The organism is Faecalibacterium sp. BIOML-A4 (assembly GCF_009679665.1).
Lineage (GTDB): Bacteria > Bacillota > Clostridia > Oscillospirales > Ruminococcaceae > Faecalibacterium > Faecalibacterium taiwanense.
The window spans coordinates 171,687-377,503 of sequence record NZ_WKZG01000001.1 but is presented as its reverse complement, the minus strand read 5'-3'; the positions used below and the strand labels follow the sequence as shown (position 1 = coordinate 377,503).

The 205,817-nt window shown below is 57.4% G+C and carries 180 protein-coding genes, 3 tRNA genes and 1 pseudogene (1 of these 184 only partly in view); 44 read left to right on the top strand and 140 right to left on the bottom strand.

The window, feature by feature from the left end; translation table 11 throughout:
- The 10 genes from GKG34_RS15615 to GKG34_RS01685 form a co-directional block, all read left to right on the top strand.
- The coding region (locus GKG34_RS15615) for a hypothetical protein (protein WP_173015212.1) at positions 1-305 on the top strand (305 nt) is incomplete at its 5' end.
- Between the two features lie 5 nt (positions 306-310).
- Positions 311-463 (top strand): DUF433 domain-containing protein, encoded by a 153-nt coding sequence (locus tag GKG34_RS01725; RefSeq protein WP_005937343.1) that lies wholly within the window; start codon positions 311-313, stop codon positions 461-463.
- 11 nt (positions 464-474) lie between these two features.
- Positions 475-1,128 carry a GH25 family lysozyme gene (locus tag GKG34_RS01720; RefSeq protein WP_005937340.1) on the top strand — a complete coding sequence of 218 codons (654 nt, stop codon included), beginning with the start codon at positions 475-477 and terminating at the stop codon, positions 1,126-1,128.
- A gap of 3 nt (positions 1,129-1,131) precedes the next feature.
- Positions 1,132-1,449, top strand: coding sequence for a hypothetical protein (locus GKG34_RS01715; protein WP_005937338.1), 318 nt, complete (start codon positions 1,132-1,134; stop codon positions 1,447-1,449).
- Between the two features lie 17 nt (positions 1,450-1,466).
- Positions 1,467-1,808: a hypothetical protein gene (locus tag GKG34_RS01710; protein WP_005937336.1), complete on the top strand. Its 342-nt coding sequence runs from the start codon at positions 1,467-1,469 to the stop codon at positions 1,806-1,808.
- A 333-nt stretch (positions 1,809-2,141) separates the two neighbouring features.
- The gene (locus GKG34_RS01705; protein ID WP_005937333.1) at positions 2,142-3,368 is read left to right on the top strand and encodes a class I SAM-dependent rRNA methyltransferase; all 1,227 of its coding nucleotides are present in this window, start codon (positions 2,142-2,144) and stop codon (positions 3,366-3,368) included.
- 658 nt (positions 3,369-4,026) lie between these two features.
- Complete coding sequence (locus GKG34_RS01700) at positions 4,027-6,114, top strand: glutamine synthetase III (protein ID WP_154255458.1); 2,088 nt, start codon at positions 4,027-4,029, stop codon at positions 6,112-6,114.
- Positions 6,115-6,263: 149 nt separating this feature from the next.
- Positions 6,264-7,583: a glutamine synthetase family protein gene (locus GKG34_RS01695; protein ID WP_005937322.1), complete on the top strand. Its 1,320-nt coding sequence runs from the start codon at positions 6,264-6,266 to the stop codon at positions 7,581-7,583.
- Between the two features lie 41 nt (positions 7,584-7,624).
- Positions 7,625-8,203 carry an ANTAR domain-containing protein gene (locus GKG34_RS01690; RefSeq protein ID WP_005937320.1) on the top strand — a complete coding sequence of 193 codons (579 nt, stop codon included), beginning with the start codon at positions 7,625-7,627 and terminating at the stop codon, positions 8,201-8,203.
- Positions 8,204-8,340: 137 nt separating this feature from the next.
- Positions 8,341-9,984 (top strand): CTP synthase, encoded by a 1,644-nt coding sequence (locus GKG34_RS01685; RefSeq protein ID WP_118527002.1) that lies wholly within the window; start codon positions 8,341-8,343, stop codon positions 9,982-9,984.
- 44 nt (positions 9,985-10,028) lie between these two features.
- Here the strand turns inward: GKG34_RS01685 and GKG34_RS01680 are convergent, their stop codons facing one another.
- The 14 genes from GKG34_RS01680 to GKG34_RS15810 all read right to left on the bottom strand — a co-directional run bounded on the left by GKG34_RS01680 (position 10,029) and on the right by GKG34_RS15810 (position 32,041).
- Positions 10,029-10,247 (bottom strand): diguanylate cyclase, encoded by a 219-nt coding sequence (locus GKG34_RS01680; protein WP_154255457.1) that lies wholly within the window; start codon positions 10,245-10,247, stop codon positions 10,029-10,031.
- A 45-nt stretch (positions 10,248-10,292) separates the two neighbouring features.
- Positions 10,293-11,537 (bottom strand): glycerate kinase, encoded by a 1,245-nt coding sequence (locus GKG34_RS01675; protein ID WP_005937311.1) that lies wholly within the window; start codon positions 11,535-11,537, stop codon positions 10,293-10,295.
- Between the two features lie 103 nt (positions 11,538-11,640).
- Positions 11,641-13,761, bottom strand: coding sequence for a ribonuclease R (gene rnr, locus GKG34_RS01670; protein ID WP_005937309.1), 2,121 nt, complete (start codon positions 13,759-13,761; stop codon positions 11,641-11,643).
- Positions 13,762-13,927: 166 nt separating this feature from the next.
- Positions 13,928-14,179 carry a preprotein translocase subunit SecG gene (gene secG / locus GKG34_RS01665; protein WP_005937305.1) on the bottom strand — a complete coding sequence of 84 codons (252 nt, stop codon included), beginning with the start codon at positions 14,177-14,179 and terminating at the stop codon, positions 13,928-13,930.
- Between the two features lie 102 nt (positions 14,180-14,281).
- A complete protein-coding gene (locus GKG34_RS01660) occupies positions 14,282-15,877 on the bottom strand; it encodes a penicillin-binding protein 2 (protein WP_154255456.1) in 1,596 nt (531 codons plus the stop codon).
- Between the two features lie 129 nt (positions 15,878-16,006).
- Entirely contained in the window at positions 16,007-16,240 is a 234-nt protein-coding gene (locus GKG34_RS01655) for a tyrosine-type recombinase/integrase (RefSeq protein WP_223387763.1), read from the bottom strand.
- Positions 16,241-16,315: 75 nt separating this feature from the next.
- On the bottom strand, positions 16,316-18,451 hold the full coding sequence (locus tag GKG34_RS01650) for a hypothetical protein (protein WP_154255455.1): 2,136 nt from the start codon (positions 18,449-18,451) through the stop codon (positions 16,316-16,318).
- Positions 18,452-18,564: 113 nt separating this feature from the next.
- The gene (locus tag GKG34_RS01645; protein ID WP_154255454.1) at positions 18,565-21,063 is read right to left on the bottom strand and encodes a LuxR C-terminal-related transcriptional regulator; all 2,499 of its coding nucleotides are present in this window, start codon (positions 21,061-21,063) and stop codon (positions 18,565-18,567) included.
- Positions 21,064-21,448: 385 nt separating this feature from the next.
- Positions 21,449-22,603 (bottom strand): site-specific integrase, encoded by a 1,155-nt coding sequence (locus GKG34_RS01640; RefSeq protein ID WP_154255453.1) that lies wholly within the window; start codon positions 22,601-22,603, stop codon positions 21,449-21,451.
- Positions 22,604-22,709: 106 nt separating this feature from the next.
- Positions 22,710-22,937 (bottom strand): excisionase, encoded by a 228-nt coding sequence (locus tag GKG34_RS01635; protein ID WP_173015214.1) that lies wholly within the window; start codon positions 22,935-22,937, stop codon positions 22,710-22,712.
- A 272-nt stretch (positions 22,938-23,209) separates the two neighbouring features.
- Positions 23,210-24,502, bottom strand: coding sequence for a virulence-associated E family protein (locus GKG34_RS01630; protein ID WP_154255476.1), 1,293 nt, complete (start codon positions 24,500-24,502; stop codon positions 23,210-23,212).
- A 53-nt stretch (positions 24,503-24,555) separates the two neighbouring features.
- Positions 24,556-25,548, bottom strand: coding sequence for a hypothetical protein (locus GKG34_RS01625; protein WP_347563410.1), 993 nt, complete (start codon positions 25,546-25,548; stop codon positions 24,556-24,558).
- A gap of 1,169 nt (positions 25,549-26,717) precedes the next feature.
- On the bottom strand, positions 26,718-30,026 hold the full coding sequence (locus GKG34_RS01620) for a DEAD/DEAH box helicase family protein (protein ID WP_154255450.1): 3,309 nt from the start codon (positions 30,024-30,026) through the stop codon (positions 26,718-26,720).
- Entirely contained in the window at positions 30,026-32,041 is a 2,016-nt protein-coding gene (locus tag GKG34_RS15810; protein ID WP_243139186.1) for an Eco57I restriction-modification methylase domain-containing protein, read from the bottom strand. Before GKG34_RS15810 ends, GKG34_RS01620 begins: the two co-directional genes overlap by 1 nt.
- A gap of 177 nt (positions 32,042-32,218) precedes the next feature.
- Between GKG34_RS15810 and GKG34_RS01610 the strand changes: the two genes are divergently transcribed.
- Positions 32,219-32,521, top strand: coding sequence for a helix-turn-helix transcriptional regulator (locus tag GKG34_RS01610; protein ID WP_097792897.1), 303 nt, complete (start codon positions 32,219-32,221; stop codon positions 32,519-32,521).
- A 53-nt stretch (positions 32,522-32,574) separates the two neighbouring features.
- On the opposite strand, the gene GKG34_RS01605 is transcribed toward GKG34_RS01610, so the two are convergent.
- The 10 genes from GKG34_RS01605 to GKG34_RS01565 form a co-directional block, all read right to left on the bottom strand.
- Positions 32,575-33,813: an abortive infection system toxin AbiGii family protein gene (locus tag GKG34_RS01605; protein ID WP_154255449.1), complete on the bottom strand. Its 1,239-nt coding sequence runs from the start codon at positions 33,811-33,813 to the stop codon at positions 32,575-32,577.
- Positions 33,813-34,640 (bottom strand): abortive infection system antitoxin AbiGi family protein, encoded by an 828-nt coding sequence (locus GKG34_RS01600; protein ID WP_154255448.1) that lies wholly within the window; start codon positions 34,638-34,640, stop codon positions 33,813-33,815. Before GKG34_RS01600 ends, GKG34_RS01605 begins: the two co-directional genes overlap by 1 nt.
- A gap of 68 nt (positions 34,641-34,708) precedes the next feature.
- Positions 34,709-34,831, bottom strand: a complete 123-nt coding sequence (locus tag GKG34_RS16015) for a hypothetical protein (protein ID WP_279235403.1) — start codon at positions 34,829-34,831, stop codon at positions 34,709-34,711.
- Between the two features lie 288 nt (positions 34,832-35,119).
- The gene (groL, locus tag GKG34_RS01595; protein WP_097774923.1) at positions 35,120-36,763 is read right to left on the bottom strand and encodes a chaperonin GroEL; all 1,644 of its coding nucleotides are present in this window, start codon (positions 36,761-36,763) and stop codon (positions 35,120-35,122) included.
- 52 nt (positions 36,764-36,815) lie between these two features.
- The gene (locus GKG34_RS01590; RefSeq protein WP_005937287.1) at positions 36,816-37,103 is read right to left on the bottom strand and encodes a co-chaperone GroES; all 288 of its coding nucleotides are present in this window, start codon (positions 37,101-37,103) and stop codon (positions 36,816-36,818) included.
- Between the two features lie 253 nt (positions 37,104-37,356).
- A complete protein-coding gene (locus GKG34_RS01585; protein WP_154255447.1) occupies positions 37,357-38,352 on the bottom strand; it encodes a YegS/Rv2252/BmrU family lipid kinase in 996 nt (331 codons plus the stop codon).
- A gap of 186 nt (positions 38,353-38,538) precedes the next feature.
- Positions 38,539-40,839, bottom strand: a complete 2,301-nt coding sequence (locus GKG34_RS01580) for an ATP-dependent Clp protease ATP-binding subunit (RefSeq protein ID WP_154255446.1) — start codon at positions 40,837-40,839, stop codon at positions 38,539-38,541.
- Between the two features lie 138 nt (positions 40,840-40,977).
- Positions 40,978-41,241: a TIGR03905 family TSCPD domain-containing protein gene (locus GKG34_RS01575; RefSeq protein ID WP_005937268.1), complete on the bottom strand. Its 264-nt coding sequence runs from the start codon at positions 41,239-41,241 to the stop codon at positions 40,978-40,980.
- Between the two features lie 91 nt (positions 41,242-41,332).
- On the bottom strand, positions 41,333-42,190 hold the full coding sequence (locus GKG34_RS01570) for a PHP domain-containing protein (RefSeq protein WP_154255445.1): 858 nt from the start codon (positions 42,188-42,190) through the stop codon (positions 41,333-41,335).
- 64 nt (positions 42,191-42,254) lie between these two features.
- Positions 42,255-44,531: a hydratase gene (locus GKG34_RS01565; protein ID WP_097774919.1), complete on the bottom strand. Its 2,277-nt coding sequence runs from the start codon at positions 44,529-44,531 to the stop codon at positions 42,255-42,257.
- Positions 44,532-44,805: 274 nt separating this feature from the next.
- Between GKG34_RS01565 and GKG34_RS01560 the strand changes: the two genes are divergently transcribed.
- A tRNA-Leu gene (locus tag GKG34_RS01560) sits at positions 44,806-44,889 on the top strand.
- A 50-nt stretch (positions 44,890-44,939) separates the two neighbouring features.
- Here the strand turns inward: GKG34_RS01560 and GKG34_RS01555 are convergent.
- The 19 genes from GKG34_RS01555 to GKG34_RS01465 all read right to left on the bottom strand — a co-directional run bounded on the left by GKG34_RS01555 (position 44,940) and on the right by GKG34_RS01465 (position 65,886).
- Entirely contained in the window at positions 44,940-46,457 is a 1,518-nt protein-coding gene (locus GKG34_RS01555) for a nicotinate phosphoribosyltransferase (protein WP_005937257.1), read from the bottom strand.
- Between the two features lie 224 nt (positions 46,458-46,681).
- Positions 46,682-48,196, bottom strand: coding sequence for an IMP dehydrogenase (locus GKG34_RS01550; RefSeq protein WP_005937254.1), 1,515 nt, complete (start codon positions 48,194-48,196; stop codon positions 46,682-46,684).
- Between the two features lie 547 nt (positions 48,197-48,743).
- Complete coding sequence (locus GKG34_RS01545; protein WP_005937246.1) at positions 48,744-49,031, bottom strand: hypothetical protein; 288 nt, start codon at positions 49,029-49,031, stop codon at positions 48,744-48,746.
- 178 nt (positions 49,032-49,209) lie between these two features.
- Positions 49,210-49,947, bottom strand: a complete 738-nt coding sequence (locus GKG34_RS01540) for an acyl-ACP thioesterase domain-containing protein (protein WP_154255444.1) — start codon at positions 49,945-49,947, stop codon at positions 49,210-49,212.
- A 63-nt stretch (positions 49,948-50,010) separates the two neighbouring features.
- A complete protein-coding gene (locus GKG34_RS01535) occupies positions 50,011-51,243 on the bottom strand; it encodes a spermidine/putrescine ABC transporter substrate-binding protein (protein ID WP_154255443.1) in 1,233 nt (410 codons plus the stop codon).
- Positions 51,243-52,088, bottom strand: a complete 846-nt coding sequence (locus GKG34_RS01530; RefSeq protein WP_005937234.1) for an ABC transporter permease — start codon at positions 52,086-52,088, stop codon at positions 51,243-51,245. The genes GKG34_RS01535 and GKG34_RS01530 overlap by 1 nt, the downstream gene beginning before the upstream one ends.
- On the bottom strand, positions 52,088-52,903 hold the full coding sequence (locus GKG34_RS01525; protein ID WP_154255474.1) for an ABC transporter permease: 816 nt from the start codon (positions 52,901-52,903) through the stop codon (positions 52,088-52,090). Before GKG34_RS01525 ends, GKG34_RS01530 begins: the two co-directional genes overlap by 1 nt.
- 9 nt (positions 52,904-52,912) lie before the next feature.
- Positions 52,913-53,959, bottom strand: a complete 1,047-nt coding sequence (gene potA, locus GKG34_RS01520) for a spermidine/putrescine ABC transporter ATP-binding protein (RefSeq protein ID WP_097774916.1) — start codon at positions 53,957-53,959, stop codon at positions 52,913-52,915.
- Positions 53,960-54,238: 279 nt separating this feature from the next.
- A complete protein-coding gene (locus GKG34_RS01515) occupies positions 54,239-55,222 on the bottom strand; it encodes a DUF4340 domain-containing protein (protein ID WP_154255442.1) in 984 nt (327 codons plus the stop codon).
- Positions 55,223-55,234: 12 nt separating this feature from the next.
- On the bottom strand, positions 55,235-56,665 hold the full coding sequence (locus GKG34_RS01510; protein ID WP_154255441.1) for a Gldg family protein: 1,431 nt from the start codon (positions 56,663-56,665) through the stop codon (positions 55,235-55,237).
- A 15-nt stretch (positions 56,666-56,680) separates the two neighbouring features.
- The gene (locus tag GKG34_RS01505; protein ID WP_097781863.1) at positions 56,681-57,553 is read right to left on the bottom strand and encodes an ABC transporter permease; all 873 of its coding nucleotides are present in this window, start codon (positions 57,551-57,553) and stop codon (positions 56,681-56,683) included.
- The gene (locus GKG34_RS01500) at positions 57,550-58,524 is read right to left on the bottom strand and encodes an ABC transporter ATP-binding protein (RefSeq protein WP_120079616.1); all 975 of its coding nucleotides are present in this window, start codon (positions 58,522-58,524) and stop codon (positions 57,550-57,552) included. Before GKG34_RS01500 ends, GKG34_RS01505 begins: the two co-directional genes overlap by 4 nt.
- 189 nt (positions 58,525-58,713) lie before the next feature.
- The gene (gene rpmE, locus GKG34_RS01495; RefSeq protein ID WP_005926533.1) at positions 58,714-58,914 is read right to left on the bottom strand and encodes a 50S ribosomal protein L31; all 201 of its coding nucleotides are present in this window, start codon (positions 58,912-58,914) and stop codon (positions 58,714-58,716) included.
- Positions 58,915-59,147: 233 nt separating this feature from the next.
- Entirely contained in the window at positions 59,148-60,488 is a 1,341-nt protein-coding gene (locus GKG34_RS01490) for a TRAP transporter large permease (protein ID WP_005937207.1), read from the bottom strand.
- Position 60,489: 1 nt separating this feature from the next.
- On the bottom strand, positions 60,490-61,011 hold the full coding sequence (locus tag GKG34_RS01485) for a TRAP transporter small permease (RefSeq protein ID WP_097774911.1): 522 nt from the start codon (positions 61,009-61,011) through the stop codon (positions 60,490-60,492).
- A gap of 99 nt (positions 61,012-61,110) precedes the next feature.
- Positions 61,111-62,202, bottom strand: coding sequence for a TRAP transporter substrate-binding protein (locus GKG34_RS01480; RefSeq protein ID WP_154255440.1), 1,092 nt, complete (start codon positions 62,200-62,202; stop codon positions 61,111-61,113).
- Between the two features lie 347 nt (positions 62,203-62,549).
- Positions 62,550-63,560, bottom strand: a complete 1,011-nt coding sequence (locus GKG34_RS01475) for a TRAP transporter substrate-binding protein (protein WP_347563409.1) — start codon at positions 63,558-63,560, stop codon at positions 62,550-62,552.
- Positions 63,557-64,366 carry a response regulator gene (locus GKG34_RS01470; protein WP_005937194.1) on the bottom strand — a complete coding sequence of 270 codons (810 nt, stop codon included), beginning with the start codon at positions 64,364-64,366 and terminating at the stop codon, positions 63,557-63,559. Before GKG34_RS01470 ends, GKG34_RS01475 begins: the two co-directional genes overlap by 4 nt.
- On the bottom strand, positions 64,363-65,886 hold the full coding sequence (locus GKG34_RS01465) for a histidine kinase (protein ID WP_242702831.1): 1,524 nt from the start codon (positions 65,884-65,886) through the stop codon (positions 64,363-64,365). The genes GKG34_RS01470 and GKG34_RS01465 overlap by 4 nt, the downstream gene beginning before the upstream one ends.
- 137 nt (positions 65,887-66,023) lie before the next feature.
- Between GKG34_RS01465 and GKG34_RS01460 the strand changes: the two genes are divergently transcribed.
- A complete protein-coding gene (locus tag GKG34_RS01460; RefSeq protein WP_005937189.1) occupies positions 66,024-66,557 on the top strand; it encodes a hypothetical protein in 534 nt (177 codons plus the stop codon).
- Between the two features lie 137 nt (positions 66,558-66,694).
- Here the strand turns inward: GKG34_RS01460 and GKG34_RS01455 are convergent, their stop codons facing one another.
- The 3 genes from GKG34_RS01455 to GKG34_RS01445 form a co-directional block, all read right to left on the bottom strand.
- Positions 66,695-68,281 (bottom strand): mannitol dehydrogenase family protein, encoded by a 1,587-nt coding sequence (locus tag GKG34_RS01455; RefSeq protein WP_154255439.1) that lies wholly within the window; start codon positions 68,279-68,281, stop codon positions 66,695-66,697.
- Between the two features lie 5 nt (positions 68,282-68,286).
- Complete coding sequence (uxuA, locus tag GKG34_RS01450) at positions 68,287-69,387, bottom strand: mannonate dehydratase (RefSeq protein ID WP_005937183.1); 1,101 nt, start codon at positions 69,385-69,387, stop codon at positions 68,287-68,289.
- 215 nt (positions 69,388-69,602) lie between these two features.
- A complete protein-coding gene (locus GKG34_RS01445; RefSeq protein WP_154255438.1) occupies positions 69,603-71,057 on the bottom strand; it encodes a lipopolysaccharide biosynthesis protein in 1,455 nt (484 codons plus the stop codon).
- Between the two features lie 310 nt (positions 71,058-71,367).
- Here GKG34_RS01445 and GKG34_RS01440 point away from each other — a divergent pair.
- Positions 71,368-71,451: transfer RNA gene (locus GKG34_RS01440), tRNA-Leu, on the top strand.
- A 376-nt stretch (positions 71,452-71,827) separates the two neighbouring features.
- Here GKG34_RS01440 and GKG34_RS01435 read toward each other — a convergent pair.
- Positions 71,828-71,909 (bottom strand) — tRNA-Leu (locus GKG34_RS01435).
- A 157-nt stretch (positions 71,910-72,066) separates the two neighbouring features.
- On the opposite strand from GKG34_RS01435, the gene spoIVB reads away from it, so the two are divergent.
- The 3 genes from spoIVB (at position 72,067) to GKG34_RS01420 (ending at position 75,338) form a co-directional block, all read left to right on the top strand.
- Positions 72,067-73,296 carry a SpoIVB peptidase gene (gene spoIVB, locus GKG34_RS01430; RefSeq protein ID WP_154255437.1) on the top strand — a complete coding sequence of 410 codons (1,230 nt, stop codon included), beginning with the start codon at positions 72,067-72,069 and terminating at the stop codon, positions 73,294-73,296.
- Between the two features lie 134 nt (positions 73,297-73,430).
- Positions 73,431-74,189 (top strand): sporulation transcription factor Spo0A, encoded by a 759-nt coding sequence (gene spo0A / locus GKG34_RS01425; protein WP_173015210.1) that lies wholly within the window; start codon positions 73,431-73,433, stop codon positions 74,187-74,189.
- Between the two features lie 186 nt (positions 74,190-74,375).
- A complete protein-coding gene (locus tag GKG34_RS01420; RefSeq protein ID WP_154255435.1) occupies positions 74,376-75,338 on the top strand; it encodes a tyrosine-type recombinase/integrase in 963 nt (320 codons plus the stop codon).
- A 67-nt stretch (positions 75,339-75,405) separates the two neighbouring features.
- Here GKG34_RS01420 and GKG34_RS01415 read toward each other — a convergent pair whose 3' ends face one another.
- Positions 75,406-75,609, bottom strand: coding sequence for a ribbon-helix-helix protein, CopG family (locus GKG34_RS01415; RefSeq protein WP_154255434.1), 204 nt, complete (start codon positions 75,607-75,609; stop codon positions 75,406-75,408).
- 172 nt (positions 75,610-75,781) lie between these two features.
- Between GKG34_RS01415 and GKG34_RS01410 the strand changes: the two genes are divergently transcribed.
- From GKG34_RS01410 to GKG34_RS01390, 5 genes and pseudogenes are all read left to right on the top strand, one after another.
- A complete protein-coding gene (locus GKG34_RS01410; RefSeq protein WP_154255433.1) occupies positions 75,782-76,828 on the top strand; it encodes an Ltp family lipoprotein in 1,047 nt (348 codons plus the stop codon).
- A gap of 245 nt (positions 76,829-77,073) precedes the next feature.
- Positions 77,074-77,640: a recombinase family protein gene (locus GKG34_RS01405; protein WP_154255432.1), complete on the top strand. Its 567-nt coding sequence runs from the start codon at positions 77,074-77,076 to the stop codon at positions 77,638-77,640.
- Positions 77,641-78,137: 497 nt separating this feature from the next.
- On the top strand, positions 78,138-79,226 hold the full coding sequence (locus GKG34_RS01400) for a DEAD/DEAH box helicase family protein (RefSeq protein WP_347563412.1): 1,089 nt from the start codon (positions 78,138-78,140) through the stop codon (positions 79,224-79,226).
- A 1,462-nt stretch (positions 79,227-80,688) separates the two neighbouring features.
- A pseudogene (locus GKG34_RS01395) lies at positions 80,689-81,003 on the top strand (sporulation initiation factor Spo0A C-terminal domain-containing protein); the annotation flags it as partial.
- A gap of 71 nt (positions 81,004-81,074) precedes the next feature.
- The gene (locus tag GKG34_RS01390) at positions 81,075-81,917 is read left to right on the top strand and encodes a polysaccharide deacetylase family protein (protein WP_243139185.1); all 843 of its coding nucleotides are present in this window, start codon (positions 81,075-81,077) and stop codon (positions 81,915-81,917) included.
- Between the two features lie 14 nt (positions 81,918-81,931).
- Here the strand turns inward: GKG34_RS01390 and GKG34_RS01385 are convergent, their stop codons facing one another.
- From GKG34_RS01385 to GKG34_RS01355, 7 genes are all read right to left on the bottom strand, one after another.
- Positions 81,932-82,777, bottom strand: coding sequence for a MerR family transcriptional regulator (locus GKG34_RS01385; RefSeq protein WP_154255430.1), 846 nt, complete (start codon positions 82,775-82,777; stop codon positions 81,932-81,934).
- A 108-nt stretch (positions 82,778-82,885) separates the two neighbouring features.
- Complete coding sequence (locus GKG34_RS01380) at positions 82,886-84,289, bottom strand: aminopeptidase (protein ID WP_154255429.1); 1,404 nt, start codon at positions 84,287-84,289, stop codon at positions 82,886-82,888.
- Positions 84,290-84,304: 15 nt separating this feature from the next.
- Positions 84,305-84,973, bottom strand: a complete 669-nt coding sequence (locus GKG34_RS01375; RefSeq protein WP_005941169.1) for a lytic transglycosylase domain-containing protein — start codon at positions 84,971-84,973, stop codon at positions 84,305-84,307.
- The gene (coaE, locus tag GKG34_RS01370) at positions 84,970-85,587 is read right to left on the bottom strand and encodes a dephospho-CoA kinase (protein ID WP_097777900.1); all 618 of its coding nucleotides are present in this window, start codon (positions 85,585-85,587) and stop codon (positions 84,970-84,972) included. Before coaE ends, GKG34_RS01375 begins: the two co-directional genes overlap by 4 nt.
- A complete protein-coding gene (locus GKG34_RS01365) occupies positions 85,584-86,612 on the bottom strand; it encodes an L-threonylcarbamoyladenylate synthase (RefSeq protein WP_044953601.1) in 1,029 nt (342 codons plus the stop codon). Before GKG34_RS01365 ends, coaE begins: the two co-directional genes overlap by 4 nt.
- Positions 86,613-86,698: 86 nt before the next feature.
- Positions 86,699-87,790: a peptide chain release factor 1 gene (prfA, locus tag GKG34_RS01360; protein ID WP_154255428.1), complete on the bottom strand. Its 1,092-nt coding sequence runs from the start codon at positions 87,788-87,790 to the stop codon at positions 86,699-86,701.
- A 94-nt stretch (positions 87,791-87,884) separates the two neighbouring features.
- A complete protein-coding gene (locus GKG34_RS01355; RefSeq protein ID WP_005941184.1) occupies positions 87,885-88,073 on the bottom strand; it encodes a DUF951 domain-containing protein in 189 nt (62 codons plus the stop codon).
- Between the two features lie 205 nt (positions 88,074-88,278).
- Between GKG34_RS01355 and GKG34_RS01350 the strand changes: the two genes are divergently transcribed.
- Together GKG34_RS01350 and GKG34_RS01345 are read left to right on the top strand one after the other, a co-directional pair.
- Entirely contained in the window at positions 88,279-89,214 is a 936-nt protein-coding gene (locus tag GKG34_RS01350) for a S1 RNA-binding domain-containing protein (RefSeq protein ID WP_005941187.1), read from the top strand.
- Between the two features lie 50 nt (positions 89,215-89,264).
- Positions 89,265-89,816 (top strand): DUF4364 family protein, encoded by a 552-nt coding sequence (locus GKG34_RS01345; RefSeq protein ID WP_154255469.1) that lies wholly within the window; start codon positions 89,265-89,267, stop codon positions 89,814-89,816.
- A 54-nt stretch (positions 89,817-89,870) separates the two neighbouring features.
- Here GKG34_RS01345 and spoIVA read toward each other — a convergent pair whose 3' ends face one another.
- The 3 genes from spoIVA to GKG34_RS01330 all read right to left on the bottom strand — a co-directional run bounded on the left by spoIVA (position 89,871) and on the right by GKG34_RS01330 (position 93,678).
- Positions 89,871-91,361: a stage IV sporulation protein A gene (spoIVA, locus tag GKG34_RS01340; RefSeq protein WP_154255427.1), complete on the bottom strand. Its 1,491-nt coding sequence runs from the start codon at positions 91,359-91,361 to the stop codon at positions 89,871-89,873.
- 140 nt (positions 91,362-91,501) lie between these two features.
- Positions 91,502-92,836 (bottom strand): aspartate--tRNA(Asn) ligase, encoded by a 1,335-nt coding sequence (aspS, locus tag GKG34_RS01335; protein ID WP_005941202.1) that lies wholly within the window; start codon positions 92,834-92,836, stop codon positions 91,502-91,504.
- Positions 92,837-93,057: 221 nt separating this feature from the next.
- Complete coding sequence (locus GKG34_RS01330) at positions 93,058-93,678, bottom strand: sugar transferase (protein WP_120019758.1); 621 nt, start codon at positions 93,676-93,678, stop codon at positions 93,058-93,060.
- A 328-nt stretch (positions 93,679-94,006) separates the two neighbouring features.
- Between GKG34_RS01330 and GKG34_RS01325 the strand changes: the two genes are divergently transcribed.
- Together GKG34_RS01325 and GKG34_RS01320 are read left to right on the top strand one after the other, a co-directional pair.
- Positions 94,007-96,022 (top strand): TIM-barrel domain-containing protein, encoded by a 2,016-nt coding sequence (locus GKG34_RS01325; protein ID WP_154255426.1) that lies wholly within the window; start codon positions 94,007-94,009, stop codon positions 96,020-96,022.
- Positions 96,023-96,228: 206 nt separating this feature from the next.
- A complete protein-coding gene (locus GKG34_RS01320) occupies positions 96,229-97,596 on the top strand; it encodes an MATE family efflux transporter (protein WP_154255425.1) in 1,368 nt (455 codons plus the stop codon).
- Positions 97,597-97,730: 134 nt separating this feature from the next.
- Here the strand turns inward: GKG34_RS01320 and GKG34_RS01315 are convergent, their stop codons facing one another.
- Together GKG34_RS01315 and GKG34_RS01310 are read right to left on the bottom strand one after the other, a co-directional pair.
- Positions 97,731-97,868 (bottom strand): hypothetical protein, encoded by a 138-nt coding sequence (locus GKG34_RS01315; protein WP_154255424.1) that lies wholly within the window; start codon positions 97,866-97,868, stop codon positions 97,731-97,733.
- A 207-nt stretch (positions 97,869-98,075) separates the two neighbouring features.
- Positions 98,076-98,624, bottom strand: coding sequence for a GNAT family N-acetyltransferase (locus GKG34_RS01310; protein WP_097774894.1), 549 nt, complete (start codon positions 98,622-98,624; stop codon positions 98,076-98,078).
- 197 nt (positions 98,625-98,821) lie between these two features.
- On the opposite strand from GKG34_RS01310, the gene GKG34_RS01305 reads away from it, so the two are divergent.
- From GKG34_RS01305 to GKG34_RS01295, 3 genes are read left to right on the top strand one after another with little or no spacing between them, the layout of a single operon-like run.
- Complete coding sequence (locus tag GKG34_RS01305; protein WP_097777907.1) at positions 98,822-99,577, top strand: GntR family transcriptional regulator; 756 nt, start codon at positions 98,822-98,824, stop codon at positions 99,575-99,577.
- Positions 99,578-99,605: 28 nt separating this feature from the next.
- Positions 99,606-100,547 (top strand): aspartate carbamoyltransferase, encoded by a 942-nt coding sequence (gene pyrB / locus GKG34_RS01300; protein ID WP_154255423.1) that lies wholly within the window; start codon positions 99,606-99,608, stop codon positions 100,545-100,547.
- 1 nt (position 100,548) lies between these two features.
- A complete protein-coding gene (locus GKG34_RS01295) occupies positions 100,549-100,986 on the top strand; it encodes an aspartate carbamoyltransferase regulatory subunit (protein ID WP_005941235.1) in 438 nt (145 codons plus the stop codon).
- Between the two features lie 415 nt (positions 100,987-101,401).
- Here GKG34_RS01295 and GKG34_RS01290 read toward each other — a convergent pair whose 3' ends face one another.
- The 10 genes from GKG34_RS01290 to GKG34_RS01245 form a co-directional block, all read right to left on the bottom strand.
- A complete protein-coding gene (locus GKG34_RS01290) occupies positions 101,402-102,709 on the bottom strand; it encodes a sensor histidine kinase (RefSeq protein ID WP_154255422.1) in 1,308 nt (435 codons plus the stop codon).
- A complete protein-coding gene (locus GKG34_RS01285) occupies positions 102,702-103,424 on the bottom strand; it encodes a LytTR family DNA-binding domain-containing protein (RefSeq protein ID WP_005941248.1) in 723 nt (240 codons plus the stop codon). The genes GKG34_RS01290 and GKG34_RS01285 overlap by 8 nt, the downstream gene beginning before the upstream one ends.
- Positions 103,425-103,483: 59 nt before the next feature.
- Positions 103,484-104,851 (bottom strand): sodium-dependent transporter, encoded by a 1,368-nt coding sequence (locus tag GKG34_RS01280; RefSeq protein WP_154255421.1) that lies wholly within the window; start codon positions 104,849-104,851, stop codon positions 103,484-103,486.
- The gene (locus tag GKG34_RS01275) at positions 104,833-105,165 is read right to left on the bottom strand and encodes a hypothetical protein (RefSeq protein WP_154255420.1); all 333 of its coding nucleotides are present in this window, start codon (positions 105,163-105,165) and stop codon (positions 104,833-104,835) included. Before GKG34_RS01275 ends, GKG34_RS01280 begins: the two co-directional genes overlap by 19 nt.
- Before the next feature lie 31 nt (positions 105,166-105,196).
- Positions 105,197-106,027 (bottom strand): pseudouridine synthase, encoded by an 831-nt coding sequence (locus tag GKG34_RS01270; RefSeq protein ID WP_005941260.1) that lies wholly within the window; start codon positions 106,025-106,027, stop codon positions 105,197-105,199.
- Positions 106,028-106,536: 509 nt separating this feature from the next.
- A complete protein-coding gene (gene ytfJ / locus GKG34_RS01265) occupies positions 106,537-106,944 on the bottom strand; it encodes a GerW family sporulation protein (protein ID WP_005941263.1) in 408 nt (135 codons plus the stop codon).
- Between the two features lie 79 nt (positions 106,945-107,023).
- Positions 107,024-107,773 carry a hypothetical protein gene (locus GKG34_RS01260; protein WP_097801861.1) on the bottom strand — a complete coding sequence of 250 codons (750 nt, stop codon included), beginning with the start codon at positions 107,771-107,773 and terminating at the stop codon, positions 107,024-107,026.
- A 3-nt stretch (positions 107,774-107,776) separates the two neighbouring features.
- Positions 107,777-108,328 carry an SMC-Scp complex subunit ScpB gene (scpB, locus tag GKG34_RS01255; RefSeq protein WP_005941268.1) on the bottom strand — a complete coding sequence of 184 codons (552 nt, stop codon included), beginning with the start codon at positions 108,326-108,328 and terminating at the stop codon, positions 107,777-107,779.
- Positions 108,325-109,047, bottom strand: coding sequence for a segregation/condensation protein A (locus tag GKG34_RS01250; RefSeq protein ID WP_347563408.1), 723 nt, complete (start codon positions 109,045-109,047; stop codon positions 108,325-108,327). Before GKG34_RS01250 ends, scpB begins: the two co-directional genes overlap by 4 nt.
- Positions 109,048-109,049: 2 nt before the next feature.
- On the bottom strand, positions 109,050-109,724 hold the full coding sequence (locus tag GKG34_RS01245) for a site-2 protease family protein (RefSeq protein ID WP_154255419.1): 675 nt from the start codon (positions 109,722-109,724) through the stop codon (positions 109,050-109,052).
- Positions 109,725-110,063: 339 nt separating this feature from the next.
- Between GKG34_RS01245 and rpmB the strand changes: the two genes are divergently transcribed.
- The 7 genes from rpmB to GKG34_RS01215 all read left to right on the top strand — a co-directional run bounded on the left by rpmB (position 110,064) and on the right by GKG34_RS01215 (position 116,557).
- Positions 110,064-110,252 carry a 50S ribosomal protein L28 gene (gene rpmB / locus GKG34_RS01240; RefSeq protein ID WP_082210844.1) on the top strand — a complete coding sequence of 63 codons (189 nt, stop codon included), beginning with the start codon at positions 110,064-110,066 and terminating at the stop codon, positions 110,250-110,252.
- A 69-nt stretch (positions 110,253-110,321) separates the two neighbouring features.
- Entirely contained in the window at positions 110,322-110,498 is a 177-nt protein-coding gene (locus GKG34_RS01235; RefSeq protein ID WP_097777911.1) for a DUF4250 domain-containing protein, read from the top strand.
- Between the two features lie 100 nt (positions 110,499-110,598).
- Complete coding sequence (locus GKG34_RS01230) at positions 110,599-111,354, top strand: alpha/beta hydrolase-fold protein (RefSeq protein WP_154255418.1); 756 nt, start codon at positions 110,599-110,601, stop codon at positions 111,352-111,354.
- Positions 111,355-111,497: 143 nt separating this feature from the next.
- Positions 111,498-111,893, top strand: a complete 396-nt coding sequence (locus GKG34_RS01225) for a metal-sensing transcriptional repressor (RefSeq protein ID WP_005941288.1) — start codon at positions 111,498-111,500, stop codon at positions 111,891-111,893.
- A gap of 42 nt (positions 111,894-111,935) precedes the next feature.
- The gene (locus GKG34_RS01220) at positions 111,936-114,500 is read left to right on the top strand and encodes a heavy metal translocating P-type ATPase (RefSeq protein ID WP_154255417.1); all 2,565 of its coding nucleotides are present in this window, start codon (positions 111,936-111,938) and stop codon (positions 114,498-114,500) included.
- Between the two features lie 266 nt (positions 114,501-114,766).
- The gene (locus tag GKG34_RS15605) at positions 114,767-114,904 is read left to right on the top strand and encodes a hypothetical protein (RefSeq protein WP_165853639.1); all 138 of its coding nucleotides are present in this window, start codon (positions 114,767-114,769) and stop codon (positions 114,902-114,904) included.
- 294 nt (positions 114,905-115,198) lie between these two features.
- A complete protein-coding gene (locus tag GKG34_RS01215) occupies positions 115,199-116,557 on the top strand; it encodes an AAA family ATPase (RefSeq protein ID WP_154255416.1) in 1,359 nt (452 codons plus the stop codon).
- A gap of 431 nt (positions 116,558-116,988) precedes the next feature.
- Here the strand turns inward: GKG34_RS01215 and GKG34_RS01210 are convergent, their stop codons facing one another.
- A complete protein-coding gene (locus tag GKG34_RS01210; RefSeq protein ID WP_154255415.1) occupies positions 116,989-118,029 on the bottom strand; it encodes a hypothetical protein in 1,041 nt (346 codons plus the stop codon).
- Between the two features lie 72 nt (positions 118,030-118,101).
- Between GKG34_RS01210 and GKG34_RS01205 the strand changes: the two genes are divergently transcribed.
- Positions 118,102-118,389, top strand: a complete 288-nt coding sequence (locus GKG34_RS01205; RefSeq protein ID WP_242961860.1) for a YabP/YqfC family sporulation protein — start codon at positions 118,102-118,104, stop codon at positions 118,387-118,389.
- 9 nt (positions 118,390-118,398) lie between these two features.
- Positions 118,399-119,541, top strand: coding sequence for a sporulation protein YqfD (locus tag GKG34_RS01200; RefSeq protein ID WP_154255414.1), 1,143 nt, complete (start codon positions 118,399-118,401; stop codon positions 119,539-119,541).
- A gap of 408 nt (positions 119,542-119,949) precedes the next feature.
- Here the strand turns inward: GKG34_RS01200 and hslO are convergent, their stop codons facing one another.
- The 12 genes from hslO to GKG34_RS01135 form a co-directional block, all read right to left on the bottom strand.
- Entirely contained in the window at positions 119,950-120,861 is a 912-nt protein-coding gene (gene hslO, locus GKG34_RS01190; protein WP_097777920.1) for an Hsp33 family molecular chaperone HslO, read from the bottom strand.
- A gap of 4 nt (positions 120,862-120,865) precedes the next feature.
- A complete protein-coding gene (locus GKG34_RS01185; RefSeq protein WP_154255413.1) occupies positions 120,866-121,615 on the bottom strand; it encodes a class I SAM-dependent methyltransferase in 750 nt (249 codons plus the stop codon).
- 3 nt (positions 121,616-121,618) lie between these two features.
- Positions 121,619-122,218: a ribosome biogenesis GTP-binding protein YihA/YsxC gene (gene yihA, locus GKG34_RS01180; protein WP_005940358.1), complete on the bottom strand. Its 600-nt coding sequence runs from the start codon at positions 122,216-122,218 to the stop codon at positions 121,619-121,621.
- A 170-nt stretch (positions 122,219-122,388) separates the two neighbouring features.
- Complete coding sequence (gene lon / locus GKG34_RS01175) at positions 122,389-124,848, bottom strand: endopeptidase La (protein ID WP_154255412.1); 2,460 nt, start codon at positions 124,846-124,848, stop codon at positions 122,389-122,391.
- 141 nt (positions 124,849-124,989) lie between these two features.
- Positions 124,990-125,535 (bottom strand): Gx transporter family protein, encoded by a 546-nt coding sequence (locus GKG34_RS01170; RefSeq protein ID WP_097781894.1) that lies wholly within the window; start codon positions 125,533-125,535, stop codon positions 124,990-124,992.
- A 13-nt stretch (positions 125,536-125,548) separates the two neighbouring features.
- Positions 125,549-127,444, bottom strand: a complete 1,896-nt coding sequence (locus GKG34_RS01165) for an ABC-F family ATP-binding cassette domain-containing protein (protein WP_154255411.1) — start codon at positions 127,442-127,444, stop codon at positions 125,549-125,551.
- A 35-nt stretch (positions 127,445-127,479) separates the two neighbouring features.
- Positions 127,480-128,220, bottom strand: a complete 741-nt coding sequence (locus GKG34_RS01160) for a YjjG family noncanonical pyrimidine nucleotidase (RefSeq protein ID WP_044953456.1) — start codon at positions 128,218-128,220, stop codon at positions 127,480-127,482.
- Between the two features lie 95 nt (positions 128,221-128,315).
- The gene (locus GKG34_RS01155; RefSeq protein ID WP_118527866.1) at positions 128,316-128,537 is read right to left on the bottom strand and encodes a hypothetical protein; all 222 of its coding nucleotides are present in this window, start codon (positions 128,535-128,537) and stop codon (positions 128,316-128,318) included.
- Between the two features lie 55 nt (positions 128,538-128,592).
- A complete protein-coding gene (locus GKG34_RS01150) occupies positions 128,593-130,467 on the bottom strand; it encodes an SGNH/GDSL hydrolase family protein (RefSeq protein WP_154255410.1) in 1,875 nt (624 codons plus the stop codon).
- A gap of 42 nt (positions 130,468-130,509) precedes the next feature.
- Positions 130,510-131,163: an HAD-IA family hydrolase gene (locus GKG34_RS01145; RefSeq protein WP_243139184.1), complete on the bottom strand. Its 654-nt coding sequence runs from the start codon at positions 131,161-131,163 to the stop codon at positions 130,510-130,512.
- Positions 131,164-131,315: 152 nt separating this feature from the next.
- Positions 131,316-131,639, bottom strand: coding sequence for a hypothetical protein (locus tag GKG34_RS01140; RefSeq protein WP_005940334.1), 324 nt, complete (start codon positions 131,637-131,639; stop codon positions 131,316-131,318).
- 74 nt (positions 131,640-131,713) lie between these two features.
- A complete protein-coding gene (locus GKG34_RS01135) occupies positions 131,714-132,031 on the bottom strand; it encodes a YerC/YecD family TrpR-related protein (protein WP_154255409.1) in 318 nt (105 codons plus the stop codon).
- Between the two features lie 695 nt (positions 132,032-132,726).
- Here GKG34_RS01135 and GKG34_RS01130 point away from each other — a divergent pair.
- A complete protein-coding gene (locus tag GKG34_RS01130) occupies positions 132,727-134,454 on the top strand; it encodes a carbon starvation CstA family protein (RefSeq protein ID WP_154255408.1) in 1,728 nt (575 codons plus the stop codon).
- A gap of 377 nt (positions 134,455-134,831) precedes the next feature.
- On the opposite strand, the gene GKG34_RS01125 is transcribed toward GKG34_RS01130, so the two are convergent.
- The 5 genes from GKG34_RS01125 to GKG34_RS01105 all read right to left on the bottom strand — a co-directional run bounded on the left by GKG34_RS01125 (position 134,832) and on the right by GKG34_RS01105 (position 139,983).
- On the bottom strand, positions 134,832-135,524 hold the full coding sequence (locus GKG34_RS01125) for an alpha/beta hydrolase (RefSeq protein WP_154255407.1): 693 nt from the start codon (positions 135,522-135,524) through the stop codon (positions 134,832-134,834).
- 190 nt (positions 135,525-135,714) lie between these two features.
- Complete coding sequence (gene tsf, locus GKG34_RS01120) at positions 135,715-136,638, bottom strand: translation elongation factor Ts (RefSeq protein ID WP_154255406.1); 924 nt, start codon at positions 136,636-136,638, stop codon at positions 135,715-135,717.
- A 48-nt stretch (positions 136,639-136,686) separates the two neighbouring features.
- Positions 136,687-137,409: a 30S ribosomal protein S2 gene (gene rpsB, locus GKG34_RS01115; protein WP_022257112.1), complete on the bottom strand. Its 723-nt coding sequence runs from the start codon at positions 137,407-137,409 to the stop codon at positions 136,687-136,689.
- Positions 137,410-137,610: 201 nt separating this feature from the next.
- Entirely contained in the window at positions 137,611-139,548 is a 1,938-nt protein-coding gene (locus GKG34_RS01110; RefSeq protein WP_154255405.1) for an LTA synthase family protein, read from the bottom strand.
- 135 nt (positions 139,549-139,683) lie between these two features.
- Complete coding sequence (locus tag GKG34_RS01105) at positions 139,684-139,983, bottom strand: YlmC/YmxH family sporulation protein (protein WP_154255404.1); 300 nt, start codon at positions 139,981-139,983, stop codon at positions 139,684-139,686.
- 130 nt (positions 139,984-140,113) lie between these two features.
- Between GKG34_RS01105 and GKG34_RS01100 the strand changes: the two genes are divergently transcribed.
- Positions 140,114-140,728, top strand: coding sequence for an HAD family phosphatase (locus GKG34_RS01100; protein WP_154255403.1), 615 nt, complete (start codon positions 140,114-140,116; stop codon positions 140,726-140,728).
- 66 nt (positions 140,729-140,794) lie between these two features.
- On the opposite strand, the gene GKG34_RS01095 is transcribed toward GKG34_RS01100, so the two are convergent.
- The 6 genes from GKG34_RS01095 to GKG34_RS01070 all read right to left on the bottom strand — a co-directional run bounded on the left by GKG34_RS01095 (position 140,795) and on the right by GKG34_RS01070 (position 145,398).
- Positions 140,795-140,953 carry a DUF1540 domain-containing protein gene (locus GKG34_RS01095; RefSeq protein ID WP_005940302.1) on the bottom strand — a complete coding sequence of 53 codons (159 nt, stop codon included), beginning with the start codon at positions 140,951-140,953 and terminating at the stop codon, positions 140,795-140,797.
- Between the two features lie 58 nt (positions 140,954-141,011).
- On the bottom strand, positions 141,012-141,368 hold the full coding sequence (locus GKG34_RS01090) for a nitrous oxide-stimulated promoter family protein (RefSeq protein ID WP_005940299.1): 357 nt from the start codon (positions 141,366-141,368) through the stop codon (positions 141,012-141,014).
- 329 nt (positions 141,369-141,697) lie between these two features.
- The gene (locus GKG34_RS01085; RefSeq protein WP_005940293.1) at positions 141,698-142,114 is read right to left on the bottom strand and encodes a flavodoxin; all 417 of its coding nucleotides are present in this window, start codon (positions 142,112-142,114) and stop codon (positions 141,698-141,700) included.
- A 151-nt stretch (positions 142,115-142,265) separates the two neighbouring features.
- Positions 142,266-143,036, bottom strand: coding sequence for a heparan-alpha-glucosaminide N-acetyltransferase (locus GKG34_RS01080; RefSeq protein ID WP_154255402.1), 771 nt, complete (start codon positions 143,034-143,036; stop codon positions 142,266-142,268).
- Between the two features lie 161 nt (positions 143,037-143,197).
- Complete coding sequence (locus GKG34_RS01075) at positions 143,198-143,749, bottom strand: NADH peroxidase (protein WP_005926148.1); 552 nt, start codon at positions 143,747-143,749, stop codon at positions 143,198-143,200.
- 287 nt (positions 143,750-144,036) lie between these two features.
- Positions 144,037-145,398: a uracil-xanthine permease family protein gene (locus GKG34_RS01070; protein ID WP_005940287.1), complete on the bottom strand. Its 1,362-nt coding sequence runs from the start codon at positions 145,396-145,398 to the stop codon at positions 144,037-144,039.
- 394 nt (positions 145,399-145,792) lie between these two features.
- Between GKG34_RS01070 and GKG34_RS01065 the strand changes: the two genes are divergently transcribed.
- A complete protein-coding gene (locus tag GKG34_RS01065) occupies positions 145,793-146,914 on the top strand; it encodes a cysteine desulfurase family protein (RefSeq protein WP_154255401.1) in 1,122 nt (373 codons plus the stop codon).
- Positions 146,915-147,124: 210 nt separating this feature from the next.
- On the opposite strand, the gene GKG34_RS01060 is transcribed toward GKG34_RS01065, so the two are convergent.
- From GKG34_RS01060 to GKG34_RS00985, 16 genes are all read right to left on the bottom strand, one after another.
- Positions 147,125-147,760 (bottom strand): thiamine diphosphokinase, encoded by a 636-nt coding sequence (locus tag GKG34_RS01060; protein WP_154255400.1) that lies wholly within the window; start codon positions 147,758-147,760, stop codon positions 147,125-147,127.
- Positions 147,761-147,778: 18 nt separating this feature from the next.
- Positions 147,779-148,657 carry a ribosome small subunit-dependent GTPase A gene (rsgA, locus tag GKG34_RS01055; protein ID WP_044953451.1) on the bottom strand — a complete coding sequence of 293 codons (879 nt, stop codon included), beginning with the start codon at positions 148,655-148,657 and terminating at the stop codon, positions 147,779-147,781.
- Positions 148,658-148,668: 11 nt separating this feature from the next.
- Positions 148,669-150,567, bottom strand: a complete 1,899-nt coding sequence (gene pknB / locus GKG34_RS01050) for a Stk1 family PASTA domain-containing Ser/Thr kinase (protein WP_154255399.1) — start codon at positions 150,565-150,567, stop codon at positions 148,669-148,671.
- On the bottom strand, positions 150,567-151,307 hold the full coding sequence (locus GKG34_RS01045) for a Stp1/IreP family PP2C-type Ser/Thr phosphatase (RefSeq protein ID WP_154255398.1): 741 nt from the start codon (positions 151,305-151,307) through the stop codon (positions 150,567-150,569). Before GKG34_RS01045 ends, pknB begins: the two co-directional genes overlap by 1 nt.
- Before the next feature lie 19 nt (positions 151,308-151,326).
- On the bottom strand, positions 151,327-152,367 hold the full coding sequence (rlmN, locus tag GKG34_RS01040) for a 23S rRNA (adenine(2503)-C(2))-methyltransferase RlmN (protein WP_154255397.1): 1,041 nt from the start codon (positions 152,365-152,367) through the stop codon (positions 151,327-151,329).
- A 39-nt stretch (positions 152,368-152,406) separates the two neighbouring features.
- A complete protein-coding gene (gene rsmB, locus GKG34_RS01035) occupies positions 152,407-153,741 on the bottom strand; it encodes a 16S rRNA (cytosine(967)-C(5))-methyltransferase RsmB (protein WP_154255396.1) in 1,335 nt (444 codons plus the stop codon).
- The gene (fmt, locus tag GKG34_RS01030; RefSeq protein ID WP_154255395.1) at positions 153,741-154,661 is read right to left on the bottom strand and encodes a methionyl-tRNA formyltransferase; all 921 of its coding nucleotides are present in this window, start codon (positions 154,659-154,661) and stop codon (positions 153,741-153,743) included. The genes rsmB and fmt overlap by 1 nt, the downstream gene beginning before the upstream one ends.
- A complete protein-coding gene (gene def / locus GKG34_RS01025; RefSeq protein WP_154255394.1) occupies positions 154,661-155,197 on the bottom strand; it encodes a peptide deformylase in 537 nt (178 codons plus the stop codon). Before def ends, fmt begins: the two co-directional genes overlap by 1 nt.
- A gap of 16 nt (positions 155,198-155,213) precedes the next feature.
- Positions 155,214-157,472: a primosomal protein N' gene (gene priA, locus GKG34_RS01020; RefSeq protein WP_154255393.1), complete on the bottom strand. Its 2,259-nt coding sequence runs from the start codon at positions 157,470-157,472 to the stop codon at positions 155,214-155,216.
- Positions 157,473-157,493: 21 nt separating this feature from the next.
- A complete protein-coding gene (gene gmk, locus GKG34_RS01015) occupies positions 157,494-158,066 on the bottom strand; it encodes a guanylate kinase (protein ID WP_005940248.1) in 573 nt (190 codons plus the stop codon).
- Entirely contained in the window at positions 158,053-158,334 is a 282-nt protein-coding gene (locus GKG34_RS01010; protein WP_097777947.1) for a DUF370 domain-containing protein, read from the bottom strand. Before GKG34_RS01010 ends, gmk begins: the two co-directional genes overlap by 14 nt.
- A 22-nt stretch (positions 158,335-158,356) precedes the next feature.
- A complete protein-coding gene (locus tag GKG34_RS01005; RefSeq protein WP_097774851.1) occupies positions 158,357-159,235 on the bottom strand; it encodes a YicC/YloC family endoribonuclease in 879 nt (292 codons plus the stop codon).
- A 231-nt stretch (positions 159,236-159,466) separates the two neighbouring features.
- On the bottom strand, positions 159,467-159,808 hold the full coding sequence (locus GKG34_RS01000) for a transposase family protein (protein WP_118528073.1): 342 nt from the start codon (positions 159,806-159,808) through the stop codon (positions 159,467-159,469).
- Between the two features lie 184 nt (positions 159,809-159,992).
- Positions 159,993-161,396: an oxaloacetate decarboxylase subunit alpha gene (locus tag GKG34_RS00995; protein WP_005940236.1), complete on the bottom strand. Its 1,404-nt coding sequence runs from the start codon at positions 161,394-161,396 to the stop codon at positions 159,993-159,995.
- Between the two features lie 16 nt (positions 161,397-161,412).
- Positions 161,413-161,793, bottom strand: a complete 381-nt coding sequence (locus tag GKG34_RS00990) for a biotin/lipoyl-containing protein (RefSeq protein ID WP_005940233.1) — start codon at positions 161,791-161,793, stop codon at positions 161,413-161,415.
- 49 nt (positions 161,794-161,842) lie between these two features.
- The gene (locus GKG34_RS00985) at positions 161,843-163,162 is read right to left on the bottom strand and encodes a carboxyl transferase domain-containing protein (protein WP_005940230.1); all 1,320 of its coding nucleotides are present in this window, start codon (positions 163,160-163,162) and stop codon (positions 161,843-161,845) included.
- 365 nt (positions 163,163-163,527) lie between these two features.
- Here GKG34_RS00985 and GKG34_RS00980 point away from each other — a divergent pair, with 365 nt between their 5' ends.
- Complete coding sequence (locus GKG34_RS00980) at positions 163,528-165,483, top strand: glycerophosphodiester phosphodiesterase family protein (protein ID WP_243139183.1); 1,956 nt, start codon at positions 163,528-163,530, stop codon at positions 165,481-165,483.
- 185 nt (positions 165,484-165,668) lie between these two features.
- On the opposite strand, the gene GKG34_RS00975 is transcribed toward GKG34_RS00980, so the two are convergent.
- The 23 genes from GKG34_RS00975 to coaD form a co-directional block, all read right to left on the bottom strand.
- Complete coding sequence (locus GKG34_RS00975; RefSeq protein ID WP_154255392.1) at positions 165,669-166,334, bottom strand: hypothetical protein; 666 nt, start codon at positions 166,332-166,334, stop codon at positions 165,669-165,671.
- 264 nt (positions 166,335-166,598) lie between these two features.
- Positions 166,599-167,156: a TetR/AcrR family transcriptional regulator gene (locus GKG34_RS00970; RefSeq protein ID WP_154255391.1), complete on the bottom strand. Its 558-nt coding sequence runs from the start codon at positions 167,154-167,156 to the stop codon at positions 166,599-166,601.
- A 410-nt stretch (positions 167,157-167,566) separates the two neighbouring features.
- The gene (gene guaA / locus GKG34_RS00965) at positions 167,567-169,117 is read right to left on the bottom strand and encodes a glutamine-hydrolyzing GMP synthase (RefSeq protein WP_044953447.1); all 1,551 of its coding nucleotides are present in this window, start codon (positions 169,115-169,117) and stop codon (positions 167,567-167,569) included.
- Between the two features lie 102 nt (positions 169,118-169,219).
- A complete protein-coding gene (locus GKG34_RS00960; RefSeq protein ID WP_005940213.1) occupies positions 169,220-169,852 on the bottom strand; it encodes a GyrI-like domain-containing protein in 633 nt (210 codons plus the stop codon).
- 267 nt (positions 169,853-170,119) lie between these two features.
- Positions 170,120-171,325 (bottom strand): elongation factor Tu, encoded by a 1,206-nt coding sequence (gene tuf / locus GKG34_RS00955; RefSeq protein ID WP_005940209.1) that lies wholly within the window; start codon positions 171,323-171,325, stop codon positions 170,120-170,122.
- Between the two features lie 175 nt (positions 171,326-171,500).
- Positions 171,501-173,627 (bottom strand): elongation factor G, encoded by a 2,127-nt coding sequence (gene fusA / locus GKG34_RS00950; protein ID WP_082210838.1) that lies wholly within the window; start codon positions 173,625-173,627, stop codon positions 171,501-171,503.
- 24 nt (positions 173,628-173,651) lie between these two features.
- Positions 173,652-174,122 carry a 30S ribosomal protein S7 gene (gene rpsG / locus GKG34_RS00945; protein WP_005930552.1) on the bottom strand — a complete coding sequence of 157 codons (471 nt, stop codon included), beginning with the start codon at positions 174,120-174,122 and terminating at the stop codon, positions 173,652-173,654.
- 161 nt (positions 174,123-174,283) lie between these two features.
- Positions 174,284-174,712 (bottom strand): 30S ribosomal protein S12, encoded by a 429-nt coding sequence (rpsL, locus tag GKG34_RS00940; RefSeq protein ID WP_005940205.1) that lies wholly within the window; start codon positions 174,710-174,712, stop codon positions 174,284-174,286.
- 288 nt (positions 174,713-175,000) lie between these two features.
- Positions 175,001-178,573 (bottom strand): DNA-directed RNA polymerase subunit beta', encoded by a 3,573-nt coding sequence (gene rpoC, locus GKG34_RS00935; protein WP_154255390.1) that lies wholly within the window; start codon positions 178,571-178,573, stop codon positions 175,001-175,003.
- Between the two features lie 128 nt (positions 178,574-178,701).
- Positions 178,702-182,544 carry a DNA-directed RNA polymerase subunit beta gene (locus tag GKG34_RS00930; protein ID WP_005940199.1) on the bottom strand — a complete coding sequence of 1,281 codons (3,843 nt, stop codon included), beginning with the start codon at positions 182,542-182,544 and terminating at the stop codon, positions 178,702-178,704.
- Between the two features lie 51 nt (positions 182,545-182,595).
- Entirely contained in the window at positions 182,596-182,814 is a 219-nt protein-coding gene (locus tag GKG34_RS00925) for a hypothetical protein (RefSeq protein ID WP_154255389.1), read from the bottom strand.
- Between the two features lie 275 nt (positions 182,815-183,089).
- The gene (gene rpoD / locus GKG34_RS00920; protein WP_154255388.1) at positions 183,090-184,169 is read right to left on the bottom strand and encodes an RNA polymerase sigma factor RpoD; all 1,080 of its coding nucleotides are present in this window, start codon (positions 184,167-184,169) and stop codon (positions 183,090-183,092) included.
- Between the two features lie 49 nt (positions 184,170-184,218).
- Positions 184,219-185,994, bottom strand: coding sequence for a DNA primase (dnaG, locus tag GKG34_RS00915; protein ID WP_154255387.1), 1,776 nt, complete (start codon positions 185,992-185,994; stop codon positions 184,219-184,221).
- Between the two features lie 25 nt (positions 185,995-186,019).
- Positions 186,020-187,018, bottom strand: coding sequence for a deoxyguanosinetriphosphate triphosphohydrolase (locus GKG34_RS00910; protein ID WP_154255386.1), 999 nt, complete (start codon positions 187,016-187,018; stop codon positions 186,020-186,022).
- A gap of 167 nt (positions 187,019-187,185) precedes the next feature.
- The gene (locus tag GKG34_RS00905) at positions 187,186-187,806 is read right to left on the bottom strand and encodes a YigZ family protein (RefSeq protein WP_347563407.1); all 621 of its coding nucleotides are present in this window, start codon (positions 187,804-187,806) and stop codon (positions 187,186-187,188) included.
- A 195-nt stretch (positions 187,807-188,001) separates the two neighbouring features.
- The gene (locus tag GKG34_RS00900; RefSeq protein WP_154255385.1) at positions 188,002-188,940 is read right to left on the bottom strand and encodes a CAP domain-containing protein; all 939 of its coding nucleotides are present in this window, start codon (positions 188,938-188,940) and stop codon (positions 188,002-188,004) included.
- 616 nt (positions 188,941-189,556) lie between these two features.
- A complete protein-coding gene (acrA, locus tag GKG34_RS00895; RefSeq protein WP_154255384.1) occupies positions 189,557-190,651 on the bottom strand; it encodes an acryloyl-CoA reductase electron transfer subunit beta in 1,095 nt (364 codons plus the stop codon).
- 21 nt (positions 190,652-190,672) lie between these two features.
- Positions 190,673-191,467: an acryloyl-CoA reductase electron transfer subunit gamma gene (gene acrB, locus GKG34_RS00890; RefSeq protein ID WP_005940175.1), complete on the bottom strand. Its 795-nt coding sequence runs from the start codon at positions 191,465-191,467 to the stop codon at positions 190,673-190,675.
- Between the two features lie 17 nt (positions 191,468-191,484).
- On the bottom strand, positions 191,485-192,660 hold the full coding sequence (locus GKG34_RS00885; RefSeq protein ID WP_005940174.1) for an acyl-CoA dehydrogenase family protein: 1,176 nt from the start codon (positions 192,658-192,660) through the stop codon (positions 191,485-191,487).
- A gap of 104 nt (positions 192,661-192,764) precedes the next feature.
- Positions 192,765-193,637, bottom strand: a complete 873-nt coding sequence (locus tag GKG34_RS00880) for a 3-hydroxyacyl-CoA dehydrogenase NAD-binding domain-containing protein (protein ID WP_005940172.1) — start codon at positions 193,635-193,637, stop codon at positions 192,765-192,767.
- A gap of 42 nt (positions 193,638-193,679) precedes the next feature.
- Positions 193,680-194,465: an enoyl-CoA hydratase-related protein gene (locus GKG34_RS00875; protein ID WP_097778134.1), complete on the bottom strand. Its 786-nt coding sequence runs from the start codon at positions 194,463-194,465 to the stop codon at positions 193,680-193,682.
- Between the two features lie 122 nt (positions 194,466-194,587).
- The gene (locus tag GKG34_RS00870; RefSeq protein WP_097774827.1) at positions 194,588-195,805 is read right to left on the bottom strand and encodes an acetyl-CoA C-acetyltransferase; all 1,218 of its coding nucleotides are present in this window, start codon (positions 195,803-195,805) and stop codon (positions 194,588-194,590) included.
- Positions 195,806-195,884: 79 nt separating this feature from the next.
- Positions 195,885-196,391, bottom strand: coding sequence for a pantetheine-phosphate adenylyltransferase (coaD, locus tag GKG34_RS00865; RefSeq protein ID WP_044953444.1), 507 nt, complete (start codon positions 196,389-196,391; stop codon positions 195,885-195,887).
- A gap of 513 nt (positions 196,392-196,904) precedes the next feature.
- Between coaD and GKG34_RS00860 the strand changes: the two genes are divergently transcribed.
- Positions 196,905-198,251 carry a butyryl-CoA:acetate CoA-transferase gene (locus tag GKG34_RS00860; RefSeq protein WP_005940161.1) on the top strand — a complete coding sequence of 449 codons (1,347 nt, stop codon included), beginning with the start codon at positions 196,905-196,907 and terminating at the stop codon, positions 198,249-198,251.
- Positions 198,252-198,299: 48 nt separating this feature from the next.
- Positions 198,300-199,565, top strand: coding sequence for an AI-2E family transporter (locus GKG34_RS00855; protein ID WP_173015207.1), 1,266 nt, complete (start codon positions 198,300-198,302; stop codon positions 199,563-199,565).
- 370 nt (positions 199,566-199,935) lie between these two features.
- Here GKG34_RS00855 and glmS read toward each other — a convergent pair whose 3' ends face one another.
- The 7 genes from glmS to GKG34_RS00820 all read right to left on the bottom strand — a co-directional run.
- Positions 199,936-201,756 (bottom strand): glutamine--fructose-6-phosphate transaminase (isomerizing), encoded by a 1,821-nt coding sequence (gene glmS / locus GKG34_RS00850; protein ID WP_097774825.1) that lies wholly within the window; start codon positions 201,754-201,756, stop codon positions 199,936-199,938.
- A 301-nt stretch (positions 201,757-202,057) separates the two neighbouring features.
- A complete protein-coding gene (locus GKG34_RS00845) occupies positions 202,058-202,615 on the bottom strand; it encodes a hypothetical protein (RefSeq protein WP_154255382.1) in 558 nt (185 codons plus the stop codon).
- Positions 202,612-203,481, bottom strand: a complete 870-nt coding sequence (locus tag GKG34_RS00840; protein ID WP_154255381.1) for a DUF5685 family protein — start codon at positions 203,479-203,481, stop codon at positions 202,612-202,614. The genes GKG34_RS00845 and GKG34_RS00840 overlap by 4 nt, the downstream gene beginning before the upstream one ends.
- 68 nt (positions 203,482-203,549) lie before the next feature.
- Positions 203,550-203,744, bottom strand: a complete 195-nt coding sequence (locus GKG34_RS00835; protein ID WP_154255380.1) for a hypothetical protein — start codon at positions 203,742-203,744, stop codon at positions 203,550-203,552.
- Positions 203,745-203,751: 7 nt separating this feature from the next.
- The gene (locus GKG34_RS00830) at positions 203,752-204,957 is read right to left on the bottom strand and encodes a class I SAM-dependent RNA methyltransferase (protein ID WP_005940143.1); all 1,206 of its coding nucleotides are present in this window, start codon (positions 204,955-204,957) and stop codon (positions 203,752-203,754) included.
- A 105-nt stretch (positions 204,958-205,062) separates the two neighbouring features.
- Entirely contained in the window at positions 205,063-205,632 is a 570-nt protein-coding gene (locus GKG34_RS00825) for a S1 RNA-binding domain-containing protein (protein WP_005940140.1), read from the bottom strand.
- A 39-nt stretch (positions 205,633-205,671) separates the two neighbouring features.
- On the bottom strand, positions 205,672-205,817 hold the 3' end of the coding sequence (locus GKG34_RS00820; RefSeq protein ID WP_005940137.1) for a septum formation initiator family protein. Its footprint extends 160 nt past the window's final position; only the last 146 of its 306 coding nucleotides appear in the window; the start codon falls outside the window, past its right edge; its stop codon occupies positions 205,672-205,674.

Genomic DNA, 205,817 nt, shown 5'->3' with positions numbered 1-205,817 from the left:
AGCCAGTGGAGCACCCCGCCGTGGAAGGCGTGGAGGAAGTGAGCCACTACGAGACCGTAACGGAGTATCCCGGCGGCAGGGATGTGCGGAAGGTCATCGACGTGCCGGGCGTGCCTGCGCAGGCCGCATGGACCGAACAGGTGCCCATCCAGAAGTACATCCGCTACACCGCCGAAGAGCTGGCCGCGCAGGAAGAAGCACGCAAGAAGGCCGAAGCCCGGGAGAAGCTGCCGGAGCGCGTGGACGTGCTGGAAACCGCAAACGACGATATTATTTTGATGATGGCTGATTTTATTGGAGGCTGATTTTTATGAAAACCCTGAACGCACTCAAACTTCGCATTATGACCCGCGCTTTCAAAATCCGCATTGCCGCCGGTGAAGTCTTTGAAGACATCGCCGCCGACTACCCGTCCCTGACCACGGACGATCTGGAAGCCATCAAGGCCGAGCTGGAGAAGTAAAGGAGTAAGCGATGGAAAAGACCATCATGGACGTGAGCCGCCATCAGGGCGTCATCGACTGGGCAAAGGTCAAGGCAAGCGGTAAGGTGGACGGCGTGATGATTCGCGCCATGGGCAACAGCGGTGCGGGCAAGGCCAGCAAGCCGTACCTCGACCCCTATTTCGCCCGCAACTACGCCGAGTGCACCCGCGTAGGGCTGCCGGTGGGCGTGTATGGCTACTTCAAGGCCACCACCAAGGCACAGGCCGACAAGGAGCTGGCCCTGTTCAAGCAGGCGCTGGGCGGCAGGACGTTCCAGCTGCCGGTGGCTGTGGACATCGAGGACACGCTTCAGGCGGCCCTGAGCAAGTCCGCTCTGACCGACATTGTGGCCCACTGCCTGAGCACGGTGGAAAGCTGGGGCGTGTACGCTCTGCTCTACACCGGCCTTTGGTTCGGCAATACCTTCCTCTACATGGGCGGTGCAGAGCTGAAGCCCTACGACGTGTGGCTGGCCGCATATCGTACGAAGAAGCCCACTCCCGGCTGGCCCTTTGGCATGTGGCAGTACACCAGCACGGCAAGGATGCCGGGGGTGAGCACCAACGTGGACTTGTCCCGCGCATACAAGGACTACGCGGCGATCATCCGGCGTGCCGGGCTGAGTAAAGTAAAGGGGGTGTGACCAATGGCGAGTATTCTTGCTGCCGCAGGCATTCCGACGGCGGTGCTGGGGTTTCTCGTCTGGCAGCTGAAGCGGCGCATCGAGCATCAGGAAGCACGGCAGGAAGCCGCAGAGAAAGCCCGTGAGGAGTTCGAGACGAACCTGTACGAAAGCTCCCTCGCCGCAATCGCGCTGGGAGAAGCCACCGCCAAAGCCGTGCAGCGCATCCCGGACGCACACTGTAACGGCGATATGCACGCCGCCCTCGACTACGCGGCCGAGGTAAAGCATAAGCAGCGCGATTTTGTCGCCAAGCGCGGCATCAGCGCGATCATCAACTGAGAGAAAGGGATCTGACCATGGAAGCAGTATTGACTAATATCTTGAATGTTGTCCCCGGCTGGCTTGCCCTTGTCCTGATGCTGGGCGGCTTTGCCTTTTACGTCCTCGGTGCCATCCGGCTGGGCTACGGCGCGACCGTCCGCCCGCTGGTGCTTGACCTGATCGAGCGCGCCGAGCATGAGATCCAGGGCACCAAGCGCGGTGCCGAACGCAAAGCATGGGTGGCGGCAAAGCTGCGCGCTGCGCTGGACGCCAGCAAGTTTGGCAGGCTCTTCAGCTGGGCGATCACCGATGAGACCATCGGCAGGGTCATCCAGTTCTGCTTTGACAGGGCGAAGGATGTTGTAGGGAAACAGTAAACTCAATACATAGCAGCAGCCCCGGGGAGCCTGACGGTTCCTCGGGGCTGTTTTTGCGCTTTGCGTGTTACTAATTCGATAACGTGTTTCTAATTTGTTACTAAATACCGTCGAAATCGTCAAATTCGCAGCAGCCAAAGCAGTGAATTTTCTCGTGAAGTCGGGCTATTTCGGAGTGTACAAGCCACTAAAAATATGCTATTATAAAGAGTAGATTTTTACTCCTTCAGTCTGCTTCGCAGCCAGCTTCCTCAATGAGGGAGCCTACCCGCACGGTAAGCGTGTCGAGCGAACGCGGGACGAAGGGAGTTCGTCCATGATAAGGAGAACCATATGAAAGAACGCGCTTACCCTGTGTATACCGTCAACAAACACGCCGAAGGCCTGCTGGTGGGCGGGCATCCATGGGTGTACGAGAACGACATCCTCAATTCCCCGGAAAATGAGCCGGAAAACGGCACTCTGGCCGATGTGGTCAGCACCAAAGGTTCCTACCTTGGCACCGGCTTTGTCTCGCTCAAGAGCAAAATCCGCGTGCGGCTGATCTCCCGCAATGCCAACGACACCTTTGATGCTGCGTTCTGGCGCCGCCGGGTGGAATATGCATGGAACTACCGCAAGACCGTGCTGGAACCTGCAGACCTTTCTGCCTGCCGCGTCATTTTTGGCGAAGCCGACCAGTTCCCCGGGCTGACTGTGGACCGGTTCAGCAACATCCTCGTCACGCAGACCCTGAGCGTGGGCATGGAAAAGCTCAAGCCCGTCCTCTTCCCCATTCTGGCAGAAGTCCTGCGCGCCGACGGCCAGACCATCGACGGCATCTACGAGCGCAACGATGAGGCTCTGCGCGCAAAGGAAGGTCTTGAGCAGAACAAAGGCTGGTTTGAGCTGCCCGGTGAGACTCATCCGGCAAGCACCCAGACCGAGATCTGCGAGAACGGAGTTTACTATCATGTGGATTTCGAGAACGGCCAGAAGACCGGCTTCTTCCTTGATCAGAAGTACAACCGCCGGGCGGTGGCACGCCTTGCTGCAGGTCACACCGTGCTGGACTGCTTTACCCACACCGGCAGCTTTGCACTGAACGCCGCTGCGGGCGGCGCTGCCCGTGTGACCGCCGCCGACATCAGCGCCGAGGCCATTGCCATGGCGCAGCGCAATGCCCAGCGCAACGGTCTGACCAATATGGACTTTTTGTGCGAGGACACCTTTGAGCTGCTGCCCCGCTTGGAAAGAGAGGGACACCCCTACGATTTTATCATTCTGGACCCGCCCGCCTTTACCAAGGCGCGCCGCACTGTGGAGAACGCCATGCGCGGTTACAAGGAGATCAACTACCGTGCCATGAAGCTGCTGCCTCGCGGCGGCTATTTGGCAACTGCCAGCTGCTCCCATTTTGCCACCGAGGAGCTGTTCATCAAGATGCTGCGCGCCGCTGCAAAGGATGCGCACCGCCAGCTGCGGCAGATCGAGGTGAAACAGCAGGCACCGGATCATCCGATCCTGTGGGGTGTGCCGGAGACGAATTATCTGAAGTTCTTCCTCTTTCAGGTGATTTAACGATTTGAATACCCTCCGTTTCACTCTGGGTATCTTCAGCGGAAGTTTTATTTTTAATATTTGAGCTTCCGGAAAATCTGCGGATTTTCCGGAAGCTCTTTTTTCACAAAGCGGGGCCGTAACGGGCAATGGCACCGTATATTAAAAACACATTTTCACCAGAAGGGACCCCATCGGGTAAATGCATCTTTTTGCTGCGCTGCCTGAACCCTCTCAGTCAAAGCCTGACGGCTTTGCCAGCTCCCCCGAGGGGGGAGCTTTATGAGCAGGGACGGAAAACAACAATCTTTTCCGATGATGAATAAACTTACCCGGCAGCTGGATAAAAGCTCGCCCTTCGGGAGAGCTGGCATTGCGCAAGCAATGACTGAGAGGGTTTTTCCCATCGGGCGGAGAGGGTTCGCTCTCTTAAAAAGTCATACCAAGTGCGGATGCTCCAAAAATGCAGGAAGCTGTTTGTACAGAATCGTCAGATTTGTCAATTGCCTTTTTGGCCCGCCGGGGCTATAATCAAACCATAGACAGCAACGGCGCTGTGGGTCACCTCCTGACTCGCAGCGCCGTTTTTGTTAAGAAGTCTTTCGTGCTTTGGGGCCCGCTTTCCGGCAGCTCCGGGGCGGGAGCTGGGAAACATAAGATCAAGTAAGGAGTAGGATTTATGGCAGCAAATGTTATGGAGATCTACGGCAGCAAGGTCTTTAACGAGCATGTGATGAAGGAGCGCCTGCCGAGCGCTACTTATAAGAGCCTCAAGAACACCCTGCACAAGGGTGCTCCGCTGGACATTGAGGTGGCAAACGTTGTGGCCAGCGTGATGAAGCGCTGGGCCATGGAGCTGGGTGCCACCCACTACACCCACTGGTTCCAGCCGCTGACCGGCATCACCAGTGAGAAGCACGACGGCTTCGTCTCCCCCGTGGGCGACGGCACCGCCATCATGGAGTTCTCCGGCAAGGAACTGGTGCGCGGCGAGCCCGACGCTTCCTCCTTCCCCTCCGGCGGCCTGCGCGCCACCTGCGAGGCCCGCGGCTACACCGCATGGGACCCCACCAGCTACGCCTTCGTCAAGGATGACGTGCTGTGCATCCCCACCGCCTTTGTCAGCTACACCGGCGAGGCTCTGGATAAGAAGACCCCGCTGCTGCGCTCCATGAACGCCCTGTCCGGCCAGGCTATCCGCATCCTGAAGCTGTTCGGCAAGGATGTGGATTACGTCTCCACCACCGTCGGCCCGGAGCAGGAGTACTTCCTAATCAAGAAAGAGGACTACGAGGCCCGTCAGGACCTGATCCTCACCGGCCGCACCCTGTTCGGTGCTCCCTCTGCCAAGGGCCAGGAGCTGGAGGAGCACTACTTCGGCGTGATCCGCCCCGAGGTGTCCGCGTTCATGAAGGAACTGGACGAGGAGCTGTGGAAGCTGGGCGTGCCCGCCAAGACCAAGCACAACGAGGTAGCCCCCTGCCAGCATGAGCTGGCCCCCATCTACGATACCACCAACGTGGCCATCGACCACAACCTGCTGACCATGGAGATGATGAAGAAGATCGCCCCCAAGTACGGTCTGGTCTGCCTGCAGCATGAAAAGCCCTTTGAAGGCGTGAACGGCAGCGGCAAGCACAACAACTGGTCCCTGTCCACCACCGAGGAGAACCTGCTGGATCCCGGTGACACCCCCATGGAGAACCTGCAGTTCCTGGTGTTCCTGGCCGCCGTCATCAAGGCTGTGGACGAGTACGCCGACCTGCTGCGGACCTCTGTGGCCACTCCCGGCAACGATCACCGTCTGGGTGCCAACGAGGCACCTCCGGCTATCATTTCCATCTTCGTGGGCGAAGAGCTGGAAGCTGTCATTGATGCTATCGCATCCGATTCCCCCTACGCAGGCCCCGTCAAGATGAAGATGGACTTGGGCGTGGACGTGCTGCCCAAGTTCAGCAAGGACACCACCGACCGCAACCGCACCTCCCCCTTCGCCTTCACCGGCAACAAGTTCGAGTTCCGGATGCCCGGTTCTTCTCAGAACCTCAGCGACTGCGATACCATCCTGAACACCGCTGTGGCCAAGGAGCTGAAGGGCTACGCCGACGAGCTGGAGGGTGCTGAGGACTTTACCAGTGCCGCCATCGCGCTGGTCAAGCGCACCATCCGGGACCACCGCCGGGTCATCTTTAACGGCAACGGCTACTCTGCCGAGTGGGAAGAAGAAGCAGCCCGCCGCGGCCTGCCCAACAAGAAGAACGCCCCCGCTGCCCTGCCGGCCCTCATCGACCCCAAGAACATTGCCCTGATGGAAGAGTTCGGCGTGCTGACCAAGGTGGAGATGTACAGCCGCTACGAGGTAGAGCTGGAGCACTACTCCAAGATCATCAACATCGAGGCCCTGACCATGCTGGAGATGGCCCGCAAGCAGCTGCTGCCCGCCGTCAACGCCTACATGAGCGAAGTGGCCAACACCGCCGCTTCCAAGCTGGCCGTCAGCGAGAGCATCAGCGTGCGCAGTGAGACCAAGACCCTGGGCCGTCTGTCCGCCGACGCCGACGCCATGAGCGACGCCATCGACACCCTGCAGGATGCCGTGGATGCCGCCAAGGCTCTGCCCTCCGAGAGCGAGAAGGCCGTTGCCTTCCACGACAACGTGCTGCCCGCCATGGACACCCTGCGTGCCGCCGCCGACGACGCCGAGACCATCTGCGGTGAGGATTATTGGCCTCTGCCCAGCTACAGCAAGATGCTCTACTACGTCTGATCTTTCATCAGCGTAACAGCAGAATAGCATCCGTAGGCTGCGGAATTTAAAATTGCCATTCTCCTTTTCCTATTTCTTACACCAGCCTAAAGACCTGCTCCCATTCTGAGGGCAGGCCTTTAGGCGTTTTATTTGAAAGGGAAACCATTATGAGCTATTCGACCCAACAGGACATCCTTGATTTTGTGGAGGACAACAACGTCAAATTTGTGCGCTTTGCCTTCTGCGATATCTTTGGCACTCAGAAGAACATTGCTGTGCTGGCAAACGATCTGCCCAAAGCTCTGGAAGACGGTGTCTGCTTCGACGGCAGCTCCATTGCCGGCTTCATGAAGGTGGAGGAAAGCGACCTTGTGCTGCGGCCGGATCTTTCCACCGTGACCATTCTCCCCTGGCGGCCTACCGAGGGCCGGGTGATGCAGTTCTTCTGTGATGTGGAAAAGCCGGACGGCCAGCCCTTTGGCGGCAACTGCCGCGGCTTTCTGCGCAGCGTGAACCGAAAATTCAAAAAGCTGGGCATCACCTGCAATGTGGGCGCAGAGTGTGAGTTCTACCTGTTCGAGAATGATGACCGGGGCCGCCCCACCCGTATCCCCATCGACTTTGGCGGCTACTTTGACGTGGCCCCGCTGGACGCAGGCGAGAACCTCCGCCGGGACATCTGCCTGACCATGGAGCAGATGGGCATGAGCCCTCAGCACAGCCATCACGAAAGCGGCAACGGCCAGAACGAGATCGACTGCCACCACGCAGGCCCCCTCAAGACCGCCGACAACGTGATGATGTTCAAGCAGATCGTGCGCGCCATTGCCACCCGCAGCGGCATCCATGCAAGCTTCCTGCCCAAGCCCCTGCCGGATCAGGCAGGCAGCGGCCTGCACATCAACCTGTCCCTTTACATGGATGGCCGCAACCTGTTTGAGGGCGACATTGCCCCGGACAGCATTGCAGGCAGCTTTATGGCCGGTGTGCTGGCCCACAGCCGGGAGCTGACCGTGTTCACCAACCCTCTGCCCAACAGCTATCAGCGCTTTGGCTGCGATGAAGCGCCCCGCTATGTGAGCTGGAGCCGCCAGAACCGCAGCCAGCTGGTGCGCATCCCGCAGGTAAAGGGCGACAACTGCCGCATGGAGCTGCGCAGCCCGGACCCTGCCTGCAACCCCTATCTGGCCATTGGTCTGGTTCTGGCTGCCGGATTGGACGGCATCGAGAACCGCATGGTGCTCTCTGCCCCTGTGAACAAGAATCTGTTCGACCCCTCTATGGCTGAGGGCCTCAGCCTTGAGACTCTGCCCGCCAGTCTGGAAGAGGCCGTGCAGGCTGCGGAGGAGAGCGAATTTTTGCGCAGAGTGTTGCCCGAGCAGCTTGCCAGCCGCTACTTTACGGAAGAACTGAAGCGCTGCGAAGCACTGAAACACGCGTCCGACCCTGTTGAGTACGAGCGCACCCATTACTTCAACGCCATCTGACCCCTGCAAAAGAGAGTGTGTAGGAGAAAGGAGCGAAGGAAATGGGACGTGCACTGATCGTAAGTGCCGGTGCAAGCTCCAACGAGTATATCGCTGCACGGCTGACCGAAATGGGCTACAGCCGCCCGGTGATCATTCCCAGCGGGGCCGAAGCCCGGCGGCGCATGACGGAATCGGATTTTGAGCTGATCGTGGTCAACTCTCCCCTGCCCGATGAATTCGGGCATGAGGTGTGCATCAATGCTGTGGAAAAAACAGATGCCGGTGTCGTGTTTCTGGTCAAGGCCGCACAGGCTGAGCAGCTTTTGGGGCCCTTGAGCGAGCAGGGGGTATTGCTGCTGTCAAAGCCCTTCAGCACCGCCTTTTTTGTGCAGGCCATGCACATGGCGGCGGCAGGCAACCACCGCCTGCTGCGTGCCCGGCAGGAGAACGCCCGCTTACAGGAAAAGATCGCACAGGTGCGGCTGGTCAGCCGGGCAAAATGCTGCCTTGTGGAGCACGAGCACATGACCGAAGCCGAGGCACACCGCTACATAGAAAAACAGGCCATGGATACCCGTCGTGACCGCACAGAAATTGCACAGGAAGTCCTTGAAAATTATGAGGACATGGGTGTATAATATTGGATTGGGAAAAGTATCCTTGCTTTCACCGGCTCATTTTGGGAGAGGCAGAGAGCAAGACCGTTTGCCTGAAAGAATTCACGAAGGTTTATAAGGGAAAAATTCAGAAAAGCAAAAATAGAGGAGGAAATTCTATGGCAGAGAAACAAACCAAATTCATCTTTGTCACCGGCGGTGTCGTTTCCGGTCTGGGCAAGGGCATCACAGCCGCATCGCTGGGCCGTCTGCTCAAGTGCCGCGGTCTGAAGGTGGCCAGCCAGAAGCTGGACCCCTATGTGAATGTGGATCCCGGCACCATGAGCCCGCTGCAGCACGGTGAGGTGTTCGTGACCGACGATGGCACTGAGACCGATCTGGATCTGGGCCACTACGAGCGCTTTATCGACGAGAATCTGAACAAATACTCCAACCTGACCACCGGCAAGGTGTACTGGAACGTACTGAACAAGGAACGTCAGGGTGCCTATCTGGGCCAGACCGTGCAGATCATTCCCCACATCACCAACGAGATCAAGAGCTACATCTACAATCTGGCCTCTTCCACCGAGGCTGACGTGGTCATTACCGAGATCGGCGGCACGACCGGTGATATTGAAAGCCAGCCCTTCCTCGAGGCCATCCGTCAGGTGGGTCTGGAGCAGGGCCGCGACAACTGCTGCTACATCCATGTGGTGCTGGTGCCTTACATTTCCGGCTCGGACGAGTACAAATCCAAGCCTGCACAGCACTCTGTGAAAGAGCTGCAGGGCATGGGCGTGAACCCGGACATCATCATCCTGCGCGCAGACGGCAGTGTGGGCGGCGACATCCGCCGCAAGATCAGCACTTTCTGCAATGTGAAGCCGGAGTGCGTGATCGAGAACCTGACCATGCCCAGCCTGTACCAGTGCCCGCTGATGCTGCACACCGGTGGTTTGGACGAGGTCGTGGTGCAGAAGCTCAAGCTGGATGTGCCCGCTGCCGACCTGACCGAGTGGAAGCAGGTGGTCAGCCGCATTGCTACCCGCAGCAAGACCTGCAGCATTGCGCTGGTGGGCAAATACGTCAAGCTGCACGACGCTTACCTCTCCGTGATGGAGAGCCTGTACCACGCCGGCTTTGAGAACGACAGCCAGGTGGAGATCAAGTGGGTGGAAAGCGAGGACCTGACCGACCAGGCCGCCTGCAAGGAAGCCTTTGCAGATGTGGACGGCATCATCGTACCCGGCGGCTTTGGCGACCGCGGCATTGAGGGCATGATCCAGGCTGCACAGTATGCCCGCGAGAACCATGTTCCCTACTTTGGCATCTGCCTTGGCATGCAGATCATGGTAATGGAGTTTGCCCGGGGAGTTTTGGGCTACAAGGATGCAAATTCCAGCGAATTCACCCCGGATGGCAAGCATAATGTGATCGCCCTGATGGCCGACCAGCAGGGCAACATTCCCAAGGGCGGCACCATGCGTCTGGGTAAATACCCCTGCAAGGTGATGCCCGGCACCAAGATGGCCGAGTGCTACGGCGAGGCCGAGATCTGGGAGCGCCACCGTCACCGCTACGAGTTTAACAACGAATTCCGTCAGGAGATGCAGGACGCCGGTCTTGTTATTTCCGGCACCAGCCCCGACGGTCGTCTGGTAGAGACTGTAGAGCTGCCCGGCCGTGACTTTCATTTGGGCGCACAGTTCCACCCGGAGTTCAAGAGCCGTCCGAACCGTGCTCACCCGCTGTTCAAGGCATTCATTGCTGCGGCACTCAAGTTCCGCGCCAGCGAGCAGCGCAGCCTGCTGCACATGTAAACCATAAAAATAAGGTGCTGTCTGTGCGGACAGCACCTTATTTTTTACCCATATAATCCATGATCCTGCAAGGCATGGTTCTTTTGCTTGTGCTTATACATCCGCTGGTCAGCCAGACGGGTGATCTTGTCTGTATCCGTGCCTTCTTCCGGGTAGAGGGCAAAGCCGCAGCTGGTGCCGATCGTCAGAAGACTGCCTGCAACATGATAGGGTGCTGCAACAGTCTTACAGATAAACCCGACCTTGCGGCGCTGCAGCTCCATCCGTTCCGCTTCCGCTTTTTGCAGAGAACTCCCGGTGGCTTTGTTCTATCCTTGATTTCCGATCAGCACCACGGCCACATCGTTGACATTCGTGCCGGTCGCGCCGGTGATGATGAGCCCATCCACCGCCTTGAGGGCATGGTAGGCATCGTTGTTCTGCAGCACATCGTACACGTTCAGCTGGTTCTGCGCCAGTGCTGCGGCCGTGCTGCCGTCCACATAGCCGCCCGCAGCATCGGTTGGGCCGTCGGTGCCATCGCTGCCCACCGAAAAGACCGCTGCATCCAGCCCGGCGATCATTGGTGCTGCAGCAAGGGCCAGCTCCTGATTGCGCCCGCCCAGACCTGTTCCGGTCAGATGGACGACCGTCTCACCGCCTGCAAGAAAGGCCAGCTTTTTGCCCTGCCCCGCGTGGGTGCGGGCTATGGAACCAAGGAAGCTGCCAGCCTCCCGCGCTTCACAGCAGAGCCTGTCGGTCAAGATCACCGGCTCATAGCCCAGCTCCCGGCAGGCGTTGGCTGCTGCGCTGCACAGCTCCCGCACGCTGCCGGTGATCTGCGTGGCAACATGGTCCAGCACCTTTGGAGTCTCCTGTGCCAGCAGAGCCTTGGCCTGTGCCGAAAGCTGCAGGTGATATTTTTCCGCAATGGCAAGGGCCTGTGCACAGGTGGAGGTATCCGGCACCGCCGGACCGCTGGCGATCATATCCAGCGGGTCGCCCAGAATATCACTGAGCACGATGCTGAACACCTGCGCAGGCGCACAGCTCTGTGCAAACCGCCCGCCCTTGACCCCGGACAGGCGCTTGCGAATGGTGTTCATCTCCACGATATCGGCACCGCTGGCAAGCAGCTGGCCCGTGATCTGCTGCAGCTCTGCGCCGGGGATCAGCGGCTTTTCAAACAGTGCACTGCCGCCGCCGGACAGCAGAAACAGCACCGTATCCTCTGCCGTTAAGCCCTGCACCAGTTCCAGCGCTTTCCGGGTGGCGGCAAAGCCATTCTCATCCGGCACGGGGTGCCCGGCTTCGCAGCAGTCCACGCCGGGGATCGTGCCCTTCACGTGGCCGTATTTGGTCACGACCACACCGCCATCCACCCGGCCAAGAAATTTCACTGCAGCATGGGCCATCTGCCATGCTGCCTTACCGGCAGCCACCAGCAGCACCCTGCCGCCCTGCGGCCGGAAATTTTTCAGCGCGCGGCGCACCGCTTCGTCCGGCAGAACAGCGTTCAGGCTGGCACGGATGATGGCATCTGCATCTCTGCGCAGTGTTTCGTTTTTCAGCATGTCGTTCTCCCCTTTTCCACCGCTTCTTGTCCGCGGACAAAAAACACCTGTACAGTCTCTTCCTATGCAGGAAAACGCCGTACAGGTGTTCTGATCTTTTTGCTTACTTTGTGCTTGCCGGAGCAACCTCAAAGTCGATCTTGCCCAGGTTCACATCCGCACGCACAATGGTGATCATCATGGTGTCGCCCAGGCTCCAGTTCTTGCCGGAGACGGGGTCGGACAGGCGGATGCCCTCGGTGAGCATGGTACCGGAGGGGGTCAGGCTGGAAGCCGGCACAAAGCCCTCCACGCCGTTGTCCAGCTCAATGAACAGGCCGCGCTGGGTCACGCCGGAAATGCGGCCCTCGTAGCACTCGCCCAGATGGCGGCGGGCATACTCGGCCTTGTAGCAGTCCTCAGCCTTGCGCTCGATCTGCATTGCAATGATCTCGCGCTCACTGGACTGCTTGCTTGCCTTCTCGGCAAAGTCGCTGTAGCGCAGCACCATGGTATCCTTATCCATGCCCTTGAGCTGGGCGGTCATGATGCGATGGATGGCCAGATCCGGATAGCGGCGGATGGGGCTGGTGAAGTGAGCGTAGTCCTTCAGCACCAGACCGTAGTGGCCCTTGGGTTTTTCCTCATACACAGCCTTGGACATGCAGCGCAGCATACCGGTATTGATGATCTGCTCATACGGGCCGCCGCGCACACCTTCCAGAATTGCGCTCAGCTCCTTGGGGGTGGGCACATCCTTGGCAAAGTGATCGTTGATGCCGCAGGCCTGCAGCAGAGTGTGCAGACGCTCCAGCTTTTCAGCATTGGGTTCCTCGTGCACACGGTACACGAAGGGGATCTGCTTCACGCGGGCAAAGTGGGCAGCGCACTGGTTGGCCAGCAGCATGAATTCTTCGATCATAGCTTCGCTCTCGCCGGAGGTGCGCTTTTTCACGTCGATGCAGTGGCCGTCCTCGTCGAGGATCAGCTTCACCTCGCCGCTCTCGATATCCATGCAGCCGCGCTCCTTGCGCAGGCGGGCACGGTGGCCGTACAGTTCCTTCATGGCGGGCAGCTGGCTGAGCACTTCATGGTACTTGCCCTTCAGCTCGTCGTCAGCACTGCCGGCCAGCAAGGCGTTGATCTCGGAGTAAACACCCTTGACGCGGCTGCGGATGACCGACTTGACAAAGCGGTAATCGATCAGGTTGCCATCCTTATCCAGATGCATCAGGCAGGAGAAGGCCAGACGCAGCACGCCCTCATTCAGGCTGCAGATGCCGTTGGAAAGCTGCTTGGGCAGCATGGGCACCACCTGATCGGCATAGTAGACACTGGTTGCGCGGTTAAACGCTTCGTTGTCCAGTTCGCTGCCGGGCTTGACATAGTTGGAAACATCTGCAATGTGGACACCCAGCTCAAAACCGCCCTCCGGGGTCTTGGTCAGGCTGATGGCATCATCGATATCCTTGGTCTCAGCACTGTCAATGGTGAAGATGGGCAGGGCACGCAGATCCATGCGGCCCTCGGTGTCCTTTTCAGAGACCTCAGCGTTCTCCAGCTTCTTGGCTTCCTCACGAACCTTATCCGGGAAGCGGCTGTGGATATCCTGCGCATAGAGCAGAGCCTTTGCGCAGCGCTTTGCTTCGTCCGAGCTGCCAAACCGCATGGCAACGCCCACGCGGTGATCTTCCTGCCGATTGCCGCGCTGCAGGATCTCCACGGCCACCTTGTCGCCGTCCTTTGCACCGCCCTCGCAGTCACGCATCATCTGCATGGAGATGGCCGGGCAGTCGTCCGGCACGAACTTCAGGCGGCCCTCAATGCGGCGGGCAGTGCCCACCAGATCGTTCTTTTCTTCCAGAATGGCCAGGATCTCGCCTTCATCGCTGCCCTCCACACGGGGGTGCTCAAACTTTTCCACAAGCACTATGTCGCCGGGCATGGCACCGCGGGTAAAACGGCCCGGGATAAAGATATCGCTGGTGCCGTCCTCCAGCATGACAAAGGCAAAATTCTTGCCCAGTTTTACCACCTTGCACAACAGAGCCTTGTCTGCACGGCCGGAGCGCACCGTAAAGAACACGCCCTGACGCTGGCAGATGACCGCCTCGTGCACCAGCTGATCCACAGCCTCCATCACCTTGCGGTCCGAGCCGCGGTCCCCGCCGAATTTGGATTTGAGGTCTTTGACGGTGCACGGCTGATTCTGGATCGCGTGCTCAATTTTATCGCGCATTGCCATAATATTTTTTCTCCTTGCTCTTCCATGGCCGCAGCCTCCAACGTGCCGCAGCGCTGCCAATCGTGGGCCAGCTGCCCCACCCTGCCCGGCGGTCAGACTGCCGCCGACATCCTATCATAACACAGAAAAACAGCCCCGTCCTTTACACGGGGCTGCACGAACCTTGTCAACCTGCCAGACGGCCTGCAAACAGACATGCCAGAATGGCAACCACAAAGAAAACAATACCTGCAATGCGGGTGGTCTTGGCCAGCATCTGATCAGCCGGGGTCAAACGGGCATTGTTTGCGCCGCCCATACTGCCGTTGATAGCACCGGAAAGGCCCTGACCGTGGGTGTGCTGCATGAGAGTGAGGAAAACGATGACGAGCGAAGCGATCAGCAGGATCACACCGCCAACAATTTCGATAACAGACATGGATTGAAACGCTCCTTTATTTTAATTCAACAAAAACTACGCAGAAATACAAATATATAGTAGCATAACAAGCGCAAAAAAGCAAGCAGAAACCGTGCATTTTTATGCCAGAAGGTCCAGCATTGCGCACAGCCGGGCAAAGATGGCGGCGCTGGAATGTTCCGTGCTCACCTGCCCGTCCTGCAGCACCACAATGGTGTAGCGCGGCTGCTGCGCCGGGTAAAACCCTGTGAACCACAAGTTTTTGCGTTCCGTGCCATCCGGTGTGAACTGCCCGGTCTGCGCGGTACCGGTCTTGCCGCCAGCCCCTTCTTCCAGCCAGGCAGCATCCTGTGCGGTGCCCTCTTCCACCACCTGCTGCAGCATTTTACGCAGGAGCGCTGCATTTTCCGCACTCATCACCCGCCTTGACTGCGGATGTGCAAGCGTTTCCAGCGGCGTACCGTCAGTTTCATCCACCGAGCCACACACAAAGAAAGGCGTGCGGTACACCCCGCCGGAAGCAATGGTGTTCATCATGGCGGCGATCTGTACCGGTGATGCCAGCAGACCGCCCTGCCCAAAGCTGAAATTTGCCAGCTGGCCGCTCTGGGCAAGCTCCCCGGCAGACGGCAGCTTTCCGGCATCGGCGTGCAGCGCACCTGCCACCGGCACCTCCTGCCCGAAGCCAAGCTGCCGAGACATCTGCAAAAGCGTCTCTGCCCCCAGCTGCTGCCCCAGCCGGATAAAATAGCCGTTGCAGCTTTTTTCCAGAGCCGCAGTCATGTCTACCGTTCCGTGCGGAACACCGCCTGCGCAGCGGAAGATCTGTCCATCCACCACCACCGCACCGGTGCATTCGTACTCCGGCAGGATGCCCTGCTCCAGCGCTGCCGCAGCCAGCACCGGCTTGAACACTGAACCCACAGCATAGCTTTCCAGTGCGCGGTTCAGGAACGGACTGTCCGGTGCATCCAGACTTGCGGCAAGGTCATCCGGGTCATAGCCCGGTACGCTGACGCTGGCGCGAACCGCAGCAGTGGCCGTGTCCAGAACCAGAATGCAGCCGCTGGTCATGGTGTCTGCGGCCACCGCTTCGGCGGCACGCTGCACCGGGCGGGAGATCGTCAGCTGCATGCCCCCCGCACTGCTGTCCTGCCGGGTAAGCTGCGGTGTTTCCCCGGCCCGCAGCCGTCCTTGTGCTGTGACCGCGCACACCAGCGTGTCATGCTCCTTTGTCCCGGCCAGCTGGCTGTCCAGCGCCTTTTCCAGCCCGGCAATGCCGCAGCCTTCTGCATCCAGATAGCCGATCAGATGCTGGCACAGCGGAACTTCTGCGCAGCGCCGTGCCGTTGCAAAGCAGCGTATGCCGCGCCCGGAAAGGTCGCGGTCCACTTCCAGCAGAAACGGTGCGGAGCGGTTGCGGTTCCGGTACAAAAGTGCCTGCCCGGCACTATCCGTAAATGCATACAGGCGTGTGTAGTTGTTTTCGCCCGGGAAGCAGAGGGCAAGATACCGCGTTTCCAGCCCGGTGAGAAGCAGGCCGCTGTGATCGTAAAAGCTGCCCCGCCGGGCAGGCAGCGAGAGCCGGACTGTGCTCTGTGCTTCGGCCCGGGCAGCATAGGTATGGTTCTCTGCCAGAAAATACAGGCGGCACAAAACTACCGCAAACCCCAGCAGAACAGCTGCATACAACGCCAATACCCGTTTGCCGGACATCTGCTCACCCCTTTTTGATAGAGTGGGCTGCATCTGTGGTTTCTATACAAAAAGAGACGGGGTCTCCGAAGAGATCCCGTCTCCATAAGGTACTTATTGAGTAAGCAATTCCGCTTCATGCGTCGAAAATCACAGGTTGCCGGCGATCTGTTCAAAGGCTCTTTCAACCGATTCAAAACTACTGTGCGTGTAGACATCCAACGTCACACTGGCATTGGAGTGTCCCATCAGGTATTGCAGGCTCTTCACATCCAACCCGGCCTGCTGAACATTGGTGCAGAAGGTGTGTCGCAGCACATGAGATGTAATGCGCGGAACAGGTTTGCCGTACGCCTTCTCAAACTTTCCCTGCACGCCACGCACAAACAAACAGCGGCCCCGCAGACCTTTTTCAAAGTCTGCGGGGCCTTGTGCTGTGGGGCTATTTTACCTGCACGGTCATGGTTCGGTCACTGCCCGGTAGCCGCGGATGACGCGCCACTTGGCAACGCCCTTGTCCGGCTTAAAGCTGCCGTCGGCGTGGGCTTTCAGGTGGCCCTGCTCGATGGCCCACTGGGCGGCTTGGGCCAGCTCCGGGTCGGCTACGTCCGCAAAGGCGGGCAGAGTGGCCGGGGCCGGGCGGCCTGCGGTGTTCCAGAGGAGCATTGCCAGCTCGGCGCGGGTATGGGGCACGGCCACTCCTGCAGGCAGGAGCTGGTCAAGGATGAGCTCCGTGCCCACCTGATAGGCCACGACGCCCGCCGCGCCCACGACTGCGACGCCCGCCAGAAGGGTGCCGAAGCCGTCTCCGCCGTCTGGGCTGCCCTCGCCGCTCTCGGCGGTGCGCCAATGGCCATAGAAGGTCACGTCCCGGTCGAGGTTGCCCACATGGTTCGCGCCCGGGCCCATGTAGTAGGGGCTATCCTCCAAGCGGGTGCCGTCTTCGAGGAACCAGCCCTCAAAGAGGCGGGCTTCCTCCTCGCTGCCGGTGATTGCACCGGGGAACTGCATTCCTCCATTCACCGGTTCGTCCCCCGGATGGACGACCCAGTAGACCTTAAAGTCCGTGGGGGCCTGCTCCGGCTGGGCGATCTTCGCCTTCTTGCTCTTGTTCATTTCGCCTTCCACCAGATCGAGGCCGTCCTGCAGGGTCAGCTCGTCCAGTACGAGGGCATAATACTCCTGTTCCTCCGATGCATCCGTTTCCGCCGTGATGACGGTGCCTGCGCCGGAAGCCTCCAACTCGTTTGCCACGACGGCCGAGCCGCCGGCTTTCACATCCAGCGTGCTGTTCGCCACGGTGAGCTTGCCGCACCGAATGCCAAACTGGAAGAAATTGCCTTCCGAGTTCGTGCCTGCAATGGTCACGGTGCTGTTTTGGATGGTGATGTCCTCGTCAGAGCGGCCTGCCCGGATCGCGTCATCACCAACGTCGCCATCGATATTGCCCGTAAGGGTGAGGGTTGCGTTATCCAGCGTCAGCGGGCCTTCCGTAAGGATTCCATCGGCGTTGGAAAGGGTGGCTGTGCCGGTAATGGTCAGCTCTTCCGCCAATTGGGAATCGATGCAGCAGTAACCGCCCGCGGCCCCATCCAGCGTGAGATCGGCATCGTTCAGGGTCAGCGTGTTGGTCGTCGGGTCAAACTTCACAGACCCGCCATCCTCCAGCACATCGCTTTGGTTGCTCTTTGTGACCTGCTTGTCTGCTACCCAGAGGTCGTAGGTTTCGCTTTCCTGCTGGTTCGGGTCCACATCCGTCAGTTCCAGATAGGCGTGGTTTGTCTCTTTGACTTCAAAAAAGCTGTCAAGTTTTTCCTGCACGCTGGTGTCGATTTCCGTATAACCCGCGTCATCGTCGGTGCGATACCAGAACCTGCTTACGTCCTCTCCGATGCCCAGCCTACTCAGGCCGAAGTCCATACCGATAGTCGTCACATTCAGGAGCAGGTGGCCGCCGTTGTAGGTCAGATGACCCTGTTCCCCGATGTACTGCTGCGCATGGATCACCAGCTCGCTGCCATGGTTCATGGTAGTGAAATTGGCGATGCCGCATTCTGCATTTGTGATCTTCACCTTGCCATCGATCTGAACGCTTCCCCAGCCGATGCCCGTCTGGAAACCCTTCAGCGTGATTCTAGTATCGGAAGCAATCGTCGTTTTATCGTTTGTAGCGCCTAAAATTCCTTTCGACTGGTTTCCCGCATCGGTATTGGTGAGATCGTATTCTCCCCTTACTATTTCCTTTGCTCCATCAAAGCCGTTGCTTTTCGTTCTGCCCGTTACTTTGCCGTTTGCCACCAGCCTCAGATTTTCTTCACTGAGGGCTTTGACCAGCGAGTAATTCTCCGAGTCCAAAGTTGTATCCAGCGTCACATCTCCGTCAAAGGTCAAAAGACCCCGGTTATAGGATACCGTACCCTGAATGCATTTCTTACTATCGACCGGTCCGTTCCACTCCGGATACAGAAGTACATTTGTCACCCCGCAAGCTGCTCCCATCGTCGAGCTGCCCGCCAGTGCCAGCGGGGCCGCGAGGTTCAGCGCGAGGGCTGCGGAAAGCACCCCGGCGAGGAATTTCTTCCATCTTCGTTTCATTGCAAAAGCCTCCCTTTTTCTACCAATTTTGTTGCAGGAAAAAAGCTCCACGGTTCACTTTTAGGATACCGTGGAGCTTTGGTTTTTGCTATTAACCCGGGGTTAGTTTTTGGTTAATTCCGGGGGGCGTTTTTCTGGTACCACTCGGCCAGGCGGGCGCGGCGGGTGCGGGGGTCGCCGCCCATATCCAGCTTTGCGTACAGCTGGTTGATGTACTGCTTCACCGTGCCCTCGGAGAGGTAGAGGGCGGCGGCGATCTCCTTGTTGGTGCACCGCCCGGCCACCAGACGGGCCAGCTCCCGGTCGCGGTCGGTCAGGGGCAGCTCCGGCGCGGGGGCGGGCAGGCCCAGCCGGGCGGCAAAGGCCCGGCCTGCGGGCAGGATGCGGGCCACGAAGGGCCCCAGACGCGGCTCGCAAGCGGCCCAGTCCTCCCCTTCCAGCAGGGGGGCCAGAGCGGGATACTGCTCCACAAAGAGCACCCAGAAATCGTCCTGCACAGCGTCCAGCAAAGCCGCTGCCAGCGCGGCCCGGGCCTCGGCCCGCTGGCCGAAGCGCAGCTGCGCCGCCGCCAGCTGGATGCGGGTCTGCAGGCCCACCAGACCGTAGTGCATGGCCTCGCACCGGCGCAGCAGGCCCTCGCTGTGGGCAATCACCTTCACGTACTCCCCCTGCGCCAGCCAGACCTGCTGCTCGATGAGGGACATCATGGGGCGGCAGGGCCCAAAGAAGCTCACCTCGGCCAGCTTGTGCTCCCGGAACAGCTCCGGGGCCTGCTCCGGCCTGCCCTGCAAAGCGTAGAAATAAGCGGCGATGCTCTCCAGCAGATGCACCTGCACCCCGTCGTGCTTTTGCAGCAGGGCGGCGCGCTTGGCGGCAAAATCGTACTCCTCTTTCCCCTTGCCGCACAGGGCCAGCCGCAGGGCCAAAAAGTCGCAGCAGAGGGTCATGTTCTCCTGCCCGGCGGCGTCGGCCCGGGCCCGCTCCAGCAGCACGGCGGCTTTCTCCCACGCCCCCTGCAGGTAGGCGGCCTCCGCGTCCATCAGCAGCTCGGCCCCCCGGCCGTGGCCGTTGGTGATTTTATAGTAATGGGGCATACACTCGTACATTTCGGCCAGTTCTTTGCCCAGCTCCCCGGGGGCGCGGTAGTACATCATCAGCACCGAGGGGGAGCCGAAGGTCCAGCTGCCGCTGTTGCGCAGGGTGACGGCGGGGCGGCTCATCTGGCGGCTGGCGCTGCGGTGGAGGCGGCTCATCTGGGTGATGTCGTTGTAGAACAAGAAGCTCTGGATGAGGTCGCACTCCCCCAGCAGGTTGCCCCGCTCGGCGGCGGGCCACTCGGGGTGTTGGGCCACGGCGGCTTCCAGCAGGGCTTTCAGCTCCATCATTTTGGGGATCTGCTGCCAGGTGAACATCCGGCGCATCAGCACCAGAATGGCCAGCGGGTGGCGCTGCAGTGCTTCCACCGGGCAGCGGTCCAGCCGCTGCAGCAGCTCGGCGGGGCTGAGGGAGGCAAGCAGATCCCCCGCGTCCGCCTCGATGACGGCAAGGGCTGCATCGCGGTCGCCGCAGTGCTCAAAGGCCTGCAACGCGTGGAGGTACTGGGCTTTTTGGGCATACCAGCGGCCATACCGCTGCCAGACCTCCGTTTGCCGGGCGGCGGGCAGCTGGGCAAAGAGCCGCTCGGCGCACTCTTTCATCATGTGGTGGAAGCGGAAGCTCACCCCGTCCGGCAGGCGGGTGACAAAGGCGTTTTGCTGGGTGAGGGCCCGCAGCACCTCCTCCGCGTCGGGCAGGGCGGTGACAGCCCGGGCCATCTCCACCGTGAACTCATCGGCCAGCCCCATCACAGCGAGGAAGCCCCGGGTCTTCTCGGGCAGGGACTCCAGCATGGCGGCGGTGAACATGGCGTAGATGTCCGACCCCAGCTGCAGCAGGCTCCCCCGCTCGGCCAGGGCATGGAGGTTCAGGTAGACGGCGGAGAACCACCCCTCGCAGGAGCGCAGCAGGCTCTCGGCCTGGGCGGCGGTGATCTCCACGCCGCAGCGGTGGGTGTAGGCCAGCAGCTCCTCCCGGTTCAGGCGGAGGCCGTCGGCCTCGATGCGGTGGAGCCGCCGCCCCAGCCGCACCACCTGCTCCCCGGGCAAAAAGCGGTTGCGGCTGGCCACGATAAGGTGGACGTTCTCGGGCAGGCGGTAGGCCAGCCGACACAAAAACTGCGCCACCCGCTCGTCCCCCAGCAGGTGGAAATCGTCCAGAAAAAGATAGTAGGGCGTTTTGCCGCCCAGCGCGGCACACAGGTCCTCCAGCAGCAAAGCCGCGCCGCTGGCGTCGGCGGGGCAGTCGTAGCCCTCCAGCACCGTCAGCCCGGCGGCGGCAAAGACCTTCTGCACGCTTTTCCAGAAGATGGAGCGGTTATCCGAGTAGATGCTGGCTTGCAGCACCACGGCCCCCGCCTTGGCCTGCTCTGCCAAGAACCAGCGCACCGCCGTCGTTTTACCGTAGCCCATGGGGGCCACCACCGCCGTGAGCGCACAGGACGCTATGGGCCGCAGCGTCTCCCGCATTCGGTCCGAGATGTAGATGATGTTCAGGTTCTGCCTGTTTCTGGCCATGCGCGTTCCCCTTTTCCTTATGCTAAGGCTATTGTAGCACATTTGCGGCGAAGAGAAAAGTGCGGCAGGGATGCAAAAAAGCAGGCAGAGCCTTCGCCTTTGCGAAAAGTTCTGCCTGCGTTCTTTTTATAAATTGGGATTCTTGGGAGCGGCGGTTTTGGCTTAGTACATGCCGCCCTTCCAAACCACACTTTTGGAGCCGAATCACGAATATCGGGAAACGTAGACTTTTGTAGAATTATCAAGGCCACAAGCCGATTTTTCCAGATTCTCCGTTTTTGCACGATCCACGCTTTTCTACGCAAATCTACGCCACTTACCGGGTGATTGGCGTAAGTTTTGGCGTAAGTTTCGGCGTAAGCAATTCCGCTTCATACGTCGAAAATCACAGGTTGCCGGCGATCTGTTCAAAGGCCCTTTCAACCGATTCAAAGCTGCTGTGTGTGTAGACATCCAACGTCACACTGGCATTGGAGTGTCCCATCAGGTATTGCAGGCTTTTTACATCCAGCCCGGCCTGCTGAACATTGGTGCAGAAGGTGTGTCGCAGCACATGAGGTGTAATGCGCGGAACAGGTTTGCCGTACGCCTTCTCAAACTTTCCCTGCACGCCACGCATATAGTTTTCCAAATGCATTGCCACCTTCGGCATCCCGGACTTGTCCAGAAAGAGAAATCCGCTACAGCCATCCACCAGCGCTTCCACCTTTGTGGATGCTCTGGCTTTTACTACACGCCGCAACGCTGCACAAACGGTATCTGTCATGGGAACATTGCGGATACCGCTTTTTGTTTTCGGCGGTGTGACAAAGTAGGGCTTTTCAGCCGTCCGGCAAAGCTGCCGCCGGACATGGATACAGTGCCGTTCAAAGTCGATATCTGCTCGTGTCAGGCCATACAACTCACTCACACGCAAGCCGGTTCCCATAAGAATGACGATATCATCATAATAGTTGCCGCCATAGTCTTGAACGAATTGCAGATATTTCTCCTGCTGCTCTCTGGTCAGAGCATCACGCACATAAGCGTCCTTCGGCACAACATCCGACAGCTTGAACTTGAATGGGTTCTTGCGGATGATGTCATCCTCCACCGCCATCTCAAACGCCGGTCTGACAACGCTTTGCAGGATTCCTATGGTGTTTTGCTTGAAACCGCTGTCATGCAGAAACACGAACCAGCCTTTCGCATCGGACAATTTTACCGTTTTGATGGCTTTTTGCCCGAAAGGGTCAGCATGAATCCGCTTGACCGCTGTGTTGTACGACCGAAGTGAATTGGGTTTCAACCCACGTTTCAGGTTCATATAGCGGTCAACCAGATCAGCCACTGTCATCTCTCCGGCGGCGTAGTCGATGCCGTCTGCCAAATCGCGCCACAGTTCTTCCTCTTTTTTCCGCAGCTCTGTCAGGGATTTGGCGTAAATACAACGCCGTTTCTTGTGGATATCGGTATAACGATAGTCGTAAGTGCCGTTTGCTCTCTGGCTTTCGCCATCCTTCAAAACACGGCCCTTGCTATCTTTGCGCTTTTCAGACATTTAGAAACTCCTTTCTGTGAAAAGCGCATATAGGGGTTAATTTTAGTATACCATACCGACCATGCGATTTCCACCGATATCGAATAGAAAAGACGTTGCATCATTCTCAAATAGAATACGCCTGCTCGATAAAGCAATCAAACAGACGGCGCTTGATCAAACGCTTGTTGCCCACCCAAAGGACAAATTTGCACTTATCCTCGTTGGTGATCTCACGCAGTTTATTGATGCCAATGCCGGAATAAGCCGCAGCTTCTTCCAGCGTCAGATTGCTCTTTTCCCAGATCGGAACTTGTCGGGACTTGGTCCCTCCATCTTGCTGATGCAAGACCATTTCATCGCTTAAAGTCCCCACCGGGGACTTCATTGCTTCGCAAACGCAAACTTCCTTCATAGGCAGACCTCCAATTCCTTGTAACCGAACGCCTGTAACCGGGCAGGAAAACTCTCTTTTTCTGTACGCAGGACATTCGGTGGACTTTATACTTTTTCTTATCTTTTTAAGGTTACATGGTTACAGAAAGCGGAAAACGCAGCAATCATGCGGTTTTTGCGCTGTAACTGCAGCGTAACCAAACCTGTAACTGACCGTGTAACCGCTGTCCATCAGAAGGGAAATCCCAGTTGCTGGGCTTCCGCATCCGTTATTTCGGAGAAATTTTCAGCCCCGGTTTCGGGGCTGGTTACGCGCTCCCAGCCTTTCTGAACACCGTACTTCGGGTAACGCTTGGCGGTCTTGTGCGCCTGCCAGCCTTGGATATCGCCGCGCGAAATGCCGGTGTTCATGATCTCGCAGATAGCACGGGTCTCCCACTCTGCCGGGATATTGGTGTTGCCCAGTGCTTCTGCATAGAGCTGCTTGGAACACACCCGGTCACCTGCGTAGTCTTCCAGAAAGGCGTAGATCATGCCCGCCTGTGCATCCTCCTGCATGAAGTCCTGCTGATGGACTTGCAGCGTTTCCTGCATGGCGGGGCTGAACGCCAGCTTGTAATTACCGCTGTTGTAAATCGTCATGGCTTCTGCCCAGAGCTGGTCGATATAGGTGCGAGATTCCTCCTCATTGTCCAGAATGTGAACTTCGGCCAGTTCCGCATCCACCGGGATGGGGATGAAGCGGCGGTTGCCCGTGCGGTCACGGGGCAAAAAATCCTGCCGATTGGTCGTGCCAGCAAAGATGCACTGGCGCAGACGGTCGGCAGGATGGGTCTCGTAGGGGACTTTATAGGTTTCCTTCTGTTTACTGAGAAAACTTTTGATCTCCTCGATGCTCTTGGCATTGGCGGTGGCGATCATCTCCGACATTTCGATGATCCAGTGGCCTTGCAGCTTTCGGTACACGTTGTCGTCGTCCAGCCGCCGCAGGTCGTCCGAGAACCACTCGTCCTTGACCGCCAACAGCCGAAAAAAGCTGGACTTTCCCGCACCTTGCCCGCCCACCAGACAGAGCATGGTTTCAAATTTGCATCCCGGCTGGAACACGCGCTTAATGGCTCCCAGCAAGAAAATCTTCATGGCTTCGCAAGTGTACTCGTCCTCCGCAGCACCGAGAAAATGGTGCAGGACGTGGGATATCCGTTCAGTCCCATCCCATTGCAGACCACTCAGGTAGTCCCGGATGGGGTGGTAACGGTTCTCGTTGGCAACAATGCGGATGGCAGATTCGATCTTCTTTTCGCTGGAAATACCGTATTTCTCCATCCGGCGCAGAATATACTTCATGTCGGTATCGTTCAGCGTCTTGCCAGAGCGGGGCCAACCTACAGGCTTTACGATGTCGATGCGCTCGCTCAACAGGTTCAGCCGGATGGCATCGGCAAGCACATGGTCATTCTGCAAAATCGTGATGCAGTTCTGAATCGTCCGCTGGATCTCTCCGTTGGAGTGCTTGGTGAGCATTTCCTTCACATCTCCAACGGTTCGTGGAGTGCGTTCTTCGTTGGCTTCTTTGCTCAATAAACATCACCTCGTGTTTCTAATTTCTCCGCAGTATGCTGCTCTCCGGGCTTCCGCTGGGTCTGTTCCGCCTGCAAGCGGTTCAGCAGTTGCAGAACGGAATCCCGTGCTTTCTCCTTGACCTGTTCCTTGCCTTTCTGCCGGGCCTCCGGCTTCAGGAGCTTTTCCTGCAAGCGAGTGGCAGTGGTCTGCATGGTCTTGAGGAACTTGTCCAGCACGGTGTCCAAACGGTGCGCTGCATACTCTCTCGTAGCCTGCGGAGCCTTGCGTTCCGGGGACAACACCCACTTCTTCGTGTCCTCGATCATCCGCATATCTTCCTTGCGGGTCTCGGTGCGCACTACATCGGTCACAACCTCCACCGCCTTGTCGTAGGCCGCAGCCGAAACTTCATCGATCAGCGTTTCCATGTCGTTGACCTTGAGGGTCAATTCGTCCAGCCTGTCCTGCTGGACGGCAAGCTGCTCCTTCTGCTTGGCAAGGATGAAGTCCTGCTTTTCCAAATACTTGCGGTTGCCGTACTCCGCTTCTTCCTCCAAATCCAGCCCATGCCGTTTTGCAATCTCGAACAGCATCTTCCGGCAGGCGGCATCAAAGGCGATCTTGCGGTTGTTGCGGCGGCTGAGAGGTTTGTCCGGGTCGGGCAGATCGAAGCCCAACGCTTCCAACGCCTTTTCCTGCTGGGGTGCTATTTCGCCATACTGATTCTCACAGTCGAACACATGACGCTCATGGATGTGGGGTGTGCTTTCGTCCAGATGCAGTGCCCAGTCCAGCACATGAACATGGTCGCCATACTTGGCTTTGAACTTCTCGATGAACTCTGTGACGACGCTCAGCAAGTCCTCTGCCGAAGCGTGTTCATCCAGCGTTCCAAGCTGGTAGATAGTTTCTTCCGGGCAGGTCTTGCGGCTGGACAGCAGGTCGGGAATGGAGCGGTTGCGTTCCGTGTGCCGGATTCTGGCGTTGCGCTCGTTTTGGCCTTCCACAAAGGCCGTGTAGTGGGTCTCGTAGAATTGCCGTTCTACATCCGAGAAGGTCGCCGCCAGATCGTCCGGGTCTTGTGGAGCGAGAGCCGAACGGAAACCGTGGAAGCAATCCCAGTAGATGTTACCCTTGGCTCGTTCCGGGTCAATGTGCTCGCTGTTGGAAAGGTTGAAACTGCGGTCATTGTGCTTGGGGTTATAGGTGCCGTGGGTTCCGGCTCGTCCGTTGTGTCGTGTTAATTTCAGATAGACATCCCTCTTTTCCTGTATTTTTGTGTACGGCCACTCATGCTCTCATGCTATTAGATCACAAGAGTAATACAATTCTTCCAAGCAAAGGGTCATGCATTTCAAGATCAAGTCTTGAAATCTCTTCTCTCGGAATCGAGAGGTAGTCCTTTCAGAAAAGGATTTATGTGGTTGTCATACTGCAAAGAAAGTGACCTATCGCTCCTTCCCTCAGTGGGAGATCATGGCGTTTGTCGCTTTCCGCTTAGAAGAGTTTGCTTTCGCTCTGCAAGAAAAGTATAACAGAGAAACTTGGAATCGAACAGGAACTGAGAGTTCCTAATTTTCGGTGAAAGTAGGAAGCATCGTTCCCATTTCTTGTTGCATCGCTATTCTTTCTTTGCGGGGAATCATTAAGATGCTGTATCTCTGCAATTATCATAGCACCTGAAATCACTAAAGTCGTGGGCTTCGCAGGCCTATTATTGGCCCCTAGGTGAACCCGTTTTGATTACTTTTTCCTGATTTTGGTATAAGGTTTAGCAGGAGCTTCTTTCATTTCAACAGCTTGCCGGGAGAGAACGCAGCAGCGGAGCTGCTGGATCTGCCGCCGTTTTGCGCCAGATAATACCCAGTAGGATATGACGCACAGCGTCATATCACTGGGCAAGGCGTTCCCCCTTGACTCCCTTCAAAGGGCTGCGGTCTCGCCTGTCGGCTCGGTCGGTGCTTCAAAAGGCCAGTGGTCTTTTGAGGTCGCCGCAGGCGACCCGCACCTCTCTGCACTCTTGCTCCGGGCAAGCTGTCCTGAACGGACATCTCGTCCGGCTCCGATGTAACGAGAACTGACAAATTCGTCCGTTTTCGTAATCGTATAGCACAAAAAGGCGGCCATCTGCACCCATGCAGACAGCCGCCTTTGGTTTTATGCCGTATTCTATTGGTCAATCTCTGAAGATCTTATCCAGTTCCCTTTCCATGGTGCCCGCCTTGGCAAATTCCAGCGTATCGGCCTGACGGATATGGTGGGCGGTGATGCCGTGACCCTTTGCAAAGCCCAGAATGTAGCTGATGGCAATGCGGTAGATGATTTCTGTCGGGGCCAGCCCATAGACCTGCTTGGCAAAGATATGTTCCAGCCGGGCGTTGTCGTCCGGGAAGGCTTGCCGCATCTTCTCGCTGCGGTAAAGGCGCTTGACGATTTCCGTAATGTACAGGCCGGACTTCATGTAGGGGTCCAGGAAGGTCTTGCTGGAGTCATCGAAGCAGCCGGGGTTTTCCTGCTCCAGCAGATCCACCATCTTTTTCACCACCCACTTGGGGGTGAAGATCTGGTTGGTTTTCTGGGGCGGGATGTAATCGAAGATATCCTCGGTGCGGCTCTCATCAAAGTAATCCGCCAGCTTGACCTTCAGGTTCAGGAATTCCTTCACCGAATCGTCAAACACCACCGGGTCGAACAGGTGGCCTGCAAAGTGTTCCTCCTGTCCGGTGGCTTGGTTGATGTACGGTCCGCCGTCCCGCAAAAAGCGGAACTGTTCCAACGTGATGCTGGTGACCTCCTGAAAGACCTTGTCCGGGATGATCCGGTCAAAGTTTGCCAGTGTCACAGTCTCGTCGCCGTAGGCCATGAGGAAGGACGGGATGGTGCGGGAAAAGCCCCGGAGATGGTCACGGACGGTGTCCTCGTAGCCCTTTTTCTCCTGCTCCTTCTGGTTGGTCTCCACGGTGCGCACGATGGTCTGCTGCATTTCCTGCGCCGTCTGCTGGATGGTGGATTGCAGGTTTTCCATGAGGGCGGCGGTGCTCTGCTGCTGCTTTGCGTCAAACTCCTGGTTCACCTGCTGGCGCTGCTGGGCAGTGGTGCAGCTTTGCAGCTGCTGGGTGCGCTGGGTCTCCAACTGGCTCTGGTCGATGCGGTAGTTGTCCACCACCTTGTTCACCGCCACGTCCATCTTGGCTTTGGCGGTGCTCTCGAACCGCTTCTGGTCGGACAGCTTCAGGTCGCGGCCATACTCCTGCTTTGCCTGCTCCACCATGGGGGTGATGATTTCCTTGGTGATGCTCTTTTTCAGGGGTTCCAGATGCTCTTCTTTGGCAGGAGCCGGGGCATCGGTCAGGTCTTGCAGGGCGGTGTCCAGCTCCGGGGTGCTTTCGTAGATCTTCGCCCCGAACACATCCGCTGCCTTGCCGATGACGTAACCCTCGTCCAAGTCCACCTCGCCCTTGTCGTTCAGGGAGAGGTCTGCGCCGGTCTCCGGGGTGATCTGGATGGGCTTTGCTTTTGCCTCGCTGATGGGCTGGAAGTTTTGCAGAATGTCCAGCACCTCCTGCGGCGCACTGAACACGTTGGAAATGTTCTGGAACAGGAAGTTGCTCTGGAAACCCATCCGCACCACTTCCTTGGACTTGATCTTCCGGGGGATGCTGAGGACTTTTTCTGCATCCAGCGGGATCATCTCTCCTTCCTCGTCCTCGCCGATGACCGGGAAGAAGTTGAGCAGATTCTGGATGTGCGCCTTGCGCTCCCCGGTGTTGCCCTTGCCGCTGGCGGTGTCCTGTGAAAGGTCGTTGGCGAACTGCTCGTAGATCAGCAGGGTGCGAGCGGGGTCAAAATCGAACACATAGGCGTTCTCTTTGCGGCGGAAAGTGCCGTTTTCGTGGAAAAGGCAGGGGTTCTGGGCACGGAACGCCGCCTGCATATACAGTGCCGGGCTTTTCAGGTTGGAGAGCATCAGCACCGCCGACCACTCCGGGATAGTCACGCCGGTGGTCAGCTGCCCCACAGACAGGGTGATGGTCTTTTCGTGGTGGGCGATGGCGGCTTTTACCCGGTCAAAGCTCTTCTGGTTCTCGTCCGTGTCGTCCAGCTTGCCGTCACCGGCGGCTAGGATCACCTCATAGTCCCGGAATACCGGATGCGCCTGCAGCTTTTTCGCCAGCGCTCTGGCGCTGTCCACCCGGTTCAGCAGCCAGAAGGTGTGCTTCAGTTCGGCACGCAGCTCCGGGGTAGAAAACGGAAATTTGTTCTGGGTGGTCATGGCATCCAAAAAGCGGTCCACCTCGGCCTCATGCTCAAAGCTGCCGCCCGACTTCACCTTGAAGAACTCGTTCAGGTCAAAGGCAAATTCCTGCGTTTCGCCGTCGATCTCTACCCCCTGCTGGATCTCGTCTCGGATGATCTCGGACATCTGGTAGGTGTAGAGGTTGAGCATGGGGAGGTTTGCGTAGGGGTTCTGCTGCCCCGGTGCGCCCTGCCAGTTCCGCTTGGCGGCCTGCTCGTCGGCGTAGGTCCAGTTGAAGATGGCATCCCCGGCAAACTTGTCGTTCGCCAGCGCCTTGAAGGGCGTGCCGGACAGGTGCAGCGTGAACTTGCGGCGGATGCGGTCAAAGGCAAGGTCGGTCTTGTAGGTGTCCACGCCCTCATGGGCTTCGTCGATGACCAGCACATCCCAGTTCAGCTCGGTCAGGTGTTGCAGCTTGTCGTACTCGCCGCCGAAATACTTGGAGCCTTTCATGTCCTGCAGGCTGACGAACTCGATTCGCTTATACAGCTCCTCGCCCTGCGCGGCGGCATCCAGATAGCCCTGCTCGTCCAGCACATGGGGCTGCCCGGCAAGGGCATCCACATGGCTGACAAACAGATAGCCGGACTCCCTGCCCAGAAAGCGCACATAGTCGCTGTACCAGCTATTGGCGATAGCAGGGCGGTTGGTGACGATGAGCACCGTCTGTGCATCGACCTGCTTGCAGAAGTCGTAGACGGAGAGGGTCTTGCCAAAGCGGGGCTTGGCGTTCCAGAGGTATTCTCCGCCGGGGTGGCTCTGGTAATAGGTCTTGGTGTCATGGACAGCCCTTGCCTGTTCTTTCCGCAGGGTGTAGGCGATGGCGGCATCCAGCTGCACCCGGCCCCGGTTCATGCGGAAATCCTGAAAATACCGCCGGGACTGCTGTCCATCCAGATGGAACCACTCGTTTTTGCGGTCGTTCTCCACATTCAGCTTGCGGAGGTAGGCGTGGAAATCGTGGTCGGTGAACACCTCGCCGCTGCCGTCATCGTAGACGGCATTGCCCCGCCACTCCTCGTGGAACAGCACATCGGCGGTGTGGGTCTGCTGTTTCAGGCGTTTGTCCACCGATTGCTCGGTGTAGCCGATCTTCGTCCAGCCGTTGTGCCGGGCAATTTCCGGGGTGGTATAGGCGTAGATCATGGGCACCACCTGCCGGGCAGTGCGCAGGGTTATGCCAGCCATTATGCCATCTCCTTTACATGGGTCTCGATAAATTCGATCTCGTCCGCAGTCAGGTCATACTTGCGGTAAAGCTGCCGGTCGATCTCTGCCACCGACTTGCTCCAATCAATGTCGGAATGGGCGGTAAAGTCTTGAAGGGGAACGTATTTCCATTTTGGTGCCGGACAGTCCTGCGTAATTTTTAGTACCCCAAGCATTGCCCTTGCAAATTTTGTTTTTACATACTTTGTTATTGCGACAGCTTCTTGTTCACTTTCGCATTTTCCAATAGACATAAATGTCTGCGTATGTCCTATGCCCGGTTCAGCAATTATCGGTGCTGAGAGAGTTTCGCCAAAAGCGCCACTACCGTTTGCTTTGGAGATAAAAACCTTATAACTCCCAAAATTTTCAGGGACACGAACGTAAGCTTTTCTAATCCATTTCTCTGTGCGCTTGCTTCCGTCCAGACCCAAAATCTTTATATAAGAACTTCCGTCCTTCGGCATTTCAGAGAAGAACACAATATTATCGAGTTTATTTAAAACATTCGACTTGAAGTCGTATTTATGACCTTTACTTAGCAGAGACTCCACGCTTGAGTTCTCTTTGTGCATCGTTTCTGTGAAACGATACGATTCTGCTGCATAAATCACCTTACTTAACGGTACATAGTCTGTTTTTCCAATTTTACGAGCAATACTTCTTAGTTCATCGAACACAATAAAATGCTCAATCGCACCGTAATTCTTCACTTTGTCGCGGTATGTAATTACAACACCGCCCTTAATATCTGTGTTTGCAAAGATTTTTGAACTATCAGATTCATAATGCAAGACTGTCAAGTGCGGATCACTCAGCATCTTCTCATTCCATGCCTTCGGCGTAGAGCCAGCATTGAACAAAAACCGTGCAGGGTGAATCATTTCCACCTTATCTGCAATTTCATAAGACGCATCCAGAAATTTGTTATATACTGGCGGTGCAAAGCCTTTGTTATCGCCAAGGGTTTCATCCTGATACGGCGGGTTTCCGATGACATAATCAAACTTCATGCTGGTACTCCCTTCCTGAATGGTTTCAAAGTTCTGGGTCGTTCCATGGCTGCCCTTGCGCCAGTTTTTCACTTTACAGGATACCGTGGGCAGCTGCGGCTCTGCCGCCCCGAACATGGAAAAGAGGTCAAGCTGTTCTGTCTCCGGCTGGGGCTTGCCGCCGGGCACGGACAGGTGCAAGCCGTCCATTTGCCACAGGTTCCAGCTTATGATGGTGGCGATAGGCTGTAACTCTTCTTTTGTGGGTTTGCGCTGCCAGCGGGCTTGCAGATGCTCTGCATAAGTCAGCAGGAGGTTGACCCGCGCCAACAAAAGATTATCTCCCTGATACTCATAGCCGTAGGTAGACTGCACCGCATGGGTGGCATATTTGCGCCACTCGTCCTCTGTGGCGGCGTTCTCGCTTACCACACGCAGCTTGCGGTCCAGAATACCAATGCGCCGGGCTACCGGGATCATCTCGCCAGTGGCGGCATCGTACCGGGATGCCAGAAAGGGGGCTTCGCCGCAGGTCACCTCCAAGCGGCGGCTCTGCACATACTGCACCCATGCCGGGATCCTGCCCCCGCAAGCCGGGAACTGCACCGGCGTTTCCACCGTCTGCCAACCTTGGGGCAGCTCCACCGTGAACTGCCCGGCGCTCTCCCCTGCCCCCAGCCCACGGAACCAGTCGGCGTCCAGTGCGTTGTTCATCTTATTGCAGACCCATGCGGGGCTGAACACCTCGCCTTTTTTGCGGGTGCGCTGCTGCTGGGTGTCGGTCTGCTTCATCATTCGGGGCAGAACCACCTCGTAGTGGGTCAGCCCGAGCTGCTGGGTGGTGATCTGGGATCTATCCGTCACCGGTTCGTACATTACCGTTTGCAGCTCCTCCGGCGGGTCGGTGGCCCAGATGATGTTTTTACCGGTAGATTTATCTTTTAGTAGCGTATCCAGCACCGCCTGCACTTCCGGTGCGTGAAAGTCGATCAGTTGTTCCAACGGGGATTCCCTCGCTTTGCCTTAGCGTTGCAGCGGAAGTGATAATGTTCTTAGCACTTTCGGCCTATACTAACAAGTATCTTATCACTTTCGAGGCGAATTAACAAGATTCTCGGCGTTTTTTACCAAAAGTGATATGAAACACCTATACTTATGGCAAAGAAAGGCGGGAAAAAGATGATTGGAGCACGATTAGCCGACCTGCGAGATTGGAATAACCAAACGCAGGAAGAACTCGCCAAAGCCCTTAATGTTGCAACCTCTACCATCCGCAGTTGGGAGCATGAAAAGAGTTCCCCAAACCACGAGATGTTGATTGCCATTTGCAGGTACTATGGCACCTCTGCCGACTACCTGCTGGGTCTGACCGACATCGACCCCTCAGACGAAGCCCGCAAACAGCGCCAGCGCCTGACCGAAGAAGAACAGAACGAGATGCACCGCTACGAAGAATATCTGTTGTGGAAACGCAAAAAATAAGCCGCCCAGCGAGACCGTAAGGTCGCTGGGCGGCTGTTTTTGCTATATCAATATCAGTTTTTACTTAAAATGGTCTGAATCGTCTGTGCATCTTTCAAGTCGTTTGCATGATTATATTTTTCCACATGTCCATATGCATCTAGCTCTTTCTCAGTCGCAAATGATAGCACCGATGTGTACCCCATTTTATCATCTGATTCATCGGCAAAAAACAATGTAGTTTTGCCATCCGCTACCTTTACATCCGCTAGCTTGCAGTTAAACATACCAAAAATAGAGGGACACTTAAACTCTTGTCCCATAATATTAAATTTCAGATCTCCTGTGTATTGAAAATACATCGGCTTTCCAATAGAATCTTTTATTCGATTTGTACTCTCTGCATTCCATTCGGATGATATAGAGGTTATTTTATGCTCCTCTCGTATAGGTTTTTTCAAAATAATTGTTTGGTATAACTTTTCGATATTGTATATCGTCTCTGCCTTTTGGGAGTCTTTTGTTGGAACAAAAGACAATTTCAATGCCGTTTCAACTTCTAAAACTTTTTCCCAAAAATCAAGTGTCCGTTTATCAAATTTGTCCTTTGAATTGTCAGGAAACGCATCCGATGGAATTTTCTCACCCATCAAATATCCTTTTCCATCTATAAAGGCATTAAAAATTTCCACGCTTTCTACGATTTCCTGAACAGATTTTGCACAATTCAAATTGTACGTTAGCTGAATGTGACTACTTTCTTTTTTGTCATCCATAGTTAATTTTAATTTCAGAGACTTTCCATCTTCACTTTCAAAATGTTTCTCGGTTAAACTTGCATAAGGATATCGTTTCATTTTCAATATGCGAGTGTATTTATCCGATGCAATTTTGATATCGGGCACTTCCGGAAACGGCTCTGGCATCAAGAAAAATTGCATATTCTTTTGCTTTATTGGATTATATATATTGCGGTGCAAGGCTTCTACTGGCAGTTCTTCACCATTAATAATAATATACCCATCTTTATTTAGGTTGACTTTTAACTCCATCTGCGCATTATAAACAAATTGATTAAACTCATCTTTGCTAAAACTTTCAACCTGTTTTTTTATTGATTTGGGGATTTCAAGTGTAAATCCACTGATGGTAAATGGCTTTCCATCTGCTATTAACGTTATGCCACCATCTTTGTCTTGAATATATCTTGTTCCTGTCGGAGCAGTTGAATTCAAATATTCCATCACAGCCTTGGGTATTGTTTTTTCTGCCGTGGGAGTGCTTTTAAAAGCTTTATTAAAATTTGGAATCATCAGAAATCCTCCTGCTTATCCGGCCAAATAATCACTTTTGATAAAATTTCGGATTTGTCTTCAAATTTCCACGAATCGATAGCCCTGCTCAATTCCTGATATTCTTCTTTTGTCTGAAGAACGATGTGCTTTATATCCGAATACTCAAAATGCAGGGAAACTTCTTCTCTAAAATTCATCGAGTTGCTGGCCAATTGAACATATCCTGCATTTTCCACGCCGGGATTTACTATCACTTGTTCAAGCTCAAGGGTAGCTACATCTGGAATATACCTCCATTCGCATTCATCCATAAGGCATTTGACCGCTATTTTCTTGGTTTTTCTGTTTTTCATTTTTCCTTGATATGGTTTATAATACATTAACTCATGCAGCAAATAGTTTTTAAGCATTTCATGGGTTTTAGAACCGGCCTTTTCCTCATTCAGGGCAGCTTTTAATACTTCTGTAATATCCTTTCTTAAATCGGATTCTTCATTTAAATAGTGCACTGGCTGGATATTATGCTGCATTCCCCATTCTTTCCTAAACGCAATTCCATAGTCACCATACCAGTCCATGTGAACTTTTAGCTTTTTTAGACTGATATCACAAAAACATTTCATTGGATAGGCTAGAGATTTTACTTTTCTAAGATTTAAGTATCGTACATCTTCTTCACAATACCGTGGAGAAAGCATTTTATGTTCTAAGCATCCCAAAAGAAATCCGAAATCTGTCATAAAAGTAAACAATGTATCTGGATGAACCTTAGATGGAATATGTTTTGGGACTTTGTTTCTTTGCTCATTCGGGTTAATTTTGCCTAAGTTAAGCGTATCCTTCATTATAGTTGTCCTTTGCTGCCACTTTCCTAGTATCTATCACTTTATATCATCGATTCGATATACTCCCACTATCCATCCAGTGCTCGAAAGCTACGATACTGCTCGTCGATTTCCTTCATGTTGTAGTCCATCAGGCCGGGAATCCCCATTTCGCCGCCGCATTCGTTGCAGAAGTCCCTCTGATTTTCCATGGCGGCACGCTCCCTTCCGGTTTTACGTTCTCTTTTATTATTGTATCCCTACCTTTGTTTTTCGTCAACAATAAAGCCGCTGACTGTCTGACTCTCTCAGAAACCATCAGCGGGTTTCATGAGTCTTCAAATCCCCTAGACAAAAAAATCGGCACCCGCTTTTCAGCGAGTGCCGATTTTGTTACCCTATAATGCGCTTTGATTTTTGGCGTAAGTGGCGTAAGTTTGGCGTAAATCCGCTTTTGCGCGCTCCAAAAATCAAGGATTCATGCGGTTTTTTGGCAGATATTAGTACATGCCGCCCATACCGCCCATGTCACCGCCTGCAGCAGCGGGTGCAGCAGGGGGTTCCGGCAGATCAGCGACCAGGCTTTCGGTGGTCAGCACCATCTCAGCGACGGAGGCTGCGTTCTCCAGAGCGGAACGGGTGACCTTGGTGGGGTCAACGATGCCAGCAGCGATCATATCGTCCACAAAGACCTCGTTCTGAGCATCAAAGCCGTAGTTGGGCTTGTTAGCAGAGATGATCTTGTCGATGATGACACTGCCTTCCAGACCGGCATTCTTAGCGATCTGGCGCAGAGGAGCTTCCAGAGCCTTCAGAACGATCTTGGCACCGGTGCGCTCGTCGCCTTCCAGCGTGTCGCACAGCTCACGCACAGCGGGGATCGCATTGATAGGAGCAGTGCCGCCGCCGGCAACAACGCCTTCCTGAACAGCAGCCTTGGTTGCGTTCAGAGCATCCTCGATGCGCAGCTTCTTGTCCTTCATCTCAACTTCGGTAGCAGCGCCGACCTTGATGACGGCCACGCCGCCAGCCAGCTTTGCCAGACGCTCCTGCAGCTTTTCACGGTCGAAATCGCTGGTAGCGGCCTCGATCTGGCTGCGGATCTGAGCGATGCGGGCTGCGATGGCATCCTTATCGCCTGCACCGCCAACGATGGTGGTGTTCTCCTTGGAGACCTTCACCTGGCGGGCATGGCCCAGCATCTGGACGGTAGCATCCTTCAGCTCATAGCCCAGATCGGAGGAGACCACGGTGCCGCCGGTCAGGGTTGCGATATCCTGCAGCATTTCCTTGCGGCGGTCGCCAAAGCCGGGAGCCTTGACAGCGCAGACGTTCAGGGTGCCGCGCAGGCGGTTGACGATCAGAGTGGACAGAGCCTCGCCCTCAATGTCCTCAGCCACGATCAGCAGCTTCATACCGTTCTGCATCACCTGCTCCAGCAGAGGAACCAGATCCTGAATCACGCTGATCTTCTTATCGGTGATCAGGATAGCGGCGTTGTCCAGATCAGCCACCATCTTGTCGGTATCGGTGACCATATACGGGGTGAGGTAGCCGCGGTCGAACTGCATGCCTTCCACGATCTCGTTGTAGGTCTCAGCGGTGGTCTTGTTCTCCTCAATGGTGATAACGCCATCGGAGGTGACCTTCTCCATAGCCTCGGCGATCAGACGGCCGATCTCGGGATCGCCTGCAGAAATAGTGCCGACGCGGGCGATATCGTTGCTGTCCTTCACCTTCTGGCTGTGAGCCTTGATGGTCTCAACAGCCTTGGCAACGGCCTTGCTCATGCCGCGGCGGATATCCATGGGGTTTGCACCGGCGGTGACATTCTTCATGCCCTCGGTGACCATGGCCTGTGCCAGAACGGTTGCGGTGGTGGTGCCGTCGCCTGCTGCGTCGTTGGTCTTAGTAGCGACTTCACGCACCAGCTGTGCGCCCATGTTCTCGAACTCGTCCTTCAGCTCGATCTCCTTGGCAATGGTCACGCCATCGTTGGTGATGACCGGTGCACCGAACTTTTTGCCCAGCACCACATTGCGGCCCTTGGGGCCCAGGGTGATCTTAACGGTGTTTGCCAGGGTATCGATACCGGCACACAGTGCCTTGCGGGCATCCTCGCCCTGCTTGATCTGCTTAGCCATAATCAAATCGCTCCTTTAAAGCTCAATTTTTAAATATCAGAGGGGAAACCGCTCAGTCCTCAACGACTGCCAGGATATCGCCCTGACGGACGATGGTGCACTCTTCGCCGTCCACCTTGACCTCGGTACCGGAGTACTTGCTGGTGAGGACCTTGTCGCCGACCTTCACAGTCATCTTGACTTCCTTGCCGTCCACAACGCCGCCGGGGCCGACAGCGATGACCTCAGCCACCTGGGGCTTTTCCTTAGCACTGCCGGTCAGGATCAGACCGCCCTTGGTGGTCTCCTCAACCTCAACAGCCTTAATGACAACACGGTCTGCAAGAGGAATGATCTTCATAGTTCTTGCCCTCCTATAGTAAAAATATAATTTAAAACTTTGCTGTGTCCAAAGGGCCTCATGTCGGCTCTTTGGTTCTTTAGCACTCCATTTCTCTGAGTGCTAAGTGTATTGTACTCATCTTGACCCAAAAAATCAAGACCTTTTTTGCTTCTTTTTGTTAAGAATTTATGACAGATGAAAAAATCAGCCGTACAACGAAAAAGAGACAGCTTTCTTCTTGGACAAAAAAGCTGTCTCTTCTTCTGGTTTTTCATGTTCGGTCTGCACTCTGTGCCGTCCTCTGCGCTGCAAAGCGCTCAAAAGCAGGCTTTGGCAGAAGGATGCGCCCTGCCAGCGGCTGTACCTGTACAGTGATCTGCTCCTTGGGTGCGCATTCACCGTCTGCCGTGGCAACGATCGGCCCGCGGCCATCCGCAGCGCGCAGGCTCACCTGCTTTGCGCGGCGGTAAATGAAGTACGGCTCTGCAGCCCTGACGAGCTGACCGTTCTGGAAGTGCTTGCCGCTCTTGTACATTCCCAGCAGCTTTGCAATGGTCACGCGGCTCACCTTGCGGATGATATATACATCCAGCCAGCCGTCGTCGGGCTGTGCTTCCGGCGCTGCACAGAAACCGCCGCCATAGGTGCGGCCATTGCAGATGGCACACATCAGGCAGTCCACATCCAGCGTTTCACCATCGATGGTGTACTCCACCCTGCGGCCGATGTGTCCGCACAGCTGTTCCACAATGGAAAGCACATAGGCCATCTCGCCGCCGCACAGCGGGATGCGCCGGAACTTCGGGATGCCGTAGGCAACCTGCGCATCCAGACCGGCAGCGCAGATGGTGGCCGAAAGGCCAAGGCTGGTCTGCATCAGATCGATGCTCACCGACCCACCGGCCAGCTGGGCATCCAGATCCAGAAACTCTTCCTTTGTACCAAAGGTGCGCAGAAAATCGTTGCCGCTGCCAAAGGGCAGACAGCCCACGGCTGCATTTGCATAGCCATAGATCCCGGTGAGTGCTTCGTTGAAGGTGCCGTCGCCGCCGGCAGTGAAGACCCGCAGTTCTTCCCCGCTCTGCCGGGCCTGCTGCGCAGCGGCATTGGCCAGCTCCCGGGCATGACCGGCGTGATTTGTGACCTGAATGGTATATTCTTCCGGCGCAAGCCCTGCACGCGCGGCGGCAGCATTGATCTGCTGCGGCAGCGTACGGGTGCAATCGGCCTTACCGGCAGTTGGATTCAAAAGAAATAATGTGCGCATGGACTTCCTCCTGCAATTCTGTTGCTTCTATGATAACAGAAAACCAAAAGGATGCAAGAGCCAATCTCACAATGTCCCTGCCCCGTACGCACAAAAAAGGAGCGGATGTCTCCGCTCCCCCCTACAGACAAAAAATACCGCCCCGGGTCTTGTAACTCAGGGCGGTCCTTTTGAGCTTCCGATGCTTTACAGTGTTGCGGTTTCGTCCTCCCGCAGGACGATGGAACCATCCGCCGAGCAGTCCGCCGTCCAGTGCTGGCCCACGCAGGCCGTGCCGGATGCGATCTGATCCGCAAGTGCCTGCTCCACTGCCCTGTCCACTGCGCGGCGCAGTTCTCTGGCCCCGTAGGCAGAGCGGGCCTTTGCTGCCAGTGCCTGCCCTACCCGCGGTGTGTGATGCAGCTGGTAGCCGCTGCGGGCGGCACGCTGCTCCAGCTGGCACAGCATTTTTTCGGCAATGGCGCACAGGCTGTCGTCGGCCAGCGGACGGAATACGATCATCTCGTCCAGACGGCCTGCCAGCTCTGGCCGGAACCACTTTTTTGCCTCCTCAATGGCCTGCGCAGACTGCTTTTCAAACACGGCTTCGCTGCCCGCCGCAAAGCCCAGCGGCGTGCTCTGACCCGCCAAAAAACGTGCGCCGAGGTTTGAGGTGAGCAGTACGATGGTGTTGCGGAAATCCGCCTTGCGGCCCATGGCATCGGTCAGCTGGCCATCTTCCAGTATCTGCAAAAGGATGTTCTGAATGTCCGGGTGTGCCTTTTCGATCTCGTCAAACAGCACCACACTGTAAGGGCGGCGGCGCACTGCTTCGGTCAGCTGTCCGCCCTCGTCATGGCCCAGATAGCCCGGCGGCGCACCCAGCAGCCGGGCAGCGGTGTGCTGCTCCTGATACTCCGACATATCAAATTTGAGCAGGGCCTTTTCGCTGCCGAACCAGCTGACCGCCAGCGCCCGGGCAAGAGCCGTTTTGCCCACTCCCGTGGGGCCAAGAAACAACATGGCACCCATGGGCCGGCCCGGCTCGCCAAGACCGGTGCGGCTGCGCCGGATGGCACCTGCCACCGCAGCCACAGCCCGGCTCTGGCCCACGATCTCGGCGTTGAGACGTTCTTCCAGCTTGTCCAGCCGTTCCCGCTCCTGCTCACCTACCCGCTCCACCGGCACACCGCTGGCCTGCGCCACCACATGGGCGATATCGTCCGGCATCAGCGTGGGCTTTGACTGCTTTGCCTGCTCGGCCCGGATGCGTGCCGCCGCACAGGCTTCGTCCACAAGGTCGATGGCCTTATCCGGCAGAAAGCGCCCCGGCAGATACCGCACCGAAAGCTCCACCGCAGCCTGCAGCGCTTCCGGCGGAAGGCAGACATTGTGGTAGCACTCATAGCGCGGCGCAAGCCCGTTGAGGATATCCAGCGCCTGCGCAGGCGTAGGCTCCTCTACCTGCACCTTGCCGAAACGGCGTTCCAGTGCGGCATCCTTCTGGATGTGGGTGCGGAACTCTTCGGTAGTGGTAGCGCCGATAATTTGTATCTCACCCCGGGCCAGCACCGGTTTTAAGATGCTGGCTGCATCGATGGCACCCTCCGCTGCACCGGCGCCCACGATGGTGTGGAACTCGTCCACGAACAGGATGGAGCTGCCGTCCCGCACCAGCTCTTCCAGCAGGTTCTTGAACCGCTCCTCAAAGTCACCGCGGTATTTGGTGCCCGCCACAAGGCTGGCCATATCCAGTGCCAGCAGACGGCGGCCCTTGAGCGCACGGGGCACACGATCCGTGGCAATGCGCTGGGCCAGCCCTTCGGCAAGGGCGGTCTTGCCCACGCCCGGCTCCCCCACAAGGCAGGGGTTGTTCTTCTGACGGCGGCATAAGATCTCCACCATGCGGTCCAGCTCTGCTTCCCGGCAGAACACCGGGTCCAGTTCCCGTTCCGCAGCACGGCGGGTCAGATCCCGGCAGTACTTATCACTGGCGCGGCTGCCGCGCGGCGCACTGACCGTGGTCCGCATCTGATACGGCAGTACGAACTGCCCGGACAGCTGGCGGCATTCCCGCACGGCATCTGTGAGCTGCACGCCCATGGATGCCAGCAGGATGCCTGCTGTGCAGCCGTCATCCTCCAGCATGGCGCAGAGCAGATGTTCCGGCTCGGCCCGGTTCAGGTGTGCGTTCTGTGCCCCGATGATGGCGTAATCCATGGTGCGCTTGAGGTCCGACGCAAGAGCGTAGCGATCCAGATGCAAAGCCGGTGCGCGGCGGCTCTCGGCCAGCTGACGGCGCACCTCCGGTTCCCGGATCTGCTTGCCCTCCAGAAACCGTGCTGCCGCCCCGTGATCCTGCTGCAGGATCGCCAGCAGCAGGTGGCCGGTATCGGCTTTTTCGCAGCCAAGGTTCCCGGCAAGCTCCACCGCACTGCGCAGCAGCTGATCCGACTCGTGCGAAAAGCCCTTGTACCCGCCAAAGCCAAGTTTTTCCCAAATACTCATTTGCCCGCTCCTTGCTGATGAAATTCGTTTTCACAAGAAGTATAGCCCCGAAGCACAGAAAAAAAACATCTCTTTCTGTCGGGATGGGAAAACAAAAAGGAGATACCCGCAGGCATCTCCCCTTCGCTGTTTGATTTTTCAGTCCATTTCGGCCAGAGCCTTTTTCAGGTTCTTGGCGATCTGATCCGGGCAGCTGGTATTGCGGAAACCGCAGAGCGTGCCCTCCATGCGGTCGATCACATCTTCGGCCTTCATGCCCTTGACCAGACGGCAGATGCCCTTCAGGTTGCCGTTGCAGCCGCCAATGACCTCCATGGACGCAATGGTGTGGTCATCGTTCAGCACAAAGTTGGTCTGCTTGGAACAGGTGCCGCTGTTCGGGAAGCTGAATTCCTTGCTCATAGTTCAAAATCCTCTCTTTTTGACAGAAATCCCGACGAAGATCGTCTGCTTCTATTATAGAGCAGCGTGCCGGAATGTCAATGTGACCGGGTCACACATCAATACCGCGGCGCTTGTGGGCCAGCTCCAGAATGCGGGCCACCTGATCGTCCGCCGTGGTACAGGTACCCACCGGGTGCGGCACCTTATGGTTTGCACCGTGGAAGTCCGTACCTCCGGTATGGATCAGCCCATACTGCTCACACAGAGCAGCACACTCGGCCCTGTCCTCCGGGCTGTTGCGGGGGTGCTCCACCTCAATGCCATCGATGATGCCCTCTTTGGCAAGCTGACGCACCAGCGGCATGCTCTTGTAAACGGTCGGATGTGCAAATACCAGCACCGCACCGGCAGCTTTCGCCGTGGCGATCACTTCCTGCACCGAGGGATATTTTACCTGATGCAGCACCACACCGCGCGGCTCCCAGCCAAAGAGATAACTGTACAGCTTGCCGTACACAGCATCGCACAGCCCCAGCTGGTGCAGCGCTTCCATAATGCCGCTTTTGAACAGCACACCGCTGTCCTTTGCGTATTCCAGCGCCTGTTCCGTGCGGAACTGCGGGTACAGCGCTTCGATCTCCTTTGCGCTTTGCAGGCCGCACTCGTTGCGGCGCTGTCGCAGGATGTCGCAGTGCTCCTTCAGTTCCCGGCTTTCCGGGTTCGGGAAGTAGCACAGCAGGTGCACGCGATGCTTATGCTCATGGTCATAGCCGGTCAGCTCGGTGGCCGGGAGCAGGCGCACGCCGTCCTGCACAGGGTGCTCATAGCAGTAGTTTACGCTGAGCAGGGTGTCGTGGTCGGAAATGGCCATGGTGTCCAGCCCCGCCCGCGCCGCCATGAGCGGCAGGCGGTGGATGGGCACAGAGCCATCGGAACAGGTGGAATGGTTGTGAAGATCGCCGGGCATGGAAAATGAACCTCCCAAGAAAACCAGAGAAAGGCTTCCCCAAAAGAGGAAGCCTTCTATCATATCAGTGCTTATAGAAATTGATCAGGCAGCCGTCGGCCAGGATCTTGCGCTCGTCGGCGGTCAGCGGAGCCATGTACAGGCTGAACTCTTTTGCGGTGTCGCCCAGCACATAGGCCTTGATGTCCTGCAGGTCGCCCTTGAGGGCCTCGCGGACATTCGGGATAAAGACATAGTCGCCCAGACCGAAGGGCGTTGCGCCCACCAGCTGCAGCGGCAGCATACCCCAGTTGATGAGGTTGGAGCGGTAGCGCTTGGTGGCGTACTCGGTAACGATGTTGGCACCGGCCCCCAGCACACGCTGGCAGCTGGCCGCCTGCTCACGGGCAGAACCATCGCCGGGCTTGACGGCAAAGATGGTGGATGCGATCTGCACATCGTTCCAAGTCAGGTTTTCGCAGCCGGGCACCTTGTGCAGCTGGGCCAGCACCTCGGCGCTGCCCTCGCCTGCACGGCGGGCCTTTTCTTCGGCCTGCACGGCCTTGGCACGGCCCACATACTCCGGGTCCTTGCGGCTGAGGGTAAACTCGGCCAGACCCAGAGGATTGGAACGGTAAGACGAAGTCTCACCGGAGGGGATCAGCTCGTCGGTGGTGGTGACAGGGTCGGTGATGTAAGATGCCACCTTCAGCAGCAGGTTATCGCCCAGCGGTGCAATTTCGGGCCAGTCCTTGATGTTGGGGCCAAGCTTGAGCAGAGCATCGTAATCGCCCTTGCCAAAGCCCTGATACACGCGGGTATCGTAGCTGGAAGGATCGTACTGATACTCCGGCACAGTGGGATCATAGTCGATATCGGTAGCCGGGGTCAGAATGCCGCCGTTGGCCGTGGTGGCCGCAATGCTGCGGGCATCCATCAGTGCCACACCGGAAAGCTGGCCGTTGCCGGGCTTGGAGCCTTCGCGGCTGGGGAAGTTGCGGGTGGTATGGCGGATAGACAGCGCGCCGTTGGCGGGCACGTCGCCTGCGCCGAAGCAGGGGCCACAGAACGCAGTGCGGACGGTGGCACCGCTGGCCATCAGGTCGTGGATGACTCCGGTGCGCACCAGTTCCATCATGATGGGCTGGCTGCCGGGATACACGCTCAGGGCGTAGTCACCGCAGCCGCCGGTGTGGCCCTTGAGGATGGAGGCAGCTTCATAAATGCTGTCGTACAGACCGCCTGCGCAGCCTGCGATCACGCCCTGATCCACACGCAGTTTACCGTTCTCGATCTTGCTGCACAGGTCAAGGCTGACATCCTTGCGGCCGATCAGCTTCTGCACATCCTGCTCGCAGGCATGGAGAATATCCTCAAGGTTTGCGTTCAGCTCTTCAATGGTAAATGCATTGGAGGGATGCATGGGCAGTGCGATCATGGGGCGGATGGCAGAAAGGTCTACCTCTACCACACCGTCGTAATAAGCAAGGTCGGCCGGAGCCAGCTTCTTATAGTCGGCGGCACGGCCATGCACCGCAAGGAATTTCTGCGTCGTTTCGTCGGTTTCCCAGATGGAGGACAGGCAGGTGGTCTCGGTGGTCATGGCATCGATGGCGTTGCGGGTATCCTGACGCAGAGACGCAACGCCGGGGCCGACAAACTCCATCACCTTGTTTTTGACATAGCCGCTCTTGAACAGCTTGCCCACCAGCGCAATGGCCACATCGTGCGGGCCGCAGCCTGCAGGCAGAGAGCCGGTGAGATAAATTGCAACAACACCCGGACGGGCCACATCGTAGGTGCGGCCCAGCAGCTGCTTTGCCAGCTCGCCGCCGCCCTCACCAATGGCCATGGTGCCCAGAGCGCCGTAGCGGGTGTGGGAGTCCGAGCCAAGGATCATCTTGCCGCAGCCCGCAAACTTTTCGCGCATGTACTGGTGGATGACCGCCAGATGCGGGGGCACAAAAATGCCGCCGTATTTTTTGGCGGCGGACAGGCCGAAGCGGTGGTCGTCCTCATTGATGGTGCCGCCCACGGCGCAAAGGCTGTTGTGGCAGTTGGTGAGCACATACGGAATGGGGAATCTCTCCAGACCGGACGCACGGGCCGTCTGGATGATGCCCACAAAGGTGATGTCATGGCTGGCCATGGCATCGAACTTGATCTTCAGGTTTTCGGCATCGCCGCTGGTGTTGTGGGCCTGCAGAATGCTGTAGGCCATGGTGCCGGTCTTTGCGTTCTCGATGGCTGCGGCATCAAAGCCCTTTGCTGCCAGTGCGGCGCTTGCTTCGCCGTCTGCAGGCACCCATTCACCGCGGGCATAGTATGCGCCGCCGGTGCTGCACTTGATCATATCCAACATCTCGATTCGCCTCTCTTTTTGTATTTCCCGCCCGCCCTATCTTGCGGGCACTGCCCCAGCAGAGCGGTACGCTGCCCGCTCTGCCCTCTTCTGCCGCGCTGCCAAAGCATGCGGCTACGGCCCGGAAAACCGTATCTGAAGGTTATTATACCATGAAACCACGGAAAGAAAAAGCACTTTTTACAAATGAATCGTGAATGGAGGATGAAGAGACGGGCTCCGTGCTTTTTCTTGACAAAGAAGCCATTCTATTGTATTATTATTAGCGTTGTATGCCGCTGTGGTGAAATTGGCAGACACGAGGGACTTAAAATCCCTTTCTGGAGACAGAGTACGGGTTCGACCCCCGTCGGCGGCATAAAAAGACCCCCCAAGCTTACGCTTGAGGGGCTTTTTATTTTGCTTATTTTACACCTTGCCGCCGTGCAGCTCTGCATACATCTTGGAACGGCACTCGGCCACAGCCGGGGTCATGTTCACATAGTGCTTATGCGGGCACTCCAGACGCAGTTCGCTCTCCCAGGTCTCCTCGGTGAGCTGCTTTGCAATGTATGCCTTCTTCTCTGCGATCGAAGGCAGCTCAATGGCCAGCTGACCATTCAGCACATGCGGCACCAGCAGCTTTTTGACCTTGGTGGGGGTAATGGTGACGGTGCGCTCGATGGCATCGGAGTCCAAATTGACCATCGTGACGGGCTTGCCCGCCTCGATGACTTCATCATCCATGGCGATCAGGTCACACTGGGCCTGACCATTTTCATCGTAGAGGCGCCACGGCATCTTCTTGCCCGGAATGATGGCCTTGCTGGCGGAATCCGAGCACTTCATCTTGGGAGTGTAGCTGCCGTCCGGCTGCTTGACCGCCACCAGCTTGTACACACCGCCGAACACGGGGTCGGAAGCAGAGGTGATCAGGTTTTCGCCCACGCCGTAAGAGTCAAAATGAGCGTGCTCATACAGCTCCATGTTGGCGATCTTCTTTTCGTCCAGACCATTGGAAGCCACCAGCTTGATGTAAGGCTTACCGGCCGCATCCAGTGCCTTGCGCAGGCGCTTGGAGCCGCGGGCCAGGTCGCCGGAGTCGATACGGGCGCTCTTGACGCGGCGGTTCGGGTCGTTGGGGTATTTCTCGATGAGGTAATCGTCCAGTTTAATGAGGTTGGGCAGACCGCTCTCCATGATATTATAGGTGTCCAGCAGCAGACTGACCGAATCCGGGTAGGTATCGGCAAAGGCCTTGAAGGCATCAAACTCCGTGGGGAAGAACTCGATGAAGCTGTGCGCTACGGTGCCCACAGCCTTGACCTCCGCGCCGAACTTCATCTCGGCCAAACAGTTGGCAGTGCCCACGCAGCCGCCCAGAACAGCAGCATATGCACCATCGTTGCCAGCGCTTTCGCCCTGCGCACGGCGGGTGCCGAATTCCATCACGCTGCGGGGCGTGTGGGTATTCAGGCCGGTGACGCGGGTAGCCTTGGTGGCGATCAGACTGTGGAAGTTCATGGTCTGCAGCAGGTAGGTCTCGATCAGAATTGCGCCCACGAGGTCGCACTCGATGCGCACCATCTGCACATGCGGGTATGCCACCGTGCCCTCGGGCAGAGCGTACATGTCGCCCTTCCACTGATAGGTGCGCAGATACTCGCAGAATTCCTCGCTCATGCCTTTGGTGCGCAGCCACCAGATATCCTGTGCATTGAAATGATAATTCAGCAGAAAACGGGTCAGCTTGCGCTGGCCGGCACTGATGGAGTAGCCCTGAGCATCCGGGTTCTTGCGGAAGAACATATCAAACACCAGCGTGGTGTCCTTGAATCCGTGCAGGAACAGGCAGTTTGCCATTGTAAATTCATAAAAATCCACGACCATTGCGGGGTTGTCGTAGTCCTCATCTGGAATATAAGGCACAACCTTGATTTCGTCCATGAATAGTATCCTCTCTTCTTTACACCCGGCAAAGGCTCCTTGCTGTCCCCTGCCGTTCTGACCTGTGGGAAGGTTTGCGCGCCTGCCTGTCTTGACAGTGCGTTTCTATCATGATATCACCAAACGCAGAGCGGTGCAAGCATTTTTGGAAAATCCCGGTCAATTTCCGGTAAGAAAAAGCCGCCCATACACAAACAGCACGGGCGGCTTTCAGAACAAACGTGTTAACCGTTGATGATATTGGGGGTAGCATTCTTCAGCACAACGTCGTGGCTGCCGCCCTCAACGATGGAGGTAGAGGAAACCACGGTCAGCTTTGCTTTCTGCTGCAGCTCCGGGATGGACAGAGCGCCGCAGTTGCACATGGTGCTCTTGACCTTGTACAGAGTGGTCTGCACACCGTCAGCCAGAGGGCCGGCATAGGGCACGTAGCTGTCCACGCCTTCCTCAAAGCTCAGCTTGCTGGAACCGCCCAGATCGTAGCGCTGCCAGTTGCGGGCACGGTTGGAGCCTTCGCCCCAATACTCCTTCATATACTGGCCGTTGATGCGCACCTTATTCGTGGGGCTTTCGTCAAAGCGGGCAAAGTAGCGGCCCAGCATCACAAAATCCGCACCCATGGCCAGTGCCAGCGTGATGTGGTAATCGTGGACGATGCCGCCGTCGGAGCAGATGGGCACGTAGATGCCGGTCTCCTTATAGTACTCATCGCGGGCCTTTGCCACCTCGATGACAGCGGTAGCCTGACCACGGCCAATGCCCTTGGTCTCGCGGGTGATGCAGATAGAACCGCCGCCAATGCCGATCTTCACGAAGTCTGCACCAGCCTCGGCCAGGAAGCGGAAGCCCTCGGCATCCACAACGTTGCCTGCGCCCACCTTGACGGTATCGCCGTAGTGCTCACGGATCCAGCCGATGGTGCGGCTCTGCCACTCGGAGTAACCCTCGGAAGAGTCGATGCACAGCACATCCACACCGGCATCCACCAGTGCGGGCACGCGCTCAGCGTAATCGCGGGTGTTGATGCCGGCGCCCACCACATAGCTCTTGTTCTTATCCAGCAGTTCGTTGGCGTTCTTCTTGTGGGAGTCGTAGTCCTTGCGGAACACCATATACTTCAGGTTGCCCTCAGCATCCACCAAAGGCAGGGTGTTGATCTTGTTATCCCAGATGATGTTGTTGCAATCGTGCAGGGAGGTGTTCTCCGGTGCAGTGACCAGCTTTTCAATGGGAGTCATGAAGGTGGTGACAGGGGCATCATCCGGGGTGTGGTTGATGCGGTAGTCACGAGATGCAACAATGCCCAGCAGCTTGCCGCTCGGAGTGCCATCGGCAGTGATGGCAATGGTGGAGTGGCCGGTGCGTGCCTTCAGCTCCAGCACATCGTGCAGGGTGGCAGTGGGGGCCAGATTGGAATCGGACACGACATAACCAGCCTTGAAGCTCTTGACGCGGCGCACCATGGCAGCCTCGTTCTCAATGCTCTGAGAGCCGTAGATGAAGGACACGCCGCCCTGACGGGCCAGTGCAATGGCCAGCTTATCGCCAGAGACCGCCTGCATGATGGCGCTGATCATGGGAATATTCATCTGCAGGGGGCACTCCTCCTCGCCCTTGCGGTACTTGACCAGCGGGGTCTTGAGGCTGACAGCCGTGGGGATATTCTCTGCAGAGGAATAGCCGGGGATCAGCAGATATTCACCGAAAGTGCGGGAAGGTTCTTTATAGAAATAAGCCATGTTCAAACTCCTTTTCTCTTAACGCATCAACATCAATCGGATTCATGTTTGCAACCTATAAATTGATTGTATATACTGTACCACAAAGCCAGCCGGAATACAAACCCCCGCCGCGCCAAACTTTGTAAATGTCCTTTGCAGAAAAACAGGCAAATTGCCCACCAAAATGGCGTAAGGTCATACTTTCCCGCATGAGAAGCCGGTTTTTGCGTGATTTATGGATGCAAAAAAGCTCGTCCAGAACGGACGAGCTTTTTTGCACACGAAGCGGGATACCGCCTGTGCGGCACATGGATCACGACTGTGAAGGAGAACAGCCGGAGGAGGAGAACCTGTGCCCGATATCCCCAAAAAACAAGAAGAAAAAGATTTCACACTCAGCAGGGCTTGTGCCCTTGCTGTAACCATATTGTAACTCTTTTGAAACCATTTTGCAATAGGGTTTTGTAATTTTTCTGTAATTTCTTTTGTTAACTTTTTGTAGACACATATAAAGCCCCTGCCAGAAAATTTCCGGCAAGGGCTTTGCAGATCATTCTTTATTTTCTTAATAGCACTTTTTGCAAGCAGTGAAGCCTTCCGCTTTTGCTTTCGATAATGTAACCTTTTCCGGGTCTTTCATATTGCTGCAGGTAGACTTGCTGTGATATTTTTTGCCGCCGTGCGTTGGGACCCAGACCATCTGCTCCGTCTTTTTGCCGGCAGAAATGGTCTGAACGGCTGCAGTGGACGGCTTGCAGGCCGCAGTCTGTACACTGGCGGCAGATGCCGCCGGGCACAGCAGACTGAAGCACAGTACCAGAACGGCCGCAAGGACTCGGAGATGTTTTTTCATTTGTTTTATCCTCCTTTGGACAATCAGAAGATCCTTCTAATAAAAGAGTACTCCCTGTTCCTCAGAGGATGCAATTCTCAAAATGCGCTGTTTTTTCTGCACGGGTGACGCTTTTTTTGCATTGCTCGCTTATTTTCAGCTAAAAGCGGCGCAGCGGTTCTCTTGAAAAATCAACGATTTACACGTTTGTCTTTCCCACCTCCAGATAGCACTCAAAGCTGGTCTGGCCGTTGTGCTTTCCGACCACATACCAGCCATCCGCCGAAGGGGCATAAAACACCTCTGCCGTTTCTCCCATCGGGATCTCGCGGTGGTAGTTGATAGAAGCAAAGGTCACGGGGCCTTTGCGCATCACTTCCAGCGGCAGCGCATCGCAGACAAGGTCCAGATAGAATGCGTTGTTCAAATGGCCGTTCAGATCGCACTGGGAATAATGCGCCGTCCACTCCCCTGCACTGCTCAGACCGTCCTTGCACTTGTGCAGCTGCAAAGGCAGCTCGCCCTCCACCGTATCGTTCCAGAAATTCTCCACCGTCCAGCCCGGCTCCCGCAGGATACGGCCCTCCGTAAGGCTTGCCACGATCCAGCGGCAGTCCACCATAGCCACCTCTTTGCCCTCGGCATCGGTCAGGGTAGTGATGCGTTTGACCGAACCGTGTTTGCTGACCTGCGCCCGGGAGGTAAGGGTCAGCGTTTCGGCACGCTGGGGCACACGGTCAAATTTCAGGGCCTGCTTGCCCACCAGAAAGGTCACACCGCGTTCTTTGAAGAACTGGTCATCCATACCAAAGGCGCGGGCGTGGTCTGTCGAAATCTGCTCCACATAGCGCAGCAGGGCGCTGGGCTTGAGCAGGCTGCGGAAGTCGGCATCTGCGTTCATGACTGTCATGGTCTCGGTGTAAAAGAACTGTTCCATGGTTTTTCCTTTCTATAAAAAGAGACCACTGCACGTTGTTCTGTGCAGCAGCCTCCTTTGCGTTTAATACTGATTGCGGTTGCGCCTGCGGACCTTGCGCCAGATGTTGAAGCAGGCCAGCGCTACCATGGCTGCCAGCAGCGCAAGGAACAGCAGACTGCTGCCACCCTCGTCGTAGCTCTTCATTTCGCTCCACTTCACGTCCAGCTCGCTGTTCACATCGTCGCTCAGGGCAGTGAACACCTTTTCCTTGGCGGCTTTCTCTTCGGACGGATAAGCGATCTCGCTCTCCTTCAGATCCTCGTCCAGCACCTCCCACACATCCTGCATGGGGGTGGTGTAGCCGATGTACTCGGCGTTTGCCTTGCCGATGTCCGTCTCACACATGAAGTTGATGAACATTTCCGCAGCTTCCTGATGTTCGCTGGCAGCAGGAATGGTCATGCAGTCCACGGAAAGCACGCTGCCTTCCTCCGGGAACACCCATGCAAGGTCTGGATTATCGTCGATCATGGTGATGGCATCGCCGGAGTAGTACACACCGACGGCTGCCTCGCCGCCGATCATCTTATCAAAGATCTCATCCATGACGTAGGCCTGCACCAGCGGTTTCTGAGCCTTCAGCTCTTCCACCACCTCATCCACCTCTTCGGTGGACTGCGGGTTGATATCGTGGCCGCTCTTAAAAGCAGCAATGGCGTAGGCATCGCGGCTGTTGTTGAACATCAGGATATTGCCTGCGTACTGCTCGTCCCACAGGTCGGCCCAGCTGGTGGGCGCTTTGTCCACCATGGTGGTGTTATAAATGATGCCGGTGGTGCAGAGCATGTAGGGCACGGTGTAGGCATTCTGCGGATCGTAATCCGGATCCACGTATTCCTGATTGATCTTTTTGAAGTTCGGGATATTGTCGTAGTTCAGAGGCTTGAGCATCCCCTCGGCGATCATTTTTGCCACCATGTAATCCGACGGAATGACCACATCGTAGTTGGCTGCGCCGGACTTGAGCTTTGCGTACATGGACTCGTTGGAGTCGAAGGTGGTGTAGTTCACCTTGATGCCGGTGAGCTTTTCAAAGGCCGCCACCACGTCCACGCTGTCGTCCGAGCCGTTGGAGATGTACTCGCCCCAGTTATAGACATTGATGGCCATGTTCTGGCCCTTGAAGCGGGTCCAGTCGTAATCGTCCGACACCGAGACATCCTCGGTGACTTCGATGGTGCCGGCGGCAAAGGCGGGCATTGCACAGCAGACCGTCATTGCCAGCGCCAGCAGCAGCATAGCAAAACGTTTCATCACACGCCCTCCCCTCTCAGCGCCTTCTGGTCGCGGCGGTAGCTGCGGCTCTCCATTGCGTTGGAGATCAGAATGATGCACAGAATGACCACGAACATGATGGTGGACAGCGCATAGATCTCCGGGCTGACCTTTTTACGGGTCATGGAGTAGATGGCGATGGGCAGCGTTTCCACCGTGCCGCAGTTGAAATAGGAGATCATGAAGTCGTCGATGGAATAGGTCAGGCAGATGAGGAATGCCGACAGGATGGCCGGGCTGATCTCCGGCAGGATGACCTTGAAGAAGGCCTGCTTGGGGTCGCAGCCAAGGTCGAGCGCTGCCTCATACAGCTTGATATCCAATTGCTTGAGCTTGGGCGTGACGTTGAAGATGACATACGGCACATTGAACGCGATATGCGCAATGAGCAGCGTCGGGAAGCCCATGATGGTATCCGGCAGCCAGGAGACACCCCCGGCAAAGCGCTGGTAGGCCACGAACAGCAGCATGAGCGAAATGCCGGTGATGATCTCCGGGTTGACCACCGGGATATAGGTGATGTTGGTGACGACAAGGCGGCTCCCGCGGCCCATGGACGCAATGCCCAGACTTGCCGCTGTACCCAGCACAGTGGCAATGACCGCAGAGATCAGAGCCACTTCCAGCGAGACCAGCAGCGCATGCAGGATGGAGGAGTTGTGCAGCAGGCTGGAGTACCACTTGAGGGTAAAGCCGGTGAAGAGCGAATAGCCCTTGGACTGGTTGAAGCTGAATACGATCATGTATGCAATGGGCAGGTACATGAAGCAGAAAAACAGCACGATATAGACGCGCTGCATCAGGCGCAGATGTTTCGTTTTCATCAGGACACGCCCTCCATTTCATCTTCGTCAAAGCTGGACGTGAAGCTCATGCACAGCAGAACGATGATCATCAGCACAAGGCTCATGGCAGAACCCACGTTCAGGTTGTAGCTGTTGCCCAGAAACTGCATCTCGATCAGATCGCCAATGAGCAGGTTGGAGCCGCCGCCCAGCATACGGCTGATAACAAAGGTGGACACCGCCGGGACGAACACCATGGTGATGCCGGTGCTGATGCCGGGCACGCTCATGGGGATGAGCACCCGGAGAAGGGTCTTGGTGGTGGAAGCGCCCAGATCCTGCGCAGCTTCCACCAGGCTCTGGTCGATCTTGGTCATGCTGGTGTACAGCGGCAGGATCATATAGGGCACATAGTTATACACCATGCCCAGCACCACCGCACCGGAGGTGTTGAGTATATTGAAGGGGCCAAGGCCGAACACGCCCAGAACAGCGTTCACCGGGCCGTTGATGCTGAGCAGGCCCATCCATGCGTAGGTGCGCAGCAGGAAGTTCATCCACATGGGCAGCATGACCAGCATGAGCATGATGTGCTGCTTGTTCACCCGCAGTCGGGAAAGAAAATAGCCCACCGGGAACGCAATGACCAGACAAATGACCGTGGCAATGAGGGCCAGCAGCAGGCTGCGGGCAAACACCGAGCCGTAGCCGCTGATGGAGGTGAGGTTATCCAGCGTGAAAGCTCCGTTTGCATCCGTAAATGCATAGTACACCACGATGATCAAAGGCACCACTGTGAACAGCGTCATCCATACAAAGTACGGATAGGCCAGCTTTTTATCGTAAATCTTCATCATTGCGGCTCACCCCTCTGAACGCGCCATAATGTGGATCTCGTTGGGGCCGATGCGCATACCAATGGTCTCACCGGGGGTGCAGGCGCGGGTGGAATGGATCAGCCATTCGCGGCCCTCGCACTCCACATGCATCTCAAAGTGGACACCCTTGAAGATGACATCGTTCACAACGCCGACAAGCTGGCCTTCCACAGGAGAGACCACCTCGATATCCTCGGGGCGCACCACTACCTGCACGCTCTGTTCACGGGCAAAGCCGCGGTCCACACAGGGGAAGTCCACGCCGGAGAAGGACACCAGAAAATCCCGGTGCATCACGCCGTCCACGATGTTGGAATCGCCAATGAAGTCTGCAACAAAGGCATTCTTCGGCTCATTGTAAATATCCTCCGGCGTGCCGATCTGCTGCACCTTGCCGCCGTTCATGACCACGACGGTATCGGACATGGTAAGGGCTTCCTCCTGATCGTGGGTAACATAAATAAAGGTAATGTTCATTTCGCGCTGCAGGCGCTTCAGCTCCAGCTGCATCTCCTTGCGCAGCTTGAGGTCCAGTGCGCCAAGGGGTTCATCCAGCAGAAGGATCTCCGGCTCGTTCACCAGACTGCGGGCGATGGCCACGCGCTGCTGCTGGCCGCCGGACATCTGGCTGATGCTGCGGCGCTCGAAGCCTTTCAGGCCAACAACCTCCAGCATGTTGCGCACCTTGCGGCGGATGGTCTCTTCGTCCATCTTTTTGAGCCGCAGACCGAAGGCCACGTTCTCGAACACGTTCAGGTGCGGGAACAGTGCGTATTTCTGAAAAACGGTGTTCACCGGGCGCTTATAGGGCGGCACGCCGGTAATGTCCTCACCTTTCAGCAGCACTTTGCCGGAATTGGGTTCCAGAAAACCTGCAATCAGACGCAGGGTGGTGGTTTTGCCGCAGCCGGAAGGGCCCAGCAGCGTTACGAACTCTTTGTCATGGATGTCGAGGTTCAGCCCATCCAGAATGCGCTGACCGTCAAATTCCACTACGATATCCCGCAGTGAAACGATCACCGAGTTGTCCATTTTTTACTTTATCCTCCTTGTAACTCAGATACGAAAAAAGACAGGGCCATGCCCCATCCCTCGTACCAGGGCGACCCAGCCCCGCACAACATCCATGACGACCGGAGAACCTGCAAAAGCAGGCTCTTATATTGCGCAGTTATTCTGCCCTGTCTCGTCTATCTTAATCAATCTTTGCTGAAATGTCAATCACTCTGCCAATGTTTGCCGAAGCTTTACACGCCGCAACAAAAAAACATGCGCCGCAGCGGGCTTTCCGCATACGGCGCACAAAGGTTTTTATTCCGCTTTTAAGGCAGCGGCCGTTATCAGAAGGGCCTGCACAGTGTCAAGGTCAACCGCATAGACAGAACTGTCCCCCGCCACCATCATCCAGCAGCCGTCTGCATTTTCGGCGTAGTGGAGGGTCACGGTCCCATCGGCAGAGGCGGCCCGCACCGTTGCAAGCGGTGCAGCAAAGCCATAGGCCGAAGGGTCGGCATCCGTGATTTGTGCGGTCACATAGCCTGCCAGAGCAGAGAGGATGCTCTGCACCTTGCTGTCGTCCAGATCGGCAGAGGGTTCATCGGCCAGCCGCCACACGGTCTGATAGGTGGTGGAATCGGCCGCACTTTCCGAGGAATCGCTCTCCGCTTCCGCAGGCTCAGAGACTGCATTCAGTGCAAGGGTGCCGCTGCCCGTCGTAATGGAAACACTTTCCAGCGCGGAGGCTGTCAGTCCCGCCGGGTTGAACGCGCCAAAAAGGTCCGCTTTGGTCAGCTCAAAGCAGGCCGCCTTGTTGCCAGAAACGGTGTACACGGCATCGTCCCCTGCCTTCTGCACGTACAGATCTCCTGTGACCGGGTTCTCGGTGCCAAAGGCAAAGGTGTTCGTCTCGCTTGCCGCCGTCACCGTGACCGTAACAGCCGGATCGGCAAGGCCGTAGTCCTCGCCGGGCTGAGCCGTGAGCTGACGCTTGGCGTTCAGGGATGCCAGCGCCGTGACCATGGTATTGCAGGCAGATGCATCCAGATGATAGTCCGGGTCATCCGCCAGCGTCCAGCTGCCGGAATCGTAATTTAGGGTAAGCGTTTCGCCGCCATAGGCATACCGGATGCTGGTCACATCGCCTGCCGCAAAAGAAGAAAGCAGGATGCTGCCCTCTGCGGCGGCGCTGGAAGCAGCTTCTTCTGCGGCATTGCTGCGGCTGACAAACCACAGCAGCCCGCCCAGCACAAGCACCAGCACCAGAAGCACCGCAAGGGTGCGCTGTTTTGTTTTCATGGCAGTGCCCCCTTACCTGCGGCGGCGCAGCAGCACCTCCACAGCACCTGCAATGAGCACTGCTGCGGGCAGCACGAATACGAACACCATGCCCAGCGTCATGGATGCGGAAGCCGGGACCGTGATGGGCGCAGCTTCCAGTGCTTTGGTGTCGATGAGCAGGCTCTGCCCTACCAGCGAAGCGGCACAGCCCTGCAGGAAGGTCAGGTTGCCCGGGATGGACTGGTACACCTGCTCGTTGTCCATGTTGGGGCAGCCGATCCAGATCACCTCGGCACCGGTGGAGTCATTGCGCGCCCATACGGCCAGCGAGAACGGGCCGTCGGTATCGCCGGCTTCCTTTGCGGAAGAAGAGCTGGCATCAAAGTCCTGCTTGCTGTAGGCATCCTCGGTGGTATACAGCAGCGGTTCCGCCGTTACATCGTCTGTCTCGGTAATGGTGATGCCCTGTGCCACCGAGAGCATCACATGGGTGCTCTGATTCACGCCGTCCAGCGCGGTGCTTTCGTCGGCGGCCGCATAGTCCGGGAACAGCGAGTACAGGTAGCCGTACAGCGCGTGGCCCGCATCGCCCTCCACCACAAGGCCCGGCTCACGCGCAAGGCCGAACTGTGCCATCACTGCATCCAGATTGGGCGTTTCGGTATAGCCGCTGGTGGTCAGCAGCACCTTGCCGCCGTTTTCCAGATAGGTCTGCAGCTGCGCGATCTCATCCACAAGGCCGTCAGCTGCAAAATCCGAAGCGGGGTCGCTGATGATGAGCAGATCACAGTCCTCCGGGATGGTGCCGGTGAGCAGATCCAGCGGCTGGGCATCGATATTCTGCGCCTTGAGCGCCTCGGTCAGCGAGGAGGTAAGCGCCTGCTCGCCGTGGTTGGTGGTGTAGTAGGCATGACTTTCTGCTGCGGCAGTCAGCTTGTAGATGGCAGAGCTGATCTGCTTTTCGCCGCCAAAGGTCACGTTGGCAGCGCCGGTGGTGTAGTAATCGGAGTAATCGTACTCGTAAAGTTCGGCGGCGTTCAGCACTTCGCTGTTCTCACCGCTGACCACGATCAGACTGCCGGTGGATGCATTCTCTGCGCCGTACTGCGCTGCAAAGGTCGGGTAAAGCGCCGGGTCCTTCTGCTCCCAGTGGAAGTGACCGCTCTCGTCGGCGTAGTGATCCAGCAGCTTGGTGATAATGGCATCCTCGCTGCCGGTCTCACAGAGATAATAAACGGTCACGTCCTGATCCAGGCTCTGCATCAGCTGCCTGGAGCTGTCGCCCAGCGTGTACATTTTGGCGGCAGAGAGGTCGAACTCGGTGTATTTTTTCGGGATGGCCCCCACCAGCAGATTGATCAGCACGGCCAACACGATGGCTGCTGCCAGAATGGCCGTGGAGTACAGCCCATTGCGGAACACCTTGCCGTTTGCGGAGGAAGAAAATTTGAAATTTTTCATGTTGTTCCCCTCCCCTCAGTTCCAGCGGCGCTTTTCCAGCCCCTGCGCCGTGAAGAACAAAAACAGCATGGTCACGGTCAGGTAGTACACCAGCGTCGGGATGGAAAAGCTGTTGTTGACAAACTCTTCAAACGGCGTGAACAGGCACAGCCCGCTGAGCACCGCGCTGAACGCTTCGGTCAGCCAGCTGCTCTGCAGCAGGAACAGTGCCGTCAGCACCACACAGCAGCCCGCAAAGGTCAGGCAGCCCAGCGTAAAGCTGCGGGTACGCAGGCCTGCCACCACACTGAGCACTGCTGCAATGGCGGTGAACAGGGCCAGCGCCACTGCGCTGCCTGCGGTGAACATGCTGCGCAGGCTGGGCATCATATAGGCCAGCAGCAGTGCGGCTACGCCCGCCACCGCAGCAATGATCTGATTCTCGGTCAGGCTGGAAAGAAACACGCCAATGGCAATGGCGGCGCAGCCCATGAGATAATAGCACAGCAGAGCGGCCAAGTTTGCCAGCGTGGCCGTGCCGGTGGCACCCAGTGCGGCCAGTACAAGGATCATGACCGCATCGGCAAGGCACGGCAGTGCAAAGATGACGCACAGGGCAAAGAATTTGCCCAGCACGATCTCCCACACAGACACCGGGCTGGTAAGCAGCAGCTGATCGGTGCGGGTGCGGCGTTCCTCTGCAAAGGAGCGCATGGTGAGCACCGGGATATACAAAAGCAGCACAAACGTGGTGCGGTAAAGCGTGTAATAGCCAAAATCCGTCAGGCCGTAGCCCAGATTCAGGGCAACAAAATAGATGGCCGTTGCCGCCAGCATAAAGGCGGTGAGCACGTAGCCGATCATGCCATGAAAGCTGCTGCGGACTTCGCGTTTGAAAATGGCGGTCATTCCGTTTTCTCCTCCCCTTCATCCGATGGTGTTTCAGACTCGTTTTCGGTCAGTGCAAGGAACACTTCCTCCAGCGTCCTGTTTTCCGCTGCCAGCGCCAGCACCGTGCATCCGGCCTGCGAAAGGGCGCGGGACACCTCGGCGCGGCGGTCAGAAGCATCGGCACTTTCTGCGGTAAAGGTCACCTGTCCGTCGGCCTCGGATTCGATCTCCACCTTGCGGATGCCCGGAATGGAGCCGACTGCTTTCAGCACGGTCTGCCCCCCGCCCAGAGCGGTAGCGCGCAGACGGCTGCCGGGGTTCAGCTTTTCGGCCAGCTGTTCCGGCGCACCCACCGCCACCAGATGCCCCTTGGAAAGGATCAGTACCTGACTGCACACTGCCTGCACCTCGCTGAGGATGTGGCTGGACAGGATGACCGTGTGGCTTTTCCCCAGCTCCCGGATCAGTCTGCGGATCTCGATGACCTGTGCAGGGTCAAGGCCCACGGTAGGCTCGTCCAGAATGATGAGCTGCGGCGCGCCCAGCAGTGCCTGCGCAATGCCCACGCGCTGGCGGTAGCCCTTGGACAGACTGCGGATGAGCCGGGGCAGCACCTCTTCCAGCCCGGTGCGGCGGGCAGCTTTGCGCACCTGTTCTTTGCGGTCGGCCTTCTTTTTGATGCCTTTCAGCTCTGCAGCAAAATCCAGATATTCCTGCACCGTCATTTCCGGGTAGAGCGGCGGCTGCTCGGGCAGATAGCCCACACAGGCCTTGGCCTGCTGGGCCTGCTCCGGCAGGCTGAAGCCCGCCACCTTCACTTCACCGGAGGTGGGGGCAAGGTAGCCGGTGAGGATATTCATGATCGTGGACTTGCCCGCGCCGTTTGGGCCGAGCAGGCCGAAGATCTGGCCGTCGCCCACCGTAAAGGACAAATCTTCAATGGCAGGGTGCGTGCCATACTTTTTGCTCAGATGCGATACTTCGATCACAGCAAACGCTCCTTTTTCATCTAGTTCAATGCTGGTATATTTTAGACTGAAAATGTGTAAAAATTAAGACAATCCTGTGGCGGGATGCAAAAAGAATTCTTAAGAATGATTAAGGCCGCCCTTTCATATGCCAAAAAGGCAGCAAAAAAGCACCGTCTCCCAAAGGAAACGGTGCTCAGAAAACCATAATTACTTACGGCCGAAACGCTTGTTGAAGCGCTCAACACGTCCGCCGGTGTCAACCAGCTTCTGCTTGCCAGTGTAGAAAGGATGGCACTTGGAGCAAACTTCGACGTGGATCTCAGGCTTGGTGGAACGAGTCTTAATGACGTTGCCGCATGCGCAGGTGATGGTGCAGTCAACGTAGTTCGGATGGATACCCTGTTTCATTCTTTTCACCTCATTTCTGGTTCTGACTTATTGGGGCCATATTATAAATGTATGTGCCCATCACAACCTTCAATATCGGCTACCCCGTCGAGCGGCCTTGGAAACGATTGCCTTACTATTATAGCACGATTCCGACAGAATGCAAGAGGAAAAATAAAGTTTTTAGCATACAAAAAGTCCCCTGCACTTTCATGCAGAGGACTTTAACGGTTTTACCTTACGCCGTCAGGCCATCAGTGGATGAACACAGGACCCAGCGGGTTGGTGATGGGGCTGACGTAGCCGCCCAGCAGCTTGGGGATCGCCAGGCTGATGTCGGGGATGAAGGTCAGCAGCAGCAGTGCAACGAACATGCACAGGTAGAACGGCAGGGTCGCCTTGACGACCTTTTCCATCGGGCGCTTTGCAACGGCAGAGCCGATGAACAGCACAGCGCCGACAGGAGGAGTCAGCAGGCCAATGCCGCAGTTCAGAACCACGATGATACCGAACTGGATGGGATCGATGCCGATGGAGGTTGCGATGGGCAGCAGGATGGGAGTAGCGATCAGGATGATGGGAGCCATATCCATGATGCAGCCCAGAACCAAGATGATCAGGTCGATCAGCAGAGCGATGATGTAGGGGTTATCGGTGACGCTGGTGATGGCATTTGCAGCCAGATCCGGCACATGCAGCATGGTCAGGCAGTTGCCGAAGACTGCAGAGGTGGCGATCAGGATCAGCACGATGGACAGAGTGTTCACGCACTCATCCAGTGCATGCCAGACACCCTTCCAGTCCAGACCCTTGTAGACGAACACCGACACGAACAGAGAGTAGATAACTGCAATAGCTGCAGACTCGGTAGCGGTGAACACACCGCCAACAACGCCGAACACAACGATAATAACAGCGGCCAGTGCCCAGATGGAAGTGCCCAGCTGCTTAACGAAGCCCTTGATGCTGAACGGAGAGCCCTTGGGGTAATTCTCCTTGACCGAGATGATGTAGGAACCGATCATCAGGACGATGGCCAGCAGAGCACCGGGCAGATAACCTGCCAGGAACAGGCTGCCGACCGAGATGCCGCCGGCAGTGGTGGCATAAATGACCATGTTGTGGCTCGGAGGAACCAGCAGACCCTCGCAGGAGGAGGTGATGGTAACAGCAGTGGAGAAGTCGGCATCGTAGCCCTGATCGACCATCATGGGGATCATGATGGAGCCGATGGAAGCGGTATCTGCAGATGCAGAACCGGAAATACCGCCGAAGAAGTAGGAAGCAACGATGTTGACCATTGCCATGCCGCCGCGCATCCAGCCCACGCAGGCATCAGCCAGAGCGATCAGCTTTTCAGAAATGCCGCCGGAGCCCATGAGCACGCCCATGGTAATGAAGAACGGCACGGCCATCAGGCTGAAGGAAGAGATGCCCTTGACCATCAGACGGCAGACATCGGTCAGTGCCTGACCCTGCACCATCATGCACAGCACGCTGGAAAGACCAACGGCGTATGCAATGGGGAAACGCAGGAAGATCATTACAAAGAAGCTGACAAGAAGGACAATGATTGCCAGTGTCTGAACTGTCATATTACACTTCCTCCTTTACAAAAATGCTCTTGATGTGGTTGTACAGTGCCTCGATCTCGAAGATGATCATGGCAACACCGGCCAGCGGCACCGGGAAGTACATCCAGAAGCGGCTCAGCCAGGGCATGGACACGTAGAAGCCGCGGCCGCCCAGAGTGGTGGCATAGTTCCAGCCGACCACCATCATGATGACACCCAGAATGCACACGGCAAGATCGGCCAGAATATCCAGCACCTTGACGGCGATTTTGGGCAGATACACGTCAAACGCAGTCATGCGGATATGGGCACCGCGGCGGATGGCCAGAGCAGCACTCAGCACGGCCATGTAGCTCATACAGGTCAGCACAACCTCTTCCGACCATGCCGGGTCCGGGATGAACGAGACGTAACGACCGATGACCGACATGGTAGTGATGAGGATATCTGCGATCAGCAGCAGCTTGCAGATAAACAGGACCACTTTGTAGGTGATGTCGTACGCCGGCTTGATCTTATCCAAAGTGGTAAAGATTTTCGGCATATGAATTCCTCCATATAAAAAGCCCGGCAGGTCTGCGGGCGTATCCCGTAGTCCCCCGCCGGGCTATGTACTATCTCAGAACAGGAAAGGCTTTTTCAATTATGCCTTCATGTCCAGCAGCTGCTGATACAGCTCAGCCTGATCGGAGGTGTTCTCGCTGATGACCTTCTGGCAAGCTTCCTGCCAAGGTGCCTTATCGGGAACATCCACGACATTGCAGCCGGAGCTCTTCAGCTCATCCAGAACCTTGTTCTCAGCGGTCTCGGACAGCTCTGCGTTGAAGGCCTGCGTATCAGCACCGGCCTCCATGATGGCAGCCTGCTGGTTCTCGGTCAGCTTGCCCCATGCGTTATCGGTGATAACAGCCTGAACAGCGCCCAGAGTGTGGCCGTCCAGGATCAGGTTGTTGGCAACCTCGGGGAATGCATTGGACTTGTAGTTTGCGATGGGCTGCTCAGCACCATCCACAACGCCGGTCTGCAGTGCGCTGTACAGCTCACCGAAGGAAACGACGGTGGGGTTAGCGCCCAGACTCTCGACCATGCCGTTCATAACGGGGTCGTTGGACACGCGCAGCTTCAGGCCCTTGAAATCATCGATGCCGGAAACAGGGTTGACCGTGAAGAAGTGACGGAAGCCCTCTTCGCCGTAGAAGACACCACGAACGGGCAGACCCAGCTCCTGAGGCTCGTTCAGGAACTCAGGTGCCAGATCGCTGTTGGCGAAGTTCCAGAAGTGTGCGCGGTTCTCGAAGGTGAAGGGGATGGACAGCAGCTTGGACTTGTTGCAGCCATAGCTGGTCAGTGCGAAAGCGGAGATACGGCTCATATCGATGGAGGTAGAACCGCCCAGGATTGCGTCCAGAACGTCGTTCTCAGAACCCAGAACGCCGGAAGCCTGCACATCGATGACGACGGAGCCGCCGGTCAGCTCCTCGACCTTCTCCTTGAAGTGGGTAGCGGTCTGGCCAACGATGGTATCCAGCGGGTTGACCTCGGCGTAGACCAGAGTCACCTTGGGATCGTTTGCAGCAGCAGTAGCATCACCAGCAGCAGAAGCTGCGGTGGAAGAAGCTGCGGTAGAGGTGGAAGCAGCAGCAGAATTGCTGGAGCCACCACATGCGGTCAGAGCCAGAGCAGCGGCGGAAACACCGGCTGCTGCCAGAAAGCTGCGACGAGTGATCTTTTTCATAATAAATCGTCCTCCTTAAATCTCCCGAACGGCCCGGTCTGCACAGGACCCGCATACCGTTCATTTACTGTACACACTTTAGCAAATTTTTTTAAACGAAACAAGGGCTTTCAAAAAATGTCCTGCTTTTTGAAAGAATGTCAGAATTTCTTTTGTGAAAAATGCCAAGTGTTTTACTTTTTGTTTGTGCACCTTCGCCTAACAGATGGATACATTTCTGTATTCCAGATAGAAGCAAAGCGCTGGATGCCCTTCCCTTTGGGGTTCAGAGCACACAGCGCTTTGCCGGTTCTTTTTTCTGTTTTCCTGATTTCTTTGCCCATCTTTTCCGGGCTTTGCTGTGGGGCTTATGCCTGCCGGATGCGGGCGATCAATTCGCCCTGCTGGGCAAACCGATCATACATCGGCTGCACAGCAGCACGGAACCTTGCCTTTTCTTCTTCGTCCAGCTCTGTCACCTCAATGCCTGCTGCACGCAGATCACTTTCCGATTCCGCCTCCTGCTGCGCCCAGAGCCTGCGCTCCACCTTGGCGCTCTCCCGGGCACACAGGCGGATGATCTCCGGGTAGCGCTCGTCCAGTGCGGCCAGCTTTTCCATCACAGCAGGGCTTGCAAGCTGCACCTCCGGCACGCGGGTATGCTCATCCTTTAAAAAGTAAGGTGCCACCTCGTAGTGACCCATGGCTTCGTAGCTGGGCCAGTTGTTCTCTGCGCCATCGATCTCACCGTTGTGCAGGGCGGCATACACCTTGCTGTACACTACCTTTACCGGCTTTGCGCCAAGGTCGGTGATCATTTCGCTCATCATGTCCGATTCCTGCACGCGGATGGTCAGGCCCTGCAGATCTGCAAGGCCTGTCACCTTCTGCCGGGTGTAGATGCTGCGCACACCGGCATCGAACCATGACAGTCCCGTCAGCTCCAGCGACTCCAGCGTGGAGAGGAACTCGTCGCCGATGGTCCCATCCAGCACGCGCCACATCTGGTCGGCATCGGTGTAAAGATACGGCAGCTGCAATACGCTCAGCGCCGGCTCGTACTCTGCCAGCTGGCTGAGGGACACGCGGGAGAAGTCAATGCCGCCAAACTGCATCTGCTGGATCACGCTCTGCTCCGCGCCCAGTTCTCCCCCGCTGTACACCAGCACTTTCACGCGGCCATCGGTGCGCTGGGCCACAAGATCCGCAAAGGCCAGCGCCGCCTGCGTAGTAGGATAATCCTCCGGCTGGTTCTCCGCATAGCGCAGGATCAGTTCCGCCCCCTGCTCGTCCTGCACCGGCTGATGGCCGCAGCCCGCCACCGGCAGTGCCAGCACGGCTGCGCCAAACAGGGCGGTCAGCATCTGGCGGCGGGTCACAGTCGGGCCTCCCGTGCAGCCTTGGCCGCTTCCCTGCGGTACTGGGTGGGGGTCATGCCGGTGCGTTTTTTAAAGGTGCGGGCAAAATAGCTGGAATCCTCGTAGCCCACCATGGAAGCTACCTCTGCTGCCGAACGGAACGGGTCGGTGAGCAGCTCCTTGGCAGCGTTGATACGCAGCTCGGTCAGGCAGTCCAGAAAGTTCATCTTCTGATACTTCTTGAACTGTGCTGAGAGATACGCCGGGCTGATATGCAGGATCTCGCTCACACTGTCCAGCGAGAGGTCGAACATATAGTTATCCTCCATATACTTGCGCACATGGGCCATGACCAGTGCATTGCGGTCGTTCTCCCCTGCTTCGGCGGCATCGCTCTCCGGGTCAGCTTCCGGCTCCGGTTCCACCGGAGCCAGCTCTGCAAGGCGGCGGCCCGCCTCGATCTGACGGATGGCCTTGCGGATGGAAGCTTCCACTTCGTCCGGGTTCACCGGCTTGAGCAGATAATCGCAGGCACCCAGATGCATGGCCTCGTGGGCGTACTGGAACAGACTGTAGGCCGTAACAAAGATCACCTTGCACTCCGGGCGCTGTTCCAGCACGGCGCGGGCTGCATCCAGACCGTTCATACCGGGCATCTCAATGTCCATCAGGATCAGGTCTGCGCCCCACAGCACCGCCGTATCCGCTGCCTTGCGGCCGTTCTCGGCAGTCTCGATGGTCACTTCGTGCTCAAAGCGGCGGGCCACGATGTCCGCCAGCGTTTCCCGTTCCAGTGCTTCATCATCCGCGATCAACAGACGAATCATTCCTCAAACTCCTCCTCATTCTCCACCAATGGCAGATACAGCACCACCGCCGTACCGCGTCCCGGATGGGACCGTATCACAAAGCGGCTGTTCCGATCCAGCAGACGCAGGCGGGCCGCAACATTATAAATGCCGATATGCTCCCAGCGCTCACCGGGCTGGCTGAGCGCCCCGCGCAGCTGTCGTAATTGATCCAGCTGGATGCCCACGCCGTTATCCACCACGCGGATGCACAGCAGTCCCTTCTCCCGCAGAGGGTTCACGCGGATGCGCACCACACCGCCCTCCTCTTTGGGGCAGATGCCGTGCTTGAAGGCATTTTCCACAATGGGCTGTAAAATAAAGGACGGCACCATGGTCTCGGTAAGATCCAGCGAATCGGAAATGCGCCACTCCATACGCACCCGCTCACCAAAGCGGACATGGTAGATGGAGTAATATTCATCCACGATGCGCACCTCACGGGAGAGCGGCACCTGTTCATCGTTGCTCATCAGGCTGTAGCGCAGCAGGTGCGAAAGCGCCATGATGAGCGCCTGCGTACGGTAGGCCGTCTCGGTGCCGGCGGTCTGCTGGATCACATTCAGGGTGTTGAACAGAAAGTGCGGGTCGATCTGGCTGCGCAGCTGCTGTAGCCGGCTGCGCTCCATGCGGTTCTGCAGCTCCAGTGCTTCGGTCTTCTGGCGGTGCAGCTCCCGCTCGATCTCGTTTTTCTCCTGCAGGGTGGTCACCTGCTGGGCCATGGAGTGCTTCATGATATTGAAGGACTCGGCCAGCTGAGCGATCTCCGGCTGCTTGGGCAGCGGGATGTCCGGGGTGTCGAACTCACTTTTGCCAATGGCGCGGGAGGCTGCGATCATCTGCTGCACCGGCGTGAGCAGACGCATGACCATCAAACCGGTAACGCAGCCCAGCGCCACGCACAGCGCCACCACCACCGTCTGCAGCATGGTGATGCGCTCGTTCAGGGCCGAGATGGTGGTGTAGGTAGTCTGGGAATCCTGAATGGCGGTTTCCAGCAATTGCAGGGTGTACTGGCTCAGGTAATCGCCGCAGGGCACCACCTTTGCATAATACAGCTGGGAAGCTGCGGCATCGTTGCCGCTGAGCAGGTCGTTTTCCAGCTCATCCAGCAGGCCAGTGTAGGTCTGATAGACCGTATCCACTGCGCTGTAGAGCACCCGCTGCTCATCGCTGACGCTTTCCAGACTGTCCAGACTGGTACCGATGCGCCAGAGCCATGCATTGCAGGTGGAAGATGCCGACTGCAGCCGGTCAATGATCTCCTCCGGCTCGCTGTTCTCCCAGCGGTAGTTCTCCAGCACGGAAATAGAGCTTTCCACACCGCCCTGAAAGCGGCTGATGGCGTTGAAGCAGCCCATCTGCGCGTCCTGTACTGCCTGCACTGCTCTGGACTGGTAGCCATTGAGCGTGAGCTGCATGGCAAAGGCCGCAAAAAATGCTGCCAGACACAAGCCCATGCGCTGCTTGAGGGTGATCTGCCGCTTGCGGTGCTGCAAAGCCTGCCGCCTCCTTTCGTTTGGTAACGATTTATTGTACCACGCTTTGGGCCGGATTGGCAAGGTTTGCATGTTTTTCTCTTGCCTAAACCGCGCAATTGTGGTACGATGCCTGTAAATACAAAGGAGGCGACTTTATGTCCCAGACCATCTCCGTTTCCACCACCATGGGTGAGCAGGGCTTCCGCGATTTTGCCGTGTTCGATGCATTCCATCACCGCAAAGCATGGCTGCGTCCCGCTGTTTTTGCCGCCATCATGCTGGCTTTTGCCGCCGTCTGCCTTTCGCAGCTGGGCAAGCGCCCGGGTGCCGGGCTGCTGGCTGCTGTGCTTGCCATTGTGGGCATCGGCCTGCCGGTGAGCTACTTTTACTCGTTCTTCCGCAGCGTTTCCCGGCAGATCAAACAGATGCACCTGCCGCGGGCCTTCTACCGTGTGGAGCTGGCCGACACCGGCATTGCTGTGTGGATGTACGGCCAGCAAGACAAGCCCGAACCCACCAGCCGCCACGCATGGGACAGCTTTTACTGCGCCTACCGCACGGACAATGCGGTGTACCTCTACGTAGAAAAAGAGAAAGCTTACTTACTGAACGACCGCATGGAAGTGGTGTGGAAGTTTTTGGCCGGCATCCTGCCCAAAGAAAAGCTGCACGACTGCAGAAAAGGTTAAACCCAAAAAATATGCACACGCAAAAAAGAACTGCTGACATTTCGTTCAGCAGTTCTTTTCTTTTATAAAGACCCACGCTGCGGCAAAGCAACGCGCAGCGCGGGTGCGAAGATATCTTAAATTATCGTGTCAGCAGATCAGCGGGCCAGCGTATACTTGTGCAGGGTCTTGCGCACAGCGCCGGGGCCTGCAAACAGCTCCTTGGCCATTGCCTCGATCTTCTCGCCCAGACCAACGGCATACAGATCCACGCCGAACACGTCAACACGGCTGTACAGCTTCTTCAGGCAGCTGAAGTCCTGCTCGCCTTCCTTGACCTCCAGCGGAGCCACAATGGCCTGCAGCTCAGCCAGCAGCGGATCGGCGGAAGGCTCAAAAGCCTGACCGTTGTCATCGATGCCCTTCAGGTAGCGGGCGTAGCCTGCCAGCACCAGCGGGATCAGGATCAGGTTGCCCTTGTCCAGACCGCGTGCCTCGTAGGCCTTGATGGTCTCGCCAAAGCGGATGGCCAGCTTCTGGGAGGTATCGGTTGCGATACGCTGGGGAGCATCCGGCATGAAGGGGTTGGGCAGGCGGCGGTTGATGACAGCGCCGATGAACTCGTAGGGGTTCAGAACGCCGGGATCGACCACGACGGGCATTGCCTCGATGTAACCGATCTTCTGGATGAAGGCACGCAGGTCTTCATCGGCCATCTCGGCGGAGATGAGGGTGTAACCCAGCATGCAGCCATAGATGGACATGGCAGTGTGCAGCGGGTTCAGGCAGGTGCAGACCTTCATCTTCTCGATCTTGTCCACGGTCTCGCGGTCGCAGTACAGCACACCGCCCAGCTCCAGCGGAGGACGGCCATTGGTGTAGTGATCCTCGATGCACAGGTACTGGGTCTCCTCGGCGTTGACGAAGGGAGCGGTGAAGGTGTGCTTCTCGGTGACGATGGTGTAGTTATCCTCAAAGCCGTCGTCGGCCAGCATCTGCTGGACCTTGGCATCCGGGCGCGGGGTGATCTTGTCGATCATGCTCCACGGGAAGGTGATCTTGCTCTCGTCCTGCACATAGGCCAGGAACTCGGCGGGCACCAGACCCTGCTCCACCCACTTGGCAGCATAGGCGTGGACAGCGTTCTTGACCTTATCGCCGTTGTGGGAGCAGTTATCCATGCTCTGGACGGTCAGGGGCAGCTTGCCGGCCTTGAAGCGTTCGTACAGCAGAGCAGTGACCTTGCCCATGGCCAGCACGGGGGTCAGGCCGCGCTCCAGATCAGCGGGAGCAACGCCGTAGCCCTTCTCAGTGATGGTGAAGGAGATCATCTGCAGGCTGGGGTTCTGGAAGATCTCCACCAGACGTGCCCAGTCCTCGCCGAAGGAGTAGTCAGCCTTCAGGCTCTCGGTAACGGAAGCCACCACCTTCTTCTCGATCTCGCCGGTGGACTTCAGGCAGACCAGCAGGCTCATATTGTCGTAGGGACGATAAGCCTTGTCGATGATCTCGTAGTCAAAGCTCTCGGCCACGATGACACCGCGGTCATACTTGCCGGTGTTCAGCGCATCGTTCAGGATGGCAGCCGGGAATGCACGGAAGATATTGCCTGCGCCGAAGTGCACCCAGGTGGGTTCGGCGTGGGTCTTGGCCTTGACAGCCTCGATATCGAATTTGGGCAGCTCATAACCCTTCTCTGCCCACTCGGCGGACAGATTGCCGTTTTTGATCTCAGACAGCTTCATATTTATCAGCCCTTCTTTTTCTCTTCATCCAGACGATCCAGCAGATCCCAGACACCCAGCATGTACTGAACGCCCAGAGCACGGTCATACTTGCCGTAACCGGGGCGGCAGTTGCCGGGGCCTTCCTCCCACAGCTGACGGCCGTGGTCGGGACGGATGTAGCCCTCAAAGCCGCAGTCATGGTAAGCACGCAGCACCTCGATGATGCCGGTCTCGCCGCAGCAGTCGCGGTGAGCAGCCTCGGAGAAGTCGCCGTTGGGGAAGTGGTGGATGTTGCGGATGTGACCAAAGGCAATGCGGTCGCAGTGCTTGCGCACGATCTCGGCACAGTTGTTGTTGGGGTTTGCGTTCAGGCTGCCGGTGCACAGGGTCAGGCAGTTGTACGGATCATCCACCATGCTCAGGAAGCGGTCGATGCTCTGGGCATCCACCAGCAGACGGGGCAGGCCGAAGATATCCCAAGGGGGATCATCCTGATGGATAGCCATTTTGATGCCGCACTCATGGCAGGTGGGCATCAGTGCTTCCAGGAAGTACTTCAGGTTTTCCCACAGCTTTTCCTTGGTGACAGGGGCGTAAGCCTTGAACAGCTCGTCCAGCTTTGCCATGCGCTCCGGCTCCCAGCCGGGGAAGGTCATGTTATACTTCTCAGTGAAGGACATGATGTACTCAGCCATAGCCTTGTAATCGCCCTTGATCTTATCTTTCTCGTAGAACAGTGCAGTGGAGCCGTCGCCCACGGGGTGGAACAGATCGGTACGGGTCCAGTCGAACACCGGCATGAAGTTGTAGCAGATGACCTTGACACCGAACTTGGACAGATTGCGGATGCACTGCTTGTAGTTCTCGATGTACTTGTCGCGGGTGGGCAGGCCGATCTTGATGTCATCGTGAACGTTGACCGACTCGACCACGTCCATGTCGAAGCCGTAAGCGTGGATCTGATCGGCTACCTTCTGGATCTCGTCGATCTCCCAGATCTCGCCGGGCATCTTGTCGTGCAACGCCCAGACGATGCTGGTCACGCCGGGGATCTGCTTGATGTCGCTCAGGCTGATGGGATCGTTGCCCTCGCCATACCAGCGCCAACCCATTTTCATAGGCATAGGAAAATCCTCCTGTTTTATATTTTCTGCTTTGCATTTTCCGCGCAGCCGTGTGCCGCGCTCTTGTACTTATATTCTAGTATATCAGTTGCGTTTTTTCAATGGTCGCTTTGCCGGTTTTTAATGTTTGTTCTTGTATACTTTAGACAAAAAGAACAAAAATCCGTCGGACATCACCCGTCCGACGGATTTTCACACGATTCAAAATGCCGGTTTCAGCGTTTCAGCTTCTGCCGGATGGACGGAGCCAGCACATCCTTGAAATATTCAAAGGTGTCCAATTCCAGAATGGCAGAGCCTGTCAGATAAATGCCCAGACCAACCACCACCTGAATGATCACCGTCAGCAGATCCGGCAGGTGCAGGAAAATGACCAGATACATGCACAGGCCCGCGCCCGCTGCCAGCAGCAGGGTCGGCAGGATATCACGCATCTGTTCCAGATAGCCATAGCCGATCAGCTTTTTGTTGAGCTGTGCATCCAGGATCTGGGTCACAACATTCGTGATCAGCATACCATATGCAATGGCCTCGACGCTGACACGGAATGTTGCCAGCAGAAGAAGGATGCACACCCCTTCGTTCAAAAGCTGACATTTCAGGTAAAGATCGCTGCGGCCCACCGCCTTGGCTGCATTCAGGTTTGCCGTGATGATCGGCCAGCACACATACCCCAGACAGAACACCCTGAGGAACAGCACACAGGGCAGCCACTTCTCGGTGAGGATCAGGCGCACCAGCGGTTCGGCACAGAACGCAGTGCTCATCATCACCGGCGCAATAATATAGGTACAGGTCTTGATGGAGCGGCGGGTCATGTTCTTGACCTGCGCACGGTCATCCTGCAGTGAGGACATGACCGGGAACAAAACGCTCTCAATGGAAGTATCCACGCTTGACGCGATATTATAAGTCAGGTTATCGCCCTGATTGTAATACGCCAGATCCGCCGAGGTGTACATCTTGCCGATGATCAGGCTGCGCAGGTTGTTGTAGATGACGCTGCTCAGCGACGAGGCCAGCAGCTTCCAGCCATAAGAGAGCAGCCCTTTCAGGTGCTGCCACGAAAACTCCATCTTAGGCCGCCAGGAGGACAGCTTCCACAACACCAGCGTGTCCACCGTGATATTGGATACCTGCTGCACCACCAGCGCCCAGACTCCAAAGCCCATATAGGCAAGGCCCAGACCCAGGACCGTGGATACGATCGCGCCCGCAAAGGCGGAATAGAAAAAATACTGGAACTTCATGTTCCGGGTCACATGCGCCTGCTGGATCGTTTTGATGCCGCAGACCGCCACTGTCAGGCTGATGCCGCGAAAGATCGGGGTCATGCTGGGGTCATTGTAGAAAGCAGCCAGATACGGTGCCGCCACGAACATTCCCCCATACAGCACAAAGCTGATCACAATGCTGAAAAAGAACGCCGACGAGTAATCCAGCTCGTCCACTTCCTTCTTCTGCACCAGCGCGGTGCCAATGCCGCAGTCCAGCAGGACATACATGATATTGTTGAACACCGTCACCAGTGCCACCTTGCCGTAATCATCGGGTGTAAGGATGCGCGCCAGAAGGATGGACACCACCGCTGAGATCAGCTGCACACCGCACCGCTCTGCAAAGCGCCAGAAAAAACCGTTTACAATAACATTTTCTTTTTTCTCGTTCATTCCTGCGTCCACTCAAATTCCTTTCAAAAAACCGGTCGGTCTGCACCCTGCGCAGAAATGCATTTCCGCCGTATCCTTATCATCTTCTTCCCTGCTGCCAAAACAACTGAGCAGAGATAGTTAGTTTTATAATATCACACCCATCCATGCATTTCAACCAACATATTCTTAAGAAATGACGGCCCAAAAATTTCATTTAAAAAGAGAAAAAGCGCTTGACTATCTGCCGGGAACGTGGTAATATATTCAAGCAGTCCGCATCACGGTCTTTCACCTCAGAGATTTCAGGGCTGCGAAAACAATACGGTATGCGAGGGTGGCGGAACTGGCAGACGCGCACGTTTGAGGTGCGTGTGGTTTATCCTTGGGGGTTCGAGTCCCCTCCCTCGCACCAAAAACCAGTACACATTGTGTGCTGGTTTTTCTTTTTGTGCGAGGGAGGGGATCTCGAACAAGGCGGCGGCATTTATGCCGCAAGCAAAGCCACAGTGCAACAACGACGACCGCAGCCTGCGGCTGAAACAGGGAGGAGTTGTTGGGGCCGCGTTCTGATTTTTCAAAGCCCTGCCAAGGGGCTGCGGAAAAATCAGCTAACGCAACCCGTTGCTGTTGCTTAGCCTGCGGGTCCCAATCAATAGGAATGTCTATCAGGGGTGTACCCATTTTGTACCGGTTTCTTTTTGTGCGAGGAAGCAGACCTCGAACAACACTATTTATTATATAAAAGAAAGCGCGATGAATTCTGAGAACTCATCGCGCTTTTCTTTGTATGCGGGTAGTGGGGGTCGAACCCACACGCCTTGCGGCACAGGAACCTAAATCCTGCGCGTCTGCCAATTCCACCATACCCGCGTATTCTTCTATTCTGCAGCTGCGGCCAAACCACCTTAATATAGTATCAGTTCCGGCGGAAAAAGTCAATCACTGCACTGATATTTCCGCCCTTCACAGCGCATACTATCGCCGGACGATCGTATCATTTTCCATGGCGGAAAGGGGCTTTTTGCCGATGCGCAGATCAAAACTACGCCGCGCTGGCAGCATTGCGGCAGCTTATCTTCTGGTGGCCGCGCTGGCGGTGCTGGGCTGGCTGTGGCACAGTCTGCCTGCTGAAATTTTGCTGGAACCCGGCCAGACCCTTACCCTGCCCCGTTTTGCCTATGTGCAGCCGCTGCGCACCGCTGGCTCCCGCAACGCGGCCAGCACGCAGGCTGCGGGCAGCTATCAGGCCACTTTGTCCATTGGCGGGTGGCTGCCCGTCAAGACTGTGCGCGCTCTGGTGGAAACACGTCCGGTGGTAACCGTGTGCGGTACGCCTTTCGGCGTTAAGATGTTCTCCGAGGGCGCGCTCATTGTGGGCTTTTCCGACCTGAACACCCCGGACGGCACCGCAAACCCCGCCAAGAAGGCCGGGCTGCGGCTGGGCGACCGGGTGGTGCGCATGGACGACACCCTGACCGAGACGAACGACGCCGTGCACGATGCTCTGGAAACGGCCGCAGGCGCGCCGGTGCAGGTGGTCTATATCCGCAATGGTGAGCAATTCCAGACCCGGCTGACCCCCGTGTGGGACAGCACCGCCGGACAGTGGCGCGCCGGGATGTGGGTGCGGGATTCTTCCGCCGGGGTAGGCACCATGACCTTTGTGGACAATGCCGCCGGGGTGTTTGCCGGGCTTGGCCACCCCATCAGCGACAGCGACACCGGTGAGAGCGTGGCCCTGCGCAGCGGCGAGATCGTCCCCTGCCAGATCGTGGGGTGCACCAGCGGCACCGTGGGCAGCCCCGGTGAGCTGAAGGGCCGCTTTCTGAGCACCCATGCGCTTGGCAGCATCTGCATCAACAGCAAGACCGGGGTCTATGGCAGAACACGGGCTGCATTTTCCGGCCCGGAGCTGGAGATGGCTTTTGCGCAGGAGGTTGTGCCGGGCGATGCCGAGATCTGGACGACCGTGGACGGCGAGGTGCCCAAGGCATACCGCATCCGCATTGAAAAGGTAAACGACGCAGACCCCCACCGCAACATGATCCTGCGCGTGACCGACCGGCAGCTGCTTGCCAAAACCGGCGGCATCGTGCAGGGCATGAGCGGCAGTCCCATCCTGCAGAACGGCAGACTGGTGGGTGCAGTGACCCATGTGCTGGTAAACGACCCCACGCGGGGCTACGGCATTTTTGCTCAGACCATGCTCAAGCAGGCCCGCGCTGTTGAAAAAACAGACGATGCTGCGCAGCCATAAAGCTGATCTGCAAAAAAATTTGCGCATTTCGATTTTCTTTGCCAAAATTTACCAATATAAACCGTTGAAAGTTCTGGAAAATTATGGTAAAATCCATGGTGTTAAGGGAACTGCACACATTGGAGGAAACAACCATGGACAAAATTAGATTTTTGATGTCGGATACTGGTGCCCCGTTCACTGCCGCCTGCCGCGAAGCGCTGGAGCAGAAGGGCGTGGACGTGACCGTTGTGGAAAAGGACGGCAACAAGGTCCTGCAGAAAATGCTCACCGTGCGCCCGCAGGTGGTTCTGCTGGATGCCTTTATGCCCGGTCTGGATGCCCTTGCGGTAAAGCAGCGCTATAATGCCGCCGGTGAGCGGCACACCTCCTTCTTCGTGACCGGTGCCTTCCAGAGCGAAGAGATGGTACAGGAGCTGCTGGATGAAGGCTTTGCCTACTACTTTGTAAAGCCCTTTGATGAGACCGTGCTTGCCGCACGGGTGCTCAAGACGGCACTTGGCCCGGAAAAGCACATCCTGCACACCAGCGTGGACAGCGATGAGCTGACCGTTACCGAGATCCTGCATCAGATCGGCGTCCCTGCCCATATCAAGGGCTACCAGTTCCTGCGGGATGCCATCCTGCTCACCATGAACGAGCCGGAGTATATCAACGCTGTGACCAAGCGCCTCTACCCGGAAATCGCCAAGAAAAACGGCACCACCGCCAGCCGGGTGGAGCGCGCCATCCGCCACGCCATCGAGGTGGCATGGGACCGGGGAGACGTGGACACCCTCAACAGCTACTTCGGCTACACCATCCATAACCTGCGCGGAAAACCAACCAACAGCGAGTTCATCGCAATGATAGCCGATAAGATGCGGCTGGATAAACGACAGAGGGTTGGGTAAACAGAGAGACGGTAAAACGTCTGAAAATATTCCATAATATTCCAACGATGGGAGCTATACCAATAAATATAGCGAAAAAACGTTGTGGAAATATGGAACCAGACCAATAAATAGCTTAAATCTAAGGCAATAAATCTCCTGTATTTATTGGGTCATAGTCCCGGCAAATACAGGAGGTTATTTTTTATGCTTATCCGGGATGTGGAGATGTTCATTGAACACTGTGAAAACAAAGGGCTTGCAACAAAGACGATTGGAAGTTATGAACAAACGTTGCGCCTTTTGATGCTCTACCTTGATGAACAGGGCATCACACAGACGGAGAAAATCACGCACACGGTTATTCAGAACTACGTTAGACAGATAAAGGAACGGGGCAAGTACACCGTCACAAGCAACCCGAACAGTGGGAACTATCAGGAGCGGCGGCTGGATTTTGGCAAGAAAGTGTCAGATGTGACTATCAACAACTACCTGCGGAACATGAGCGCTTTCTTTGGCTGGTGTGTGGAAGAAGATTTGATTCTCCGTTCGCCTGTCAAACGTGGCGATTACATCAAGGTAGAACGCCGCCCGCTTGAGTTTGTGTCGGATGAGGACTTCCGCAAACTACTGCGGAATATGAACACAGCCAGCTTTAGTGAATATCGGGATTCTATCGTCATTCAGCTTTTGCTAGATACCGGCATGAGAGTCAACGAATGTCTACTGATTCAAGTAACGGATGTGAATTTGCAAAAACGGTACATCTATCTCCCGGCGGAGAACACCAAGGGTAAGAAAGGCCGCTATGTGTTCTTCTCTGACAAAATGGCAACGCAACTGCAACGGTGGATAAAGTATAAGGACAGATACCGGGACAGTGATTTTCTGTTCTGTACAAACAAAGGTAAATTTCTTGAAGTGAGTAATTTTGAAGCCAATGTTCGCAAGTATGCCCAGCGGATAGGGCTAAAGGACATTCACCCGCATGTTTTCCGAAACAACTTTGCAAAGCGCTTCCTTATGAGCGGCGGCGACATCTACACCTTGAGCCGCTTGCTAGGGCACAGCAGCGTTACCGTAACAGAGCAGGCCTATTTGGATGTGAACCAAGACGACCTTGCAGAGATGTACCGCAAGCACAGCCCGCTTAGTAAGATAATCTAAATAGAAGAGCCGCAGACAGGAATCACTTCCCCAGCTGCGGCTCGTTCTTTTAGATAGAATGTAGTTATCAATCGTCTTTGATTTCAAGATTTTCCAGCCCAAACTCAACGCACAACTGAATTAGTTCATTGCGGCTATGCCCGGTTTGCGTGGTGATTGCATCCAAACGCTTGATAGTATCTTCTGACAGGCGCACGGAAACAACGGCAGTCTTACCCAATGCAGCCCGGCGGGGACGAATTATAAGCTTCTTGTTCAAGTTGTTATCCATAATGCACCTCTTTTTACTACAAGTGTAGCCAAAAGACAATTGATTTTGTAGCCTACAATTATAATAATTGAACTATAAGTGTATACATTTGTAGTCTTTAGATGTATAATTGACAAAAGGAGGACAGACACAACCGAACAACAGTCATTTATCAGTTAGGAGGAAAATCGGAATGAGGCGTAAAATAGCCGGGACAGTTGGCTCCGTGCTACTTTGTGCTTTGTTGCTTGCTGGATGCAGCAACGGAGCAAGTACAGCAAATAGCACGGCAGGTAGTTCACAACAAGAAACTTCCAGTAGTACAGCAGCGTCTGAAGTGTTATCTAAGGAAGAAAAAGAACGTAAGGCAGCACTTGAAGAGTCGGCACGAAAATTCAAGTCAGCGGAGAACTATCGAGAAAGCGGCGAATATTTCAAAGCCTATTCGCTGTATCAAAAAGTAATAGAAGATGATTCCAACTATACAGAAGCACAGAAACGCGCAACTGAAATGTTAGATTTGTATTGGAAACAACAAGATGCTTTAGTGGAGCAGGGGGAATATCAGACCGCTATTGAAAATACAGCTAGTGCAATGAGTTTCATGGGGCTGACCTCTCCATTAGATAGCGGTATCGAATTAGAAAAGACAATCTTACAAGTTGCCGAAAAGCTTGCCCAAAGCGGTGGCTTCTCAAACCCAAAAGCAACTATGAAAAGTTTTCCAATAACGGGAAGTACACCTATTTTTTATATCAATATCGAGTGTGACAATATAAACGGAAAAGCACTTAGTTCTTTGTCAAGTGATACAATCATTAAAAAATACGATGAATTGTCCGACAAAATGAATGAATCAATCTTTAAGGCAAGCATGGGATTTAATTCTATTCTTTTGGGTGACATTCATAGCAATGGAAATTGGTACAGCGTTTTTAACGAAAAGCTAACTGTCCGTACCGATGAGGAACAAGAAGAACTGGACAATCCTTCGACATCTAGCACCTCGAATAATGGATATTCTACGGGTGGCCCCGGTGTGGGTAAAAAGCCAAGTAAGAGTAATAGTTCTGCATCGAGTGGTACAAATAAAATAACACAAGAACATAGGAATGCACTTTCAAGGGCAGAAAGTTATTATCACGATATGGACTTGTCCAAAGCGCAGGTTCGCAGACAACTTGAATTTGAAGGCTATGAAAAAGACGCGATAGACTACGCTATGAAGAATCTAACCTAAGAACCAGCCCCAGCAAAAGACCGCAGACGGAACAAAAGCCGCTTGCGGTCTTTTCTTGTTTAGATGTATATTTTGTCAAAACAGAGTATACTTGCCTATTACATCCCAAAAGCCGCTGTTGTTGTAAAAATAGACTTTGTTTTAGATTTGTTTTTCAAAACGTAAACAAAGTTGTTGACTTCATTTTTACATTGAGATACAATAAGGGTGGAGATAATCACATGATGAAAGGACAGTCTTGCAGTATGGCACACATTGCTTATGTACGAGTTTCCACCGCTGAACAGAACGAGGCGCGGCAGATTGAAGCCCTCAAGAAGCACGGCATCGACAAGTGGTTCACGGAAAAGGTCAGCGGCAAGAACATGAACCGCCCGCAACTGGAAGCCATGCTCGACTATATGCGCGAGGGTGATACCATTTATATCCATGACTTTAGCCGCCTTGCTCGTAGTACGAAAGACCTCCTTGCCATCGTGGAGCAGCTACAAGCTAAGAATGTGCATCTTGTATCTAATAAGGAGAATCTTGATACCAGCACCCCCACGGGAAAGCTGATGCTGACAATGATTGCAGCCATCAACGAGTTTGAACGTGAGAATCTGCTAGAACGCCAGCGGGAAGGAATAGCCATAGCAAAGGCTCAAGGCAAGTTCAAAGGCGGTCAGGTTAAACGCATTGATGATAAGACCTTCAATGCAGCGTATGACAGATACCAGCACCGAGAACTGAACAAGACCCAGCTTGCAGCAGAATTGAGAATCAGCCGCCCGACACTGGATAAGATGCTGAAGGACAGAGGACTGGCATAATACCACGCACCCCGCAAGGGGTGCTTTTTTGTCGGAAACACACTCCCCCACCTAAAAACAAATCCGGAACGAATTTTTGTTAAAATAGCAGTGCAGCCGTTCAATCTGTATTCAGAGAAAAAATCGTGACCGATTTAATTTTTACCCAGTTTGTGTTCATAGCACGGAAAAATCAAAACGATATGCGATATAATAACGATGTGAATAAATATTCAAAAACCACAACATTCAAATATGAGCTGCTCGTCTCGCGATATAACTCGATTTCATATCTTGATATGAAGTAGTGACGTTATATCGTGATATGAAGCTAAACTTGTTCATAAAAATTTTACAAATTTCCCCTTGACAAGCCTGGAGGCATCGAGTATAATTATGCACGAAAGACTGAATATGCAGTCTGAGCGCCGTTGAGTTGCCTACGGCACGGTAAAGGCACACAATATCAGAACGAAAGGGGTCGTTATATGACTAATCGACAGTAGAGCTATCTTAGAATCTCGGATTACCAAAGCTGGACAGCGGGCATCTACCTTATAGATGCACCGTGCGGTAGCGGTAAGAGCAGCTTCGTTTTGAACACGCTCTATCCGTATGTCCATGCAAGTGGCAAGCGGATGATACTGTTCTCTAATCGGAGAGCGTTACTTGAACAGCAACGACGACAGGCACAGGGTACAGACGCAACGTGCATGATTTGCCAAAAATTGGAGTATAATTTCAATCATGGAATGTCGTCAATCGAATGGGTTGAAAGAAATTTTGATTACATTATTATAGATGAAGCGCACTACCTGTTCCAAGATGCATTGTTTAATCGTAATACAGAAATCATGCTGGATATGGTTGAACAACTTCAGAAATCTAAAGTTATCATCTTGATGTCTGCAACAGCGGACTTGCTGAAGAAGCACTTTGTCGGTAGGATAAAAAAGACCTACCATGTGTCAGCAGATTACAGCTATATCAAGGCGGTATATTGTTACACTACACCGGATTCTGTCAACAAAATTTTGAACGGAGTCCCTCCGGGTGAAAAAGTGGTCATGTTCGGGGATAATAAAAAACGTCTACGGACATTGCATCGCGAGTACCCAGATAGTGAGTACCTGAACAGCGGGAACAAAGACGAAAGTCTAGCATTTCGGCAGATAACGCAGAACGAGTGCTTCAGCTGTCAAATGCTATTTACTACTAAAGTTCTGGACAATGGTGTAAACCTGAAGGACAACGCCATCAAACACATTATAATAGAGCAAACCGACATGGTAGAGTTCATACAATGTTTGGGGCGCAAGCGCGTTCAAAGTCCAGATGATACAATAACTTTGTATTTCCTTAATAGTGTTTTCAGTATTGCAGGGCGATACAAAGATTTGAAGAGAGACTTAGCGATTGTTCAACAATATCTGAATGCAAGAGCATCAGGCTATGAGCAAGGGTTCTGGAAAATCAACAGAACTGAATATATTCCTCTGATGTTCGACAATTCGCACCATCTAGTAAAACCTGCATACTACAAAGCATTAAGTGACTGTGCATTTTACAGAGATATTCTGAATAAGAAAACGTCACTTGTTCAGTAGGTCGAAGAATCCTTAAAATCACCTATCATTCCGTATGAAAGGGTTTCAAAAGATTATAAGTTGAATTATTATCTTTCTCAAAATGTCGGAAGAAAGTATTTTAAGGATGATAGAAACGAATTGATTGAAAAAATCAATCTAAGACAAGACGGACATATAAAAAGTTCGTTTAAGCTGCTTTATCAATGTCTGATGGAGAGCAATGTTGATTTTACCTTAAAAAGTGGAATCGACAATAGAAAAGTCTATTGGACGATTGAGCCAAAATAAAGATGCAGAAAATCTACGTCACCTTTAATATTAAGGGTGACGTAGAAAAAATGCACGGACTAATCATATCAAGTATGCCCGCTGTGGTAGCCTCTAAAGCGGGCATACGGATTTAAGAAGGAGACAAAAGACAGGAGGTAAAATTAGTATGAAGTCTCCAATATTTCACTATAATAAAAAATCTAAGGAGAGCTATTATGTATGATTTTCTAAGTTAGAAAAGTAAAATTAGTTCATTTGACGAATTGAAAGGACTTGACTCAATTCCAGAAGGAACAGTAATTCAAGAATGGCGCGAAGGGGTTCTCGTCACATGGACAAATAATATAGACCCCGCATTAAGTAAAGGAATAGACTTCTCAAAGTGGTATATGGTTTCCGATAAGGGAGATACATACTCTATTTATACCCATATGGCTATGCGCTGTTATCCAAATCGAAAAGATGGATATTATTATGTCAGTTTTCAAAGGGCATGGCTCAATGGCAAAAAAGCGATTCATGTATATATAAGTCGATTGGTTCTTAGAACTTTTACGAGGCCGGAGCTACTGCCGGAGAACTGGCAGCAGTTAGATGCAGCACACAAGGACGACAATCCTGCGAATAATCGGATTGATAATCTTGAGTTCTTGACCCATGTATAGAATTGCAATGCCCCACATTTTCGTGCAGCCATGTCTGCGGTGTGGAAGAGACATAATCAGCGTGAATGAAGAAAGTAAAGCCTATTGGTCTAAAGCCGATAGGCTTATTCTCTTAGATTCAAGAAAAATGTACTCACCCGGCGGGGCTGAACAACCATAGCCAAACAGCAGCCAAAGACCCCGCCGGGCAGAAAGAAAGGCCAGACAAACAAAAAATATATTTTATAGCGGGTTCAGCAGGGACTATGATAAAGGGCTGTCAGACGTTCTAGCAGACGTTTTGACAGCTTTTTTGTCTTAGATAATGAAAGTGCTAGCATGAAAGATTGATGCGTTGTAGGGCTTGCTAGAACACATTTTGATTCTAACAAGTGAATGAAGCACAGACGGCAGCGGACACAAAACGCCATCCGCTGCAATACAAACCGTAAAGAGAAGTTGCTTTTATAGGTGGAATGAGATATACTGGTAGCACAATAAAGCGTTCGAGACTATACCAACAAATAATAAGATTTTGACTTAGATTTATTGCCTACTCTGATACCGTGCCTGCCCACATCAAGGGCTACCAGTTCCTGCGGGATGCCATCCTGCTCACCATGAACGAGCCGGAGTACATCAACGCTGTGACCAAGCGCCTCTACCCGGAAATCGCCAAGAAAAACGGCACCACCGCCAGCCGGGTGGAGCGCGCCATCCGCCACGCCATCGAGGTGGCATGGGACCGGGGCGATGTGGACACCCTCAACAGCTACTTCGGTTATACCATCCATAACCTGCGGGGAAAACCCACCAACAGTGAGTTCATCGCAATGATTGCGGACAAGATGCGGCTGGATAAACGGCAGAGAGTGGGCTGATTTTTTCATAGAATCCGCCGTCGTTCATATTCTGATAAGAGCAAACCAAACAGACAAAGGAGGTTTTGCTCTTGAAGCTTGCAGAATATCTCGCACGGCGCAGGCGGGCCAGAGTTGCGGCCGTGATGCTGTTCGCCCTCATTATGGGGTTTGTATCTGCTGCGCCGCCGGTCGTCACCGGATGTCAGGCGCAGGATCTTACCCCGGCACCGGACACTTCGATGCTCTCCCCCGCCGTTTCGGCTCTGGCACAGGAGCAGCAGGAGCCTGCTGCCCAGCCGCTGCCGGAAAAGTGGGTCTGCCTGACCTTTGACGACGGCCCCAGCAAGACCACACCGGATGTGCTCAGCGCGCTGAACGCGGCCGGAGTGCACGCCACATTTTTTGTGGTGGCTACCGGTTACAACGAGAAGTATCTGCCACTGCTCACCGAAGCGGTCAGCGCCGGGCACCAGATCGCGCTGCACTCTGCTTCCCACGAGTACAGCGATATCTACCGCAGCAGCGACGCTTATTGGGAGGACATTGCCCTTTTAAAGGAGCGCATTGCGCCCTATGTGGATGCCGAGAGCATCCGGTATCTACGGTTTCCGGGCGGCAGCACCAACACCGTCAGTCGGCGCTACGGCGGCAAAGGCCTGATGAAGCAGCTGAAAGCCGAAGTAGAGCAGAAAGGCTGGCATTGGGTGGACTGGAACGTGTGCGCCGAGGATGCCGTGGGCGGGCACCCAAGCGCGGGCACCATCTACCGCAATGTGGTGCACGAGACCGGGCAGCAGACGAACTGCATCGTTCTGATGCACGATTCTTCCTCCACACACACCACCGCCGAAGCACTGCCGGACATTATCCGGTGGTATGCAGACAACGGCTACACCTTTTTGACCGTTGCCGAGGCTCTGCCGCTAAGCTGAGCAGACTGGCCCAGTTACAGCCGGTGTTCAAAGCCGCGGCCAAGCAGGACCCCTGCCGCTGCCAGTGCTGCCAGCCAGAGCCAGTCCGCTCCGCCGGTCGCCACCCAGCCTGCCGCCAGAATGGCGGCAAAGGTGAACGCTGCGGGCAGAAGGATGCGCAGGACCTGCAGCTGTCGCTCCCGCCGGGACGGCAGCCCGGTGTTCAGCTGTTCCGGAGATGCAGCATCACAGCAGATCTCATCGCGGTACTTGCCCGGGTTGCGGTAGGCTTTGTATAGGATCCCATCCAGCGAAAATTCCGGGTACATTCCCTCTTTGGTCAGGCTGAGCTGCATCCCGTGTTCCTCTGCATACGCCTGCAGGGCTGCCGTAAACTCCTGCGGCGTGTTGATGCTGCCCTGCGGGATAAAGAAAAAGTGTTTCTGATGCTGCACCTGCGCCAGCGTGCGGTAATCCTGCACCCAGCCGCAGAAAAAGTTCTGCGGCTGCGCAGGGTCCTCCATCCGGGACAGGCAGGCGTCCACATCCAGTGATGCCACAGACGGGTCCTGCCGGGCCAGTTCTGCACAAAAACGCGCCGCCCCTTCCAGCTGCTTTGCGCGCTGTTCCAGTGCGGTCTTTTGCTCCCGCAGGACACTCCCCAGCGATGCATCGCCTGCAAGCACGGATCGGATGACCGGAAGCGGCACATCCAGCATCCGCAGCATCCGGATGAACCGGAGAGTGCGGATGTCCTGTTCCGTGTAATCACGGTAGTCGTTGCCAGGCAGCCGGGCGGGATTCAGAAGTCCTTCTTTTTCATAGAAGCGGATATTGGGGGCAGACACCCCGCTCTGTTTCGAAGCCTGTTTGATGTTCATTTGCTTCACCTCCGCACTCACATTACACCTTAAAGACACTTGAAGGTCAAGTTTTTTCAAAAAAAGCCCCGGAAAACCTGCTGCTGCGGGCATTCCGGGGCTAAATCTTTATTCCGCGTTCTGGCAGAACAGCGAGAAGGTGCGGTAGGCCATGTACAGGTCGGTCTTGTGGATGACCTCGAAGGGCGAGTGCATGGACAGCACCGGCACGCCGATGTCCAGCACCGGGATGCCGCGGTTGGCCACGTACTTGGCAATGGTGCCGCCGCCGCCCAGATCCAGACGGCCCAGCTCACCGATCTGCCATGCCACGCCGTTGGCATCCAGCAGGCAGGTGATATCCCCTACCAGCTCAGCGGAAGCATCGCTGGCAGAGCTCTTGCCGCGGCTGCCGGTGTACTTGAAGAAGGCCACGCCGCGGCCTGCGTAAGTACCGTTCTGCGGCTCGAAGGCATTTGCCCAGGAGGGGTCGTAGGCGGCGGTCACATCGGCGGAGAGACACACGCTGTTCTGGAAGGCAAGGATGTCGTCCTGACCGGCGGCGCGGCACAGCAGCTGCATAAAGTGGAATACATACATGCTCTGCATGCCGGTCACACCGTCGGAGCCGATCTCTTCCTTATCGGTCAGCACGCAGACGGTGGTGTGCACAGGATCTTTCGTCTCGATCTCGGCCATAAGGGCGGGGTATGCGTCCACACGGTCATCGTGACCGTAGCCGCCCACCATGGAGCGGTCAAAGCCCACGTCCCGGGCCTTATGGGCGGGCACCACCTCGATCTCAGCGCGGGTGAAGTCCCGCTCAGTGATGCCGTACTTTTCGTGCAGCAGCATCAGGGTGTTCAGCTTGACGGCCTCCTTGATGTCGGCATCCTCTACAGCGTCGGAGCCGATGAGCACGTTCAGCTCTTCGGCCTTGATGCCCTCGCTGAGCTTGCGGTCGTTCTGCTCGGCACCCAGATGGGGCAGCAGGTCGGTGATGCAGAACACGGGGTCGTTCTCGTCCTCACCCACTGCAAAGGACACGCTGGAGCCATCGGCACGGGTGAACACGCCGTGGATGGCCAGCGGCATGGTGCCCCACTGGTACTTGCGGATGCCGCCGTAATAGTGGGTCTTGAAGTAGCTGAGGTGGTCTGCTTCGTACAGCGGGTTCGGGCGCAGGTCCAGACGGGGGCTGTCGATGTGGGCGATCACCAGACGGAAGCCCTCCTCAAAAGATTTCCGGCCGATGGTAGCGGCCACCACCGCCTTGTGCTCCTGCACAAAGTAGATCTTCTGGCCGGGGGCATAGGTCTTTTTCGGCTCAAACTTTTCGTAACCGGCCTCCAGCAGCAGCTTTTCGCTGGCGGCGGCAGCTTCGCGCTCGGTCTTGGCAGCGTTCAGGAAGGCTTTGTAGCCTTCGGCAAAGGCTGCAGCCTTCTCCTTCACGTCGGCTCTCTTGTCGGCGGCGTACTCCGGCTTGTAAAGCAGCTGTTCGGCAGCCTGCTTTGCGGTAAGTTTCTCGCTCATGTTCCTTATCTCCTCTCAGCTTTCTGCATAGATACGCTGATACCGCGCATAGCAGGAAGTGATCTTTTTTACGTAATGGTTCATCTGGTTATAGGGAAAGCCCTGCAGCGTTTCGCCGTCTGCGGAGTGCTCTTCCATCTGTAAAAGAGCATCTACCGTGCCCCACCCGCTGTGATAAGCAGCAGCGGCAGTGGCAACATCGCCGTTGTAGCGCTCCATGCACAGGTGCAGGTAATAGCATCCGAACCGGATGCTGGTCTCCGGGTCGTAGAGATTTGCAAAGAGCAGTCCTTCGTCCGGTGCGATCTTGCTGCGCAGCCAGATAAAGGTCTCCTCGGTCATCTGCATCAGACCCCGGGCATCCACAGTGGAGGTGGCCTGCGGGTCAAAGCCGCTTTCGGTGCGGATGAAGGCATCCACCAGAAGCGGGTCAAGGCCGTAAGTCTCCGCCCACTGGTCCACCAGCGCTTCGTACTTGCGGGGATATAAAAGCCGTTCTGCCCTGCCCCACAAGTTGGGCACCAGCACAAACAGCAGGATCAGCGCCATGCCCAGCAGGAACAGCCTGCGGCTGCGCATTTTTTTGCGGCGGCGTGCCTTCTGGGCGCGGAGAGCGCGGCGGATGCGGGCCGTCTCCGGGTCGTACTGCGGTGCAGGATCTTGTTCGTTATATCGTTTGTTCAAAGCTCTTTTCCCGCACCTCCTTCTGCCAGAAGCTTTGTGCAGAGCTGCTCTGCCGCAGCCTGCAGATGTGCAAGGCTGGAATCGTTGCGCAGCACATAGTCTGCCTGCGCGGTGAGGGTGCTTTCCGGTGTCTGGGCGTTCAGGCGGCGGGCGGCCATCTCGGCCGAGATGCCGTCCCGGGCCACGATGCGGGCCACACTGGTCTCAAACGGTGCCGTGACCACGCACAGGCGGTCACACTCGGCCTGCGCCGCAGTCCCCACGATGACCGCGCCATCCAGCACGAACAGCGGTGCACCGGCATCCTGTGCTGCCTGCTTTGCCGCACGGATGCGGCGCACGATCTCCGGGTGGGTCAGGCTGTCCAGCGCCGCCTTGCCTTCCGGGGTGGCAAAGGCGCGGTCAGCCAGCAGGCGGCGGTCCAATGTGCCGTCTGCTTTTAAAATGTCTGCGCCGAACCGCTGCGCCAGCCGGGGCAGCAGCGGCGAGCCGGGCAGTAAAATTTCGCGGCTGATCTGGTCGGCATCGGCCAGCGGCACACCGTGGGCCGAAAACACCGCCGTGACCGTGGATTTGCCGCAGCCGCTGCGGCCCGTGATGCCAAGCGCGATCATAGCTTGATCACCCGGAAGGCCGCAGCGCGGATCAGGCGGTTGTACACCGCCATGGAAAGGCCGTCCTTCTGCGGGCAGCGGGCGTAGACCACGGCATCGCCCTGCTCATCCAGCGCGCGCAGGCAGCGGAAGATGTGCTTTGCCTGATCGGCACCGTCGCCCTCGCGTCCATACTCCACGCAGGGCACACCCAGCTTTTCCGCCTCGCCGGTAAAGCACAGGCAGCTGGGATTCTGCTCGGCGTGGGCGTCCACATAGGCTTTGAACTGCTCAAAGGTGCCGTCCAGCAAGGTCACATCCGCCTTGGGTGCGTAGTGCTTGTACTTCATGCCGGGGCTGCGCACCACAGCACCCTCCGGCAGCTTTTCGAGGATGGCTTTGGACACTTCCACCTCTTCGCCGAGGGCACGCTCGAGGTCTTCCAGCGTGATGTGGCCCGGGCGGAACAGGGTGGGCTTTTCGCCCACCACCGACACCACAGTGCTTTCTACGCCCACGTCGCACTCGCCGCCGTCCAAAATCAGCGGCAGGCGGCCGTCCATATCGGTGAACACATCCTGCGCGTTGGTGGGGCTGGGCTTGCCGGAAAGATTGGCGCTGGGGGCAGCAAAGGCGCAGCCGCTCTTTTCAATGACGGCGCGGGCCACCGGGTGGCTGGGCATCCGGATGCCCACGGTGTCCAGACCGGCACAGCACTCCGCTGCCACCTCCGGGCCGCGGGGCATGATGATGGTGAGCGGACCGGGGCAGAACGCAGCCATCAGCAGCTGGGCGCGCTCCGGCACCTCACTGACAAGGCCGGGCAGCATTTCCGGTCCGGTGACGTGGACGATCAGGGGATTGTCCTGCGGGCGGCCCTTGGCCACAAAGATCTTCTTCACAGCCTCGCCGTTGCGGGCATCGGCAGCAATGCCGTAAACCGTCTCGGTGGGCAGGGCCACCAGCTCACCGTTCTGCAGCAGGGCAGCGGCTTTTTCAATGCTCTTTTCGTCCGATGCGGGCAAAATTTCAGTTTTCATTTCCATACGGATCATCGTTCTTTCTATCTGTAAAGTATTTATGCTTTTCAGCATTTATCGACAGGATATCGTTTTATTTCCAAAACCGCATTTCAGCCCTGCTCGTTGAGCTTTTGCAGCTTTTCGGCCTGTTCGTGGGTGGCCAGTGCGTCGATCACCTCGTCCAGATTGCCGTCCATGATCTTGGAAAGATTGTGCACGGTCAGGCCGATGCGGTGGTCGGTGCAGCGGTCCTGCGGGAAGTTGTAGGTGCGGATCTTTTCGCTGCGGTCGCCGGTGCCCACCTGCCCCTGACGGCTGGCGTTGATGGCATCCTGCTGCTGTTTCTGCTTCTGGGCCAGCAGGCGGCTGCGCAGGATCTCCAGCGCCTTGTCCTTGTTCTGGAACTGGCTGCGCTCGTTCTGGCATTCTACCACCATGCCGGTGGGGAGATGTGTCACACGGATGGCGCTGGAGGTTTTGTTGATGTGCTGACCGCCCGCGCCGGAGGAGCGGAAGGTGTCGATGCGCAGGTCCTTCATGTCCAGCGCAAAGTCCACCTCTTCGGCCTGCGGCATCACAGCCACCGTGGCCGTGGAGGTGTGGATGCGGCCCTGCGTCTCGGTCTCCGGCACACGCTGCACACGGTGCACACCGCTCTCGTACTTGAGGCGGTTGTAGGCCCCGGCACCGTCCACCGAAAAGATGGCTTCCTTCACGCCGCCAAGCTCCGTCTCGTTGAGGTTGAGCATTTCCAGCTGCCAGCCCCTGCTTTGCACATACATGGTGTACATGCGCAGCAGGCTGTGGGCAAACAGGGCAGCTTCCTCCCCTCCTGCGCCGCCGCGGATCTCCACAATGACATTTTTGCCATCGTTCACATCCTTGGGCAGCAGCAGAATTTTGAGATTATTTTCCAGCTTTTCCACATCTTGACTTTTTTCGCTGATTTCCTGCTGTATCATCTGCTTGAAGTCCGGGTCAAGTGCGCCCGGTTCTTCCAGCAGAGCTTTGGCCTGTGCCAGATGATCCTGTGCGGTCTGCCACGCGCGGTAGGCCTGCACCACAGGTTCTGCATCGTGGTACTCCCGCATCAGCCTGCGGAAAAGCGCAGGGTCTGCGGCGGTATCCGGCTGGTTCAGGCGGATGGAAAGCTCTTCAAAGCGGTGGCAGACAGCATCCATCTGGGTAAACATGTTCGGCATAATTCCGGCAGTTCTCCTTACAAACTCAGATTCATGTTCGTGCAGCCGAACGGCTCCGGGGCCTTTCCGCCCCGGATGCGTGCTGCGCCGGGCGCTAGGCCTGCCCGGGTTTTACCACCTTTTTGATGTTCTTTTCAATTTTAGCACGCGGCAGCATCACCTCGCGCCCACAGCCGGTACACCGGATCTTAAAATCCATGCCGACGCGCAGTACCTCGAAGCTGGACGCTCCGCAGGGGTGCTTTTTGCGGGTGAGGATGGTATCGCCTACAGCAATGTCCATAGCTCTGCTTCTCCCTTCTGCCTGCCCAAAACAGCAGGCGGTGTGTGCGCAAAGTCCGGCGTGCCGGTTTGCTGCGCATACAGATATAGTATAATGCAAAGCCGCACAAAATGCAAATATCCGCCCATGCGGATGCATAAGTTTTAACAGAAAGGCCGCTGCCGTTCCAAGCACGGCCTAAAAAGCAGAGAAAGAGGAATGAAAGATGATGCAAGCTTACCGTACCGAAGGCAACTACCGTTCTGCTGCGCGCCTGTCCCCCGCTGAACTGCGCGCCGCCATGGCAAACCGCGAGATCCTGCAGGCCACTGCTCTGGCCTTTGATACACAGCGCCAGCTGCGGTTCGAGATCGGCGGGGTGAGAGCCGTGATGCCCTTTGCCCAGTGCGCCGATGGTGCCGCAAACGGCACCGTGCGGGACATTGCGGTGCTGACGAGGGTGGGCCGCCCCACCTGCTTTGTGATCGAAGCGCTGGACACCGATGAGAACGGTCAGCCCTTCTACCGGCTCTCCCGCGCGCTGGCGCAGCAGATGTGCAAGGCCGACTATCTGGACACCCTGCAGCCCGGCGATATCCTGCCCTGCACCGTGACCCATATCGAGCCGTTTGGCGCGTTCTGTGATGTGGGCTGCGGCATCAGTGCCCTGCTGCCCATCGACTGCATGTCGGTGAGCCGCATCTCCTCCCCCGCCGACCGGGTGAGCGTGGGCCAGCAGATCTTGTGCGCCGTCAAGAACCGGGATGTACAGGGCCGCTTTGTGCTGACCATCCGGGAACTGCTGGGCACATGGGAGGAAAATGCGGCCGGGTTCACCGTGGGTGAGACCGTGGTGGGCATCGTGCGCAGCGTGGAGGAATACGGCACCTTTATCGAGATCGCGCCCAACCTCGCGGGCCTTGCCGAGAGCTGCACCGACCTTGTGCCCGGGCAGGCGGTGAGCGTCTACATCAAGAACATCCTGCCGGAAAAAATGAAGATCAAGCTGGTGATCGTAAACCACGCCCTGAGCCAGCGCCACCGGTTCGAGCTGAAGTATTTCATCACCGAGGGCCATCTGGACCACTGGGTGTACTCCACGCCGGAAAGCCCCAAGCGCATTGAGACAGATTTTGCCGCTGCGGCTTGCAATCCGGCGTGAAAGCCTTTATACTATAAAAGAAAAGGAATGCAAGGGGGATGTATGGAACGATGGCCGCCAATGATGCTTTTACTGCCGGTGTACGTCCCGGCGGGTTGACCAGCAGCACCGAGATCCGGCTGCTGCTGTGCTATCTGGTCAAAAATGCCGGACCCATTACCCGGCAGGAGATCGAAAACGCCCTGATGGAAGAAGCGCTGGTGAACTATTTCGAGATCGGCTCGTGTCTGGACGATATCACCAAGCAGCAGCTCGTCACCCTGACAAAGGGCAGCTATACCATTACCGAGAAGGGCCGCAAAGTGGCGCAGGAGCTTGCCTACGACCTGCCCCGCAGTGTGCGGGAGCGCGCTGTGGCCGCTGTGCTGCGCTGCCAGACATGGGCCCGCAAGGAAGCCAAGTACAGTGCCAGCATTACCGAAAAAGAGGACGGCCACTGCACCATCCGCTGCACGGTGAAAGGGCTGGACAGTGAGCTGTTCTGTCTGGACCTCGGCACACCGGACCGGCTGACCGCCGAACTGGTAAAAAAGCAGTTCATCCTCAAGGGCAACGAGATCTACCAAATGCTCATCAATAAGCTGACCGAAGAAGAAAAGTGAACAAATAAAGAGGGAGGCACCCGCGCGGCGCTTCCCTCTTCTGTTTTGTAGCGGTCAGATCAGAATGCAGATGAGCCCGGTGCAGCCCTCATTGATGACCCGTTCCAGCGTTTCCTGCAGGCGGGTGCGGGCCTCCTGCGGCATGTGCAGCAGCTTGTTCTGCAGCCCTTCGTTCACCAGCTCGTGCAGGCTCTTGCCAAAGATGTTGGATTCCCACAGCTTTTCCGGGTCGTCCTCAAAGCCGGCCAGCAGGCTGCGGGCAAGGTCCTCGCTCTGCTTTTCGGTGCCCACGATGGGGCTGATCTCGGTGTGGATGGTGGCCTTCATCATCTGGATGGAGGGCGCGCAGGCTTCCAGCCGCACGCCGTAATTCGTGCCCTGCCGCACGATCTGGGGCTGTTCCAGTTTCAGCTCACTGACCGTGGGCATCACGATGCCATAGCCGGTGGCTTCCACCTGCTCAAGGGCGCTGCGCACCTTCTCGTACTCCCGTTTGGCCTTTGCCAGCTCCATGATGCAGGGCATCAGGCCCGCTTCGTCGCCAATGGCAAGGCCGGTCTGCTCGCTCAGCACCTGATAGAAAATTTCCGGCTTCAGCTCCACCGTGATGCGCACACTGCCGTTTGCAAGGTCGATGCCGCTGATGGCCGAGCGCTGCACCGCGTCACATTCCAGCGCAGGTGCGTCTGTTCCGGAGGGCACATCCTTCATGCGGGAGACCTTTGCCGCCAGCTGCATGGCCGCATCGTACACCTGCGTTTGCAGCCAGTGGCCATTTTCCAGCATCGTGACCCAGCGCGGCAGGGCAAAATCCAGCTCCTGCACCGGGAACTCGTACAGAACCTGCCGCAGGATGCTGCCGAGTGCCTCCGCGTCCAGATCCACGCAGCTCACCGGCAGCACGGTGTGGTCGTAGTCCCGGGCCATGCCCTCGGCCAGCTGCTTCGTCTCCGGCGCATCCGGGTGGATGCTGTTGAGCAGAATGATGTAGGGCTTGCCCAGCGCATCCAGTTCTTCCACGATGCGCTTCTCGGTTCTGGCATAGCCCTCCCGCGGGATGTCGCTCACAGAGCCGTCGGTGGTGACCACGATGCCGATGGTGGAATGTTCGCAGATCACCTTGCGGGTGCCGGTCTCGGCGGCAAGGTCGAAGGGCACCTCGTGGTCGAACCACGGGCTTTTGACCATGCGGGGCTTGTCGTTCTCCTCGTGGCCCATAGCCCCCTCCACCATGTAACCCACGCAGTCGATGAGCCGCACCCGGCACTCGCCGCCGCCCTCCAACTGCAGGGGCACGGCTGCTTCCGGGATGAATTTTGGTTCCGTGGTCATGATAGTGCGTCCCGCTGCCGACTGGGGCAGCTCGTCCCGGGCACGCTCCCGCGCAGCCGCCGGGCCGATGGCGGGCAGCACCAGCTGTTCCATGAAACGCTTGATAAAGGTGGATTTTCCGCTGCGCACCGGGCCAACCACCCCAATGTAGATATCTCCGCCGGTGCGTGCGCCGATCTCGCGGCAGATGCTCTTCTGTTCCTGATTTGCCAAATTGCTCTCCCCTTCCCGTTTGCGCTGTGCACCGGACAGGATTCCGGTCCGCTTGTTGTAATCGTATGTTGGGAAAAGGCCGGATATGACAAAAGGCTCCCATGCCAGCAGCACAGGAGCCTTTACAAACATTTTTACAATTACGGGGTCAGACGGTTGGGGCCGCGGAACAGGAACTCGGCATCCTTGATGGTCAGGCCGCACAGCAGCATGGTCAGGCGGTCGATGCCCAGACCGAAACCGCCGTGGGGCGGGCAGCCGTACTGGAAGAACTCCAGATAGAACTTGACATCATCGGCCAGACCCTTTTCCTCGGCCTGCTTCTTCAGCACCTCGTAGCGGTGCTCGCGCTGGGCACCGGTGGTGATCTCAACACCACGCCAGATCAGGTCGTAGCCCTGGGGCACACCGTTCTCGTCCCGCATGTGGTAGAACGCACGCTTCTCGGCGGAATAATCGGTGATGAAGAGGAACTCGTGGCCGTAGTGCTTCTTCACCCACTCATAGCTCAGGCGCTCGGCCTCAGTGGTCAGGTCGCCCTTCTCGCTCTCATCGACGGTGTAGCCGAACTCTTCTTCCAGACCCTTGTACAGGTCTGCCAGCTTGACCACCGGGAACGGGGTGGTGGGAACGATCACTTCCTGCCCGAACATCTCCTTGATCTGGTCGCCATAGTTGTCCTTGACGGCCTGCAGACCGGCAGTCAGCAGCTCTTCTTCCATCTTCATCACGTCTTTATAGGAAGTGATGTAGCTGAACTCCAGGTCGAAGCCGGAGAACTCGGTGGAGTGCTTGTTGGTGTAGCTCTTCTCGGCGCGGAACACAGGGCCGGTCTCGAAGATGCGCTCAAAGCCTGCAGCCATGGCCATCTGCTTGTAGAACTGAGGGCTTTGTGCCAGATAGGCGTTGCGGTCAAAGTAGTCCACCTTGAACACCTCAGAGCCGCTCTCGCTGGCAGCAGCGATCAGCTTGGGGGTGTGGATCTCGATGAAGTTACGGTCCAGCAGGAACTTGCGCATGGCGTTCACAAAGCAGCTCTGTGCCTTGAACATGAGCTGGTTCTCGTCGGTGCGCAGGTCGATCCAGCGGTAGTCGATGCGCTGGTCGATGCTGGAGCGCTCCACAGCCTTCTTTTTCTTGGTGGCTGCGATCTCCTTGCGGACGATGGGCAGAGCGTTGGCGATGCTCTCGATCTCGATGCTCTCGGGGATCATCTCCACGCCGCCCATCTTGACGTAGTCGTTCTCCACCACCTTGCCGGTGACGGTGATGACGGAATCCGGGGTGAGCTGATCGATGGTATCCACCAGATCGGGGTGATCTTCCTTTTCCACCGTGATCTGCAGCTTGCCGGTAATATCCTTCAGCACGATAAAGGCCATATACTTGCTGTTGCGCAGGTTCTCGATAAAGCCCTGCACCTTGACCGTGCCGCCGATGGCCTTTTGAGCCTCGTTGATATAGGTGCGTTCCATAATACAGGAATCCTCCTTTGACGTCTTGTGTACTGTTTTATTATACGCTTTTCCGGGGATAAATCAAGAGATATGGCGATTTCGAGTTCGCGAGGCAAAATGCAGTTTCTGTTCACGACCCCTTCTGTGAAAAAACAGTTCTGGAAAATCCGCAGATTTTCCAGAACTGCAAACATAAAATCTTTTTCCGCTAAGAATGGCAGAGCAAAGCGGAGCCATTTTTAATGATCCCGCTTTTCCTCTTCGTGCAGAGTGCCGGTGCCGCCCTCCACCACGCCGTCGTGCTTAAGCACAGCGGCAATGGTGCCAAAGAAGCATTTCACATCCAGCCCAAAGCTCAGATGCTCCACATACCAGCCGTCCAGCTTGGCCTTCTCGGCAATTTCCAGTTCGTCGCGGCCATGGATCTGTGCCCAGCCGGTCAGGCCCGGGCGCACATCGTTTGCATGGTACTTGTCGCGCTCTGCCAGCAGATCATACTGGTTCCACAAAGCAGGCCGCGGGCCGATGACCGCCATATCACCTACAAAGATGTTCCACAGCTGGGGCAGCTCGTCCAGACTGGTCTTGCGCAGGAAATGACCCATGCGGGTGATATACTGGTCCGGGTCGTGCAGCAGATGGGTGGGCATATCGTGGGGCGTGTCGATGCGCATAGTGCGGAACTTTAAAATGTAAAAGTGCTTTTTGCCAATGCCCACACGCTTCTGTTTGAAGAACACCGGGCCGGGCGAGTCCAGCTTGATGGCGACGGCCAGAATGAGAAAAAGCCAGGACAGGCAGATCATGCCGCACAGCGACAGCACCACCGCCAGCAGGCGCTTGATTCCATTGCGATACATGGGTTTCCTCCATTTTCCGATTCAAAGTAGCAGTTCCAGTATAACAGTATGGGCCGGAATTTGCAATTGCATCCGCCGCCTGCCGCCGATATTTTTATGCTTTGGCTGCGTTCTGCCGGTTTTGTGGCAAAAAAGTGCCGGTTTTGTCTCTTGTTTTGCAGCGTGGCCCGGGGTAAGATAAAGAAAATGAGAAGTCCACTCCCCCAGTCTCGCTTTCGCTCGACAGCCCCCTCGGAGATGGGGCCTTTGGCAAAACCTCTCACTTTGAGAGAGGTGGCACGCCGAAAGGCGTGACGGAGAGGACAAGGATGCTACAAGGAGGTCCCCTATGATCCAGCGTTTCCGTTTTGGCCTGCCCCTGCCCACCGACAGTGTGGTGCAGGAGATCCCAGTTTCCGCCGGGCCGGTGCCCTTTCTCACCGCTGAGAAAGGCGGCTGGGAATACCGGATGGCTCCGGATGCCATCGTGTACGGTCTGGGCGAAATGCCCCGCGGCATCAACAAGCGCGGCTGGCACTACGTGACCAACAACACCGATGAAGCCCGCCACAGCGAGGATAAGCTTTCCTACTATGGTGCGCACAATTTTCTGCTCATTGATGGCGGTGTGGGCCGTGAATGCTTTGGTGTGTTCATCGATTTCCCGGGCAAAGTGCGCTACGATATCGGCTACACCGAATACGATGCCCTGCGCTTTGCCACCGAAGAGCCGGATCATGAGCTTTACATCATCACCGGCGACGACCTGAACGATATCAGCCGCCAGTTCCGGCAGCTCATCGGCCGCAGCTATATCCCGCCCAAGTGGGCCTTTGGTCTGGCACAGAGCCGCTTTGGCTACAAGACCGCTGAGGACGTGCGGGAGGTGGCCCGCCAGTACAAAGAGAACGATCTGCCGCTGGATATGATTTGCATGGACATCGATTACATGCAGGACTACGCGGATTTTACCGTAAACAAGCAGCGCTTCCCGGACCTTGCCGCCCTGAGCGCTGAACTGAAGGCACAGGGCATCCGGCTGGTGCCCATCATCGATGCGGGTGTGCGCATCGACCCGGAAAACCCCGTCTGTGCCGAGGGCCTTGCAAACGGTTTCTTCTGCACCAAAGCCGACGGCACCCCCTTTGTGGCGGCGGTGTGGCCCGGCAAGGCTTACTTTGCGGACTTCCTGCGCCCGGAGGTGCGGGAGTGGTTCGGCCGGCAGTACAAGGCACTGACCGACTGCGGCATCGAGGGCTTCTGGAACGATATGAACGAGCCTGCGCTGTTTTACTCACCCGAGCGGCTCAAGGCTTTCTTTGAGAGCATGGACGAACTGAGCCGGAAGGACAACATCGTGCAGGATGAATTCTTTGGCAAGGTGGTGGGCGGTGCGCTGGGCCTGATGAACGCCCCGGAGGACTACGCCAGCTTCTACCACGATGTGGACGGCCAGCGGGTGCGCCATGACAGGGTGCACAACCTCTACGGCGGCAATATGACCCGTGCGGCAGGCGAAGCCTTTGCCCGCCTGCGGCCCGGCAGACGCACGCTGCTCTACAGCCGTTCCAGCTTCATCGGCAGCCACCGCTACGGCGGCATCTGGCTGGGTGACAACGCTTCCACATGGGCACAGCTTCTGGCCAATATCCAGATGATGCCCAACGTGCAGCTGTGCGGCTTTCTTTATACCGGTGCCGACCTGTGCGGTTTTTCCTACGATACTACGCCTGATCTGGCTCTGCGCTGGCTGGAGTTCGGCCTGTTCACGCCGCTGATGCGCAACCACGCCACCGACGGCTCCCGGATGCAGGAATACTACCGCTTTGCGGATATGCTGCCTGCCCTGCGGAAGATGCTCCGGCTGCGGTATGCCCTGCTGCCCTACCTTTATAGTACCTTCATGAAGGCGGCATTGGAAAATACCAGTTACTTCCGGCCCTTGGGCTTTGATTTCCCTGCTGACCCGGATGCCCGCGAGGTGCAGGACCAGCTGCTGCTGGGCGAGGGTGTGATGGTAGCGCCTGTCTACACCCAGAACGCCAGCGGACGGCATGTCTACCTGCCGGAAGCAATGAAGCTCTACCGCATCCGCAGTGTAGACGACTACGACACCGAGCTTCTGCCCGCCGGGCACCACTACGTCCGCTGCGCATTGGACGAAGTGCTGCTGTTCATCCGCCCGGGCCATGCGGTGCCGGTGGCAAGACCCGCCAGCTGCACCGCCCAGCTGGACGACACCGCCCTGACCCTGTGGGCCTGCCCGGACGAAAATGGCAGCGCCCGCTGCCGGATGTACACCGATGACGGCGAGACGAGCGATTTTGCCGCACCGGAGCACTGGAAGGTGCTTGAATCCAACTGAAAAACCGTTTTCCTGTGGCATTGCCGGAAAAAACTGTCTTTTTTCGGCGGTGCCACTTGTATTTTTCTGCGCCGCGCGTTATAATATGCCTTCGGTTCCCTTTATTTACGAAAAATTTACATTTCAGATGCTGTCCTCCTAAGCAGTGTGCAATGCTTCGGAAAACGGCTTCTCCGCGTAAACGATAAAAAGGAGGTACTCTTCTCATGGCTCAGACAAGCCGCTCCGCTGACCTGACCAGCGGCCCGATGCTCCAAAAGATCATCCTGTTCTCCATCCCGCTGGCAGCTTCCAGCATTCTGCAGCTGCTGTTCAACGCTGCGGACGTAGTGGTCGTGGGCCGCTTTGCGGGCAGCACCGCACTGGCCGCCGTCGGCTCCAACGGCTCCCTCATCAACCTGCTGGTGAACCTGTTCGTAGGGCTTTCGCTGGGTGCAAACGTGGTGGCGGCCCGCTGCTTTGGTGCAAAAGATGACCACGGCGTGCAGGACACGGTGCAGACCTCGGTGACGCTGGGCCTTGTCAGCGGCGTGCTGCTGGCTGTGGTGGGTTTTTTTGCAGCCCGGGGGCTGCTGGAGCTGATGAGCTGCCCGGAGGATGTGATCGACCTCTCTGCGCTGTACCTTAAAATTTATTTCATCGGGATGCCTATGACCATGCTGTACAACTTCAGCAGTGCGCTGCTGCGTGCCGTGGGCGACACCAAGCGCCCGCTGTACTGTCTGGCAGCAGCCGGTCTCATCAACGTGGTGCTGAACCTTGTGTTCGTCATTGGCTTTTCCATGAGCGTGGCAGGCGTGGCGCTGGCTACCATCATCAGTCAGACCGTTTCCGCCTGCATGGTGACGCGGATGCTGATGAAGGAGGAGGGCGCGCTGCATCTGGATCTGCATCATCTGGGCTTCCACATGGGTGCCCTGAAGCAGATTTTGCTCATCGGCCTGCCTGCCGGTCTGCAGAGCACCGTGTTCAGCCTGTCCAACGTGGTCATCCAGTCGGCCATCAACTCCTTTGGTTCCACGGTGGTGGCAGGCAGTTCGGCCTCCGCCAATCTGGAGGGCTTCGTCTATACCGCCATGAACGCCTTTTCGCAGGCTGCCGTCACCTTTACCAGCCAGAACATGGGCGCACGCAAGTACCAGAACCTGAACCGTGTTGTCCTCAACTGCCTGCTGTGCGCCATCGTGACCGGCGTGGTGCTGGGCGGCGGTGCGGTGCTGGCAGGCACCCAGCTGCTGCACTTCTACTCCTCGGATGCGGCGGTGATCGCCGCCGGATACGAGCGCCTGCGGGTGATCTGCGGCACCTACCTGCTGTGCGGCATCATGGATACGCTGGCCAGCAGCCTGCGCGGCCTTGGCTACAGCGTGCTGCCCATGGTGGTGAGCCTTGTGGGCAGCTGCCTGCTGCGGCTGGTGTGGATCGCCACCATCTTCCAGCTGAACCGCACACCGTTCATGCTGTACATCAGCTACCCCATCAGCTGGGTGCTGACGGCTGCCGTGCATCTGGCCTGCCTGCTGGTGGTGCGGCACAAGATGCGCCAGAGAGGTCAGACACTACAGGCGGCGTAAAGAGAAGCCCTGCGCCCTTGACAATCCCTGAAAAAAGCACTATACTACAAACAGAAAAGGCGCTGTCCGCAATGGTCAGCTCCTTGCCCGTTTAGTCAAGAAAAGATTGACCGCACGAGTTGGTAGCTGGGCGGTCAGTCTTTTTTGCTATCATCGGCTTTGTGCTTGGAAAACATTGTCATGACCTCAACGGCCAGACGGATCACGTCCACGATCAGACCCAACAGTGTGAGAATGAAGGTGAGCAGTGCGAGGGTTTCCAACAGAGTCACCGGATATCCCTCCCTTCGCCTTCAAGGCTCCGGGAAGTTTCATTTTGCAAAAAAGTTCCACTCCCGGAACCTCTGCTTCGTTCTATGTAGAAAGAGCAGCGATAACGGGCAGGAAGCATGACCACCTGCGCTTGCAGATAGCACCTTAACGCCATCCTTCGGGGTGGCGTTTTTAGTTTAACATACTTTTTGACGAATTACAACTTTTTACAGCTCCTTTGCCAGCAGGTAGCGGTCGTGGCCGCCGTACATTTCCCGCCGGGAGACGATGGCAAAACCGGATGCAAGGGCGTTGTGCAGGCTGTACTGGTTCTGCGGGCTGACGGTAGCACCGATGTGGGTGATTTTTTTCGGGAAAAGCGGCAGCGCTGCTTCCAGCATGAGCCGTTGCAGGCCGTTGCCGCGAAAGTCTGCGTGGACGATGGCGCTGTCCGCATTGGCCCAGTGCTCCCACTCGGTGCGTGGCACATCCATGAAGGCCGCATAGTTGTGTGCGCTGCGCCCGCAGAAGCGCACGATGAGATACCCGCCAAGGCGGCTGCCCTGCCATGCGCCGATGCACAGGTCATTGCGGACATAGGCCGTGATGTTTTCCAGCGTGTCCGGCACGAACTGCTCCGGGTCCGGCATGGCGGCGCGCACCTCGTTTTGCAAGGCGTACACCGCCGGGGCCTGCTCCGGCGTGCAGCGGCGCAGCTGCATGGACACCGGCGGCTGCACCGGCTGGCCGCAGATCTTGTGCAGAAAAACTTCCATCTTGCGTTTCCCTCCAAAATAAAATCATACTTTTTCGCTGTTTCCAGTATAAATGCCGCTTTTATAAATGTCAATTTATGTTATAATAAAGTATAAAGGGGTTTGCGGCGTATGGCGTGGTCACAAAGGTGCCGTGCGGCGCAGGCTTCAAGTCCCGGCGGGGAGCATCCCCTGCCCGTGAACGGAGGAACCGAACCATGAAGGAATCTGCACTTACCTCTTCCAACCGATTGGGCGGTGCTGTGATCAGCGACCGCATCGTTGCCAGTCTGCTGGAAGAGCTGCGCACCGGGCGCTATGCCCGGGCCGACCGTCTGCCCGCCGAGGTAGATCTTGCCGCTGAGCTGGGCGTGAGCCGCACCGTCATCCGCGATGCTTTGAGCGAGATGGAGCGCGCAGGCTATGTGGAGCGCGTGCGCGGCATTGGCACGGTGGTGAACCGCGCTGTGCTGAGCCTGCGCAGCCGGCTGGACCAGAAGCTGGAATACTACCCGCTGATCCGCAGCTTTGGCAGCTACCCCCACGCCGACGGCATTCAGGTATTTCCCATCCGTGCCGGTGAAGAGCTGGCCCGCGATCTGGAAATTGAGCCGGGCGACGACGTGATCTGCATCAAAAAGCGCATTCTGGCCGATACCACCCCGGTGATCTACTCCATCGACTACCTGCCCAGAGCACTGTTCGGTGCCAGAGACTACACCCGCATCGACCTGACCGGCGGCGTGTTCGATATTCTGGAACGGGAGTGCCACCAGCAGATCTCCTCCAACGTCGCCCACCTGAAGGCAAGCTGCGGCGATGATGCCATCCGCTCCGCCATGCGCCTTGCTCCGGGCGAGGCCATGCTGTTGCTGGACGAAGTGTGTTTCAATCGTTTGTGCCGCCCGGTGATGCGTTCGCTGAGCTACTACACAAACTTCTTTGATTTTTCCATTTTACGCAAGCTGCTCTAAACCAAAAAACTGACGGAGGTATGCACCCATGCGACATCTGATCGACCCGTTGGATTTTACCCAACAGGAAATCTCCACGCTGCTTGATCTGGCCGACCGCATCCATGACGACCCGGCCGCGTATCAGGAGGTGGCCCGGCATAAAAAGCTGGCTACCCTGTTCTACGAGCCTTCCACCCGCACCCGCCTCTCCTTTGAGGCAGCCATGCTGAACCTTGGCGGCCATGTGCTGGGCTTTCCCAGTGAGAACGTGTCCAGCGCAAGCAAGGGCGAAAGCGTTGCCGACACCATCCGCGTGGTGTCCTGCTATGCGGACATCGTGGCCATGCGCCACCCCAAAGAGGGCGCACCGCTGCGCGCTTCCCGCTACTCCCGCATCCCGGTGATCAACGCGGGCGACGGCGGCCACCAGCACCCCACCCAGACCCTGACGGACCTCATGACCATCCGCCGCCGCATGGGACGGCTGGATGACCTGACCATCGGCCTGTGCGGCGACCTGAAATTCGGCCGCACCGTGCACTCCCTCATCAAGACCATGGCCCGCTGCAAGAACATCCGGTTCGTGCTTATCAGCCCGGAAGAGCTGCGCGTGCCGGACTACATCGTGAAGGACGTGCTGGAGGCCAACGGCATCCCCTACCAGGAGACCCGCAGTCTGGAGGAATCCATGTCGGAGCTGGACATCCTGTACATGACCCGCGTGCAGAAGGAGCGCTTCTTCAACGAGGAGGACTACATCCGCCTGAAGAACAGCTACATCCTCACCAAGGAAAAGATGGGCCTTGCAAAGCCGGATATGGCTGTGCTGCATCCCCTGCCCCGCGTCAACGAGATCGCACTGGACGTGGACGACGATCCCCGCGCCGCCTACTTTGAGCAGGTGCAGAACGGCGTGTATGTGCGTATGGCACTGATCATGACCCTGCTGGGCCTGCGCGACCCCAAGGCACCTAAGGAGGAGAACTGATATGCTGAACATCGATGAAATTCAGAACGGAATCGTGATCGACCACATCAAGGCAGGCACCGCCATTGGCCTGATGGACCTGCTGGGCATTGCGGGCAACCGCACCGCCAGCGTGGCGCTGATCCAGAATGCACGCAGCAGCAAGACCGCCAGCGGCCGCAAGGACATCATCAAGGTGGAGGGCGATGCTTCCTGGCTGAACCTGGATGTGCTGGCCTACCTTGACCCGGGCATCAGCGTGACCATCATTGAAAACGGCAAGGCCGTGCGCAAGGAAAAGCCGATGCCCCCCAAGCGCCTTGTGAACATTGTAAAATGCCGCAACCCCCGCTGCATCTCCTCCATTGAGGAAGAGTGCGACCAGATCTTTGAGCTGAGCTCCAACGGCAAGTACCGCTGCATCTACTGCGAGCAGGAGCTGCAGGTAAAGCCGGAATAACGACACAGAAAAAGAGCTGCTGTATCAGGCAATTTTGCCGTACAGCAGCTCTTTTTTGCAATAAAAAATCTGACGGAACTCTCACCGGCGCAAATGTCCTGTGCGGCAGATGCTCCATTCCCACAAGCAGCACCTGCCGGACAGAAATGCGACGTACCGAGTGACTTTATCAGCAGCAAACCCCAAAGTTCGCCGTTGAAAGCCCCGCCAGATGAGCTGCGCAGCGCATGAGGACTGCACAGCGAAGAGCAAAGGGAAAACAGAGCAGCTTAACACGCACCGCTGCCCGGATCACTGCACAGGGGGCAAAGCTTCACCAGGTCTTCCTTTGGCCGCAAATCCGCCCTGCCCCGGCAGGAGGTCACCTTTACTGGCCTTAGTATAGCATTGTTGCGTGCCTGTTGCACAGAACATGTCATAAATTGTCGGTGCTCATGTCATGAACTGCGCACGGGATGGCGCAGGTAAACCGGAACCACCGGTCGCGGCAGCTCACGGTGTACTCGGCACCGTACTTGCGCAGCACGTCCTGCACGTTGGCAAGGCCCATGCCGTGGCCGCTCTCCTTTTTGGTGGTGCCGGGCAGCTTGCCCTCCTCCAGCAGCAGGTCTTCCTGCACGCGGTTGCGCACCGAGATCAGATATTCTTCCGGCGTTTTGCGGATGCGCACATGCACCTCCGGCGGCAGGGCCTGCGCTGCGGCGCGGGTGGCGTTGTCCAGAAGGTTGGAGAGCACGATGACCATATCCATGCTGTCGAAGGGCATCCGCTTGAGATCGCACAGGTCAAAGTAAATGTTCACGCCAACTTTTTCCGCTTCTTCGTATTTTTTGCTCAGAATGGAATCCAGCAGCGGGTTGTGGGTATCCATGATGGTGGTGCCCGCCGCCACCGTTTTGCTCACGCTGGCAATGTAGGCCTGTGCGCCTTTCAGATCCCCCTGATCCAGCAGGGCGGTAAGGGCTGTCATGTGGTTGGTGAACTCGTGGGTCAGGCGGCGCTGTTCCGTGTAGGAATCCAGCAGGGCTTCGGCACGCTGCTGTTCCAGCTGAGCACGGTAGCGGGAGTTCTGCCGCTGCACCACCTGATCGTTGAACATCTGCACGATGGCGATATGCACCAGCACCGCCACGCTCATGCCAAAGGTGAGCAGCATGGTCATCCGGGTAGCGGGCTGCTGGGTCCCTGTGACCATCAGCACGATGTTCAGCACCACAGCCACCCCGGGGAAAAAGGACATCACCAGCGCCTGCAGCGGCTGCAGAGCACACTTCTGGTTCCAGCTGTACAGGGAATGCGCAACTGCTGCACCCACGATAAGGTTCGCGGCGCACAGCGCGATCAGGCAGCCGGGGTGCTGCCATGCTTCGCCGGTGCGCACTCCTGTGAACCAGGAGTAGGTATAGTTGACCGTGTTCTCCACCAGCAGGCACATGGTGCCGTTGATCAGGCAGGCGGTGAGCTTATCGGCAAAGGTTCCGCCAAACAGCTGCGCCGTAACAAAAAGGTACAGCACATTGAGCAGGACGCTCTGCACATTGAAAAATGACATTCCTGTTGCGAGTGACAGGCCCAGCTGCCCCATACACAGCAGCTCTGCCCACAGAACCGGCCAGCGCAGTTTTCCCCTGCCCAGATAGGCCCACTCCACCAGAATAAAGGCGTTCCCCTGGACCAGACACACCAGATGCCCCAGCATCATTTCCGCAAATGCATCACTCATCCACATACTGCCCCTTCCATTCCAGATATGCGTTCTGGATGGCCGCATAGCCTGCGCGGCTCACGCTCAGCTCCACCCCGTTTTTCAGCAGGGCGCGGTAGCTGCGGATGCTGCGCACATATTTCATGTTCACCACATCGCTGCGGCTCACCTGCAAAAAGCCGTTCTCGTAGAGCATGGGCGGCAGGTCGGCAATCTTGCCGTAGTAGGTGCAGATGGGCCGGCGGGCAATGTCGCCGTAGACGTTGATCTGGCGCAGGTCGCTTTCCAGATAATAGATCTGATCCAGCGGAATTTCCGTTTCGGTGCGGTTGTGGTGCACCGTCAGGGTCTTGCGCTGGTCGGTCAGGGCGGCAAGCAGGTCGTCCAGACACTTGGGCAGGGTGCGCGCAATGTCCCGCTTGAGCAGGTAGCGGTAGGCGTTCACCGTGTAGCCTTCCAGCGCAAATTCCAGATAGGCCGAAACATACACCAGCATCAGGCCGGGACACTTCTGCTTGAGCTGACGGCCCAGCACCATGCCGTTTGCACCGGGCATGTCCACGTCCAGAAACGCCAGCTGATACAGCTCCAGCCCCGGCGTTGCAAGCACCTCGGCTGCGCTGGTGCAGACGGCGGTGTGCACCTGCACGCTGCGGGCGGTAAAGTAGACGGTGACATATTCTGCCATGCGCGCGCCGAACGCCGCATCGTCGTCACAGATCAGGATATGCATGGAAGGTTCCTTTCTGCCGCAAAAGGCCCCTCTTGCAGTAAGAGGGGCCAAAGTAACTATCAGAGAAATTTATCGTAGAGGCCAAAGGCAAAGATGAACAGCACGATCACCGGCAGCACGCAGGTCAGGTAACCGCGCATCCAGTCGTGCATCTTGAGGCCCTTGCCGGTGTTGACTTCCTTTTTATAGTTGTCCCAGCCCCAGCCGTAGTTGGTAACGCAGAACAGCAGGTACACCAAGCTGCCCAGCGGCAGGAACAGGTTGCTCACGAGGAAGTCCTCCAGATCCAGCACAGCGCCGCCGAACACGGCAAAGCCGTCCCATGCCCACACGTTGTAGCCCAGCACGCAGGGCAGCGAAAGCAGAGTGATGAGCACGAAGTTCACCAGACTGGACTTCTTGCGGCTGCTGCCGGTCAGCTCCATGCCGCAGCAGATGATGTTCTCGAACACGGCCAGCACGGTGGAAAGCGCTGCAAAGGCCATGAACAGGAAGAACAGGGAGCCCCACAACCGGCCCATGGCCATGTTGGCAAAGATGTTGGGCAGGGTAATGAAGATCAGGCTGGGGCCGCTGGTCTGGTCCACACCGTAGGTGAAGCAGGCCGGGAAGATGATGAGACCGGCGGTGATGGCCACGAAGGTATCCAGCACCACGATGCGGGCGGACTCGCCCAGCAGGGAGTGCTCCTTGCCGATGTAGCTGCCAAAGATGGACATTGCGCCAATGCCAAGGCTCAGGGTGAAGAAGGCCTGATTCATGGCGGACACCAGCGTGTTGACCACGCCCACCTCTTTCATGCGCCCGAAGTCGGGCACGAGGAAGAAGCTCAGGCCTTCCTTTGCGCCGGGCATGAACAGGCTGTTGACGGCCAGCACCATCATGATCACCAGCAGGGCGATCATCATGACCTTGGTCACGCGCTCAAGGCCGTTCTGCAGGCCCTTGGCGCATACAAAGATGCCCAGTGCCACCACGAACACCATCCAGAAGGTCATCACGCCGGGGTCTGCCAGCATTTCGGTAAACTTGCCAGCCACCTGATCGGCGTTCAGGCCTGCCAGCTTACCGGTGGCGGTCATGTAGAAATAGTGCAGCATCCAGCCTGCCACGGTGGTGTAGAACATCATGAGCAGATAGCAACCAATGAGGGTGAGGTAGCCGTGGATGTGCCACTTCTGGCCCGGCTTTTCCAGTGCCTGATAGGCCCGCACCGGGCTCTTGCGGGAAGCACGCCCCACCGCAAACTCCATGGTCATGATGGGCAGGCCCAGAATGATGAGGAAGATCAGGTAGAACAGCACGAACGCGCCGCCGCCGCCCTGACCAGCAATATAAGGGAACTTCCACACGTTGCCAATGCCGATGGCACAGCCCGCTGAAAGCAGAATGAAGCCCAAGCGGGACTTCAGTTTTTCTCTTTCCATGATTCCAAACTCCTTGTTTTCCGTTCTGCTCTGCCCTGCCCTTTGCGGGGCCGGGCGAAGCGTTGCTTTTGTATTATAGCACAAATTTGGTCGAAGAACAGGGGCGCTTCAGTGAGATGAACTTTTGTTGTCAAAAGTATTCTTTGTCTTTCCCGCGTGCACAGCCCGTCCTGCCGCAGGGCCGTACCGCAATTTTCGTTGCAGGTGCGTCCGTTTTCGGTGTATTTGCGGCAGGCTGCAATTTTTCTCACCTGAAAGGTGAAGAGCTGACAGTTCTTCATCTTTCCACCCAGCAGCAAAAAGGGGAGAAGCATCTTTGGACACTTCTCCCCTTTACAGGTGTATTTACTTCCGCTTTTTGGGGGCAGTACCCTTGCCCACCGGGCCGCGGGGGCGGCGCTCGGCAGCCTTGGACTGCACTGCGGCGCTGCGGGTCTGGGCGCGGCCCTTGGCGGCAGCGGCACGCAGACCGTTGATCTCTGCCTTGGTCAGCTCACGGTAGGTGCCGGGCTTGAGCATTCCCAGCTTCACCACGCCCTCGGCGTTGCGCTTCAGGCGCACCACCTCAAGGCCCACGGTCTCGCACATGCGGCGGATCTCGCGGTTCTTGCCCTCTTTCAGGGTCATTTCCATCACGGTGCGGCCCGGCTCGTCGGTGACAACGTTGATGGCGCAGGGCATGGTCTTGGTGCCGTCGTCCAGCACAACGCCGCTGCTCAGCTTCAGGATCTGGCTTTCATCGGCGCGGGGCTGCACGGTGACGCGGTACAGCTTGGAGATGCCGCCCGACGGATGGGTGACGGCCTGCGCAAACGCGCCGTCGTTGGTCATGAGCAGCAGGCCCTCGCTGTCCTTATCCAGACGGCCCACCGGGTACAGGCGGGCGGGGATATCGCTCACCAGCTCCATCACGGTCTTGCGGCCCAGCTCGTCGCTGGCGGTGGTCACATAGCCGCGGGGCTTGTACAGGGCCAGATAGTACATCTGCTGATCCTTGCGGATATAGATGCGCTCGTCGTCCACGTGCAGCACGTCGCGGTTGGGGTCCATCTTGTCGCCCACCTTGACGGGGTGGCCGTTGACCTTCACGCGGCCCTCGGCAATGATCTGTTCTGCGGCACGGCGGGAGCACAGACCCTGTTCAGCCATGATCTTTTGAATACGTTCTTCTGCCATAATTAAACTCCTTGTGCGCCTCCCGGCGCTCAAAACGCGCACCTCTCCCCTGTTTTGGGGTGCGGGTGCGCCTGTATCAAAACTGTGAGTTGGAAGCTCACAGTTACGGCGATAGTAGTTAGCAGGCCAGCAGGGAGCTTTCTCCGCGAACAGCGACGGGTTGCGGCACCCAGCAGCCGCTTCGCTATCGCTTGCGTCTTGCTGGCCGCGGCCCCAACGGCAACTCCCTGTTTCCGCCGCTGGCGGCGGTCGTTGCCGTTGCAGGACTCCAGTCCCGCCTCAACGCTTGCGCGCCGGGGCCCCACCCCCAGGACATTCGCTGGAGAAACTCCCTGCCGTCCTGCCGGGATCGGCACCGGATACTCCGGCAAGATGCGCGAAGCCATGTCTAAAGTGCAGGCTGCGACTAAAATCGACAAAAAAGCCCGACGGGAAGTGCGAGGGCTACACCACGCTGGTGGTCTGGCGAGCGCAGGCGGGACGGAGTGTCCGGTGCCAAGCCCCCTCCCTTACTGCTCCGCAGGAGCAGCAGGCTCTTCCTTCTTTTCGTCCTTCTTGATGAGGGCGGCAACCTTGTCCACCAGCTCCGGCAGCATGGTCAGGGCACGGTTGATGGTGTCGGCGTTGTCCGACAGCTGGATGGTGCGCACGCAGCCGTCCTTTACCACGAGGAAGGCCACCGGCTGGATGTTCACACCCGCACCGGAGCCGCCGCCGAACAGGTCCTTGTTGGCGGCGTTCTTGCCGTCAAAGTCGGTGCCGCCGGAGGCAAAGCCAAAGCTCACCTTGGAAACCGGCAGGATGGTGGTGCCGTCCTCGGTGATGATGGGCTTGCCAATGATGGTGTTGGAGTCCACCATCTGGTGGATCTTCTCCATGGTAACGTTCATCAGGCCCTGAATGGGATGCTCAGCCATAAAACAGCTCTCCTTTATCGGTTTGATTCGGGCAAAGGCCCGTTGTCTGCAGATCCGGATACACGTATAGTGTACCACATTATAGGAAGATGTCCAATACTTTTTTGCGCCAGAACTCGTACAGCACCCGCACCGCCGCAAGGACGATGAACAGTGCCTGCGCGCTCACCCGGCAGGACACCCGGTCCTCCACGGTGGGCTGCCCGCTGCCAAAGTCCGGCAGGATGCGCAGCTCATCGAACTGCAGCCAGAGAAAGCGGTCCAGCACGCCCAGCACCGGGTACAGCCACGCCTGCAGCTTGCCGTAGCTGCGGGCAGCGGCGGCGGGGTCCTCCCCGCGCACACCAAGGCGCACCTGTATTTTTGTAATGCGCAGCGCACCGAACACAGCTTTGGTCAAAGTGCCCGCACCTTTGAGCATGGTGCAGAGGATCTCCAGCGTGATCTTTGCCTTTTTGCGCGGCTGGGCGGGCTTGTTTGCCTTGGCGGCAGCGGCGGCGGCCTTTTTGCGGGCCTTCTCCTCTGCCTTTTTCCGCTTGCGCTCGGCCCGCCATGCGGCAAACTTTGCCTTGACCTTGCCAAAGCCCCTGGGCGGCTCCGGGTTTTCCGGTGCAGGCGGCGGCTCCGGCTTCGGGTACTGGAACACCGGGAAGGTGATGCCCAGCGCACCGGCCTTTACGGTGAGCACGCCGTGCTCCCAGCACAGGTCTGCGCAGAAGGGGCACAGCAGCAACAGCACCAGTAAGATCAGCACCACCAGCAGCAGAATGCCGATCACCCGGAGGATGAACAGCAGCACTGCGCCCAGCGCGGCGAGGAATGCTCCCATGCGTTACCCCTCACTTTCTGTCGGTGATGCGTTCGTTTCAGTCTCCTGCCCGTGCACCGGCGGCAGGTCGGCCAGAGAAGAAAGGCCGAACACCCGCAAAAAGGTGTCGGTGGTGCGGAAGCTCACCGGCCTGCCCGGCAGGTCAAGGCGTCCGGCTTCCTCAATGAGGCCCTTTTCCAGCAGGCCCGACACGCTGGACGAGGAATCCACGCCGCGCACCTGCTCGATGAAGGCGCGGGACACCGGCTGGTTGTAGGCGATCACGGTCAGGGTCTCCATGGCGGCGGGGCCAAGGGGCACTGCGCGGCGGCTGTCCAGCAGGCGGCGGATGCAGTCGGCCCACTCGGTCTTGGTGGCAAGCTGCCAGCGGGTGTTCAGGTGCAGCAGGCACAGGCCGCTGTCCTCCCGGGCGTAGCGCTCCCGCAGGGCTTCCAGCGCGGCTTCCACGCTGAGCTGCGGCAGCTGCACCGCCTGGGCCAGCTTGTCGGCACCAATGGGGTCGCCGCTGGCAAACAGCATGGCTTCCACGGCTGCACGGATCTGTTTCTGGTTCATTCCTTCTCCTTATCACGTTGGATGCGGCCCCGCTGCATGGTCAGCCGGCCCTCGTCGTCCAGCTTTACACGGCCGCCGCGCACCAGCTCCAGCAAGGCCAGAAAGGTGGCCACGTTGGTGCTGCGGGTCTGCTGACGGCTGAACAGCTGGCTTATTTTTGCCGCTGTACCGGCAATCAGGTGCCGCAGAATGTACACCACCCGGCTCGTCACCGACACCATGGGCGCTGTGACCAGCGGCTCGAACTGCTGCTGGGTAGGCTCCCGGCGCAGCTTGGTGCGGCCGGAAAGAACGGCCCAGTCATCCGCCAGCACCTGCGGCGCATGGTGCAGGTCGTAGGTGTTATCGAATTCCATCTCCATGGGCGGACGCACAAAAACCGGCGCAGCTTCGGCCTTTTGGCGCAAAAGCGCAGCCATGCGGCGGCACTGGTCGTACTCGATCAGCTGGCCGGTGAACTCCTGCTTCATGCGCTCGCCCTCTTCGCTGCGGGGCAAAAGCAGGTAGCTTTTCATCTCCACCAGCCGCGCGGCCATCTCGATGAAGGCGCTGGCGGCTTCCGGGTCCGGGTCGGCCCGCGCCACCGTGGCGGTGTACTGGTCGATCAGCTCCAGAATGGGGATGTTGTGCAGGTCCATCTTATGTTTGGCCACAAGCGCCAGCAATAATTCCAGCGGGCCGTCAAAATCTTCCAGATGGAAGGTCAGTTCTTCTGCCACGCTCACACCACCGTCCCAAGGCCGGCATAGTAGATGGAATACGCGATCTTATCAATGTAGCCGGTGCCCTTGCCCAGCAGCTCCCACACGATGTTGTTCAGGTAGTACAGCGGCGTATCCAGTGCGCCGAACCACACTGCCGCCAGCAGGGCGATCATGATATAGCGCTCGTACTTCATCAGGCCAAAGTAGATGCGCCGGGGCAGCACCACCAGCAGGATGCGGCTGCCGTCCAGCGGCGGCACCGGGATCAAGTTGAACACGGCAAGGCTCACGTTCATCAGCACAAGGTACTGCAGGAACATGGCAATGTAGATGGCGGCATCGTTCACCGGTGCCCAGTAGTACATGAGCTTCCACACCACCATGCCCACATAGGCAAGGAGGATGTTTGCCGCAGGGCCAGCCAGCGCGGTGAGGGCCATGCCCCACTTGGGGTTTTTGAAATTGCGGGGGTCGGTGGAGACGGGCTTTGCCCAGCCCACGCCCGCAAACACCATGCACAGCGTGCCCAGCAGGTCAAAGTGGGCAAAGGGATTCAGCGAAAGCCGCCCCTGCCGCTTTGCGGTGTCGTCGCCCAGCAGCCATGCCGCCAGCGCGTGGCCGCACTCGTGGAAGGGGATGGCCACCAGCGCCACCAGCGCGCGGATGAGATAATAGATGCCCTGAGAGGTCATTCGATATTCCTGCCTTTTTTCAGTATACCATATATAATACTATTTTTTGAGGTTTTAGACAAGGGGTGTCCAGACGATTTAAAATGATCTCCGCTTCGCTCTGATCATTTCAGCGGAATTTTATTTTTAATTCGTGATTTGTCGCAGCGTGCGGGCTGCTCCAAATCACATTTTCACACAAGGGGTCGTAACAAAAAACAGCATCTGAGTGCATCGGGGCAGTTTTCCAAAAAACCGCAATATTTTTTGAAAAAAGGCTTGCATTTTGCCCGGTAATCTGCTACAATAGTCAAGCTGATTATTTTGATTCCTTACTTCACTGCAGGAGGTGCAAGTACCATGGCTAAATGTGAATGCTGCGGCAAGGGTGTTGCCTTTGGTATCAAGGTTTCTCACTCTCATCGTCGTTCCAACCGTACCTGGAAGCCGAATGTCCGTCGTGTCAAGGCGGTCGTTGAGGGTTCTCCCAAGTACGTCTACGCATGCTCCCGTTGCCTGCGCGCTGGCAAAGTTACCCGCGCTGTCTAATTTGGTGTATGTGGCCGGTCACTTTGTCGAGTGGCCGGCTTTTTTTGTTGCTGTAAGGAGGCAAAACACATGGCTCTGCCCAACGATCCCATCATGCTGCTGAGCGTGGTGAACCTGAAGCTGCGTGATTTTTACAAAAACCTCGATGCTCTGTGCGAAGATCTGGATGCCGACAAGGCCGACCTTTGCGCAAAGCTCAAAGCCGTGGGCTACGAGTACGATGCCCAGCGCAACCAGTTCGTGTGATATTTCCAGAGAAAGCTTTCTTTTGATCGCTAACGACCGGCACCGACGTGCAGCGACTACGCCCGGGCCGGTGAATATAGAAACAAGGAGTGCTTGATTTATGATCCAGGGTACCTATTACAAAGAGTGGAGCAGCGTGCTGAACCGCGAGATGGAATTCAAGGTATACGGCAGCGCCGGTGTGCCGGTGCTGGCCCTGCCTGCCCGCGGCGGCCGCTTTTATGATTGGGAGAACAACGGTATGCCCGATGCCATTGCCCCGCTGCTGAACGAGGGCAAGGTGCAGCTGTTCTGCGCCGACAGCATTGACGGCGAGGCCGTACTGAACGGCGACATCCCGGTGCGCTGCCGCGCCGAGATGGAGGAAAAGTACTTCGTCTACCTTACCGCCGAGCTGGCTCCCCGGGTGCTGGCCCTGAACGGTGCCGCAAAGGATGCCAAGCTGTGGTGTGTGGGCATCGACCTTGGCGCTGTGCACGCCGTCAACTGCCGCCTGCGCCGTCCCAAGCTCTTTGCCGGTGCCATCGGCCTTTCCGGCATCTACGATCTGGCCCGCTTCTGGGGCAGTGAAGCCGACGATCTGGTGCTGCGCTGCTCTCCCCTGCAGTATCTGGCCGAGAACGGCATCGCCGACAAGCTGGCTCTGGCCAAGGCCGAGGAGAACAGCCTGATGCTCTGCGCCGGTCAGGGTGCCTACGAGGACGATGCCAAAGCCGACACGCAGGCGCTGGCCGATGTGCTGGCCGCACAGGGCCTGCCCGCCCACCTCGAGATCTGGGGCGGCGATGTTTCCCACGAGTGGTACTGGTGGGGCAAGATGCTGGGCCTGTTTGTGCCGCGGATTCTGGAGAAGTAAAAGTGATTTGATAGAGGGAAGGCATTTGCAGTGCCTTCCCTCTTTTTGTTTGTATTTTTCAATTCCCTACTTGATTTATCGGGTTTGCTGTGCTATACTCATGCTGTAAGAAGTATACCCCCTATGGGTAAAGGAGATATTTTATGGACAACGAGAAAAAGCCCTGCTGCTGTTGCGGCACGCCCGCCCAGCCCGAAGCTGCCACGGCTCCGGCCGTTGACGCATCCGCTGTGCCCACCGAAAGCGTCACCCCCTCCTGCTGCCGCCACAAGGACCGCACCCCGGAGGAACACAAGGCCCTGCTGAACCGGCTCAGCCGCATCGAGGGGCAGGTGCGCGGCATCCGCGGCATGCTGGAAAAGGATGCCTACTGCGTGGACATCCTTGTGCAGGTGGCGGCGGCGAACTCGGCGCTGAACAGCTTTTCCAAAGAGCTGCTGGCACAGCACATCTCCACCTGCGTGGCGGACGACCTGCGCGCGGGCAGCGAGGCAAAGCTGGACGAGCTGGTGAATCTGCTGCCCAAGCTCATGAAATAAGAAGCCCTTTCCTGTGCATACTCAACGTAGGAGTGATATTTTATGGAACAATACAACGTTACCGGCATGAGCTGCGCAGCCTGCTCCGCCCGGGTGGAGAAGGCCGTGAGCAAAGTGCCCGGCGTTGCCAGCTGTTCGGTGAGCCTGCTGACCAACTCCATGGGCGTGGAGGGCACCGCCAGCTCTGCCGAGATCATCAAGGCCGTGCAGGATGCAGGCTACGGTGCCAGCCCCAAGCGTGCGGGCGCGGCGGCTGCCAGCTCCACCAGCGCCGACCTTGACGCGCTGGCCGACCACGAGACCCCCAAGCTCAAGCGGCGGCTCATTGCGTCGCTGGGCTTTCTGCTGGTGCTGATGTACTTCTCCATGGGCCACATGATGTGGGGCTGGCCCCTGCCCCGCTGGTTCGACGGCAACCACATCGCCATGGGCCTTGTGCAGCTGCTGCTGGCGGGCATCGTCATGGTCATCAACCAGAAGTTCTTCATCAACGGCTTCAAGGGCCTCCTCCACGGCTCGCCCAACATGGACACGCTGGTGGCCATGGGTTCCATGGCAAGCTTTGTGTGGAGCACCTACGCCCTGTTCGCCATGACCCGCGCGCAGGTGGACGGCAACAGCGAGCTGGTCATGCATTATATGATGGAGTTCTACTTCGAGTCCGCCGCCATGATCCTGACCCTCATCACGGTGGGCAAGATGCTGGAGGCCCGCTCCAAGGGCAAGACCACCGACGCGCTCAAGAGCCTGATGAAGCTTGCCCCCAAGACCGCCGCCCTGCTGCGGGACGGTGCCGAAGTGACCGTGCCCATCGAGCAGGTGCAGAAGGGGGACATCTTTGTGGTGCGCCCGGGCGAGAACATCCCCGTGGACGGCATCGTGCTGGAAGGCACCAGCGCCGTGAACGAGAGCGCCCTGACCGGCGAGAGCATCCCCGTGGACAAGGCTGCAGGCGACAAGGTGAGCGCTGCCACCACCAACCAGTCCGGTTTCCTGCAGTGCCGGGCCACCCGCGTGGGCGAGGACACCACCCTTGCCCAGATCATCCGGATGGTCAGCGATGCCGCCGCCACCAAGGCTCCCATTGCAAAAATCGCCGATACGGTGTCCGGTTTCTTCGTGCCTGCAGTCATTACCATCGCGGTGGTCACCACCATCGTGTGGCTGCTGCTGGGCCGGGAGCTGGGCTATGCGCTGGCCCGCGGCATCTCCGTGCTGGTCATCAGCTGCCCCTGTGCGCTGGGTCTGGCAACGCCGGTGGCCATCATGGTGGGCAACGGTCTGGGTGCAAAGAACGGCATCCTGTTCAAGACCGCCGCTTCGCTGGAAGCTGCAGGCCGCACCCAGATCGTGGCGCTGGACAAGACCGGCACCATCACCAGCGGTGAACCAAAAGTGACCGACATTCTGCCCGCCGAGGGCGTTTCCGAGACGGAGCTGCTCACCCTTGCCGCCGCACTGGAGCGCAAGAGCGAGCACCCGCTGGCAAAGGCCGTGCTGGCCTGCACCGACGCGCAGAAGCTCACCGCCCCCGAGGTATCCGGCTTTGCCGCCCTGCCGGGCAACGGTCTGGCCGCAAAGCTGGACGGCGTGGAGATCTTTGGCGGCAATGCGTCCTTTATCGGCACCAAAGTCACCGTGCCCGCACAGCTGCAGGAGAAGGCCGCAGCCCTTTCCGCACAGGGCAAAACGCCCCTGTTCTTCGGCGGAGCAGGCCGTCTGCTGGGCATCATCGCGGTGGCCGATACCATCAAGGAGGACAGCCCCCGCGCCATCCGGGAGCTGCAGGCCATGGGCATCCGCGTGGTGATGCTCACCGGTGACAACCAGCGCACCGCTGCTGCCATTGGCAGGCAGGCCGGTGTGGACGAGGTGATCGCAGGTGTGCTGCCCGACGGCAAGGAAGCGGTCATCCGCCAGCTGCAGGCATCCGGCAAGGTGGCCATGGTGGGCGACGGCATCAACGATGCCCCGGCCCTGACCCGTGCCGACACCGGCATCGCCATCGGCGCAGGCACCGACGTTGCCATCGACGCGGCGGACGTGGTGCTGATGAACTCCAAGCTGTCGGACGTGCCCGCCGCCATCCGCCTGAGCCGCGCTGCCCTGCGCAACATCCACGAAAACCTGTTCTGGGCGTTCATCTACAACATCATCGGCATCCCGCTGGCCGCAGGCGTGTTCATCCCCTTCGGCCTGACGCTGAACCCCATGTTCGGTGCTGCTGCCATGAGCCTTTCCAGTTTCTGCGTGGTAAGCAACGCCCTGCGCCTGAACCTGTTCGACGTGCACAGCACAAAGCACGATCGTGCGGCAAAAAATGCTGCTTCCCTGCCCGCTGTCTCCGCACAGCCCGCAGCGGTTGCAAATAAAGAGAGTACCAAGGAGGACACTGCTATGAAAAAGACCCTGAAAGTGGAAGGCATGATGTGCGGCCACTGCGAAGCCCGCGTGAAGAAGGCTCTGGAAGCCCTGCCCGAGGTGGACGAGGCCGTGGTGAGCCACGAGGCCGGCACCGCCATCGTCACCCTGAACGCCGAGGTCGCCGACGACGTGCTGAAGAAGGCCGTTGAGGATCAGGACTACCCTGTGACCGGCATCCAGTAAACCGCCGCTGAATACGGAAAGGCCGCTGCATGTGAACCGTGCAGCGGCCTTTTGCATTGGGTTCTTATTGTATTTCGTCAGAAAGTATGTTAAACTAAAAATGCCGCCTGAAAAGGCGGTGATTAGGTGCTGTCTGCAAGCGCAGGTGGTCATGCTTCCTGCCCTGTATCGCTGCTCTTTCTACATGGAATGAAGCAGAGGTTCCGGGAGGAAACTTTTTTGGAAGTACCCTGCCCGGAGCCTTGAAGGCGAAGGGAGGGATATCAATGAGCCTGATGGAGCTTTTCACTCTGCTCACGGTCATTCTCATGCTGTTGAGTCTGATCCTTGATGCAGTTCGCCTGACCGTTGAGGTCTTGGAGAAGTTTTCTCAGCGCAAATGTGATGACAACAAAAAAGATTGACTGCCACAGCCTTCCAACTCCGTGCAGTCAATCTTGATTGTAAAGGTAGGAAGCTGACCATTGCGGACAGCACCTTTTCTATTTGTAGTATAGTTATTTTTTGCCGTTTTGTCAAGAGAAGGTGCCCGCCTTCTCTTTTTCTTTCCCCATTTTCCTGTGCATTTTCGCCCCGGAAGCTGTGGCTTTTTGCGCAAAAACTATTTGTTGACACGTTGTTTTTTCAGAGTTATACTTATAGCAACAACATTTGGTTTTGTTTCCAGTTATAAACCACAGCGAAAGGAGAAATGTATTTTGGGAGTATCCATTCAGGACCGCACAGACTTTCTGAACATGCTGGATGCCTGCAGGACCGAGCAGCAGCTGTTCAGCCGCCTGACCTTTGCGGTAATGTTCCACCAGACCGACCCGGCTGCACGGGAAGACCTGCTGGACGACGTGCGCGGCGCAGCCTGCAACATGCAGCTGCCCGCCGTCAATTACAAGATCGATCAATGGCTCAACACCTGCAAGCAGGCGTGGCAGGCCGACCCCGCAGCCTTTATGGCAGCCGTGAACGCGGACGCAAAGCAGCGCAAGCTTGCGCTGGAGGGCAGCGCGGCGCAGCCCGGCCTGCTGGCCGATGTGCCCATGCAGAGCGTGGCGTGGCTGGTGCCGCAGCTGCTGCCGCTGGGCGAAGTGTCGCTGCTGGGTGCCGACGGCGGCACCGGCAAGGGCATCTGGCAGGCACAGCTCATTGCCTATGTGACGGCGGGCAAGACCTCCGGCTTTTTTCCGCTGCCGCCGCAGCACACCGGCAAGGTGCTGCTGCTTGCGGGCGAGGACGACCCCGGCAAGGTGCTCAAGGCCCGTCTGCTGGCGGCCGGGGCCGACATGAACCGGGTGCTGGTGCTGACCGCCGACGACTACTTTGGCAAGACCGGCCAGCCCCTTACCCTCAAGGATCAGGCACTGGCGGATTTTGCCGCCAAGGCCGGGCCGCTGCTGCTCATCGTGGACCCGCTGCAGAGCTTTCTGCCCGCCGATGTGGAGATGGCAAGCCGCAACCAGATGCGCAGTGCCCTGCTGCCGCTGCGCGCCATTGCCGCAAAGCAGGGCTGCGCGGTGCTCATCGTGATGCACTCCAACAAAAAGCAGGGCGTTTCCGGCCGCGCACGTCTGGCCGACAGCTCGGATATCTGGGACATGGCCCGCAGCGTGCTGATGATGGGCCGCGCCAAGAACGACGGCAAAATTTATCTCAGCCACGAGAAAAACAGCTACGCCCGCCCCCAGCAGACGGTGCTGCTGCACATCGACGATGTGGAGGTGGAGGGCGTAAAGACCGCGCGGGCCGTGTTTGACGGCTACACCGACAAGAAGGATGCCGACTTCATTGAGGAGCGGCGGGTGCGCACGGCGGAGACCCGGCAGGACACCCGCAGCGCCATCCTGAACGTTCTGTCCGAGAGCCGCCTTGGGTCGATGCCCAGCAACGAGCTGCGCGCCGCCGTCCTGCGGGAGATCGGGTGCAGCGACAGTACATACAACCGTGTGTACAGTGAGCTCACGAAGTCCAGCCAAATCGCAAAGCAAGCGATACGTGGAAAAGATGGCAGGAATCGCTGGTATACCTGCTACTGTGGAGAAACATCTGACAAAGTTCCATTTTAAATACTGATCTACGTTATAAATTTGATGTTTGTCAGCTTGACAAAGTTCGGATATTTGACAAAGTTGGAACTTTCTCAGAACAATGGAACTTTCTCACCTTGACAAAGTTACTTTTCAATCGTTGTATCGTTTAAAAGTTTAAACTTGCTCAGATAACGCTCCTACAGTAGCACCTGATAAAGTTCCCTGAAACCATAGGCTGCGTGCTGGCAGCTTTCTCCGCGAACAGCGACGGGTTGCGGCACCCAGCAGCCGCGTCGCATTCGCTTGCGTCTCGCTGGCCGCGGCCCCAACGGCAACTCCCTGTTTCCGCCATTGGCGGCGGTCGTTGCAGTTGCAGAACCCACGGTTCCGCCCCTGTGCTTACGCACGGGGCCCCACTTCCCGGACATTCGCTGGAGAAACTCCCAGCCCACAGCCCAGCCCGCACCTTAACTCCTCGCCAACTCCTCCACCGTAATGCAGCACACGGCAAAGGCCAGCAGGGCGCAGTCCAGCGGGACACGGCGCAGCACCACCACCCGTTCGGTCAGGGTGGTAAAGGTCTGCACGGCCTGCACCGGCACGGTGCTGCCCAGCCAGAACAGCGCCACCGAAAGCGGCAGATGCACCGCCCGCGCTGCCAGCAAAGGCCGCAGCGAGATCTCGGCCGGGCAGATGGTGCGCACCTGCAAAAGCACCGACACCCCCTGCACACTGAGCGCCGCGCAGCACAGCGTGCTGGCCCACAGCCCGGTGCGGGCAGCCTGATCGCAGCCGGAACACACTTCCAGCAGCATGGCGGGCAGCGCCGCCCACGGCTGTGGCAGCAATGCCCCGCACCCTGCCGCCAGCAGCCGGAAGTACAGCACAAAGCCGCAGAGCTTCAGGTAGGTCACTGCCGCCTGCGCGATCACCGCGTCCAGTGCGGGCAGCGGAATGGTTTCCCCCTGCGCGGGTGGAGCCTGCCCGGCCCCGCCCTGCATCCGGCACAGCAGCGCCGCCGTGAGGTATCCCGCCAGCAGCTGGGCCGCGAACAGCTGCACCCCCACCGCGCGGCTGCCCAGCATCTGCTGCCCTACTGTGAGGATGACAAAGGACGGCCCGCTGCACACACAGGCGGGCAGCAGCGCCGAGGCCTGCCGGGAAGTGAGCTGACCGGTGCGCACGGCTTCGGACGCAGCCACCGCCGCCGGTGCAAAGCCCCCCAAGGCCCCAATGAGCAGCACGCCGCCCGCGCCCTTTGCCCGGATGCCCATGAGCCGCGCCGCAGGCCGGAACACAAAGCCCAGCCACTGCCCGGCCCCGCAGCCTGCCGCCAGCGCCGATACGATGAGGAACGGAAACAGCGATACCAGCAGCGGCCCGCCGCACAGCCGCAGCCCCGCCTGCAGGGCATCGGCACAGCGCTGCGGCGCGGCAAACACCAGAAACGCCGTGTACCCTGCCAGCGCCAGCAGCACGCCCCGCCGGAAATTCCAGCTTCGATTCATAACTCAGCCCTCCGCATCCATATATATGTAGCAGCGCGCCGCGGGCAGAACTGCGGGATGGGAGGGAATGGGATGTGTGCCAAGCGCAAAAAGCGGCTTTTGCTGCAAAGCTGGCTGGCCCTGCTGTTCCGTCAGCCGCCGCAGGGCTTTTACCACGCCCCTGCCGTCTACCTGAGCGGGGGCCGCATGGAGGTGGAGCACTTTTGCCGCATTCTGGCCTACAGCCCCGACCGGCTGTGCCTGCAGATGCCCCATGGCCGGTTGACCATCTACGGCGACGGGCTGAAGATCGTCACCCTTACCGCCAGCCGCCTGACCCTGCGGGGGCGGTTCGTGCGCACGGACTTTGCGGATGACTAGGAGGTGCCCATGGAACCGGTAAGCCTTTGGGCCGCGGTGGAGTTCACCGCATGCAATGGCAGCACCGAAGCCCTGCTTACCGCTGCCGCCCGGGCCGGGCTGCATCCCTACGGGGTAACGGCCCTGCCGGGAGGGTTTGGCGGGCGGTGCGCCGCGTGGCAGTATCCGCGCCTTGCCGCGCTGGCCCGCAAGCACCGGGTGCGGCTGCGCATCCGCCGGAAGCTGGGGCTGTATTTCCGTCTGCGCCCCTTGCTGCGCCGGGCCGGGCTTTGGGCGGGGCTGGCGGTGTTTGTGCCGCTGCTGCTCTTTGCACAGCAGTTCGTCTGGTATGCGGACACCTCTTCCCTCACCACCGGACAGGCTGCGCGGGCCTGCGCCGTCCTGCGGGAAGCGGGCCTGCAGCCCGGTGCGGCTGTGACCGAGGCAAAGCTCACCGCCGGGGAGTACGCCCTTTTGCACAGCGGCGAGTTCTCCTGGGCCAGCCTGAATTTTGCCAAAGGGCGGCTGGTGGTGGAAGCCGCCGCGGCCAGGCCCAAGCCGGACATTGCCGCCGGAACGCTGCATGGCATCCGGGCAAAATGCAGCGGCACTGTTCTGCGCACGAACCTTACCAGCGGCACCATGCTGGTGCAGCCGGGCCAGCAGGTGGAAGCCGGGCAGGGCCTCATTGGCACAGCCCGCGCCGAGCGGGACGGCACCCTGATCTTTGCGCCCGCCGCCGGAACGGTGGTTGCGCAGTTTGAGTGGAGCGACACCCGCACCGTGCCCTTGGAAGAGACGGTGCAGCAGTACACCGGCGCGTGCACCCGCGCATACCGGGTGACAGCGTTCGGGCACACCTTTCCCTTGCCCGCCGCGCCTGCGCCGGAACATGCGGCGGTGGTCCTCCGGCACTTTCAGCCGGAGGTGCCGCTGCTGGGCCTTGCCCTGCCCTGCTCTGTGGAGGAGACCTGCCGCTATGTGCAGCAGCCGGAAACGCTGCACCGCACCGAAGCGCAGGCCGCCGCGCTGGCCCGGCTGCAGAGCCTGCAGGCGCTGTACGCCGCATGGCCGGACGCGGAGCGCATCGCCCGCAAAGAGGACTGCACCGTGAACGGCACCGTGCTGGACTATACCGTTACCTACACCGTGGCAGCGGACATCTGCGGGTGAAAGGATTCCTGTTGTAATTCGCCAAAAAGTATGCTAAACTAAAAATGCCACCCCAAAAGGGTGGCGTTAAGGTGCTATCTGCAAGCGCAGGTGGTCATGCTTCCCTCCGGCAAGCGTCCGGGGGACGTAAAAGCTTATTGTTTGTTCCCCCGTTCGCAAACGCGGAAGGGGGGATGCATCATGGTGTTGAACGATGTTCTGCAGCTGTTCGTCATTGTTGGCGGCACAGTTGGGATTACATTTCAGATCGCATGGGCAATCTTCAAAGAGATCCATAACAATAAGAAATGACCGCCCCAGACTCCCAAACCTGAGCGGTCATTCTTATTGACTCCTTAGCCAAAGGGAAGCTGACCATTGCGGACAGCGCCTTTTCTATTTGCAGTATAGTTGTTTTTTAGCGGTTTGTCAAGTCCCCTGCTCTGCAGCGGCACGTTCCGCCGCCTGCGCGTCGTACTCGGCAAGCAGGTCGTTGAGGTCGTACTGGTACTTGCTGTGGCAGAAGTGGCACACCACCTCGCAGGCGGGGTCCTCGTCGCGCATCCTCACCAGCTCCTTGCGGCCAAGGCTGAACAGCATCTCCTTGGTGCGCTCGGCGCTGCAGTCGCACTGGTAGTGCACATCGCGCTCGTCCAGCACGTTGGGGTCAAAACCCGCCAGCGCCAGCTGCATCATGTCCTCGGGGGTCTTGCCCTCGTGCAGCAGGGTGGTGACGGACGGCATGGCCGCGATGTTCTTTTCCAGCTGATCGATCTCCGCATCGGTGGCACCGGGCAGCAGCTGCACCATAAAGCCGCCTGCGCACAGGATGGACAGGTCTTTGTCCACCAGCACGCCCAGCGCCATGACGGTGGGCACCTGCTCGCTGTAGGCGTAGTAAGCGGTCAGATCCTCGGCGATCTCGCCGGAGACCAGCGGCACCTGCCCCACGGTAGGCTCCTTCTGCAGGCGGTTATCCCGGATGACGGTGAGCACACCGTCTTTGCCCACAGCGCCGCCCACATCCAGGTGGCCGTTCGGCTTTGCGGGCAGCTCCACCAAGGGGTGATCGATGCAGCCCTTCACGTTGCCGGTGCCGTCGGTGCAGGCAATGACCACGCCCGCCGGGCCGCCGCCGGACACACGCAGGGTGATCTGGTCACGGTCGTCCTTGAGCATGGAGCCCATCAGGGCCGCGCCGGTGAGCAGACGGCCCAGTGCCGCGCTGCAGGTGGCGCTGGTGGTGTGCAGCTTTTCGGCCTTGCGGACGATCTGGGTGGAATCCACGCCGCAGAACACGACCCCGCCGTTCTCCGACAGGCCGCGGATCAGATTTGCCATAAAGTTATCCCTCCAATTGTGTATACTGCTTGACTGCGCAGAAGAAATAGCGCTGGCTGTCCTCGGTCAGCGGGCCGAAGGTCTCGCCGTCGCAGACGCTTTCCAGCGCAAAGCCGTGCTTTTCCAGCGCGGTGCGGATGGTGTCAAGGTCATAGGTGTACTCGCAGAACTGCTCGTGGAAGTGCTCGCCGGTCTCGTGGTAGTCGATGTCCACGGTGATCTCCACGCGGCGGTTGGCGGCATCGTAGTGGTTGCGCCACACACAGGCGGCATCCTCTTCCTCAAAGGTGAACGCGTTGTCGCCCAGCACGTTCCGGTGCTTGTAGGGCGTGTTCATATCGAACAGGAACACCCCGCCCTTTTCCATAAAGAAGCCTGCGTTGGCAATGGCGGTGTCGAGGTCCGGGATGTGGTTGAAGGTGTCAAAGGTGGACACCGCGCCCCGGATGGTGCCGTACAGATCGAGCTTGAGCAGGTCCTGCCGCAAAAGCAGCAGCCTGCCGGAAAGGCCCAGCTGTTCGGCCTTATCGCGCACAACGCAGAGCATCTCCTCGGACTGGTCAATGCCGATCATATCATAGCCCGCCTGCGTGAGCATCAACGTCAGCTCACCGGTGCCGCAGCCAAGGTCGGCAAGGATGCCGTCCTGGATGCCGTGCTCCTTGAGCTTTGCATGGATGTGGGCATACAGGGCATCATAATCGGCCTCGCCGTTGAATTCATCGTAGAAATAGGCAAATTCGTTGTAGGCCATGGTTTACTCCGCTTCCTGTTCCCCGGCCACAGCGGCATTGAGCACCGCCTGCAGCTCCGGGATGCCGTAGCCGTTCTCGCCGCTGGTCAGCACCACCTTCTGGCAGCCATAGGGGCGGCAGAGGTTCTCAAAGTCTTCCAGCGTCTTGGCCAGCTGGCTCTTTTTGAGCTTGTCGGCCTTGGTCAGGGCCACCACGTAGGGGATCTGGTGATAGTGCAGGTAGCGCAGCATCTGCTCATCGTCGGCGCTGGGGGCGTGGCGGCAGTCCAGCAGCTGCACCAGCAGGGTGTGGTGGCGGGGTGCTTCAAAATAGCTGTTGATGAGGTCGTCCCAGCGCTCACGGTCGGCGTTGCTCACCTTGGCGTAGCCGTAGCCGGGCAGGTCCACAAAGTAGCAGTCGTCCACCGAATAGAAATTGATGGTGGCCGTTTTGCCCGGCGTACTGGACACGCGGGCAAGGTTTTTGCGGCTGCACAGCTTATTGATGAGGCTGGATTTGCCCACGTTGGACCGCCCCGAAAAGCTCAGCTCCGGGCGGTCGCTCTCGGGCAGCTGGCTGGAAATGCCGTAGCTGGCAATGAAATCAGCTTTGTTGTAATTCATGGAGCTTTCCTTTCTTGTGGTACGTCAAACCCTCTCAGTCTCGTCACTTCGTTCCTCGCCAGCTCCCCCGAAGGGGGAGCTCTTTCATCTGGTGGAAAACATCCCTTAAGCTCCCCCCTTCGGGGGAGCTGGCACGGCGCAAGCCGTGACTGAGAGGGTTTCTATTGTTCTCAGCACACCGCGCCGGGCTGGGGCTTTTCTGCGGTGGGCGGCACGATGGCGGCGTCTGCCGCCTTTTTCTTTGCATGGGTGCGGCTGGGAGCCTTGGCCTTCTTTGCGTTCTGGGGCTTGAGCAGGGCCGCGTTCAGCACCTGTGTCAGGCTCTGCATGGGCAGGAAGGTGAGGTTCTTCTTCACCTCGTCGTCCACCTCATACAGGTCGGGTTCGTTGTCCTTGGGGATGAGCACGGTCTTCATGCCCTCGCGGTAGGCCGCCATGCTCTTTTCCCGCAGGCCGCCGATGGGCAGCACGTTGCCGTGCAGGGTGATCTCGCCGGTCATGGCCACATCACCGCGCACCGGGATGCCGGACAGGCAGGACACCAGCGCCGTGGTCAGGGTGACACCGGCAGAAGGGCCGTCCTTGGGCACTGCGCCCTCCGGGGCGTGGATGTGCAGGTCGCACTTCTTGAGCTTTTCCGGGTCGATGCCGTACTCGGCGGCGTGCACGCGCACCCACGTAACGGCCAGCTGAGCGCTCTCCTTCATCACGTCGCCCAGCGAACCGGTGACGGTGATCTTGCCGCTGCCGTTGTCCATCACCTGCACCTCGATGGGCAGGGTCTCGCCGCCCACGCTGGTCCATGCCAGACCGTTGGCGATGCCCACCGCGTTGGTGCGGTTGAGGAAGTCGGGCTTGACGAAGCGGGGGCCAAGCAGCTGTTCCAGCATGGTACCGGTAACGGAGACGCTTTCCACCTCGCCTGCGGCGATCTTGCGGGCGCACTTGCGCAGCACGCTGGTGATGGTGCGTTCCAGATTGCGCACACCGGCCTCGCGGGTGTAGCCGTCAATGATGCCGTACAGCGCGCTCTGGCTCAGCGTGACCTTGCCGGTCAGGCCGCAGGCCTTGAGCTGCTTGGGCAGCAGGTGCTTGCGGGCAATGTTGTATTTTTCCACGCGGGTGTAGCTGGGCAGCTCGATCACGTCCATGCGGTCACGCAGGGGACCGGGGATGCTGCCCAGATCGTTGGCGGTGGTGATAAAGAGCACATGGCTCAAATCGAACGGGATATCGATGAAATGATCGTTGAAGGTGCTGTTCTGCTCCGGGTCCAGCGCTTCCAGCAGGGCTGCGGCCGGGTCGCCCCGGAAGTCGCCTGCCAGCTTGTCGATCTCGTCCAGCAGCATGAGGGGGTTCGCGCTCTTGGCAGAGATCATGGCAGTGATGATCTTGCCGGGCATCGCGCCGATGTAGGTGCGGCGGTGGCCGCGGATCTCGGCTTCATCCCGCACGCCGCCCAGACTGATGCGCACATACTTGCGGCCCAGACTTTCGGCGATGGAGCGTGCAATACTGGTCTTACCCACGCCCGGAGGGCCTACAAGGCAGATGATCTGTGCCTTCACGTCCGGTGCCAGCTTGCGCACGGCCAGCGTTTCCAGAATGCGGTCCTTCACCTTTTTCAGGCCGTAGTGGTCGCGGTCCAAGATCTGCTGTGCGCGGCTGATATCAAGGTCGTCCACCGTAAAGGTATTCCACGGCAGGTCAAGGCAGGTGTCCAGATAGGTGCGGATGACCGTTGCCTCCTGATTGGAGCCCTGCATCTTGGCAAGGCGGTCTACCTCCTTGAGCAGCTTCTTCTCGCTGTCCTCGGCAAGGTGCAGCTCGGTGATCCTGCGGCGGTAATCGTCGGCCTCGGCGTGGGTGTCGTCGCCCTCGCCCAGCTCGTCGCTGATGATGTGCAGCTGTTCGTGCAGGTAGTAATCGCGCTGGTTCTTGTCCATGGACTCGTTTACCTTTTCCGCGATCTCCTTTTCAATTTTCATCACCTGACACTCACGGCGCAGCATCTCGATGAGCTTTTTCAGCCGTCCGTTCAGGGTGCCCTCGTCCATCACAGCCTGCTTGTCCTCGTAGCGGAACAGCAGGTTTGCAGGCATGTACTCGCTGAGGAAGGCGGGGTCGTCGCTGGAAACGATGGCAAACACCACGTCCTTGCCAAGGCGCGGGTTCATGCCAAGGTACTCGTCAAACCCGGCCTTGAGGGCGCGCAGCAGCGCTTCGGTCTCCACGGCATCGTCGGCCTTGCCTGCGCGCACCGGGGCCGGGCGCACCTCCGAAAGCAGAAAATCGCCGCTGGCATCCAGTGCACTGAGCTTTGCGCGGTACTTGCCCTCCACCAGGACCTTTACAAGGTCCCCGGAGACGCGCAGCACCTGCTTGACCTCGGCCACCACGCCGTAGCTGAACAGGTCTGCCTGCTGCGGCTCGGTGGTGTCCATGGACTTCTGTGCCACCAGAAACACGTTGGAATTATTTGCCATTGCCCACTCCACGGCGGCAATGCTCTTTTCGCGGCCCACCTCAAAGTGGACGAGATTGTTGGGGAACACCACCAGCCCCCGCAGGGCGATGGTGGGCAGATGCAGCTTTTTGCGCTCCACCTTGATGGTAACTTTTTCACTCATAGTGCAAACACCTCCCGGCTGCCGCGCACTTTCCCACGGCGGCAGCGCTGTATGCAAGAGATTTTATCTTTAAAATAGCAGGTTGTTTCCTTATTATACTGATTTCCGGCCAAAATGCAACTGTGATGCATGGACGGTTGGTTATTCTCCCCGCTTTTCCTGTGTACTGAAGCCCATTTTGCCAAGAGCCGGCAGCAGGGCCTTGAGGGTAATGGAGGTCAGTGCGCCCATCACAAGGCCCAGCACCAGCATGACCGGCGCGTAGTAGAACGAGAGCGAGGACGAGATGATCACGCCCGCGCCCAGCAGCTGGCCGATGTTGTGGGCCAGTGCGCCGCATACGGAAAGGATGAACCAGGTGGGCCGCACCGGCAGCAGGTAGTAGAGCACCCACATCACCAGCAGGGACAAAAGGCCGCCGCACAGCGAGAGAAAGCCCGCCGTGAAGCCGGACACCAGAAACACGAACAGTGCCTTGAGCACGTCCAGCACCAGCGCCTGCCTTGGCCCCATGAAAAACAGCGCGTACATCACCACGATGTTGGCAAGGCCCAGCTTCATGCCCGGCAAAAGGCCCGGGATGGTGAGCGTGCCCTCAATGAACGAAAGTGCCATGGCCAGCGCAAACAGCAGGCCGGAAAGGGCGATGCGGCGCGTTTTTTCGTAACTGCGTCTGTTTTGGGGCATGCTGCACTCTCCTTTACTCTTCGGTCTGCTGGCTCTGCTCGTAGCTTTCCTGCTCTTCCATGGCAGCTTCCCACGCGGCAAACAGCTCTTCCTGATGGAAGCGCAGGTCGCTCAGCTCGTCGCTCTTCTGGCGCAGCAGGTCGGGGTCGTTGTACACCTCCGGGGAGTTGATCTCGTTGTCCAACTCCACTTCGCGGGCACCGCAGGCTTCCATCTCGTCCTCGCAGGCCTTGATCTTGGCCCGCAGCTCGGCGCGGCGGCGGCGCTGCTCCCTGCCGTAGCCGGTCTTGGCCGGTTCGGCGGCCTTCTGCACGGCAGTTGCCGGGGCGTTGCGGCCCATCAGGGCATCGTAGCTGGGGTAGAGGGTGGCCTTGCCGTCCTCAAGGTAGAGGATGGGGCAGGCCAGACTGTTCATCAGGTGGCGGTCATGGGTGACCAGCAGCAGCGTGCCGGTGTAGGCCATGAGGGCCTCGGTAAGATTTTCGCGGGTGTAGATGTCCAGATGGTTGGTGGGCTCGTCCAGAAACAGCAGGTTGGGCCGTTCCAGCACGATCTCCGCAAAGCGCAGGCGGGCCAGCTCGCCGCCGGAAAGCGCCTCGCAGGGCTTGAACACCGTCTCGCCCCGGAAGCCCAGCTTTGCCAGATGGCTGCGCACCTCCAGCTCGGTCATGCGGGGGTACTTGTTCCAGATCACATCGATGACCCGGCCCTGCCCCAGACGGTTCTGCTGCTGGGCAAAGATGCTGGGCCGTGCGCCGGTGCCCAGCCGCACCATGCCGCCGGAGGGGCGGCGCTTGCCGTCCAGCACCTGCATCAGGGTGGACTTGCCCGCGCCGTTGGGGCCTGCGATCACCAGCCGCTGGCCGCGGCACACCGTGTAGGTAAAGGGTTCCAGCAGGGTGCGCTCCCCTATTTTGATGGTCAGGTTCTTGAGCAGCACCAGCTCGTTCCACGGTTCTACGTCATATTCAAACCGGAACTTGAGCTGGTTGGTCTCGTCCTTGGGCGCTTCGGTGATCTCCAGCTTTTCCAGCTGCCTGCGGCGGCTCTGGGCCATTTTGGTGGTGGAGGCGCGCACAAGGTTGCGGTCCACGTAGTCCTGCAGCTTTTCGGCCAGTGCCACATCTGCATCGTGCTGCTTCTGGCGCAGGGCATCGGCGGCTTCCTTCTGGGGCAGGTAGGCCGAGAAGTTGCCCTTGTAGGTGGTCATGGTCTGGTAGGAGACCTCCCAGATCTTCGTACACACGTTATCGAGGAAGTAGCGGTCGTGGCTGACCACCAGCACCGCACCGGAATAGCTTTTGAGGTAGTTTTCCAGCCATTCCATGGTGGCAAAGTCCAGGTGGTTGGTGGGCTCGTCCAGAATGAGCACGTCCGGCTTTTCCAGCAGCAGCTTTGCCAGCCGCAGCCTCGTCAGCTCGCCGCCGGAGAGCACCGCAATGTTCTTCTGCCATGTATCCTGCGCAAAGCCCATGCCGGACAGCACCTTTTTGATGTTCACATCCATGTTGTAGCCGTCGGCGGCATCCACGATGTTCTGCAGCTGGTCGTGCCGGGCCAGCAGCTCCGTGTCGTCCGGCTGCGCGGCCATTTTGCGTTCCAGCACCTGCATCTGGGCCATGGCATCCAGCACAGGGGCAAAGGTGGAGCGCATCTCGCCGTAGAGATCCAGCGTGGCATCCAGCTTTGCGTTCTGTTCCAGATAGCCCAGCGTCACGCCGTGGGTCACGCTGAACTCACCTTCGTAGTCCTGGTACTCGCCGGTCAAAATCTTGAGCAGGGTGGTCTTGCCCGCGCCGTTCTGGCCCACGATGCCGATGCGGTCCTCCCGCTCGACACTGGCGGTCACATCGTGCAGCACGATCTTTTCGCCAAAGCTCTTGCCTAGTTTTTCCAAATGTATCAGCATAGTTTTATGATCCCGTTCTCCATCCGCTTATTGGCTCAGCACTGGTGGCGGCGGTTCTTCAGGCCCACATTGGCCAGCTCTTCCTGCTCCATCACCAGCGGGTACAGCTCTTTCAGGTCTGCGATCTCATAGGTGGGCACCACCTTGCCGGGGTTCTCGGCGTGGCTGGGGTTATACCAGCAGGTGTCAAGGCCCGCATTCACACCGCCCTGAATGTCGCTGCTCAGGCCGTCGCCCACCACCAGCACATGCTCGCGGTTCTCCACGCCAAGGGCGCGCAGGGCCGCATCAAAAATTCTGCGGTTCGGCTTTTCGCTGTCCATCTTCTCGGAGACGAACACGTCCTCCATAAAGTTCAGCACACCGCTCTCGGCCAGACGGCGGATCTGCACCTTCTGGAAGCCGTTGGTCACAACGGCCAGCGTTGCCACCTCGGAAAGCTCCCGCAGCACATCCAGCACTTCCGGCCCCATCAGGTCCGGGTGGGTGGAGAGCTGTTCCAGATAGAAGCGGTTCATCTCGGCTCCGTCACCGGCGGCATCAATGGCCTTGAGGAAGCGGGTGAACCGCTCCGCCATGAGCTTTTCCCGCTTGATCTGGCCTTTTTCCAGCTGCCGCCACAGCTCCGAGTTGATGGTGCGGTAGGTCTGCACCGTTTCTGCATCCGGCTCAATGCCGTAGTTCACCAGCGTTTCGGCCAGTGCCTTGCTTTCGGCTGCGTCAAAGTTCAGCAGGGTGTTGTCTGCATCGAACAGCACGCAATAATATTTTGCCATAAACCTTCCCTCTTTTCCTTCTGCCATGGCCTCAGCTGCCATGCGCTCAACAACAGGCAGAAGCCAGCCCTGCCGTAAACAGAGCTGGCTTCACATCATTCTGTTACAATTTCGTACGGTGGTACGTCCGTCTGCTCCGGGTCGTTGTCCGGGCAGGTGGTTTTGACATCACAGGGGGTGGCAGCACACTTTGCCATTTCCTCTTCCAGCGCGCCGTTGTCCACGTTCTCCCAGTCGGTGCCGTAATCGTCCACGCTGCCGTCGGTCACGTTCTCTTCCCCGGGCAGCGCCGGGATGCGGGGTTCCTCGTAGTACATGCAAACGCCTCCCTTCCTGCCAGCCTATGCGGCACAGCAGGCCGGGGTGACAGCCTCAGGACGCGGAGTCCGTGGATGTGGACTGCTCGTTGGCGGCTTCCTTGCTGGCATTGGATTCCGAAGCCGCATGGGAGCTGCCAGAGCTTGCAGAGCTGCTCTCGCTGCTGGAGCTGCTATGGGAAGCCGAGCTGCTCTCACCAGAGTCCGCGTGGGACGAGCTGGTGCTGTGGGAAGAGCTGGCTGTTCCGTTGGAAGCAGAAGCCGAGCCTGCCGGGGAAGCCGTGCTCTCACTGCTGGAAGAGCTGTGAGATGAGCTGTCGGAAGAGCTGTGAGACGAGCTGCCGGAGGTGGATGTAGCCCCGGAGGATGCCCCGGAGGTGGTGCCGGACGATGCACCGGAAGAGCTGCTGCCGGAAGAACTGCTGCCCGACGTGCTGCCAGAGCTGCCGGAGCTGTGAGACGAGCTGCCGGAGCTTACGCCGCTGACCGTCACATTCAGGACGTTGCTGGTAACGGTGCAGCCGTTGTAGCTTGCCACTGCGTACACCTTAAAGGTCGCATTGAGCATGGAGGGGTCGATCTCCACCTTGACGGTGGTCTTGCCCGCCGCCTGCGGCACTTCCGCACCGTTGGCGTACCAGCGGATGCTGTCGGCAGTGAGGTGCTTGCCGCCCAGCTTTGCGGTAAAGGTGTAGGAATCGCCCAGCACGGCCTTGCCGGTGCTGCTGATATGCACGGAAGCCGCTGCAAACACGGCGGTCACGTCCACGTTCTGCTTGAAGTTCGTATCGGTGCGGGTCTTCTGGGTCACGCCGTCGCTCCACTTGACGAACACATAGCCGTCCTGCGGCACAGCCGTCACGCTGATGGACTGGGCGGCGCTGGTCACTTCATAGGAGAGGGATGTCTTGCCGCTGTCGCTGCCGCTGGAAAGGGTGCCGCCGGTCTTGTCCACCCGGTAGCTGGCCTGATACAGCACACCCTGCTCTTCGGAAGAGCCTGCAGCCTCCGAGCTGCTGGGTGCTGTCACCGCAGAGCTGGGGTTCGGGGTATACTCGGCGCGGGTGGGGATGTTGGCGGTGTCGGGCCGACGGTCGTCGGTCTGGTAAGCGTGGGTGCGCAGATAGCTCAGCATGGCCTTCAGGCCCACGGGCTTCAGGTGGATATCGCCGGTCTGGTAGTAATCCTCGCGGCCATAGCCGTTGGCATCCTTCAGCGCTTCGGCGCTGTTGAGGAACTTCAGGCCCATCTGCTCACACATGGACAGCAGGGCCATGTTGAAGTCGTCGATCTTGGTCTGGTCCATGTGGGGGTAGTTTGCGTGGTTTGCGGGCACCGGCGGCACCGTGTTCACGATGATGTCGGTGTAGGGGTAGCTTTCCTGAATGGCCTGCACCAGCGCGGTGTAGTTCTTGATGAACTCGTCCACGCTCATGCCGGTATCGTTGGTGCCCAGCATGATGACCACGCGGCGGGGCTTCATTTTGGCCACGGCCTGCGCGATGGTGTAGGTGCTGCTGTCCTTTTTAAAGGTAACGATGCCCTCGTTCAGGGCGGCATGGGTGCCAATGCCCTCCTTGGCGCAGAACTGCTGCAGGCTGATCAGGCCGTTGGCGTACAGGCGCACCGTGTTGGAATCGCCGAGGAACAGCGTTTCCTTCTGGTAGCTCTCGCCCGCGTCGGCGGTCTCCGGCAGCAGGGCGGCAGAGGTCTCGCTGATCTGGTAGTGATCCGAGATATCCTCTTCGCCCGGCACCAGCACCCCGCTGGAGGGCTGTTCCACCGGGGCCGCAGGGTTCTTGCCGCGCTTGAGCAGCGTCATGGTAATGGCAATGGTCAGAATGGCTGCCAGCGCGCACACACTGCACACCAGCACAGCCTGCTTCTGCATAGGAGTAAGCGATTGCTTTTCCGGTCGTGTATTTCTCATATCTCTCACCATTCATTTCGTTTCCGGCACAGGGCCTTCCGGTCATGCCTGTCCGTTCAGGATCTGGTCTGCAAGGCTGGCGCAGCTTTCGGCCAGCAGCACCGGGTGGAAGGGTTCCAGCTCTTCCCCGCTGCCGTAGCCGTACAGCGCACCGGCGGCATCCAGCCCGCAGTCTGCTGCGCCGCGCATATCATCGTTGCGGTCGCCCACCATCAGCACCCGCCTGCCCTGCATCATGGGCTGGGCCAGCACATGGCGCACCACGTCGGTCTTGGTGTCGCGGCTCTCGTCCATGGACGCGCCGCCGATAAAATCAAAATAGCCTGCAAGGCCCTTTTCTTCCAGAATGGGCGTAACGACCTGCGTGGGCTTGGAGGTAGCGGTGCACAGCACAAGGCCCGCGTCCTTCAGGCGCTGCAGCATCTCTGCTGCACCGGGGTAGGCGGCGCACTCGTGGCTGCCCTTGACGGCGTAGCTGTCGCGGTACAGGTCGGTGGCCTTTTCAATGAGGGCCGGGTCGGTAAAGTGCTCACCAAAGCTCTTGCGCAGCGGCGGGCCAAGGTAGCGGCGCAGGTTCACATTTGTGGTGTCCACGCCCATCCTGGCAAAGACTTCTTTTAATGTATTTATGATACCGGGAGCGGAATCGATCAGGGTCCCGTCCACATCAAACAGGATCGCATCGTAGTTCAGCAATTTGTAAATTTCCTCACTTTCATGGTGATACATTGTATAGTATAGCACAGAATCCCGTTATCAGCAATTCCAACAAATGGTTTTTACAAAAATTATGCATTCAAGCAGAGAAAAGGCCCGCCCGGCATCCGGACAGGCCTTTCAGCATCTTCTTACTTCGCTGCGGCATCCGCAGGCGGATAGTACAGGTTGTTGGAGACGAACTCCAGCTTATCCTTGAGCACCAGCTCCAGGTTTGCCACGGCGTGCACCATGTTGGTGGCCGAATCGTTCACTTCCAGCAGCTTGCACAGGTCCAGACCGTCCAGTTTCATGGCGGCATCCATCTTCCGGCTTTCGGCGCACAGGATGTGGCTCAGGGCATTTTCCTGCAGAGCGATGCTCTCCACAAGGTCAACGACCGCCTGCTCCAGCGTCACCTTGGGCAGGCAGGGGCAGGGGCAGCGGGTGGTATCGATACAGTTCTCAGCAGACATGATAAAACCTTCCTTTCGTTCGTCCGGTCAGGGGCGGTGTACGCCCCATTCTATGTCTGCCGGGTACGCCGGTGTTACTCCTGCTTTTTCGGGTTCCGGGTGCCGCGCACCTTTTCAATGGTCTCGCGGTAGCCGCCGGAGCCGTACTGGATGCAGCGGTTGATGCGGCTGATGGTAGCCGTGCTGATCTCCACCGCCTTCACGATCTGATCGTAGGTTCTGCCGTCCAGCAGCATCTTTGCCGCTTCCAGCCGCTGCGCCATATCCGAGATCTCCTTTACAGTGCACAGGTCTTCAAAGAAGTTGTAGCACTCCTCCCGCGTTTCCAGACTGAGGATGGCATCAAACAGTGCATCGGTGGTCTGGTTTCTTCTGGAATTTTTATCTGCCATGAATGTTCTCCTTGCCGCCGCAGCGGACTGTCCGGTTTTGGGAGCGTTCCCTCTTTTAATTGTTCCGGAAATGTTCAGGTTCTTTCTTGCATCACCACTTTAGCACATCAAAGTGTGAAAGTCAAGCCCTTGGCGTGAACTCTTTTCATTCGTGGGTGTATATAGTTTTCTTCGTTTCACGCATGAACAAAAATCACCTAAAAATTATTGCAGAACGCTTTTCTGAATTAGTGCATCCTCCGAACTTGTTCCAAGGATATTGACAATTTGTGAATTCCGCACTAAAATACGGACAATCATTCGGCAAATGCGATGAACAGGACATGATTCTTTGCAGCACCCTCTCCCAGAGAGCCGCCCATCTGATGCAAGGGCAGCAGTCAGGAGCAAAGCGTTCTCCCCTGCGAGCAGCCTGTGTGAACAAAGGCGCTGACCCCGCCTTCCAGTAATGCATGGCCGTTTTGCCCACGTTACGGGGCTGCGTATGTATGTACGCTGGGAGTGGCTGCCCTGTGCAGCAAACGAAGTGGTATCGCGGAGTATTCCATACACGATGTGCAGTGTATGTGAAGGCCTTCGTCTTCGATGGTTCGTCCCAAATGGAACGAACGCAGGAAGACGGGGCCTTTTTTACATCCTGCCGCCCCATGTCGCTGACATTTGCCGGATGCCAAAAAAGGAAAGAGGTAAAAACAATGAATACGCTGGTCATCGTATTGATCGCAGCCGTGTGTCTGTTTGGCGCTTATATGCTTTACGGCCGCTGGCTGGCAAACAAGTGGGGCATCGACCCCTCTGCCAAGACCCCGGCAGTTGTCCATGAGGACGGCCGGGACTACGTTCCCACCGACGGCTGGACCGTGTTTGCACACCAGTTCAGCTCCATTGCCGGTGCAGGCCCTGTTACCGGTGCGATCCAGGCCGCTGCTTTCGGCTGGCTGCCGGTGCTGCTGTGGGTGCTGCTGGGCGGCATCTTCTTCGGTGCTGTCACCGACTTCGGCGCTCTGTATGCTTCCGTTAAGAACGACGGCAAGAGCATGGGCATGCTGATCGAAAAGTACATCGGCAAGACCGGCCGCAAGCTGTTCCTGCTGTTCTGCTGGCTGTTCTGCGGCATCGTCATCGCCGCCTTTGCCGACATGGTGGCCGGCACCTTCAATGCCTACGGTGCTGACGGTGCTCTGGTGGAGGCTGCCCAGACCAACGGTGCTGCCGGCATGGTCTCCATCATGTTCATGGTGTTCGCCGTGGTCTTTGGCCTGCTGCAGAAGAACCTGCACTTCACCGGCTGGAAAGAGAATGTGATCAGCATCGTATTCATCGTGCTGTCCTTTGTGGTGGGTGCAAACTTCCCCATCATTCTGGGCAAGGCTGCATGGAGCTACATCACCTTTGTGTACATCTTCTTTGCCGCTGTCCTGCCCATGTGGCTGCTGAAGCAGCCCCGTGACCACATGACCACCTTTATGTTCGTGGCCATGATCGTGGGCGCTGTTCTGGGCCTGATCGTCAACCATCCCGTCATGAACCTGCCGGTGTTCACCGGCTTTACCAACGCCAAGCTGGGCACCATGTTCCCCATCCTGTTCGTTACCGTTGCCTGCGGCGCTGTTTCCGGTTTCCACAGTCTGGTGTCTTCCGGCACCTCCTCCAAGACCGTTACCAATGAGAAGGATATGCTGAAGGTCGGCTATGGTGCCATGGTACTGGAAAGCCTGCTGGCTGTCATCGCTCTGTGCGTTGCCGGTGCTTCTGCTGCTGCAGACGGCACCCCCGCAGACGGCACTCCGTTCCAGGTCTTCAGCCGCGGCGTTGCCAGCTTCTTCGTGGGCTTCGGCCTGGACCAGCACTTTGCCTCTGTGTTTATGACCATGTGCGTTTCCGCACTGGCCCTGACCAGTCTGGATGCTGTGGCCCGTATCGGCCGCATGAGCTTCCAGGAGCTGTTCAGCGTGGACGACATGGAGCATGCTGAGGGCTGGCGCAAGCTGCTGTGCAACGTGTACTTCTCCACCTTCCTGACTCTGGCTTTCGGCTTCCTGCTGACCAAGATCGGCTACGCCAACATCTGGCCCCTGTTCGGTTCTGCAAACCAGCTGCTGAGCGCTCTGGTTCTGGCCACCCTGTGCGTGTTCCTGAAGGTCACCGGCCGCAGCAACAAGATGATCTTCCCTCCGCTGGTCATTATGCTGTGCGTCACCTTCACCGCTCTGGTGCAGCGCCTGATCGCCATGGTCAAGGCCATCAGCAATGCCGCTGCTGTCACCATCCCCGCTGGCGAGACCACTTGGGGTGCCGTGTTCATTGCAAACGGCCTGCAGCTGATCCTAGCCGTGCTGCTGATCGTTCTGGGCCTGAACATCGTGTTCCACTCCTTCAAGGCCTATAAGAATGCTGAGCAGAACAGCGAAGCAAAGGTCTGAGTTTCAGATCCTGCTGAACTGAATCTGTAAATGCAAACTGCCGCTGACGGCGTAAAAACCGTCAGCGGCAGTTTTTGTTGCTGTAAGCTTCTATGATTTGAAATGGCCTCCGCGTGCGCTCTGGCCATAAGCAGAGGAAAATTTATTTGATATTGTGGTTTGGAAACGACTGCGGTCGTTTCCAAACCATTTTTTCACAGAAAGAGTCCCAAAGATAAAATGCATAGTCACCACAAAAAATGCAGTGTACGGTCACGACCTTTCCCGTGAAAAAGCAAACCAGCAAAGCCCGCAGGCTTTGCTGGTTTGCAAATATAAAAATAATACTTCCGCTAAAAATAGCCATAGCGCACGCGGCGGCTATTCTAAATCAAAAATCAAACGTTCGTTTCTTCCCACGTTTGAAGGACCGCCATCTGCACTGGGGTGTGGAACCAGTGTTCCCCGCCTTCCATGATCGTCAGATGCGCCCCGCTTTCCTGACGGAAGCGCTCGATCATGGTGCGGCTGGTCAGGGCATCCCTGTCACCATACAGCACCTGCGTGCGGCCATGCCAGTGCAGCGGATGTTCCCGCACCCAGCACAGATACGGCCATGAGAGGGTCTCCCCAAGATCCGTGGGGATTTCCCCTGCCCGCTGCAGCTGTTCCTCGGTCACATGGGCATATTGCATCATATTCGTGATGAGAGCTTCCATATCCACCACCGGAGAGACCAGCAGGGCCTGTTCCGGCGCGTCTCCCTGCAGCGCCTGCATGGCAAGCCACGCGCCGATACTGACCCCATACAGCCGGATATGCGCCCACACCGGCTTCATGCGGGCGTATACGGCTTCTATCTCCGGCACAGCCACCCACGGCAGAAGCCGCTCAGGGCTGTTTTTCCGTGCGCCATGCTCGGGCAGGTCGATAGCCAGCACCTGCCAGCCCGCTTCACAGGCTGTAGCGGCAAAACGTTCTGCCTCTTCCTTGCAGCCGTTCTTGCCGTGGAGATAGAGGTAAACATTCCGGCTCCGGCTGCCGTACAGGATGGCAGGGATGCCCGCAAGAGTCATGGTTTGTTTTTTCATAAGGGATTCTCCTTATCCGATCATGCTCTCCATTCGGAGAGACGTTTTGTTTACACTGCGCATTGCTTTTCGTCCTCCCTTCTTTCTGTTTTCTCTATGATAGCACATCCGCCCGGCAAACACAAACAAAAAGGAGCCGCAGTGCCCTGTTACGGGTACTGCAGCTCCCAATTCAACTTTGGAAGTTAAATTACTTCACCATGCTTGCAACTTCAGCAGCAAAGTCGTCAGCACGCTTCTCCAGGCCTTCGCCCTTCTGGAAGCGGGTGAACTTGACGATCTTGATGTCGCCGCCCAGATCCTTAGCGACCTTAGCGGTGTACTGAGCAACGGTCAGGTCGCCGTCCTTGACGAACTCCTGATCGACCAGGCAGTTCTCCTTGAAGAACTTCTTGATCTTGCCCTCGATCATCTTCTGCTTCACAGCCTTGGGCTTGTTAGCGGTCTTGGGATCGCCAGCCATCTGAGCCAGCATGATCTCCTTCTCCTTGGCCACGACCTCAGCGGGGACAGAAGCCTCATCGACATAGCCGGGGTTAGCAGCTGCGACCTGCATGGCGATGTCCTTGCCGTAGGTAACGAACTCGTCCTTAGCCTCGATGCCGTTGGTGGTCTCGAAGTTAACCAGAATGCCGTGGGTGCCGCCGCCGTGGACGTATGCAGAGCAAACGCCCTCGTAACGGACGAAACGGCGAACCTTGATGTTCTCCTTGATGACCAGGATCAGGTTCTTCAGAGCCTCGTCCACGGTCTCGCCGTTCTCGGTCTTGCAAGCCATCAGAGCCTCAACATCAGCAGGGTTCTGCTTCATGATGACCTGAGTAGCCTCCTTGACGAAAGCAACGAACTTGTCGTTCTTGGCAACGAAGTCGGTCTCAGCGTTGACCTCGATGACAACACCCACCTTGCACTGGGGGCAGTAGTCAGCGTAGACCATGCCCTCGGCAGCGGTACGGCTTGCCTTCTTGGCAGCGGTAGCCAGACCACGCTCACGCAGGATCTCGATTGCCTTCTCGAAGTTGCCGTCAGCCTCGGTCAGAGCCTTCTTGCACTCCATCATGCCGCAGTCGGTCTGCTTGCGCAGTTCCATAACGTCCTTTGCAGAAATAGCCATTTTCGTATTCTCCCTTACACGTTATTTTGTTGTTTGTGGGATGGGAAATCAGGCGTTTGCTGCATCCTCAGCGGGAGCGGCCTCCTGGTTGCCCTGCTTGCCTTCCAGCGCAGCGTCAGCCATAGCGCCAGCGATCAGCTTGACAGCACGGATTGCATCGTCGTTGCCGGGGATCACGTAATCGATCTCGTCGGGGTTGCAGTTGGTATCAACGATAGCCACGATGGGGATGTTCAGCTTGCGGGCCTCAGCAACAGCGATGCGCTCCTTGTGAGGATCAACGATGAACATAGCCTTCGGCAGGGTCTTCATGTTCTTGACACCGCCCAGGTACTTGTCCAGCTTCTCCATCTCCAGCTCCAGCTTGGCAACTTCCTTCTTGGGCAGCAGCTCGAAGGTGCCGTTCTCCTTCATCTTAGCCAGCTGATCCATACGGTCGATGCGCTTGCGGATGGTGCGGAAGTTGGTCAGCATACCACCCAGCCAGCGAGCATTGACATAGTGCATGCCGCAGCGCAGAGCCTCGTCACGGATGGACTCCTGAGCCTGCTTCTTGGTGCCGACGAACAGGATGTCGCCGCCCTCAGCTGCAACTTCCTTCACGTAGTTGTAAGCCTCGTCCAGCTTCTTCACGGTCTTCTGCAGATCGATGATATAGATGCCGTTGCGCTCGGTGAAGATGTACTTTGCCATCTTGGGGTTCCAGCGGCGGGTCTGGTGACCGAAGTGCACACCTGCTTCGAGAAGCTGCTTCATAGAAACGACTGCCATAGTAAAAATACCTCCAGATATTGTTTTGCCTCCGCACACCGTGATCCCGGGCCGTATCGGACGGTTCGGGACTGCCCTCCACCCATTTGGGCACAAAAGGGCATAGTGATGCGTGTGTAATGCCTTGTTATAATATCACAAACAAACGCCGGTTGCAAGAGTTTTTCTCTGTTTTTTACAAAGAAATCGTCTGTTTTTCGCTCATTTGCCTGTGTCCACGCCGCTCAGGCCCGCAAGGCCCATGCGCTGCAGGGCGTATCCCCTGCCGAACATCAGGTCGTACTGCAAAAGCCAGTGCTCTGCGCTCCACCGCTGCTGGAACTCGGTAGGCGCCTGCGTGGTGGTGCCGTCCAGATTCATGGTGGTTCCGCGGGTATTGGTGCGGCTGGCCACACGCAGCTGACGGTTCAGGAACTGGAAGTAGAGCGGCTCTTCCAGACCGTAAATGTCCATCATCACCGGCGAGATATCGTAAGCGGCAATGGTGCCAAGGTCCACCTGCTGCTGGCTGTAGTTGGACCACATCAGCAGCGTGGTCTGGTGCAGGCGGGGGTCTGCGCTGGAATCGCTGGCATAGCCGGTAGTGGTGTAGACATCGTAATTGGAATCGATGGGGTTATAGTGGTCGCCCCAGAACACCAGAATGACCGGCTCGTCCACCTGCGAGAAGTATTCGGTCAGTTTGCCCATCATGGCATCTGCATCCCGGATGCCGGTAGCAAAATCTTCCAGCGCGCCCACGGTGCTGGGCTTGAGACCCGCCGGGTGGGACAGCACCTTCACCCGCTCGTCGTCCGGGTAGTTGTCCTTGTTATAATTGGTATGGTTCTGCATGGTGACAGCGTGCAGGAAGATGGGCTTGTCCGAGCTGGACTTCATGCTCTCGTACTGCTGGATGATCTGGTCGGCCATGGAATCATCGGTGACAAGGCCGCTGGTCCAGTAGTGCTTGCGCACCTTGGTCACGCCATGCATATCCTCAAGGCTGATAAAATCGTCAAAGCCGAGGTTGGGGTAAGCCTTGTCGCGGCTCCAGTATTTTGCCCAGAAGCAGTGCACGGCTGCGGTCTGGTAGCCCTTGAGCTTGAGGTAATTGGGCATGGCGAACATGGGCTTGGTCACATGCTGCTGGTAGGGCTTGCTGCCGCTGGGCAGGAAGGATACCGAGTAGCCGGTAAGGGCTTCAAACTCCACATCGCAGGTGCCGCCGCCAAAGCTGGGACTGTAGGCCCGGCCATAGGCGCTGGTCTGCTGCAAGGCGTGCAGGTTCTTGGAGACATCGGTATCAAAGGTGATGCCGTACTGTTCCAGCTCCGAGACATCCCAGTAGGACTCGTCCATCACATAGATGATGGTGGGCTGCTTCACCTGCTCGTCCTTGGGGGTCACGGCGCTGTAGCTGGTGGAGTACAGCGGGCTGGTGGCAAACTTCTGGCTCTCGTCCGCATTGTCCAGCAGGGCATCCACTGCTTCCTGCGAGTATTCCTCGGGCTTCGAGATCTCCAGATTGGTGAGGTTGGTCATAAAGCCGGTGATCACGCCGTAGTAGCGGTAGTAGCGGTCCTGCATCCATGCATCCGGCGTAATGCCCAGCACCTGCGTGACAGCGGGCTGCAGGTACACGCCGAACACCAGCAGGCAGAGGGCCGCTACGGTGGCGGCACTGCCCGCCAGCCGGGGCAGCCAGCGCTGTTTGTGACGGCCGCGGTACAGGAAAAAGCTGCCCGCCATCAGCACCAGCACCACGATGATGGTCACGACCATGCTGGGCTGGATCTTGAGGCCCGCAGCGGATGCCACACCGGCAGCCTCCGACACCTGTGTCAGATCCCATGGCAGGAACGGCTCGCCGCGCAGCTGCAGGGTGTAAAAGTTCACCGCGCAGGGCGCACAGCCCAGCACCGCCATGCCCAGCGTGGACAGCGGCGGACAGCGGAACACCCAGTCCAGCAGCAGCCACACCAGAAACAGCAGCAGCCACGCCAGCAGATAAGCCCCGATGTGCGGGAAGATAAAACTTGCAAAAACGTCTGCGCTCAGGCTCCCGCGGGCGATCCCCTCGCCCAGCAGCAGCACGATCAGCGATGCCGCCAGCGGGAATACCATCCGCAGCGCCAAAAGCGGTTTGGGAGTTTTCATAATTCCTGTTCCTTTCCTCATCCGTGAAACCTCAGATCAAACGCAAAAGCACATTTCTTTACGCTTTTTGCACAAAGCTTCTGCGATTATTATAGTCACTTCCACAAAAAAGTCCACCCTGTTTTTGCAAAAAATTTACAAACCCAGCTTCACGCGCAGCTTTTGCCACCATTTGAGTTGTTCCGGCTGCTGCGGTGCTTCCGGCAGGGCCGTGTGCACCAGCACCGCATCCGTGCCAATGGTCTCGATCTCCTGCCATGGAATGGTCAGGCTATCGTCCCGGCCAAGCAATCCGAACAGCCTTGGCCGCCCCAGCAGGATCAGGCTCTGCAGCCGGGCGGTGGCAGGGTCAAAGGTCAGGTCGTCGGCCCGGCCAAGGCAGACCCCCCGCTCCAGCTGCACCACCTCTTTTTCACACAGTTCCCGGATGGTCAATGCCCTTCTCCCCTTTCTGCCACAGCTTATGCAGCCGCCGGGCACATCATGCAAAAAGCAGTGGAAACCGCATGGCAGATTGTGGTATACTGTGGGCAGAGCATTCCATGAGAAACAGAGGAAATTTTAAATGTATAAAAGCATCGTGTTTGATCTGGGCGGTGTCATGGTGGATTTTGCCCCCCGCGCCTATCTGGTAGACCGCATTTGCAATGCAGAGATCGAGGAGCAGGTGTACGACCTGACCTTTGGCAGCAAGGAGTGGAAGCAGCTGGATGCGGGGCTTGTCTCCCGCTTTGACGGCAATCAGGCCATGCTGCGCAACGCCAAGGCCGCCGGGCGCGAGTTTGAGGTGCAGGGCGTGCTGGACGACTGGCTGCACATCCTGCGCCCGCGCCGCCGGATGCAGGAGCTGGTGCGCCGCCTGAAGAACCATGGCTACAGCGTGTACTATCTCAGCAACATCCCGGAGGACGTGCTGGCCCTGCTCAAGGAGCGCGGCGTGCTGGACCGCTTTGACGGCGGCGTAGCCTCCTGCGAGGTGCACATCAACAAGCCCGACCCCCGCATCTATCAGGCCCTGCTGGATCAATACGGCCTGAAGGCCAGCGAGTGCGTGTTCATCGACGACAATCTGGCCAATGTGCAGGCCGCATTCACGCTGGGCTTCGTGGGCATCCGGATGAAGGAGAGCGTGGGCACCCTGATCCGCAGCCTTGCCACCTGCAATGTAGCCCTGCGCTGACCTCCGTGACCCAAAACAGCTCCTGCCGGAAATGCTCTGGCAGGAGCTGTTTTGCTGCTTTAGGAATTACTTTTTCTCGTAGCTCTGGCAGTAGTGCGGGGTCTCCACCTGCTGCGTATCGCAGGTGCACTGCTCGGTCACTTTGATCTGGGGCAGGTCGCACTTGCAGCCGCTCACATTGTGGCTGCACTCGCAGACATCACAGGTAACGCCGATGTTTTCCATATTTATCACCTCTCTGTCCACAGTATGGCCTGCGGGCAGGGTGTTTATTCTGGAAAACTCAGCCAGCCTTTTTCGCTTCGCGCTTAGACCGGAGTGTGACTGCCGCATGCCGGATGGAAAGCACCGGGTGCACCGGCAGCATCCGCGGGCCTGCCCAGCGCATCACCGCGCGGATCTTCTCCCGCATTTCCGGCTTGTAGCAGTGCACTTTGCAGGCCGAGCAAAAGGTCTTGGTCTCCATGAACGGGCATTTGTCAATGCGGGTCAGGGCGTAGTCGTGCAGCTGCCGGCACTCCGGGCACAGGCTGCCTTTGGGTGTTTTGTGCTGCCTGCGGCAGTAAAGAGCGATCATCTCGCTCACCAGCATCTTTTCATCTGCGCGCTTCTGATCCAAGTTCTTCGGGGTATCCTGCATGGGACGGGGCCTCCTGCTGCCTTATTTTTTTCTACGGTCCGACCGCATTGCAGCGCGGCGCACCGCACGGCGCAAAAATGCAAAGCCTACCGTAACACCAATTGCTGCAGCCACTGCCATATACACCGCCTTCTGAAACCAAAGCGGCAGGAGCGCAGACCTTTCCGTCTGCTGTCCCCTGCCGCAGTTTTGATGCATTCTGTACAGAGGCTGCTGCTTTTGCGTGAAAGTTAGCATTTACTAACTTTCAGCTCTGCAAAAACACCGTTTTTCGGTGTTCTCATAGTTTATCGCAGCTGTCTCTGTTTGTCAAGAGAAGTTTCTCCTGTTTACCATGCAGCCAGATCTGCACCCAGCTTGCGGCATGCAGCCTGAACATCATCGTCCGGGGCCTCGTTGCAGATCAGGCCCTCACCGTTCAGCACCTGTGCGCCGTCGCCCTGAGCACGCTCCACCCAGTCACGCATCCACTGGCCGTCGCCCCAGCCGTAGGAGCCGAACAGGGCGATCTTCTTGCCGTTCAGAGAACCCTCCAGATCAGAGAACATCGGCTCGAACTCGCTCTCCTCCAGCTGCTCCGCGCCCATTGCGGGGCAGCCAAAAGCCACTGCATCAAACTCAGCCAGCTTTGCGGCGTTCATCTCGCTGCAGGGCACGATGGTGCCGTTTGCACCCTCTGCCACGCAGTTTGCCATGGTCTCAGTGTTGCCGGTTGCGCTCCAGAATACGACTGCTACTTTGCTCATAAAGATCGTCCTCTCTCAAATCAATATTAGTTAGATATATCTAACTTTATGTTCCATGAAAATGCGTCCAACCACGCAGACGCATCCCCATTTGGTTAGTATCTTCTAACCACCGATAGAATACCACAGCTTCCCGGCTGTGTCAAGCCTTTTATGCAAAAAGAACTGCCGCGGCTGAAAGTACGCCGTAGATCACCGGCTGGTGCAGCAGATACAGCAAAAGCGAGTGCCGGCCCATCCAGCCCAGCGCCGGGCACACCGGGCGGCGCAGCGGTTCCATGCGTCTGCGGCCCACCGCCTTGTGCAGGTAGTACCCCGCCCAGAACAAAAACAGCCACGGCAGCAGGCCAAAGTAATCGGCGGAGTAGAACCAGTCCGGGTAAAAGCCAAAAAATGCAGTAAAGTAGTTGGCATACAGGCTCTGCGGCAGCATCAGCTTCCAGCCGCCAAGGCCCACCCAGCCCAAGCCGACCGGGTAGCACACCGCAAACAGCACCGCCGACACCGCAAGGCCCACAGCGGGCATCACCTTTTTCAGCAGCGGTTCCAGCACACCGGTCAGCAGCATGGCCGTACCCAGAAAGGTCAGCACGCCAAAAATGACCCGCTCTCCCGGCATGAACACCAGCGTCACCGCCGTTACCAGCGCTCCGGCGGCAAACACGGTAACACCGCGCCGCAGCATATGCCGCCCAAAGGGCGCACAGAAGCCGGACAGCAGAATGAACACCCAGCAGATGGTCTGCTGCCACAGACGCCCCGGCATTCCCGCGTACCAGTCCATCCAGATGCCGAACAGGAACATCATGTCCCAGCAGGCATGGTACAGCATCATGCTGACCAGATCCAGCCCGCGCAGCTCGTCCAGCAGGGCGTAGCGGCCCGCCGGGGTCTTTTGCTGCACTCGTCGTTCGTTTTCCATTTTCCATATTCCCCTTTGCTGTGTTTCGCAATACGATATGACAAATTATAACCCGCCGCCGCTGTGCCTGTCAACGGAATAGTTCCGTAGGTTGAACAAAAAAACCGCTGCACAGCGGCAAAGCCATGCAGCGGTCAGAATGGATAACCGGGGAAACCTTATCAGACTTCGGTGTTGAAGTAGCGCTTCAGCAGGCCCTCAAAGCCGCGGCCGTGACGGGCCTCGTCCTTTGCCATCTCGTGAACGGTGTCGTGGATGGCATCCAGATTCAGGGCCTTTGCCTTCTTGGCCAGATCCATCTTGCCTGCACATGCGCCGCACTCGGCCTCGGCACGCATCATCAGGTTCTTCTTGGTGCTGTCGGTGACAACTTCGCCCAGCAGCTCTGCAAAGCGGGATGCGTGGTCTGCTTCCTCGTAGGCATAACGCTTGTAAGCCTCAGCAATCTCGGGGTAGCCCTCGCGCTCAGCCACACGAGCCATTGCCAGATACATGCCGACCTCGCTGCACTCACCCTCAAAGTTTGCGCGCAGGCCATCCACGATCTCCTGCGGCACGCCCTCGGCCTTGCCGATGCCCACAACATGCTCGGTGACGTAGGTGTTGCCGGTCTTTTCCACAAAAGCGGAAGCAGGAGCCTTGCAGACGGGGCACTGTGCCGGGATCTCGCCTTCAGCAATATAACCACAAACGGTGCAAACGTACTTCTTCATAAGAATAGACCTCCATCATTCTTTTTATATCAGTTAGAAAACAGGCTGGGCGGTGTTGGTACTCACCGGCCCTTGTCATGGCTCTATTATAGCGAATAATTCCTAGTTAGTCAAGGATAATTTTAAGAATAATTCCTATTTATTTTGCCTTACAGATAAATTCCGGCAGGGTCACTAAAAACCATCCTCAAAAACTGTGTGCTTTGCCCTGTGCACCTTAAAAACAGCAAAGCCGCCCTGCACACACAGGACGGCTTCTGCCTTGTTCTTCCTTCTTCTATGGGAGATCAGACCTGCAGGTTGCTGCTGGTAGCGGCTTCGGAGCCGTCGGCAGCATCAAACTCGTAGTCGTTGCCGGGCAGGATAGCGTTCAGCAGGATGCCTGCGATCGCGGCCACAGCCAGACCGGACAGGTTGATGGTGACACCTGCAACGGCAAAGCTGACACCGCCCACAGAGTTGAAGCCCAGTGCGCACACCAGAATGACAGCGGCCACGATCAGGTTGCGGCTGTTGGTAAAGTCCACGCGGTTCTCCACCACATTGCGCACACCGATGGCGGAGATCATGCCATACAGCACAAAGCTGATGCCGCCGATGATGCCGGTGGGGATAGTGTTGATGACAGCCTCAAACTTGGGGCTGAAGCTCAGGATGATGGCCAGGACAGCCGCAATGCGGATGACCAGCGGATCGTAGATCTTGCTCAGAGCCAGCACGCCGGTGTTCTCGCCGTAGGTGGTATTGGCCGGGCCGCCCAGCAGGCCGGCCATGGTGGTTGCAAGGCCGTCGCCCAGCAGGGTGCGGTTCAGGCCGGGGTCGTTGATATAGTTGTGGCCCACGGTTGCGCTGATGGCGGCGATATCGCCCACATGCTCCATCATGGTTGCCAGTGCAATGGGGATGATGGTGAACAGTGCGCTGATGAACTCCGGGCTGCCGTCGATGGCAAACAGGCCCATGGCCTCCTTGTGCAGAGGGATGCCCACCCATGCAGCCTCAGAAATGCGCTGGAAGTCCACTGCACCGGTCACCAGTGCCACTGCATAGGACACCAGCACGCCGATGAGGATGGGCAGGATCTTGACCATGCCCTTGCCCCAGATGTTGCACACGATCACGACACCCAGTGCCACAAAGGCCAGGATCCAGTTGGACTGGCAGTTTTTGATAGCAGAGGGGGCCAGGATCAGGCCGATGGAAATGATAATGGGGCCAGTGACCACCGGCGGGAAGAACCGCATGATGCGGCGGATGCCGAAGGTGGAGATCAGCAGGCTGGCCACCAGATACACCAGACCGGAAAATGCGACGGCGGCGCAGGCGTAGGGCAGCATCTTGGTGTTGGCAACGGTCAGGTTGCCGTCTGCATCTGCCAGCATGGGGGCCACGATGGAGAAGCCGCCCAGATACGCAAAGGAGGAGCCGAGGAATGCAGGCACCTTCTTTTTGGTAATGAGGTGGAACAGCAGGGTGCCCAGACCTGCGCACAGCAGGGTGGTGGAAACGCTCAGGCCGGTGAGCAGCGGCACCAGCACCGTTGCGCCGAACATGGCAAACATGTGCTGCACGCCCAGAATGAACATGCGGCCTGCGCCCAGCTGGCGCGCGTCGTAAATGCCTTTGGAGTAATCGATCTTTTCGCTCATGAAGTTTTTCTGCCTCCTACAGAACTCGCAGCCCCAAAAAAAGAGGCACCGCCGTCAGCAAAACGGCAATGCCCTTGAAATTTGGGAACAATGATTCCGCCCGGAAATGAGAAGTGCAATGCAGCGCAGTCGATGATTCTTGTGCAGCATGGTGCGCTCCCCCTTTCATTCAGGCTCTTTCCAAACCGCCGCCAAAAGCCCCGCAAAAGGCCGCAGCGGGCAGTCCTTCCAGAGATTATAGCAGACTTTTTGCCGCCGTGCAACTATTTTGCTTAATTCTCCTGTATTTCCAGCCCGGAAGTTTGCGCCGCTTCTCTTGCAATCCGGCCCAAAGCGCACTATAATATAGCCTACCATTGTAATCTGTATTATAAGAGAATTATCAGGAGAGTTTATGATCTATCTGGATTATTCCGCCAATACCCCGGTAGACGAAGCGGTTTTACAGCGCTTTTGCGAGGTGGAGCGCAATTGCCCGGGCAATGCCAATTCCCGCCACGCAGCAGGCACTGCCGCAAAGGCTGCCATCGATGCCGCCACCCAGAGCATTGCCCGCAGTCTGAATGTGCAGCCCGCCGAGATCATCTATACATCCGGTGCCAGCGAGGCCAACAACTTTGCCATCAAGAGCATCGCCCGGCTGGAGCGCCACCATGGCAGACACATCATTTCCACCCCGCTGGAGCACTCCTCGGTGAGCGGCAGCCTGACCGCCCTGCAGGAGCAGGGATACAAGATCGACCTTGTGGACATCCGGCAGGACGGCACGGTGGACCTTGCCCACCTGAAAGAACTGCTGCGCCCGGACACCATTCTGGTGGCCGTCACTGCCGTGGACAGTGAGCTTGGCGTGGTGCAGCCGGTGGCCGAGATCGCGGAAATGTTGAAGGCCTGCCCCCACTGCCACTTCCATGTGGATGCCACACAGGCCGTGGGCAAGCTGCCGGTCAGCTTTGCGGGCATCGACACCATGAGCCTGACCGCCCACAAGTTCTACGGGCTGAACGGCATCGGTGTGCTGGTCAAGCGGCGCGGCCTTGCGCTGGAGCCGCTCATCCATGGCGGCGAGAGCACCACCCTCTACCGCAGCGGCACCCCCACCGTGGCGCTGGCCTGTTCGCTGGCGCTGGCGCTGGAAAAGGCAGTGAGCGAGCTGCCCGCCCGGGTGGAGCACATCCGCGCCCTGAACGCCCGCCTGCGCACCGGGCTTGCCCAATACCCCAAGGTGCGCATCAACAGCCCGGACACCGCCGTGCCGCAGATTTTAAATCTGAGCGTACAGAACGTGAAGGGCACCGTGTTCCAGCGGGAGCTGGATGCCAGGGGCGTATGCGTCTCGGTCAAATCGGCCTGCTCTTCGGACGGCCTGCCCTCCCGCGCCGTGTTTGCCGTGAGCCATGACCGGCGCAACGCGCTGTCCTCGTGGCGCATCAGCCTGAGCCACCTGACCACGGAACAGGAGATCACTGATTTTATGCAGGCGTTCGATGCCTGTTACAACGCCCTGACGCAATAAAAAGGAGTATTATGAAGCAAGATCCCCCCGCCGACCAGCAGCGAGGGGATCTTTTTTTACTGTTTTTGAATGCCGAACAGTCTGCGCAGAATGCCGCGCAGCGCCTTGGGGCTTCGGATCACAACTACCTGCATATGCTCCCCGCCTTTCCGTTTTCTGGCCCATCCTATGCAGGCAGGGGCCGGAACGTTCCGGCAAGGGCAGCAGCGCTCAGTCTGCGATGGTCTCCACCACCACCAGCGCACCGCTGCGGGTGGAGATGGTGATGCAGTCCGACCCGGCAGCGTACTCGTTGCTGACGCCCAGCGGGTAGCTGGCGGTCAGCTCCGCATCGGTCAGCTCATAGTAGGAGCCGCGCTCGCACACGCCCTGCGCCCTGCCCTCCATCGGGAAGGCCGAGAAGAAGAAGTACCTTTCCTTCGGGTAGCGGCGGGTCTCGCCGGGCATCACGTAGGTGATGCGGCTGCGCTCATCCAGCAGGGTGGTGCGCACACCGCGCTGTTCCAGCCCAAGGCCGGTGCACAGGTTTGCAAGGGTGTGTTCCACCCGTCTGCCGCCAAGGCCGCCCAGCAGCAGCACCTCGTCAAAGCCCTTTTCCGAGACCAGCTTTGCGGCATACTCGGTGTCGGTATCGTCCTTCACATGGGGCAGCACGATGATATCGTCGTCCTGCTGTTCCGGGCAGGGGGCGGTGTCAAAGTCACCCACGATGATGTTGGGTCTGCGCCCCAGAGGTGCGCAGTTGCGGTAGCCTGCATCACAGGCAATGATAAAGTCGTCCGGCCGCAGGGCCTCTGCCAGCTCCGGAGAAACCGGGCAGGCCGAAATGATCACACAGCGTGACATGAATCTCTTCCTTATCCTTTATACTTTCGGGCGCTGCCAATCCTTCACGTCCTTGACTTCCTCGTACATGGCGCAGTAGCTGTCGTACCGGGTCTGGGAGAGCCTGCCCTCGGCCAGTGCGGCGCGCACGGCACAGCCTTTTTCGCTGCGGTGGGAGCAGCCGGTGAACTGGCACTGGCCCAGATAAGGCCCGAACTCCGGGAACGCATGCTCCAGATTTTCTTTGGGGATGAACCCGGCGCGGTTCGCTTCCAGACTGGCAAAGCCCGGCGTATCCGCAATGCGCCCGCCAAAGGCTTCAAAAATCGTCACCTCACGGGTGGTGTGGCGGCCGCGGCCCAGCTTCTGGCTGATGGCACTGGTCTCGCGCTCTGCTTCCGGCAGCAGGTGGTTCAAAAGGGTGGATTTTCCCACGCCGGAGTTGCCGCAGAACGCACACAGCCTGCCGCTGATCCACTGCTTCACCTCGTCCAGCCCGCCGCCGGTCTCGTAATCGATGCGGATGAACGGCAGGGTCGATCTTTCGTAGGCCTTACGCAGGAATTCCGCCTCGGCCAAGTCGCCCTTGGTGCACACGATCACCGGCTGCACGCCCTTGTCCACCGCAATGGCGGCAAGCTTATCCAGCACCAGCGTGCTGGGCGTGGGCTGGGTGGTGCTGGCCACAAGGAACAGCACATCCAGATTTGCCATCGGAGGCCGCACGAACACATTTTTGCGCGGTGCGATCTCGGCAATGACGGCTGCACCATTCTCGGTCTCCAGCGTCACCTCATCGCCCGCCACCGGCGTGATCTTCTGTTTGCGGAAAATTCCGCGGGGCTTGCACTCCACAATGCCCTCCGGCGTTTTTACATAGTAAAAGCCGCCGATGCCCTTTGTGATATATCCCTTCATGCACGCCTCCGTCAGCTCAGCAGCGAGGACCACCAGTCGGTCAGCGGTTTCTGCGAAGAGTCGCCGCTGCCCGCTGTGCCCTGTTCGGTGCCGGTCTCGGTGCTGGAAGAAGAGGAGCTGCTGCCAAACAGGCCGCTCCACCAGTCGCCGCCGGTGGTGCTGTCGCTGGGTGCTTCCGGTTCCGGTGCAGGCTCCGGCCCTGCGCTTACCACAATGTTCACGCGGCCGTTCAGCTTTGTGGTAGAGCCTGCCGCCGGGTTCTGACTGATGACAGTGCCCACCGGCTGGTCGCTGTACTGCTCGGTCTGGCTGCCAAGGCCCAGATGGTTCTGCACCAGCAGGGTGCGGGCATCAGCGGTGCTCATGCCGGTCAGCGAGGGCACCTTGGTGGTGGTTGCCACCTGCGGGCGGCTGATATACATCACCACAGTGCTGCCTGCAGCCACTTGACTGCCCGCCGCCGGGTCGGTGCGGATCACCGCGCCGGATGCCACAGAGGGATCCGCAGCCTGCGTTACCAGCACCGAGACACCCAGCTCCTTGAGCTGCTGCTCTGCATCGGCCTGCACATAGTTGGTCAGGTCCGGCACGGTAACGTACTGGGTGCCAAGGCTCACAGTCAGGGTCACATTCTGGCCCTCGCGCACCGTGCGGCCGGACACCGGCGACTGCTTATAGATATAGCCCGCCGCATAGTCACTGTTGTACTCCTGCTCCCAGGTAACGCTGATCTGGCCGGAGACCACCTGCTCGGTGGCAGCAGCCTCGTCCTGCGTCATGCCGATATAATCGCCCAGCGTGATATCGGCCTTGTTGTTCATCAGGTTGGAGGAATCGTTCAGGATCATCCAGCACAGCGCAAGGCACGCCAGTGCAAATGCAATGGTAACGCCGAACAGTGCCGGCAGGAAGATGGTGCGCTTTTTCTTGCGCGGTGCGGCCTTTTTGCCGCGGGGCGCAGGCTTTTCGGCCTGACGGTTTGCACGGTTCTGGTTCATGGTACGTTTCACCACCTTTTCGGGAGCATCTTCTGTAATATACTTGTACTCGAACATCACGGAGGGGTTGTGCACGTAGGTGTCCAGCGCATCCAGCATTTCGCGGGCGGATGCGTAGCGGTTCTGCGGCAGCTTTGCCATGGCCTTTTCGGTGATCTCCACCAGTGCATTCGGCACCTCCGGCGCGATCTCGTGCAAAGACTTCGGCTGATCGGAGATCTGCTTGATGGCAACCTCCACCATGTCGTCTGCATCAAAGGGCAGATGACCGCTGAGCATCTCGTACATCATCACGCCCACCGAGTAGATATCGCTGGTGCAGTCGGTCTCATCGCCCTTGGCCTGCTCCGGGCTGATATAGTGCACGCTGCCCATAGCCTTGCCGCTCAGCAGCTGGTTCTCGGCACGGGAGATGCGCGCAATGCCAAAATCCATCATGCGCAGCTGGCCGTTGTCCAAAAGCATGATGTTCTGGGGCTTGATGTCCCGGTGCACCACACCGTTGGCGTGGGCATGTTCCAGCGCCTTTAAGATCTGGGAGATGAAGTGCACGGTCTCCCGGTTGGTCAGCCTGCCGCCGCGCTGGTTAAGGTACTCGCGCAATGTCATGCCGTCCACATATTCCATCACGATATACTGCAGATCATCATTCACCGATACATCGTACACTTTTACGATGTTGGGGTGGTTCAGCAGCGAGATGGCCTTGGATTCATTTTTAAAGCGGCGCACAAGGTCCGGGTCGTGCATATACTCCTGCCGCAGCACCTTTACCGCCACCACGGTACCGGCAGGCACCGGGCCGTTGTGCCCCAGCATGACCGCCTTGTAGACGTTTGCCATGCCGCCGGAACCGATCAGCTCCCGCACCTCATACAGGCCGTCCAGCTTTTTGCCGATCAGGTTGTCCATCAGCGCACCTCCTCCACACACAGCAGCAGCGCGGTGATGTTATCCGGGCCGCCGTTCTCGTTGGCCGTGCGGATCAGAAGGTCCGGCAGGTCGTAGAACCTGCCGGTGCGCAGCAGCTGTTCCAGCTGTTCTCTGGGCACGGCATTGGTCAGGCCGTCCGAGCACAGCAGCAGGATATCCCCTTTCTGCAGCGGTGCGGTGGTGAACTCCGAGTCCAGCCGGTAGTCCACGCCCAGCGCCTTGGTGATGATGTTCTTCTGAGGGTGGTGCTCGGCTTCCTCCACGGTAATGGTGCCGCAGTCCACCAGCTCCTGCACATAGGAGTGGTCGTGGGTGAGCTGGGCGAGCCTGCCGTCCCGGTACAGGTACGCCCGCGAGTCGCCTGCATGACACAGGAACACCTTGCCGCCGCGCACCAGTGCGCACACAGCCGTGGTGCCCATGCCCGCCAGTTCTTCCTCCCGCAGGGCCTTCTGGAACACAAAGCGGTTGGCGCTGAGCAGTGTTTTTTTCAGGAAGGTCTCTTCCTCGCCGGGCAGGCACTTGGAAGCATACTGCTCCTGAAAGCAGCGCTCGATCACATCGCACGCGCTCTGGCTGGCTTCCCTGCCGCCGCGTGCACCGCCCATGCCGTCGCATACCAGCAGCCATGCGGCATCGCCGGGCAGTTCTCCTGCGCGATAATCGTCCTGATTATCCTGCCGGACCCTGCCGACATCCGTTTTTCCTGCAAGTTTCATAGGCTTCTCCCTTTAATATTTACGCTTTCCCGTTCATTTCGTCACGGCGCAGCTGGCCGCATGCAGCGCTGATCTCGCTGCCAAGGCGGCGGCGCACCGTAGCGTTCACGCCAAGGCTCTCCAGCTTCTGCTGGAAGCGGTGCACGTTGGCTGCATCGGTGGCCGAGTACGGGCTGCCGTCCACCGGGTTGATGGGGATCAGGTTCACATGGGCACCCATGCCCCGGATCAGGTTTGCCAGCTGTCTGGCGCAGGCATCGGAATCGTTGACACCGCGCACCATGGAATATTCAAAGCTCACGCGGCGGCCGGTGGTGTCCTGATAGCGGCGCACGGCCTGCATCAGCACTTTCACGGGATAGGCATCGTTCACCGGCATCATGCCGCTGCGAATTTCATTGTTGGGTGCGTGCAGCGACACCGAGAGGGTCAGCTGCAGCTTTTTCTCGGCCAGCTGGTCGATCTTGGGCACCAGACCGCAGGTAGAAAGGCTGATGTTGCGCATCCCGATGTTCACGCCCTCGGGCGAGGTGATGTTCTCCAGAAACTTCATCACTTCGTCAAAGTTATCCAGCGGTTCGCCAATGCCCATGAGCACGATGTGGGAAATGCGCTCCCCGATATCCTTCTGGGCGGTATAGATCTCAGAGCAGATCTCGCCGGCTTCCAGATCGCGCACGCGGCCCGCCTGGGTGGACGCGCAGAAGCGGCAGCCCATGCGGCAGCCCACCTGTGTGGACACACACACCGTGTTGCCGTAGTGGTAGCGCATCACGACGGTCTCGATGCAGTTGCCGTCCGCCATGCGCAGCAGATATTTTACCGTGCCGTCCTTTGCTTCCTGCCTGCGCTCGATCTTGGGCGCGGCAATATAGAAGCTTTCTTCCAGCTTTGCCAGCAGGGTCTTGGGCTGGTCGGTCATGGCAGAAAACTCGGTGACCAGCTTCTGGTGCACCCAGTGGAAGATCTGCTTTGCCCGGAAGCCCGGCTGACCCATCGCTTTCAGTTCAGCGGTCAGCTCTGCCAGCGTAAAGGAAGAGATACAGCGTTTTTGTTCCATTGTGTTCTCCTATTGTTTTTTACGAACAAGCCACCTGTTTCATTGCAGCTTTTCCCCGTTTTTCTGCATGGCACACAGGAAAAAACCGTCCATGCCGGTGCGGGTGGGCACCGAAAGCGCGCCGTGCTCCCCTGCCGTCATCCCGGCGGGCAGCGCTGCGGCAGGCTCCACCACCGTAAACTCCGGGTGGCGGGCCAGAAATGCCGCGATCTGCTGCTGGTTTTCTGCCGGGTCGATGGTGCAGGTGGAGTACACCAGCCTGCCGCCCGCTTTCAGCAGCTGTGCCGCCGTATCGAGGATGGCCGACTGCGTGGCCAATAATTCAGCTTCGCGGGCCGATTCCAGCTTTTTGTAGCGCAGATCCGGCTTTTTTGCCAGAATGCCAAGGCCGCTGCAGGGCACATCCGCTAAAATACGGTCGGCCTGCGGCAGGGCCGGGTTCACCTTTGTGGCATCGTTGCACAGGGCTTCCACATTGGCAAGGCCCATGCGCTGCACTGCCGTGCGGATCAGGCCCACGCGGTTCTCGGCGGCATCACAGCTGTAAAGCCTGCCGGTGCTGTGCATCTGCTCGGCCAGCAGGATGGTCTTGCCGCCGGGCGCGGCGCACAGGTCGATGACTGTTTCTCCGGGCTGTGCGTCCACGCAGAGCGCCGCCAGCTGGCTGGCCTGCCCTTCCACATGGAAGTACCCCTGCCGGAACAACTCATTTTCCGCCGGGCTGCCCTCGAACCGGGCCAGCACACTGCCGGGCACAATGCCCCGCTTTGCTTCCTTTGCGCCGGAAGCCAGCAGCTTTGCACAAAGCTCATCGGCACTGCCTTTCAGCGGGTTCGCCCGCAGGCTGGTCATGCCGCCGTCGGCCTTGTAGGTAAGGATATCCAGTGCTTCGTCCGGGTAGTTTTTGTGCAGAAATTCCGCCACATCCCGCCCGGCAGAGCCAAGCACCATGAGCCGCTCCACTTCGTTTTTGAAGCTTGCGGTGCTCAGGTCGTAGCTGCACGCCTTGCGCAGCACGGCGTTGACCAGACCGGATGCGCTGGATTTTTTGAAGGCACGGGTCAGCTTGACGGCTTCGTTCACCGCAGCGGACACCGGCACCTGCATATAGCGGGCCTGTGCCAGCGCCGCGCGCAATATTTCGCGCACCGGTGCATCCAGCTTGGCAAGGCCCTTGGGCAGGAACTGGCACAGGATGTAGTCCAGCGTGCCCCGGTGTTCCAGCACCGTGTAAAAGATGGCGCTGGCAAAAGCTTTATCGCGGCCTTCCAGCTGCTGGCGCTTGAGTTCGGCATCCAGAACAAGGTTGGAAAAACCATCCTGCTCCTGCCGCACCAGCGCCGCCACTGCCGCCGCGCGGGGATTCGCCGCCATCAGAGGATATCCCCCGTTTTCAGGCGCTGACCGGCCGCAAAGGCGGTGCCGTCCATGGGCTTTTTGCCTTCCGGCACCACATTCAGCAGCTGGACGGCCCCCTCACCGCAAGCCACCGTGAGCGGCTTTGTGGCCAGCACGGTGCCGGGCGCTTCGCCGTGAGCTTCCACGGCACGGCACTCCATCACCTTGAGCTTTTTGCCGCCGGAGGTGACGAACCATGCACCGGGCCACGGGTTCATGCCGCGCACCCAGTTGTGGATGTGGGCAGCCGATTCGGTCAGGCGGAACTCTGCCATCTCCTTGTTCAGCATAGGTGCAAGGCAGGCGTTCTCATGATCCTGCGGCTGGGGTTTCAGCGTTCCGGCGGCGATGGCGGGCACCACCTCGCACAGCACCCGTGCACCCACGGCAGTCACGCGGTCAAACAGCTGGCCGCTGGTCTCCTCCGGGTCAATGGCGATCTTCTCGCAGCAGAGCACATCGCCGGTATCCAGCCCCTCGTCCATCTGCATGATGGAAACGCCGGTCTCGGCATCGCCGTTCAGCACGGCCCACTGCACCGGGGCGCTGCCGCGGTACTTGGGCAGCAGCGAAACATGCAGGTTGATGCAGCCGTACTTCGGCGCCTCCAGCACAGACTTCGGCAGGATGCAGCCGTAAGCCACCACCACGATCAGTTCCGGGGCCAGTGCGCGGATGTTCTCGTCCTCGCTGCCGTTCCGCAGGGTGCGGGGCTGGAACACCGGCGTGCCGTGGGCAAGGGCCACTTCCTTGACCGGGGGTGCGGTAAGCACCTGCTTGCGGCCAACCGGCTTGTCCCGCCGGGTGTACACCGCGCAGATGTCATGCCCGGCGGCATACAGGGCTTTGAGGCACTCTGCGGCAATATCCGGCGTGCCCATGAACAAAATGCGCATTACTTGTTTCCTTTCGCTTCGCGGGCAGCTTTTTTGCCCTCTTCGGTATCCTCATAGAAATACTCGCTGGACTGCATGATGGTAATGCCGTCCAGATGGTCGTTCTCGTGCTGGATGCAGCGGCCCAGCAGATCCCCAGCTTCCAGCTCGAACCACTCACCGTGGCGGTCCTGTGCGCGCACCTTGACCGCGGCGGGGCGGGTCACAGCACCGTTGTGGCCCGGGAAGGACAGACAGCCCTCGTAGGCGGTCTCCTCTTCCTCGGATACAGCCAGAATTTCCGGGTTCACAAAGTCGATAAACTTGTACTCGTAATCCTCCGGGATCTCCTCCGGGGCATCGGTGGTGTCCCACACCACGAACAGACGGCGCAGCATGCCCACCTGCGGGCCGGCCAGACCCACGCCGTCGGCGGCGATCATGGTCTCGTGCATGTCGTCCAGCAGGGTAGCCAGACGGTCATCAAAGGTGGTGACGGGGCGGCAGACCTTGTTCAGGATGGGATCGCCCTCTTTTACAATGTTACGGATTGCCATTTATGGTACCTCCAAATCAGATGTCACCGTCCGAGTGCAGGTCCACCGCAACGGTGGCCTTGGACGGAAGTTTTTCCTGTTCGTATCTTTCCAGTGTGCTGCGCACAAGGTCGCGGAAGCGGCGGTCGTTGCGGCACTTGATGGTAAGTTTGTAGCGGTAGGTGTCGTTGATCTTTTCAATACTGCCGGGCGTGGGGCCAAGCACCCGCAGCGGCAGGTCCGGCTGTTTTGCCGCCTGCTGGCCCAGCAGGGCCGCAAAGCGCGCCGCCACCCGTGCCACCTCGATCTCCTTTGCGCCTGCAAAGCCAATGACGCACAGCCCGCAGAAGGGCGGGTACAGGCCCAGCTTGCGGTAGGCGATTTCCTGCTCAAAAAAGGCATCGTAGTCCTGCGCGGCGGCAAGGTTCAGCACCGGGTTATCGGGGTCGGTGGTCTGGATGATGGCAAAGCCCGGGTCTCTGGCCCGTCCGCTGCGGCCCACCACCTGCGTGATGAGGCTGAACACATTCTCATACGCGCGGAAGCCCTGCGCAAACAGCAGCGAGTCAATGCCCAGCACGCCCACAAGGGTCACATCCTCAAAATCCAGTCCCTTGGCCACCATCTGGGTGCCCACCATGATGTCATATTCGTGGTTCGCAAACCTTGCCAGCAGCTTTTCGTGGGCATCTTTTGCGGCAGTGGAATCCTGATCCATGCGCAGCACCCGCGCATCCGGGAACAGCTTTGCCAGCTCTTCCTCGGCTTTCTGGGTGCCAAAGCCCCGGTACTGCAGCTTGCCGCCGCAGGCGGGGCAGACGGTGGGCGGTTCCATCTGGCTGCCGCAGTAGTGGCACAATACCTTGTGCGCCGCTTTGTGGTACACCATCGGCACGCTGCACTTTGTGCACTTGAGCACCTCGCGGCAGTCCTCGCACTGGGCCATAGTCTGGTAGCCCCGGCGGTTCAGCAGCAAAATGGTCTGCTTGCCTGCATCCAGATTGCGGCGGATGGCATCTTCCAGCGACAGACTGATCTCCCGCGGGTTGCCTGCCGCCAGCTCTGCGCGCATGTCCACGATCTGCACCGTGGGCAGCGGGTTGCCGCCGTAGCGCTGGGTCAGCCGCACCAGCTGGGTGCGGCCATGCTGGGCCGCGTAAAAGCTCTCGGTGCTGGGGGTGGCGCTTGCCAGCAGAAGCAATGCACCGTTTTCCGCCGCGCGCTGCCGGGCCACCTCGTGGGCAGAATAGCGGGGCGCGGATTCCGAGCGGTAGGTGTGCTCCTGCTCCTCATCGATGATGATGAGCCCGATGTTTTCCAGCGGCGAAAAGATGGCACTGCGGGTACCCACCACGATGTCTGCGCCGCCGTCCTGGATCATCTGCCACTGCAAAAGGCGTTCGGTGTGGTTGAGGGCAGAGTGCTGCACCGCCACCCGGCGGCCAAACTGACTCTTGAGCCGCAGGATCATCTGCGGGGTCAGGCTGATCTCCGGCACCAGCACCAGCGCACGCCTGCCCTGCTCCAGACAGCGGGCAATGAGCTTTAAGAACACCAGCGTTTTGCCGCTGCCGGTCACGCCGTAGAGCAGCGCCGAGTGGGGTGCATCATCTTCCAGCTTTGGCAGCAGAGCATCGTAAGCCGCCTGCTGCTCCTGCGTGAGGGTGATCGGCTCGTTTTTCAGCGGAATGGACGAATACAGGTCGATGAATTTATTCACCTTGCTGCATTCCAGCACGCCTTTGGCGCACAGGTTATCCAGCACGGCACGGCTGATGCCCTTGTCTTCCAGTTCGTTCAGGGTGCGCGGCCCACCGCCCAGCAGCGCCACTGCCGCCAATTGCTTGGCCGTCGGCTTCGGCTTTGGCGGCAGCCCGCCCACAAGGCGGTAGGAGTTCTCGGTGTGGCGGGTGAGCTGCTTTTGCAGCACCGGCGTTACACCGTCCGCCGCCACGGCAGGCTTGTACTGTGCACCATAGGGAATGACCGCCTTGACCGCTTCATAATAGGTGCAGAAGGTGCGTTCCTTCAGAAAATGCACCAGCCGCAGCAGTTCCGGGGTCAGGCAGGCGGATGCCGGGGCCACGTCGAAAAGATATTTCAGCTTTGCACTTTCCGGTTCGGCATCGCAGGCCAGCACCACGCCCATGCGGGCGCGGCTGCCACGGCCAAAGGGCACCAGCACCATGCTGCCAAGTTTTACCGCATTCTGCTGATCCGGCATGACGGCATAGGTATAAAGCTTATCAAAGTGGAAGGTCGCATTGCTGACGGCAACGCCTACCGTTTTGGGCATTCGTCCAGCTCCTTCAAAATGTTATTCTGCGGCACCAATGCGCTGGCAGATGGCCTGATACAGTGCATCGGCGCAGGTATCGACCTGGTCGTTGACCAGCTTCAGGGTGAATTTATCCTGCTGGGCCAGCTCCTGCCGGGCGGTGGCAAGACGTTCCTGAATGCTGTCCTCGGTCTCGGTGCCGCGGCCCCGCAGACGGCGCTCCAGTTCCTCCACCGACGGCGGCAGCAGGAACACGGTGGTTGCGCCGGGGAACATGCGGCGGATGTTCGCTGCGCCGTGCACATCGATGACCAGAACGACCACCTTCCGGGCTGCAAGGCGCTTGTCCACTTCCTCGCGCAGGGTACCGTAGTAGTTGCCGTTGTAGAAGTTGTGCTCCACCACCTGATCGTTCTCGATCAGCTGCTGGAACTGCTCCCGGGTGCGGTAATAATAATCCACGCCCTCCTGCTCACCGGGACGCGGTGCGCGGGTGGTGGCGGAAACAGTCTTTTCGATCTCCGGGTGTGCTTCGCGCAGTGCCTTCACCACGCTGTCCTTGCCGGTACCGGCCGCGCCGGAGACCACAAACAAATATTTATCGTTCGCCATGGGTCTGTTCCTCCTCTGTTGGTGTTTTGCCCTCCTGCCCTGCCGCACGGTTGGCCACCGTTTCCGGCTGAAGCGCCGAGAGCACCACATGATCGGAGTCCATGATAAGCACTGCACGGGTGCTGCGGCCATAGGATGCATCGATCAGCATTCCGCGCTCCCGCGCTTCCTTTACAAGGCGCTTGACCGGGGCGGAATCCGGGCTGACCACTGCCACCACACGGCCTGCACTGACCATATTGCCAAACCCGATGTTGATGAGCTTCATAAACCCCTCCGAATTTTCTGTATCACTCCAGATTCTGGATCTGTTCGCGGATCTTTTCGATCTCCGCCTTCATATCCACCACGATGCGGGTGATATCCAGATCCTGACACTTGGAGCCGATGGTATTGGTCTCGCGGTTCAGCTCCTGCGTCAAAAAGTCCAACTTGCGGCCCACCGGCTCGTCCAGCTTGAGGATATCGCGGTACTGCGCAATGTGGCTGCGCAGGCGCACCGTTTCTTCATCCACAGCGGTCTTATCGCCAAAAATAGCGGCCTCGGTCAGCACGCGGGCATCGTCGATATCGCGGTCCTCCAGAATGACCTTGAGCTTCTCGTACAGGCGGTTGGTGTAGGCTTCCACGCGGCCTGCGCTCAAAGTCTCCACCCTGCCCACGCACTCCTCGAGGAAGTTCAGACGGTTTTCCACGTCTGCCTTCATCTTGGCACCCTCGGCGGCGCGCATCTCCACAAAGCGGTCCAGCGCCTGTGCGGTAACGGCAGAAACATCTTCCCACAGCTGTTCCTCGTCCACATCCGCGTGGCGGGTGGTGAGCACATCCGGGAAGCGGGTCAGCACGCCCGCAGAGATATCGTTCTTGACACCCAGCTGTTCCGAAATATCCCGCATGGCCTGCTGGTAGCTGCGTGCCAGCTCCATGTTGACGGCCACCACCGTATCGGCAGCGTCCACATTCTGCACGGTCATGCTCAGCTCCACCTTGCCGCGGGAAATGCGCTCGTTGAGCTGCTTTTTCAGGCGGCTGTCCAGATAGCTGCAGGTGCGCGGGATGCGCGAAGAATACTCAAAGTAGCGGGAATTCACGCTGCGCAGCTCCACCGTGATCTCACGGCCATTGCGCACAGCAGTCCCCCGGCCAAAGCCGGTCATGCTTAAGATCATAACGCTCTCCTGTTCTTACATTTTCAGTGTTTCAGCTTACAAGTTTCGGTATACGTATCCGCCTTTGGGTACACAAACCCATGTTACGATACATATAGTCTCATTTTACTATTCTTCGGCCCAAAATTCAAGGTGCACTGTTGCGTGCCGCCGCCAAAACCGGCCGCAATACACGGTGCAAAGCAAAAAAGCTCTGATACAAAATCTTCCGATCCTGTATCAGAGCCTGTTTCAGTTGGTTTTATATACGCAGGTCACGCTGTTCTGCAGCAGATTTGCGTTCAGCAGTGCGCGCTCCACCCAGTGGATATTGTCCGCAATGGTATCGCGGGAGACACCGTATTCTGCCGCAATGTTCTCCATGCTGCGGTACTCGCGGCGGTAGAGCAAAGTCAGCACCAGCTTATCCTGCATTGTGATCTTGGTAAAATGCGGCCTGCGCCGGTGCTCCTTGCAATAAGCCGCATTCAGTGCTTCCAGCATCTGGGCAAATTCCTTCCGGGTGATGCCGAAGGTAAATTCATAATCCTGCTCTGTAAATTCCGCAAGGCGCTGTACCGTGATGCTTCTCATGCAGATCACCTCTTCTTTTTCCGGGGATGCCCGGGTGTCGGCTGCATCCATTTTGATTCATTATAAAATGGATGGATTTTCATGTCAATGAGCCGCCGCCCATTTTTGGGGCCAGATCCGATGCAAAACACAAAAGGAGCCTCCCGCCGCAAAAGCGGGAAGCTCCTGAATCCGTTATGAAAGATCAGACGGGATGAGACTGATTGGTGTAGTCCACATGGTCGCCGTCCACGCCCTGCTTCTTGGCATTGCGCTTTTCAAAGAACTTGGGTGCCACCTGCGGGAACATTGCGTAGGTCAGCACATCCTCTTCCTGCGTTGCCCACTTGGCAGCTTCTGCCTTCAGCTTGTCCATCTCAGGAGCCAGAGTATCAGCAAAGCGGCAGGTAATGGGCTGCTCGTCGCCCAGGATCTTCTTGGTGAACTCGGGCTTGATGGGAGCGGGAGTCTTGCCGTAATCACCGTGGACCAGACCCTTGAACTCCTTGGTGACCATCTTGTAGCGCTCACCAAGGATGACGTTGAACACAGCCTGCGTACCAACGATCTGGCTGGTGGGGGTGACCAGCGGCGGATAGCCTGCATCCTCGCGGACGCGGGGGATCTCTGCCAGCACTTCGTCCAGCTTATCTTCCTTGCCGGCATCCTTCAGCTGTTTGAGCATGTTGGAGAACATGCCGCCCGGCACCTGATACAGCAGGGTGTTTGCATCCACGCCGAGGCTCTTCGGGCTGATCTGACCGTTGGCAATGTACTTCTCGCGCAGCTTTGCAAAGTATGCGCGCACAACGTTCAGCTGCTTCAGATCCAGACCGGTGTCGTAATCGGTGCCCTGCAGGGCAGCGACCAGACTCTCGGTGGGCATGTGGCTGGTGCCCAGGCTCAGGGGGCTCATGGCGGTATCGATGATGTCGGCACCTGCCTCGATGCCCTTCAGGATGGACATGGAAGCCAGACCTGCGGTGTAGTGGCTGTGGATGTCAACAGGGATGCTGACGGTCTCCTTCAGCTTCTTCACCAGATCGTAGCAGGTATAGGGGGTCAGCAGACCGGCCATATCCTTGATGCAGATGGAGTTTGCGCCCATCTCCTCCAGGGTCTTGGCGTAGGCTGCAAAGTACTCGTTGTTGTGCACGGGGCTGAGGGTGTAGCTGATGCAGCCCTGCACATGAGCGCCTTCCTTGTTGGCTGCCTTGATGGCGGTCTGCAGGTTGCGCGGATCGTTCAGTGCATCGAAAATACGGATCACGTCGATGCCGTTTGCAACAGACTTCTGCACAAAGTACTCAACGGCATCGTCTGCGTAGGGGCGGTAGCCCAGCATGTTCTGGCCGCGGAACAGCATCTGCAGCTTCTGGTGGGGCAGTTCCTTGCGCAGGATGCGCAGGCGCTCCCACGGGTCTTCGTCCAGAAAGCGGATGCAGCTGTCGAACGTAGCGCCGCCCCAGCACTCCACGGAGAAGTAGTTAATCTTATCCATTTCCGGCAGGATGGGACGCATCTCATCCATGGTCATGCGGGTGGCCAGCAGAGACTGGTGGGCATCGCGCAGGACGACCTCAGTAACCTTGATCGGCTTTTTGGCCATGATTGTCACCTCTCCCTTAGTTCATGGAAACCAGAACGTCACCGGAGTTGACGGTGTCGCCCTTGTTGACGTTGATGGAAGCCACAGTGCCATCCTGCGGAGCAACGATCTCGTTCTCCATCTTCATGGCCTCCAGGATCACCAGCACGTCGCCAGCCTTCACGGATGCACCGGCCTTGACCTTGACATCCAGAATGTTGCCGGGCATGGGAGCCTTGACGGCAACGGCACCAGCAGCGCCTGCAGCAGCCTTGGGAGCAGCAGCGGGAGCCGGAGCAGCCTTAGGAGCAGCGGGTGCGGCAGGAGCTGCAGCAGCAACCGGAGCAGCACCAGCGGCAGTCTCCTCCACGGAGACGCTGTAAGCAACGCCATTGACGGTAATATTGTAGTACTTCATGGAAGGATCCTCCAAATCAAAATCGTATCAAAAAGATTTATACAGACGATTACAGAGCCATGTTGCCGTGCTTCTTGGGCAGGCGGGCAGCACGCTTGGTGCTCAGCAGTTCCAGTGCGGCAACAACGCTTGCACGCACATTGGCTGCATCGCAGGTCAGGTCAGCAGCGCCGCAGGCAACTGCATTTGCTGCGCTGCACACCTCGGCGGTGTAAGCAGCAGCCTTTGCGTTGGTGGCTGCAATGATGTTGTCGGAAGCATCGATCTCTTCCTTGTACAGGACGCTGACCGCTGCGCTGGGTTCCAGTGCGCTGACGGTGCAGCCAGCCACGGCAATGCGCAGATCGGCAGCAGCCAGAGCGGTGTAAACAGGGCCGACGGCCTTACCAGCCAGCACAGCCACCTTTGCGGTGGTAGCGTCGGCATAGGTAGCAGCCAGACGGGCAGCCTCACGGATGCCGCCTGCAATGTCATCGGTCGCGCTGGGCACAAAGCCCTCGGTATCCACAATGGTGATCACCGGCACGCTGAAGGCATCGCACAGGCGCACAAAGCGGGAAGCCTTGGCCACGCAGTTGTGGCACAGGGTCTTGCCGGTGGCCACAACGCCCACGGCGTTGCCGCCCACGGTGGCAAATGCAGTGTAAACAGACTTGCCAAAGCCTGCATACAGCTCCACAGCGCTGTCCTTATCGACCACGGCAGCAGCAGCCTTTGCAGGCTCTGCACCGGCAGCCAGAGCAGCAGTGGGCTGCTCGAACTCAAAGATCGCAGGGCCGGTCAGGTTGTTGGCCGGCAGCAGGCCCACGATGTGAGCAGCCTTCTCGGCAGCTTCCTCAGCAGTGGGTGCCACAATGGCGGCCACGCCAGCCTTTGCAGCGGCGGCTGCGGTGCCGGCATCGGCCACCTTGTCGCCCTTGGCAGCAGAGGTGAACGGAGCGGTGAAGAACAGCTCTGCGCCCTCAGCCATGATGCAGACATCTGCATTGGCAGCGCTCAGTGCGCTGGTGCCGCCGCAGACACCCAGAACAACAGCCACCTGCGGGATCACGCCGGAAACCTTTGCGATCTGCGCATTCAGCTTTGCGCTGGCGGTCAGCACGTCCAGACCCTCAGCCAGCTTTGCGCCGACGGAGTTATAGAAGGTGACGACCGGGCAGCCAGTCTGAGCTGCCATCTCCAGAACCTTGATGTTCTTTTCAACATCCTTTACGGTAACAGCTTCGCCGTTCTGGTAAACAGCGTAAGCCTGCTGACCTGCCGCATAGCCGCAGGCAGCGCTCACTGCACCGTCAGCAAACAGTGCAGTGTATTCCCCGTCATCAAAAAACTTGGCGAGGATTTCTCCCTTATTGATCTTTGAAGCCATGGTAAGACCTCCTGGTTGTCTGTGTGAGCTTTCAAAATTAGTTTTATTATACTGAATTTTCCATAAAAATGCAAGAGATTCTATAAAAGTCCATGCGAATCAACATCTGTCGGCAAAGTTCTACAATTTTTTAACGATTCATCGTTTCTCCGCTTTCTCGCCTTTTTGCGGGCATTTTGCGCCGCACACTCAGCTGCCAAAAATTCTCTTTCAATTTTGTGGATTCTGTCTGCCCCTGCTGCATTTTATTTTATAAGAAGTTATGTTACACTATATTTAATATGTAAATTTTTTTCGCAGAACAGCCCGCCGGGAAGCTTCGGGGCGGGTCATTTTGCAGAATATAAAAGGAAGGCCATGTCAAATTGAAAAATCTGCTCACTTCACTCCGCGCCTCCAACGAAACCTACAACTCCATGAAACACTCCGCCCGGGCTATCATCCGCCGCGCCGAGATCCCCCTGCTCGCGGTCATCGTCCTGTATAAGGCTGCAACGAACCTGCTGTTCGTCCCCCTGATGCAGCAGCTCTGGTCGCTCACGCTGCGGTTCGCACCCATGCACTACCTGAGCAACAACAATGCTTCCGATATCTTTTCCTCCCCTGCGATCATCCTGTGCATCACGCTCATTGCCATCCTGACCGCGTTCTGGGCGCTGTATGAGTTTTCCGTCCTGCTGCATGGGCTGGATCTTGCCCGCAAGGGCGAAACGATCCGCCTGCCTGCCCTGCTGCGCACCTCTCTTGCAGATATCCGCCACGCATTCCTGCCGCAGAACTGGCTCGTTCTGGTCTACAGTGCCGTGCTGATCCCGTTCACCAATTTTTTCCTCGCCTATAACTATATCACGCAGCTTGCCGTGCCGGAATACATCATAGGTGTCATCCGGGCAAACAGCCGGTATTACCTGCTCTATCTGGCTGCCGGTGCTGCCCTGCTGTTCCTCTGTGTCAGCTGGGTGCTGGTGCTGCCGCTGTTCGTGCTGGAGCGCAAAAGCCTGTGGCAGTCGGTAAAGGAAAGCTTTTGCTGCATCCGCAGGCGCGTTTTCCGTGCTTTTCTTTTGCTGCTGCGCTGGAACCTCTCGGTCGTCCTGCGTTCCCTGCTGCTGACGGCAGCGGTTGCCGTGCCGCTGTACGGCATCATCATCGCGGTCGGGCTGCAGAGCACACAGGCCATGTTTGCACTGTCCCGCGCGGCGCTGGCCATTGAGATGCCTTTCTTCCAGTTCCTGATCGACTGCGCCATCACCATGGCGCAGTGCACGATCCTCGCCATGCTGCACTGCCGCCTGCGGGAGTCTCTCCCCTCTGAGCCGGAGCCGGTCCAGAGCGGAAAGCATCACCGTTCCACCGGCAGGCTGCTTCTGGGTGCATCGGTTGCGGGTGCTACTCTGCTCACCTTTGCGCTGGCATTCTGTTACCTTGCCCTGCCCAGAGACGACGAGCTGCTCTCCATGCTGGGCGGCGTTGCGCCGGTAGTCACCGCGCACCGCGGCTACTCCGCTGCCGCACCGGAAAACACCCTGCCCGCTTTCCAGCTGGCCATCGATCAGGGCTGCGAGTGGGCCGAGCTGGATGTGCAGATGACCAGGGACGGCGTGGTCATGGTGACCCACGATACCAGCCTGCGCCGCTGCACCGGCCGCAACGAGAACATCTACGACCTGACCTATAACGAGGTTCGTAAGCTGGATGCCGGGCGCTGGTTCGGCCAGAAGTACACTGGTGCCAAAGTTCCCACACTGGAAGAAGTGCTGGACCTGTGCAAAGGTAAGATCCAGCTGAACATTGAGATCAAGCCCAATGCCGCCACCCCGGAGCTGGAAGCGGAAACCATCCGCATCATCCGCGAAAAAGGCTTTGCACAGGACTGCACCATCACCTCGCAGAGTTATGAAACCCTCTGCAAGGTCAAGGAGCTGGCACCGGAGATCCGGACCGGCTATATCCTTGCACTGGGCGTGGGCAGTTATTACGATCTGCCTGCCGCAGATTTCTTCAGCGTACAGTCCACCTTTATCACCTCCGGTATGGTGCAGCAGATCCATAAGCGCAGCAAGACGATCTCCGCATGGACCGTCAACCGCGAAGAGGATGCCAGCGAACTGCTGAGCATCGGCGTGGACGACCTGATCACCGATAAGCCGGATATGATCCAGCAGCTGCTGAGCGAGGATGCCGACCTTGACAACAGCCTCGTCCTCCTGCGCGACTTCATCCGTGACCTGTTCGCTCCGTCCGATGTCGATGAACCCACTCCTGAGGAAGAGACCATCGAAGAAGCCATCGAGGACCCGGACGAATTGCTGGATGCATCGTAATCGCGGCAAACATCAAGTATTCTGTTAAACTAGCCGTACACACATAAAAAGCCCCCTGCCAGTTCATCACCGGCAGGGGGCTTACAAGTTTACCTGATCCAGTTTTATCAAGTAAGATCATTCCGGTTCGGTAAGCTTGGATCTTTACGAAGCAATTTATTTCATAAATCGGTGCTGTGAACAAATCATTTACATTCCTTCTTCATAGCAGAATAGCCGATGAGAACGGTCCACACATAGGCGCAGGTCTTGGGGATCATCAGCATACCGATCATGGGGACGGTATTGGCCCAAAGAACAACGGGAATGTAGAAACCGAAGCTCAGCACGATGGTCAGCCACATCCAGCGGAAAGCCGCGTCGTTATGCTCCTTGGCGCTGCGGTAGAACAGCACGATGATCAGCAGGCCCATCAGTGCAAAAGGAATGTTACGGTAAATGCCCCAGGACAGCGGGGATTCGGCGCTCAGCCACTGGTTCTGCGGCATCATGCACAGGATAACACGCACGGCAGCCAGACCGTAGACGGCGGCAGTCAGGCCATTGTTGCCCTTGACCCGGTAGCGCTCACGCCATACATAGTACAGCAGCACATAAAAGACAGTCATTGTCACAGAGGTGATCCACTTACCCAGACCCAGAGGAACGGTAAAGTTTTCAAAGCCCGTGGTGCATAGAACCAGAGCACGGGGAATCAGATGGAACGAGTCGCCGGCACCCAGAACGACAGCCATCAGGCCGAACAGCTTGAACTGGTGGCTGCCCTTGCAGCCACGAATCATCAGGATACCGATGGTGATGACGGATACCAGATACACAGCATCAAAAACAGTTTCTACGATTGCTTGCATAGTTGATTGCTCCTTGTTGATAGATCAAATTTATTGTAACACTGCATTTTTTGCAGGGTCGGCTTCGTTTTTACGGTCATCAATGGCTTGCTTGGCAAAGTTGCATCCAAAGCGCAGGATGTTGAAGCTGGCAGCGCTCCACACAAGGCAGGCGAGCAGCAATAGGATATTGCGATGGACTTTCCTAGGAGTGTCCCTTTTAAGTGAACATTGTTCATTTTAGGCATTATAAAATTCCCACAGCAGTGTGGGAAGAAAATGCGGTCAATATAAGGTTCTGCGCACGATTTCCAGCACAGCGGCGGGGTCGTAGTCCTGCCGCAGCAAGGCAGACAGCATCAGCGAAAACAGAACATCGGCAAATTTTTCAACGGTGAATTGCGCATTAAAAGCGCCCGGACGGATTTTGGTATCCTGCTGCAGCACCGTGCACAGACCGTTTAAGATATGGTGCCAGATTTGCTGCATGTGCCGTTTGCCATCGGCCTTGTCCTCCTGCATAAAGCCGAGAGAGTGCAGTGTGAAGAATCCAGGATACTGCTCACAGCCGTAGGCCATGCGCTCGTACATCCATTTGACACAGGTCTGCACATCCTGAAATACAGCCTCGTCCTGCGGGCGGTGGAAAATTTCGCACCAGACGCTCTCGACCGTGGCGCTGATAAGCTCAGCCTTGGAGTCATAATAGTTGTAGATCGAGCCGACCGAGACCCCGCATGCCGAGGCGACAGAACGGATACTGACCGCCGCCCAGCCCTTTTCCCGGATAAGCTCACGGCTGTTTTTTAAGATATCTTCCTTGGAGGTTACGATTGTATTCATGTGGTCACCCTCAATATGAACAATGTTCATTTTTATTATACTGCCCGTTCCCGCTTTGTCAAGAAGATTTCATAAGAGGTTTATATTTTGCGGATTAAGACATTGAATGCAAACTTACAAAAATCATAAAAGGAGTATATGTATGATGCCATCTTACTGTCGATTCAGTATCATCTATTTTCGATAATGTCAGGGCATTTTCTTAATGTCAATAATGTCAAAAAGCCCCGGAAAGAAACGTAAACTCGTAACTTTCCGGGGCTTTCAAATTATTCTCAAATGTTAAACCGCGAAGGCTCGTTGAATTATAATTCTGTGTGCTTTTTCGCAGCTTAATGTCAAACTACTGTCACAGCGCGATTTTTCTTTCGATTTTGATCATAGCAACGTTGAAAGTTCGCGTAATTCCATTATTCGAGCTCGATGGTTGCCGGCGGCTTACCGGTGCAATCATAGAACACGCGGTTCACATGCTTGACCTCATTGACGATGCGGCTGGTGACAGTGCCCAGAACATCCCAGGGCATATTATAGCTCTCTGCAGTCATGAAGTCGGTGGTGGTCACAGCACGCAGCGCCACAGCGTAATCATAGGTGCGCTCGTCGCCCATGACGCCCACACTGTGCATGTTGGTCAAGGCTGCATAGTACTGGCTGATCTCCTTATCCAGACCCGCCTTTGCGATTTCCTCACGCCAGATCGCGTCGGCATCCTGCACGATTGCCACCTTCTCCGGGGTCACTTCGCCGATGATGCGGATGCCAAGGCCCGGGCCGGGGAACGGCTGACGGCTGACCAGATATTCGGGCAGGCCCAGCTCACGGCCAGCCTGACGCACCTCGTCTTTGAACAGGTTGCGCAGCGGCTCCACCAACTCCTTGAAGTCCACGGTGTCGGGCAGACCGCCGACGTTGTGGTGGCTCTTGATAACAGTGGACTCACCGCCCAGACCGCTCTCAACGACATCCGGATAAATGGTACCCTGTGCCAGGAAATCCACCTTGCCGATCTTCTTGGCCTGCTCTTCAAACACACGGATGAATTCTTCGCCGATGATCTTGCGCTTGCGCTCCGGCTCGGTGACACCAGCCAGCTTTGCAAAGTAGCGTTCGCGGGCATCCACACAGATAAAGTTGATATCAAAGCCGTTGGCATTGCCCGGGCCGAATACAGAGCAGACCTCTTCCTTCTCGTTCTTACGCAGCAGACCGTGATCCACGAACACGCAGGTCAGCTGCTTGCCGATGGCCTTAGCCAGCATAGCTGCCAGAACGGAGGAATCCACGCCGCCGGACAAGGCGCACAGCACCTTGCCATCGCCGATGCGCTCACGCAGGGCCTTGACGTTGTTTTCCACAAAGGAGTCCATCTTCCAGTCGCCGGTGCAACCGCAGACGTTGTACACGAAGTTGCGCAGCATCTTCTTGCCTTCCGCAGTGTGCAGCACTTCCGGATGGAACTGGACCGCGTACAGGCCCTTCTCGGCGTTCTCTGCCGCAGCTACCGGGCAGTTGACCGTGTGAGCAGTGATCTTAAAGCCGGGCGCTGCCTGCTCAATATAGTCGTTGTGGCTCATCCAGCAAATGGTGGAGGGCTGCACATCGGTGAACATCTTGCTGTTCGTGTCCACGAACACCTCAGTCTTGCCGTACTCGCGCTCCGGTGCGCGGCAGACATGGCCGCCCAGCAGATGCATCATCAGCTGGCTGCCGTAGCAGATGCCCAGCACAGGCACACCCCAGTTGAAGATCTCAGGGTCGATCGTGGGGGAATCTTCCAGATAAACGCTGTTGGGGCCACCGGTAAAGATGATACCCTTGGGGTTCTTTGCCTTGATAACCGACAGATCGGTTTTATAGGAATAGATTTCACAGTAGACATTGTTCTCGCGGACGCGGCGCGCGATCAGCTGATTGTACTGGCCGCCAAAGTCCAGCACGATGACAGTTTCATGCTGCATGAAGTTCTCTCCTCCCTTATCCATTCAATGTGTTTCTACAGATAAAATCAGTATAGCACATCTGCCAAATAAAAGCGACATCATTTGTGAATTTTCCTGTTTTTATTTTTCACGTATGGGATGCCGCAGAACTGTTTTCAGTGTTCCCGGTGCAGCGCGGCGAGGATCACTCAGATAAATCTCGTGGTGGAAGCGTGTCTCTGAAAAATCCGGCATACACCCCTGCCCTACGGCAAAGGCATCCATCTGCGCCAGCGTTTTCGGTTCTTCATCATAAGGGCCGATATGCAGGCACTGAACGCAAAGTCCCTCGTCATAGGTCAGGAATTCCGCCTTGGAAAAATCCTTTTTCTTTTTTGCCGTTGCTTCCTGTACGGCCCAATCAAACGCTTCCGGCGTCACGAATTCTGGCAGTCGGATCATGGATGTCCACTCAAATGTTTCTTTATGTGCATAGTCAACGCCATCCACGCCCTTCTGATGCCACAAGCCCTCCAACGGTGGAACCACATATTCAAAATAGCCGTCCATCTTGTGGCTACCCTTATAGCTCATTTTGATGGTGAAAGCAATGCCGTACAGCACTCCCATAGCCTCCTGATAGGCTCCACCCGGAGCATTCGGGTCGCCCTTGCCGTGCACTGCCACAAAATTCATACGCGGTATCGTAATCAGATGCGGTTTTTTCGGCGGGAGATAAAATTCCCTGTACTCTTTCTTATAATCAAACGGCATTACTCTTCACCCCATCCAGAAGTTCACGCTGCTTCTTTTTTGCTGAATCCCCTCAGCACCAGCCGATAGGACTTTTCCAGCATTTCCTTTTTCAGTATACCAGAACAACCTTGTTTTGTAAACAAAGAGTTGTGACATGCCGCAAAAAAATCCCCTGCCCTTACAGACAGAGGATCTAAAACAAAAAGAGGCCTTCCCACTCTCCGGAATGGGAAGGTCTCTCGTAAGTTTAACCTTTAGCCTTAGGAAAGGCGCGAAGGGTCAAAATCACTCAATGATCTTGCCAACAACGCCAGAACCAACGGTACGGCCACCCTCACGGATAGCGAAACGCAGGCCCTCTTCCATAGCAACAGGGGTCAGCAGCTCAACGTGCATCATGACGTTATCGCCGGGCATGCACATCTCAGTGCCTTCGGGCAGAGTGATGATACCGGTCACGTCGGTGGTGCGGAAGTAGAACTGAGGACGATAGTTGGAGAAGAACGGGGTGTGACGGCCGCCTTCGTCCTTGGTCAGAACGTACACCTGAGACTCGAAGGTCTTGTGGGGGTGCACGGAACCGGGCTTAGCCAGAACCTGACCACGCTCGATCTGGGTACGATCAACACCACGCAGCAGAGCGCCGATGTTATCGCCAGCCTCAGCGAAGTCCAGAGACTTACGGAACATCTCCAGACCGGTGATGGTGGTGCTCAGACGATCGGGCTTGATGCCGACGATCTCCATAGCATCGCCAACCTTAGCAATACCACGCTCAACACGACCGGTTGCAACGGTACCACGGCCAGAAATGGTCATGACATCCTCGATGGGCATCAGGAAGGGCTTGTCTTCCTCACGATCGGGGTTGGGGATATAGGTGTCAACAGCGTCCATCAGCTCCTTGATGCAAGCATACTCGGGAGCATTGGGATCAGTGGAGGTAGACTCCAGAGCCTTCAGAGCGGAACCACGAATGATCGGGGTGTCGTCGCCGGGGAAGTCGTACTCGGTCAGCAGCTCACGGATCTCCATCTCAACCAGATCCAGCAGCTCTTCGTCGTCGACCATATCGCACTTGTTCATGAACACGACGATATAGGGCACGCCGACCTGACGAGCCAGCAGGATGTGCTCACGGGTCTGGGGCATGGGACCATCGGTAGCAGCAACGACCAGGATAGCGCCGTCCATCTGAGCAGCACCAGTGATCATGTTCTTGACGTAGTCAGCATGGCCCGGGCAGTCAACGTGAGCATAGTGACGAGCGTCGGTCTGATACTCAACGTGAGCGGAGTTGATCGTGATACCACGAGCACGCTCCTCAGGAGCCTTATCGATGTTGGCATAATCCATGAAGTCTGCGTCGCCCTTCAGAGCCAGGTACTTGGTGATAGCGGCGGTCAGAGTGGTCTTGCCGTGGTCAACGTGACCGATGGTGCCGATGTTCACATGCGGCTTAGAACGGTCGAACTTTGCCTTTTCAGCCATTGGAATATCCTCCCTTAATTTAGGTTTTGATATTTGGTTACAACAACCCTGCAAGATGCAGACATTGCATTGCAAGGCTATTCTACTAAATTTGCCCTGTAAAATCAAGTGCTTTTACAGGAAATTTTGCCGAGGTTACACTACCCCGGCAAAATCTTTATCCATTTTTCAGGAATCAGCCCTTGGTGCGGCCAGCGATGATCTGGTCAGCAATGTTCTTGGGCACCGGCTCGTAGTGAGACGGCTCCATGACATACTGGCCACGGCCCTGAGTCTTGGAACGCAGGTCGGTAGCGTAGCCGAACATCTGAGCCAGAGGCACAAATGCATTGACGCGCTGAGTACCAGCCATAGCTTCCATGCCCTGGATCTGACCACGGCGTGCATTCAAGTCGCCGATAACATCGCCCAGATACTCATCGGGAACGATAACTGCAACCTTCATGATAGGCTCAGTGATGATAGGATCAGCCTTGCGCATAGCATCCTTGAACGCCATAGAACCAGCAATGGAGAAGGCCATTTCAGAGGAGTCGACCTCATGATAAGAACCATCCCACAGGGTAACCTTGACATCAACGACAGGATAGCCAGCCAGAACACCGGACTTCATAGCACCCTGGATACCGTTGTCGATAGCCGGGATGTATTCCTTCGGGATGGCACCGCCAACGATGGCGTTGACGAACTCGTAACCCTTGCCGGGCTCGTTGGGCTCGATCTTGATCTTAACATGACCGTACTGGCCCTTACCACCGGACTGACGTGCGTACTTGGTCTCCTGGTTGGCCTCTTTGCGGATGGTCTCACGGTAAGCAACCTGAGGTGCACCCACGTTTGCTTCAACCTTGAACTCACGCAGCAGACGGTCAACGATGATCTCCAGGTGCAGCTCGCCCATACCGGCGATGATGGTCTGACCGGTCTCTTCGTCGGTGTAGGTCTTGAAGGTCGGATCCTCTTCGGCCAGCTTTGCCAGCGCGATGCCCATCTTCTCGTTGCCGGCCTTAGTCTTGGGCTCGATGGCAACGCGGATAACAGGCTCGGGGAACTTCATGGACTCCAGAATGATGGGATGATTCTCATCACACAGAGTGTCACCGGTAGTGGTGTTCTTCAGACCGACAACAGCAGCGATATCACCTGCGTAGCAGCAGTCGATATCCTTGCGGTGGTTAGAATGCATCTGCAAGATGCGGCCCATACGCTCCTTGCTGTCCTTCACGGAGTTGTAGACAGTGGTACCTGCCTCAACCTTACCGGAGTAAACACGGAAGTATGCCAGCTTACCAACGAACGGGTCGGTAGCGATCTTGAAGGCCAGAGCTGCGAAGGGAGCGTCGTCGGAAGACGGACGGGTCTCCTCTTCCTCAGTCTCGGGATTCACGCCCTTGATGTCAGGGACATCGGTAGGAGCGGGCATATAGTCAACGATAGCGTCCAGCAGCTTCTGCACGCCGCGGTTCTTATAGGAAGAGCCGCAGGTCACAGGCACCAGAGTGTTGGCGATGGTCTCCTTGCGGATCGCAGCCTTCAGCTCGGCACGGGTGATCTCCTCGCCCTCGAGGTACTTTTCCATGAGCTCTTCGTCGTTCTCAGCAACAGCCTCGATCAGGATGTTGTGATACTCCTCAGCCTGCTCACGCATATCCTCGGGGATGGGCTCAGTGCGCATGTCGTTGCCCATATCGTCGTAGTAGACCTCAGCGTTCATATCGACCAGGTCAACGATACCGCGGAAGGTATCCTCCTGACCGATAGGCAGCTGGATCGCCACGCCGTTTGCGTGCAGACGATCGTGCAGCATCTTGATGCAGCGGAAGAAGTCGGCACCCATGGTGTCCATCTTGTTAACGTACACCATACGGGGAACCTTGTACTCGTCAGCCTGACGCCAGACGGTCTCAGACTGCGGCTCAACACCGCCCTTTGCAGCCAGAACGGTCACAGAACCGTCCAGCACGCGCAGGGAACGCTGGACCTCAACAGTGAAGTCCACGTGGCCCGGGGTGTCGATGATGTTGATGCGGTGACGGTTCTTCTTGAATGCAACCGGATCCTTCTGGGTTTCAGAGTGGCTCCAGTAGCAGGTGGTAGCAGCGGAAGTGATGGTGATACCACGCTCCTGCTCCTGAACCATCCAGTCCATGGTAGCGCCGCCATCATGAACTTCGCCGATCTTGTGGTTGATACCGGTGTAGTACAGAATACGCTCGGTAGTAGTAGTTTTACCAGCATCAATGTGGGCCATAATGCCGATATTTCTCGTCATCTGAAGAGAAACTTCTCTGGGTGTAGCCATGAAATTAACCTCCTACAGAACAGATCAATAACGGAAATGAGCGAAAGCCTTGTTGGCCTCTGCCATCTTGTGAGTATCCTCACGCTTCTTCACGGCGTTACCAGTGTTGTTGGCAGCATCCATGATTTCAGCAGCCAGACGCTGAGCCATGGTCTTCTCACCACGGCTGCGGCTGTAGGCAGTCAGCCAGCGCAGACCCAGGGTCTCGCGGCGAGCCGGGCTGACTTCCAGAGGAACCTGGTAGTTAGCACCGCCAACGCGGCGGGTCTTGCACTCGAGGCTGGGCATGATGTTCTCCATCGCCTTCTCGAAAGTCTCCAGAGGATCGTTGCCGGTCTTCTCCTGAATCATGGAGAAAGCTTCGTAAACGATCTTCTGAGCGACGCCCTTCTTGCCATCCAGCATAACGCTGTTGACCAGACGAGTGACCATCTTGGAATTGTAAATAGGATCAGCTAAGACATCGCGCTTAGCAATGTTACCTCTTCTAGGCATCTTTCTTCCCTCCTTCACAGAATGATATCATCGGTACTCGAAAGTAATAAAACTCCCGTTGTGTCACAAAGAGCTGACCTTTACATAAACTGTTGCCCTCCGCTTTGCAAGCGGACTTGTTATTTATATAATGGAAAGCCGTTTATGGCGGTTGTCCTCAATTACTTCTTTGCAGCACCGGCCTTAGGACGCTTTGCGCCGTACTTGGAGCGGGCCTGATTACGGCCTGCCACACCCTGAGTATCCAGGGTACCACGGATGATGTGGTAACGCACACCGGGCAGGTCCTTAACACGACCGCCACGGATCAGCACGACGGAGTGCTCCTGCAGGTTATGGCCGATACCGGGAATGTAAGAGGTGACCTCGATACCATTCGTGAGGCGGACACGAGCAACCTTACGCAGAGCAGAGTTGGGCTTCTTGGGGGTCATGGTACGAACAGCAGTGCAGACACCACGCTTCTGGGGGCTGTTCAGATCAGAATACTGTTTCTTCTGAGAATTGTAGCTCTTCAGCAGTGCGGGAGCGGTGCTCTTGGTAGCCAGAACCTGACGGCCCTTGCGTACAAGCTGGTTAAAAGTAGGCATTTTGTTTCTCCTTTCTTAATAATGCACATCGGACTTTTTCCGACTTTTTTGCCGCACTATCCCCATGAGGGATGCGCAACAGTTATATAATACTCGCTTTACAGGCGGATGTCAACAGTTTTTGCAAAGTTTTTTGCATTTATTCCAGATTTTTTCTTTCAGTATTTTTTCGACGCAAAACGCACGGTTTTCTCCCCTGTTTCCGCTTTTCCGGGCATATAAAAACCGCCCTGCAGGCGGATGCCCACAGAGCGGTCCATTGTTTTATTTCAGAAGAAGGAGCTTTGCTTACTGTACAGCAGCTGCCAGTTCAGCAGCGACCTCAGCATCGCGCTCAGCCTCACGGTTCTTCAGATCCTCACGGACTTCCGGCAGACCGGTACCTGCGGGGATCAGCTTACCAATGATGACGTTCTCCTTCAGGCCGGCCAGCGGGTCAACCTTGCCCTTGATGGCAGCTTCGGTCAGCACGCGGGTGGTCTCCTGGAAGGATGCAGCGGACAGGAAGGAGTCGTTTGCCAGAGCAGCCTTGGTGATGCCCAGCAGCACCTGCTGGTACTCGACCAGCTTCAGGCCCTCTTCACCAGCGTCGATGCGCTGCTGCAGATCGGCGTTGATGCTCTCCACTTCCAGACGGCTTGCCAGTGCACCGCCGATCAGGTTGGAAGAACCGGAATCAGTCACGCGCACCTTGCGGCACATCTGACGGACGATGACTTCGATATGCTTATCGTTGATCTCAACGCCCTGCAGACGGTAGACCTTCTGAACTTCGTTGATCAGGTAGTTCTGGACATCCTCCAGACCCTTAATTGCCAGAATATCCTGCGGATACAGAACACCTTCACGGGTGATGATGTCGCCCTTCTCCACACGGTCACCCGGCATCACGCGGGAATGCTGGGTGAACGGGATGGAGTAGCTCTTTACGACCTCGGCACCGTTCTCGTCCTTGCCGGTCACCTTGATAACGACATTCTTCTTGGTATCGTCCTGAGAAACGACACCAGAGATCTCGCTCATGATGGCCATGCTCTTGGGACGGCGGCTCTCGAACAGCTCTTCAACACGGGGAAGACCCTGCGTGATATCTTCAGCAGATGCGATACCGCCGGTATGGAAGGTACGCATGGTCAGCTGAGTACCAGGCTCGCCGATGGACTCTGCGGCGATAACGCCGACAGACTCGCCCAGACGGACCGGCTCGCCGTTTGCCATATCGGAACCGTAGCAGCGTGCGCAGACACCGGTCTTTGCACGGCAGGTCAGCAGGCTGCGGATCTTCAGCTTGGTAATGCCAGCAGCCTCGATCTCGTTTGCATCGTACAGGTCGATCATCTTGCCTTCCGGCACGATCACCTTGCCGGTGACGGGGTTGACCACATCGCCCACAGCAAAGCGGCCGATCAAACGCTCACGGAAGCTCTCGATCTTCTCCTTGCCCTCGTGGATCTCAGACACCCACAGGCCGTCAGTGGTGCCACAGTCGATCTCGCGCACAATGACATCCTGAGAGACATCGACCATGCGGCGGGTCAGGTAACCGGAGTCAGCGGTACGCAGAGCGGTATCGGCCAGACCCTTACGGGCACCACGGGCAGAAACGAAATATTCCAGAATATTCAGACCTTCACGGTAGTTGGCACGAATGGGCATCTCGATGGTGTGGCCAGCGGTGTTTGCCAGCAGGCCGCGCATACCGGCCAGCTGCTTGATCTGGTTCATAGAACCACGAGCACCGGAGTCAGCCATCATATAGATCTCGTTGTCCTTGGGCAGGTTGTCTGCCAGAGCCTTGGAGACCTTATCGGTGGTAGCCTGCCAGATGGCGATGGTCTGGTTGTAACGCTCGTTGTCGGAGATCAGGCCGCGGTTGAACAGCTTGCCGACCTTTGCGATCTGCTGGTCAGCCTCAGCGATCAGTTCCTGCTTCTGCGGCGGGATCACAGCGTCGCACACAGCGACGGAGATTGCAGACAGAGTGGAGTACTTGTAGCCCTGCGCCTTGATGGCATCCAGCATCTTTGCACACTTGCGGGTGCCGTTGCGGGTCATGCAGCGGGAAATGATGTCGGGCAGAGTCTTCTTGGTCACGCGGAAGCTGACCTCGTACTCCAGCCAGTGCTCGGGATCAGTACGGTCGATATAACCCAGATTCTGAGGAACAGGGTTATTGAAGATGATGCGGCCGACGGTGGTTTCCACCAGACCGGTGCGCTCCACGCCGTCAATGGTCATGGTGCGGCGCACCTTGATGGGTGCGTGCAGGGTAACGATGTGCTCTGCATAAGCCATCAGGGCTTCGTTCTCATCGCGGAACACCTTGCCTGCGCCCTCGTCATTTTCACGAACGGTGGTCAGGTAGTAGCTGCCCAGGATCATATCCTGCGTAGGCACGGTAACAGGTGCGCCGTCAGAGGGCTTCAGCAGGTTGCCGGAAGCCAGCATCAGCATCTTGGCCTCACGGCAGGCATCCTCGCCCAGAGGCAGATGGACTGCCATCTGGTCACCGTCGAAGTCGGCGTTGAATGCGGTACATGCCAGCGGGTGCAGCTTGATGGCACGGCCCTCCACCAGCACCGGGTTGAAAGCCTGAATGCCCAGACGGTGCAGGGTAGGTGCACGGTTCAGCAGAACGGGGTGGCCCTTGATCACGGTCTCCAGGCTGTCCCACACTTCGGGCTTAGCGCGCTCCACCATCTTGCGGGCGGACTTGATGTTGTTGGCAATACCCTTCTCCACCAGATCCTTCATGACAAAGGGCTTGAACAGCTCCAGAGCCATTTCCTTGGGCAGACCGCACTGATCCATCTTCAGCTCAGGGCCGACGACGATAACAGAACGACCGGAGTAGTCAACACGCTTGCCCAGCAGGTTCTGACGGAAGCGGCCCTGCTTGCCCTTCAGCATATCAGAAAGGCTCTTCAGTGCGCGGTTGTTGGGGCCGGTGACCGGACGGCCGCGGCGGCCGTTGTCGATCAGGCTGTCCACTGCTTCCTGCAGCATACGCTTCTCGTTGCGCACGATGATGTCGGGAGCGCCCAGCTCCAGCAGACGGCGCAGACGGTTGTTGCGGTTGATCACGCGGCGGTACAGGTCGTTCAGGTCGGAGGTGGCAAAACGGCCGCCGTCCAGCTGGACCATGGGGCGCAGGTCAGGCGGCAGAACAGGCAGCACATCCATGACCATCCATTCAGGACGGTTGCCGGAAATGCGGAATGCCTCAACTACTTCCAGACGCTTGAGGATGCGCACGCGCTTCTGGCCGGAGGACTTTTCCACCTCGGCAGTCAGCTCTTCACTCAGCTGATCCAGATCGATCTCCTTCAGCAGATCCTGAATGGCCTCAGCGCCCATAGCAGCCTCGAACTCATCACCGTAGTGGTCGCGCATCTCACGATACTCGCTCTCGGTGAGCAGCTGCTTCTTTTCCAGACGGGTAGCGCCCGGATCAGTGACGATATAGCTTGCAAAGTACAGCACCTTCTCCAGCAGGCGGGGGCTGATGTCCAGCATCAGGCCGATGCGGCTGGGGATGCCCTTGAAGTACCAGATGTGGCTGACGGGAGCGGCCAGCTCAATGTGGCCCATGCGCTCACGGCGGACCTTAGCCTTGGTCACTTCAACGCCGCAGCGGTCGCAGATCTTGCCCTTGTAGCGGATGCGCTTATACTTACCGCAGTGGCACTCCCAGTCCTTGGTAGGTCCAAAAATGCGCTCACAGTACAAGCCGTCGCGCTCCGGCTTCAGGGTACGGTAGTTGATGGTCTCAGGCTTTTTGACCTCGCCGTAGCTCCAGTTGCGGATCTGCTCCGGGGAGGCAAGGCCGATCTTGATGGAATCGAAAACGTTGTTTTCCATGAAACGAACCCTTTCTTAATCTCTAGTTGTCTCGATGATACAGGCGGCTTTCTTGTTCAGACCACAGGCCCCTCTCCCCTGCCGCAGCACGCGGAACAGGGGGCTTGAGGCTTGTGTTCTTTGTCTGATCAGAAATCTACTTCGTCAGAAGAAGCGGGAGCTTCGGCACCGGAGTTATTGTCCTCCAGCACAGAAGGATCATCGAAACCGGCATCGGCATCCTTAATATTATAATCGTTGAGCAGTTCGCTCTCCTGCACGACGTTCTCAGTGCCGGCAACATCGCGCATATCAAAGCCGGTCTCTTCGTCGTCGAAGTTCTGACGCATGTCGATCTCGTTGCCGTCCTTGTCCTGAACAACAACGTCCAGACCCAGAGACTGCAGTTCCTTCAGCATAACGCGGAAGGACTCGGGGATGCCGGGCTGCGGGATCGGCTCACCCTTAACGATGGCCTCGTAGGTCTTCACACGGCCCTCCACGTCGTCGGACTTGACGGTCAGGATCTCCTGCAGAGTGTAAGCAGCGCCGTAAGCTTCCAGTGCCCAGACTTCCATTTCGCCAAAGCGCTGGCCGCCGAACTGGGCCTTGCCGCCCAGAGGCTGCTGAGTGACCAGAGAGTAGGGGCCGGTAGAACGTGCATGGATCTTATCATCGACCAGGTGATGCAGCTTCAGGTAGTACATATAACCGACGGTAACGCGGTTATCGAACTTTTCGCCGGTGCGGCCATCGTAAACGGTGGTCTTGCCATCGCGGTCCAGCTCGATCTTGGAGAAGTCGATAATGTGTCCCTTCTCGCCCATGATCTTGGGGAGCTTCGTGGGATATGCAGGAGCATTCTCGCCATGCCACATCTCGCGGGCGGTATCAAAGGTATCGCCGATGTCGTTCTCACGAGCAGAGTCGAAGACGGGAGTCATGACCTTGATGCCGCATGCCTTGGCAGCGTAGCCCAGGTTGACTTCCAGCACCTGACCGATGTTCATACGGGAAGGCACGCCCAGAGGGTTCAGCACGATGTCCAGCGGGGTGCCGTCGGGCAGGTAGGGCATGTCCTCCTGCGGCAGAATGCGGGAAACGACACCCTTGTTGCCGTGACGGCCTGCCATCTTATCGCCAACGCTGATCTTGCGCTTCTGGGCAATATAGCAGCGGACGACCTCGCGCACGCCGGGCTGCAGTTCGTCGCTGTTCTCCGGGGTGAACACCTTGACGTCCACAATGATGCCGTATGCACCATGGGGCACGCGCAGAGAAGTATCACGCACTTCGCGTGCCTTCTCGCCGAAGATGGCGCGCAGCAGGCGCTCCTCAGCGGTCAGCTCGGTCTCGCCCTTCGGGGTGACCTTACCGACCAGAATGTCGCCGCTCTTGACCTCAGCACCGATACGGATGATGCCGCGCTCGTCCAGATCCTTCAGTGCATCCTCAGAAACGTTGGGGATATCACGGGTGATCTCTTCGGGTCCCAGCTTGGTGTCGCGGCTCTCGGTCTCGTACTCTTCAATATGAATGGAGGTGTACACGTCCTCGCGCACGATCTTCTCGTTCAGCAGAACGGCATCCTCGTAGTTGTAGCCTTCCCAGGTCATGAAGCCGATCAGAGCGTTCTTACCCAGAGAAATTTCGCCGTTGCGCATTGCAGGGCCGTCGGCCAGCACCTGACCGGCCTTGACGCTCTCGCCGACCTCCACGATGGGACGCTGGTTGATGCAGGTGCCTGCGTTGGAGCGTGCGAACTTGACCAGAGGATAATCCTCCAGCTCGCCCTTGTTGTTGCGCACAACAACATGGTTGGCATCCATCTTCTCAACGATACCGTCATTCTTTGCCAGAACAGCGGTGCCGGAGTCGGTAGCAGCCTTGTACTCCATACCGGTAGCAACGATGGGCTGCTGGGTGACCATCAGAGGCACTGCCTGACGCTGCATGTTGGAACCCATCAGAGCACGGTTACAGTCATCGTTCTCCAGGAAGGGGATGCAGGCGGTAGCAACAGAGACCATCATTCGCGGAGAAACGTCCATGTAATCGACTTTCTCTGCATCAATTTCAAGGATCTCGTCGCGGCGGCGGGCAGACACACGGGGACGGATGAAGTGCTTGCCCTCATCCAGCGGCTCGTTGGCCTGTGCCACAACGTACTCGTCCTCGACATCAGCGGTCATATACTCGACCTCGTCGGTGACGACCTGTTCCTTCAGGTTGCCGTTCTCGTCATAGATCTTCTTGACCTTGCGGTACGGAGCTTCCACGAAGCCGTACTCGTTGATCTTGGCGTAAGATGCCAGATAGGAGATCAGACCGATGTTGGGGCCTTCAGGAGTCTCGATGGGGCACATACGGCCGTAGTGGCTGTAGTGAACGTCGCGGACCTCGAAACCTGCGCGGTCACGGCTCAGACCGCCGGGGCCCAGAGCAGACAGGCGGCGCTTGTGGGTCAGCTCAGCCAGCGGGTTGTTCTGATCCATGAACTGGGACAGCGGAGAAGAACCGAAGAACTCCTTGATGGCTGCCACCACCGGACGGATGTTGATGAGGGCCTGCGGGGTGATGACGCTCTGATCCTGGCTCTGCAGGGTCATGCGCTCACGGATGACGCGCTCCATGCGGGAGAAGCCGATGCGGAACTGGTTCTGCAGCAGCTCGCCCACGCTGCGGATGCGGCGGTTGCCCAGATGGTCGATATCATCGGTGGTGCCAATATTGTGGCCCAGACCGTTCAGGTAGTTGATGGAAGCCAGAATATCGGCGACCGTAACGGTGCGGCCGATCAGCTGGTCGTGGTTGCGGCGCAGCATCTCCTTCTGCTCTTCCACATCAGAGGTGGTGTCGAGGATCTTCTTGATCTCATCGAAGGAGCAGCGCTCGTTGATGCCGCACTCCTTCACGTCGAAGGAGAAGAAGCCCTGTGCATCCACACAGCCGTTGGTGATGACCTTGATCTTCCGGCTCTCTTCCTTCATGGGATCGTCGAGCTTCAGCACGACCAGATTCACACCGGCATTGTCAGCCTTCTCGGCCAGCTCGCGGGTGATCTTGGCACCAGCCTCGATCAGGATCTCGCCGGTCAGCGGAGCGACCACATTCTCAGCAGCCACCTGACCGGTGATGCGGCGTGCCAGAGACAGCTTCTTGTTCATCTTATAACGGCCGAAACGAGACAGGTCATAACGACGCGGGTCGAAGAACAGCATGTTGATCTGGCTGGTAGCAGACTCCACCGTGGGAGGCTCGCCGGGGCGCAGCTTGCGGTAGACTTCCAGCAGGCCCTCTTCCTGATTCTTGGTGGTATCCTTTTCCAGAGTAGCGAGGATGCGCTCATCGTCGCCAAAGAAGTTCAGGATGTCCTCGTTGGTGGACAGGCCCAGTGCACGGCACAGCACGGTGACAGGCAGCTTGCGGTTCTTATCGATACGGACATAGAACACATCGGAAGCATCGGTCTCGTACTCCAGCCATGCACCGCGGTTGGGGTTCATGGTGGCGCTGTACAGGTCGTTGCCCACCTTATCCTTGGCATCGCCGTAGAACACGCCGGGAGAACGCACCAGCTGGCTGACGATAGCACGCTCTGCACCGTTGATCACAAAGGTGCCGGCATCGGTCATCAGCGGGAAATCGCCCATGAAGATCTCCTGATCCTTCACTTCGCCGGTCTCCTTGTTCAGCAGACGGGCGGTGACGCGCAGGGGTGCTGCATAGGTCACGTCGCGCTCCTTGCACTCCTTGATGCTGTACTTCGGCTCCTTATCCAGGCGGAAGTCCACAAAGCTCAGTGCCAGATTGCCGGTGTAGTCCTCAATGGTGCCGATATCGTGGAAGACCTCTTTCAGGCCCTCGTCCAGGAACCACTGATAAGAGTTCTTCTGGACCTCGATCAGGTTCGGCATACTGATGACTTCGTCGATGTGGGAGAAGCTCATGCGCTCGGTTTTGCCGAGCTTTACGGGCTTGACTTTCATCATAAAATCAACCACTCCTTACTTTTATACTCTACGGGATGTCGTATACACGGGTCAAATTTGAGCAGACACACATAATTCGACCCGCGTCGAAGGGAACCTTTCGGCGTTTTTCACAAACTTTTTGGTTTGACCCGTCCAGCCGCCGCCTGCGTATTCCCCTTTTTGGCGCACTAGTCCATTATGTGATACTAATGCAGTATACACCCTAAAAGCCTTGCTGTCAAGCCATTTTTCAGATTTTTGCCAAAACAAATTTATTTTTTCTTTCATTTTCGCACGCCCGGCAGCGTGTTGTGTTTTGCTGTTTTAGGGCTTGATTTTTTTATTTTGCACGTTCCTGTTCATAATCCCCTTGTGCAATTTGTCTATCTTTGCCCTTGTGTTTTGGCGTATTACTTTTACAGTCGGATATGCCCGTTTTCCCTTGCGGCCCTTTTTTGTGAAAAAGCAGCTCAGAAAAGCTCGCAGGCTTTTCTGAGCTGCAAATATAAAAATAATGTTTCCTCTAATATTGCCAGAGTGCAAGCGGCGGCAATTATAATCGTTCACTCATCCAGATAATCCCGCAGGCGTTTTGCACGGCTGGGATGCCGCAGCTTGCGCAGGGCCTTGGCTTCGATCTGCCGCACCCGCTCCCGGGTCACATTGAACTCCTTACCCAGCTCTTCCAGCGTGTGCGCCCGGCCATCCTCCAGCCCGAAGCGCAGTGCGATCACCCGCTCTTCCCTCGGTGTCAGGCTTTTGAGCACGCTGAACAGTTCCCGCCGCAGCAGCTGCCGCCCGGCTTCATCCACCGGGACGCCTGCATCCTCGTCCTGAATAAAATCTTCAAGGTGGGCATCCTCTTCCTCGCCCACCGGCGTTTCCAAGCTGATAGGGTCCTGCGCCAGCTGCAGCAATTCCCGCACACGGTCCGGCTCCATGTCCAGCTGAACAGCGATCTCTTCCGCGGTAGGCTCCCGGCCATTTTTCCGCAGCAGGTCACCCGTCGTCTTTTTGACCCGGTTGATGCTCTCCACAAGGTGCACCGGGATGCGGATGGTCCTCCCCTGATCCGCAATGGCGCGGGTGATGGACTGACGGATCCACCACGTGGCATAGGTGGAAAATTTGAAGCCGCGCTCCGGCTCAAACTTTTCCGCCGCCTTCATCAGACCGAGATTGCCTTCCTGAATGAGATCCAGAAACGGCAGGCCCCGCCCTGCATAGCGCTTTGCCACCGACACCACCAGCCGCAGGTTCGCTTCGCTGAGCTTCCGCCGGGCATCCTCGTCCCCGGCCTGCGCGGCACGGGCAAGCTCCGTTTCCTGCTCTGCCGTCAGCAGCGGCACCCGGCCGATCTCCTTCAAATAGGCCTTTACCGGGTCGTCCAGCGCCACCCCCTCTGCCGAAAGCTCATGTTCCAGCCTGCCGATCTGCGTTTCATCCAACGCAGGCAGGTCCTCTTCCTCTTCGGTCAGGTGCACGCCGCGGTCCTCCAGTGCCGTATACAGCTCATCCAGCTGCGCCACATCGTAATCCTGTTCGTCCATGGCACGGCTGATCTGCTCCGGTGTCAGGGCATGGTGGCGTGCCCGCGCGGCCAGTGTTCTGGCCAATTCCTCCGTTTGCGACAATTTCTGCATGGTTCCTGCTCCTTTCCTCTCCTGCTCCAGCCGGAGGGGAAAGCGGGGATCATTCTTCTACAGGCACATTTCCCTGCTTCTTTTCGCGCATCGACTGGAAGTAATCACTCAGTTCCTCATTGGACATATGCGCCGCCTTGCCTGCCATGGGCATCCCCCGGGCAATGCGGTCCAGATACAGCCGGATATCATCCGGCGTACAATTCACATCGCTGTATTGTGCCGCAAGATGGCTCAGTTCATTCAGCGCTTCTTCGCTTACAAAAGCGCGCAGCGTGGTCAGGCTGATCTCAATGCCCTCCTGTCGGCAGCGCAGCATGGCTTCAAACAGCTCCTTCTGCTGCGGCAGCACGAACTGTTCTGCGGTCAGCTGCCCCTGCACCAGATCGATATAGTGCGGCTCCCTCAGTATGGCCGCCAGCAGCCGCTGCTGTGCACTGGCAATGCCCAGCGCCTGACTGCCGCCCGCACTGTACGGCACGTTGATCTGATTCATCTCACCGGACTTGAGCGCCTGCTGCTTTTTCTCCCAGCGGTGCTTGCTGCCCGCCCTCTTCACGGCGGTCTCCAGCTGGGTCATGATAGCTGTTTTGGAGATGTTGGTCTCCTCAGCCAGACGCCCCGCATACACTTCCTGCTCGGTAGGGTTGGAGCGCTCTGCCAGCATATTCACAGCTTCCTTCACGTATTCCAGCCGCTGGGCATCCTGTGCCAGATCATACTGGCTGCGCAGACGGCCCAGCCGGAAGTCCAGTGCATTGCCCACACCATCCAGCAGGGCTTTGAATCGCTCTGCGCCATACTTTTTGATGTACTCGTCCGGGTCCTTTGCACCGGGGATCTGCAGCACGCCCACCTTTACCGGGCTGTTGCGGAACAGTTCCAGCGAGCGCAGCGTGGCCTTCTGGCCTGCTTCGTCCGAATCGTAGCTCAGGATCACCTCGTCAGCATACTCGCTGATGAGCCGCACCTGCTCCGGGGTCAGGGCCGTGCCGCAGGCACACACTGCTGTGTCGATGCCTGCCTGATGCATACTGATCACGTCCATGTAGCCCTCGCACAGCACGAACCGGCGCACCGCGCTGCGCTTTGCGATCTGCAGCGCAAACACCGTCTCTGATTTGTGGTACACCAGCGTTTCCGGGCTGTTGACATATTTCGGTTTGGAATCGTCCAGCACGCGCCCACCAAACGCAATGATGTTGCCGCGCAGGTCAAAGATGGGGGTCATCACCCGCTTCCAGAACAGGCAGTAGATGCGGCCGGACGCACTGCGCTTGAACAGGCCGCTGGCATCCAGCTCCTGCTGATTGTAGCCCTTATCACGCAGGAACTGATACAGCGCCTGTCCGTCGTTGGGCGCATAGCCCAGCCCGAACCGGACGATAGTCTTGTCGTCCAGACCGCGCCGCCGCCAGTAGGCACGGGCCTGACGGGCTTCCTCCACGGTGGAGTTCAGGCAGGCGTGGAAAAACCGTGCCGCCTCCTTGTTCATGGAGAGGATGCGGCTGCGCATCCGGCCTGTTTTGTCGTCCTCCTGCGGCTCCGGCATACCGGCCCGCGCTGCCAGCAACTTAACGGCCTCCGGGTAATCGATGCTGTTGATCTTTTTCGTAAAGGTAATGGCATCGCCGCCTGCGCCGCAGCCAAAGCAGTAAAAGCTCTGGGTGTCCGGGTAGACGTAGAATGAGGGCGTTTTTTCGCTGTGAAAGGGGCACAGGCCGCCATACAAACGTCCCTTGCGCTTGAGCTGCACATAGCTGCCCACCAGCTCCACAATGTCGGTGCGGCGGGTCAGTTCTTCAATGTATTCGTGTGGGATCATGGATCTTTCAAACGACCTTTCGGATTTATAGGACATGCCACTTCTGGGGCACAAACAATTCCTCAAAAGTGCGGATGGCAAATTCATCGCTCATGCCACTGATGTAATCAGTCACTGCACGTTCTCTGCCCTCCTGATAAGCCAGCTGGATGTAGAAGTTGGACATCCGGTCCACATGGTTCAGGTAGTAATCGTACAGTTCCCCGATCACCTTGTCCACCTTCTGCTCTTCCCGCTTGGCGGTCTTGTCCACGTACACGGTGGCGTACATGAAATCCCGCAGCGCAAGGAAGGCTTCGTTTTCCTCTGCGCCCACCTTCACATCCCCATCGCTGTTGGCAAGGATACTGTTGATCATAGTGGTGATGCGGGCAGATTTTGTCTGGCCCAGCACGGCGGTGCATTCCTTCGGCAGGGTGGCTGGGTCCAGCACACCGGCGCGCACCGCGTCCTCAATGTCATGGTTCACATAGGCGATCTGATCCGCCATGCGCACGATGCGCCCTTCCGGCGTTGCCGCCCAGGTGCCCTTTGTGTGGGTCACGATGCCGTTGCGCACCTCCCACGTCAGGTTCAGGCCCCGGCCGTCCTTTTCCAGCTTGTCCACCACACGCAGGCTCTGCATGTAGTGCTTGAAGCCGTCCGGGCACAGCTCATTCAGCGCGCGCTCCCCGGCATGGCCAAACGGCGTGTGGCCCAGATCATGGGCAAGGCTGATCGCTTCAGTCAGATCTTCGTTCAGCCGCAGAGCGCGGGCAATGGTCCGCGCGATCTGCGAGACCTCCAGCGTATGGGTCAGTCGGGTGCGGTACAGGTCTCCCTCCGGCGAGAGGAACACCTGCGTCTTTTGTTTGAGCCGTCGGAATGCCTTGCAGTGCAGCACCCGGTCACGGTCACGCTGGAACACCGGCCGGATCGGGTCCTGCTCTTCCGGCAGCATGCGGCCGCGGCTCTGGTCGCTGAAGGTAGCCCACGGCGCGAAGGTCATATGTTCGATCTCTTCTGTGCGCTGACGTACATCCATACAAAGTCGCTCTCCCTTTTTGTCGCCATTCCCCCTCTCTGTTTCGGCACAGCCGATCCCAATTGCTGCGTCTGCGGCAATTGTAGCACACCCGCTTTGTCGAAGGGGGAAAAAGCCTGTCGGTTCGCAAAATAATGCTTGCTTTTTTATTTTTGCTGCTGCCGGGTTCAGAACGGTGCGTAGAACGGGTCGGATACCGTCACCTGCGCGCTGCCGCGCGTCAGCTCCCGCAGCTGTTCCAGCAGCGGGCCTTCGGTGTGTTCCGGCATCTGCCAGCACAGGGTCACGCGATCCGTGAACTGCGGCGCGGTCTGTTTTGCTCCCGCCGCATCGATCAGCAGCGATGCACGCTCATAAAGGGAGTAATCCACTGTCACGCGCAGCTCCACCACGCTGCGCACCGTGACCACCTTGGCATTTTCCAGTGCACGGGCCGTAGCCGTGGTGTATGCACGCACCAAGCCGCCGGTGCCCAGCAGCACGCCGCCAAAGTAACGGGTCACCACCACGATCAGATCCGTCAGGCCGCTGTGCTGCAGCACCTCCAGCGCTGGTGTGCCCGCCGTCTTGGCCGGTTCACCATCATCTGAATAGCGTTCCCGGTTGCCTTCCCGCAGGCGGTAGGCATACACATTGTGGCGGGCGGTGCGGTTGGCCGCACGCACCTGTTCCAGAAATGCAACGGCAGCTTCCTCGCTGTCCGCAAATGACAGCGCCGCAATGAAGCGGCTCTTCTTTTCTTCGTATTCTCCTGTGGCCGTGCCATGGATGGTGCGGTAATCCTCCACTGTGGTTCCTCCTGCATGTTATTCAAAACAAGTATAACATAAATCGTCCGTTGTGCAACCACTGCCGCATACGTTTTTGTGTCAAGGCCAGCTCCCTGTACTGCTGCCCGCATGTCCTCTGCCAGAAAAAAGCGCAACAAAAAATCGGCCAAGCCTTGCGGCTCAGCCGATCTTTTGTTAGAAGAAAGCAGATGATCACTTCGTAAAGAGCTGGATCCACTGATGGCCCCAAGCGCTGGAGCTGTTGTAGTAGTAGCCAACACCCATTGCACGAGCTTCGGGATCCAGAATGTTTGCGCGATGGCCTTCGGAGTTCATCCAGGCATTCACGACTTCTTCAGGAGAAACGCTGCCCCATGCGGCATTCTCGCCAGCAGCGGCATCCGTCACGCCGTACTCGCTGAGAACAGTATACCACTTGGTACCATTGGGACGAACGTGAGAATTGACGGTTGCGATCTCTTCGGCGCGCTGCTGAGCAGCTGCGGTGAGCTTTGCATCGCCCATGACCAGGGGCTGCAGGCCGTACTTTGCACGCTCGGCATTGACCAGATTCAGAACTTCCTGACGATAGTTGCTGGTGTAAGAGTTTTCGGGGCAAGAGAAGATCAGCACCCAGTAGTTGTTGTAAACACCGCCTTCATAGTGGCCCACGCTCATGGTGGTCACATCCGCATTCAGCATGCGCTCACGTGCGAAATCAATGTTCATCCACTGATCCACCGCTGCATCGGGGGTAGAAACGCCAGCTATGTAGTTTTCGCCAACGGACGCATCGTCGATACCATTCTCGGCGAAGATGGTAAAGTCGCGCTGGCCATTGGGACGAACGTAGGAATAAGAAGAGGCCAGTTCCTTAGCGCGCTCCTGAGCGGCACTATTGTGGTTGCTGTCGCCCAGCTGAACAGGCTTCAGGCCAGCCTTTGCGCGCTCGTTGTTTACGCGGCGCAGGAACTCATTCTGATAAGCTTCGTCCTGAAAGCTGATGTAGGAATTTTCTTCTTCGATGGAGGCAGAAACCGAAGCCTCAGCTGCGTTTGCAGTAACGGGCTTGAGAGATGCAGCACCAAAAACCACAGCCAGAGTCATAGCTGCTGCTGCGATATTTTTCAGGGTGCGCATCTCGATTTTCATAAGACATCCTCCGCAAGCTTTTGTATATAAAAGCTTTTTTGCATTCATGTGAATGCGTACTGTAACACATTTGCAACTCTTCCGTTTCAAATATGTTACTATTGTGCAACAAGAGTATCACAATAGCATCTCATCGTCAAGGGGTTTCTGTTGATTTTTTGAGAGAAAATGCAAAGAAATCAAAATTTCCCGTTCTGAAATCGTTTCACAAGCGCAACAAGTTCATCCAAGATACCGTAAATTTGTTACGTCCGTGTTGCGCTTCACCGTTTTTAGGATTGTTTCGTCACACTTAACGTGTTGCATTTTATTTTTCTACACCTTTTCTGCAGTATTTTTCATGCATTTTTCTGTATACTCATTCACTTGTATGCATATTTCAAAGTGTAACAGACTTTTGTGTGCGCTTTTCCGTTCCACTTCCCTCCCATCCCGCAGCCCTTTTCTGGGCTGCAGCCGGCCTTTGGCTGTACTTTCTGCAACAAAAAACAGCACAGGCAGCCTTTTCAGGGCCATCTGTGCTGTGCCGTATTCCTTACATAAAAAGAAGAGCGGCTCCGAAGAGCCGCCCTCCCACAATTCAGGCTATGCTATAAAAAGATCTCGCGTCAGTCGATCACTGAGCAGCCTTTGCTGCCTCGATCTGCTTGATCAGCTCGGGCACGACCTTGAACAGATCGCCCACGATGCCGTAGTCAGCCACGCCGAAGATGGGAGCACCCTCGTTCTTGTTGACAGCGATGATGCACTCGGAGTCCTGCATACCAGCGGTGTGCTGGATAGCGCCGGAGATGCCCAGAGCAACATAGATCTTGGGATGCACGGTCTTGCCGGTCTGGCCAACCTGATGGTCAGCAGTCATCCAGCCTGCATCGGTGACGGCACGGGAAGCGCCCACAACGCCGCCGCCCAAAGCGGCAGCCAGCTGCTCAGCCAGCTCAATGCCCTTGTTGACATCCTTGCTGATGCCGCGGCCAACAGAGACGATCACGTCTGCGCCGATCAGATCGACCAGCTTTTCAGCGGCCTTCTCAACGCTCAGGACCTCGGTCTTGATGTCCTCAGCAGCCAGAGCGAATGCGGGCTTCACGATCTGGCAGGCATCAGCCTTGGCCTGATTGAAGGGAGCCTTCTTCATAACGCCGGGACGCACGGTGGACATCTGCGGACGGAAGCGGGGGCAGATGATGGTAGCCATCAGATGGCCGCCGAATGCGGGACGGGTCATCTTCAGGTTGCGGTCTTCCATATCGAACTTCTGCTTGGACAGGTCGATGGTGGAGCTCTCCTTCAGGAAATCGATGTACTTTGCAGTGTCGATGTCCAGATGGGTAGCATCAGCGGTCAGGCCGGTGTGCAGACGAGCTGCGCAGCGGGGGCCCAGATCGCGGCCGATGTTGGTTGCACCGATCAGCAGGACTTCGGGCTTGTACTCGTTGACCATGTCGCACACGACCTTAGCGTATGCATCGGTGGTGTAATCCTTCAGCAGGGGGCTGTCGCAGACCATGACCTTATCGGCACCATAGCCGCCCAGCTCCTTGGCAATGCCTTCCACGTTGTCGCCCAGCAGCAGACCGGTGACCTCGCAGCCCAACTCATCAGCCAGCTTGCGGGCCTCGCTCACCAGCTCGAAATCAGTGGGCATCAATGCGCCCTGGCGCTGCTCGCAGAAGACCCATACGCCCTTGTATTCGTTAAAATCAGCCATTGTAATCCTATGCTCCTTTCATCAGATCAGGTGCTTCTTGGCCAGGATACCAGCCAGCTGTGCAGCAGTATCGTCGCCCTTGAGCATGGTGCCTGCGCCCTTCTGCGGAGGAGTGAAGGACTTAAAGACGTTCGTCGGAGAACCCTTCAGACCGATGGTATCGACCTCGATCAGCGGATCGTCCTTCAGTGCGTTGTAATCAAACACTTCCATCGGCTTGTCGTAGCAGGTGAAGATGCCGTTCACGCTCATGTAACGGGGCTGGTTCAGCTCCTTGATGCAGGTCAGCAGGCAGGGAGTCTGCACCTTGACCATCATGTAGCCGTCTTCCAGCATACGCTTCACGGTCAGGGTGTTGCCATCCTTCTGGATGTCTGCCACGTAGGTGACCTGAGGCAGATGCAGCTTTTCAGCGATCTGCGGGCCGACCTGTGCGGTATCGCCATCGATTGCCTGACGGCCGCAGAACACAACGTCCTCGGGGCCAACGCCGATCTTGTTGACAGCAGCAGCCAGGATCTGGCTGGTTGCAAAGGTATCGGAGCCGCCGAACTCACGGCCGGAGACCAGAACAGCCTTATCAGCGCCGCGGGCCAGCAGCTCACGCAGCATGCCTTCTGCCGGCGGGGGACCCATGGTAACAACAACGACTTCGCAGCCGGTAGCGTCCTTGAGCTTCAGAGCAGCCTCCAGAGCGTTCAGGTCATCCGGGTTGGTGATGGTAGCCATCGATGCACGATCCAGAGTGCCATCGGGCTTGACGGACACCTTGCCGGAGGTATCAGGAACCTGCTTTACACAAACAATTGCTTTCATTGTAACTCTTGCCTCCCTTACTTCAGCAGCGCGCCGGAAATGACCATCATCTGCACTTCGCTGGTGCCCTCGTAGATCTCGGTGATCTTGGCATCACGCATCATGCGCTCGATGGGATAGTCACGGGTGTAGCCGTAACCGCCGAACAGCTGCAGGCAGCGGCGGGTCACATCGCTTGCGGTGCGGGCTGCGATCAGCTTTGCCTGAGCAGCCTCAACGCTGTAACGGACCTTCTTGCCATCCATTGCTTCCTGCTTCTTCAGAGCAGCAGCGTAGACCAGATACTTTGCAGCCTCAACGCGTGCCTTCATCTCAGCCAGCTCGAACTGGGTGTTCTGGAATGCGGAAATGCTGCGGCCGAACTGCTTGCGCTCCTTGACGTAAGCAACAGTCTCTTCCAGAGCGCCCTCGGCGATGCCCAGAGCCTGAGAAGCAATGCCGATACGGCCACCGTCCAGAGTAGCCATAGCCAGCTGGAAGCCGCGGCCACGCACACCCAGCATACGGTCAGCAGGGATGCGGCAGTCCTCAAAGATCAGCTCGCAGGTGGAAGAGCCGCGGATGCCCATCTTATCCTCAGCCTTACCGACGGAGAAGCCCGGGTCGGTGCGCTCCACGATAAAGGCGGAGCACTGCTTGGTGGGACGGCCCTTCTTGTCGGGCACGATATCGGTGACAGCAATAACGATAAAGACGTTTGCGTAGCCGGCGTTGGTGATGAAGATCTTGGAACCGTTCAGGATCCAATCACCGGTCTCGGGGTCCTGCTTTGCAAAGGTCTGCTGACCCTGTGCATCGGTGCCGGCACCCGGCTCGGTCAGGCCGAAAGCACCCAGCCACTCGCCGCTGCACAGCTTGGGCAGATACTTTGCCTTCTGCTCGGGAGTACCATTTTCATAAATAGGAGCAGCACACAGGCTGGTGTGAGCAGAGACGATGACACCGGTGGTGCCGCAGACCTTGCTCAGCTCTTCCACTGCCATGACGTAGGACAGCACATCGCCGCCTGCACCGCCGACCTCAGTCGGGAAATAAATGCCCATCATGCCGAGCTTGCCCATCTTTTCGACGGTCTCTTTGGGGAAGTACTCTTCCGCATCAACCTTCTTTGCCAGGGGCTTGACTTCGTTCTCAGCAAACTCGCGGTACATTTTCTGTACCATCTGCTGCTGCTTGGACAGAGTAAAATCCATCGCTATATCCTCCTAACGGGTCTTTTTCATTTACCGGAATTGCCCGGTGCAAACAAATTCCTCCCGGCCGCTTTTCCACGGTCGGGAGAAACGTTTATCAGAATTTACAGCTGGTCAACAGGGGTCTTGGTGCGGTCTGCGTTGTAAACGTAGAAGCCCTTGCCGCTCTTGCAGCCCAGGTTGCCGCCGCGGACCATCTTGCGGATCAGCGGGCAGGCACGGTACTTGCTGTCGCCGGTCTCCTTGTACAGCACATCCATGATGGCCAGGCAGATATCCAGGCCGATGAAGTCGCCCAGCTCCAGGGGACCCATGGGGTGGTTGGCACCCAGCTTCATAGCGGTGTCGATGCCGGCGATATCGGAAACGCCTTCCATCTTGATGAAAGCAGCTTCGTTGATCATGGGGATCAGGATGCGGTTGACGACGAAGCCTGCAGCCTCATTGACCTGAACCGGCTGCTTGCCGATGGCAACAGAGATCTCCTTGATCTTCTCAACGGTCTCAGCGGGAGTGTTGCAGCCTGCGATGACCTCGATCAGCTTCATGCGGTCTGCGGGGTTAAAGAAGTGCATGCCGACCAGCGGACGGCTAACGCCCTTGCCGATCTCGGTGATGGACAGAGAAGAAGTGTTGGAAGCGAAGATGCACTCGGGCTTGCAGATCTTATCCAGCTCGCCGAAGGTGGTCTGCTTGACCTTCATATCCTCAAAAGCAGCCTCAACGACCAGATCGCAGTCAGCGCACAGGTCTTCCTTCAGGCCCGGGGTGATGGCAGCAACGATAGCGTCTGCCTTTTCCTGCGTCATCTTTCCCTTGGCAACCAGCTTCTCGTAGCCCTTCTTGATCTTTGCCAGACCATTCTCGGCCCACTCCTGCTTGATGTCGCACAGAGCAACGGTGTTGCCCTCAACCTGTGCAAATGCCTTTGCGATGCCCTGGCCCATGGTGCCAGCGCCGATAACACCGATCTTCATAGGAAACCTCTCCTTTAATATCAAAAATTATGTAGTAATGGATTAGTTGTTGGTGAACACTGCCTTGGGCTTCGGTTTCTCACGGCTCAGGAAGCAGGCCATGCCTTCCTTCTGGTCGTGGGTCTCGAAGCAGTCGCCGAACAGCTTTTCCTCGACCTCAACAGCCTTCTCGATGGGCAGGCTGATGCCGCCGTTGATTGCCTTCTTGCAGTTGCGTACAGCGATGGGTGCATTCTTTGCGATCTTGCCGGCCAGCTTCAGCACGTTCTCCATCAGTTCAGCCTGAGGATACACAGCGTTCACCAGACCAATGCGCAGAGCCTCGTCCGCCTTGATGTTCAGAGCAGAGTAGACCAGCTGCTTTGCCATACCCATGCCGACCAGACGTGCCAGACGCTGGGTGCCGCCGAAGCCCGGGGTGATGCCCAGACCCACTTCCGGCTGGCCAAACACAGCGTTGTCAGAGCAGATGCGGATGTCGCAGCTCATAGCCAGCTCGTTGCCGCCGCCCAGTGCAAAGCCGTTCACGGCTGCAATAACGGGGATGGGGAAGCTCTCGATCATCAGGAACACATCATTGCCCAGCTTGCCGAAGGCCTCGCCCTCTGCCTTGGTCATGGTGCTCATGGAACCGATATCTGCGCCTGCCACGAAGCTCTTGTCGCCTTCGCCGGTCAGAACGATGCAGCGGACAGTCTCCTGATCCACAGCCTCAAAAGCTGCCTTCAGGTCTGCCAGAACTTCGGGGTTCAGGGCATTCAGTGCCTTGGGGCGGTCGATGGTAATGATCTCAACTGCGCCCTGCACCTCGGTTTTTACAAATGCCATTGTGAAAACCTCCTATTCAAATCTTATCAATTATCACAAACAGCCCCCGGACGGAGGAAAGGCTCTCCGGTTCCCTTCCCTGTCCGGGTCTGTCATTCAGTCAGGATTCCAAGAGGTGAAGCTTAGTCCATCTCAACGATGGTAGCGCAGCCCATGCCGCCGCCGATGCACAGGGTAGCCAGGCCCTTGTGTGCACCGCGATGCTTCATAGCATACAGCAGGGTGACCAGGATACGAGCGCCGGAAGCGCCGACCGGGTGGCCCAGAGCAATTGCGCCGCCGTTGACGTTCACCTTGCTCATATCAAAGTTCAGAGCCTGGCTGACAGCCACAGACTGAGCAGCAAATGCCTCGTTGGCCTCGATCAGATCCATGTCAGCAACGCTCATGCCGGTCTTAGCCATGACCTTCTTGGTAGCGGCGATGGGGCCCAGGCCCATGACTTCGGGCTCAACGCCTGCCAGAGCACCGGCGACCCAGGTAGCCAGAGGCTTCACGCCCAGCTCCTTAGCCTTCTCCTCGCTCATGATGACCAGAGCAGCAGCGCCGTCATTGATGGCGGAAGAGTTGCCGGCGGTCACGATGCCGTCCTTGGTGAAAGCGGGCTTCAGCTTTGCCAGCACTTCAGGAGCGCTCAGACGGGGGCCTTCATCAGTATCGAACACGGTGTCGCCCTTCTTGCCCTTGATCACAACGGGAACGATCTCGTCCTTGAAAGCGCCGTCCTTGATGGCCTTGTCAGCCTTCAGCTGGCTGTTGTATGAGAACTCGTCCAGCATCTCACGGGTGATGGGGCTGTAGCCGTACTTCTTCTGATAGGTCTCGTTGGTGCAGACGTTCTCAGCGGTCATGCCCATGTGCTTGTTGAAGCCGCAGGCATCCCACAGAGCATCGTTGACCATGGTATCCACGATCTCGCTCTTGCCCATGGGTGCGCCCATGCGGTAGCCGTAACGAGCCTTCTGCAGTGCGAAGGGAGCCATGTCCATGTTCTCCATGCCGCCTGCGACCACGATGTCAGCATCGCCAGCCTCGATCATCTGAGCAGCCATGTTGACGCAGTTCAGACCGGAGCCGCACACCACGTTGACGGTGACAGCCGGGGTCTCGATGGGCAGACCAGCCTTCAGAGCAGCCTGACGAGCAACGTTCTGGCCCAGACCGGCCTGAATGACGCAGCCCATGTAGACATGATCGACCTGCTCGGGAGCGACGTTTGCACGGTTCAGAGCTTCCTTGATGACGATGGAGCCCAGCTCAACTGCGGGAACGTTTGCCAGAGTGCCGCCGAACTTGCCAATAGCGGTACGGCATGCAGATGCGATAACGATCTTTTTCATGTGAATAGCCTCCTGAATTGTGTATGTGTTACTTTTCGTAAGCCATTTTTATCAAAACGCCCGTAAGCGCTTTTACAAATTAGGTCTCGGGGTCTTTTTTCTGCCGGATCAGCGCATACTTTTCGTTGACCGCCTTTTCCACATTGGGTGTGACGAACTTACCGATGTCGCTGCCGTAGTAAGCTGCCTCTTTTACAATGGTGGAAGAAAGGTAGCTCCACTTGATGCTCGTTGCCAGAAACATGGTCTCGATGCCGGGCATCAGTGCGTGATTGGTCTGCGCAAGCTGGATCTCGTTTTCAAAATCCGTCACCGCCCGCAGGCCCCGCACCATCACCGAAGCGTGCCGTTTCTTGGCGAACTCCACGGTCAGGCCGTCGAAGCTCTCCACCGAAACATTCTGGATGCCCTTGCAGCATTCCTTTAGAAGCTCCACGCGTTCCTCCACGGTGAACAGCGGATTCTTTGCGCTGTTGTTGAGCACCGCCACGATCAGATGATCGTTGATCTTTGCTGCGCGCTTGATGATATCGAGATGCCCTTTTGTGACCGGATCGAACGAACCGGGATAAACTGCTGTTGCCATCGTCTGGTGTCCTCCTTGAGCGCTGTGAAAAGCGCGTTTTGGTTCTGCCATGATAGCACTTTCCAGTCTTGGGTGCAAGATTTTTGTGCAAGCTGTACGTTTTATCGTTAAAATTTAAACAATCAATGTCGTGCTGCATCGCAGCTGCTTGCTACGCTATAAGTAAACCATATCGTCAAAATTTTATCAAGTCCTTTTTCAAAGATTTTGGTTTTTCAGCACCAAACAATCGCCTAAAAACTCCGCGAATTTTGTCCATATTGCCAGTCGGTCAAAATTTTCTCGATAAACTATTGATTCTGCACATTGTTAATGTTATAACTAAGTTGTGCAGATCTGCTGCCCTGTCCGACAGCTGCCTTCTGCTGGTTATCAGGATATCATCCGCCTGTGTCAGAGCTGTGTTCAAATTGCCAACAGGTGGTAAACGTCCTGCAAAGATTTGTCCGTGCAGGAAGAGTAAATGATAAATTTACAATTCCTTTATGTTATTATAGGAGAGGATGGTTTATAATGGATTTTACGGAACTGTATGCTCAGAAGAAAATGACCGCCGCTCAGGCTGCCGCACTGGTCAAAAGCGGTGACTGGGTGGATTACGGCTGGGCTGTGAACACCCCTGTGGCGGTGGATGCCGAGATCGCAAAGCGTCTGCCTGAGCTGGAAGGTGTCAACTTCCGCGGCGGCATCCTGATGTGGGTGCCCGCGATCTTCCAGATCGACGATCCCGCTGCACACATGACATGGAACAGCTGGCATATGGGCGGCATTGAGCGCAAGGCCATTGCACAGGGCTTCTCCTTCTACTCCCCCATCCGTTATTCCGAGCTGCCCCGCTACTACCGCGAAAGCCCGGATCCGCTGGATGTGGCGGTGTTCCAGGTGACCCCCATGGACGAGCATGGCTACTTCAACTTCGGCCCCAGTGCATCTCATCTGGGTGCTGTGTGCGAAAAAGCCAAGAAGATCATCGTTGAGGTCAACAAGAACATGCCCCGCTGCCTTGGCGGCATGGAGAACTGCATCCACATTTCTCAGGTCACCGGCATCGTGGAAGGCGAGAACCCGCCCATCGGCCAGATGGCCGCTCCCGGTGCTGCTACCGAAGTGGATCTGAAGGTTGCCAACCTGATCGTTCCGCAGATCCCCAACGGTGCCTGCCTGCAGCTGGGCATCGGCGGTATGCCCAATGCCATCGGCAGCCTGATCGCACAGAGCGATTTGAAGGATCTGGGCGTGCACACCGAAATGTATGTGGACGCCTTTGTGGATATCGCCAAGGCCGGCAAGATCACCGGTGCATGCAAGCAGCTGGACAAGGGCCGTCAGGTCTACGCCTTCGGTGCCGGCACCCAGAAAATGTACGATTACCTGAACGATAACCCGGAGTGCATGTCTGCACCCGTGGACTACACCAACGATATCCGCAGCATCTCCGCACTGGATAACTTTATTTCCATCAACAACGCTGTGGACATCGACCTGTTCGGTCAGGTGAACGCCGAGACTGCAGGCCTCAAGCAAATCTCCGGTGCCGGCGGTCAGCTGGACTTCGTTCTGGGCGCATACCTTTCCAAGGGCGGCAAGAGCTTTATCTGCCTGTCCTCTACCTTCTTTAATAAGAAGACCGGCCAGCTGGAAAGCCGCATCCGTCCCACTCTGGAAAACGGCAGCATCGTCACCGATACCCGTGCCAACATCCACTACCTGTGCACCGAGTACGGCTGCGTGAACCTGAAGGGCCTGACCACCTGGGAAAAGGCCGAAGCTCTGATCAGCGTAGCACATCCCGACTTCCGTGAAGACCTGATCAAGGAAGCCGAAAAAATGCACATCTGGCGCAGGAGCAACAAAATCTGATAAGTGCCGCGGGGATTCCTGCTGTCCGCGGCTGAAATGGAGTCTATCATGATGGACAAAAAGCCGCACGTCAAGCCCTACCTCTACGGGATGCTGGCAGGATTTGGAGCGATCTCCCTGAGCATCATCTTCTTTTTCCTGATCTACCGCTTCGATGGTTTTGGCGATGCCATCTCCACGCTGACCGGCATTCTGATGCCATTCATCTACGGTGCCGTCATCGCCTACCTGCTCAAGCCCGTGTGCAACACCATCGAGAGCTTTCTGCGCCGGTTCATCCCGGAAAAGATGCATGGTCTGGTCAATGTGCTGTCCGTTACGCTGACCATCCTGTTCGGCCTGCTCCTCATCTACGCTTTGTGCATGATGATCATTCCGCAGCTCATTACCAGCGTGACTACCCTGTACTACACTGCGCAGCGCAACCTCGCAAAGTTCGTGCAGTGGGCGAATCATGTGGAGTTCATTGAGAACAACCAGCAGATCATGGACATGCTCAACTCTGCTTATGCCACCATCAGCACCAATATCGATGATCTGATCAAGACCCGGCTCCTGCCCTCCATGCAGAACATCGTCAGCGGTGCCGCAGTGGGTGTGCTGAACGTAGTGACCATGGCCAAGAACCTGATCATCGGCATCATCGTGGCCGTGTATATGCTGGCCAGCCGCAAGCGCTTTGTGCAGCAGGCCAAGCTGGTGCTCTACAGCATCTTCAAGCCCCGCTGGGCAGAGCTGATCAAGGAAGAAGTGAAGTACGCCGATAAGATGTTCGGCGGCTTCATCAACGGCAAGATCATGGATTCCGCCATCATCGGCGTGCTGTGCTATATCGGCTGCCTGATCTTCAAGTTCCCCAGTGCCCTTCTGGTTTCCGTGATCATCGGCGTGACCAATGTGATCCCCTTCTTCGGCCCGTTCATCGGTGCCGTGCCCGCCACCCTGCTGATCCTCATTCAGAACCCCATCAAGGCGCTATGGTTCGTCCTGTTCGTTCTGGTGCTGCAGCAGCTGGACGGAAACGTGATCGGCCCCAAGATCCTGGGCAACACCACCGGTCTTTCCAGTTTCTGGGTACTGTTCGCCATCCTGCTGTTCGGCGGTCTGTGGGGTTTTGTGGGCATGATCGTAGGTGTGCCGCTGTTTGCAGTCATCTATGATGTGATCAAAAAGCTGGTCATCTACGGCCTGAAGCGCAACAAGGAGATCGACCTGCTGCAGACTTACCACGACAACTTCGGTGACACGGAGGACGATGTTCCGGTAGAAACGTCTGCATCGGAAACATCTCCTGCCGAAACAAATAATCTATAAATCACAATGCCCTGGCATTCCATGTGATACGCTACCCCTAGAGTAGACAGAGACAAAAACTCTGAGTACTCTGGGGGTATTTTCATGTCAAGAAAGAACAATCACTCTTCACGATTGACTGCTGCAACAACCGCCGTTGCCAGCACCGTCTGTTCATCCAAATGCCGATGCAGGCTCATGTCGGTGCCATGAACCGAGCTGCCTGATACCGATTTTGCACAAAAAATTCGCCGTCTCCTTGTGGAAACGGCGAACAAAAACCTTATATTATTTTTTTGTCTACTTGACAGAATGCACTTCAGTGATTCAGAGCGGGTCCTGTTTTGTTATTTCTGTTTCGTGCAGGGCTTTCTGGCTGCGTTTTGTGCCGTCACTCCACGGTCACGCTCTTGGCCAGATTGCGCGGCTTATCCACGTCACAGCCGCGCAGAACAGCCATATAATAGGCAAACAGCTGTAACGGCACAATGAGCTGCAGCGGCATCAGGATATCCTCATACTCATCCAGCCGGATCACGGCATCTGCCACGCCTTCCGGCACCACAGCATCCTTTGTGGTAAACAGCAGCACCCTTGCGCCGCGGCTGCGGGTCTCCTTGGCATTGGAAATGGTCTTTTCGTACACCTGTTTCTGGGTGGCCAGTGCGATCACCGGCACGCCATCGGTAATCAGGCTGATGGTACCATGTTTCAGTTCACCGGCTGCATAGGCATCCGAGTGCACATAGCTGATCTCCTTGAGTTTCAGGCTGCCCTCCAGCGAGAGCGCATAGTCGAACCCGCGCCCAATGAAGAAGCAGCTCTGGGTGTTCACATAGCGGCTGGCAAGGTACTTGATCTGCTCACAATCTGCAAGGCGCGGCTTGATGACCTCCGGTGCGCGCAGCAGCTGGGCCGTATAGCGGCGGGTCTCTGCCTCGTTCAGCCGTCCGCGCGCGTAGGCCAGCCGCAGTGCAAACAGATACAGCACGCACATCTGCACCATATACGCCTTGGTGGATGCTACCGCGATCTCCGGCCCGGCATAGGTGTACATTACATAATCTGCGGCACGTGCAATGGAGCTGCCCACCACATTCACGATGGCCAGCACCGGCACGCCGCGGCTCTTGGCCAGCTTGAGCGCTGCCAACGTGTCGCTGGTCTCGCCGGACTGGCTGATGATGATGACCAGATCGTTTTTTTCCAGAATGGGGTCCCGGTAACGGAACTCGCTGGCAATGTCCACCTCGGCGGGCACACGGGCCAACGTTTCGATGGCAGATTTGCCCACCATACCGGCATGCATAGCCGTACCGCAGCCCACCAGATGCACCCGGCCAATACCGCGCAGCACTTCATCGGTCAGCTCCGGGATGCGCAGCACCGGCAGTCCGTCCTCTACACGGGGGCTGACCGTGGCCATAATGGCCGCAGGCTGCTCGTTGATCTCCTTGAGCATAAAGTGGGGATAGCCGCCCTTTTCGGCAGCTTCCATATCCCAGTCCGCCGTCAGCTGCTGGCGCTCCACCGGCTCACCAAATTCGTTGTAAAAGCGGATGCCCTCTGTGGTGCAGACGGCCATATCCCCTTCTTCCAGCACGCTGTATTTCCGGGTATACTTGAGCAGTGCCGGAATATCCGAAGCCACAAAGTTTTCGCCCTCGCCCCAGCCGACGATCAGCGGGCTTTCCCGCTTGACTGCAAAAATGGTGTCCGGGTAATCCCGGAACAGCACGGCCAGCGCATAGCTGCCGCGCACCTTGGCAAGCGCCTGCTGCAGTGCACGCAGCGGGTCACCGGTATAGCAGCTGTCGATCAACTTTACCAGCACTTCGGTGTCCGTCTCACTCTGGAAGGTATAGCCTTTTGCGGCCAAGCGCTCCTTGAGCAGGCCGTAATTTTCAATGATGCCATTGTGCACAATGCTCACACGCGGGGTCGAATGCGGGTGGCTGTTCACATCGCTGGGCTCGCCATGGGTAGCCCAGCGGGTGTGGCCGATGCCGCAGAAGCTTTGTGCCAGCTGCTGCGCCGCCAGCTTTTCCCGCAGGGCGGTGAGCCGTCCTTTGCTTTTTACCACGCGGATGCCGCCGTCCAGCGCAAGCGCCACACCGGCGGAGTCGTACCCGCGATACTCCAGCTTTTCCAGACCATCCAGCAGCACGTCCTGCGCACTGCGCTTACCGACATAACCAACAATGCCGCACATACAAAACACCTCCATACCGACCGTTCCCGCGCAAAAAGGCGCAGTGATATCCGGTCAGCTTCCTAGTACAGTTTATGTTCTTGTATGGCTTTCTTTGAAGGGATCTGTTGCGGTATTGCTGCCGTTTTTTGCCCTTCTCTGCGGCTGGTCTAGCCCTCAGCCGGAGAAACATCCGCCGAATCTTTCGATGATTCCTCTCCTCGTCACCCTCGCGGCTGTCACCCGCGTGGCCCGGCGCTTTGCGTTACCTGTGTGCTGCGCTCTCCCCTTTCTGATGCCCCATTATAGCACAAAGGCTGGCTCAGCGCCAGCCCAAAGTTTTATGAAGTTTCGGCCGCCAGACCAGCCGGTACATCATGAGCATGTTATGCAATGCCCGGTCGTACAGCACAAAGGCAACATTGCCCATGACCAGCGTTGCCAGCGAGACAGCCAGCGCGGTGGCGCGCAGCTCCTGTGAAATGCTGCCCGCCGGCACCAGCAGAAATACCAGCCCGTACATGGCCAGCACTGTGCCGTTGCACAGCAGCAGCTTGCAGACAATGCGCAGAACCGCAGGGCGGATGCGCTCAAACTTCGGCTTTGCCAGCGGGTAATACCCCAGCAAAAACACAAAGATCAGCGCTACTTCCTTATCCGGCACGAACAGCAGTGCCAGCAGGCTGACTGCCGCATAGGCCGTCAAAGCCAGCTGCATCCCGCACTCCACGCAGACTGTTGCAACAAGAAAGCCTGCCACTGCAGGCGCAATGAACATGGCAATGGGGATCACAGCTCCCAGCAGCATCAGTGCGACGCACAGCGCCGCCACAATGCCGCAGTAAGCCATGGCCCAGCTTTTTTGATGGTTTTGCTTCATGGGATCTCCCAGTTTTCGTGCTCAGCACCTGCTTCCAGCGGTTCCACCGCATGGTGCAGGCCAAGCAGCATGATGTTATCCAGCAGGCCGCGGTTCAATTTGATGTCCAGCATACTGTACACGCGGATCAGATCGTTGGCGGCAGCCAGTGCCTGACGGCGGGCATTCTCCACCGCCGCAGCCTGTCCCCGCAGGTCGTTGACTACGAACACGTTGTAGCGGCCGCTGCTCTTGTCCATCTCAAAGCGCTCAGCCTTATCCAGCAGGTAAAAAATGCGGCCGATGCTGCTGCCGATGTAGCGCATGCTCTTGCGCTGGCTGGGGTCGTCGGTGGCAAGGGTGGAATACAGTGCACCGTAAATGTTGCTCATGGGTTCAGCGGCAAGAGAGTAGTTCTTGGCGCTCAGGTTCATCTGCACCACGGCCTGATCCCGCTCCTGCACGAACAGCCGTTCCAGCGCCGGGTTCTCCTGCACGGCACGCTCATAGGCGCGGCGCAGCAGCAGACGGTCCACCGCACGGCGCAGGCGCTTGAGCGGCCGCAGCTCGCTGTATTTGCGGTCCTGCAGGTTGTGCCAGCCCAGCAGCACCTCCACCTGTGCGGCCAGCCGGATGCCCTGGGTCTGGCACATGAGCCTGCGCCAGGCCAGTGTGCCCGGGACCCGCTTGCGCTGGCAAGTGGCCTGCCGCCCGGCCAGACTGTCCGAAAGGATGGCAAACAGCACGCCGTTGCTCCGCAGCAGATGGCAGGAATATAATCCGTACGCCTCGTACAGCTGACGTCGCACCCCGCGCAGATAGCGCAGGTAGATATTGTAATCCCGGATGGTGAGCTCCGGCAGATATGGCCGCATCCTACCCTTCATACGCACCTTTTCCTCCTCGGAAGAACCGCAGAATAATAAGGTAAGTATAATCCATTTTCTGTCCGGGTTCAACCATCCTTTGTAAAAAGAGCATGAATTTGTCTCATCTTTGCCGCACATGGCACGGAACACAGCGTAAAACTTCCTGTATTTTCGTCCATTTCCATCTCCTGCCAATTCAGGCCCCGCTTTGTTTTTTTCCGGTAATTACCGGCTGCAATGTAAAAAGCCGCACTGGACAGCTCCGGTGCGGCAGGTAACATTTTTCAATTACTTCTTGTTAAAGCGGTTCGGTGCAGTGCGCTTGCCGTCAAAGCCGGACTTCGGCATCGGCTTTGCAGTGTGCTCAAACTTGGGCGCGCTGTAGTACATATACAGCTGGCAGGGGATCATGCCGTTGTACATCTTGCGGCGCTTGTTGGCACGCTTGCCGTAGTGGGTCTCAAAATCCATATCGGCAGTGATCGCATACACGCCTGCACAGGGGTGTGCTTCCATCTGCCGGCCCAGCGTGCGGGCCAGCTTTGCAGCACCTTCAATGGTGCTCATGCGCTCGCCATACGGGGGATTCGTCAGCACGATGGCCTCCTGCTTTGCGGCAAAGTCGGCCACATCAGCCACTTCAAAGTGGCAGCGCTTTTCCACACCGGCCAGCTTTGCATTGGCGTTGGCCAGAGCCACAGCGGCAGGGTCGATATCATAGCCAAAGGCTTCAAAGCCCACATCCAGCTTGGCCTCGGCCAGTGCCTTCTGACGCTGCTCAGCCCAGATGGCTGCCGGCACAAAGCCATAGCGCTCGGCGGCAAAGCGGCGCTTCAGGCCGGGGGCAATGTTCATGGCTTTCTGAGCAGCTTCGATCAGCAGCGTGCCGCTGCCGCAGAAGGGGTCCTCCACCAGACTGTCACGGCGCACACGGCCAAGGTCTGCAATGGTAGCCGCCAAAGTCTCGCGGATGGGTGCCTCCATGGCGTTGCGGCGGTAGCCGCGCTTGTGCAGGCCGTCGCCGGTGGTGTCCAGCATGATCTCACACTGATCCTTGCGCAGCATGAAGCGGATCTTGTACTCCGCGCCGGTCTCCGGCAGCACAGAGGTGTGGTGCTTTGCCATCAGGCGCTTGACCACAGCTTTTTTGATGATGCTCTGGCAGGCAGGCACACTGGACAGCTGGCTGTTCAGCGAAGAGCCGGTGACCGGAAAGGCTGCGTCTGCGGGCAGCAGCTCCTCCCACGGGATATCGTACACGCCGTCGAACAGGTCATCAAAGGTGGCGGCCCTGTAGCGGGCCAGCAGCAGCATCACGCGCTCCACCGTGCGCAGATTGAGGTTTGCAGCAGCGATCATCTCTGCGCCGCCGGCAAAGCTCAGACGGCCATCGTCCACGCGGATATTCTCTGCGCCGATGCGGGTCAGCTCAAATTTTGCAGTGGATTCACACCCAAAAAAGCAGGGCGCGATCAGTTCAAATTTTGCAGGCATTGTGGTTCCTTTCTTTTATTACGGAAAAAACAGACCTGCCCGATCAAATGAGACAGGTCTGTTTCCGTTATTTTGATCCGGCTTGAAAAGCGCAGGCCTTTCCGCTCAGCGGCGGCCACCGCGGCCGCGAGGCGCATAACCACCGCCGCGGCGGTTATTGGTCTCGTGATCAAGATCGGCCATCTTCTCTTCGCTCTGGCTCTTGAAGCGGCTCATCATGTCCTCAAAACTCATGTTATCGGAACGGACGGGAGCCTTGGGCTGCCATACACGGGGTGCGCTGTCGCGGGCAGGGCCTCTGCCGCCCTCACGCGGGGGGCGGCCAGCGCCGCCGCGGCCTGCACCAAAATGACCACCCTCGCGGGGGCCGCCCGGACGGGGACCACCAGAGCGCGGACCGCCTGCAGGGCCTCTGCCCTCACGCGCCGGGCGCGGAGGCGGCGGCAGCAGGCGCTTGATGGACAGCGCGATCTTGCCATCCGGTGCAATGTTGATCACCTGCACCTTGACGATATCACCATCGTGCAGAACAGCTGCAATGTCCTGCACGAACTCGTTGGACACCTCGGAAATATGGACCATGCCTACACGGCCCTCCGGCAGTGCGACAAAAGCGCCAAACGGCTTTACACCGGTGACGCGGCCCTCGAATACGTTCCCTACCTCAATTGCCAAAACTCAATACTCCTTGTTTTCCATAGAATGGGCAGCAATTCAGCTGCCGGTCACATCCACAAAGATGCGCTCGTTGGGTGCAGCGTAATTGTAAGAATCCCGCGCGACCCACTCGGTGATCTGGTCTGCATCGCCGCTGAGAATGCGCTGCATCTCCTCGTTTTCAGTCTTTTGCTGGGCGATCT

Coding starts and splice junctions, on each gene's coding strand:
- GKG34_RS01150 (WP_154255410.1), bottom strand. CDS start 130,467: ATGAGAAATACACGACCGGAAAAGCAATCGCTTACTCCTATGCAGAAG.
- glmS (WP_097774825.1), bottom strand. CDS start 201,756: ATGTGCGGCATTGTTGGTTATGTCGGTAAGCGCAGTGCGCAGGACGTG.
- GKG34_RS01575 (WP_005937268.1), bottom strand. CDS start 41,241: ATGAGCAAGGAATTCAGCTTCCCGAACAGCGGCACCTGTTCCAAGCAG.
- GKG34_RS01635 (WP_173015214.1), bottom strand. CDS start 22,937: ATGGTCTTGCATCAGCAAGATGGAGGGACCAAGTCCCGACAAGTTCCG.
- GKG34_RS01525 (WP_154255474.1), bottom strand. CDS start 52,903: ATGAAGATTTACGATAAAAAGCTGGCCTATCCGTACTTTGTATGGATG.
- tsf (WP_154255406.1), bottom strand. CDS start 136,638: ATGGCTATTTCTGCAAAGGACGTTATGGAACTGCGCAAGCAGACCGAC.
- GKG34_RS01295 (WP_005941235.1), top strand. CDS start 100,549: ATGCTGAACATCGATGAAATTCAGAACGGAATCGTGATCGACCACATC.
- GKG34_RS01125 (WP_154255407.1), bottom strand. CDS start 135,524: ATGAAAAAACAAACCATGACTCTTGCGGGCATCCCTGCCATCCTGTAC.
- GKG34_RS01605 (WP_154255449.1), bottom strand. CDS start 33,813: ATGATTCCAAATTTTAATAAAGCTTTTAAAAGCACTCCCACGGCAGAA.
- GKG34_RS01080 (WP_154255402.1), bottom strand. CDS start 143,036: ATGGAAAACGAACGACGAGTGCAGCAAAAGACCCCGGCGGGCCGCTAC.
- GKG34_RS01275 (WP_154255420.1), bottom strand. CDS start 105,165: ATGCTTCTCCCCTTTTTGCTGCTGGGTGGAAAGATGAAGAACTGTCAG.
- GKG34_RS01060 (WP_154255400.1), bottom strand. CDS start 147,760: ATGTCACGCTGTGTGATCATTTCGGCCTGCCCGGTTTCTCCGGAGCTG.
- GKG34_RS01420 (WP_154255435.1), top strand. CDS start 74,376: ATGCTTATCCGGGATGTGGAGATGTTCATTGAACACTGTGAAAACAAA.
- GKG34_RS01095 (WP_005940302.1), bottom strand. CDS start 140,953: ATGGAAAACATCGGCGTTACCTGTGATGTCTGCGAGTGCAGCCACAAT.
- GKG34_RS01565 (WP_097774919.1), bottom strand. CDS start 44,531: ATGTTGGATATGATCAAGTGCAGCACCGGCGGCGCATACTATGCCCGC.
- coaE (WP_097777900.1), bottom strand. CDS start 85,587: ATGATCGCGCTTGGCATCACGGGCCGCAGCGGCTGCGGCAAATCCACG.
- GKG34_RS01470 (WP_005937194.1), bottom strand. CDS start 64,366: ATGATTCGTCTGTTGATCGCGGATGATGAAGCACTGGAACGGGAAACG.
- GKG34_RS01170 (WP_097781894.1), bottom strand. CDS start 125,535: ATGCCCCAAAACAGACGCAGTTACGAAAAAACGCGCCGCATCGCCCTT.
- GKG34_RS01245 (WP_154255419.1), bottom strand. CDS start 109,724: ATGACCTCTCAGGGCATCTATTATCTCATCCGCGCGCTGGTGGCGCTG.
- GKG34_RS01480 (WP_154255440.1), bottom strand. CDS start 62,202: ATGAAAAAGATCACTCGTCGCAGCTTTCTGGCAGCAGCCGGTGTTTCC.
- GKG34_RS01305 (WP_097777907.1), top strand. CDS start 98,822: ATGAAGGAATCTGCACTTACCTCTTCCAACCGATTGGGCGGTGCTGTG.
- GKG34_RS00830 (WP_005940143.1), bottom strand. CDS start 204,957: ATGCCTGCAAAATTTGAACTGATCGCGCCCTGCTTTTTTGGGTGTGAA.
- GKG34_RS00970 (WP_154255391.1), bottom strand. CDS start 167,156: ATGAATACAATCGTAACCTCCAAGGAAGATATCTTAAAAAACAGCCGT.
- GKG34_RS01405 (WP_154255432.1), top strand. CDS start 77,074: ATGGCACACATTGCTTATGTACGAGTTTCCACCGCTGAACAGAACGAG.
- GKG34_RS01490 (WP_005937207.1), bottom strand. CDS start 60,488: ATGACAGTTCAGACACTGGCAATCATTGTCCTTCTTGTCAGCTTCTTT.
- GKG34_RS01365 (WP_044953601.1), bottom strand. CDS start 86,612: ATGGAAATGAAAACTGAAATTTTGCCCGCATCGGACGAAAAGAGCATT.
- hslO (WP_097777920.1), bottom strand. CDS start 120,861: ATGGCAAATCTGATCCGCGGCCTGTCGGAGAACGGCGGGGTCGTGTTC.
- aspS (WP_005941202.1), bottom strand. CDS start 92,836: ATGGAACGCACCTATATCAACGAGGCTCAAAAGGCCATCGGCGGCACG.
- GKG34_RS01380 (WP_154255429.1), bottom strand. CDS start 84,289: ATGAGCGAGAAACTTACCGCAAAGCAGGCTGCCGAACAGCTGCTTTAC.
- GKG34_RS01580 (WP_154255446.1), bottom strand. CDS start 40,839: ATGAGTATTTGGGAAAAACTTGGCTTTGGCGGGTACAAGGGCTTTTCG.
- GKG34_RS16015 (WP_279235403.1), bottom strand. CDS start 34,831: ATGGAAAATCAGAGGGACTTCTGCAACGAATGCGGCGGCGAAATGGGG.
- yihA (WP_005940358.1), bottom strand. CDS start 122,218: ATGAATTACAACAAAGCTGATTTCATTGCCAGCTACGGCATTTCCAGC.
- GKG34_RS01350 (WP_005941187.1), top strand. CDS start 88,279: ATGATGCAAGCTTACCGTACCGAAGGCAACTACCGTTCTGCTGCGCGC.
- GKG34_RS00990 (WP_005940233.1), bottom strand. CDS start 161,793: ATGAAGTACTACAATATTACCGTCAATGGCGTTGCTTACAGCGTCTCC.
- rpsL (WP_005940205.1), bottom strand. CDS start 174,712: ATGCCTACTTTTAACCAGCTTGTACGCAAGGGCCGTCAGGTTCTGGCT.
- uxuA (WP_005937183.1), bottom strand. CDS start 69,387: ATGCCTATGAAAATGGGTTGGCGCTGGTATGGCGAGGGCAACGATCCC.
- GKG34_RS01660 (WP_154255456.1), bottom strand. CDS start 15,877: ATGTCCGGCAAACGGGTATTGGCGTTGTATGCAGCTGTTCTGCTGGGG.
- GKG34_RS01285 (WP_005941248.1), bottom strand. CDS start 103,424: ATGCATATCCTGATCTGTGACGACGATGCGGCGTTCGGCGCGCGCATG.
- GKG34_RS01230 (WP_154255418.1), top strand. CDS start 110,599: ATGATCCAGGGTACCTATTACAAAGAGTGGAGCAGCGTGCTGAACCGC.
- GKG34_RS01700 (WP_154255458.1), top strand. CDS start 4,027: ATGGCAGCAAATGTTATGGAGATCTACGGCAGCAAGGTCTTTAACGAG.
- GKG34_RS01460 (WP_005937189.1), top strand. CDS start 66,024: ATGTCCCAGACCATCTCCGTTTCCACCACCATGGGTGAGCAGGGCTTC.
- lon (WP_154255412.1), bottom strand. CDS start 124,848: ATGAGTGAAAAAGTTACCATCAAGGTGGAGCGCAAAAAGCTGCATCTG.
- GKG34_RS00925 (WP_154255389.1), bottom strand. CDS start 182,814: ATGAAAGAAAAAATAAATTTGTTTTGGCAAAAATCTGAAAAATGGCTT.
- GKG34_RS00975 (WP_154255392.1), bottom strand. CDS start 166,334: ATGCAAGCAATCGTAGAAACTGTTTTTGATGCTGTGTATCTGGTATCC.
- GKG34_RS01530 (WP_005937234.1), bottom strand. CDS start 52,088: ATGAAAACGAAACATCTGCGCCTGATGCAGCGCGTCTATATCGTGCTG.
- GKG34_RS00855 (WP_173015207.1), top strand. CDS start 198,300: ATGATGGACAAAAAGCCGCACGTCAAGCCCTACCTCTACGGGATGCTG.
- fusA (WP_082210838.1), bottom strand. CDS start 173,627: ATGGCTACACCCAGAGAAGTTTCTCTTCAGATGACGAGAAATATCGGC.
- GKG34_RS01705 (WP_005937333.1), top strand. CDS start 2,142: ATGAAAGAACGCGCTTACCCTGTGTATACCGTCAACAAACACGCCGAA.
- GKG34_RS01065 (WP_154255401.1), top strand. CDS start 145,793: ATGATCTATCTGGATTATTCCGCCAATACCCCGGTAGACGAAGCGGTT.
- GKG34_RS01235 (WP_097777911.1), top strand. CDS start 110,322: ATGGCTCTGCCCAACGATCCCATCATGCTGCTGAGCGTGGTGAACCTG.
- GKG34_RS01675 (WP_005937311.1), bottom strand. CDS start 11,537: ATGCTGAAAAACGAAACACTGCGCAGAGATGCAGATGCCATCATCCGT.
- GKG34_RS01690 (WP_005937320.1), top strand. CDS start 7,625: ATGGGACGTGCACTGATCGTAAGTGCCGGTGCAAGCTCCAACGAGTAT.
- groL (WP_097774923.1), bottom strand. CDS start 36,763: ATGGCTAAGCAGATCAAGCAGGGCGAGGATGCCCGCAAGGCACTGTGT.
- GKG34_RS01010 (WP_097777947.1), bottom strand. CDS start 158,334: ATGAAGCTCATCAACATCGGGTTTGGCAATATGGTCAGTGCAGGCCGT.
- GKG34_RS01090 (WP_005940299.1), bottom strand. CDS start 141,368: ATGCAGGATACCCCGAAGAACTTGGATCAGAAGCGCGCAGATGAAAAG.
- GKG34_RS01160 (WP_044953456.1), bottom strand. CDS start 128,220: ATGGCAAAATATTATTGCGTGCTGTTCGATGCAGACAACACCCTGCTG.
- GKG34_RS01140 (WP_005940334.1), bottom strand. CDS start 131,639: ATGTCTGCTGAGAACTGTATCGATACCACCCGCTGCCCCTGCCCCTGC.
- GKG34_RS00885 (WP_005940174.1), bottom strand. CDS start 192,660: ATGGATTTTACTCTGTCCAAGCAGCAGCAGATGGTACAGAAAATGTAC.
- acrA (WP_154255384.1), bottom strand. CDS start 190,651: ATGGCTGATTTTAACGAATACAAGGGCGTATGGGTCTTCTGCGAGCAG.
- GKG34_RS01075 (WP_005926148.1), bottom strand. CDS start 143,749: ATGAAGAAGTACGTTTGCACCGTTTGTGGTTATATTGCTGAAGGCGAG.
- GKG34_RS01610 (WP_097792897.1), top strand. CDS start 32,219: ATGATTGGAGCACGATTAGCCGACCTGCGAGATTGGAATAACCAAACG.
- coaD (WP_044953444.1), bottom strand. CDS start 196,391: ATGGCAACAGCAGTTTATCCCGGTTCGTTCGATCCGGTCACAAAAGGG.
- GKG34_RS01110 (WP_154255405.1), bottom strand. CDS start 139,548: ATGAAAACTCCCAAACCGCTTTTGGCGCTGCGGATGGTATTCCCGCTG.
- GKG34_RS01290 (WP_154255422.1), bottom strand. CDS start 102,709: ATGAGTGATGCATTTGCGGAAATGATGCTGGGGCATCTGGTGTGTCTG.
- GKG34_RS01000 (WP_118528073.1), bottom strand. CDS start 159,808: ATGAGAAGCATCACGGTACAGCGCCTTGCGGAATTTACAGAGCAGGAT.
- potA (WP_097774916.1), bottom strand. CDS start 53,959: ATGGACAACTCGGTGATCGTTTCACTGCGGGATATCGTAGTGGAATTT.
- rpsB (WP_022257112.1), bottom strand. CDS start 137,409: ATGGCAGTCGTTTCTATGAAGCAGCTTCTCGAAGCAGGTGTGCACTTC.
- pyrB (WP_154255423.1), top strand. CDS start 99,606: ATGCGACATCTGATCGACCCGTTGGATTTTACCCAACAGGAAATCTCC.
- spo0A (WP_173015210.1), top strand. CDS start 73,431: ATGGACAAAATTAGATTTTTGATGTCGGATACTGGTGCCCCGTTCACT.
- GKG34_RS00900 (WP_154255385.1), bottom strand. CDS start 188,940: ATGAAAATCGAGATGCGCACCCTGAAAAATATCGCAGCAGCAGCTATG.
- GKG34_RS01130 (WP_154255408.1), top strand. CDS start 132,727: ATGAATACGCTGGTCATCGTATTGATCGCAGCCGTGTGTCTGTTTGGC.
- dnaG (WP_154255387.1), bottom strand. CDS start 185,994: ATGATCCCACACGAATACATTGAAGAACTGACCCGCCGCACCGACATT.
- rsmB (WP_154255396.1), bottom strand. CDS start 153,741: ATGGCGGCGAATCCCCGCGCGGCGGCAGTGGCGGCGCTGGTGCGGCAG.
- rnr (WP_005937309.1), bottom strand. CDS start 13,761: ATGGCAATGCGCGATAAAATTGAGCACGCGATCCAGAATCAGCCGTGC.
- GKG34_RS15605 (WP_165853639.1), top strand. CDS start 114,767: ATGAGCCTGATGGAGCTTTTCACTCTGCTCACGGTCATTCTCATGCTG.
- GKG34_RS01600 (WP_154255448.1), bottom strand. CDS start 34,640: ATGAAGGATACGCTTAACTTAGGCAAAATTAACCCGAATGAGCAAAGA.
- GKG34_RS01510 (WP_154255441.1), bottom strand. CDS start 56,665: ATGAAAAATTTCAAATTTTCTTCCTCCGCAAACGGCAAGGTGTTCCGC.
- GKG34_RS01640 (WP_154255453.1), bottom strand. CDS start 22,603: ATGTCTGAAAAGCGCAAAGATAGCAAGGGCCGTGTTTTGAAGGATGGC.
- GKG34_RS00930 (WP_005940199.1), bottom strand. CDS start 182,544: ATGATGAAAGTCAAGCCCGTAAAGCTCGGCAAAACCGAGCGCATGAGC.
- GKG34_RS01225 (WP_005941288.1), top strand. CDS start 111,498: ATGGACAACGAGAAAAAGCCCTGCTGCTGTTGCGGCACGCCCGCCCAG.
- GKG34_RS01045 (WP_154255398.1), bottom strand. CDS start 151,307: ATGAAACTTGCAGGAAAAACGGATGTCGGCAGGGTCCGGCAGGATAAT.
- GKG34_RS01455 (WP_154255439.1), bottom strand. CDS start 68,281: ATGAAGCTGTCTGAGATCAAAAACGGCAATCTGTCCGCCGAGTGGGCA.
- GKG34_RS01085 (WP_005940293.1), bottom strand. CDS start 142,114: ATGAGCAAAGTAGCAGTCGTATTCTGGAGCGCAACCGGCAACACTGAG.
- rpsG (WP_005930552.1), bottom strand. CDS start 174,122: ATGCCTAGAAGAGGTAACATTGCTAAGCGCGATGTCTTAGCTGATCCT.
- GKG34_RS01720 (WP_005937340.1), top strand. CDS start 475: ATGGAAAAGACCATCATGGACGTGAGCCGCCATCAGGGCGTCATCGAC.
- GKG34_RS00840 (WP_154255381.1), bottom strand. CDS start 203,481: ATGAAGGGTAGGATGCGGCCATATCTGCCGGAGCTCACCATCCGGGAT.
- GKG34_RS01280 (WP_154255421.1), bottom strand. CDS start 104,851: ATGGAAAGAGAAAAACTGAAGTCCCGCTTGGGCTTCATTCTGCTTTCA.
- GKG34_RS01320 (WP_154255425.1), top strand. CDS start 96,229: ATGGCTCAGACAAGCCGCTCCGCTGACCTGACCAGCGGCCCGATGCTC.
- GKG34_RS01570 (WP_154255445.1), bottom strand. CDS start 42,190: ATGCCCGGCGATCTTCACAACCATTCCACCTGTTCCGATGGCTCTGTG.
- def (WP_154255394.1), bottom strand. CDS start 155,197: ATGGCAATCCGTAACATTGTAAAAGAGGGCGATCCCATCCTGAACAAG.
- GKG34_RS00835 (WP_154255380.1), bottom strand. CDS start 203,744: ATGTTACCTGCCGCACCGGAGCTGTCCAGTGCGGCTTTTTACATTGCA.
- GKG34_RS01100 (WP_154255403.1), top strand. CDS start 140,114: ATGTATAAAAGCATCGTGTTTGATCTGGGCGGTGTCATGGTGGATTTT.
- GKG34_RS01355 (WP_005941184.1), bottom strand. CDS start 88,073: ATGGACATTGCTGTAGGCGATACCATCCTCACCCGCAAAAAGCACCCC.
- GKG34_RS00960 (WP_005940213.1), bottom strand. CDS start 169,852: ATGCCGTTTGATTATAAGAAAGAGTACAGGGAATTTTATCTCCCGCCG.
- gmk (WP_005940248.1), bottom strand. CDS start 158,066: ATGGCGAACGATAAATATTTGTTTGTGGTCTCCGGCGCGGCCGGTACC.
- GKG34_RS01555 (WP_005937257.1), bottom strand. CDS start 46,457: ATGGACGAAATCAAGGTTGTGCCTTATATTCCAGATGAGGACTACGAC.
- GKG34_RS01345 (WP_154255469.1), top strand. CDS start 89,265: ATGGCCGCCAATGATGCTTTTACTGCCGGTGTACGTCCCGGCGGGTTG.
- GKG34_RS00870 (WP_097774827.1), bottom strand. CDS start 195,805: ATGAAAAAGATCGTTATCGCATCTGCATGCCGTACCGCTATTGGCAAG.
- scpB (WP_005941268.1), bottom strand. CDS start 108,328: ATGAACCAGAAACAGATCCGTGCAGCCGTGGAAGCCATGCTGTTTGCC.
- GKG34_RS01505 (WP_097781863.1), bottom strand. CDS start 57,553: ATGACCGCCATTTTCAAACGCGAAGTCCGCAGCAGCTTTCATGGCATG.
- priA (WP_154255393.1), bottom strand. CDS start 157,472: ATGCCCAAAACGGTAGGCGTTGCCGTCAGCAATGCGACCTTCCACTTT.
- pknB (WP_154255399.1), bottom strand. CDS start 150,567: ATGGACAACCTGATCGGCAAAAAGCTGGACGGCCTGTATGAGGTGCGG.
- GKG34_RS01445 (WP_154255438.1), bottom strand. CDS start 71,057: ATGAACGAGAAAAAAGAAAATGTTATTGTAAACGGTTTTTTCTGGCGC.
- rpmE (WP_005926533.1), bottom strand. CDS start 58,914: ATGAAACAGGGTATCCATCCGAACTACGTTGACTGCACCATCACCTGC.
- GKG34_RS01650 (WP_154255455.1), bottom strand. CDS start 18,451: ATGAAACGAAGATGGAAGAAATTCCTCGCCGGGGTGCTTTCCGCAGCC.
- GKG34_RS01155 (WP_118527866.1), bottom strand. CDS start 128,537: ATGTACTACGAGGAACCCCGCATCCCGGCGCTGCCCGGGGAAGAGAAC.
- GKG34_RS01620 (WP_154255450.1), bottom strand. CDS start 30,026: ATGGCTGGCATAACCCTGCGCACTGCCCGGCAGGTGGTGCCCATGATC.
- GKG34_RS01645 (WP_154255454.1), bottom strand. CDS start 21,063: ATGGCCAGAAACAGGCAGAACCTGAACATCATCTACATCTCGGACCGA.
- GKG34_RS01535 (WP_154255443.1), bottom strand. CDS start 51,243: ATGAAACGTTTTGCTATGCTGCTGCTGGCGCTGGCAATGACGGTCTGC.
- GKG34_RS00875 (WP_097778134.1), bottom strand. CDS start 194,465: ATGGCATTTGTAAAAACCGAGGTGCAGGGCGCAGTTGAGATCATTACC.
- GKG34_RS01715 (WP_005937338.1), top strand. CDS start 1,132: ATGGCGAGTATTCTTGCTGCCGCAGGCATTCCGACGGCGGTGCTGGGG.
- spoIVB (WP_154255437.1), top strand. CDS start 72,067: ATGCGCAGATCAAAACTACGCCGCGCTGGCAGCATTGCGGCAGCTTAT.
- guaA (WP_044953447.1), bottom strand. CDS start 169,117: ATGCAGCATGAAACTGTCATCGTGCTGGACTTTGGCGGCCAGTACAAT.
- GKG34_RS01515 (WP_154255442.1), bottom strand. CDS start 55,222: ATGAAAACAAAACAGCGCACCCTTGCGGTGCTTCTGGTGCTGGTGCTT.
- tuf (WP_005940209.1), bottom strand. CDS start 171,325: ATGGCTGAAAAGGCAAAGTTCGACCGTTCTAAGCCGCATGTGAACATC.
- GKG34_RS01695 (WP_005937322.1), top strand. CDS start 6,264: ATGAGCTATTCGACCCAACAGGACATCCTTGATTTTGTGGAGGACAAC.
- GKG34_RS01410 (WP_154255433.1), top strand. CDS start 75,782: ATGAGGCGTAAAATAGCCGGGACAGTTGGCTCCGTGCTACTTTGTGCT.
- GKG34_RS00985 (WP_005940230.1), bottom strand. CDS start 163,162: ATGGCTTCAAAGATCAATAAGGGAGAAATCCTCGCCAAGTTTTTTGAT.
- GKG34_RS01415 (WP_154255434.1), bottom strand. CDS start 75,609: ATGGATAACAACTTGAACAAGAAGCTTATAATTCGTCCCCGCCGGGCT.
- rlmN (WP_154255397.1), bottom strand. CDS start 152,367: ATGGAACAAAAACGCTGTATCTCTTCCTTTACGCTGGCAGAGCTGACC.
- GKG34_RS01545 (WP_005937246.1), bottom strand. CDS start 49,031: ATGAAAAAACATCTCCGAGTCCTTGCGGCCGTTCTGGTACTGTGCTTC.
- rsgA (WP_044953451.1), bottom strand. CDS start 148,657: ATGAAGGGATATATCACAAAGGGCATCGGCGGCTTTTACTATGTAAAA.
- GKG34_RS01385 (WP_154255430.1), bottom strand. CDS start 82,777: ATGAACATCAAACAGGCTTCGAAACAGAGCGGGGTGTCTGCCCCCAAT.
- GKG34_RS01210 (WP_154255415.1), bottom strand. CDS start 118,029: ATGAATCGAAGCTGGAATTTCCGGCGGGGCGTGCTGCTGGCGCTGGCA.
- GKG34_RS01710 (WP_005937336.1), top strand. CDS start 1,467: ATGGAAGCAGTATTGACTAATATCTTGAATGTTGTCCCCGGCTGGCTT.
- rpoD (WP_154255388.1), bottom strand. CDS start 184,169: ATGCAGAAATTGTCGCAAACGGAGGAATTGGCCAGAACACTGGCCGCG.
- GKG34_RS01725 (WP_005937343.1), top strand. CDS start 311: ATGAAAACCCTGAACGCACTCAAACTTCGCATTATGACCCGCGCTTTC.
- GKG34_RS01310 (WP_097774894.1), bottom strand. CDS start 98,624: ATGGAAGTTTTTCTGCACAAGATCTGCGGCCAGCCGGTGCAGCCGCCG.
- GKG34_RS01630 (WP_154255476.1), bottom strand. CDS start 24,502: ATGCTCACCAAGCACTCCAACGGAGAGATCCAGCGGACGATTCAGAAC.
- fmt (WP_154255395.1), bottom strand. CDS start 154,661: ATGCGCATTTTGTTCATGGGCACGCCGGATATTGCCGCAGAGTGCCTC.
- GKG34_RS01550 (WP_005937254.1), bottom strand. CDS start 48,196: ATGGCTTATTTCTATAAAGAACCTTCCCGCACTTTCGGTGAATATCTG.
- GKG34_RS01200 (WP_154255414.1), top strand. CDS start 118,399: ATGGAACCGGTAAGCCTTTGGGCCGCGGTGGAGTTCACCGCATGCAAT.
- GKG34_RS01260 (WP_097801861.1), bottom strand. CDS start 107,773: ATGGGAGCATTCCTCGCCGCGCTGGGCGCAGTGCTGCTGTTCATCCTC.
- rpmB (WP_082210844.1), top strand. CDS start 110,064: ATGGCTAAATGTGAATGCTGCGGCAAGGGTGTTGCCTTTGGTATCAAG.
- GKG34_RS01135 (WP_154255409.1), bottom strand. CDS start 132,031: ATGGCAGATAAAAATTCCAGAAGAAACCAGACCACCGATGCACTGTTT.
- GKG34_RS00845 (WP_154255382.1), bottom strand. CDS start 202,615: ATGAAGCAAAACCATCAAAAAAGCTGGGCCATGGCTTACTGCGGCATT.
- GKG34_RS00880 (WP_005940172.1), bottom strand. CDS start 193,637: ATGAAGATCGGTGTTATCGGCGCTGGCACCATGGGCCAGGGCATCGCA.
- GKG34_RS01685 (WP_118527002.1), top strand. CDS start 8,341: ATGGCAGAGAAACAAACCAAATTCATCTTTGTCACCGGCGGTGTCGTT.
- GKG34_RS01585 (WP_154255447.1), bottom strand. CDS start 38,352: ATGCGCACATTATTTCTTTTGAATCCAACTGCCGGTAAGGCCGATTGC.
- GKG34_RS01485 (WP_097774911.1), bottom strand. CDS start 61,011: ATGCCGAAAATCTTTACCACTTTGGATAAGATCAAGCCGGCGTACGAC.
- GKG34_RS01680 (WP_154255457.1), bottom strand. CDS start 10,247: ATGGAGCTGCAGCGCCGCAAGGTCGGGTTTATCTGTAAGACTGTTGCA.
- GKG34_RS00860 (WP_005940161.1), top strand. CDS start 196,905: ATGGATTTTACGGAACTGTATGCTCAGAAGAAAATGACCGCCGCTCAG.
- GKG34_RS01220 (WP_154255417.1), top strand. CDS start 111,936: ATGGAACAATACAACGTTACCGGCATGAGCTGCGCAGCCTGCTCCGCC.
- GKG34_RS01330 (WP_120019758.1), bottom strand. CDS start 93,678: ATGTATCGCAATGGAATCAAGCGCCTGCTGGCGGTGGTGCTGTCGCTG.
- prfA (WP_154255428.1), bottom strand. CDS start 87,790: ATGCCGAACATGTTTACCCAGATGGATGCTGTCTGCCACCGCTTTGAA.
- GKG34_RS01185 (WP_154255413.1), bottom strand. CDS start 121,615: ATGGCCTACAACGAATTTGCCTATTTCTACGATGAATTCAACGGCGAG.
- GKG34_RS01165 (WP_154255411.1), bottom strand. CDS start 127,444: ATGCTGATACATTTGGAAAAACTAGGCAAGAGCTTTGGCGAAAAGATC.
- GKG34_RS01325 (WP_154255426.1), top strand. CDS start 94,007: ATGATCCAGCGTTTCCGTTTTGGCCTGCCCCTGCCCACCGACAGTGTG.
- GKG34_RS01070 (WP_005940287.1), bottom strand. CDS start 145,398: ATGAGCGAAAAGATCGATTACTCCAAAGGCATTTACGACGCGCGCCAG.
- GKG34_RS00910 (WP_154255386.1), bottom strand. CDS start 187,018: ATGGATGTACGTCAGCGCACAGAAGAGATCGAACATATGACCTTCGCG.
- GKG34_RS01540 (WP_154255444.1), bottom strand. CDS start 49,947: ATGGAACAGTTCTTTTACACCGAGACCATGACAGTCATGAACGCAGAT.
- secG (WP_005937305.1), bottom strand. CDS start 14,179: ATGTCTGTTATCGAAATTGTTGGCGGTGTGATCCTGCTGATCGCTTCG.
- GKG34_RS01205 (WP_242961860.1), top strand. CDS start 118,102: ATGTGTGCCAAGCGCAAAAAGCGGCTTTTGCTGCAAAGCTGGCTGGCC.
- rpoC (WP_154255390.1), bottom strand. CDS start 178,573: ATGGAAAACAACGTTTTCGATTCCATCAAGATCGGCCTTGCCTCCCCG.
- GKG34_RS01005 (WP_097774851.1), bottom strand. CDS start 159,235: ATGATCTTAAGCATGACCGGCTTTGGCCGGGGGACTGCTGTGCGCAAT.
- GKG34_RS01270 (WP_005941260.1), bottom strand. CDS start 106,027: ATGGCAGAAGAACGTATTCAAAAGATCATGGCTGAACAGGGTCTGTGC.
- GKG34_RS00995 (WP_005940236.1), bottom strand. CDS start 161,396: ATGGCCAAAAAGCCGATCAAGGTTACTGAGGTCGTCCTGCGCGATGCC.
- GKG34_RS01590 (WP_005937287.1), bottom strand. CDS start 37,103: ATGAAGATCATTCCTCTTGCAGACCGTGTTGTCATTAAGGCTGTTGAG.
- acrB (WP_005940175.1), bottom strand. CDS start 191,467: ATGAAAGCAATTGTTTGTGTAAAGCAGGTTCCTGATACCTCCGGCAAG.
- ytfJ (WP_005941263.1), bottom strand. CDS start 106,944: ATGGCTGAGCATCCCATTCAGGGCCTGATGAACGTTACCATGGAGAAG.